Below are 227,782 nucleotides of genomic sequence, written 5' to 3' on the forward strand. Positions count from 1 at the left end.
CGGCATCAACATCGAGATGATCTCGACCTCCGAGATCCGGGTCTCAGCGGTGACGCGGGCCGACCAGCTCGAAGACGCCGTGCGTGCCGTGCACACCGCCTTCGGCCTCGACTCGAGCGAGGACGCCATCGTCTACGGCGGCACCGGTCGGTAGCCGAAACTGCGGATCCCCCTGACGGCACGATTCATGTCGTGCGAAACGCCCTCGAGGCGGTGTGCAGGGCTAGGTTCGGCGAGTATGACGACTCTCCCCCGCAAGCTCACAGTCACCGCTGCCACCCTCGCGCTGCTCGCCGGCGGCACCACCGCGACCCTGGCCACCTCGGCTTTCGCCGCCCCGGCGCCCGCTGAGGCCCAGCCCGCCGCATCCACCAGCTCCTCACCCGCCGGCGGCTACCGCTGGACCATGAAGCCCACCGGCTCCGACGCTCGCTTCCGGGGCCTCGCTCCCGTGTCGAAGCGGGTGGCCTGGGTCAGTGGCACAGCCGGAACCGTGCTGCGTACCGTCGACGGTGGCGCCACCTGGCAGAACGTCAGCCCGACGGGCCTCGGCACCGAAGAGCTGCAGTTTCGCGACATCGAGGCGTTCGACGCTCAGCGTGCCGTGATCCTCTCGATCGGTGAGGGTGGTGACTCGCGCATCCTGCGCACGAACAACGGTGGCGCGAGCTGGACCGAGACCTTCCGCAACGAGGAGGCGGCCGCCTTCTACGACTGCATGGCCTTCACCACCTCGCAGCGCGGCGTCGCGATGAGCGACCCCGTCGACGGCAAGTTCCGTCTCATCCGCACAACCGACGGCGGGCGCACGTGGTCGCAGATCAACCCCAAGGGCATGCCCGACGCCAAGGACGGTGAGGCCGGGTTCGCCGCGAGCGGTACCTGTCTGAGTGCCGGAGCCGGTCGTCGGATGTACCTCGTGAGCGGTGGCACCAACCCGGCTCGCGTCTTCTCCTCGCCGGATGCCGGCCGCACCTGGACCGTCGCCGACAGCCCGCTCGCCGGCAGCCCGTCAGCCGGCATCTTCTCGATCGCCTACCGAGGCCAGAGCCGCGGCATCATCGTCGGCGGTGACTACCTCGCCCCGACCGCTGCCACCGAGAACGCGGCCTTCACCACTGACGGCGGCAAGTCCTGGAGCGCGTCGAAGGTCAACCCGAGCGGTTACCGGTCGGGCTCCGACTGGGTGCCGGGCACCCGCGCCACCGCACTCGCGGTGGGGCCGTCGGGCTCGGACGTCACGACCGACGGCGGTCGCACCTGGAAGAGCCTCGACACGGGCAGCTTCGACTCTGTGGAGTGCACCCCCGGCGGGGCCTGCTGGGCGTCGGGGGAGCTCGGCCGGGTGGCCGCCCTCAAGCGCTGACCCGCTGAGGTCGAGTGGCCAGTTCGGTACGTACGAAAGTGGCCACTCGACGGTGCGACGGGGTGCCCAGGTCGAGTGGCCAGTTCGGTACGTACGAAAGTGGCCACTCGACCTGGGGGTTCACGGCAACCCGGCAACGGGTAGTCCTCTGCTGTGAGACTGCGACGGAGCGTCATCGACAAGCCAGGAGTTCGGCGCGTGCGGCGAGGCAAGGGCTTCGGCTTCGTCGACGCCGACGGCCAGAAGGTCGACGCCGCCACGAGGCAGCGGGCGCTCGACCTCGTCATCCCGCCCGCATGGCAGGACGTGTGGATCTCTCCCCACCCGAACGGTCACATTCAGGCGGTGGGCACCGACGACGCCGGCCGTCGGCAGTACATCTACCACGAGGCGTGGCACGAGGCTCGGGGCCGCGAGAAGCACGACCGGGTGATGGCGCTCGCCAAGAAGCTGCCTCAGGCGCGCAAGCAGGTCGCCGCCGACCTGCGCACCGATGGCCTCACCCGCACGCGGGTCACCGCGGCCGCGCTGCGGATGCTCGACGCCGGGCTCTTTCGCACCGGGGGCGACGAGTACGAGGCCGAGCACGGTTCGCACGGGGTGGCCACGCTGCTGCGCAGCCACGTGACGGTCAGTGGTGAAGACGTCACGTTCGCGTTCCCGGCCAAGTCGGGAGTGACCCGCGAGGCCGTCATGACCGACCAGCTGTTGGCCCGGGTCGTGCTGTCGCTCAAGCGAAACCGCTACCCCGGTGACCGCCTGCTCGCGTATCGCGACGAGCAGAACCAGTGGCACGAGCTGCACTCGGCCGACCTCAACGTCGCCTTCAAGGAGCTGGTCGGGGCCGAGTACACGGTCAAGGACCTCCGCACCTGGGCGGCCACCGTCACAGCAGCCGTCACGTTGGCGCAGACGAAGCCGGTCGACACCGAGCGCGAGCTGAAGCGCGCCGAGAAGGACGCCATGAAGGTGGTCTCTGCGCACCTGGGCAACACCCCGGCCGTGGCCCGCCGCTCCTACGTCGACACCCGAGTGCTCGACGAGTACGCGGTCGGTCGCACCATCGCGCACAGCCTGACGCGGCTGACCAAGGCCGACCGGGCCCGTCTCACGGCTGGAGAGCTCGTGCGGGTTCGTGACCGTGACGCCCTCGAGCGGGCCGTCATCCGACTGCTGCGCACTTCGTCCTGACCCGTCGCCCACGCGAAGGCGGCAGCAGACGGGATGCCGTTTCGCTGCCGCCTCACGTGCGGGACCTACCGGTTGGGCGAGTTCAGAGGTCGACAACCTCGTTGTCGCCCTCGACGCGGTTTCCGGTCACCTTGGCCTTGACGAAGTTGGCGAGCTGCACGACCTTGGCGCCGGGGGAGTCCCAGTACTCGGCCGAGTCGGCGTGCACCTTGATGATGATGTTGTTCGGGTTCTCGGGACCGCCCTCGAGCCAGGCCCCGGTGAAGCTGTTCCACAGCTCGCGGAGCTTCGCGTTGTCGTCGACGATCTCGGCCGTGCCCGAAACCGAGACCCAGGTGCCGCTCGAGCTGTACGAGACGTTGACCTTGGCCGGCGACTGGGCGGCGATGTCCTTGGCCTTCTGACTGTCGCGTTCGGCGATGAAGAGCACGTCGCCGTCGAACTCGACCTCCTGGGTACCCATCGGGTGGCTGACCATTGCACCGTTGTGGTCGGTGTGGGTCAGCATCGCAATGCGAACGTCCTTGATCAGCTCGGCGACCTTCGTGGCGCCGTTGTCGTCACTCATGAGCGACCTTCCTCTCGATTCGGGTTCACTGCATCCGTACCCACTGCATCCCTATTCACTGCGCCGGCGCTGTCGACGTCTCGTGCCGGTTCGAGCTGCTCGACCCGCGTACTGGGCATCAGCAGGCCGGTGGCGAGCAGCAGCACGGCCGCGACCACGACGGCGAGGAACACCGCCTCGGAGCCCCGCTCGATCGCGGGCACTGACGTGGCGCCCCCGTTGCGGGCGATGACCGCGTTCGCGACCGCGCCGAAGATCGCCACGCCGACGGCGCTGCCGACCGATCGGCTGAACATGTTTGCCCCGGTGACGACGCCGCGCTCGTGCCATGGCACGGAAGCCTGGGCGGCGATCAGGGTGGGGGTGGCGACCAGGCCGAGCCCCAGCCCGACGACGAAGCACGAGATGGCGACACTGGCGACAGCGGGGGCGGTTGACGTCAGCCACAACGCGACGGCACCGACGAGCGTGATCACCAGGCCGATCAGGGCGGTGGGGCGAAACCCGATGCGGAGATAGAAGCGCCCCGACTGGGAGGCCGAGAGGGGCCACCCGAGGGTGAGGGCCGCGACGGCGAGCCCCGCGACGACCGGTTTGGCGTCGATCGAGCGCTCGAGAAAGGTCGGCACGTACGAGGTGAGCCCGATGAGCACCGCGCCGACGCCGAGCGAGACGGCCAGGGTCGAGACGATGAGGCGTCGGCTCAGCAGCTGAAGCGGCAAAACCGGCTCGGCGGCTCGGCGTTCGACCGTTACGAAGACGGTCATCAGCAGTGCCCCGACCGCGAAGCACCCGATGCTCTGCCAGGAGGTCCAGGCCCACGCCTGCCCACCCTCGAGAACGGCCAGCACGAGCAGGGTGAGCGCGACAGTGAGCAGGATGGCGCCGGCGTAGTCGATGCGGTGACGCACCCGGGTGACCGACTCGGAGTAGTCGCGCGCGAGCAGATAGGCCGCCAGGAAGCACAGCGGAATGTTGACGAAGAAGATCCAGCGCCACGACGTGAACTGAGCGAAGAGACCGCCGAGGGTGGGCCCGACGACCGCCGAGATGGCCCAGACACTGGCGAGGTAGCCCTGCGCCTTGGCGCGCTCAGCGACGGTGTAGATGTCGCCGGCGATGGTGATGGCGACGGGGATGACCGCCCCGGCCCCGAGGCCCTGCACGGCCCGCATCACAATGAGCGAGCCCATGCTCCAGGCGAACCCACAAAGGATTGAGCCCAGCAGGAACAGGCCGATCCCCACGAGGATCACGGGCTTGCGGCCGATGGTGTCGGCGAGCTTCGCGTAGACCGGCACGGAGACCGCCTGCGCCAGCAGGTAGACCGAGAACAGCCAGGGAAACTGGGTGAGCCCCCCGAGGTCGTCGACGATGGTCGGCACGGCCGTGGCCAGAATGGTGGAGTCGAGCGCGATGAGCGAGGTCGACAGCATCAGGGCGATGAGGATGGGTCCGCGGTCGGAGCGGAACCCGACGGTCGTGTTGGTCGACACAGATCTCCGGACGGTCAGGCGTGCGGGTCGAGGACCTGTGGGTCAACACCGTGTCGACGGGTTCATTCCCGCGCGCTCGTGTGGGGCGCTGGGTGTGCCGATCAGGGCTGGGCGACGGCCATCTCGCCGAGCTCTGACCAGTCGGTGCCGGGCACGTTGGCGTTGATGATCTTCGGGGTGGCCACGAGGTAGGTCGGCAGGGTCTGGGTGGCGGTCGTGAAGTGCGCCGACTGCACGTGGGCGGCCCCGGCCTGCTCGTCGCGGAAGGCCTCGACGAGCACGTACTCGGTGGAGTCGTCGACGCTGCGCGACCAGTCGAACCAGAGGCAGCCCTCCTCCGACCGGCAGGCCTGGGTGAACTCCTGAGAGAGCTGTGGCCAGTCGTCGGCGTGCTCGGGCTTGATGCGGAACTTGGCGGTGATGAAGATCATCGGGCTCACGACTCTCTGGTGGGGCGGGCAGGTGCAGGCAGGGCAGGCAGGTGCCGGCAGGGCAGGCAGGTGCAGGGCAAGGTCCATGGTGTCAGGCACCGCCGTCAACGGGAATGGCCGGGCAGACAAGCGGGTTGGCGCAGGGGTGACGACCTCCACCGGCCCGCTGCTGTTCCAGCCCCTGACGCTGCGCCAGACGACCTTCCGCAACCGCATCTGGGTCGCGCCGATGTGCCAGTACTCGGTGCCCGAGCAGAACGGCATCCCGACCGACTGGCACCTCGTGCACCTCGGCGCCCGCGCCCAGGGCGGCTTCGGGCTGGTGCTGACCGAGGCCACTGCGGTCGTGCCCGAGGGCCGGATCAGCCCGCAGGACACCGGCCTCTGGAACGACGAGCAGACTCAGGCCTGGTCGCGCATCACGGCGTTCATCGCGGGCCAGGGGGCCCGGTCGGGCGTCCAGCTGGCCCACGCCGGTCGGAAGGCCTCGACCCACCGCGGGTTCCCGGGCGAACCCACCGGGCCGGCGCCTGCGTCCGACGGAGGCTGGGAGCCGGTGGGACCATCGCCGGTCGCCTTCACCGGTCTCGTCACCCCGCACGAGATGTCGGCCGCCGACCTCGACGACACGGTCGAGGCGTTCGCCGCTGCCACCCGTCGGGCGCTGACCGCCGGCTTCGACGTGGTGGAGCTGCACGCTGCCCACGGCTACCTGCTCCACCAGTTCCTCTCCCCATTGTCGAACACGCGTACCGACGCCCACGGGGGAGACTTCGACGGGCGGGTCGCTTTTCCCCTGCGGGTGGTCGACGCGGTTCGTGACGCCTGGCCGAGCGACCGACCCCTGTTCGTGCGGTTGTCGGCGACGGACTGGGCCCCGGGCGGCTGGGACCTCGAGCAGACGGTTCGTCTGTCGAGGCTGCTGCGCGAGCACGGTGTCGACCTCGTCGACGTGTCGAGCGGCGGCAACGTGCGGGCCGACATCCCCGTCGGCCCGGGCTACCAGGTGCCGTTCTCGGCCGGGGTGCGCTCGGGAGCCGGGATCGCGACCGGCGCCGTCGGGCTCATCACCGAGCCCGACCAGGCTGAGCAGGTGCTCGCGAACGGTGAGGCGGATGCCGTGCTGCTCGCCCGCGCCGCCCTGCGCGAGCCCGCCTGGCCGCTGCGAGCGGCATCCGAGCTGGGTCTGACGTGGCGCGAGGCGCCGTACCCGCCCGCCTACGTGCGTGGCCGGTGGGACGACGCGCCCACCCGCGCACGGCCCTGACCCACCTCGTTGGTGGGTGGTCGCGCCCGGGCTCGTGGTGCGAGGATCGCGGCATGGCCGATCAGGAGCACTACTCGCGCACCGAGACCACGGGGGCCCGTCTCGACCGTAACTTCGGGGAGCTGCTGCAAGAGCTGCGGGTGGCGCAGACCGGGGTGCAGATCATCTTCGCCTTTCTGCTCTCGGTCCCCTTCCAACAGCGGTTCACCATCCTGACCGACGGGCAGCGTGGCATCTACATCTTCACCCTCGTGGCTGCGGCCCTGAGCGTCATCCTGTTCACCGCTCCCGCTGCGATGCACCGGGTGCTGTTCCGCGAGGGCGTCAAGGACTTCATCGTGCGCTACACGTCGATCCTGCTCTCGGTCGGTCTGGGGACGCTGGGCGTGACGGTGCTCGGAGGTGTCGTGCTCGTGCTCGATGTGCTCGTCGGGCCGGCGGTAGCCTTCTCGACCGGTGCGGCGCTCGCCGCAGTGGCTCTGGCGTTGTGGCTGGGCATCCCGTTCTGGCGGCGGTCGATGACGCCGCCCGGTAAGACCGACCGCGACGTGCTGCCCGACTGACGGTCGGGTCGAAAGCTCACGCCTCGAAGATGCCCGGGTAGGCGTTGAGCGCGGGCTGGCCGCCGAGGTGGGCGTAGAGCACGGTGGCGTCGCGCGGGATGTCGCCCGACGTGACGAGGTCGACCAGGCCGGCCATCGACTTCCCCTCGTAGACGGGGTCGATGATCATCGCCTCGAGCCGCCCCGACAGACGGATCGCGTCGACGGTCGACTGCACCGGGATGCCGTAGAGGTCGCCCGCCCAGCCGTCTCGCACCGTGATCTCGTCGTCGCGCAGGTCGCGCCCCAGCCCGATGAGGGATGCCGTGTGCCGGGCGATCCGCGCCACCTGGGCGCGGGTCTTCTCCAGCGTCGCCGACGCGTCGATGCCGATGACCCGCCGAGGGCGCCCACCGGCATCCTGCAGCGCCGCGAACCCGGCGATCATGCCCGCGTGCGTCGACCCCGTGACGGTGCACACGACGACGGTGTCGAAGAAGACGCCGAGCGCGCGTTCCTGCTCGGCCACCTCGTAGGCCCAGTTCGCGAACCCCAGCCCGCCGAGGCGATGTTCTGAGGCCCCGGCCGGGATGGCGTAGGGCACCCCGCCGCTCGCCTTGACCTCGGCGATGGCCTCCTCCCACGAGCTGCGGATGCCGATGTCGAAGCCCGACGGGTCGAGGCGAACGTCGGCGCCCATGATGCGGCTGAGCAGGATGTTGCCCACCTTGTCGTTGCCGGGGTCGTCCCAGTCGACCCACTTCTCCTGCACGAGTCGGCACTTGAGGCCGAGGTGGGCGGCCACGGCCGCGACCTGCCGGGTGTGGTTGCTCTGGATGCCGCCGATCGACACCAGCGTGTCGGCGCCGGCGGCGAGCGCGTCGGGAACGATGTACTCGAGCTTGCGGGTCTTGTTGCCACCGAAAGCAAGGCCGGAGTTCACGTCTTCGCGCTTGGCCCACACCTGCGCGCCACCGAGATGGGCGGTGAGCCGCTTCAACGGGTGCACGGGGCTGGGGCCGAAGGTGAGGGGGTAACGCTCGAAATCTGCGATCGACATGCGAGGGTCCTTACGCTCATTCGCAACACACCGAGAAACCGCCAACCTAGCGTGGGACACACTGGATCGATGAGTCCCGACACGAAGCGACCGGCGTTCGTGTTGCACGACCACCGCAAGCCGCGGCCGCACTTCGACCTCCGACTGGAGCAGAACGGGGTGCTGCGGTCGTGGGGGGTGCCCCGCGGGTTGCCGACCGTGCCCGGCGCGAACCGGCTGGCCGTTGCCGTGCCCGACCACGACCTGGTTCACCTGACCTACACCGACGACGACAAGCTCATCGCCGACACGGGCTGGTGGGAGCTCGTCGACCGCGACGCACGACGCATCGTCTTCGTGCTGCACGGCCGCGAGGGTTCGAGCCGCTATGCCCTCATCGACACCGGGAGCAACTGGCTGCTCCATCTCACCAAGGAGCAGCCGCCGGCCTGACCGATGCGGCTGGCTCCGCGTGGTCAGACCTTGACCCGGCGTGCCACCATGAAGGGGTCGGTGGATCCGCAGATGAGGAGCAGCCCATGAGCGCCAGCAGCATTCCCGCCTCCGATGTTCCCCCCGGATCGGTGACCGGGTCCGGAGGCTACGCGGTCGGCAACAACGGCGAGTACTTCGCGGTCAGCAGGCGGTGTCGGCACCTCCGGGCAGACCTTGCCAAGGGGAGCATCGACGCCGATGGCTGCCTGGTGTGCCCGTGGCACCAGTCGAAGTACGACGTCAAGACCGGCCAGATGACCCAGGGCCCGCAGGGTGTCTTTGCCAAGATGCCTGGCCTCGATGCCGCCTTCATCGCCCTGACCAAGGCCTGGCCCCTGCGCCGCGGGCGCGTCACCGTCGACGGGGATGAGCTGCAGATCGACTGACGGCGGCGGTCAGTACCGAACCGGTCGGCGCCTCAGGTCGAGGCGGTGCATGACGGGCGTCGAGAGGTTGCCGTGCACGACGACCGACACGAGGATCGTCAGTGCGATGGTCGACCACATCCACCGTTCCTCCGTGAAGGCGTGCTCGCCGCCGGCGTAGGCGAGGTAGTAGAGGCACCCGACGCCGCGTACGCCGAAGAACGACGTGGCGAGGGCCTCGGCGCGGCTGAGGCCACCGGGCAGGCTCTCGTCGCGGCGACGTACGCCGAGGCTGATCCAGCCGGCCAGCGGGCGCACGACGAAGACGAGGGCGAGCGCGATGACGATGCTGCGCCCGTCGACGTGGGCCAGCAGGCCGTTGGTCAGAGCCATGCCGAGCACCAGCAGAATCATCAGGGTCAGCAGCCGCTCGAGGCGCTGAACCACCCCGTGCATGAGGTCGTGGTAGGCGCTGCTTCGCGCGCCGGCGCGGATGGTGACGCCACAGACGAAGACGGCCAAGAAACCGTAGCCACCCACGATCTCGCTGAGGCCGTAGGTGGCCACGAGGGCGGCGATGGCGAGCAGCGGTTCGCCCTGCTCGGCCAGGCGGAGCGAGCGCTGCGTGGCGTTGAAGGCGACCTTGCCGAGCACCCACCCGACGACGAGCCCGACCGCCACGCCGAGGGCGATCTTGCCGACGAGCTCCCACGCCAGCCAGCGGGGGAGCCAGGAGACGACCGAGCCGGATGCCGCCGCCATGCCTGCCGCGCCTGCCGTGCCAGCCGTACCGGCCGCGAGGAAGATGGCCGCGTGCACGAAGGGAAAGGCGGTGCCGTCGTTGAGCCCGGCCTCCGAGGTCAGGGCGAAACGCACGTCGTCCTCCTCGTCGATGGTGGCCTCGTCGAGGGGGTCGTGGTCAGGCGAGCGCTGCACCTTCGGCCCCTCCACCTGCACGTCGCTCGCTAGCACCGGGTCGGTCGGCGAGAGCGCGGAGGCGAGCAGCAGCGCGGCGGCGGGAGCCACCCCCAGGGCGAAGCCGAGCCCCCAGATCGCGGCGATGGTGAGCGGCATCGCGACGGCGAGCAGACGCCACGTCGGTGACCATGACGTCCAGGTGTGCGGATGCCGCAGGTTGATCGGGCGGTCGATGGCCAGGCCCACGCCCATCAAGGCGACGAGCACCGTCAGCTCGGTCACGTGCTGGATCTGGGGCCGGATGGCGATGGGGTCGAGGCTCAGCCCCTCGGGCATCGGCAGCAGCCCGACGCCCATACCGACGACCAGCAGCACCATGGCGGCCGAGACCGCATACCGCTCGAGCAGCGAGGGCAGCACGACCGCGAGCAGCAGGGCGATGCCGGCGATGAGGTAGACGGCGTTGGTCGACACGGTGGTAGGTGTTCCGATCACCCGCAAGCCGGCGGGCACGGCGGGATAGACGAGCAGGCCCCGGTTCGGGCGGGTCACGGGGTGGGCGGCAGACGGCATCCGGCCGAAGGGCCCACGGCCGCAACGTGCGTCAAGACAGCTTTCTTCCCGACCGCGACGAGGTCGGCCTCAGAGGCCACGGCAAGAAGCCCCGGGGCATCCGTCAGGTCTGGGCGATGAGCTCGATCTCGACCTGGGCCTCGAGGGGGAGCCCAGCCACGGCCACCGTGGTGCGGGCGGGATAGGGCTCGGAGAACACCTCGGCGTACACCTCGTTCATGGCGGCGAAGTCGGCAAGGTCGGTCAGGTAGACGTTCACCTTCACGACGTTGTCGAACGTGAGCCCCGCGGCGGTGAGCACCGCCGAGAGGTTGGCGAAGACCCGCTTGGTCTGCGCCACGACGTCGCCTGGACCAGCTTCCCGGTGGTGGGGTCCAGTGGAGTCTGGCCCGACAGGTACACCACCTGTCCGGCCCTGGCGGCGTGGGAGTAGGGACCGACTGCGAGAGGGGCATCCGGGGGCATTCACCGTCTGTCGTAGGTCAGCCATGTTCCGGTTCTCCTTGGTTGCACGTGCTCTGGATCCAAAGGATGGCTCATCCACCACACGAAATCCATCGCAGGAACGCGGTCTGTTCCGCACATCGTCGCCGAGGGAGACGGGTTCTCAGGGACTCAGGTTTACGTATCCGATGGACTCGGAGTGGCACTGACACCCATCCCCGCACTGGGCGCCGAGCGGCACCACGTCGTCGAGCGCATGCTCAGACAGCCGCCGCCACCACCGGGACGCGCACGACCGGAGCGGGCCCCTCAGCCCAGCTCGGCCACCGGGGTGAGCAGGACGCGACCGGCCAGACCCACCGAGCTGGAGAGTGTCGTGAGAAAGTCCTGGCAGAGCGGCTCCACGCCGTCGAGCCGCCACAGCACCCCGGCGTTGACCCACGCCGCGTCACGGGCCCGGCCGATGCTCCAGGCGCCGATGAGGTTGGCCACCGGGCCGGCAACGTCTCGGTCCACCTCGAGGGCGATGCCGTCGAGGAAGGACTGCCGGACCTTCTCCTGAGCCGCAGCGAGCAGGTCGGTCACCCTCTGGTAGTCGTCGTGCACGCCTGCGCTCTCGGGGCCGAGCCCGAGCTGGCGGCAGGCCGCCACGAGCGCGATCGGCAGGTCGTGGTTGATGTGCGCGTTCATCCCGGCGAGGGCGAACTGGATCGGTAGACGGCCACTCTGGTGCCGGGCCTCGAACACCGGGGCCCATGCGCTGCTCGGAGACGGTGCGTCGACGGCCTCGAGATACATCCCGGCGAAGACGATGTCGAGCCTCGTCATGAACTCCGCACTGCCGAAGTAACCCTGCGCGATCCGGTCGCGAACCAGCTCGGTGACCTGCAGGTACATCCCGTTGAACGCCCCGAGGCCGTCGCCCGGCGCCATCGGGAGCGCGATCTGGCGCATCCGCTCGCACACCGCGTCGATCGACTGGAGCTGTCCAGCCGGCGGGGCGTCCGTTCGCAGCCGCGACCGTCCACGAACGACATCGACCAGGCGTGCGAGCCAACCCATTCCTCGACGTTAGCGCTCAGTGCTCGCGTCCGTCCACGGTCGGCTGGTCGGCTACCGGCGTCCGAGAAACGGTCAGTAAAGGTCGAAGAACCGGTCGAGCACCTGGGCCGAGAAGGTGAGGCTCTCGATCGGGACCCGCTCGTCGATGCCGTGGAACAGGGCCCAGAAGTCGAGGTCGGGCGGGAGCAGGAGGGGGTTGAAGCCGAAGCACTCGATGCCAAGGCTCTGCAGGTGGGTCGCGTCGGTGCCTCCGGCCAGCATGTACGGCGCGACGACGGCCGTCTCGTCCTCGGCGGCCAAAGCGCCCTGGGCTGCGGCGAAGAGTGAGGCGCGGCTGCCTCCCGAGCGGGCGGTCAGACCCTGCGTGCGAGCCAGTTCGCGCACCTGCACCTGGTCGCCGAGGGCGGCGTGCAGCTCGCCGAGAAACTCCTCCCACCGGCCCGGCAGGTAGCGGCAGTCGAGCTCGGCCCAGGCTCGGCCGGGGATGACGTTGCTCTGGTAGCCGGCTGCGGTGCGGGTGGGGTGGGCCGTGTGCTGCAGGCTCGAGGCCACGTTGGCGGCCTCCGTGCCGAGCACGCTCAGACCGGCTGCCGGCCGAGACGCGTCGAAGGGGATGCCGGTCAGGTCGCCGACGAGCGTCAGCAGCTGCTCCAGCTCGGGGCTGAGGTGAACGGGAAAGCGATCCATCGTCAAGCGGCCGATCGCTTCGGCGAGGACCCGCACCGGGTTGTCGTCGAGCACCCGAGAGGCATGCGCGGGACGTCCGGTGACCGTGACCTCCATTGCCGCCCAACCCTTTTCGGCAACATGTACGGGATAGAGTCGCTGACCCGCGGGGAGTGGAACGCTCCACCCGCCACCTTCGCCGATGGCGGTGCGCACCCCCTCGAACAGCTCCGGGTGCTCTCGCACGGCCCACTCGGCGCCGAGCGGGCCGGCGTTCTCCTCGTCGGCGAAGAAGGCCAGCATCAGGGGCCGCTTGGGCAGCCGGCGCGTTCGCAGCCGGTCGAGCACGATGGTGACGACCGTGGCCACCATGTTCTTCATGTCGACGGCCCCGCGCCCCCACACGTAGCCGTTCTGCACCTCCCCCGAGAGCGGGTGCACGCTCCACTCGTCGGGCCGCGCCGGAACGACGTCGAGGTGCATCTGCACCAGCAGCGGGTCGAGGCCCAGGTCGGTGCCGGGGACGCGCACGAACAGGTTGGCCCGGCCCGGTTCCGACTCGAGGAGCACGGGGTCGAGCCCGGCGTCGGTGAGCAGGGCAGCGAGGTGCTCGGCAGCCGCCCGCTCTCCGGGGCCACCGATCTGGGTGTCGATGCGGATCAGCGTCGAGAGCAGGTCGGTCACGCCCCCCCAACGCCCCGGCTCGGGGGCGGATCCAGGTTGCGCCGCGCTGGTACCCATGGGCACAGCGGCATCCGTGCTGATGTTGCTGATGGTGGGGTTCACAGGTCGAGCACCAGCCTTTCGCCTCGGCAGCGGCCGACGCAGATCATCATCGTCTCGTTCGCCTCACGTTCGTCGTCGGACAGCAGCGAGTCGCGGTGCTCGGGGGTGCCGGAGAGCACGCGGGTCTCGCAGGTACCGCAGATGCCCTCCTCGCAGGAGGTCTCGGGAAAGATCCCGACCGACTCGAGGGCGCGGACGATGGAGACACCCGGCTCGACGGTGACGGTCAGGCCCGACGCCGCCGCCTCCACCTCGAACGCGGCCTCGGCGCCGCTCGACGCCGCCGGCGCGACCGGCGAGAAGCGTTCCACCACCAGCGAACCGGCCGGCCAGTGGGCGGTCGCGTCCTGCATGGCGGCGAGCAGCGGCTCGGGCCCACAGGCGTAGATCAGCGTGTCGGGCTCGACCTGCTCGAACAGCTCTTGGAGGGGTAGCAGCCCGGCTTCGTCCTGTGGGTGCACGGTCACCTCACCACCGGCGCCGGAGTGTGCGGCGAACTCGTCGAGGAAGGCCATCGACGAGCGCATCCGTCCGCCGTACACCAACGACCAGGGGATGCCGCTCTCGCGGGCGTGGGCGACCATGGCCAGGATCGGTGTGATGCCGATGCCTCCGGCGACGAACCGGTAGCGGCCGGCGGGACGCAGTGAGAAGTTGTTGCGTGGGCCCCGGGCGTCGAGCACCATCCCCGGGTGCAGCTGGGTGTGCACCGCGTGCGAGCCGCCGCGGCCCACCGGTTCGAGCAGCACGGCGATGCGCCACTGGCGCCGGTTGGAGGGAGCGCCACACAGGGAGAACTGCCGCACCAGCGCGCCCCCGAGGTGCAGGTCGAGGTGGGCGCCCGGCTCCCACTCGGGCAGCTCGCCGCCGTCGGCGTTCTCCAGGAGCAAGGACACGACGCCGTCGCTCTCCCAGCGCAGCTGGCGCACGAGCAGCCGCAGCGTGCTGGCCCGGGTGTCATCACCCAGCAGGTCGGTGGTGCGGGGGTTGGTCGAGATGGTCACGGCATTCCTCGTAGGGTCATGGGGCGGTGCTGGTCAGCGCACGGCGCGCAGGAAGGCCTGGGTGCGCCGGTGCTGCGGGTCGGTGATGACGCGGGCGGCGGGCCCCTCCTCGACGACCTGACCGTCGTCGAAGAACACGACACGGTCGGCGACGTCGCGCGCGAAGCTCATCTCGTGGGTGACGACGGCCATGGTCATGCCCGTGGCGGCGAGGTCGCGCATGACGGCAAGCACGTCGCCGACGAGCTCGGGGTCAAGGGCCGAGGTGGGTTCGTCGAAGAGCATGAGCTTCGGCTCCATGCACAGGGCGCGGGCGATGGCCACTCGCTGCTGTTGCCCGCCGGAGAGATGCCGCGGGTAGGCGTGCGTCTTGTCCTGCAGCCCGACCTGCTCGAGCAGGGCAAGAGCGCGCTGCGTGGCTTCGCCCTTCTTCTGGCCCAGGGCCCGGCGCGGGGCCTCGATGAGGTTGTCGAGAACCGTCATGTGCGGGAAGAGGTTGAAGTTCTGGAAGACCATGCCGATGTGGGTGCGGCGGCGGCAGATCTCACGATCGCTCAGCTCGTGCAGCTTGTCGCCGCGTTGGGTGTAGCCGACCACCTCGCCATCGACCCACAGGCGCCCGCCGTCGACGCGCTCGAGGTGGTTGATGCACCGCAGAAAGGTGCTCTTGCCCGAGCCGGACGGGCCGATGAGGCAGACGACCTCGCCGCGACCGACGGTCAGCTCGATGCCCTTGAGCACCTCGTTGCGGCCGTACGACTTGTGCACCCCTTCGGCCCACACCATCGGTGACTCCCCAGGCGAGGCGGGCTGCTCCTGGTTCTTGACCTGGTCGGTGGCGGTCATGAGCTCTTCCTTCCCGACAGGGCGGCATGGGTCGATACGGCGGCCCGCAGCCGCATCAAGGGGGTGGGTGCCAGCGTGCGGTTGCCGCGCGAGAACCGGCGCTCGAGGTAGAACTGCCCCACGCTGAGCACCGAGGTGACAACCAGGTACCAGATGGAGGCCACGACGAGCAGCGGGATGGGCTGGAAGGTGCGGGAGTAGATGGTCTGGGCCGCGTAGAGCAGGTCGGGGACCGCGATCACCGAGACCAGCGAGGTGGTCTTGAGCATGCCGATCGTCTCGTTGCCCGTCGGCGGAATGATGACGCGCATCGCCTGGGGGAGAACCACGCGGCGCATGGTCTGCCCCCGGGTCAGCCCCAGCGCACCGGCCGCCTCCTGCTGCCCGTGGTCGACCGACAGGATGCCGGCCCGCACGATCTCTGACATGTAGGCGGCCTCGTTGAGGCCGAGGCCGAGAATCGCGGCGGCCAGTGGGGTGATGATGGCGTTGGCGTCGAGGTTCACCCCGGGCAGCCCGAAGGTGATCACCGGGTAGAGCGCGGCGAGGTTGAACCAGAGCAGCAGCTGTACGAGCACCGGTGTGCCCCGGAAGAACGCGACGTAGCCGAAGGCGGCCGTGCGGATCACGGGGTTCCCTGACAGGCGCATGACGGCGAGCAGCACCCCGAGCGCGGCACCGACCATCATGCACACCGCGGTCAGCCACACGGTGAGCCACAGGCCCCGACCGATCGACACGTCGCGCAGGTAGGTGTTGACGACGTCCCACTGGAAGCGCTCGTTGCTGACAACGGAGTTCACCATCAGCGCCGCGATGACCAACAGCACTGCCGCTGCGATCCAGCGGCCGATGTGTCGCTGGGGGACGATGGTCAGCTCAGCGGCATCGACCGACAGCTCGGCGGGCCTCTGCGACTCCGGCTGGTCGTCGACGTGCGGTGCAGGCGGGGCCTGGGCACCGGCCCCGGCATCCCCGGTCATTTCACGACCGTGCCGTCCTGGGCGGTGAACACCTGAGCGGGCAGGCTCCACTTCACGCCGAGCTTCTGCAGGGTTCCGTCTTCTGACAGCTCTTTGACGGCCTGGGCAACGGCGGGAGTCAACGGCGAGTTCTTCGCCAGGGCGATGCCGCCATCGGCCGGCTCGAAGTCAGCGCCCGGGGCCAGCTCGAAGGTGCCGTTCGCGAGCTTCCCCTGGTAGGCGAGCGAGACGCTGTCGGCGGCGATGGCATCGACCCGGCCCGAGGTGAGCGCCAGGTTCGCGTCGTTCTGCGAGGGGTAGAGCGTGATGGTCAGCTCGGGCTTGCCGGCCGCCGTGCACTTCTTGCTCAGGGCCGGCATCTGGTTCAGGCCCTGGATCGACCCCTTCTGCGCCGACACCTTCTGCCCGCACAGTGACAGGTCGTCGAGCGACAGCTTCTTCGGGTTGCCCTTGGGTACGGCGACTGCGGTACCGCCGCTGAAATAGACGACGAAGTCGACCGACTTGGAGCGTTCGGGGGTGACGGTGAACGCCGACATACCGGCATCGAACTTGCCGCTGCCCAGGCCGGCCAGGATGGTGTCGAACCCGGTGTTGACGTGCTTGGCCTTGAGCCCGAGCTTGCCTGCGACGGCGTCGGCCAGCTCGACGTCGAAACCGATCATCGTCGTGTTGTCTTTGTCGAAGTACTCGAACGGCGGGTACGTCGCGTCGTGGGCGAAGGCGATCTCACCCTTGTCCTTGATCTTCTGCGGCACCAGTGCGGCGCCGGCGCCCGCCTGCTGGGCGGCCGCTGAAGCCGTGGGTACGGCGGTGCTGCCACCGGCATTCTCGGTGGCCGTGGTGCAGGCGGTGACCGTGAGGGGGACGCAGACGAGCAGGGCGAGGGTGGTCAGGGTGGGTCGGGTCATTCGAGTGGCCTTTCGGGGGAGGGCCGGCACGAGACGGTGTCGGCGCCGTGAAGAAAGCAGCTGCGGTGGTGTGAAGTGGTGGGTCGCTCGAGGTCAGGGCACCCAGCGCAGGGCAGGGGCGGTCGTGGGGCGCAGGCGCACGAGGGCGACCTTGGCTCCGCCGGGGGCGGGGCGCAGGTGCAGCGACTCGGTCTCTTCTCCCTCGACCACGAACACGTCGCCGGGTGCCACCCACCGTTTCCAGGGGCCGGTGGCGTGGGCGATAAGGTGCTCGCCGGTGAGGGGCACGACGACCAGCTCTTCACCCGGGCTTCGCGTCAGCTCGACGACCTCGTCGCGGTGAATCGTGAGGTCGGCCTGGATGTGGTCGCGGTCGTGGTCGACGACGACCCGCCACGGCGCGCCCGACCCGGCATCGGTGCCCGGAACGCGCCGGACCGACCAGAGCCACTGGTCGCCACGCTCGGGCGAGTCGGGGCACGCGGCGAGGGTGGTCGTGCCGTCAGCATCGGGCACGGCAGCGTTGCCGCGCACGAGCATCCACACGGTCAGGCCCGGCCGGAAGAAGCAGGAGCGGCGGCCCCTGCTGCGACCCGGGCCGACGCGGGTGATCCGGCGGCTGGGGAGGCTGGGGAGGCTGGGGAGGTTGAGCCAGGGTGGGCGGGCGTTCGGGCGCCGGCGGCCGGCGCAGCGGCATCCTGCTCGGCCTTGAGCAGCTGCGACATGATGCGACGGGCCTTGGCGACCCCGGCGTCCTGCGCGATGAGCACGTCGTGCTCGTGCGCCGGACGGGTACGCAGGCCGATCTCCTGCAACCGCAGCGCTTCTGCGTCTTCGTCGAGCACCGTGCCCAGGCCGATGCGCAGGTTCTCGGTGGCCTCGACGTTGTCGATGCCGAAGTTGCGGCTGAACGCGTAGTAGTACCAGCAGGTGTGTTCGTCGATGGGCGTGATGGCGTTGAGCACCTTGATCAGGTAGCCCTCCTCGCGCGGGCGGCCGAGCCCGGTGATGCCCGAGTGCAGCGTGTGGTGGCTCGGCACGGCGAACTCGGTGGCGTGGAACCGGTCGTAGAGGCCGTCGATGCCCATGGTCTCGGCGTAGAGCGGCGGGGCCTCGACCCCGGGCATCAGCCGGTCGACGGTCACGGTGGTGCCATCGACCTCCACGGTGATGCCGTACTCGTAGATGTAGTCGTCGCCGACCGTCGTCTGGTGCAGGAACGACTCGTGGGTCAGGTCGAGCAGGTTGTCGTGCACGAGGTCGGCCCGGCACTCGAAGCGGTAGGAGTGCGTGACCGTGGCCCACTCGGGGTCGTTCATCCAGTGGGTGTCGGGCACGAGGGACTCGTCGGCGCGGTCGACGTCGCCGGTCCAGACCCACACCCAGCCGTCGCGCTCGACGACGGGAAAGACCCGCACGCGGGCCCGGGCCGGGATCGTCGACTGGGCCGGCACCCGGGTGCACACGCCGTCGCAGCCGAAGGCGAAGCCGTGGTAGCCGCACTCCACGGAGTCGTCGACCACCCGCCCCGACGAGAGCGGGAAGCCGCGGTGCGCGCACCGGTCGACGAGAGCGACCGCCTGACCGCTCTGCCGGCGATAGAGCACGATCGGCAGCTCGCACACCGTTCGGGCCACCGGCTCGCGGTTCACCTCGTTCGACCACGCGGCCACGTACCAGGCGTTCAGGACATGCATCGGTTCCTCCTCGTCGAGACAACTGGGATGCACTGTATCCATTGGATCCAATCTTGCCAAGAGGCTAAGGTCAGGGGCATGAGCATGCCTCGTCGTGGCGAGCCGGTAGCCGAAGCGGTGTACCGGCACGTTCGGGACGCCATCGTCGACGGCGCCTACCCGGCCGACGCGCAGCTGGTCCAGGAGCAGGTGGCCGACCAGCTCGGGGTCTCGCGCACCCCGGTGCGCGAGGCGTTGAACCGCTTGGCGGCCGAAGGGCTGGTGACCTGGGTGCCCCGCTCGGGTTACACCGTCAACGCCCTGACGGATGCCGACATCACCGACGTGTTCGAGGTGCGCCAGAGCCTCGAGGTGCTGGCGCTGCGCCATGCGTGCGGGCAGCTGAACCGCACGCAGGCGGCCAAGGTGCGCGTACTCATCGCGGAGATGGACGAGGCCGACCCCACTGACGCCGCCGCCCAGTTCGAGCTGAACCGGCTCTTCCACCAGGCGATGGTCGAGCCGTGCCGCAACCGCTACCTGCTGGGGTTGCTCGACCAGCTCTGGAGCAACCCGGTCAGCCGGCGGATCACCGGCTCGTACATCCACGACGCCCGCAACGTCGCCCGGATGGTGCAGGAGCACGAGCAGATCCTGCAGGCGTCACTCGACAACGACGTCGAGACCCTCGTGCGGCTCTCGCAGCAGCACATGACCCAGGGCTACGGAGACGCCCGGCAGCCGTCGGCTCCGGCGGCGGGCCGGTCGGGCGGGTCGAGCCAGCCGGCCGGGTCAGCCGTTCCCGTGCCGACCTGAGGTGGCCGGTCCCGATGACGGGGCAGGCACGAGGGGCAGGCTCGCGGTCAGGCTCGACGCAGCTGGGTCCACCCCAGGCGCCGAGAGATCTCGTTCGCGGCGTCTAGAGCCTGCTGCCCGAGCGCGCCCACGCTGTCCTTGGGCACCCGGTAGGACGGAGCGGCGATCAGCACGGCGCCGACGACCTCACCGCGGTGGTCGCACACGGGTGACGCGATGCCGACCTCGTCGGTTGATGTCAGGCCGTAGTTGACCGCGTACCCCCGCGAGGTGACCTGCTTCAGCTCGGCGGCGAACGCCTGCAGGGCCGCCGGGGTGGTATCAGTGAGGGTCGGCTGCCCGCCCATGATCCGCAGCCGAACCTCGTCGCTGGAGCGCCCGGCGAGGAAGACCTGCACCGAGGCGTTCTCGGCGGCGACGTAGCGCGTTCCGAGCGGGGTGGTGTGCTTGATCTGCTGCGGGCTGGGCACCTGCTCCACCGTGACGGCCTGGCTGCCGCTCCACACCAGCAGGGCGGTCGTCTCGCGAGTGAGAGCCGACAGGTCGCGCAGCACGGGCAGAGCGGCCCGGCGCACGTCGAGGTCGGCCAGCAGTGGCCCGGCGACCGACAGCAACCCGAGGCCGAGGCGGAACTTGCGGCTCTGGGTGTCGCGCTCGACGACCTGCTCCTTCTCGAGGGTGGCGAGGATGCGCGACACGCTCGACTTGTGCAGGCCCACCTTGCCCGCGATCTCGGTGACCCCCTGCAGCGGTTCGTCGACCGTGAAGCAGCGCAGCACCTGGATGACCGTGACGATGACCGACGCGCCCTTGGGCTCGGCGGCCACGCTGGCTGGTGGTCTCGGTCCGGTGCTGGCCACGGCCATCTGTTCATCCTCACCCGGTGACGCGAATCAGGTGCAGACCGGTTGCTCTCGCACCACGGTCCACGCCGCGTTCACGGCATTCGCTCAGTCGACGTTGTTGTGGTCGGGGCCGAACCTGAACATGGTGGTGTTCTCGGCGCCGCCCACGGTGACCACCAGAATATCGTGTTCCCGATACCCACCACCGGCTACCGGCTGCGACGCTGTTCTCGGGCGCTCCGCGCAGCCTGCGCCGACCCGAAGCCGGACCAGTCGGTCGTGCCCGGCTCGCCCCAGACCACGAGCAGCCGCAGGGGGTCCGGTCCTGTGTTGGCGAGGTCGTGCCAGGTGCCCGCAGGGGCCAGCACGCCGTCGCCCGCAGCGATGTCGTAGGTCTCGTCGTCGACGTGCATCCTGCCGGTGCCGGCCAGCACGAGATAGAGCTCGTCGAGCGGCTGCTGTTCTGCGTCGTGGGCATGCATGCCCTCGCTGGCACCGGGCGGCAGCTCCCAGGTCTGCACGGCGACCGGCAGCCGCGACGTGTCGAGGAAGTGCCACTGCATGCGAATGGAGCCCTCGCCGCCGTGCAGCGGGTAGTCGAAGGCGTGCTCACCCGCGCGCTCGATCATCAGTCTGTTCCGATCTCTGTGAGTCCACTGACCCGAGACGAACGCGGTGCGGCTCGGATGCTCTCGCACCACGAGCCACACCGCGTTGTCACGGCATCCGCTCAGTCGACGATGTTGTGGTCGGGGCCGAACGGGAACTTGGTGATGTTCTCGGCGCCGCTCTCGTTGACCACGAGGATGTCGTGCTCGCGGTACCCGCCGGCACCGGGCTGACCGTCGGCGACGGTGATCATCGGCTCCATCGAGACGACCATGCCGGGCTCGAGCACCGTGTCGATGTCCTCGCGCAGCTCAAGGCCCGCCTCGCGGCCGTAGTAGTGCGAGAGCACCCCGAACGAGTGGCCGTAGCCGAACGTGCGGTTGGCGAGCAGGCCGTGGCCGATGTAGATCTCGTTGAGCTCGGCCGCGATGTCCTTGCAGACCGCGCCGGGCTTGATGAGCTCGAGACCGCGACGGTGCACCTCGACGTTGACGTTCCACAGCTCGAGCGAGCGCTCGTCGGGCTGGCCCAGGAAGAGGGTGCGCTCCAGGGCGGTGTAGTAGCCGCACGTCATGGGGAAGCAGTTGAGCGAGAGGATGTCGCCGCGCTGCAGCTTGCGGGTGGTGGCCCAGTTGTGGGCGCCGTCGGTGTTGAGGCCCGACTGGAACCACACCCAGGTGTCGCGGATCTCGCTGTCGGGGAAGGTCTTCGCGATCTCGTGGACCATCGCCTCGGTGCCGATCAGGGCGACCTCGTACTCGGTGATGCCCTCGCGGATCGCGGCCCGGATGGCCTCGCCACCGAGATCGCCGATGCGGGTGCTGTGCTTGATGACCTCGATCTCCTCGGCCGACTTCAGCATCCGCTGGCGCATCGAGTCCTGAGCGACGTCGACCAGGGCTGCCCCGTCGAACACGCCCTGGAGCTTGGCGTGGGTGTCGAGCGAGAGGGTGTCGAACTCGACGCCGACCCGCTTCGGGGTGATGCCCCGCTGGCGCAGCGCCTCGCTGACCCCGAACTGGAAGTTGTCGCGCTTCCAGTCGGTGTAGACGATGTTCTCGCCGTAGCTGCGGCGCCACGGCATCCCGGCGTCGATGTTCGCGGTGACGGTGACCTGGTCGTCGGGGGTCACGACGAGGGCGTAAGAGCGCCCGAAGTAGGTGAAGAGGAAGTCGGAGTAGTACTTGATGCCCTGGTAGGAGGTCAGCACGACCGCGTCGAGCTGCTTCTCAGCCATGATCGTGCGCAGCCCGCCGAGGCGGCGTTCGAACTCGGTGTCGGAGAAGGTGAGTGGGGCCTTCGACCCGTTGTGCAGCACCTTGAGGCGCTCGAGGTCGGCAACCGAGGTGGCGTTGGTCGTGTCGGCGGTCATGGGTGGATCCTTTCGATCAGGTGTATGTCAGTCGGTAGTGAGAAGCGGCTCGGTGGCTGGTCAGCTGTGGCGCAGGGGGTCGCGGCTCGTCTCACGCGAGTAGGCGACAGCGACGAGCGACACGAAGGCAGCGGCCATCAGGTAGAACCCGGGGGCGAGGTCGCTGCCGGTCTTCGTGATGAGCAGGGTGGCCACGAAGGGGGCCGTGCCACCGAAGAGCGCGTTGCTGAGGTTGAAGCTCACGGCGAAGCCGCTGTACCGGTTCTTCGTCGGGAAGAGCTCGGCGAGGAAGCTCGGCAGGGTGCCGTCGTTGAGGGTCAACATGGCTCCCAGCGCGATCTGCACGAGCAGGATGACCGCGAAGTTGCTGGTGTCGAGGAGCATGAACAGTGGCACCGTGAACAGCACGAACAGTACGGATGCCGTGATGAGCACGCGCTTACGTCCGTAGCGGTCAGAGGCCATACCGGTCAGCAGGATGAAGCCGATGTAGGTGACGAGGGCGACCGTCGTTGCGAGGTACGCCTGCGTGGCCGGGAGGCCGATCTCCTCGCTGAGGTAGGTCGGCATGTAGCTGAGGATGACGTAGAAGCCGACGGCGTTGAGCAGCACGGCGCCGGTGGCGATCAGCAGCACCTTCCAGTAGTTGACGAACAGGTCCTTCATCGGGGCCTTGACGACCTCGTCGGACTCGGCGAGCTCGCGGAACGCGGGGGTGTCTTCGAGCTTGGTGCGGATGTAGCGGCCGATCAGGCCCATCGGCGCAGCGAGGATGAAGGGCAACCGCCAGCCCCAGCTCTGCATCTGCTCGGTGTCGAGCAGGCCGGTCAGCAGGGCCGCGATGAGCGACCCGAGCAGCAGGCCTGCGGCCGTGGAGGCCGGCACGACGGCGGCGTAGAGGCCGCGTCGGTTGGCGGGGGCGTACTCCACGAGGAAGGCTGAGGCGCCGGCGTACTCGCCCGAGGCCGAGAAGCCCTGCACGACGCGCACGAGGAGCAGCAGGATGGGGGCCCAGATGCCGATCGTGTTGTACGAGGGGAGAAGGGCGATGCAGAAGGTCGCCATCGACATGATGAGGATCGACCAGCTGAGAGCGGTACGCCGGCCGATCTTGTCGCCGATGTGTCCCCAGACGAAGCCGCCGAGGGGCCGTACGAGGAACGAGATGGCGAAGAGGGCGAAGGTCAGCAGCAGGCCCGTCTGCTTATCGGTGTCGGGAAAGAACACCACGGCGATCGTGGTCGCGAGGTAGCCGTAGACGGCGTAGTCGAACCACTCGACGAAGTTGCCGATGAAGCTGGCCCCCACGACCTTTCGCAGGGTGTTCTTGCCGACGGCGTTGGGGTCGGGTCGCTCCTGACCGCTCAGGCTCGGGCCGAGATCGGCCGTTACCGGGTCGCTATTCGTCTTGCCGGTCTGGTTCTTCGACATTGAAGCTCCAAGGGGAGGTGCAGTTGCATTCGTTGCAACCGCGTTGCGTCAGTATGAACGCAGCCGAGGCCCGACGTCAATAGTCCATTTTCCCGGATGGCCGGTGGGCGCTCAGAGCACCTCACGCACCGACTGCTCGAAGTGGGTCGTGTGCGCCAGGGCCAGTTCGGCGGCGCGGTCGGGGAGGTTGTCGGCGATGGCGCGAAGCAGGCCGGCGTGCTCCTGCACGTGGTCGCCGATGGCGGGCAGCCGGTCGAGAACGAGACACCAGATGCGGGTGGCGAGATTGTCGAGCCGCACCAGGGTCTCCTCGAGGTGCGGGTTGCCGGTGGCGCCGTAGATGAGCCGGTGCACGTCGATGTCGTACTCCATCAGCGCCCGGTTTCCGACCCTCTCCAGATCCATGCCGGCGATCTGGTCGGCCTTGGCCGACAGAGCCGCCCGGCTTGCCGGGCGAGCCGTGGTGGCCGCGCGTCGGGCCGCCAGCGGCTCGAGCACGACCCGCATCTCCGACACCGTCGCGAGGTCGGTGATGTCGACCTGGGTGGCGAAGGTGCCACGCCTCGGGTAGGAGACGACGAGGTGGTCGAGCTCGAGCTTCTTCAGGCTCTCGCGCACCGGGGTGCGCCCGATGCCGAGCTCGAGGGCCAGCGCCTGCTCGTTGATCGGCGCACCCGGCGCGATGTCGAGCATGACCAGCCGGTCGCGCATCAGGTGGTACGCCTGCTCGGCCATCGAGGCGTAGCCATCCGCGCCGCCGGCCACGACAGCGGAGAGGCTGGTGGCCCGAACGGGGGTGAGGCCGGTGGTCAGGCTCTCGATGCTCATTCTCGATCTCCTCGGTTGGAAAGGTCTGGTCATGGTGGCGCACGCCTCGGGTCGCCGCATGGTTTCGTGCCCTCCATTGACGGGGCGGCTGTCTTAGACATATCGTAACCCCTAGATTGATATATCAGATGTCGACACGGCAAATATCAGGAGGGGCAATGACGACCCAGACGCTCTCTACCACCACGGCAGGTAGCCACTCGAGTCTTGACGAGCAGCTCGGGGTGCTCGATCCCGAGGTGGCCAACGCGATCAGCGACGAGCTGGACCGCCAGCAGGACACCCTCGAGATGATCGCGTCGGAGAACTTCGCTCCCGTCGCCGTCATGCAGGCCCAGGGCTCGGTACTGACGAACAAGTACGCCGAGGGCTACCCCGGCCGCCGGTACTACGGCGGCTGCGAGCACGTCGACGTCATCGAGACCCTCGCCATCGACCGGGTCAAGGCCCTGTTCGGCGCTGAGTTCGCCAACGTGCAGCCCCACTCGGGCGCCCAGGCCAACGCCGCTGTGATGCACGCCCTGATCCGCCCCGGCGACACCATCCTCGGTCTCGAGCTGGCCCACGGCGGGCACCTCACCCACGGCATGAAGATCAACTTCTCGGGGCGCCTCTACGAGGTGGCCGCCTACGGAGTCCGCGAGGACACCCACCTCATCGACATGGCCGACGTCGAGCGGCTCGCCCACGAGCACCAGCCCAAGATGATCATCGCCGGCTGGTCGGCCTACCCCCGTCAGCTCGACTTCGCCGAGTTCCGGCGCATCGCGGATGCCGTGGGCGCCTACCTCTTCGTCGACATGGCCCACTTCGCCGGCCTGGTCGCCGCCGGGCTGCACCCGTCGCCGGTGCCGCATGCCCACGTCGTCAGCAGCACGACCCACAAGACGCTCGGCGGCCCGCGCGGCGGCATCATCCTCACCAACGACGCCGCCATCGCCAAGAAGATCAACTCGGCCGTCTTCCCCGGACAGCAGGGCGGTCCGCTCGAGCACGTCATCGCCGGCAAGGCGGTCGCGTTCAAGCTCGCGGCCACCGAGGCGTTCGCTGACCGTCAGTCGCGCACCCTCGAGGGGGCCGGCATCCTCGCCGACCGCCTGCAGCAGCCGGATGTCGCTGCTCGTGGCATCAGCGTGCTCACCGGTGGCACCGACGTGCACCTCGTGCTCGTCGACCTGCGCCACTCCGAGCTCGACGGGCAGCAGGGCGAAGACCTGCTTCACACGATCGGCATCACCGTCAACCGCAACGCGGTGCCCTTCGACCCGCGCCCGCCGATGGTCAGCTCGGGTCTGCGCATCGGCACCCCGGCCCTGGCCACCCGTGGCCTCGACGCCGAGGCCTTCGCCGAGGTGGCCGACATCATCGCCTTGGCGCTTGCCGCCGAGACCGGCAAGGCCGACATCGAGGGTCTGCGGGCCCGTGTCACCGCCCTGACCGAACGCTTCCCGCTGTACCCGGGTGTCGAGGGAGGTCTGGCATGAGCCAGCGCGAGCTGCCCCAGCACCCCGACTTCCTCTGGACCAACCCCGACCCGAAGAAGAGCTACGACGTCGTCATCGTCGGCGGCGGCGGCCACGGGCTCGCCACCGCCTACAACCTGGCCAAGCACCACGGCATCACCAATGTGGCCGTGCTCGACAAGGGCTGGCTGGCCGGCGGCAACATGGCCCGCAACACCACGATCATCCGGTCGAACTACCTCTGGGACGAGTCGGCGGCCATCTACGAGACCTCGCTCAAGCTGTGGGAGACCATGCAGGAGGACCTCGGCTACGACGTGTTCTTCAGCCAGCGCGGCGTGCTCAACCTGGCCCACACCATGCAGGACGAGCGTGACTCGGTGCGACGCGTCGAGGCCAACCGTCTCAACGGGGTCGACGCCGAGTGGGTCACGCCGCAGCAGGTCAAGGAACTCTGCCCGATCATCAACATCAACGACGACATCCGCTACCCGGTGATGGGCGGCACCTACCAGCCTCGCGCCGGTATCGCCAAGCACGACTGGGTGGCGTGGGCCTACGCCCGACGCGCCAACGAGATGGGCGTCGACCTCATCCAGAACTGCGAGGTGACCGGGTTCGTCATGGACGGCGACCGGGTGGTCGGGGTCGAGACGAACCGGGGCCGGATCAACGCCGGCAAGGTCGCCCTCGCCGCGGCCGGCTACACCTCGGTGCTGGCCGACATGGCCGGGTTCCGGGTGCCGATCCAGAGCCACCCCCTGCAGGCGCTCGTCTCCGAGCTGCACGAGATCGTGCACCCCACGGTCGTGATGTCCAACCATGTGCACGTCTACGTCTCGCAGGCCCACAAGGGTGAGCTCGTGATGGGTGCCGGCGTCGACGCCTACAACGGCTACGGCCAGCGCGGCTCCTTCCACGTGATCGAGCACCAGATGGCAGCGGCGGTCGAGCTTTTCCCGATCTTCGCCCGTGCCCACCTGCTGCGCACCTGGGGCGGGGTGGTCGATGTCACGCTCGACGCCTCACCGGTCATGGGCCTCACGCCCGTCGACCAGATGTACGTCAACTGCGGTTGGGGCACCGGCGGTTTCAAGGCCGTTCCCGCTGCCGGCCTCGCCTACGCCCACACCATCGCCCACGACGAGCCGCACCCGCTCAACCGGGGCTACGGTCTCGACCGCTTCGTCACCGGCGCCCTCATCGACGAGCACGGCGCTGCTGCCGTGGCTCACTGACACCACTGACGGCAAGGAGTCTTTCGCCATGATGGTCATCCCCTGCCCGTTCTGCGGGCCCCGCAACGAGACCGAGTACACCTACGGCGGTCAGGCCCACGTGGCCTACCCCGAGAACCCCGACGCCCTCACCGACGAGCAGTGGGCGCAGTTCCTCTTCTACCGCGACAACCCCCGGGGCAGCTACGCAGAGCGCTGGCAGCACTCGGCCGGATGCCGCAAGTGGTTCAACGCCGTTCGCAACACGCACACCTACGAGATCACCCACGTGTACCGCCTCGACCAGGCCAGGCCCGACGGGCTGCCGAAGGCACCACTCGCGACGAAGGAGGTTGGAGCATGACCCAGCACCAGAACCACCACGGGGGCCGGCTCGAGCGCGGTGGGCGCCTCGATCGCGACCAGCCGATCGGGTTCACCATCGACGGCACGGCCCTGACCGGTTACGCCGGCGACACCCTCGCATCCGCGCTCGTGGCCAACGGCCGCCTGCGAGTGGGCGACTCCATCTACCTGCGCCGCCCGCGCGGCGTGCTGAGCGCCGGCGTCGAGGAACCCAACGCGTTCGTTCGCGTCAACGGCGAGCACAACGAGTCGATGCTGCCCGCCACCACGCTCGAGCTGCGCGACGGCCTCGACGTCACCCTGCTCGACGGCATCGGGGTGCTCGACGACCGCCCCGACCGCAACGAGTACGACAAGATGCACGTGCACGCCGACGTGGCCGTCATCGGCTCCGGCCCGGCCGGTCTCGCCGCGGCCAAGGAGGCCGCATCCGGCGGAGCCCGGGTCGTGCTCTTCGAGCAGGACTTCGAGCTGGGCGGCTCCCTGCTGTCTGACCCCACCATCACCGTCGCAGACCAGGGCGCCCTCGACTACGTCGCCAGTGTGCGGGCCGAGCTCGAGGCCGCCCCCGAGGTCACCGTGCTGACCCGCACCTGTGTGTTCGGCAGCTACGACAACAACTTCCTCGTGGCGCTCGAGAAGCGCGACGACGTGGCGTCGGCCGAGGGCGGCGTCTCGCGTCAGCGGCTCTGGCACGTCACGGCCGGCCAGGTCGTGCTCGCGGTGGGTGCCTTCGAGCGCCCGATCGTGTTCAGCGACAACGATGTTCCCGGCGTCATGCTGGCGTCTGCCGTGAAGACCTACGTCGAGCGGTGGGCTGCCCTGCCGGGTCGTGACGTGGTGCTCTTCACCACCAACGACTCCGCCTACGAGACGGCACGCTGCCTGACGAAGGCCGGCGCAACGGTCACGGTGATCGACGCGCGCCCAGAGGTCAAGGCCGCCACCAGTGCCCAGGAGGGTGCTCGGCGGGCCGGCCTCACGGTGCGCACGGCATCCGCCGTGGTGGGCATCGAGGGCAGTGAGGGCGTCACCGGCGCGTTCGTGGCTTCGATCGACGACGCCGGCCAGCTGGCCGGCGACGCCGAGCTGATCGCCTGCGACCTGGTCGCGGTGTCGGGCGGCTGGACCCCCAACGTGAGCCTGCACAGCCAGCGTCAGGGCCAGCTCGCCTGGGACGACGTGCTCTCCGGCTTCGTGCCGTCGGCCGGGGTCAAGAACCAGTTCGTCGTCGGCGCCGGCAACGGCACCTACGACACCGACGACTGCCTCATCGAGGGAGCCCGCGCGGGTCGAGGCGCTGCCGCGGCTGCCGGCTTCCCGGCGTCCAGCAGTGCTGACGGCGGTGACGCCGTCGCCGAGAGCGCCGAGGTCTGGCGCGCCCGCCAGCACCGCGCCGCCGGCACGGTGCGTCCGCTGTGGGCCGTGCCCGCGCCCGACGGTTCTCTCGACACGCACTTCGTCGACCCGCACCGCGACAACACCGCGGCCGACGTGCTGCGCGCCACGGGGGCCGGCATGCGCTCGGTCGAGCACGTCAAGCGCTACACCTCGATCAGCACCGGCATCGACCAGGGCAAGATCGGCGGAGTCAACACCATCGGCCTGCTCACCCAGCTGCTCTCGGGCAACGACACCAAGGCGATCCCGTCCGGTCAGCCCGGCCAGGATGCGGCCGATGCGGTGGAGCTGACGGCATCGGGTCAGCCGGCCCGCCGGCCCACGCCGGGCACCATCGGCACGACGACCTTCCGCGCGCCGTTCACCCCGGTGGCGTTCACCGCACTGGCCGGTCGTGGCCGCGGCGCCCTGTTCGATGCAGCCCGCACCAGCCCCGCACATTCGTGGCACGTCGAGCACGGTGCCCGTTTCGAGGACGTCGGTCAGTGGAAGCGCCCGTGGTTCTACCCCCAGGAGGGAGAGGACATGGACGCCGCGGTGGCACGCGAGTGTCGGGCGGCCCGCGAAGGGGTGGCCTTCATGGACGCCACCACGCTGGGCAAGATCGAGATCCGGGGGGCTGACGCACCCGAGTTCCTCAACCGCATGTACACCAACCCGTTCCTCAAGCTGCCCGTCGGCAAGGGACGCTACGGCGTCATGTGTACCGTCTCAGGCATGGTGTTCGACGACGGCGTCACGCTTCGTCTCGCCGACGACCGCTTCTTCATGACGACCACCACCGGCGGCGCGGCCAAGGTGCTCGACTGGCTTGAGGAGTGGAGCCAGACCGAGTGGCCCGAGCTCGACGTCACGCTCTCCTCGGTGACCGAGCAGTGGTCGACCGTCGCTGTGGTGGGGCCGCGTTCGCGCGAGGTCATCGCCAAGCTGGCCCCCGACCTCGACGTATCGAAGGAGGGGTTCGGCTTCATGGAGTTCCGGGAGACGACGCTCGCCTCGGGCATCGACGCCCGGGTCTGCCGCATCACCTTCTCGGGCGAGCTCGCCTACGAGATCAACGTGCCGCGCTGGTACGGCCTCAAGGTCTGGGAAGACGTCGCGGCCGCCGGCGAGGAGTTCGACATCACGCCGTACGGCACCGAGACGATGCACGTGCTGCGCGCCGAGAAGGCCTTCCCCATCGTGGGGCAGGAGACCGACGGCACCGTCACCCCGCACGACCTCGGCATGGACTGGGTGGTCAGCAAGACCAAGGAGTTCATCGGCAAGCGCTCGTTCTCGCGGGCGGCGTTCACCGAGCCGGGTCGCAAGCAGCTCGTCAGCGTGCTCCCGCTCGACCACACGCTGCGTCTGCCCGAGGGAGCCCAGCTCGTCGAGCCCGACGCTCTGGGTGACTACACCGGCGAGGGGCTGCCGACCGCGCCCATCGCGATGGTGGGCTTCGTCACCTCGAGCTACCACAGCCAGGCGTTGGGCCGCAGCTTCGCCCTCGCCCTCGTCAAGGACGGGCCCACCCGGGTCGGTCAGACGCTGCTCGCTTCGTTCGGTGGCAAGTTCGCCGAGGTCGAGGTGCGCGAACCCGTGCTCTACGACAAGGAAGGAGCTCGCCGAGATGGCTGAGCAGATGACGGTCAAGCCGGCAGCGACGGGAACGACGGATGCCGCAGTGCTGGGCTACCGGCGCAGCCCCGCCCATCACCTCGCCGAGCTCATGGCGGCAGCGAGCGGTGAGCAGGTTCGTCTGCGCGAGGTCCCCTTCCTCACGCAGATCACCATTCGGGCCACCGCGCCCGAGGCCGTGGAGGCCGTGGGCAACGCCCTCGGTGTGACCATGCCGAGCGCCGTGGGCGAAGTGGCCCAGGGTGAGTTCGGCGAGGGCGGCTCAGGCAGTTCGGGCAGTTCGGGCAGTTCGGGCAGCTCAGTGTCGGTCGTCTGGCTCTCGCCCGACGAATGGCTGGCCGTGCTCGGCGACGAGGCCGACACGGGGGTCTCGATCGCCGCGGTGGTCGAGTCGCTGAGCGTGGCCCTGGGCGAGCGACGCGGTCAGGTCGTCGACGTGTCGTCGAACCGCACCACCCTCGAGCTGTCTGGCTCGAAGGCGCGGGCCGTGCTCGACAAGACGATCGAGCTCGACCTGCACCCCCGGGAGTTCCCGGTCGGTCGCGCCGTGTCGACGCAGATGGAGTCGGTCGCCGTGATTCTCTGGCGCTCCGCTGACGACACCTGGCTGCTGATGCCACGTGCCTCGTTCGCCGAGCACGTCGTGGGTTGGCTGGCAGACGGGATGCGGGAGTTCTCCTGATGGCACTCAGCGCTCTCGATCTCTTCTCCGTCGGCATCGGGCCGTCGTCGTCACACACGGTCGGCCCGATGCGTGCGGCCCGTCGGTTCGCCCTGGCTCTCGACGAGCTGGGCCTGATCGAGGCCACGACCCGGGTCGACGCCCAGCTCTACGGTTCTCTCGGGGCCACCGGGCACGGGCACGGGTCTGACCGGGCGGTGCTGCTCGGCCTCGAGGGTGAAGACCCCGAGACCGTCGACACCGACCGGGCGTTGGACCGGGTCAAGCAGGTACGCGCCAGCGGCCGGCTGCACTTGGGCGGCATCCGCGACATCGACTTCGACACCGACGAAGACCTCACCATGCACCGGCGTCGGTCCCTGCCCACGCACCCGAACGGGATGACCTTCGAGGCCTTCGACGGCAGCGGCGTCTCACTGCTGCACCGCACCTACTACTCGGTCGGCGGCGGCTTCGTCGTCGACGAGGGGGCGAGTGGCAGCGACCGTGTTGTCGAAGACGAGACCCCGGTCGCCTACCCCTTCGAGAAGGGTAAGGAGCTGCTGGCGCACTGCCGCGAGAACGACCTGTCGATCGCGCAGGTGATGATGGCCAACGAGCTGTCGTGGCGCACCGAGGCGCAGGTGCGGGCGCAGCTGCTGCACCTCTGGGACGTCATGCAGCAGTGCGTCGAGAACGGCTGTACCCGCACCGAGACGACCCTGCCCGGCGGCCTGAAGGTGCGCCGGCGAGCTCCGAACCTGCGCACCGAGCTGCGTGAGCAGGAGGCCGCGGCGCGAGTCGGCGGGGCCCCGATGCTCGACCCGCTGTGGGCGATGGAGTGGGTCAACCTCTACGCGCTCGCGGTCAACGAGGAGAACGCCTCCGGTGGCCGCATCGTCACGGCGCCCACCAACGGCGCAGCCGGCATCATCCCGGCGGTGCTGCACTTCTACACCCGCTTCGTCGACGGGGCTGATGACGACAAGGTGGTCGAGTTTCTGCTCACCGCAGCGGCCATCGGCATCCTCTTCAAGCTCGGCGCATCCATCTCGGGCGCCGAGGTCGGCTGTCAGGGTGAGGTCGGCTCGGCGTGCTCGATGGCGGCCGGGGGCCTGGCCGCGGTTCTCGGCGGCACGCCCGAGCAGGTCGAGAACGCGGCCGAGATCGGCATCGAGCACAACCTCGGGCTCACCTGTGACCCGGTCGGTGGGCTCGTGCAGATCCCGTGCATCGAACGCAACGCGATCGCCTCGGTCAAGGCCATCAACGCCGCCCGGCTCTCTCGCCACGGCGGAGGGCACCACAAGGTGACCCTCGACCAGGCCATCAAGACCATGCGTGAGACCGGCGCCGACATGAAGATCAAGTACAAGGAGACCTCTCGCGGAGGTCTCGCCGTCAACGTCATCGAGTGCTGAGAACTCAGCCGAGAAAGGCTCTGCCATGAGTGCTGTTGGTGCCACGACCGTTGGACCGGTCGACGACTCGTCTTCGCAGCGGCCTTCGGTCAGAAGCCGGTTCACGACCGGTGGCGGCTATGTGCTGACGCTCGACTGCCCCGAGCGGCCGGGGATCGTCAATGCCGTGTCGGGCTTCCTGCTCGAGCATCACGGCGACATCCGCGAGCTCAAGCAGTTCGACGACGCGCGTCACGGCCACTGCTTTCTGCGCGTGCACTTCTCGGTTCCGTCAGCGGCATCCGGCGAGACGACGGATGCCGGAGCCGATTTGGTCGAGTCGGCTGCCTTGGTCGCCGGTCTGACGGCGGCCTTCGCCGACGTGGCGAAGGGGTTCGACATGCGCTTCGAGCTGCGGTCGGCCGCCGAGCCGCGCCGGGTGCTGATCATGGTGTCGAAGTTCTCGCACTGTCTCAACGACCTGCTCTTCCGCGCCCGCGTCGGTGAGCTGCCCATCGAGGTGGTGGCCGTCGTGTCGAACCACCGCGACCACGAGTCGCTCGTGCAGTGGCACGGCATCCCGTTCCACCACGTGCCGGTGACCCCCGACACGAAACCGGCGGCCGAGGCCGAGCTGCTACGACTCGTCGAGGCGCTTGACGTCGAGCTGGTGGTGCTGGCCCGCTACATGCAGATTCTCAGCGACCACCTCGTGGGAGAGCTGAGCGGCCGCGCCATCAACATCCACCACTCGTTCCTGCCGAGCTTCAAGGGCGCCAAGCCCTACCACCAGGCCTACGACCGCGGCGTCAAGACGGTCGGCGCCACGGCGCACTACGTCAGCGCCGACCTCGACGAGGGTCCGATCATCTCGCAGCAGGTGCGCGAGGTCGACCACGCCGACACCCCCGACGACCTCGCCGCAGCCGGCCGCGACACCGAGTGCAAGGCCCTGTCGAACGCAGTGCGATGGCACTGCGAGAGCCGGGTCATCCTGCACGGCAACCGAACCGTGATCCTGCACTGACGACGGGCCGTACGAAAGTGGCCACTCGACGGGGACGAGCCCCCCCAACCACGTCGAGCCCCCCCAACCACGTCGAGTGGCCACTTTCGTACATCGAATGCTGGACAGCCTGCGCCGGCAGGGCGATCATCGAAGGCACCGGCGATCAGGGTAGGAGGGCAGCATGCGTGCCACCGCGATCATGACCAACCTGCACGTGGCCGACATCGAGGCTGCGAAGGGGTTCTACACCGACTTCCTCGGGCTCTCGACCGAGGAGTTCAACATGGGCTGGGTGGCCCGCTACACCTCACCCGACACCGGGGTGAACGTGCAGCTCGTGACTCGTGACCGCACGGCAGCCGAAGACTCGAGCATCTCGGTGGCGACGGACGATGTCGAAGGCGCCTACGAGGAGGCCCAGGCTCGGGGCTACGAGATCGTCCATCCGCTGACGACCGAGCCCTGGGGCATCCGGCGGTTCTTCCTGCGTGCTCCGGACGGCACCGTCATCAACATCGCCAGCCACCCGGTCTGACGCGGCGCTCGCGGCGACGTGGGCCGATGCCCAGTTTTAGGCAGGCTTACTCGGACGCGGAAGAAGTGGTCGAGGCCAGCAGGCGTCGGGCTCGACGACCGAGGTCGCTCAGGTCTACCCGGCCCGCATCGGCGGCGGCGGCGAGACGCGCGGCCAGGTCGAGGGCCTCGTCGAGCTCGGGCCCGACGATGGCTGCCTCCTGCCCCATGTCGCGCAGGATCGTGCCCTCGGTGCGTGAGGCGATCAGGGGGTCGGCGACGCCGTCGATCCAGACCCGGGTGCGTTGGCCGTCGCCGCGCTCCTCACCGGTGATTCGCTCGAGCGCGAAGATGCGGTCGGCGCGCGCGAACTTGCCGAAGCCCAAGGCCACCATGTGATTGTCTGACGCCACCGGCCCATCCTGACAGCAACCACCGACAGCGGTCTCGCTGCGCCTGACCCTGTCTTCGATCTTCCTCGCTCCGCCTCGCCCGGAGAAGGAGCGCGGCTGGTGGGCAGGGCCTGCGTCTGGCGTCGGTCAGTCTGTCGCCGTGGGATCCGGCAGCACGTCGCGCCACGAGTGCTGCGGCGCATAACCGAGCAGCTCGCGGGCCTTGTCGATCGAGTAGAACGTCTCGTCACGCCCCATCTGCCGACTCAGCTTCACCCCGTCGTAGAAACGGTCCAGGACCTGCTGGGTCGTCTCAGCGACGGACATATCGGCGTTGGCGACGTTGAACATCTCGAAGCCGAGCCCGTCGACCTCCAGACAGCGCTGCACCATCTGGCCGAGGTCGCGGGTGTCGATGTAGGCGAAGATGTTGCGGCGCCTCAGCGACGGGTCGGCCAGGTAGGCGGGGAACTTCTCGGCGTACTCGTGCGGCTCGATGACGTTGTTGATGCGCAGACCGTAGATGTCGCTACCGGTGCGGGCCTGGAAGGATCGCGCAGTCACCTCGCCGGCCACCTTGGACATGGCGTAGGCGTCCTCGGGGACCGTCGGGTGGTTCTCGTCGACCGGCACGTACTGCGGTCGGCGCTCACCCTGGGCGAAGCAGACTCCGTACGTGGTCTCCGAAGAGGCGAACACGATCTTGCGCACCCCGAGCCGCGTCGCGGCCTCGAGCACGTTGTAGGTGCTGAGCACGTTCGTCGCGTAGGTCTTCGCGTCAGACGTGAGCAGGATGGCCGGCACGGCGGCGAAGTGCACGACGGCGTCATAGGCAGGCTGCTGCGCCAGCTCGAGCTCGTCCATCCTCGCCAACCCGGCCAACGCCGAGTAGGTCTCTCCGACGTCGGTGAGGTCGACCCTCAGGTCGGCTACGGCCGGGTCTCGCAACGGGACCAGGTCGGCGGTCGTGACCTGGTGACCGTGCTGAGCCAGGTAGGGCGCGACGTGCCTGCCGGCCTTGCCGCTGCCTCCGGTGAAGAAGATGCGCATGTCGCGATCAAACCACTGCGGCATCCGACCGACCTACGCGGGGCCGGCTCGGGTCGCGGCGCGGCGCCGTCCGACGCCCGCTTGCAAAGGTCAGGCCAGGTTCAGGCAGGGTCGCCGGGTCAGGGCCGGGCGAGCGTCACCGTGCGCACGCCGTGCAGATGCAGGTCGGTGCGGTGCAGCAGCGCCTGCGGGCCACCGTCGTCGAGCAGGGCCTCGAGCGTGAGCCGGTCGTCGGCGTCGAGGAGGTCGCCGAGACCACGCGAGAGTCGGTCGAACCAGGCTCGGGCGTACGGGCCGGCCAGCGGGTGCACCGGCGAGCGTTCGTCGATCACGAAGTCGTGCTGGTCGACGACGGTCCATCCCGCCTGGCCGAGCACCGCAGCCCAGGACGCACCCAGGGTCGGCAGGGCCTGCGCGTGGACCTTGGCCAGCGCCTCGAGTGCCCGCGTCTCGAAGCCGGCTCGGCCGACGCCGAGATCGTCGGGCAGGAAGCGTAGGGGCTCGTCGAACTCGGCCACGGCGATCAGCCCGTCGCCTCGGGTGATCTGACGCAGCTGCGAGAGCGAGCGCGTCGGGTCGGTGAGGTGGTGCAGCGACATCGAGGCCCACGTGAGGTCGATCGGAGCGAGGTCGGGCCAGCCGGTGTCGAGGTCGGCCACCAGTGTGCGCACCCGCTCACCCAAGCCGGCGGCCTGTGCCTTGGCGTTCACGCGAGCGAGCGACTGCTCTGAGACGTCGACGGCGACGACCTCGCCATGGGGCAGCCGGCGGGCCAGCCCCAGCGCCCCGGTGCCGGCCCCGAGGTCAACGACGCGGGTTCGCGTCACCCGATCACCATCGTGCCCCTGTGTCACGGCGGTCGTCACCCGGTCGAGCGCAGCGTCCCAGTAGTGCCGCAGGACCTGCCCATCGAGGTCGAGCAGATCGTCGAGCTCGACCTCGATCGGCGAACCGTCGTGGTTGTGGGCAGGTACGCCGTGACTGTCGGCTGGGCCGAGCTTCTCGTGGGTTCGGGGGGTTCGGGGGGTTCGGGGGGTTCTGGGGGCTCGGCGGGCTTGGGGGGCGTTTTCGGGTGGGGCGTGCGACATGACTCCCACCGTAGGAGGTGCTTGCGCCGCAAGCATATGATCTTGCCAATGACGCAAGAAGCCGACCTCGACTCCGTGATCCGTGCCCGGGTTCGCGGTCTGCGCCTCGCCCTCGGGTGGTCCCTGGATGCTCTCTCCAGGCGGTGCGGTCTCAGCGCCTCGACGCTCAGCCGTATCGAGACCGGGCATCGCCGGATCGCCATCGACCAGCTCAGACCCATCGCTCGAGCCCTGGGCACGAGCATCGACCAGCTCGTCGAGCTCGCGGGCGACGACGACGTCGTGATCCACCCGCGCCGTGACACCGCCCACGGCCGCACGACGTGGCTGCTCACCCGCGAGGACGAGCCCCACGGCCTCGTGGTGGCGAAGATGCGGATCACGGCTCGGCGCCACTCCGGCCCGCTCGGCGTGCACCCGGGGCACGAGTGGTTCACCGTGCTCTCGGGAACCGCCAGACTGCACCTCGGTGATCGCGTCGTGCTCGTCGAGGAGGGCCAGTCGGCGCAGTTCTCGACGATGGTGCCGCACGCGATCCCCACGGCCGATGACCCGGTCGAGATCATCGTCGTGCTGGACCGCGACGGACGTCGGGCCCATCTCGACCCGGCGCCTGAGTGAGACCAAGTGCTGGTGGGCCCGCTGCGTCGGGCTGAGTGAGAGGGGAGCTCGGAGCGGCAGCAACGAGCGCCCGTTAACAGAACTAGTCTCGGCGGATGAAGATCCAGGAGCTCGACTGGGGCGACACCCCCTGGGGTGCCATCAGCCTTCGCCGGCGCTGGGACCGCATCACGGAGCGAGACGTGCACGAGGTCAAGCTCGGCGACGACTTTCTCATGTCCAGTCAGTTCACCACCGGTGAGCGTGAGCTGGCCCGGATCGGTCTCGCGGCTGTGGCCGGCACCTCACTGACCGTGCTGGTGGGCGGGCTCGGGCTCGGTTACACCGCGGTGGCGGCGCTCGACGACGACCGGGTCACCGAGCTGACCGTCATCGAGGCCCTGCAGATCGTCATCTCCTGGCACGATCGCGACCTCATCCCCGACACCCAGGGGCTGTCCTCCGACCCGCGGGTGCGTCTCGTGTGCGACGACTTCTTCGACGTGGTTCGCGCAGGTCGTGCCGACCGAACCTATGACGCGGTGCTGCTGGACATCGACCATGCACCCGACTGGCTGCTCCGTGACGACCACGGTGACCTCTACACGGCCCCGGGGTTCGCGCGAGTCGCCGCGATGCTCGCCGACGACGGGGCCTTCGCGCTGTGGTCTGACGAGCCACCCGAGCCGGAGGTGGTGCGGCGGATGGCCGAGGCCTTCGAGCAGGCCGACGCCCAGGTGGTCTCGTTCCCCAACCCGCTCACCGGTGGGGAGTCGGCCAACACCGTGTACCTGGCGGTCCGCCCTCGTCGCTGAACACGCCGTCCTCTCACGGCGTCCGGCTCGGGTCATCGCCTGACCGGATGCGGCGGACCGCGCGTGGTCCAACACGACGCCAGCGCAGGACACCAATACCGACAGCATTTCGGCGCTCACCGCGGCGAGACCGGCGGAGATCAGCAGCAGGCGGTGCTGCTCCTTCGTGTCCTCGAGCACCAGCGGCATCCCGGCGGCCAGGCCATCGACGGTCCCGGCCGGGGGAGCCGATGTGGAGCTCGTCGGCTGTGGATGTGGCGAGAACCCGCGGTTCCGGAAGGCTCATAGACTGCAGGCCCATGAGCGCCCCATCGTCGCGCAACCGGGTCGCGGCCTCGCTCGTGCGGCTCGGCCCGCACGGGGCCGCCCATCGGGTTGCACTCCGGGCTGGCACCTCGGTGCTTGTCCCGCTCCTGGTGCTCGTGCTCGTTGGACGGGTGGAGTGGGCCGCCTTCGCCGTCTTCGGAGCCTTTGTCAGCCTCTACGGGCGCCACCACACGCGGGCCCAGCGCGCCGGGATGCAGGCGGTCGCAGGCTTCTTCCTCGTGGGCGCTGTCACGCTCGGCACCGTGGTCGCGCTGGTGCCCGACTCACGCTGGCTCGTCGTCGGGCTCGGCGCCCTGCTCGCAGCCGCCGGCTCGCTGACCTCCGACGCGTACGGATGGCACCCTCCCGGGCCGATCTTCATCCTCTTCGGGTTCGCGGTGTGCGGTGTGCTCCCGGCGACACCCCTGGACGTACCTCTCGCGTTCGGGGTCGCCGCCGCCAGCGCCCTCTTCTCGATCTTCGTCGGCAACCTCGGGGCTCTGCGTGACCCCGGCGCCTGGGAGCGCCCTGTACCGCCGAACCCGCAGTTCGCCGACGCCTGGAACGCGCCCGGCGCCCGGGCTCACCTGCTTCGCTACGTCGTTGCGTTGCTCGTTGCCGGCGGCGTGGCGACGGCTCTCGACTGGCAGCACCCGTACTGGGCGATGGTCGCGGCGATCGCGGTGCTCTCCGGCCCCGACCGGTCATCGCGGCTGACCCGGTCGGTGCACCGCGTCATCGGCACGTTCATCGGGATCGGGGTTGCTGCCCTGCTGCTCTCGCTCGACGTGAACGGCGTGGTCGCCGTGCTCGTCATCGCGGCCCTGCAGGTGCTCGCCGAGCTCTTCGTCGCACGCAACTACGCAGTGGCCCTGTTGTTCATCACTCCCCTGGCGCTGCTCGTCGGTCAGCTGGTGCGCCCCGCTCCGGCCGGGCCGCTCGTGCGTGACCGCCTCCTCGAGACGGTGCTCGGCGCCGCCATCGCGGTCGCCGTGCTGCTGGTCGTGCCGGATCGGCTGCGCCAGGCCGAAGGTGAGCCCGTCTGACGCAACCCGAGGAGCGGGTGTGAGCAACGATCCGGGATGCCGCTGACCCCGCCGCGACACCGCATCCTTCGAACGCCGGCGGGATGCGGCATCCGGCAATCGGGCCGAGGTCACTGCCACCCGGGTGGCGGCCGCTAGGTCTGCTCCGGTCGATTGCGTGACGAAAACGCTTGACGTTGCTAACGTGAAGAGCACGGTCGCCCTGGCGCACAGCTCGCTTGGAGGCGGCAGATCGGGGACCGCGAGCGATCTCAAGTCGGTCGAACCGGGCCGGCGGGAAGCGGGTCTCGGTGAGCACGACGATGAACAGCAAGCTGACGGATGCGTTGATCAGCACTCGTCGGTTCTTCACCCCCAAACAAGAGGTTTCTCCCGACGGGCGAGCCCTGATCAAGGTCGGCGGGCGCTCCGGTGATGCCTTCTACCGCGACCGATGGAGCCACGAGAAGGTCGTCCGGTCGACGCACGGGGTCAACTGCACGGGCTCTTGCTCCTGGAACGTCTACGTCAAAGACGGGATCATCACCTGGGAGACCCAGGCCGTCGACTACCCGACCACCGGGCCCGACAAGCCGGAGTACGAGCCGAGGGGATGCCCCCGCGGGGCGTCGTTCTCGTGGTACACCTACTCGCCGACCCGCACCCGATACCCGTACATCCGCGGCGTGCTGTTGGAGATGTACCGAGAGGCCAAGGCGAGGCTGACCGACCCCGTGCTCGCATGGGCCGACGTCACCGAGGACCCGGAGCGTTCGGCTCGCTACAAGAGCGCCCGCGGCAAGGGCGGCCTGGTCCGAGCCTCGTGGGACGAGGCCATCGAGATCGTCGCTGCCGCCCACGTGCACACCATCCGCAGGTGGGGGCCTGACCGGGTCGCCGGTTTCTCGCCCATCCCAGCGATGTCGATGGTCTCGCACGCCTCGGGCGCGCGCTTCGTCAACCTCATCGGCGGGTCGATGCTCAGCTTCTACGACTGGTACGCCGACATGCCGGTCGCCTCGCCGCAGGTGTTCGGCGACCAGACCGATGTGCCCGAGTCGGGGGACTGGTGGGATGCCGGCTACCTGATCATCTGGGGCACGAACGTCCCGGTGACCCGCACGCCTGACGCGCACTGGATGGTGGAGGCGCGCTACCGCGGCCAGAAGGTCATCGTCGTCTCGCCCGACTACGCCGACAGCACCAAGTTCGCCGACGAGTGGCTGCCGGCCGAGCCGGGCACCGACGGCGCGCTGGCGATGGCGATGGGCCACGTCATCCTCAAGGAGTTCTACGTCGATCGCCAGACGCCGTACTTCACCGACTACGTCAAGCAGTTCAGCGACCTGCCGTTCCTGGTCACCCTGGATGCCGCCCACGACGCCGACGGCGAACTCACCCACACCGCCGGCAAGTTTCTCACCGCCGCCGACCTGACTGACGAGATCGAGACCGAAGCCGAGAACGCGGCGTTCAAGCCGGTGCTCGTCGACGCCACCACCGACCGGATCAGAGTGCCGCACGGCACCCTCGGGCACCGGTACGGCGAAACGGGCGAGGGCAAGTGGAACCTCGACCTGGGTGACATCGAGCCCAGGCTGTCGTTGCTCGACGGCGCCGAGGTCACCGTCTCGGTCGACCTGCCCCGGTTCGACGCCGGGCAGGGCAACGTGGGCGTCATCCGTCGCGGGGTGCCCGCACGCCGGGTGGCCGGCCGGCTGGTGACCACCGTCTTCGACCTTTTGCTGGCTCAGTACGGTGTCGGGCGGCCGGGGCTCCCGGGCGAGTGGCCGACCGGTTACGACGATGCAACCTGCCCGTACACGCCGGCCTGGCAGGCGACGGTCACGGGGGTCACCGCAGAGGCGGCCGAGCGGATCGGCCGGGAGTTCGCCCAGAACGCTGTCGACTCCCATGGCCGCTCGATGATTCTCATGGGGGCCGGGACCAACCACTGGTTCCACTCCGACACCATCTACCGCACGTTCCTGGCGCTGACCACGCTCACCGGTTGCCAAGGCGTGAACGGCGGCGGGTGGGCCCACTACGTCGGCCAGGAGAAGGTGCGGCCGCTCACTGGCTACACCCAGCTGGCCAACGCGCTCGACTGGATGCGCCCGCCGCGCAACATGATTCAGACCGCCTACTGGTACCTGCACACCGACCAGTTCCGGTACGACCAGTTCGGCGCCGACACGCTCACCGCTCAGACCGGCAAGGGCCAGCTGGCCGGCCAGACGACCGCCGACGTCATCGCCCAGTCCGCCCGCCTGGGCTGGATGCCGTCCTACCCGACCTTCGACCGCAACCCGCTGTTCATCAGCACCCAGGCGCGCGAAGCGGGCCAGAGCACCGCCGACTACGTGGTCGACGAGCTCAAGGCCGGGCGGCTCAAGTTCGCGGCGGAAGACCCCGACGCGCCGGAGAACTTTCCCCGGGTTCTGTCGCTGTGGCGGTCCAACCTGTTCGGCTCGTCGGCCAAGGGCAACGAGTACTTCCTCAACCACCTCTTGGGTGCGTCGCACACCATCAGCGCCCATGAGACCCCCGAACGGCACCGCCCCAAAGACGTCAAGTGGCGCGAGGAGGCGCCCACCGGAAAGCTCGACCTGCTCACCACCCTCGACTTCCGCATGACGAGCTCGACGCTGCTGTCTGACATCGTGCTGCCGGCCGCCACCTGGTACGAGAAGTACGACCTGTCGACCACCGACATGCACCCGTTCGTCAACTCGTTCAACCCCGCGATCTCTCCACCCTGGCAGTCGCGAACCGACTGGGATGCCTGGCAGCAGATCTCTCGGGTCTTCAGCCGACTGGCGGTGCGCCACCTCGGCAAGCAGACCGACGTCGTCGCCGCCCCGCTGACCCACGACACGCCCGACGCCATGGCGCTACCCCACGGCCGGGTGCTCGACTGGAAGCGCGGCGACTGTGAGCCGGTGCCCGGGGTGACCATGCCGCGGATCATCGAGGTCGAGCGCGACTACACCGCCGTGGGCGACATGATGCGGGCAGTGGGGCCGCTGGTGGACACCCTCGGCGCGACGACCAAGGGAGTCACCTACGACCTCACCCGCGAGGTCGCTGAGCTGCGGGAGATGAACGGTTTCGTTCGCGGCGGTGTCGCGGACGGCCGGCCCGACATCCTGCACGACATCCAGGCCTGCGAGATGATCCTGAGATTCTCGGGCACGACGAACGGGCACCTGGCGACCGAGGGTTTCAAGACGCTGGAGAAGCGCACCGGGCGTCAGCTGCATGATCTCGCGTCCGAGAACGAGGGCCACCGGGTCACGTTCGTCGACACGCAGCGCGGCCCGGCACCGGTGATCACCTCCCCCGAGTGGTCGGGGTCAGAGACCGGCGGACGTCGGTACTCGCCGTTCACGGTCAACGTCGAGCGGCTGAAGCCCTGGCACACCCTGACCGGCCGGATGCACTGCTACCTCGACCACGACTGGATGATCGAGCTCGGTGAGGGGCTGCCGACGTTCCGGCCGCCGCTCGATATGACCGCCCTCTTCGACGAGCCGGCGATCGGGGACACCCCGTCGCACGGGGTCTCGGTGCGCTACCTCACACCGCACAACAAATGGTCGATCCACTCCGAGTACCAGGACAACCTGTTCATGCTCTCGCTCTTTCGTGGCGGCCCGGGAATCTGGATGAGCCCGCAGGACGCCGAGAAGATCGGCGTGCGCGACAACGAGTGGATCGAGGCGGTCAACCGCAACGGGGTGGTCACCGCCCGAGCGATCGTCTCTCACCGGATGCCGGAAGGCACCGTGTACATGTACCACTCGCAGGACCGGCTCATCGACATGCCGCTGTCGGAGACGTCGGGGGAACGGGGTGGGAACCACAACTCGCTGACGCGGCTGATGATCAAACCCACGCACCTGGTCGGCGGGTACGCCCAGCAGACCTACGCCTTCAACTACATGGGCCCGACCGGCAACCAGCGCGATGAGGTCACTGTGATTCGTCGCCGCAACCAGGAGGTGACCTACTGATGCAGGTCATGGCGCAGATGGCGATGGTGATGAACCTCGACAAGTGCATCGGGTGCCACACGTGTTCGGTCACCTGCAAGCAGGTGTGGACGAACCGGTCCGGCGCTGAGCACATCTGGTTCAACAACGTGGAGACCCGACCCGGCCAGGGGTATCCGCGCACCTACGAGGACCAGGAGAGGTGGAAGGGCGGCTGGACCCTCAACCGTCGAGGCCGCCTCAAGCTGAAGGCGGGCGGCCGGCTGAAGAACCTCTCCACCATCTTCGCGGCCCCCTATCTGCCGGGGATCAAGGACTACTACGAGCCCTGGACCTACGACTACGAGAATTTGACGACCGCCCCGGCGCAGAAACACATGCCGGTGGCGCGCCCCAAGTCGCTGCTCACCGGCGAGAACACCACGATCACCTGGTCGTCGAACTGGGACGACGACCTCGCCGGCTCGGTGGAGAACACTCACAACGATCCGGTGCTGGCGAAGGTGAGCGAGAAGATCAGGTTCGAGTACGAGCAGACCTTCATGTTCTACCTGCCGCGGATCTGCGAGCACTGCCTCAACCCCGCCTGCGTCGCGGCCTGCCCGACCGGCGCGATCTACAAGCGCGCAGAGGACGGCATCGTGCTGGTCGACCAGGACCGGTGCCGCGGCTGGCGGCAGTGTGTGACGGGGTGCCCGTACAAGAAGATGTACTTCAACCACAAGACCGGCAAGGTCGAGAAGTGCACGTTCTGCTACCCGCGGATCGAGGTGGGGCAGCCGACCATCTGTTCCGAGACGTGCGTGGGGCGGCTGCGGTACCTGGGGCTCATGCTCTACGACGCCGACCGTGTGCTGGAGGCGGCCGCAACACCCGATGAGCGCGGGCTCTACGAGGCCCAGCGGGATGTCTTCCTCGACCCGAACGACCCCGAGGTGATCCGCGAGGCGCACGCGGCCGGCATCCCCGAGGACTGGATCGAGGCCGCTCGCCGCTCACCTATCCGCGCGCTGATCAGCGACTACAAGGTCGCGCTGCCGCTGCATCCCGAGTACCGCACCATGCCGATGGTCTGGTACATCCCACCCCTGTCACCGGTCGTGGATGCCGTCAGCGAAACGGGAGAGGACGGCGAGCGCCACGAGAACCTCTTCGCCGCCATCGACCGGCTGCGAATCCCGATCGAGTATCTCGCCGGACTGTTCACCGCCGGCGACACCAGGCCGGTGGACGGCGTGCTGCGCAAGCTCGCGGCCATGCGCTCCTACATGCGCGACATCAACATGGGGTGGGAGCCCAACGAGGCGATCCCCGAGTCGGTCGGCATGACCGGTCAGCAGATGACAGACATGTACCGGCTGCTGGCGATCGCCAAGTACAACGAGCGCTACGTCATTCCGCCGGCGCACTACGAAGATGCTCACAAGCTGGAGAACATCGCCACGGAGTGCTCCCTCGATGTCGACGGCGGGCCGGGCATGGGCGGCAGCGGAGACACGGGCGGCATGGGCGGCATCGGCGGCATCGGCGGCATGGATGGCTCCTTCGCCGAAAACCCCGCCAGGGGAGGCGGTTCCCCGGTTCCGTCCCGTCCGGAGGGGGTGCGGATCAACCTGTTGAACTGGAACGGCAGAGGGACCCCGGAGGGGCTGTTTCCCGACGCGGCCGACGCCTCCACCAAACCGACCGACCCGGCCCACCCGGGCACGGGGGGCTAGCCATGGCGCCACGGGTCCCGAACCTCAAATACTCCGAAGACGTGCTCACCCGTACCTGGCAGGCCGCGTCGGTGCTGCTGGACTACCCCGACCAGACCCTCTTCGCCCGGATGGACCTGCTCACCGAGGTGGCCGCCAGCCTGCCCGTCAAGCTCGGTGCCGGCCTGCATGCCACCATCGAGCACCTGCGTCGCCAGCCGCTGCGGGTCTCGGAGAGCGACTACGTCGACACCTTCGACACCCGTCGACGAGGCTGCCTGTTCCTCACCTACTTCTCCAACGGGGAGACCAGGAAACGCGGACTGGCCCTGCTCCGGATCAAGCAGGTGTACACCCGGGCCGGCCTGGTGCTCACCGACGACCAGCTGCCCGACCACCTCTGCGTCGTGCTCGAGTTCGCGGCGACCACCGACCAGCGCGCCGGCGTGAAGATGCTTCTGGACAACCGGGCCGGGCTCGAGCTGCTGCGCCTGCATCTGACCGAGATCGGCTCCCCCTGGGGCGGGGCGGTGGAGGCCGTGTGCGCCACCCTGCCGCCGCTGAAGGGCAAGGACCACGAAGCCGTGCAACGGCTGATCGCGGACGGGCCCGCCGATGAGCAGGTCGGCCTGAGCCCTTACGGGATGCCAGAGCTGGCACCGACCTCTGGAGGCGTGTGATGAACAGTGACCTGGACCTGTTCCTGTGGCTGATCTTTCCCTACATCTGCCTGACGATCTTCGTGCTCGGCCATGTGTGGCGGTACCGCTACGACAAGTTCGGCTGGACCTCCCGATCGAGCCAGATGTACGAGCGCGACATCCTGCGGTGGGCCAACCCGATGTTCCACTTCGGCATCCTGGCGGTCTTCCTCGGCCACGTCATGGGCCTGGGCGTGCCGCAGACCTGGACGGCCGCGGTGGGGATCTCGGAGGGGATGTACCACTTCCTCGCCATCTCCATCGGGGTGGTCGCCGGCATCGGCACGATCGTCGGGTTCGTCGGCCTCGTCTACCGGCGGCGGTTCACCAAGGCCGTCATGGGCGCGACCAGCCGGATGGACAAGCTGATGTACCTCGTTCTCGGCCTGGTGATCGTGCTCGGTCTGGTCAACACCGGCTCCCAGCTGGTGGGGGACTACAACTACCGAGGAGGTGTGTCGGTCTGGTTCCGCAGCATCTTCTACTTGAGCCCCAAGCCCGACCTGATGGTGGCCGCACCGCTGAGCTTCCAGATCCACGCCATCCTGGCCATCGGCCTGTTCGCGCTGTGGCCGTTCACCCGCCTCGTGCACGTCTTCACCGCGCCGCTCGGCTACGTCTTCCGCCCGTACATCCTGTACCGAACCCGGGATGCGCACGAGGGGTCCAGGTCACGCCGTCGCGGCTGGGACAAGGTCGACACCATTCCCCGCCGCCGATAGGCCCCGGTTCGACCTGACCGTTCGAGCAGACCAACCGTGAACATTGGAGATGACGTGAAGGAAACCCTGAACAGCTTCGGAGCACGGGACCAGCTGCGAGTCGGCGAGGAGTCCTACGAGATCTACGCCCTTGACCGGGTAGAGGCGGCGGCGGGGCTGCCCTACAGCCTCAAGGTGCTGCTCGAGAACCTGCTGCGCAACGAGGACGGCGTCATCGTTCACGCCGATCAGGTTCGGGCGCTGGCCGCCTGGGACCCGACGGCCCAGCACGGCACCGAGATCCAGTTCGTTCCCGCTCGCGTACTGCTGCAGGACTTCACCGGGGTGCCCTGCGTGGTCGACCTGGTCGCCATGCGCGATGCGATGAAGGCGTTCGGTGGAGACCCGCAGAAGATCAACCCCCTGGTGCCGGTCGAGCTGGTCATCGACCACTCCGTGATCGCCGACGTGTTCGGTCGCGAGGACGCCTTCCGCCGCAACTCCGACCTGGAGTTCGAGCGCAACCAGGAGCGGTACCAGCTGCTGCGCTGGGCCCAGCAGGCGTTCGACGACTTCTTGGTGGTGCCACCAGACACGGGCATCTGTCACCAGGTGAACCTGGAGTACCTGGCCCGGGTGGTGTTCACCAGGGAGGGCGCCAACGGGTTGATGGCCTACCCCGACACCCTGGCCGGCACCGACTCACACACGCCGATGGTCAACGGGCTCGGCGTGCTCGGCTGGGGCGTGGGCGGCATCGAGGCCGAGGCGGCCATGCTCGGCCAACCGATGAGCATGCTGATCCCACAGGTGCTCGGGTTCAAGCTGACCGGTGAGCTGCCCGACGGCGCCACCGCGACCGACCTGGTGCTGACCGTTGCGCAACGGCTGCGCCAAACGGGGGTGGTGGGCAAGTTCGTGGAGTTCTACGGGCCCGGTGTGGCCAATGTGCCACTGGCGAACCGCGCGACGTTGGGCAACATGAGCCCGGAGTACGGCTCGACCTGCGCGATCTTCCCGATCGACGACGAGACGCTGAGGTACCTGCGCCTGACGGGGCGCCCCGAGAAGCAGGTCGCCCTCGTTGAGGCCTACGCCAAGCGCCAGGGCCTGTGGCACGACCCGCACCACGAAGCGGTCTACTCCAAGACGGTCGAGCTCGACCTCGCCACTGTCGAGCCGTCGATTGCGGGGCCGACCCGGCCCCAGGACCGGATCGCGCTGAGCTCTGCCCAGCAGGAGATTCGCCACCTGCTGGCCAAGCAGGCAAGCCCGGCCCAGACGGCCGGCCCCACCGGCCTCGACGAGGCCTCCTCGGAGTCCTTCCCGGCGAGCGACCCGGTCGCGGTCACGGGTGACCACGAGTCTGACCGACCGAGCGGCCCCACCTCCCCCAGTGACGAACACGCCTGCCCCTCGGACCGCGTGGTCGTCTCGTTCGACGACGGCACCGCAGCGAGCATCGACCACGGGTCGGTGGTGATCGCTGCGATCACCTCGTGCACCAACACCTCGAACCCATCGGTCATGGTGGGTGCGGGGCTGCTGGCCAAGAAAGCGGTCGAACGAGGCCTGTCCAGCAAGCCGTGGGTGAAGACCTCTCTTGCGCCCGGGTCCCGGGTGGTCACCGACTACTTCGACCGTTCCGGCCTGACGCCCTACCTGAACCAGCTCGGCTTCAACCTGGTCGGCTACGGGTGCACCACCTGCATCGGCAACTCCGGCCCGCTCATTCCACAGGTCAGCGACGCCGTGAACGACCGCGACCTCAACGTCAGCTCGGTGCTGTCGGGCAACCGCAACTTCGAGGGCCGTATCCACGGCCAGACCAAGATGAACTTCCTCATGTCACCACCGCTGGTCGTCGCCTATGCACTCGCCGGAAGCATGCAGGTCGACCTGACGCGCGACCCGCTTGGTCACGACCAGGACGGCAATCCGGTGTACCTGCGCGACATCTGGCCGACCCCCCACGAGGTGAGTGAGATCGTGGACCGGTTCGTGCAGGCCAAGATGTTCACCGACGGCTACGCCGACGTGTTCTCGGGTGACGAGAACTGGAAGAGCCTCGACCTTCCGTCGGGAGACATGTTCGAGTGGCAGGACTCGTCGAGCTACGTGCGTTCGCCACCGTTCTTCGACGGCATGCCCCGCGAGCCCGAACCGCTGGCAGACATCGCCGATGCACGGGTGCTGGTGCTGCTCGGTGACTCGGTGACGACCGACCACATCTCACCCGCCGGCGCCATCAAGAAGGACTCACCCGCAGGCCGGTATCTGGTCGAGCAGGGCATTGCGCCGGGTGAGTTCAACTCCTACGGCTCCCGGCGAGGCAACCACGAGGTCATGATCCGAGGCACGTTCGCCAACATCCGGCTGCGTAACCAGCTCGTCCCCGGAGTGGAAGGTGGCGTGACCCGCTCCCTGCCTGGGGGCGAGGCGACCACCATCTTCGAGGCCGCCTCCCGCTACGCCGCCGAGGGCGTGCCCCTGATGGTCATCGCCGGCGCCGACTACGGCTCGGGGTCCTCGCGGGACTGGGCCGCGAAGGGCACGCTGCTACTCGGAGTCAAGGCGGTGCTGGCCACCTCGTTCGAACGGATCCACCGGTCGAACCTCATCGGCATGGGCGTGCTGCCGCTGCAGTTCCACCAAGGAGAGTCGGCGCAGAGCCTCGGGCTCACCGGCGAGGAGCTCTTCTCGATCGTGGGCCTCACCGGCGCAGAGACGGTCCCGGACCACGTCACCATCCGTGTCCAGAGCGACGTTACGACCCGAGAGCTCTCCGTAAGGGTGCGCATCGACACCCCCGCCGAGAAGGCCTACTTCCGCCACGGCGGGATCCTCCAGTACGTCCTGCGGTACCTCCTCGACGCCGAAGACGACCTTCCCGCTACCGGCGACCCGGCGCCACAGCACCATGATGTGTGAGCGGAAAGACGCCTGGGGTCAGGCTGAGCTGATGGCCGCATCGGCAGGGTCGGGGATGATCACCGGTCGGCCGGCTACGGCGCCGGCCAGCACCTGCACGAACAGCACCCCGAGCACGCCCGCCAGCGGTAGCGACCAGCCGCCTTCGGCGTCGTGCAACAGTCCGAAGCCGAAGGGGCCGACGGCGGCGATCAGGTAGCCGACGCTCTGGCCGAACGCAGAGACGGCGGCGGTCGAGGAGGGGGAGCGGGTCTTCAGCCCGAAGAGGCTGAGCACGAGGGGGAAGGTTCCAGAGCCGACGCCGAGCATGACGGCCCACAGCCAGGCGCCCTGCGCCGGGGCGAGGAGCAGACCGGTCACGCCGGAGATCGAAACCAGTGTCAGGCCGACCGTCCACGGGCGCTGGTCGGCCCGCCGCGCAGCCAGTGCCGGCGCGAGGAACGCGACGGGCACCCCGGCGACGATCGAGACCGACAGCAGCAGGCCGCTCTCGCCTGCCGAGAAACCGGCATCCGAGAAGATCGTCGGTAGCCAGCCCATCTGTACGTACGCGAGCACGGCCTGGGTGCCGAAGAAGACGGCCAGCGCCCACACCATCGGCTGGCGAACCAGGTGCGAGAGGGGAGTCCCCCTGGAGAGTGACGACTCCGACGAGTCGGCTGCCGAAGCCCGATCAACCGTTGCGGCGCCCAACCCGCCCCGCGATCTCATCACCACGACCCAGACGGCTGTGCCGACGAGGGCGAGCACCCCCCAAGCACCGAGAGCAGCCTGCCACCCGAAGAGGTCGGCCAGCGGGGCACTGACCGCGGCGGCGGTCGCGGAGCCGGCGGCCAGGGCCGCGGTGTAGACGCCGGTGATGACACCGATCCGCGTCGGGAAGTGGGTCTTGACGACGACGGGCAACAACACGTTGACCAGAGCGATGCCGGCGCAGGCGAGCAGGGTGCCGGCCAGCAGGGTGGCGGTGCCGCCGGTGACCCGAGCGAGCAGCGCGACCCCCAGCAGGCCGGCCGACCACCCGATCACGGTCTCGGCACCGAAGCGGCGAGCCAGCGCCGGAGCACTCACCCCGACGACGGCGAAGCACACGAGCGGGATCGAGGTGATGAGGCCGGCCAGTGTCGAGGAGAGCCCGGTGTCGGCCCGAACCTGCACGAGAACCGGGCCGATGCTGCTGATGCCCGCGCGCAGGTTGAACGCCGCCAGCAGGATCGCGAGCAGGGGCGCCCCGCCGAGAGCGAGCCGGCGACCTTCACGCCCGGTGGGTCCGGATACGTCAGAGCGGCCGGCAGCACGGCTGGCACGGGTCGTCCGAGCTGCGGTCGGGGCGGGTTGCTGATCGGGCACGACCCAGCATAACATCAGATCATCTGATGTTTGGAGGGCGAATGGACCGTCGAGGTCTGGTCGAACGGGTGGTCGACGAGCTGAAGAGTCTCGTGGCCGCCGGCACGTGGGTCGTCGGCGAGCGCATCCCGGCCGAGGGGCCGCTGGCCGCGCAGCTCGGGGTCGGTCGCAGCACCGTGCGGGAGGCGGTTCGGGCCCTGGCCCACGTCGGCATCCTGGAGGTGCGTCAGGGTGACGGCACCCGGGTGCGCGCCAGCGACGAGCTGACGGTGCTCATGAACCGACGGATGGGCGGCGTCGAGCACGGCCACATCCTCGAGGTGCGTGCAGCCCTCGAGGCCGAGGCGGCGCGTCTGGCCGCAGAGCGGCGAACCGCGTCAGACGTCGAGGCGCTCGGCCGTGCCCTGGTCGCGCGCGAGCTGGCCTGGGCGGCGGGCGCGCTCGGCCCATGGGTCGATGCCGACCTCGACCTGCACCTCGGAGTGGTCGACGCGGCGCACAACCCGTTCCTTTCCCGGGTCTACCGCGGGTTCCTCGACGAGCTGCGCGCCAGCATCGAGGCCTCCGTGGCTGACGGCCTGACGGGCACGACCCATATCGACCACTCTGCCCTCGTGGCTGCTATCCGCGCCGGCGACAGCGCTGCCGCGGTCGAGTGTGTGCGCGCCGTGATCCACGAGGTTCACACCGCCACGGATCCGGCGACGTCGGCTCTCTAGTCGGTGCGCGAAGTGCGGCCCGGCGTGGGCGCGCTCTCGCGTTCGGGGCATCGACCAGGATGCCGTGACGTTCCGGTCGTGCGACCGACGGGTGCTCGGCTCTGGCCTGGCCGTGCGGACCCCTCCACCCTCAGCCGCAAGGTGGCAGACCTGACTCTCAAGGGTTTCGCAGCTGTGATGCAGGTCACTAGGCTGAAGAGCGTCTGCTCTTGAAATTCCGCAGGACGGACTCTAATATCCATAATACGGAATCAAAGATGCTCCGATCGAGAGGCCCTCAATGACACGCCCCAGCCCCGGATACGCCATCACCATGCGTGTCGCTGCCCCCGCCGGGTTCAGCGCGACGTCAGAACTCGCGGCCGCCGCCGCCTCCGCCGGGGCTGAGATCACCGCCCTCGACATCGTCGAGTCGACCCATCAGGACGTCGTGGTCGACATCACCGCCAACACCGAGGACGAAGCCCACGCCGCTCGCGTGAGCGCTGCTGTCGACGCCCTCGAGGGCGTCACCGTGCGCAAGGTCAGCGACCGCACCTTCCTGATGCACCTCGGCGGCAAGCTGTCGGTCGAGTCGAAGGTCGAGCTGCGCAACCGCGACGACCTCTCCCGCGCCTACACCCCCGGTGTGGCCCGGGTCTGCCTGGCGATCGCCGCGAACCCGGCCGACGCCCGTCGGCTCACGATCAAGCGCAACACCGTGGCCGTCGTCACCGACGGCACCGCTGTGCTCGGCCTCGGTGACATCGGCCCCGCAGCCGCCATGCCGGTGATGGAGGGCAAGGCGGCCCTGTTCAAGCGCTTCGCCGATGTCGACGCCTGGCCCGTGTGCCTCGACACCAAGGACACCGAAGAGATCATCATGATCGTCAAGGCCATGGCCCCGGTCTACGGCGGCATCAACCTCGAGGACATCTCGGCCCCCCGCTGCTTCGAGATCGAGCGCCGACTGCGTGAAGAGCTCGACATCCCCGTCTTCCACGACGACCAGCACGGCACCGCCATCGTCGTGCTCTCGGCCCTGATCAACGCCCTTCGAGTCGTGGGCAAGAACATCACCGACACCAAGATCGTCATCAGCGGCGCGGGCGCCGCGGGCAGCGCGATCGCTCGCCTCCTGCACGCCCAGGGCGCCGAGAACATCATCGCGTGCGGCCGCAACGGCTCGCTCCACGCCGGCGAGACCTACACCGACGAGCACCGCCAGTGGCTCGCCGAGAACACCAACCCCGACAACGTCAAGGGCACCCTGCACGAGGTGCTCGTCGGTGCCGACGTCTTCATCGGAGTCTCGGGGCCGAACATCCTGCAGGCTGAGCACATCGCCACCATGGCGCCCGACGCCATCGTGTTCGCCCTGGCCAACCCCACGCCCGAGATCCACCCGCTGGATGCCGCCAAGCACGCGACCGTCGTGGCCACCGGTCGCAGCGACTTCCCGAACCAGATCAACAACGTGCTCGCGTTCCCGGGCCTGTTCCGGGGGCTGCTCGACGCGGCCGCCTCCGACATCACCACGCCCATGCTCGTGGCCGCCGCCGAGGCCATCGCCAACTGCGTCAGCGCCGACGAGCTCAACGCCAGCTACATCGTGCCGAGCGTGTTCGACCCCAGAGTCGCCACCTCGGTGGCTGCAGCGGTCGTCGCCTCGGCCCACGCCCACGGCCTCGCCACCGTGAGCGCCGAGGGCGACGACAGCCTCGACAGCGGCGCCATCGTCGCCGGTACCGACACCAGCACCCACAACCACGGAGACGCATCATGAGCATCGAGGTCACCGACCGCAACCCGGTCGCCGGAGCCGACGAGATTCTGACCGACGAGGCGCTCGCCTTTCTCGAGAAGCTGCACGTGAAGTTCGCGGCCCGCCGCGACGAGCTGCTCGCCGACCGTGGGGCCAAGCAGGCAGCGGCATCCGCGGCGGGGGGGCTCGACTTCCTGCCCGAGACCCGCGAGGTGCGCGAGTCCGACTGGACGGTCGCCCCGGCGCCGCCGGCCCTGCAAGACCGTCGCGTCGAGATGACCGGCCCCGCCACGCCCGAGAAGATGGCGATCAACGCCCTCAACTCCGGCGCCAAGGTGTGGCTCGCCGACCTGGAAGACGCCAGCTGCCCCACCTGGCCGAACGTCGTCAGCGCAATCCGCAACCTGCGTGACGGCGCCCGCGGCACCCTGTCGTTCACCAGTGACGACGGCAAGGATTATCGGCTGCGCACCGACGCCCCGCTCGCCGTGGTCGTCACCCGCCCCCGCGGCTGGCACATGAGCGAGGCGCACGTGCTCGTCGACGGCCAGCGCACGGTCGGTGGCCTCGTCGACTTCGGCCTGCACTTCTTCCACCTCGCGCAGCTGCTGCTCGACAACGGCCACGGCCCGTACTACTACCTGCCCAAGATGGAGAGTCACCTCGAGGCCCGCCTCTGGAACGACGTGTTCACCTTCGCCGAGGCCGAGCTGGGCATCGAGCACGGCACCATCCGCGCCACGGTGCTCATCGAGACCATCCCGGCCGCGTTCGAGATGGACGAGATCCTCTACGAGCTGCGCGATCACGCCTCGGGCCTCAACGCCGGCCGCTGGGACTACCTCTTCAGCATCATCAAGTACTTCCGTGACGCCGGCTCGCAGTTCGTGCTCGTCGACCGCGCCGACATCGCCATGACGGCGCCGTTCATGCGCGCCTACTCCGAGCTGCTGGTCAAGACCTGCCACCGGCGCGGCGCCTTCGCCATGGGCGGCATGGCGGCCTTCATCCCGAGCCGCCGTGACGCCGACGTCAACGCGGCCGCGTTCGAGAAGGTGCGCTCCGACAAGACCCGTGAGGCCGGCGACGGCTTCGACGGCTCGTGGGTCGCGCACCCCGACCTCGTGCCGGTCTGCCGCGAGGTCTTCGACAGTGTGCTGGGCGACCGGCCGAACCAGGTCGAGCGCCAGCGCGACGACGTCAACGTCACCGCCGACCAGCTGCTCGACATCAGCTCGGCCAAGGGCGCCAACACCCTCACCGGCCTGCGCGGCAACCTCTACGTCGCGCTCGCCTACACGGCGGTCTGGCTCTCGGGCAACGGCGCCGTCGCCATCCACAACCTCATGGAAGACGCTGCCACCGCCGAGATCTCGCGCTCACAGGTCTGGCAGCAGATCGCCAACGCCTCGGTGCTCGACGACACGGGCGACACCGTCACCCGTGACCTCGTCTCGCGCCTGCTCGACGAGGAGGCCGAGCGGCTCCGTAGCGAGGTGGCGGCTGACGACTTCGCTCGCTACTACGAGCCGGCCAAGGCCCTCATCGCCAAGCTGTGCCTCGACGAGGCCTTCGTCGACTTCCTTACCCTTCCCGCGTACGAAGAGGTGATCTGAGATGGCGGATGCCGTTCTGCCCGACGACTTTCTGCGCGGGGTCGACGCCGAGCTGGGTGACACCGACGACATGCTCGAGCAGGCCTACCCCGGCGACGACGGTCGGCGCCAGCCCGTTCACACCGTCTACGTTCCGGCCGACCGCTACACCCCCGCGCTGCCGGGGCAGTGGGGCGCTGCTGCGCTCGACCTGGTCGAGCAGCACGGCGGGCTTTCCGCCCTTGCCGCCGACCTGGGCCTGACCGGTGACGTGGCCGAGCAGGTCGCCGGCCGCGTTGACACGAAACTGCGCACGGCCCCCATCGAAGACCTGCGCCTCGACTTCGAAGACGGCTACGGCGACCGCGGCGACGCGGCCGAAGACGCCGACAGCGTCACGGCGGCCGGTGCCGTAGCCGACGCCTTGGAGGCCGGCACGAGCCCCGACTTCATCGGCATCCGCTTCAAGTGCTTCGAGGCGCCGACCCGACGCCGTGGCATCCGCACCCTCGACCTCTTCCTCGGCTCGCTGCTCGAGCGCGTGGGACAGGTGCCTGAGCAGCTCGTGCTCACCTTCCCGAAGGTGAGCACCGTCAGCCAGGTCGAGGCGATGGTCTCCGTCTGTGAGGCGCTCGAGTCGGCGCACGGTCTTGAGCGGGGTGCGCTGGGCTTCGAGATCCAGGTCGAGACGCCTCAGCTGATCCTCGGCCCCGACGGGTCGGCCCCGGTGGCCACCGCCATCCACGTGGCCGGCGGGCGGGTCACCTCGCTGCACTACGGCACCTACGACTACAGCGCCTCGCTGCAGATCGCGGCCGAGTACCAGGCGTCAGACCATCCCGCGGCCGACCACGCCAAGACCGTCATGCAGCTAGCCGCCGCCGGCACAGGGGTGCACCTCTCCGACGGCTCGACCAACGTGCTCCCTGTCGGGTCGCCCGAGCAGGTGCGTTCGGCCTGGGCGCTGCACGCCGGTCTGGTCGAGCGCGCCCTTCGGCGTGGCTACTACCAGGGCTGGGACCTCCACTTCGGCCAGCTCCCGACGCGCTACCTCACGACCTTCGCCTTCTACCGCTCCGGGTTCGACCGGGCCGCAACGCGGCTCGCGAACTACGTGTCAAAGACCGAATCGGCCATCATGGACGAACCGGCCACCGCCCGGGCCCTGTCCCGCTTTCTCCAGCGCGGTCACGCCTGCGGAGCGATCGACGAGTCCGAGCTGATCGCGACCACCGGTCTCGGCGCGGCCGCCATCGCCGCCCTGGCCCGACCGCACTCCGACACCGAGAGTCTGCGCGCGAGCGCCTGACTCGTCTTCCGCAGCGGGCCCCAACCGCCCCAGACCCTCATCAAGGAGCAGACCATGACCACAGACCGCACCGTGCTTTCCGTCGGTGACTCCGCCCCGGAGCTCGACCTGCAGAACCAGAACGGCGAGACGCGCTCGCTCACGCAGCTGCGCGGCAACGCGGTCATCGTCTACTTCTTCCCGAAGGCGTTCACGCCAGGCTGCACCAAGGAGGTCTGCGACTTCCGTGACAGCCGCAGCGACCTCGAGCGAGCCGGTTACACCGTCTTCGGCGTCAGCGCCGACTCGCCAGAGACCCTGCGCGAGTTCGCCGACGCCAACGGGGTGGGGCACGACCTGCTCTCCGACCCCGACCACGTTGCCGCGAAACGGTGGGGTGCCTTCGGAGACAAGGTCGTGGGCGGCCAGTCGATGGTCGGGCCGCTCCGCTCCACCTTCGTCATCGACGCCGACGGCGAGCTCACCTCGGTCGAGTACTCGCTCGACGCCAACACCCACGTCACGGCCCTTCGCGCCGACCTCGGAGTCTGACCTCGCCCAGCCTGACCCACCCGCTCCAGCTCTGCTCTACCCCTGTTGACCCGGCTCCATCGCTCAAAGGAGAGCACCCATGACCGAGAAGTTCACCCCGGCAGTCGCCGAGGTTCATCCTGTGGATGAGAAGCTGCCCATCCCGCAGATGATCCTCTACGGGCTGCAGCACGTGCTCAGCATGTACGCCGGCGTCGTCGCCGTTCCCCTGATCGTCGGCACCGCGCTGAAGCTGAGCGGCGCCGAGATCACCTACCTCGTCTCGGCCGGCCTGTTCATCTCGGGCCTCGCCACCCTCCTGCAGACCATCGGCGTCTGGAAGATCGGTGCCCGTCAGCCGATCGTGCAGGGCACCTCGTTCGCAGCCGTGTCGACCATCCTCGCGGTCGGTACGGCCCAGGGCGGCACCGAAGGGCTGCGCGCCGTCTTCGGCGCACTGCTCGTCGCGAGCGTCGTGGCCTTCTTCCTGGCTCCGGTGTTCACCAAGCTGCTCCGGTTCTTCCCTGAGGTCGTCACGGGCGTGGTCATCACCGTGATCGGTATCGCGCTGTTGCCGGTTGCGATCAAGTGGTCGGCCGGCGGGGCGGGAAGCAAGACCTTCGGTGACCCGAAGAACATCCTGCTCGCGGCCATCACGATGGCCATCATCGTGATCATCTACCGGTTCCTCCCCGGCTACCTCAGCCGCGTGGCGATCCTCCTGGGGCTCGTGCTGGGCACGGTCGTGGCGATCCCGTTCGGCCTGACGAACTTCGGCAAGATCACCGAAGCCTCGATCTTCCAGCTCACGACACCGTTCCACTTCGGCATGCCCACCTTCGCCGTGGGCGCCATCGTGTCGATGTTCATCGTGATGCTCGTCATCATGACCGAGACGACCGCCGACATCCTGGCGATCGGTGAGGTCATCGACAAGCCCGCCGACCGCGACACCGTTACCAACGGTCTGCGCGCCGACATGGGCGCCACTGCGTTCGCGGCCATCTTCAACGGCTTTTCGGTCAGCGCCTTCGCCCAGAACGTGGGCCTGGTCGCCATCACCGGCATCAAGAGCCGGTTCGTGGTCGCCTGGGGCGGCGTGATCCTCGTGCTGCTGGGCCTCTTCCCGATCTTGGGCGCGCTCGTCAACCTCGTGCCGCTGCCGGTGCTCGGTGGCGCCGGTCTGGCGCTGTTCGGCACGGTCGCAGCGAGCGGCATCCGCACGTTGAGCCGGGTCGACTTCTCGGGCAACGCCAACATCGTCATCGTCGCCTACGCGCTCAGCATGGGCATCATCCCGATCGCGGTGCCGGGCTTCTACGACAAGTTCCCCGACTGGTTCATCGTTATCTTCGACTCGGGCATCACGGCCGCCGCCGTCACCGCCGTGCTGCTCAACTACATCTTCAACATCGTCGGTCGCAAGGGCGACGTCGAGGCTCCGATCTTTGCCGAGGCGCCGGCGCCGATGTCGATCTCCGACGAAGACGAGGAGCGCCTGACCAGCGAAGGGCTCCGCAAGGGCGCCCGCCGCGACTACCACCCCGACGCCGGCCAGGGCCACCCCGGAAGCGTCTGGGAGCCGCGCCACCTCGCAGACCGCGACGCCAACCGGACCGCAACACCCGACCAGCCATCACAACCGACAAAGGAGTCGAACAATGAGTGAAGTCATCCTTACGGCCAACCAGTACGGCAAGGCCGAGAACCACGTCGTGCGCATCAACCGCGACACCGACCGGCACGAGATCAGCGACCTGCTCGTCACCTCCCAGCTGCGGGGCGACTTCCTCACCGCGCACACCGAGGGCAACAACGAGCACGTCGTCGCGACCGACACGCAGAAGAACACCGTGTTCGCCTTCGCCAAAGACGGCATCACCTCGCCCGAGGCCTTCCTCCTGCGCCTGGGAGACCACTTCACCAGCGAGTTCGACTGGGTCACCGGTGGCCGCTGGGCCGCCGAGAAGTACGGCTGGACGCGGATCAACGACCACGACCACAGCTTCTACAAAAGCTCGCCCGAGACCCGCACCGCCGTGCTGGTGCGCGACGGCGACGACAACACCATGATCAGCGGCTTCTACGGCCTGACCGTGCTGAAGTCGACCGAGTCGGGCTTCGTCGGCTACCCGAAGGACAAGTACACGACGCTGCAGGAGGCGGAGGACCGTATCCTCGCGACCGACATCGCGACCCGGTGGCGCTACAACACCACCGACGTCGACTTCGACGCCACCTACGAGAGCGTCAAGGATACGATGCTCACGACCTTCACCCAGGGTTACTCGAAGGCGCTGCAGCACACGATGTACCAGATGGCCGAGGCCGTCATCAGCAAGCACGACAGCATCGACGAGGTCAAGTTCAGCTGCCCGAACAAGCACCACTTCACCTCCGACCTGAGCTACGCCGGGTTGGACAACCCCAACGAGGTGTTCTACGCCGCTGACCGGCCCTTCGGGCTGATCGAGCTCACCGTGGCGCGCAAGGGCGCGCCCGAGAAGCCGGCCCCGTGGGTCGGCATCGCCGGCTTCTGCTGATCCAGCTGCAGTAGCGAAAATCCTCCACCCCCGCTCGCCAACACCACTGGGAGAACCGATGACCGCCGAGACCAACAAGAACCACAGCCCCGCTCACATCGACCGGGAAGAGCTGGGGGAATGGTCTGAGTCGTTTGACCAGCTGGTGCGCGAGCGGGGGGTGAAGGGCGCCTCCGCCGTGCTACGGATGCTGGGTGAGCGCGCAGCGGTATCCGGCATCGACGGCGCCGAGCCCGTCACCACCGACTACGTCAACACCATCCCGGCCGACCAGGAGCCTGACTTCCCCGGCGACGAAGACCTCGAACGCAAGTACCGACGCCTGTTGCGTTGGAACGCCGCGGTGCTCGTGCACCGCGCTCAGCGCCCCGACATCAGCGTGGGCGGCCACATCTCGACCTATGCCGGCGCCTCGACGCTGTACGAGGTCGGCCTCAACCACTTCTTCCGCGGCCCCGACCACCCGGGTGGGGGCGACCAGGTGTTCTTCCAGGGTCACGCCTCACCGGGCATGTACGCCCGCGCCTACCTCGAGGGCCGGTTGTCAGAGGAAGACCTCGACGGCTTCCGCCAGGAGAAGTCCAAGGCGCCGCACGCCCTGCCGAGCTACCCCCACCCGCGGATGATGCCCGACTTCTGGCAGTTCCCGACGGTGTCGATGGGCATCGGCCCGATGAACGCCATCTACCAGGCGCAGCTCAACCGCTACCTCACGGGCCGCGGCATCAAGGACACCTCCGACCAGCACGTGTGGGCCTTCCTCGGCGACGGCGAGATGGACGAGCCCGAGTCGCGTGGCCTGCTGCAGCTGGCCGCGAACGACAAGCTCGACAACCTCACCTTCGTCATCAACTGCAACCTGCAGCGGCTCGACGGCCCGGTTCGAGGTAACGGCAAGATCGTCCAAGAGCTCGAGGGCTTCTTCCGGGGCGCCGGCTGGAACGTCGTCAAGGTGCTGTGGGGCCGCGAGTGGGACACCCTGCTCGAGAAGGATGCCGGTCGCGACCTCGTGCGCGTCATGAACGAGACCGTCGACGGTGACTACCAGACCTACAAGGGTGAGTCAGGTGCCTACATCCGTGAGCACTTCTTCGGTCGTACCGACGCCACGGCCAAGCTCGTCGAAGACCTGACCGACGACCAGATCTGGAACCTCAAGCGCGGCGGGCACGACTACAACAAGGTCTACGCCGCCTACCACGCGGCCACCGCGGGCAACACGACCGGCCGTCCCACCGTGGTGCTGGCCAAGACGGTCAAGGGCTACGGCCTGGGCGCGAACTTCGAGGCACGCAACGCGACCCACCAGATGAAGAAGCTCACGGCCGCTGACCTCAAGGCCTTCCGCGACCTGCTGCACATCCCGATCAGCGACGAGCAGATCGACGCCGACCCCTACAACGTGCCGTACTACAAGCCGGCCGACGACTCTCCCGAGATCCAGTACCTGCAGGAGCGTCGGCGAGTGCTCGGCGGCTACGTGCCGTCGCGCCGCACCACGGGCACCGAGGTCACGGTGCCCGATGTGTCGGCGTTCGCCACGTCGCGCAAGGGATCGGGCAAGCAGATGGCCGCCACCACGATGGCGTTCGTTCGCGTGCTGCGAGACCTCATGCGCGACAAGGGAGTCGGCCACCGCGTCGTGCCGATCATTCCCGACGAGGCCCGTACCTTCGGGATGGACTCGTTCTTCCCGACGGCCAAGATCTACAACCCGGCCGGGCAGAACTACGAGGCCGTCGACCGCGCGCTGTTCCTGAAGTACACCGAGTCGACCAAGGGCCAGATTCTGCACACCGGCATCAACGAGGCCGGCTCGTTCGCCGCCTTCACCGCGGTGGGCACCTCGTACGCCACCCATGGCGAACCGTTGATCCCGGTGTACGTCTTCTACTCGATGTTCGGCTTCCAGCGCACCGGTGACGCGATGTGGGCGGCCATGGACCAGATGGCCCGCGGCTTCATCATCGGCGCCACCGCCGGTCGCACCACCCTGACCGGTGAGGGCCTGCAGCACGCCGACGGCCATTCGCCGATCCTCGCCGCCACCAACCCGGCCATGAAGATCTACGACCCGGCCTACGGGTACGAGATCGCCCACATCGTCGCGGCCGGCCTGGAGCAGATGTACGGGCCCGGCAGCAGCAGCAAGCCCGAGTCGAACGTCATGTACTACATCACCGTCTACAACGAGCCGATGCTCCAGCCGGCCGAGCCCGACGACGCCGACATCGACGGCATCATTCGCGGGCTGCACCGGGTGGCAACGGGTTCCGGCGACGGACCGCAATGCCAGCTGATGGGCTCGGGGGTCTCGGTGCCGTGGGCGCTCGAGGCCGCGAAGCTGCTCGCCAGCGACTGGGGGGTCAGCGCCGACGTGTGGTCGGTCACCTCCTGGGCCGAGCTGCGCCGCGACGGCCTGGCCGCCGAGGAGCACAACTTCCTGCACGCCGACGGCGAACGGCGCACGGCCTACGTCACCGAGAAGCTGAAGGATGCGGTTGGCCCGGTCGTCGCGTCGACCGACTTCGCCTCTGAGGTGCCCGACCAGATCCGGCAGTTCGTGCCCAACGCCTTCGCCACGCTCGGTGCCGACGGCCACGGCTTCTCCGACACCCGCGCTGCAGCCCGTCGTTTCTTCCACATCGACGTGCACTCCATGGTGGTGCGCGCGCTGCAGCTGCTCGCCGACGACGGCAAGGTCGATGCCTCCGTCGCCCGTGAGGCGGCTGAGCGTTACCGCCTTCTCGACGTCAACGCCGGCACCACGGGAACGGCGGGCGGCGACTCCTGACCCGCAGACTGATCCGCCGCTTGATCCTCAGCCGGGCCTGTCTAGGGTGAGGGCATGCGAGTTGTCGTCATCGGCGGAACCGGGCACATCGGTAGCTTCCTGCTTCCCCGGCTGGTCCGCGCCGGCCACGAGGTGGTCAGCATCAGCCGGGGGCAGCAAGCCGGCTACGTCGACGACGATGCGTCCGCGCAGGTGCAGCACGTCACCGTGGACCGGGTCCAGGAGGACCAGGCGGGTAGCTTCCCGACCCGGGTCGCGAAGCTGCAGGCCGATGCCGTCATCGACCTCGTCTGCTTCACGCTCGAGTCGGCTACGGGCCTCGTCGAGGGGCTGCGCGGGCACACCGGGCACCTGGTGCACTGCGGCTCGATCTGGCGTCACGGTCCCAGCCTGAGGCTGCCGGTCACCGAGAAGAACGGCGCGCCGCCGGTCGGCGAGTACGGCATCGCGAAGGCGGCGATCGCCGCGATGCTGAAGCAGGAGTCCAGCTCTGGAGGCTTGGTGACCACGTCGCTGCACCCGGGCCACATCGTCGGGCCGGGCTGGCACCCCATCGGTCCTCTCGGCAACGTCGACCCCACGGTGTGGCAACGGCTCTCGGCCGGTCAGCCCGTTGAGACTCCCGGGATCGGCGCCGAGACCATGCATCACGTCCACGCCGACGATGTCGCCCAGGCCTTCGAGGCGGCTGTCGGCCACCGTGATGCCGCTGCCGGTGAGGACTTCGATGTCGTCGCCCCGTCCGCTCTCAACGTGCGGGGCTACCTGCAGACTGCGGCATCCTGGTTCGGTCAGAGGGTCGAGCTGAGCTCGGTCACCTGGGAGGCGTTCCGAGCCGGCACCGCGCAAGAGCACGCGGACTGCAGCTGGGAGCACCTCATGCGCAGCCATTGCCTCAGTATCGACAAGGCCCGCACCGTGCTCGGGTACACCCCGCGCTACGAGCCAGACGAGGCAGTGCTCGAGTCGGTGCGCTGGCTCATCGACCATCAGCAGCTCGAGGTCGCGAACCCGCTGACCGTCTAGCCTCAGGTCAGCGGGCGGTCGGAACGTACTCGCGCACGACCCGGGTGCTGGTCACTGACCCGTCGGCGGCGCGCTTCGTGGCGATGACGCGCTTCGGGGCCTTTCCCTTCTCGACCCACTGCTGGATGTCGGTGAGCCAGTCGACGGTGTCCTCACCCGGGCCGCCGGTGCAGTGGTAGACGCCGGGGAGCAGGAACAGCCGCATGAAGCCCTTGGTCTGAGCGTGACCGCCGGCCCGGGCCATGACGTCGCGAACGTAGTCGACCGTGCCTCCAGGGGTGATGAGTGGGTCGGCCCAGCCGTGGTAGATCATCAGCTTGCCTCCCGCGCGCTCGAAGGGCTGGAGGTTGGTGTTGTCGGCGTTGTAGATGCGCGCCATGTAGTCGAGCTTCTTGGCGTCGCGGGCCGGGTCGAAGTCGAACAGGTTGTAGGTCAGGCCGGGGTCGCTGCGGAACGCCAGATAGCGCAGCACCTCCTGGGCGTAGTTGCCGCCACCGGAGAGTGCAGTGTCGGTGCCGATCGAGTACCCGGGCCAGCCTGCCTCTGATCCTCGGGCCAGCCCGGCGGGGTAGACCGTGCGGCCACGGCTGTCGACCGGGGGCGCGTAGAAGGCCCGCGCGACTCTGACCTGCTCGCCCGTCAGGCACGTGGGTTCGTCGGTGCCTGAAGCACACTTGACGACGGCGGGGTCGACCGTGCACCGGTCGGGGTTGGTCACGACACCATCGAGGCGGCCGTCCTTGCCGTCACAACGCGCCAGGACCGCAGCCGAGAGCACCCTCGCCTTGGCCTGCGTGAGGATGACGGTTCCGTCGGACCGACGGTTCACCGTCTCGAGGTAGCCCTGGGACAGCGTGGCGAGATAGTTCTGGTAGAGCGCGGGGGCGCCCGCGACGATGCCGTCGAAGTCGTGCGGATACCGCTGAGCCTCGGAGAGTGCCTGGCGCCCACCGGTGCTGCACCCCTGGAAGTACGAGTAGGCCGGTTGCGTGCCGTAGAAGCGCTTGGTCAGGGCCTTGCCGGCCTGGGCGGTCACGTGGGGCGAGCGGTAGCCGAAGTCGATCTCGCCGGGTCGGTTGTTCAGGGCCCACGTGCCGTCACCCGAGCCACCGACGTGACCGGTGTCTTCCGCCGCCACGGCGAAGCCGCGCGACAGCGCTTGACCGCACGAGGCGATCGGAACCGCGCCGCAGAAGCCTCCGCACCCGGTCTGGAAGTACCGACCGTTCCAGGCCTCGGTCGGCAGGCGCAGGGTGAAGTGGATGCTGGGACTGATCGTGCCGGAGAGCTCGCAGAGGGCCGCGTCGGTGCCCGTAGCGGGCACCGTGGTTGCAGCGGTCACCCGGGCCGTGCCGCGCTCCACCTTCACCGTCTGGCCCATCATCGCGCCGCAGTCGCGCAGCACTGCCGACGGCCGGCCCGGATGGGGGGAAGCCGGGCCGGCCTGACCGGCCTGGGTCGGTACCGCGGCTCCCACGGCGACCAGAAGACTCAGCACCGTCGCGAACACAGCACGGAGGGTGGTCGGTCGAGCGGGCTTCAGGCGGCGCATATGGGCTCCCAGGCTCCGTTCCCCGGGATGTTGACCCGGGGACACCCCCACAGTCGAGTGCAGCTGGCAGCTCGCGTCAAGGGGGTGGAGTCGTTGTGGTGCAAGCAGTTTCGTCGCTGTTCCGCCCAGCGAGCCGAATCGGACCGGTCGTACCGTCAGGGGGAACGGGGGCTGGTCAGCCGGCCAGCAGCACTCTCGCCGCCGCGGCCAGAGCCCGAGTCGGCGACGGCACCGGTGCGGTCGGTGACCCCGCCTCGATCACGGCGCCCACCACCTCGTCAGCCATCTCACGTGAGAGCAGACCGCCGACGTTGCCACGGAACTTGGCCACGACCTCATCGACCGACAACGGGTCGTTCGGGTTGCCGCGCGCGTTTCGCACCTCGCCTCGCCCGCTCCGCCCGTCGCGCAACCGAAGAGTCACCGTCGCGGGCCGCTCGCGAGGCAGAGCCGAGCTCAGGTCAGCCCGTTCGTGCAGAGAGACCCGCCGGGCCAGGGCGGCCACGTCGTCACGACGGAGCTGTTCCGGCAGGTAGGAGCCGGCATCGAGAACCCCGTCGACCAGCAAGGCGGCCATGGAGTACGGCAGTGAGAAGCGGGCCTGCATGTCAGAACCGATGTCGACCTGCGACAGTGAGGCCGCGAACGCGAAGGTCTCGACCTCGATGCTCTCGACGTCGTCTGCTTGTAGGGGAGCAGGCCGGTGTGGGCCGGGGGCCGTGTCGCAGCAACGGTCGTGACGCGGCGATGACGACGACGGTGCGAGGTCAGCCAGAGCGGCCCGGGCGGCATCGAGCGCTGGGTGGATCCAGCGGGCACAGGCGTAGGGCTTGAGGTAGCTCTCGAGCAGGGTCCAGCGCCGCCCGAGCCCACCGACGACGAGGTCGAGGTCGAGGTCGGTGCAGACGGCGCCGTCGAAGAGGCGTCGGTAGAGGGAGTCGTCGGTTCGGGCGCCGGCGGCGACCCGGTCTGCGGCACTGGCACCGTAGTAGGCGCCGAGGCCCGTCCACGCGTTGCGCACGGTGCCGCCCCGCATGGGCACGGCGAGGGTGGCCGCGAGCGGCAGGTTCGAGCCGAGCAGAAAGGCGTGGCCCAGCAGGTCGGGGGGCAGCTCGCGCAGCAGCCCGGCCGCCACCGCCGCGGCGCCCGGGCCGTGCACACCGTGCGGGTGCAGACCCGGTCTCAGGGATGATGCCCGGCCGCTGCGCATTCCGATCTCGCTCGCGACCGTGAACACCTCGAGCAGTCGCAGGTCGTCGAGGTCATGGCCGGCCGCCCAGTGCAGCACCACCGGCAGGACGTGCGGGGCGGGGTGGGCCGTCGGCACCGGAGGCAGCCGGTGACCCTGCGGGTGGAACGAACCTCCGGAGTCGGCGTCGAGCCACGTGGCCGCGGTGCCCAGGGTCATCAGTCGCGCGAAAGGGGCTGCCCTGCTTGCGACCTCGGTGTTCGCCAGGGTGGCGCCGAGCTGCTGCACCGGCGGGTAGCGAAGGCCGCCCGCCAGCGCCCCGAGGGTGTCGAGCAGCAGCAGACTGCTGAACGCTCGGACGGGTGGGGGCACCTGGGCGAGCCGGGTGTCGGCAGCGAACCTGGAGACGGCATCGCGAATCGGCGCGTTGGCTGCTGCACCGGGCTCGGCGCCGGTGGTCGGAGGGGTGCTCATGCGAGGTCGCCTCTCTCGGTCGACGTGGGGTCGGGTGGGGTTCGTCGGGCCAAGCCGGCTCGCATCGCGGACCCGAGGGCTTCCAGCCGGTCGAGCACCCCCGGCAGGGCGCCGGCGACGATGATGCCGTCGATGCCGGCTGACGCCAACCCCGCGACCGTGTCTGCGATGGCCGGAGCAGTGTCGATGAGCAGGAAGCGTCGGCGCACCAACCGGCTCACGTCGTCGTCATCCTCAACGCCGCTGTCATCGCGGCTGTCATCGCGAGGGTGATCACCGCCGTGCGTGTCGGTGGCGGTGTGCTGCTGCGCCCCGTGGCGACGGTAGTCATGGGCCTCGGCCAGTCGCCGCACCGCCGCGACCTGGTCGTCAGCGAGGCCGAACCAGTCGGGGGCGTTGGCCATCCGCATGGCGCACGACCCGAGCAGGGGAGCGGCCGCCGCGGCCGCCGACCGTGGGTCGTCTACGACGAGCGCCCGGACGAAGAGCCAGACCCGCGTGGTGGGTTCGGTCTCTCGGGCGAGCCGCACCGCGCGCGCCACCGTCGCCTGGTCGACGCCGACATCGAGCAGCACGCCCCCGAGCTCGGCTGCGGTCGCGGTGACGGTGCGGGGGCCTGAGGCCGCACCGAGCAGACGACCCGGCAGCCGGTCGTGCCCTCTCTCGTCGCGGAGCAGCTCACGGAGCGACCGCATCGTCATGCGGTACTCGGCAAGAGTGGGCGCGGTGATGCCCTCGTTCGCGACAGAGCTCTCACCCCGCCCGACCACGGTGAAGGCTCGGCCCGGATGGTGCTGCTCCAGGGTGCGTAGTGCGCCCGCGACCGTCGTGGGGTGTCGCAGCCCCAGGCTGGCCACGACCGGTCCGGCCAGGGCGGCGTCGGTGCTCGCGAGCACCCGCCCGGTCTCGACCCACCCATCGCGAAAGAGGCGGGGGCTGTCGACGAGACCGATGCCGTCGAACCCGGCCGACAGTGCTCGCTGCGTCACCGCGACCGGCTCGCTGTCAGACCAGCGGCGGGCGAGGTTCAGCATCAGGGGTGGAACGGAAGCGCTCATGACGCACCGACAACCGATGTCACGGTCAGCTCGAAGGTCTCGGCCACGCCTACGACACCGACCGCGTGCAGGCGGGTCGCCAGCCAGCCGGCAGCCAGGGTGTGACCGAGCAGGAGGCCGTTGTCGTCGGTGGTGCGGGTGAGCGGATGCACCACAAGGAGGGCCCCCGCCACATCGACGAGAGCGCGTGCCGCTGAAGAGCTCCGGTCGGGGGAGCCACCCGTCGCGACGAAGGCACACACCGCCGCGGCCGTGACCCAGCGAGTCACCCCGGCGACGGCTGTCGGCCCCTGCGCCACCTGCACGACCGTGTCGGCCCGTTCGGCCTCGTTCAGCCCGGCTTCGACTGCGGTGGTGAGCATCGAGGACTCTCGTTCGACGCCGCAGGCAGTCGCAAGCAGCGTCAAGCCGTCGAGAAGAGCGACGCGATCGACCGAACCCTCGACGACAGGAGCAGCACTGGCCGCACGGTGGATTCGGGACCCGTTCCACAGCAACGCGGGAAACACTCCGGCTCGGCGGCTCAGCCCCAGCAGGTCGAGACCGTTGGGCATCCCCGTCTCATCGGCAGCGACGGCTCCGAGCTCGTCGGCCCAGGCCGTCAGGTCGGCTGGCACGGGCGCAGACCGCAGGGCGTCGAGCCGGCTGATCGAGTCGGCAACCTTGACGTTCAGCGGGTCACCTCGGTGCTCTCGGTGACGAGGTAGAACCGGAAGTCGGTTCGCCCGCCCGGGCCGCGCTCACTCGGGATCGGGTGCTCGTCGAACCACGCCAGGTAGCTGGCGTAGGCCTGCTCGTCGGCGTAGTGCATCTCGGCGATCCGGTAGAACGAGAGGCCCTCCGGCACATCGGCCGAACCACCGGAGGCCTGGCGGACCGGTCGCAGCACCTTGTTGAAGACGATGCGGTCGAGGTGGGGGTTGGCCAGCAGGTCGGGAGCGTGCACGTCGAACAGCCAGGCCTCGTACTCCTCGGGGCTGACTCCCGGCTGGATCTCGTAACCCAGGATGGTCTTGATGCTCATGGTGCTCCTCGCTTCGGTTGGTCTGTCGGATTTCCGGGCCACGCCCTAGGGGTCGATGCGGATGGTCGTCCGCAGCACGGGGTCACCGGCCCGCCAGTCGAACGACTGGGCTCCGGCGCCGAATCCTTCGAGCCGCACGCGGTAGGGGTGTACGCGGATGCCGACGAGGTCGGCCGCCACCTGGTCTCGGTCTCGGGCGGGAGCGCGGTCATCGCCACGAGCCACCTGTTCGGCCCGGGCCCGCGCGTAGGTGTCCCAGGTCCACGCCTCGCCCATGAACTGAGCCTGGCCTCGCACCATCACCGCACGGGCCGGCAGGCGCCCGAGGTCGAAGACGTGAGGACGGTCGTTCGTGGCTCCGGGGGCCGGTGACCCGAGCCAGGCCACGAGCAGCCGGGGGTCGCGGCGAAGCTGTTCGAGACGCCGGTGTGATCGACGTTGCACGAGGTTGACGGCGAAGCCCTCCGCGAGGAAGGCAGTCATCGAACGGCTCACCGGGTAGCCCTGGGCGTCGAGGGTGGTCACCACCGCGAAGCCGGCCTCGTCGCGCACGAACCCCTCGGCGAGAGCCAACACTGCGGCATCCGGGCGGGTCATTGCGCACCTGCTGCGCAGCGGATCTGTCGGCCGAGAGCACGGGCGTCGCCACCGGTCGCCAAGGCGTGAACCGCGGCCAGCACCGTGTTGCCCGCGGCGCCGAACCTTCCGGTCAACAGGCGGGTAGCCTTCATTCCCAGTGCATCCCGGCCAAATCGATGATCGTCGTCACCACGAGGAAGCCCGGCGGTCGCCTCGCGTCGGCTCCCGTCGAAGAGCTGAACGCGCACCCGTGCCGGCCGCCCGGCCGGGTACCCCGCGTCGAGCGCCGGGTCGTGCACGACTGTGACGCGCGCGGCCAGATCGCGCACATCCACGGCGCTGATCCGGTCTGCGGTCAGGTTCGTCTCGTCGAGACGACCGTCGAGCAGCGCGACGGCCACCGAAGTGGGCACGCTGAAGCGTGCAGTCAGCTCGGAGTCGGCCACGGTGTCGAAGACGGCCGCACCGCCATAGGCGGCGACGACCACCGACTCGACGGTGCTGCCGTGGAGTCCGGCCGTCATGAGGTCGTCGACGGCGTCGTTGACTCCGTGCAGGTGGGCGCAGGTCGGGTAGGCCTTGACGTAACCGTGGAGCACCTCGAAGCGCGGCCAGGAGCCGTTCACCGCCTCCAGCGGCGCAGGGTTCCATGCCGCCGCGGCCATGGCGGCGAGATGGCGTTCGAAGGTTCCCGGTGCCGGCTCGAGCCCGGCCACCGCAGCGACGCCCTGCTCGGCTCCGAGCTGTACCGATGAGCCGAGGAAGGTGTGCGACGCGGAGTGGCCGGCGAAGACGGTGGTCGCATCGGTGAGCAGCACTGCGCCGGCTGCAAGCTCGAGGGCTCGCGAAGCAGCCGAGGTGTCTCCGGGGGCCAGCAGCCGGGCCGTTGCGGCAGCCGCGGCTACCTGCCCCCAGGTGCCGATGTCATGCACTCCGGTCGGGGTGCCACCCATGGCCATCCCGACCCGGACCCCCGCCTCATACCCGGCGAGCACGGCCGAGAGCACCTCGGAGCCGTCGGCCCCGATCTGCTCGGCGAGGGCCAGAACAGCGGGCACGACATGGGACGCCGGGTGGCCGCGTGCGAGTCGGTGCCCGTCCTGAAGCTGGTCGGCCGCCGCCGCCGTGGCGTTCAGCAGCATCGCGGTTGACGCCGGCCATGAGGCGGTCGAGCCCAGTACCGAGGCGCCACCTTCGATGTCGGCGGTTCCGGCTGCGTTGCCGGCCGAGCGGCCGGACGGACCGCCGCCGAGGAGACGGCCGTGCAGATCGGTGAGGCGACGGAGCTCGGGTCGACCCGACCCGAGGGCCGCCACGGCGACGCAGTCAGCGACCAGGTCGACGACCTGGTCGCGAACGGGCTCTGGGGCGCTGGTCCAGGAGGTCGTGGCCACGGCGCGGGCCAAGCCGTCGATGCTCACGTCGTCACCCCCGCCCGGCCCCGGCGACGAGGTTCATCAGCCGGCTGACGTCGGGAGCGGAGGGCAGGTCGAGGCCGGCGACGGCGACGGCAGCAGCCGCATCGGCGCCGAGCGACCGTGAGGCGTTCAGGCGCACCTTGGTCGCGAGCTCCTCGGTGGTCAGGGGGTTTCCGGGCCCGCCACGGTTGACGTCGACCCGAACCTCGTGGCGGGTGCCGTCGGTCGTGGTGACGCGTAGCACGGCGGGGAACTGGTGCGGAAAGATCTCGTCGCACCGAGCATCCGGAACACATCTCACCAGGGCGGCCAGGTTCAGTCGCTGCTCGTCGAGGGCGGCCTCGTCGGTGAAGTCGTCGTGGAAGACGCCGAGGCCGGCACCACCGACCAGTGCGGCGGCCACGGTGTAGGGGCCGCTGAACGCAGCGTGGTAGCCCGACCGCGGGCGCGCCTTCTCCTCCGGAGGCTGGGCGATGGTTCGCAGCACGGCCGTCGGGGCTCCGAGCTCGATCGCCACGATGTCGACGGGGTCGACTCCACGGGCCCGCATCTCGAGGGCGGCGTCGATGCCGGCGTGGGTGAAGTGGTTGCAGGGGTAGGGCTTGAAGAAGATGCCGGGCAGCTCCCAGCGTTCGCCGAGGTCGGCGGTGACCGCATCGACGTCGGCCCGGTCACCACAGAAGGCGTGGAGGAAGCCGAACCTCCCCTCGATCACTGTGGGTGGCCCGGTCAGCCCGTGGGCGGCGAGATCGGCTGCGACGACCCCCGCGTGAGCGGCCCAGCCACAGTGCACCCGCTTGACCGTGCCACCGGTACGGTTCGCCTCGAGCAGACCCGAACCCATCGAGGCCGCGATGCCCGCCGCGTGGGCGATGCCGTCGGCGTCGAGGCCGGTCACCATGGCCGCCGCGACAGCCGCCCCGACAGCACCGCAGATCGAGGTGGCGTGCTGACCCCGTTCGAAGAACTCCGAGTTGCCGAGCGACTCGTCGTAGCCCCCCATCCCGAGGCGCACGGTCACCTCGATACCGACTCCTGCGGCGTCGAGCAGGGCGGCTCCGGAGGCGCCCGTGGCCTCGGCCACGGCGAGGGCGGCGGGAATGACACTCGATGAGGGGTGCAGCACTGAGGGCAGGTGCGTGTCGTCGAAGTCGAGCGAGTGCGCCAGCGTGCCGTTGACCAGGGCGGCAGCCGCAGCAGGGACCTTGAGCCCGGTGCCGATCGCCGTCGCGTCGGTGGGGCCTCCCCACCCGCGCACGACTGCCGTCACCGCCGAGGCGGAGGTCTCGCCCCCCGCCGCGAGCGAGTTGCCCACCAGGTCGAGCACGCGCCGGGCCACGTCGTCTCGCAGCCCCGCCGGCAGCCCGTCGCGACGGGTGACGACGGCGAGGTCGGCCAGCTGCTGCACGACGGTGCGCGCCGACGCCTCGGGCGGGTTCACGCGGAGACCGCCGCGAACGGGCGAACCGGGGATCCGGTTCCACCGACGATGCGCAGGGGGGCCATCACGAACGTGAACTCGGTGAGGCCGGCGGCCGCAGCGTCCTCCAGAGCCAGGTGCTCGATGATGAAGATCCCGTGCTGCACGAGCAGGATGCGGTGCACGGGCAGAACGCTGTGCCCGGCTCCGGGCGGAATCTGTTCGTAGGCCGTGGTGTCGCTGCCGGTGGCGACGATCCCGGCCTCCGCGAGCCAGCGGGCCCCGTCGGGTGTCACCCCGGGAACCCCCTTCTCCTTGCTCAGATAGCGCGTGGCGTCGTCGAAGTGACGGGACCAGCCCGTACGCACGAGCGCGACGTCGCCTTTGCGCAGTGGGGTGCCGGCGCGGTCGAGGGCGGCCTGGAGGTCGTCGGCCCCCACGCCGTGGCCGGGGTCGAGCACGTCGACCCCCCGGGCCGCGGCCACGTCGAGCAGTACGCCTCGATGGAGGAACGCCGGGGTGTGCTCGGCTCCGAGCTCACGAAACGCTCCACCCACCTGGGCGGCGGCGGCGTCGACGCCACCGTGCATGAGGCCCTCGTGGCTGACGTGGGCGAGGGCATCGACGTGCGTGCCGACGTGGCCCCCGGTGACGATGATCTCGTTGGCGGCCGATCCGCCGTCGGGCCGCACCATGTCGCCGTGCCGACGGATGAGGGTCATCCGGAACCCGGGATGGTTCGGCGAACAGGGCATGCCCGTGAAGAAGGGCTGACCCAGCTCGACGATCGAGACGCCGGCGCTCACGGCTGCGAGCAGTGCGTCTGTGCCGGTGTGCGTCTTCTGGCTCATCAGTGGCCTCCCGATTCGGTGGTGGTGACGTGGGTGGGTACTCGGTCGAGCACGACCCGGGCGCGGGCCACGACCGCACCGTCGATGAAGCGGCCGCCGGCGTCGAGCACCGCGACCTCACCGTCGGCCTCGGCCCGGGCCGCTGTCGCGACGATCGCGCGGGCGGCGCTCACGGCATCCGGGCTGGGGGTGTAGACCTCATGCACGACCCGGAGCTGAGCCGGGTGCACGACCGATCGTCCGAAGAAGCCAGAAGCGAGACCGGCCTGGCTGGAGGCGCGGAGACCCTCGAGGTCGGCCACATCGGTCCAGACGCTCTGCACCGGTGAGGTGAGGCCTGCCGCTCGCGACGCCACCACGACCGCCCCCCGGGCCCAGTCGAGGCCGCTGGGTGAACCGACCAGCAGGTCGGCGGCGAGGTCGGCCTCGCCCAGCCCCAGCCCGACGACCCGCTCGTGCGCGGCAGCCAGTTCGGCGGCACGGGACAGCCCCAAGGCAGTCTCGAGCAGCAGCTGTAGGGGCAGGTCGGTGGTCTGCGCCACCCAGCGCACCACCGCGGCTTCCTCCGAACGGGGGAGGCGTAGCCCGTCGACACCGGAGTGCGCCATCGCCTCCACGTCGGTGCGACCCAGGGTGTCGACGGGGGGGTTCACCCGTACCCACACCTGGGGGCCCGCGGGGTCACGGCGGGTGAGGGCCGAGAGCGCGTGGTCGCGCGCTTCGTGCTTGCGGCCGGCTGGCACCGCATCCTCGAGGTCGATGACCACGGCATCGGCCACCGACGCCAGGGCCTTGGCGATGCGGTCGGGGCGGTGGCCGGGAACGTAGAGCCACGAGCGGGGGGCGCTCACACGACCCCCTTGCGTCGCAGCTCGGCCAGCTCGTCGGCATCGACGCCGATCTCACCGAGCACCTCGGCGGTGTGCTGGCCGAGCGACGGGCCTGCCGAGGTGATGGCCCCAGGAGTCTCCGACAGGCGGAAGAGAACGTTCTGCATCAGCACGGAGCCCAGCTCGGGGTCGGGCACGCGCACGAGAGTGCCGAGCGCTGCGAACTGCGGATCGGCCACCACGTCGCGCACGTCGTAGATGGGCGCGACTGCGGCCTGGGCCTGCTCAAAAGCCTGCACGACCTCGTCGCGGTCACGTGCGGCGATCCATGACCCCACCGCATCGTCGAGGAGGTCGGCGTGCTCGGCTCGGTCGGCGCCCGACGCGAACCACGGTTCGTCGATGAGCTCGGGTCGGCCGACGAGGTGCATGACGCGCTCGGCGATGCTCTGCGCGCTCGTCGAGACGGCTACCCACTGACCGTCACGCGTGGCGTAGGTGTTGCGGGGGGCGTTGTTGGCCGAACGGTTTCCGGTGCGCTCCTGCACCTGCCCGAGGGCGTCCCACACCGTGGGCTGGGGCCCGAGCAGGGTGAGGATGGGCTCGATGATCGCGAGATCGACCACCTGGCCGCGGCCGGTCGAGTCACGCGCCCGTAGGGCGGTCATCGTCGCGAAAGCAGTTGCCAGTGCGGCGATTCCGTCAGCCAACCCGAAGGGTGGCAGGGTGGGAGGCCCGTCAGGCTGGCCGGTGATCGCGGCGAACCCGCTCATCGCCTCGGCGAGCGTGCCGAACCCGGGTCGTTTGGCGTAGGGGCCGAACTGGCCGAAGCCGGTGACGCGGGCGAGCACGAGACCGGGGTTGAGTGCGCTCAGCTCGTCGTAGCCGAGGCCCCACCGCTCGAGGGTTCCCGGGCGGAAGTTCTCGATGACGACGTCGGCCTGCGTGACCAGCCGGCGAAAGATCTGCTGGCCTTCGGGGCTGCCGAGATAGAGGGTGATGCCGCGCTTGTTGCGCCCGACCACCTTGCCCCACAGGCCCACGCCGTCTTTGCTCGCACCGTGGTAGCGCACCGGGTCGCCGCGCGGGTGCTCGACCTTGATGACGTCGGCACCGAAGTCGCCGAGCATCGTGGCGGCCATCGGGCCGGCGAACAGGGTCGAGATGTCGAGCACTTTCAGCCCGGCGAGCGCGGCGGTCATGGCCGGCCCCCTGAGGTCGGAAGTCCGCCGCGCCAACCCATTCCGCGAGAGATGCGGTCGGCGGCCTCGACGACGAGTGGCACGAAGCGCTCACGCGCGACGGGCCCGACCCGATCGGCCGGGCCGCACACCGAGACCGCTCCGTGAACAGCGCCGTCGACGCCGAACACCGGTGCTGCGACCGAGCCCGCCCCGGCCTGGCGTTCGCCGTCAGACTGGGCCACCCCCGCGAGACGCACCTGGGTCAGCCGCTCACGAAGAAGGTCGTGGTCGGTGATGGTGCGCGCGGTGGTCGCCTCGAGTCGGCCCTGCAGCACGGCATCCTGCTGCTCGGGCCCGAGAAAGGCGAGGATGCACGTGCTCGAGCTGCCCGCGTGCAGCGGAAAGCGACGCCCGACCTCGACGGTCATCTTGATCTCCCTGATGCTCTCGACCTGGTCGAGGTAGACCCGTCCGCCGGGTACGAGCGCCGAAATGGTGGTGGTCTCTCCGGTGGCCTGCTGAAGCTCGCGCAGCAACGGCATCGCGACCTTGCGCAGATCTGACTCGCGAAGAGCCCGCGCCCCCAGCGCGGCAGCGGCCGGGCCGAGGTGGTACTCACGGGTGGCGGGATCTGCGGTCAAGAGGCCTCGTTGCACGAGGGTCTGCAGGATGCGGTGCACGACGGCTTTCGAGAGGTCGAGCTCGCGGGCCAGGGCCGAGACCCCGAGACTGCGGGGCCCTTGGAGAAAGGCGAGCAGCACGTCGGTGACCCGTGCTGCAGCCTCGGTGCCGGACTGCTCGCTCATCGTCCTCCTTGCCGCCAAGCGGGTCACGGTCATTGCCGTCACTGCTCGTGTCGTCACGTTCTGGGTTGTGGTGCACCTGCGTGCGTCGTGGCTCGGCTCGCTTATGAGTTTGAGCGTTCCGCTGGGAGAAACATACGTCAGATGCCGTCAAATCGGGCTGGTGAACCTCAATTTCGTTTGAGCGTAACGGTTTGAACCATTCCCTGTCGATCCCTTGACCGAGCCAACTGCCGATGCCAGACTGACTCGTCATCCGCCGTTCCGTTCTGAGGAACGACATAGGCTCTGGAGTTGATATGAGGAAGACCTGGATCGCCGGTCTGGCGCTCGCCCTGCCACTGGCCCTCGCGGCCTGTGGAGGCTCGACCCCCCCGGGAACGGCCGGGGCAGGCGGAGCGACGAAGGCCGCCGGAGAGGCGATCAAGATCGGCTCTCTCCACCCCCTGTCCGGATCCTCTGCCGCTGACGGCCAGCAGATGGACAACGCAGCCAAGCTCGCGGTCGAGGCCATCAATGCTGCCGGCGGCATCAAGTCGATGGGGGGCGCCAAGCTCGAGCTGCTGAGCGCCGACTCCCAGGGCAAGCCCGAGGTCGGCCAGAGTGAGGCCCAGCGGCTCATCCAGGAAGGCGCCGTGTCGATCGTCGGCACCTACCAGAGCGCCGTGAGCCAGAACGTGGCGGCAGTCGCCGAGCGCAACAAGGTGCCCTTCGTCATCGACGTGTCCAGCGCCGACGCCATTCTGGCGCAGGGCTACAAGTACTCCTTCCGGCTTCAGCCGAGCGGCACCGTGCTGGCCGAAGACGGAGCCCAGAACCTCTTCGACGTCTCGAAGGCGGCCGGCAAACCGGCCAAGAAGATTGCCATCCTGCACGAACAGGGCCCCTTCGGCACGGCGATCAAGGACACCTTCAGCAAGAAGGCGCAGAGCCTCGGAATGACGATCGGGCCGGTGGCCAGCTACGACGCGGCTAGCGTCTCCGACTTCACGACGCAGATGGCGGCCGTCAAGGCCTCCGGGTCTGACGTGTTGATGGTGGCCGGGTACTACCGCGACGGGGTGCTCGTCGCCAACGCGGTCAAGACCGTCAAGCCCGGTGTGAACGCGGTGTGGGGGGTGGCCAACGGGGCCTTCGACGTGCCCACGTTCCCCGGGGAGGTCGGTGCGGCCGGCGAGGGGTTCTTCGACTCCAACTACCACCTCGATGGCACCAACCCCGACACGCAGGCGCTGATGAAGACGTACCAGGCGAAGTACAAGGACCAGATCCGTACGGCCGCTGTGCTCTCCTACGACGCTGTCCGCGTGATTGCCGACTCGCTCGAACGGTCTGGCAGTGCCGACCCCACGAAGGTGCGCGACGCGATCGCGCAGACCAACCTCAAGTCGCTCATCGCTTCCAAGGGCCCGATCACCTTCGGCCCCACGGGTGAGAACGAAGGCGCTGCGCCGATCCTCATGCAGGTTCAGAGCGGCAAGGTCGTGCAGACCTTCCCCAAGGAGTTCGCTCAGACCGCACCGCGCTACCCGGCGACGCCGGCCTCGTGAACCCTCAGCCGACGGACCCCGGCACTTCTGCCGCCGACGCCGGCGAGGGCAGCAGGTCTATGACCGAGCAGATCCCCTCCGCCACGGCTCCAACCGTGGCGGAGGGTGAGGGGCACACCTCGTCACCGCGCCTGTGGGCGCGGGTTCCTTGGACGCGTGTGGCCATCGGCGTCGGGTTCTTCGTCGTGGCCATAGCCCTGGCCTACCTGCGGGCGGGCAACGGCGACGTCGTGCGACAGGCCGTGCTCACCGGCATCCTGATCGGCGGCGTCTACGGCCTCGTCGCCATGGGGCTGACCCTGATCTTCGGCGTGCTCGACATCGTCAACTTCGCCCACGGAGCCTTCCTCGCCGTGGCGCTCTACATCACTGTCACGATGGTCTCGCGGCTCGGCGTCAACCCGCTCGTGGCCCTCTTCGTCGCCGTGCCGGTCATGTTCCTGCTCGGGGCCGGGGTGCAGCGGTTCGTGCTCGCGGGCGCGATGGGCAAGCCCCTCGAGAACCAGCTGCTCATCACCTTGGGCCTGGCCCTGTTGATCGACAACGTGCTGCTGATGTCGTTCGGGCCCAACCCCCAGTCGGTGAAGCTGCCGGGCGACACCGGCGTGCAGATCTTCGGGGCGGTCGCGACGGTCTCGCGACTGTTGGCCTTCGGGGTGGCCATCGTGCTCGCCGCCCTGCTCTACGTGCTGCTGCAACGCACCCGCCTCGGCACGGCCATCCGCGCCGTGGCCGCGAACGAGGCCGGAGCCCAGCTGGTGGGTATCGACACGCGGCGCATCTACATGGCGACGTTCGCCATCGGCACGGCGTGCGCCGGAGCGGCCGGAGTGCTCGTTGCGCCGCTGGTGACGATCGAGCCCACCACGGGCGAGCTGTTCAACATCATCGCCTTCGTCGTGGTGGTACTCGGGGGCATGGGCAACGTCATCGGCGCCCTGGTAGGCGGCCTGATCATCGGGCTCACCGAGCAGCTCGGTGCCCTCTACTTTCCGGGTCAGAGCCCACTGCTGTCGGTCTTCGTTGTGTTCGTCCTCGTGCTCTTCCTGCGCCCTCAGGGACTCTTCGGGAAGGCCTCATGAACACGGTCACTGATCAGTCGCCAGACCAGTCACCCGACCCGTCGACCGCACCGGCCACCGAGCCGGCGCCCCTACCGCGGCCCATCTGGGGTCGGCACCTGCTCGTGCTCGCCGTCATCGCGGTGGTGCTGGTGCCCCTGCCCCTGTTGCTGCCACCGAACACCCAGGCCGTCGCGGTCCGGGTGCTGATCTTCGCGCTCATGGCTGTCGGCTGGAACATCATGAGCGGCTTCGGCGGGATGTTCAGCTTCGGACACGCCGCGTACTTCGGCCTCGGGGCCTACGTCAGCGTCTGGCTGCTGGTCAACCACGGCGTCTCGCCCTGGATCGGGCTGCTCGTCGGCATGCTCGTCGCCGCGGCGTTCGCCACCCTCATCGGCTTCCTGGCCCTGCGCTACCGGCTCAAGGGCGCCTACTTCGCCCTCTCCACCTTCGCCTTCGCCGAGATGCTGCGTCTGCTCGCGATCAACAGCGACTTCGTCAACCGCGCCGTGGGCTACAACGTGCCGCTCCGCCCCGAGTTCTCCCTGGCGTTCATGCAGTTCGCCCCGGGTTCACCGGCCTACTTCTGGATCGCGCTCGGGCTCACCGTCGCCGCCATCGCCGTCAGCATCCTCTTCCTGCGCTCTCGCACCGGTCGCTTCCTCGTCGCCGTGCGCGACGACGAAGACGCCGCGGCCGCAGTGGGCGTTCCCGTGATGCGCACCAAGCTCGTGACGATGGCGCTCTCGGCGGCCGTGACCTCCGTGGCGGGCACCTTCTACGCGCAGTACTACTTCTTCATCGACCCCGACGTCGCCTTCGGGTCCAGCGTCTCCATCCAGGCGATCCTGCCGGCGGTCATCGGAGGGGTCGCGACCATCTGGGGCCCGGCCATCGGCGCTCTCGTGCTCGGCCCCCTCAACGACGTGACCGCCACTCTGCTGCGCAACCCCCCGGCTGCCCTGAGCTTCCTCGAGGGTCGGGCCGGGCTCGACGTCATCGTCTACGCGCTCCTGCTCATCCTCATCGTGCTGTTGCTGCCGCAGGGAATCTACGGTGCCCTCAGAGACCGCTGGAGGCGGCGATGAGCCTGCTCGAGGTACGCAACGTCAGTCGGTCCTTCCAGGGCCTGAAGGCGGTCGACGACGTCTCCTTCGACGTGAAGGAGGGCAGCATCCTGGGCATCATCGGACCCAACGGGGCCGGGAAGACCACCTTGTTCAACCTCGTCGCCGGGGCCATCACCCCGCAGGCCGGCACCGTGACGCTCGACGGTCGGGACATCACCGGCTTCGCGCCGCACAAGGTGGCGCAGGCCGGCATGGTGCGCACGTTCCAGCTGATGAAGCCCTTCGGCTCTGTCAGCGTGCTCGAGAACGTGGCGGTCGCGGCCATGGCCGCCGGCACGAGCCGTCACGACGCCTCGAAGGCCGCCGCCCAGATCGTCGAACGGGTCGGCCTCGGTCGTTGGCGCGACCTGCAGAGCTCCGGGCTGCCGACGGCGGGGCTCAAGCGGCTCGAGCTGGCGCGTGCCCTCGCCGTGCGCCCTCGGGTGCTGCTGCTCGACGAGGTGCTCGCGGGTCTCACCCCCACCGAGCGAGCGCCCGTGATGGAGCTGCTCGAAGCCCTCCGGGCCGAAGACGGGGTGACCCTCGTGTTCGTCGAGCACATCATGGCCGCCGTCATGCGGCTCTCCGACTCGGTGCTCGTGCTCGACCAGGGGCGGGTGCTCATGAGCGGCAGCCCCCAGGAGGTCACCAGTGATCCACGAGTGATCGAGGCCTACCTCGGACAGGAGCCCACCGATGTTGCGACTTGAGTCGGTCTGCGCCGGCTACCACGGCCTGCAGATCCTGCACGAGGTCGACCTCGAGGTGAACGAGGGCGAGATCGTGGCACTGGTCGGCGCCAACGGGGCGGGAAAGACCACCACCCTTCGGGCAGCGTCGGGGGTCATCTCGCCGACGTCGGGTCAGATCACCTTCCAGGGAGAGCCGGCGGGCGGCCTGCGCACCGCCGGCCTGGTCGCCAGAGGTCTGGTGCATGTGCCCGAGGAACGCGCGCTGTTCGGCCCGCTCACGATCGAGGAGAACCTGCGGATGGGGGCCTGGACCCAGCGCAAGACGCCGATGAGCGGCGCTCTCGCAGAGGTCTTCGAGCTCTTCCCCGTGCTCGCCGATCGCCGCCGGCAGACGGCGGAGACGCTGAGCGGGGGTCAGCAGCAGATGCTCTGCATCGGTCGGGCGCTGATGGCCAGGCCCAAGCTGCTCATGCTCGACGAACCCTCAACCGGGCTGTCGCCGAAGCTCACGTGGACGGTGCTCGAGGCCATCGGCATGATCCGTGACCGTGGTGTCGCGGTGCTGCTCGTCGAGCAGAACGCCGGTCAGGCTCTGCGGCTGGCCGACCGGGCCTACGTCATGGAGAGCGGCAGTGTGGTGCTGGGCGGCACCGGTGCCGAGCTGGCCGACGACGACCGCGTCCGCGCCGCCTACCTGGGGTTGTGACGCGGTGACGGATGCCGCAGCCCGCGAGGCGACCCGGGAGATCGGATCCTGGGCGGCGGCCCTGCGCTGGCAGGATGTGCCCGCCCTGGTGCGCGGGCGCCTACAGCTGGTGCTGCTCGACTCGTTGGGCGTCACCCTCGTGGGTGCGCGTCTGCCGGAGCAGGGCGAGCTGACGCAGGCCTGGCGCCCGGGGCCGGGGCCGGTTCCCCTCGTGGGTCGTGGGCGCACCACGAGCGTCGAGACCGCCGCGTGGCTCAACGCCACGGCCATGGTGCGGCTCGAGCTCGACGAAGGCAACAAGTTCGCCGCGGGTCACCCGGCAGCACACGGGTTCTGGGCAGTGCTGGCCCTGGCCTGCGACCTCCGCAGCTCAGGCCCCGACACCGCAGCCTCGCTGTTGGTCGCCTACGAGGTGGCCGCTCGCTTCGGTCGGGCCACCCGGCTGCGGCCAGGGCTGCACCCGCACGGCAACTGGGGCGTCGCCGGTGCCGCCGCAGGCTGCGCACGCCTGCTCGGGCTGAGCGGCGAGGGTGTGGCCGAGGCGATCGACACCGGCGCCGGGATGGCCGTGGCCGGCCCGTTCGACTCGGCGCTCGACGGCCACGAGGTGCGCAACGCGTGGATGGGAGCCAGCAACGTCTCCGGGCTGGCGGCCGCAAGGCTCTCGGCCGCAGGGGGCGCCCGGTGCACGGGCACGGCGGCCGCGTCGTTGGGCAGCATCCTCGGCACGTTCGACGCATCGGAGCTCACGCTCGACCTGGGCACGCGATGGGACATCCTGTCGGGCTACTTCAAACGGCACGCCGCCTGCTCGTTCACCCACCCGGTCGCCGACGCCCTGCTCGAGCTGAGCCGAACGGCGCCGATCTCTTCGGATTCCGTGGAGTCGGTGCTCGTCGAGACGCACGCGCTGGCAGCGGGGCTCGACCGGCAAACCTGGGACTCTCGGCTCTCGGCGCTCTTCAGCATCCCGTTCGTGGCGGCGACCGCGCTGGTGCACGGGCGCATAGGCCCGAAGGAGTCTTCCTCAGCGGCGCTGGCCGATGCGGAAGTGGCTGGCCTCGCCGCCCGGGTCAGTGTCGCCGAGGCCCCTGATCTCACGGCCCGACTGCCCCGCGAGCGTGCGGCGCGAGTCACCGTCGTGGAGGCCGCACGCCCCGGCGAGATCACGGGCACCCGGCACGTCGCCCTGGTGACCAACCCCGTCGGCGACGCCGACCATCATCCGCTCGACGAGGCCGATGTGATGGCCCTGCTCGCCGCCTGGCTCGGCGATGACAAGGCCGTCGCGACTGTGGCGCGGGTCGCCGCCGGGCTTGCCGACGCCGTCGACGTCGCGCCATTGCTGTGTGAGCTCGCGCTGTGAGTGCTACCCGTCACCAACCCAAGGAGACCACGTGCACATCTGGTCGGTCACCCCTATCCACGTCGACGATGCCGAGCTGGCCCGGAGACAGGCGCGCTACGACGCGCTGAGCCCGAATGGTCTGCGCGTCGAGCTCGTCGACGTCGGAGTCGACGCACCCACCCAGCTCGCCACCGAGCAGGACGTCCGCGACTCCGAAGGGCTGGTGGCCGCCGCGCTCGAGGCGGCTCCCGACCACGCCGACGCGCTCATGCCCGACTGCGTGCTCGACCCGGCAGTGGCGCAGCTTTCCGGGCGACTCGACCGACCTGTGTTCGGGCTGCTGCGCACCTCGACGGCCTGGAGCGCCCTGGCGGGCCGACGGGTGGGGGCGGTGACGCGCAACGCGGTGATCGCCGACGAGCTGGCGCGGGTGATGGCTGTCTACGGCCTGGCCGACCGGTTCACCGGCGTCGACGTGCTCGACCTCGACGTCGACGCCATTCACGACGCCGACCGTTGGGCCGCCGCCCTCCGGGGTGTGGTGCAACGGATGGACCGTGCCGGCGCCGGTGACGTCGTCAACGGCTGCAGCGCGGTCGAGCTGCCACCCGACGCTGCAGACTGGCCGGTACGGGTCGTCGACCCGACTGCCCTCACGCTGCGGCTGGTCGCCGCAGGCGAGGCGCGATGAGTGCCAACGGCCCTGACCTCGTCATCGCGGGGGCGGGCGGCGGCCTGGCCGGTGCTCTGCGGGCGGCCGAGCTCGGCCTCGACGTGCTCGTCGTCGAGGTGAGCGAACACTTCCGCCGAGGGAACAACACATCCATGTCGACCGCGATGATCCCCGGCGCCGGATCACGCTTCCAGCGCGCCGCCGGCATTGACGACTCACCCGAACAGTTCTTCGCCGACGTCATTGCCAAGACCCACGGCGAGGCCGACGAACGTCTCGCTCGAGCGCTCACCGGGGTGAGCGCCCGGCTCGTCGAGTGGCTCGTCGACGAGGTGGGGCTCGACCTCGACGTGGCCACCGACTTCCACTACCCCGGTCACACCCACGACCGGTGCCACACCCTGGAGGGGCGCCACGGCACCCTGCTGCTCAGCCATCTGCTGGACCGGGTTCGCGCCGACGACGCGATCGACCTGCTCGTGCCGGCCAAGCTGGTCGATGTGCGACTCGACGAGCACGGCCGGGTCGCGGCTGCCGTCATCGAGACCCCAGACGGCACCATCGAGGAGGTCCCCACCCGCGCTGTGCTGCTCGCTATGAACGGGTACGGCGGCAACCGAGAGATGGTGGCCGAGCATCTTCCCGAGATCAAGGATGCTGTCTACCACGGCAGCGAGGCTTCCCGGGGCGACGCCGTGCGTATCGGCCGATCCCTCGGCGCTCGAACGGCCTACCTCGACGCGTACCAGGGCCATGGCGCGCTCGCGTCACGCACCTCGACCTTGGTCGGCTGGGCCACCGTGATGCACGGGGCGATCATCGTCGGCAGCGACGGCCGACGTTTCGGCGACGAGACGACGGGCTACAGCGAGTACGCGGCGGTCATCGCCCGGCAGCCGGGGGCCTTCGGCTGGATCGTGCTCGACCAGCGGATCCACGACGCCTGCCTGGTCTTCACCGACTTCCGGCAGACCGTCGAGGGTGGCGCGCTCGTGTGGGCCGACGATGTGGCCGCCCTCGCCGAGCTGACCCATCTACCGGCGGATGCGCTTACCGCTGAGCTCGACCTCACGGCGCGACAGGCCTCGCCAGCCGCCGACCCGCCCGATCAGCCTGACCGGTTCGGGCGCACGAGCTTCGAGGCACCGCTGCAACCGCCGTACGCGGCGGTGCGGGTGGTGCCGGCGCTCTTCCACACCCAGGGCGGCCTCGTCGTCGACGACCATGCACGCGTGGTGAGTGACGAGGGCTCGGTGATCGAGGGTCTCTACGCCTCTGGCGGAGCAGCAGCTGGGATCTCGGGTCACGGGGCCGCCGGCTACCTGGCCGGCAACGGTCTGCTCCCGGCGCTGGGGCTGGCGTTCCTGGCCGCCGAGCACGTGCACGCCACAACCCGAAACTCGAAGAGCCTGCAGCCCGAACACCCGAACACCCGAACCTGAAGCCCGAACAACCTGAACAGCCCCTGGAAGGACACCCATGAACCGCCTGGACACCCTGGTCAAGAACGTCACCGTCGTGCGGCCCGACGCCGGCCCCGACGGAGGCGAGAGCCTCGACATCGGGATCGTCGACGGTCGGTTCGCCCGCATCGAGGCCGGCATCCCGGCCGAGGAAGCCGACGTGGTCATCGACGGTCGGGGCCTGCTCGCCTTCCCCGGCGTCGTCGACGCGCATCAGCACTGGGGGATCTACAACCCACTCGCCGAGGACACCGACACCGAGAGCCGCGCGAGCGCTCAGGGCGGAGTCACGACCGGCCTGACCTACATGCGCACCGGCCAGTACTACCTCAACAGTGGCGGCCCTTATCGGGAGTTCTTCCCCAAGGTGCTCGAGGCGTCGCAGGGCAGATCCTTCATCGACTACGCCTTTCACCTCGCGCCGATGTCGAAGCAGCACATCGACGAGATTCCCTCCATCATCAGTGATCTCGGGGTGACCTCGTTCAAGATCTTCATGTTCTACGGCAGCCACGGGCTGCATGGCGCCTCCTCCGACCAGAGCTCGTTCCTGATGATCCCGCCCGACGAGCGCTACGACCTCGCCCACTTCGAGTTCGTCATGCGGGGCATCGCGAAGGCCCGCGAAGAGCGGCCCGACCTCGCCGACCAGATCTCGTTGTCACTGCACTGCGAGACGGCCGAGATCATGACGGCCTACACGAAGATGGTTCAGGCCGACGGTTCGCTCTCGGGTCTCGCCGCCTACAGCGCTTCCCGGCCGCCACACTCTGAAGGTCTGGCCGTCACCATCGCGTCCTTCCTGGCCGACGAGACCGGCCTGCCGAACATCAACCTGCTGCACCTCTCGTCGGCCAAGGCGCTCACGGCGGCCATGCGCATGGCCGCCGCGTTCCCGCACGTCGACTTCCGTCGCGAGGTCACCATCGGGCACCTGCTCGCCGACCTCGACACCGCGCACGGTCTGGGCGGCAAGGTCAACCCCCCACTGCGACCCCGCGAAGATGTCGAGGCCCTGTGGCAGCACATGCTCGACGGCAACCTCGACTGGGTGGCCAGCGACCATGCCTGTTGCAAGGACGAACAGAAGTTCGGCGACCCCCGCGACGACGTCTTCGCGGCCAGGTCGGGGTTCGGGGGTGCCGAGTACCTGCTGCCCGGGCTGGTCAGTGAGGGCAGCAAGCGCGGCCTGTCGTACAAGCGGATCGCCGAGCTGACCTCGTGGGCTCCGGCCCGTCGCTACGGGCTGCCCGGCAAGGGCACGATCGCCGAGGGCTATGACGCAGACTTCTGCCTCGTCGACCCGTCGTCGTCGTGGACGGTGCACGCCGACGAGTCGGACTCGACGCAGGAGTACACCCCCTTCGAAGGATTCGAGATCGGGGCCCGGGTGACCGACACCTGGGTGCGTGGGCAGCAGGTGCTCGAGGGCGGCAACGTCGTCGGGCAGCCGCGCGGCCGGTTCATCCGGCGCGGGCAGGCCTGACCCCGAACAAGGCTCACCGGTTCGCGAGCTGGCGCGTTCGACCGTCAACAATCTCGACGACCTCGTCGGCCGAGGCGAGATGGTCGTGGTCGTGGGTGACCAGCACTGTGGTCAGGCCCCGGTCGGTGGTCAGCTCGCGAATCAGCCGGAGCACCGCCTCGCCGCGTTCACGGTCAAGGGCGCTCGTGGGTTCGTCGACGAGCAGCAGTGACGGCTCGTTCATCAGGCCACGGGCGATCGTCACGCGCTGTCGCTGACCACCCGAGAGCTCGCTCGGGCGCTTGTCGGCCTGGGCCACGAGGCCCACGGCCGCCAGCAGGTCCAGGGCCCGGCGGCGACCGGCGGCGAGGTCACCACCGGCGAGGTGCGTGATCAGCACCAGCTGGTCGACCGCGGTGAGGGAGGCGAGCAGGTTCGAGCTCTGGAAGACGATCCCGATCTGCTCGCGCCGCACCTTGGCCGTCTCTGACCGACTGAGCGGCGCAAGGTCACGTCCGTCGAGAAGCACGCGCCCGGCATCCGGCCGAATGAGGGTGGCGGCGACGGCGAGCAGGCTCGACTTGCCCGAGCCCGACGGGCCGACCACGGCGGTGAGGGTGCCCGGTTCGGCGGTGAGGCTGACGTCGTCGAGGGCGGTGAGGCGGCGGTCGCCGTCGGGGTAGGTGAGGGTGACGTGGTCGAGGTGGAGGGTCATCGGGCACTTCCTAGGGCGGTGAGGGGGTCGACGGTGGTGACGGTGCGCAGCGAGACCGCGGCTCCGGCGAGGCCGAGCACGATCATCACGATGGCGGGGAACAGCAGGGTGGGCAGGTCGAGCACGAACGGCACAGCGCTGCCGGCGAGCGAGCCGACCGCGAAGCCGACCGCGGCCGCGAACGCGGTGCCGAGCGTGGTGCCGACGACGAGCAGCGCCAGGGCCTGCCCGACGGCATCCTTGAGGAGGTATCGGGTAGAGGCCCCGAGGGCCTTGAGCACGGCGATGTCGCCTCGGCGCTGCACGGTCCAGACGGTGAAGAAGGCGCCGATGACCAGGGCCGAGATCGCGAACAGCAGCACGCGCATCAGCTGGAGCGAGCCGTTCTCCGAGGTGTAAGAGCCGATGGCCGACAGCGAGTCGGCCGGGGTGACGGTCTCGGTCCCGAGCCTCGCGTCGGCGGCGGCAAAGTCGACGCCGTCGGTGGTGAGCGCCAGCACGCTGGCCTCGCCGTCGGTCTGGCCCGAAGCGGGTGCGTCGGCCGGGGCGACCCACACCACGGGGGCGTGCGAGAACTCGTCCTGACCCGCTACGTTCGCGACGGTCAGGGCCTGACCGCCCAGGGTCAGCCGGTCGCCGGTCGACAGACTGAGGGAGCCAGCGGCCTTGACCGACAGCACGGCCTGGCCGTCAGCGACCTTCGGGGCCAGCTGGGAGCCCGGCGCGACGGCGAACACAGCGACGCCGGAGGTGCGCTCGTCGGCGCTCGCCCGAGACATCGTGATGGCGATCGGCTCAGACCGGACCACTCCTGGCACGTCGGCCCACGAACGCTGCACCGAGGGGGAGATCGACGAGTCGGTGAACGACAGCTTCTGGCCCGCGGCCGGGGCCGAGAACACGAGGTGGTCGGCGGGCAGGTCAGTGATGGCTGAGGTGTTGCCGCGCCCGAGCCCGGCGGTGAGGCCCGACAACAGCACGACGAGGATGGTGATGAGGGTGACGACCGCGCCCATCAGCGCGAAGCGTCCCTTGGCGAAGCGGAGATCTCGGATGGCGACAAACACGCCGGTGTTCCTTTCGTGACGTTCCGACCGCCGCTGGCGCCCCGTTGGTGTGCCGGGCGGCCGCGTTCAGGCCGGTCGGCGCCGCGGTTGCGGCGTCACTGTCCACTTTCCGCGAAACGGGCCCCCTGAGGCATCGAGCCTGCGGACGGTTCCGGCGCATCGAGGGTGGGACCCGCGGATCAAACCTTTGATGGATGCCGGTCCCGGTGGCCGGCCGTAGGCTGGTCGGAGAGATGACTCACGGTGCACCGAACCAGCCAGCCGAGGTTGCGATCCCTTCCGGTCGCGACCTGGCGCCCGTCCCCGACCGGCTGCGATGGGGGCTGCACCTGCTCGTGGCCGCGCTGCTCGTGCTGGTGGCCCTGCGCGGCATCACCAGCCCCAGCGGCATGGACGGAACCGCCGCTCCCTGGCCCTGGGTGGTGGCGGGCTGCGCTCTCGTGGGGGCGATCTACGCCGCCGGGCCCCTCTCGGGCGTGGTGGCCGACTCGTCCGGCGCATCCGCAGTCTGGCTCGGCCTCTTGCTCGTTGCCTGGGTGGGTCTGCTCGCCTTGGCCCCCGAAGCGGTCTACCTGGCGTTTCCGTGGTTCTTTCTGCTGCTGCACCTGCTGCCCCGCCGGGTGGCCCTGACCGCCGTGTTCCTCACCACGGTGGCGGCCATCGTCGGTTTCGCTTGGCACCAGAACGTGTTCACGGTCGCGATGGTGATCGGCCCCGTCGTCGGAGCCGGCGTGGTGATCGCCACCGTCTTCGGCTACCAGGCTCTGCAGGCCGAGTCGGAGCAGCGTCGCCGCCTCATCGTTGAGCTCGACCGCGCTCGCGCCGAGCTGGCCGTGGCCCACCACCGCTCCGGTGTGGTCGACGAGCGGGCCAGGCTGGCCCGCGAGATCCACGACACCCTCGCCCAGGGCCTGTCGAGCATCCAGCTGCTGCTCCAGGCCGCCACGCGATCTCTCGACCCGGCGCGTGAGGTCGACGCGGAGCGAGCAGCGAACCTGGTCGAGCAGGCGCGCCAGGCGGCCAAGGACAACCTCGCTGAGGCCCGCCGCTTCGTGCAGGCGCTCACCCCCGTCGACCTCGACCAGTCGACCCTGGCCGCGGCCCTGCGCCGACTCTGCGAGACGACCACGGCCCGCAGCGAGATCGCGGTGACCTTTCACGAGGTCGGGGCCCCGACGGCGCTGCCCACCCCGGTCGACGTGGCGCTGCTGCGCATCGCCCAGGGGGCCCTCGCCAACACGGTCCAGCACTCGGGGGCGACCCGGGCCGACGTCACCCTCACGACGGCCGACGCGGTGGTGAGTCTCGACGTGGTCGACGACGGAGCCGGTTTCGAGCCAGGGCAGGGCGATGCGACGGATGCCGCTGCTCGTGCCCGAGGCGACGACGGCGTGAGTGCTTCAGACGGAACGGGTTTCGGGCTGCGGTCGATGCGCGAACGGGCCGCCCTGCTCGGTGGCCGCCTGAGTGTGGAGTCGCGGCCGGGCGCAGGCACCGCCATCTCGGTTCACCTCGACCGACCCATCGAGTCGGCTGAGCAGGCGATGACGGTGGAGCGAGTTCCGTGACCTCGATCCGGCTGCTGCTGGCCGACGACCATCCGGTGGTTCGGGCCGGCCTGCGCGCCGTGCTGGAGGGCGAACCCGGCATCATCGTGGCTGATGACGTGGCTACGGCCGAGGCAGCGATCGAACGGGCTGCTCTCGGCGACATCGACGTCGTGCTGATGGACCTGCAGTTCGGCCCGGGAATGGGCGGCAGCGCTGCCACCCGGCTCATCACCGCCGTTCCGGGCGCGCCGCGAGTCATCGTGCTGACCACCTACGACACCGAGGCCGACATCGTGGCGGCGGTCGAGGCGGGGGCGTGCGGGTACCTGCTCAAGGACGCGCCGCCCGACGAGCTGACGGCGGCGGTTCGAGCCGCTGCGGAAGGGCGGTCAGCGCTTGCTCCGGCCGTCGCCGGTCGCCTCATCGAGCGGATGCGCGTGGGCGCGACGTCGCTCAGCGCCCGGGAGACCGAGGTGCTGAGCCTGGTGGCCACCGGCCGGTCGAACCAGCAGATCGCGGCCGAGCTCTTCGTGTCGGAGGCCACCGTGAAGTCACACCTGGTGCACGTCTTCACCAAGCTCGACGTCGACTCGCGAACGGCTGCGGTCGCGGTCGCCACCCGTCGAGGGCTGATCCGGCCGACCCCCGGCTAGTCGACACTCGCGGAGGCGCCGGTCGGCTCTGACCGCACTCGGGGAGGTTTTTCGGCACCAGCTGCCGGCGAACCTCCCCGAAACGCCGAGCGCCCCGCCTCCGGGAGCGTGGCATCCGGAGGCGGGGGCAGTTTCGGTGGTTCGCCGGGCGACTGATTGTCGTCGGGCGTCGGCGGCGCCGTCGGCTCAGACGAACTGGCGCGACAGGGTGGCGTGGCGGTTGACGTCCTTGTAGAGCAGGTAGCGGAACCGGCCGGGCCCGCCGGCGTAGCAGGCCTGCGGGCAGAACGCGCGCAGCCACATGAAGTCGCCCTCCTGCACCTCGACCCAGTCGTTGTTGAGCAGGTACATCGCCTTGCCCTCGAGCACGTAGAGGCCGTGCTCCATGATGTGGGTCTCGGGGAAGGGGATCACGCCGCCGGGCTCGAAGGTGACGATGGTGACGTGCATGTCGTGGCGCACGTCGGTGGGGTCGACGAAGCGCTTGGTCGACCAGGCGCCGTTCGTGTCGGGCATGGCGTTGCCCTCCACCTCGGACTCGTTCGTGACGAACGCCTCGGGCGGCTCGATGCCGTCGACGGCCTGGTAGGCCTTGCGCACCCAGTGGAAGGTGGCGGGGGCGTCACTCTCGTTGTGCAGAGCCCAGGCGGTGCCGGCCGGCAGGTAGGCGTAGCCGCCCTCGGCCAGCTCGTGGCGGGTCTCACCGATGGTGAGAACCGCGCTGCCGCCGACGACGAACAGCACGCCCTCGGCGCCGGTGTCGAGCTCGGGCCGGTCGCTGCCGCCGCCGGGAGACACCTCGACGATGTACTGCGAGAAGGTCTCGGCGAAGCCCGACAGGGGCCGGGCGATGATCCAGACGCGCGTGTTCTCCCAGTGCGGCAGCAGGCTGGTGACGATGTCGCGCATGGTGCCGCGGGGGAGCACCGCGTACGCCTCGGTGAAGACGGCTCGGTCGGTGGTCAGCTCGGTCTGACCGGGAAGGCCGCCTCGGGGCACGTAGTAGGGGGGCTTGCTCTCGGCGCGGGCGGGGGTGCTCATGCTTCTCCTCGTTTGAGCAGCCGCCCCTGGGGCGACTGCGTGGCGGCGTCTTCGGTGTCGTCTTCGGTCTTGTCGGCACCGTTGGGGGTGATCGCCAGGCGGATGCCGTTCAGCCAGGTCTGGCGCACCACCCCGCTCAGGGTGCTCCCGGCGTAGGCCGAGACGGGGTTCTTGTGGTGCAGCTGCCGAACGTCGACGGTGAAGCTGTCGTCGGGGGCGAACACAGCCAGGTCGGCCTGCGCCCCGACCGCGATGCGGCCCTTGGTGGTCAGGCCCACGAGGTCGGCGGGGCCGGTCGCCATCCAGGCGATGACCTGGGCCAGGTCGATGCCGCGCGCCTTCGCGCCGGTCCAGGTCGCGGCGAGACCGAGCTGCAGCCCGGCCACCCCGCCCCAGGCCACCCCGAAGTCGCCGCCGCCCTGCTGCTTGAGGTCGGCTGTGCAGGGGGAGTGGTCGGTCACGACGATGTCGATGGTGCCGTTGCTCAAGCCGCCCCAGATCAGCTCGCGGTTTGAGGCTTCGCGGATCGGGGGGCAGCACTTGAACTCGGTGGCGCCGTCGGGCACCTCCTCGGCCGTGAAGGTGAGGTAGTGCGGGCAGGTCTCGACGGTGAGCGGCACGCCGTCGGCGCGGGCGCTCGCGATCATCGGCAGGGCGTCCGAGCTCGACAGGTGCAGGATGTGGGCTCGCGCCCCGAGCCACCGGGACAGCTCGATCACGTTGGCGATAGCCAGGTTCTCGGCGCCGCGGGGGCGCGAGTGCAGGAAGCCGGTGTAGGCCCGGCCATCGCTGGCATCGGCCGCCGGGGCCGTGTCGCCCGCATCGTCGTGACTGCCGGCCGCGTGGTCGATGGTGTGGTTGTCCTCGGCGTGCACGATCATCATCGCGCCGAGTCGCGCGGTCTCGCGCATCGCCTCCTCGAGCTGTTCAGGCTCCAGGTGCTCGAACTCGTCGACCCCCGAGGGCAACGTGAAGCACTTGAACCCGAAGACGCCCTCGGCGTGCAGCCCCTCGAGGTCAGGCACGTTGCCGGGCACCGCGCCACCCCAGAACCCGACGTCCACGAACGCCTTCTCGGCGGCGACGGCTCGCTTGGTCTCGAGCGCGTCGACCGTCGTCGTCGCCGGCACCGAGTTCAGCGGCATGTCGATGATCGTGGTGACGCCACCGGCGGCGGCGGCCCGGGTGGCGGAGGCGAAGCCCTCCCACTCGGTGCGGCCGGGCTCGTTGACGTGCACGTGCGAGTCGACGAGGCCGGGGATGAGCACCTCGTCGTCACCGAGCTCGACGACGGTGGTCGCCGTCAGGTCGGCGTCGAGCGCGGCAATGACCACGACCCGCCCGTCAGCGACTCCGACGGAGGCCGGCTGCTCCCGCCCGTCGATGACCGCTCGAGGCGCACGGAACACCACATCAAGCTCTACGTCATGTGCATTCATCGTTCTTCCTCCATCGTCGGAAAGGCTGAGTCTGCCGCTAGATCGGGGTTGGGGCACCCGGGAGACGTGCGCTTACGGGGTGCGCGACGCCGGCTTGCCGGCAGCGTGCACGGATGAGACGTGTCGACCCAGTATCCCGCCGTCGAGCTCGACGAGGTCGCCGTCGCGCAGGTAGGGGCGGGGCTCGGCCGAGGCTACGGCGACGCCCGCGGGGGTTCCGGTGATCACGACGTCGCCGGGCTCGAGGGTCATGACGCCGCTGACGTAGGCGAGCAGGTCACCGACGCCGAAGACCATGCTGGCGGTGGTGCCCGACTGGCGCCGTTCGCCGTTCACGTCGAGGGTGAGCGCTACCGACTGGGGGTCGCCGAGCTCGTCGGGCGTCACGAACCAGGGCCCGAGTGGGCAGTAGGTGTCGGCCGACTTGCCCTTGGTCCAGGTGCCGCCCCGCTCGAGCTGGAGGTCGCGGTCGCTGAGGTCGTCGGCGAGGCTGTAGCCGGCCACACCGGCCAGGGCCTGCTCGGGGCTCGCGTCGCGCAGATGCTGCCCGATCACGACGGCGAGCTCGACCTCGTAGTCGGTCGTCGTCGAACCTGGGATGAGCCGGATCGGGTCGGTGGGGCCGCACAGCGCCGAGCTGGCCTTGAGGAAGACGACCGGCTCGGTGGGCACGGGCACCCCGACCGCGTCGGCGTAGCACTGGTAGTTCAGGCCGATGCCGACGACCTTGCCCGGCCGGGTCACCGGCACCCCAAAGCGGATGCCGGCCACCTCGTCGGCGGCCAGTGCCGGCAGGGCTCCCGCTTCGACGGCCGAGGCGACGCTCGCGAGGCCGTGCTGCAGGAAGGCGCCGTCGAGGTCGGCGGTGATGGGTCGCAGGTCGAGGAGTGACCCGTCAGCCGTCACGACGACCGGACGCTCGTGGCCGACCTCGCCGACCCGCGCCAACCTCATGAGGCACCTGCGGTCAGCGACGCACCGATGCGCCTGCCGATGCGTTGGAGCAACGGGGCGGGGTCGGTCATCGACTGTTCGGGGGTGTCGGCCTCGTCGGTCGTGGTGTGCACGGCGCTGAAGCCGGCCTGCCTCCAGACCTGCTCGTCGAGCGTGCAGCGCCCGGCCACGCCGACGACCGGTACGCCAGCGTCGCGGGCGGCCTTGGCGACAGCAGCGGGCGCCTTGCCGCGAAGGGTCTGTTCGTCGAGCGAGCCCTCGCCGGTGATGACGAGGTCGGCGCCGCTGACGGCCTCGACCAGACCCACCAGGTCGAACACCAGCTCGGCGCCCGGGCGGGCGTCGGCCCCGGCGAGAGCCATCAGCCCGAAGCCCACCCCACCGGCGGCGCCGGCTCCGGGCACGTCACGCCGGTCGCTACCGGTGGTGGCGGCCACGAGATCGGCCCAGTGGGTCAGTGCGGCATCCAGGTCGGCCACCTGCGGCGGGGTGGCCCCCTTCTGCGGGCCGTACACGGCCGCGGCCCCGTGCTCGCCCGTCAACGGGTTGTCGACGTCGCAGGCGACCGTGATGCGGGCCGGGTTCTGCGGGTCGGTCAGGGCCGGGTGCAGCCCGGCCAGGTCGAGACGAGCGGCCTGGGCCAGCGCTACCCCGCCCTCCGCGATCGGCTGGCCCGACGCGTCGAGAATCTCGACGCCGAGGGCGCGGAGCAAGCCGGCACCGCCGTCGGTTGAGGCGCTGCCGCCGATGCCCACCACGACCCGGCGGCAGCCGGCGTCGAGTGCTGCGGCAATGACCTCGCCCGTGCCCCGGCTCGTGGCCGTGAGGGCGACGAGCCGCCCACCCGGCAGCTGGGAGAGGCCACTGACGTCGGCGAGCTCGACGACGGCCTGTTCGTCGCGCCGGGCCCACGAGGTTTCGACCGGCTCGCCGGTCGGGCCGGCGGCAGTCAGTGACTGCCGCGAGAAGCCTGCGGCCACAGCGGCATCCACCGTTCCGTCGCCACCGTCGGCGACGGGAACGATGGTGACCTCGATCGCTGACGACGAGGCCTGGAGCCCGGTCTTCAGAGCCGCGGCCACTTCGGCCGCGCTGAGGGTGCCCTTGAACTTGTCAGGGGCGATGACGACGTGGACGGTGGAGGCCGACATGTCAGTCGAGGTTCGCGAACAGCGCGGTGGGCGCGTCGGCGGCGTCGACGAACAGCTCTTCGAACTCAGTGACGTTGTCGATCGCGAGGCCCATCGACACGTTGGTGATGCGCTCGAGGATGACCTCGACGATGATCGGCACGTTGAACTCGGCCATCATCTTCTTGGCCTCTTCGAGGGCGGGCAGAATCTTGTCGGGCTCGGTCACGCGAATGGCCTTACAGCCCAGGCCCTCTGCCACCTTGACGTGGTCGACTCCGTAGCCGTTGAGCTCGGGGCTGTTGACGTTGTCGAACGCGAGCTGCACACAGTAGTCCATGTCGAAGCCGCGCTGCGACTGGCGGATGAGGCCGAGGTACGCGTTGTTGACGACCACGTGGATGTAACCGATGTTGAACTGCGCACCGACCGCGAGCTCCTCGATCATGAACTGGAAGTCGTAGTCACCCGAGAGCGCGACCACGGTGTCTTCGGGGGCCGCGGTGGCGACACCGAGCGCGGCCGGGATGGTCCAGCCGAGCGGGCCGGCCTGACCGGCGTTGACCCAGTGGCGCGACTCGTAGACGTGCAGCAGCTGCGCCGCCTGAATCTGCGACAGGCCGATGGTCGAGACGTAGCGGGTGCTCTTGCCGAACGCCTTGTTCATCTCCTGGTAGACCCGCTGCGGCTTGATCGGCACGACGTCGAAGTTCGTCTTGCGCAGCAGCGTGGCCTTGCGCTCGGCGCACTCCTTGGCCCACAGCGAGCGGTCGACCATGTCGCCGGCCTCCTTGCGCTCCTTGGCGGCCTCGATGAGCAGCTCGAGGGCGGCCTTGGCGTCAGAGACGATGCCGAAGTCGGCGGGGAACACGCGACCGATCTGGGTGGGCTCGATGTCGATGTGCACGAAGGTGCGGCCCTTGGTGTAGACGCCGACGTCGCCGGTGTGGCGGTTGGCCCACCGGTTGCCGATGCCGAGCACGAAGTCGCTCTCGAGCATCGTGGCGTTTCCGTAGCGGTGCGAGGTCTGCAGGCCGACCATGCCGGCGTTGAGCTCGTGGTCGTCAGGCAGGGTGCCCCAGCCCATCAGGGTGGGAATGACGGGGATGCCGGTCAGCTCGGCGAACTCGACCAGCAGGTCAGCGGCATCCGCGTTGATGATGCCGCCGCCGGCCACGATGAGCGGGTGCTCGGAGGCGGCCAGCATGTCGAGGGCCTTGTCGATCTGCTTGCGGGTCGCGGTCGGCTTGTAGACCGGCAGCGACTGGTAGGTGTCGATGTCGAACTCGATCTCGGTCATCTGCACGTCGATCGGAAGGTCGATGAGCACCGGGCCCGGGCGGCCGGAGCGCATCAGGTGGAACGCCTGCGCGAAGACGCCGGGCAGCTGCGCCGCCTCGAGCACGGTGACGGCCATCTTGGTCAGCGGCTTGGCGATGGAGGCGATGTCGACGGCCTGGAAGTCTTCCTTGTGCAGCTTCGCGACCGGGGCCTGGCCGGTGAGGCACAGGATCGGGATGGAGTCGGCGCTGGCCGAGTAGAGGCCGGTGATCATGTCGGTACCGGCCGGGCCGGAGGTGCCGACGCACACCCCGATGTTGCCCGCCTTGGCGCGGGTGTAGCCCTCGGCCATGTGGGAGGCGCCCTCGACGTGGCGGGCCAGCGTGTGGTGCAGGCCGCCGTTCGTCTTCATCGCCTTGTAGAAGGGGTTGATCGCGGCGCCCGGGAGGCCGAAGACGTTCGTGACGCCTTCGAGCTTGAGAATCTCCACCGCGGCCTGGGCTGCTGTCATCCGTGCCATCTTCATGTCCTTTTTCTGTGTGGCTCAAGGTCTACGAGGCTCGAACAGCCAGCCCAAGCCGGGGGTGTCAGTCAGATCGGTCGGCCAGAGGGCCGGCCGGTTGGTCTGGTCAGCTGGGGTTCTGGCCGGAGAGGCGCTGCACGCCGCGCAGCAGGCCGGAGTGGTCGAGACCGCCGTCGCCGTTCGCGCGGGCCGAGGCCATCAGGGTGGCGACGAGCTGGCCGAGGGGCAGCACGACGCCGGCCTCACGGGCAGCCGAGCTGACGATGCCCATGTCCTTGTGGTGCAGGTCGATGCGGAACCCGGGCTCGAAGCTGTCGTTCGCCATGTTGCTGCGCTTCTGCTCGAGCACCTTGGAGCCGGCGAGGCCGCCACCGAGCACCGTCAGAGCGGCCTCGAGGTCGACGTCGTAGGCCCGCAGGAAGACGACAGCCTCGGCCAGCGCCTGGATGTTTGCGGCGACGATGAGCTGGTTCGCGGCCTTGACGGTCTGGCCGGCGCCGTTGCCACCGACGTGCACGATGGTCTTGCCGACCGCGTCGAAGACGGGCTTCGCGGTGGCGAAGTCCTCCGCGGAGCCGCCGACCATGATCGAGAGGGCTGCGTTCTTCGCGCCGGCCTCGCCGCCGGAGACCGGGGCGTCGAGCAGACGGAAGCCGGCCTCCTTGGCGGCCGCGGCCAGCTCGGCCGTGACGTCGGGGCGGATCGAGGAGAAGTCGATGACGAGCGTGCCGGGCTTGGCGTTCGCGAACACGCCGCCCTCACCGGTGAGCACGTCCTGCACGTCGGCCGAGTCGGGCACCATGACCGCCACGATGTCGACGTCGGTGACGGCGTCGGCGATCGAGTCGGCCGAACGGCCACCGGCCTCGACCAGCGGCTTGGCGCGCTCAGGGCTGCGGTTGTAGCCGACGACGTCGTGGCCGGCGTTCGCGAGGTGGACGGACATCGGGGCACCCATGATGCCCAGCCCGATGAATGCGATCTTGCTCATGTGAGTCTCCTTGAGGTCGTGACGAGTTCGTGTGTCGAGGGCGGCCGGGCCCAGCGCAGGTTCAGCCCGGGTGGTGCTGGTCGGCGCTGGTCGGCGTTACTGGGCGGTGCCGGCCCGGGTGAGGAACGCCAGGCTCTCGGTGGTGTTGGTGGTGGGCTTGTACTCCAACCCGACCCAGCCGCGGTAGCCGGTTTCGGCGATGGCAGCGAGGTGGCCGTCGAGGTCGAGGTCGCCCGAACCGGGCTCGCCCCGGCCCGGAGCGTCGGCGATCTGAACGTGCGCGACACGGTCGGCATAGGTGGTGATCGCAGCGGCCACGTCGTCGCCGTTGTTGGCCAGGTGGAACAGGTCGAGCAGGAACCCGACGTTGGCGGCACCTGCGGCGCGGGCGTCGTCGACGACCGACACGGCATCCGCCGCGGTGCGCAGCGGGTAGGGCTTCGGGCCGCTGACGGGCTCGACGAGCACCGTCGCGCCGATGCGGTCGGCCGCACGCGCGGCGAGCACGATGTTCTCGCGGCCCAGCTCGTCCTGCTGCTGCGGCGTGGCGTCGTCGACGCGATTTCCGAACAGGGCGTTGAACCCCTTCACGTTCAGGCGCTCACCCAGGCCGACGGCGACGTCGATGTTGTCGGTGAACTCCTTGGAGCGCGAGGGGATCGACAGCACCCCGGCGTCGGCTCCGGTGAGCTCACCGGCGAAGAAGTTGAGGCCGATGAGCTGCACGCCGGCGTTCTCGATCGACCGGGCGAAGGCGTCGATGTCGGCGTCAGCAGGCACCGGCTGGTCGGGCCAGGGCCACCAGAACTCGACCGCCTCGAAGCCGGCCGCACGCGCCGCTGCTGCGCGCTCCAGCAGAGGAACCTCGGTGAAGAGCATCGAACAGTTCGCGAGATAGGGCAGACCTGCTGCCGTGGTGAACGCCATCGTCAACCTTCCAGTGAAATTCCGTTATGCGGAAACATTATTCCGTTAGGCAGAATAGTACGAGAAAGGCCGGCGCCAGTCAAGGGCGCCGGCCTCAGCTTTTCGCACGGGCTCGCCGACGCACCGGCCGCGCGGCATCCGTCATGCGTGGGCAGCCATGCACGGGTTCAGCTGCCTCGGTAGGTCGAGTAGCCGAACGGGTTGAGCAGCACCGGCACGTGGTAGTGGTCGTTCGCGTCGAACACCGAGAAGGCGATGGCGATCTCGGGGTAGAAGGCGGTCGTACCGTTCGCGGCGAAGTAGTCGCCGGACGCGAAGACGAGGCGGTAGTCGCCGGCCTCGAGACGCTCGGGCCCGATGGTCGCGGCCCGTCCGTCGGCGTCGGTCGTGCCGCTGCCGAGGGCCGCTCCGGCCAAGGTCTCGAGGGAGATGGCTACGCCTTCGGCCGGCTTGCCGAGGCTGGTGTCGAGCACGTGTGTAGACAGGGTTCCCATGTCAGAGCATCTCTTTCAGTCGGAGGAGGGCGATCTCGCGCAGCTGGGTGACGGTTTCGGCCTGCTCGGCCTCGTCGTCGTTGTCGAGCCGCCGTTGCAGCTCGGCGAGGATCTCGGTGGAGGACCGGCCGGCGGCTCGGATGAGGAAGACGCGGTCGAAGCGCTGCTCGTAGGCGGCGTTGCCTGCGGCGAGGGCCTCGACGACGGCAGAGTCGGAGGCGTCGACGCCGGCCTGCTCCCGGCTCGAGAGCTCGGCATCGTGCTTGGCGTCGGTGGCCTTCTCACCGATCCGGGGGTGACCGGCCAGGGCCGAGTCGACCTCTCCGGGCTCGAGGCTGGCGGCAGCGTGCTCGGCGGCAGACGCAAGGGCGGGCCAGTCGGCGAACGGCCGACCCGCAGCGACGTGCTCGACCCAGCGGGGCACGTTGAGGCACGAGGTCAGGCGCCCCCGGCAGTCGCTCTCGGTCAGGGCGTTGAAGCTCGCGACGTCGGGGTCGAGATCGGTTGCGGCAGTGGTCGTGGGGGTGGCGGTGTTCGCGGCGCTGCGGTCGCTCATGCTTCCTTCCAGGTCACAGGGACAGTCCCGTCGGGGGCGTGCTCTGGCGCGATCCGCCCGGGACGCATGGTCGGCGAGACGCTCGTGGGACCAGTCGGAGCGTTTCATCAGGCAGAAAACAAGTTTCGCTATGCGGAATCTACCGAGCGTCGTGCCGAGCGTCAAGTGTGACCGGGCACACACCGATGGTATCGCTGGCGCCAACCCAGCGCGGCCCGCACGACGACGTCATGAGGTGCGGTCAGGCCTGGGCGGAGACCGTCATCTTCGGGTTGCGTCGGCGCGCGTCGTCGAATCCGCCCGCCGGCAGGTCAGGCGGTGGTTCTGGAACCGTCACGACCGGGCAGGTGGCATGGCTGACGCAGTAGTGACTGGCCGAGCCGGTGACGAGGCGATGCCCGTCGCGAAGCGGTTCACGGGTGCCGATGACCAGCAGGGTGGCGTGGGTGCTCAGACGCACCAGCACCTCGCCCACCGGGCCCTGCGCGAAATGCAGGGAGGAGGCGGCGCAAGAGTCGATGTCGGTCTCGGAGTCGGCAGCGGGCCCGGTGGCCTCGTCGACAGTGCTGTCGCTGTCGTCGAGCACCCGGTGTAGACGGCGGCGGTACGACGGGGCCACATGCCGCGCCGGAACGTAGAGACGAGTGCGGGGTTCGCCAGGGTGGCCGACCAGACCGATGGGCCAGTCGAGCACGTGCACCGCGCACAGGTCGGTCGCCGTGGCACGGGCGTACGACGCCGCCCAACGGTGTGCCGCTCGAGAGGCGCTCGAGTCGTCGACGGCCACGATGACGCAGTTCTTCACCACGGTCATGACCGTCCCCCGTACGACCCGGTCGGGGTCGCGACAAGGGCTGCGACCGGGTGAGCGAGACCCCCGTGCTCTGACAGGTAGTGGCACGTGGTGCAGAGCCTTGCGGTCGGCAGCATCGCCAGCCGTCGCTGCGCGATGGCCTGGCCACAGCTCGAGCACGTTCCGTAGGTGCCTGCCTCGAGGCACGCCAGCGCGCCTTCGATATCGGCCAGCGCAGCCTCGGCCGCGTCGGCGAGCAGGTGGTTGACCTGCAGGCGTGCCTCGTCGGCGTTGGCCACGGCCTCCGCAGTGCTCACCACCAGTCCGCGCAGCTGCTCGATCCGAAAGCGTCGCTGCGCTCGGAGGTCGAGCAGCACGGCGCCCACGCCCGGACCGATGGGGGCGATCGCCTCCTTCGGTGTGGTTTCCAGGGCGGTCAGGTAGCGGGTCAGGTTGCTGCTCGGGGGCATGCCGTCCCTCCTTGACAGGTGTTGGGGGCCGGGGTCGCCGCGACCTCGTCGCTGGGCGACGGGGCCGCGGCGCCCTCTCCGGGGGCGAACCGGAGCGCTGGTCACCAGGCGCGGTTGCGCGCCTCGTGTCGATGCGGCAGCTCGCAGGTCTCGCTCGGGCCCTGATGGGTGAAGCCACAGCGCTCGCACCCTCGGTAGCGCAGACTTCCCTGCGTGGTGTGCTCGTAGATGCGCGACCACAGGTCGATCAACCTGGCCATGCAGCACCTCCTTCCTTCAACGCAACTGGCCGTTGCGGTAAACCTCATTGTCGCTCACAACCTCGATGCCCACCAGTGGCAACGCCAGCGACGTGCGACCGCACCTCGCTGCCGGCATCCGGCAATGAGACACTGGGCGCGGGGTCAGGAGGGCTCGCCGTGGCGGTGGATGAGGTGCAGGGCTGGCTGTCGAAGGTGGCCCGCAAGGCGGCTGCCGACACGCACGCACCCGTCGAGCTGTTGGGGGAGTACCTCGACATCCTCGCCGACGCGGCCCTGTCTGGTCGCCGACCGAAGCGCCACGAGCTGGATGCCGTTCGCAGGCTCGGTCGCAGCGCCGCCGAGCAGGGAATCGATGCCAACCAGGCCGTCGACCTGTATCTCTCCGCGGCGTGGCGCCTGTGGCAGGGCCTGCCCACCATCGTGCGGTCACCCCGCGAGCGCGAGGAGGTGCGCAGGGCGGCCGAGGCGGTGCTCCGCGTCATCACGGATGCCGTCGGGGTGCTCGTCGAGGGGCACCAGGCCGCTCGACGGCAGATGATCCGACACGAGGAGTCGGCCCGGCGTGAGCTCGTCGACGACCTGCTGCGCGGCGGCACCGGCGTCTCGCACCTGGTCGAGCGAGCCGAACCGTTCGGGCTGTACCTCGGGAGCAGCCACCGCGTGCTCCTGGCCGCCCAGCCCAGGCCCGTGGCCCACCTCGATGAGGTGGCCGCGAGCATGGAGCGGGTGCTGGTCGACCGTCTCGGTGATCGCGACGTGCTGGTGGCCACCAAGGACAACCTGCTCGTGGTCATCCTGCCGGGAGAGCCGCGTGACGCTGCATCCGGCCTGCTCGTCGGCGACCCGGCGACGTACCTGCACACGCGACTGACGCGGGGCGACGGGGGGCGATGGCAGGTCACTTCAGGCCGGCCCTACCTCGGGGCCTACGGCGTGGCGCGCTCGTACGAAGAGGCGCGAGAGGCCGTCGTGCTCGCCGACCGTCTCAAGCTCGACGACGATGTGATCACGACCCGCGAGCTGCTCGTCTATCGCGTGCTCGGCCGCGACCAGGCTGCCCTGGTCGACCTGGTGCAGGCGTTCCTCACGCCGCTCACCCTGGCCCGTGGCGGCGCCGAGCCGCTGCTCGCCACTCTCGACGCCTACTTCGGCGCAGGAGCGGTGGCGGCCGAAACCGCCCGCCGTCTGCACGTGTCGGTGCGCACGGTCACCTACCGGCTCGCCCGCATCCACGCTCTCACCGGCCACGACCCGGCCGATCCTGAGCAGCATCTGGCCCTGCACATGGCGGTCCGCGGGGCGCGGCTGCTCGACTGGCCCGCGAAGCCGCTGACGTGACAGCCGACCTTCGCGACCGTCAGCTACGACAGTGTTGTGACGCACTCGATCAGGTCAGCGCCGACGCTCCGACCCTGTGCGCGGGATGGGTGGCGCACGACCTGGCTATCCACCTGTGGACTCTCAAGCATGATCCGCTCAGCTGGCCCGGCATCGCGCTACCTGCGCTGGCCGCAACCACGAACCGGCGCGCTGACCGCATCCGCCGCCGTTGGTCTTACGGCGAGCTCGTCGCGAGGCTACGAGCCGAGCGGGGCGACCTGGCCTGTATGCCCTTCGATCGGTTCGGTGGCCATCGGCACGCGCTGGGCGAGTATTTCGTGCACACCCAGGATGTCGTTCGCGCGAACGGTCTCCGTCAGGAGGAGCCCAGCCAGGAGCTGGAGGATGCGCTGTGGTTGCGGGTTCAGGTCGCCGCCCGGCAGCTGCTTCGTCGGCGCTCGCCGGGCCTCGTCCTGGCAACCGAGGGCGGCCGCTCTGCACACGTCACGGGCCGCACACCGATGACCGTGGTGACCGGGCCACCGTCCGAGCTCATGTGCTGGGTCTACGGGCGTGAAGCAGTCGCTGAGGTGACCGTCCGGCATTGAGGCGCGCCATCCTCCCTGAGGCCGAGGGGCTGCGTCCGGGGCGAAGAGCGTCTCGCCGCGCTCGAGGCCGAGTGCGCACGACTCGTCGCGCTCGGCGCGACACGGTTACGACGGCTACGCGCCGACGATTGCAACGAGTCGTGCATCGTGACGCACGACATCGACGGCAACGACTTCTGACTCGAGTGACAGGTGGGCCACCTGGTCACGTATCTGTGCGCTAGTTGATGTCGAACTCGTTCCCCTCGGGGTCGAGCAACGCCACCGCGTAGTGGTCGGGAACCTCGGCGTCGATCGGCGACAGTCGCGTGGCACCGAGGGACACCAGCCTCGTCGCCTCGGCGTCGACCAGCTCGCGCCGGGTCTCGATCGACGACCCACGGCCGCCGCTCGCGTTGATGTCGAGGTGCAGCCGGTTCTTGACCGACTTCTGCTCTGGGACGACCTGGAACCAGATGCGCGGACCCTCCCCGTTCGGGTCCTCGATGCGGTCAGCGCCGATGCCCAGCTCGTCGTCGGGTACACCGACAGACCGGTACCAGTCGTCCCACGAAGGAAAGCCGGTGGGCGGAGGGGCGATCACGTAGTGCAACGCTTCGGCCCAGAAGCGGGCGAGCGGCTCGGGCGACGTGCAGTCGATCACGAGCTGGTACGACGCGGGCATCTGACACCTCCAGGAATCTGCGCTGGGCCCAGACTGGCACGCCCTACCGACGAGCACCCCTACCGACGGGCTCGCTCGATGTCAGTTCGAGGTTCTTCCTCCGCCCCGGAGGCGTCTAGTCGCAGTTCGGGCAGGCACCTGACACCGGCGTCTCCATGAAACAGGTCGGACAGACCGCCCCACGCCGTTCCTCCGCAGCCGCGGTGCGCGGCGTTCGGGCCCGTACTTCCCGGGTGCGGGTGGTGAGTGTCGGCTGGGCCCCGGCGGGGACGTCCGCATCCCAGTGCCGGTAGCACTCCAGCCGGGCCGCGGCCGCGTGCATCTCGCGCTCCAGCGGGTCGTCGATGGCAGGGTGACCCGAGACGCGGAGCACCTCGTCATAACCGGCCCCGACCTGCCCGTCGTCTTTGCGCACGACGAGGGCGACCAGTGCTGGCTCGTCGCGCGCGTGGTTGACCTTCACGAGGTCGGCGAGCAGGGCGCCGATCCAGTTGCGCATCTGCGAGCTGGTCCAGAGCGACGACCGCCGCTGCACCTCCTCCGCAAGCTCCGAATAGGTGATGACGGCGTTGTAGCGGCCGGCCGTCTCGACGAGGATCTCGTAGGCGTGCTTCACCCAGTACGGCTGCGCGACCTTCGGGGTTACGTACTTCTCGGTGTCAGTCAAGGTCGGAGGTCCCATCCGGTGATGGTGCGGTCGGTAGAGCACCAGTCTCCACCCTCGTAACCGTGGTGCTGGCACGGGTGTCCAGCGGCGTTCCGGTGACCTGCTCCGCCCAGCGGCGAAAATGCGGTGGGCGTGAGCGCGCTCTCAGGTCTAGCGTGCGGAGGTGGACGGTTCGCGTTCAGCGGGCCGTGACACTCGGGGAGTAGCTCATGCGCCGAACCTCAGCCCTCGTTTCCCTCGTCGCCACCGCTGCGGTGGCGGCCGTGATGGCGGCCCCGCTGGCCTCGGCCTCCGTGCCGAGCGCGTCCCCGCCGACGGGACGAGCCGACGCGCAGAGACCTCGCGTCTTCACGCCCGGTGACGACGATGCGAACGACCCCTATGTCGGAAACCTCGGCAACGGCGGGTACGACGTGAGCCACTACGACCTCACCGTTCGCTACAACCCCGCGAACGACCGGTTGTGGGGCACGACGACGATCACCGCCCGAGCCACCCAGAACCTCTCCCGTTTCGACCTCGACCTGCGCGGCCTCACGGTGCGCGCAGTGGTCGTCAACGGCATCCCGGTGAAGTGGGACCGCAAGGCCGGTGAGCTGCGGGTCACACCCAAGGCGGGGCTGCGCAAGGGAAGGACGTTCACCACCGTGGTCGTCTACGACGGCGTTCCCGTCACCCTGCCCGACGGGTCTGGCTTCGTGCACACCGACGACGGCGCTGTGATCATCGGCGAGCCCGAGGTGGCCGCCACCTGGTTTCCCGTCAACGACCACCCGAGCGACAAGGCGTCCTACCGCTTCGACGTGACGGTGCCCAAGGGCCTCACGGCCGTGGCCAACGGCGTGCTGCTGGGGTCGAAGACCAAGGGCGGCTGGACCACCTTCTCGTGGAACGCCCGCGAGCCGATGGCCTCCTACCTCGCGACGGCCACGATTGGCAAGTTCAACCTGAAGTCGTACACCCACAATGGAATCCGCTACTGGGAGGCCGTTGATCCGGCACTCTACGAGCCCACGGCCACCCCTCGAACGGGCACCCACTACGCCATCTCGGAGCAGGCCAACAACAGCTACAAGCGGTTGACCCGCACGATCTCGGTGCCGGCCACAGGTGCGAACGCCTCGTTCTGGGTGACGCGCGCCACCGAACCCGACTGGGACTACTTCTTCGTCGAGGCCCGCACCGCCGGCGGCTCCGACTGGACCACCCTGCCCGACCTCAACGGTCACACGAATGCCGACACCGGCAGGTCGTGTCCGTACTGGCTGCAGATCCATCCCTTCTTGAGCCACTACCAGAGCGACGCCGGTGACGGCTGCGCCCCGACCGGCACGACCGGCGGCTGGAACGCCGCCTCAGGAGCGAGCGACGGGTACGAGCAGTGGTCCGTCGACCTCTCGCCGTATGCCGGCAAGGCCGTCGAGCTCTCGTTGACCTACGTCAGTGACGACGCAGTGCAGAACCCCGGAGTGTTCATCGACGACGTCGCCGTCTCGACCGGCGAGGGCAGCACCTCGTTCGAGGCCGACGGCAACCCGCTCGAAGGGTGGGTGGTGGGCGGCGCGCCCGCGAGCAGCCCTGGCAACACGAGCGACTGGCTGGTTGGCGGCACCTCCGACGGGCCACCGTCGATCGGTGACAGCGTCGACGCCTCGTTCGCGCAGAACGCAAAGGTGGTCGACTTCCTCAGCTCGCAGTTCGGCCCTTACCCCTTCAGCGCCTCCGGCGGGATCGTCGACAACGACCCCGACCTTGGCTTCGCTCTTGAGAACCAGACGCGCCCGATCTACGCCAAGGCCTTCTTCGACACCCCCGCCGGCAACTCGGGCGTCGTCGCCCACGAGCTGGCCCACCAGTGGTTCGGCGACAGCCTCTCGGTGAAGAAGTGGCGCCACATCTGGCTGAGCGAGGGCTTCGCGACCTACGCCGAGTGGCTCTGGAGCGAGCACGAGGGCGAAGACACGCCCCAGCAGATCTTCGACGCCACCTACGCCGCGATCCCGGCTGACGACACCTTCTGGAAGGTCACGATCGGCGCCCCTGGTGCCGACCTGCTGTTCGACGACGCCGTCTATACGCGCGGCGCAATGACCTTGCACCAGCTGCGTCTCGAGGTCGGTGACCGCGACTTCTTCGCGATTCTCAAGGGGTGGGCGAAGGCCAACAAGAACGGCAACGTCACCACCGCTCAGTTCATCGCCTGCGCGGAGAAGGTCTCTGGGGAGCAGCTCGACGGGCTCTTCACGACCTGGCTGTTCACGCCTCGCAAACCGGTGCTCGGCGACCCTGGCGCCCGCGTGCCGGCCACCGCCGCGGCCACCGCCGCGGCGACCGGCTCGTCGGCCGCGCTCGACCGGCGCGTAAGGGCTCTGCCGGGCGCCGACACCGCGATGCGCCTGTGGAAGGCGTCGGCGGCTGCCCGCTGACCCGGCCCCCTTTCGACCAAGGCTGCCGTCGCCGGGGGTCAGTCAGCCTTGGTCGCCGTGCACAGAAACACGCCGAACTCGCGGTCGCCCTTGAGGATGGTCGTGGCGTCGACGAAGCTGACCTCCTCGAACCCGGCGTGCACCAGCTGCTCGGCGAGGCGTTGCCGGTCGAACCCGTGATGCCCGTCGAAGTCGACCTTCTCGGCGTGGAAGGCGCCGTCGGGGTCCTCGTCGAGGTCCGCGATCGCCAGCCGGCCACCCGTGACCAGCAGCTTCGCCACAGACCGCAGCAACCCGTCCAGGTCGTGCACGTGGTGCAACGCCATCGAGCTCCACGCCACGTCGTAGGCGCCGTCGAGCGGGTCTGTGGTCAGGTCGGCCCGAACAGCGCGTAGCCGGTCACCGAGGTCGGCCGCCTCGATCCGCTCCTGCGCTACCTGCACCATTCCGGCGGAGGGGTCGGTCACGACCACAGAGCCGACCCGGTCAGAGAGCAGGATGCTGAGGCGACCGGTGCCGCCACCGACCTCGAGTGCCCTCATCCGAGGGCTGAGGGTGACGGCTCTCTCGATGGCCTGGGCCACCGCGACCTGCCGCTCCTCGTGGCCGGGGGCTTCGTCCCACGTCGCTGCTTCGTCGTCGAACCGCTGGTGCTCATGCATGTGCTCGACCCTAGTTGCGGCGATCACCGGGCGACTCGAAGCGAGGCGGTGGCCGCTAGTCTCGAAGTGTGCCCGAGTTCAGCTGGCGACCGGCCAACGACGCGACGAGCGAGGACCTTGAGGCGGTCTTCGACGCCGGCGGTGCCCGCAAGTGCCGCTGCCAGGCGCTCAAGGCCCCGGGCTGGATCTGGCGAGACACGACGCAGGAGGAGCGCGACGCCTCGCTCGCGGAGCAGGCCGGCTGCGGAACGAGCGGCCCCACGTCTGGCCTGATCGGCTACGTCGACGGCGAAGCGGCCGGTTGGGTCGCGGTCGAGCCGCGGGAGAGCTACCCACGGATCTGGGCCCGCCAGAAGTCGTGGATGCGCAGGGACCCCGACCTCGAGGGCGTGTGGTCGGTCACCTGCTTCGTCGTGCGCAAGGGCTTCCGCCGACAGGGACTGATGTACGAGCTCGCCGCCGCGACCGTCGAGTACGGCGGGCAGGTCGGCGCTCGCGTGCTCGAGGGCTACCCCACCGAGCCGGTGCCGGGGAAGACCGTGATCTGGGACGAGGCGTCGGTCGGGCTGCTTCAGGTCTTCCTCGCCGCCGGCTACGCGGTCGAGGCGTCGCCCACCCTGCGCCGGAGGGTGGTGCGACACCGACTCGGCGCGTTTTCGTGAGGCTGGTTCCGTGATGCTGGCGCGACGCTACAGGTCTAACAGCAGCGCCAGTGTCTCGCGGACCTCGTTGAGGACCACGGGGCCGACATTGCCGGTGCGCTCCTGAATTCGAGTCGTGGCCACGGATCGCACCTGCTGGCACTGCGCCGAGGAACGCGCCACAAGCCGGTTGTCCTCATCGGGGTCGATCAGGACCTCGGTGCTGCTCGTGCGGATCGTCCGGGTCAACGGCACGACCTGGACGACGTTGGGTCCGCCCCTAAGAATCCGGGCGGCTGTTACGACGATGGCCGGGCGACGGAGTCCGGCCTCGCTACCGGCGGGCATGCCGAGGTCGAGTTCGACGACGTCACCCGGCGTCAGCATCGAGCCACGCCGTCTCATCCTCGGTGAGCTCTGTCGCGAGGTCCCGCGCCATGGCGTCCTGGCGGAGCGCGCGGATGGCTTTGCTCACCGTCTCATCGATCGTTTCGTGGCGTTCGGCCGCCAAGCGCGTCACCCTCGCATGAGTGTCCCTGCTGATGCGGATCGTCGTTGTCTCGGCCATATCACGACGATACTCCGTGTAGACAGATCCATCTACAAGTCGCCTCCACGCCGCTCAAGAGGCGTAAAGACTCGTTCGCGCGTCCGGGCCCGCTGCTACATCACGACCCGTGAACGGTCCGGGCCAAGCACCAGACTCACCGTGCGAATGTGAAGGAGCACGGAAGATCCCCGCCAGCCGTTTGGTTCCCCAGCCTCCTCAACGGCGCCCACGACCGAGCGCTCGAGTCGCTGCCTAGTGTTGCCGACCGTGGCGGTTCCGCGCCGGTTGCCGGGGTAGGCCAGGGGTTCCATTCGCCTCAGCGAGCAAGGGCCTGTCAGCAGGATCGCCAGGCTGGGGATGGGGTCGTGAGACGAACGCCCCCGAGCGTGCAGTCGGCCGAAGCTGCCCGCCCGCGAGTCGGCCGGTCTCCGGCGGTCAGACGGGCCGGCTCGTAGGTGGAGACGACGAAGGGCTCTGACCGCGTTTCCGCGGTTCAGAGCCCTAGGCCATTGAGTCGGGGTGACAGGATTTGAACCTGCGACCTCTTCGTCCCGAACGAAGCGCGCTACCAAGCTGCGCCACACCCCGATGTTTCAGGCCAGCCCTGCGTCACCCTCGTGACGGTGATCAGGTAGCCCGCAGGAATGTTATCTCAGCGTCCTGTCGATCTCCGAATCGGATGGCGCCGGCCCCGCCCGAGCGCCCGCAGATCCAGGGCGGCGGCACGAGGGGTACGAGAAGCGCGCGAGGGTCAGGAGCGGCGGGGGACCAGGGTCAGCAGGGTGGCCTCCGGGCGGCAGGCGAGGCGCACGGGGGCGGTGGGCGAGGTGCCGAGCCCGGCCGACACCTCGAGCCAGGCGGCATCCGCAGGAGCAGACGACGAAGGGGCCGAACCCGCCCCCGGCCACCACCGCGAGAGCCCCTTGGCCCGGCCGGTGTCGATGTCGCAGTTGGTCACCAGGGCTCCCCAGCCCGGCACGCAGACCTGCCCGCCATGGGTGTGCCCGGCGATGATCAGGGCGCAGCCGTCGGTGGCGTAGGCATCGAGCACCCGCTGGTAGGGCGCGTGGGTGACGCCGATCGTCAGGGCAGCATCCGGTGAGGCGGGGGCTCGCACGAGGTCGAGACGGTCGTAGCGCAGGTGCGGGTCATCGACGCCGACGACGTCGATGCGCTGCCCCCGGACCGTGAGCGAGTCGCGCCGGTTGGTCAGGTCGACCCACCCCTGGGCGCCGAGGCCGTGCACGAGGTCGGCCGTCGGCAGCCGGCGGCTCGCGGAGCCGGCCTGCACGTGGCGGCGGGTGAAGTAGCGCAGCGGGTTCTTCAGGGTCGGGCCGAAGTAGTCGTTCGACCCGAGCACGAAGACGCCCGGCCGGGCCAGCAGGTGCTCGAAGGTGTCGAGCACGGCGGGCACGGCGTCGGCGGCGGCGAGGTTGTCGCCGGTGTTCACCACGAGGTCGGGGTCGAGCGAGGCGAGGCTCTTGATCCAGGCCGACTTCTTGCGCTGGCGCGGCAGCAGGTGCAGATCGCTGACGTGCAGCACCCGGAGTGGTTCGGCGCCCGCGGGCAGCACCGGCACCTCGTAGCGCCGGATCACGAACGCGTTGCGCTCGATCAGCGAGGCCCAACCGAGCACTCCCAGCCCGGCCGCCCCGACTCCGGCGCCGATGCCGAGCCCGAGGCGAAGGCCTGACCCAAGGCCTGATCTGGTGAGCGCACGCATGACGGCATCCTCGCATCCCGGTATTGCAGGCGAACCACGCGCCCGCCTCCTGAGAGGATGGCGCCATGAGCACCCTCAAGCAGCAGCTGCAGTCTGACCTCACCTCCGCGATGCGGGCGCGCGACCAGGTGCGGGCCGGCTCGCTGCGGATGGCCCTGACGGCCGTCACCACCGAGGAGGTGGCCGGCAAGGAGCACCGCGACCTCACCGACGACGACGTGATCAAGGTGCTGGCCAAGGAGGCCAAGAAGCGGCGCGAGGCCTCGGAGGCCTATGCCGGGGCCAACCGCCCCGAGCTGGCGGCCCGGGAGGACGCCGAGCTCGCGGTGCTCGAGACCTACCTGCCGAAGCAGCTGAGCGGCGACGAGCTGTCGCGCATCGTGACGGATGCCGTGACCGCCTCAGGCGCGACCGGGATGGCGCAGATGGGGCTGGCCATGAAGGCCGCGAACGCCGCCGTCGCGGGTCGCGCCGAGGGTGGCCGGGTGGCCGCCATCGTCAAGCGGGCCCTCGCCGGCTGAGGCCGCTACGACGAGAGGACCAACGCGTCATGCGTCGGTCCTCTCGTTCTGTCCGGATGCCGCTCAGCCGGGCTACGGCGCCCCTTTACGTCTTCTTCGGGGGCCTGGTGGTCTTGGGCGGCTTCACGGGCTTGGGGGGCTTGGTGACCTTGGGGGGCTTCACGGGCTTGGGGGGCTTGGTGGCCTTGGGGGGCTTCGGCGTCTTGGTTACCGCTGGGGGTGCGACCGGCGGCTTGGTCGCGTTGTTGTTGGCGTTCTGCGGCGGGGCCGCGTAGCCCGAGGTGTAGATGGTGACGTAGCTGCCCGTCTTGGCCTTGCCCGAGGGCGAGGTGCCCGCCACCAGGCCCAGGGGAACCGATGAGGGTCGGGTGCCGCCGACGCCGGCCGAGAAGCCGGCGCCTCGCAGCTCGGCGATGGCCTCGGAGACCGTGAGGCCGGTGACGCTCGGAATGTCGATGTTGTCACCGTTGAGCAGCTTGTCGGAGGGCTCGGTGAAGCTCTCCTTGGGCTGGCCCTTCAGCGTGCCGTCCATGACGGCCTTCCAGATCGGGGCCGCCACGGCCGCGCCGTGCATCTTGGGGATGAAACGGCCGCCGATGGTGAGGTTGACCATGTTGCGCTTGTTGCCGTCGTCGGGCGTGCCGACCCAGACCGCGACCGACAGGTTGGGGGTGTAGCCGGCGAACCACGACTCGTTGTTCCTGTTCGAGGTTCCGGTCTTGCCGGCCGACTCCCGGCCGCTGTCGAGCTGGTTGCGCCGGCCCGACCCGTCGGTCATGTTGTACTCGAGGAACTTGTCGGTCGCGCGCGCCACGTCGGGCTCGATCACCTGGTCGCACTTGTTCGGCGGGAGGGCGATGTCCTTACCCGCCTTGGTGATCTTGGTGACGGCCACGACAGGGCAGCGCTTACCGTCGGAGGCGATGGTGGCGTAGGAGTTTGCGATCGCTTGAGGCGACACCTCTGTGCCACCCAGCACGATCGCGGCCGGGAACTCCGGGATGGGTGATCCGTCGGCCCGGTGCATCCCAATGCGGTTCATCGTGTCGCGGATCTTGCAGAGCCCAACCTGCTGGGCCAGCCCGACGAAGGCGGTGTTCGTCGAGAGGGCCGTCGCCTCCATCAGTGTCATCTTGCCGCCCTTGAAGGAAGTGTCGTTGTAGACCCTCCAGTCGCGGAAGGTCTTGGAGCACGCGTCCTTCGGGAAGTCGGACGGCTTGTATGCCGCCTGGCTGCTGCCGCCCGCCGCCTTGGCGTCGACGCTCGACTTCGTGTTCAGGCCCGACTCCATCGCCGTCACGAGCGCGAAGGCCTTGGCCGTCGAACCGAACTGGAACCCGCCGGATCCGCCGTACTTCTTGTCGAGGGCCCAGTTGATGCCCGTTGCCCCGAGCTTCTGCTTGTCGACGGTGTACTTCGTGTTCTGCGCGAACGCCAGCACCTTGCCCGTGCCCGGCTCGGTCACGTAGGCCGCGGCCCCGACCTTCGACTTGTCGCCGATCGGCACCTGCTTGACCACGGCCTCCTGGGTGAGCTTCTGCACGCGCGGGTCCAGGGTGGTTGTGATGGTGATGCCACCCTCGTAGAGGGTGCGCCTGCGCTCCTCGGCCGTCTTGCCGAGGGCCGGCATCTGCAGGGCGTAGTTGATGATGAAGTCGCACCAGTACGGGTAGGGCGAGCTGAGGCAGGTCGACTTGGGGTAGGAGACCTTCATGTCCTTCTTGAGGGTGCGGGCCTTGGCCGCCTTCCACTCCTTGGTCGTGATGCTGCCCAGCTCGTGCATCCGGTCGAGCACGACGTTGCGGCGCTCGACGGCTCGCTTCGGGTTGTTGACCGGGTCGGTGGTGCCCGGGTTCTGCGTGAGGCCGGCGAGCAGCGCCGCCTGAGAGATGCTGAGCTTGCTGGCCGGGATGCTGAAGTAGTGCTGCGAGGCCGCCTCGACGCCGTAGGCCCGGTCGCCGTAGTAGACGAGGTTCATGTACCCCTCGAGAATCTGGTCCTTCGTCATCTTCTTCTCGAGCGTGATCGCGTACTTCAGCTCCTTGATCTTGCGCATGTAGTCCTTGCGCACGGCAGCGGCGGCGGCGTCCTTGTTCCCGTTGCTGAGCGCGGAGTACTGCAACGAGATCTTGACGAACTGCTGCGTCAGCGACGACGCTCCCGACTGGGTCGCGCCCGTGCGAATGTTCGAGACGAGGGCTCGCACCACACCCTGCAGGTCGACCCCGCCGTGGTCGTAGAACCGGTGGTCCTCGATGTCGACCTGGGCCACCCGCATGATCGGCGCGATGCTCTTCAGCGGCACGATGGTGCGGTTCTGGTCTTGAGGGGTGGCGATCACGGTGCCGTCGGCCGCCAGGATGCGGGACTGCTGGGCGAGCGGGTCGGTCTTGAACTCGCTCGGTAGGTCGTTGAAGACATCGACCCCGCTGCGGGCCAGGGCGCCGGTGGCGCCGACGGCCGGCATGACGAGACCGGCAGCGAGCAGGCCGAGCACGAGAGCCGACGCGAGGAAGGCTCCGAGCAGGCTGATGACGCCGCCGAACGACGTGGTGCGCGAAGACATGCGCCCTAGGCTAACCGCTCGCTCTGTGTCAACCCGCATCGTCGGGTCGCGTCGCGGCACTCGTGATCACCCTGTCATCCGCCCGTTGGAGGGTGTCGGATGCCGCTGTCCGTGGCCCGCCGTCGTTCCACGCCCCTCACAACCTCTGACAACGTCTGTCACCGAGCCGGCCGTGCGACCGCTTCACCACTGGTGTCAGCAGCATGTGCGGCGTTGGCGACGTTGGCGACGTTGCCGGCGCTGACCTCTTGGACGCAGTCGACTCCCGTAGCTGGGGCGGCGAGGGTGAGCCAGCATCCGTCCACGGGGACGCCCAGGGCCTACCAGAGCTACCCGACGGATGGCCTCCGCCCATTCCGGTGACCGTGTCATCGACCTGGGTCACGACCGCACCGACAGGGTTCTCGATCCTGGTGGGTGATCGCTTGTGATCCGGGATCCGGACCGTGGCGCAGCACGAGAGGGCTCTGGCGTCGCCCAGGGTGATGTTGACGAGTGCAGCGGGGCGCTTCTCAGCGGAGTGAGCAGCCGGCGCAGTTGTCGGGGTGGTTGCGCGTGATCACACTCTGGTCTCGAACGATCGGTTCGGTGGTGTACAGCCCACCACCTTGTCTCGATCCCCGTGGGCTGACGGAGAGGTTGTTGTTCGTGATGGACGTGTGGCGCAGCGCGAGGACGACGGGCGGGCCGGATATCGACACGCCGTTCCAGATCCCTCCGCCTTGCGCCGACGATCCGTTCGGGCTGGCGGCCCTGGCGGTGTTGCCTCGCACCCGTACGTGGTCGAGCTCGAGAAGGCCGTTGTTGAATACCCCGGCCCCAACAGCTTCGGCTGTGCCGTTCGCGCTGCTGGAGCGGACCGTGTTGCCGGCGATCACACTGTCGGAGACGAAGACCCGGCCGGGGTTGTCGCTGAAGTTCAGGATCGTGAGTGCCCCGATGGCGGACGCTGGCCCGGAGCGGCTGTGCACCGAGACCGTGTTGTTGGAGATGCGCGAGTGAGTCACGACCGCTGGTCCGTCGAACTCCAGGGTCGACCCGCTGGCGCCGACATCCTGCGTTGTGGCCACATCGGCGGTCACCCGGTTGTGCTCGATGACGGTGTTGGTCATCCACACCGAGCTCTCTCCGCACGCACACATTCCTGCGTCGAAGGCAAGGGGTTCCCCGAGTGGGTCGATGGCCGAGATGGCGTTGTGGGAGATGACAGTGTCACTGATGATGACGGTGCTGCCGTTGCCGATGTGGATCCCGCCAGAGTTGGCGTTCATGTCGATGAGTGTGCCCTGGGCCTTCACCGGCCAGGACGTCACCAGATCGGCGCGGTTCATCGTCACCTGGCTTCGTTGGACGGTGAGGTTGCCGGAGTCGACGAAGATCCCGCCGCCCTCGGAGAACCGGCCGATCGCCGTAGGGCGGGCATGGTTCGCCGTCACCACCGTCGACTTCACCGTCAGGGTCCCCAGCTCGCTGAAGATCCCGCCGCCGTTGGCGTCACTCAGGGCACCGTCGACGCGGTTGTCGCGCACCGTGCTTCGGTTCACGGTCAGTTCGCCGGAGTTGGCGATGCCTCCGCCTCTCGCGCGGGCGAACGGGCAGAATCCGGACGGGCACAGGACGCCGCTGGGTGAGTCCGACACCGTGGTGGCCGTCGCCCTGTTGTTCCGAACGGTGACGTCGGTCAACGTCACGCTCGCCCCGACACCACCGTCGGTGGTCGGCTCGATGTCGATGCCTCCTCCCCGCGAGTCGAAGCCGTTTCCGGTGGCGACGCCACCGGCCACGGTGAGCTGTGAGAGCGAAACGTCCAGGGCGGGTGTCGTACCGGCGATCGTGATGACCGGCCCGCCACCACGGATCACGGTTCGACCCTCGCCAGCGCCGACGAGATGGACACTTTTGCTGACCGTCACGCCGCCCGCGTAGCTGCCGGGGCCCAGCCGAAGGGTGTCACCGTCGTGTGCGCTCACCAGAGCAGCATCCAAGGTCGCGACACACCCCGGTGTCGACCCCACACAGATGACGTGAGTGTCAGCGGACGCGGCAGCCGGGCTGGCGGCGGCGAGGATCGCTCCGAACGACGCGACGAAGGCTGCTCGTCGCCAGGTACTGCTGGACATGGCTGCTCCTTTGGTCAGTGTGATCCCAGACTGCCGAGGTCGACGCTGAGAACCATTCGGGGGCACTGATGTTTGGACGAACCTCGTTGGGGAGCGGGCCCAGAAGCGGGTCAGCAACGTCTCGAAGCCGTGGTGCGACCTTGTGCTCGCATGGGAGCTCTGATCCTCATCATCCAGGGATTCATGGTGGTTCCGCGAGCAGGTTTCGCTGAAGAACAGGGCGCGGATCGCCCGCCGAGCCCTGCCTCGCGGGCATCGACGCACTTCCAGATGACCCACGCACTGGCCTCGGAGGCCTCGGGTTCATCGCCGCCACCGCGGTAGGGCGGTCGCTGAGTATCAGCAGCCGCCGGTCGTCATCGGAGTCTCAGCCGGTACCACTGGGGTCGTGTCCGGTTCATCGGCCAGCCCAGTCCCCGGGTGTCGGCGTGCTCGACCGTGAGCAGCTGCCAGTCCGAGAACGCGGCCTCCACGTGCGCTTGGGACACCCCCTCCAGCAGAGACCGCAGCACGGTCGGTCCGAAGGCGAGCATCAGCAGCGTGGCCCCGGGGTTGGCCAAGGCCGTGACACCGGCACCCTCTGCGGCGCGCTGCTCGGCGTCAAGACCCTGAAAGCAGCCCACGTCGAGAAAGAGGTCGAAGGTGCCCAGATCGGCCGCGGGTAGGTCGGTCACATCCCCAACGACGTAGGAGGCGCCATTCCTACCCTGTCGTGTCGCTTCGGCGATCGCGGCCGGTACGTTGTCGATGCCCACGACCCGCCAGCCTCTTCGCGCCAGTTCGGGGGTGTACTGACCGCGCCCGCAGCCCAGGTCGAGTGCTCGACCAAGTGGGCGCGAGCGTTCGCACTCCTCGCGATCGAACAGCGCGGCGATGCTTGCCGCCGCTGCAGGCCCATAGCGCTCCCAAGGCCTGACCCCGAAGCGGTACATCCGGGTGTACTTCGTCATCTGGCTCGCCTCTCCGGGACCATCACGTGGCGAGAGCCGTCTGACTCTGACGCACCCTGATCGGCCTGCTGGTACCGAAAGCGTGCCATGCGGGTGGGGATCGGTTGAGGTGGGTCAGTCGGTCGTGGCGACTGTCTCAGAGTGTGTGTCAGCAGGTGAGGGACCGGTTGACACACCCGATCTGCCACCGGAGGCCGGTCCAGCAGTGCGGAAACCGCCTGGTGAGCAGCTCTTGCAAAGAGTCATGCGCCGGTCAACACTAGGTAAAGAGTTGGTCAAGGCGGTGTCTAGTTGATGTTTCAGGCTCAGCACCGCGGAAGGTGACTAGTCACCGTCCTTTCGAAATGGTCCGATCAGGCCATGTCGGGGTTTGTCCGGAACTCGTAGTGTCATTCATGGACCAGGGGGGTCCGGGTTCGGTCCGAATCAGTGGATCGAATCATTTCTCGGCGACGTGGGAGTTGCCGAGCGGGGAGGGGAACAAAATGAGTACAGCAGTGGTCGACCTATGGGCCGACGAGTGGACGGACGAGTGGGCCAACCGGGCCGCTTGTTCGAACCAAGACCCTGACGCGCTGTTCGTCAGGGGCAAGGCGCAGCACGACGCCAAGGCAGTCTGCAAGGGCTGCCCGGTGCTCGCGCAGTGCCTTGCGGAAGCGCTGGACAACCGCACCGAGTTCGGTGTGTGGGGGGGAATGACGGAGCGAGAGCGTCGCGCACTGTTGCGCAAGCGCCCCGACATCACGTCGTGGAAGACGGCGCTGCGTCAGTCAATGGCCGGTTCGGCCAAGGCCTGACGAACAGCCTCACTCGCGGGGGCCTGATCCACCAGGGTCAGGCCCCCGCGAGTGCGTTGCCCACTTCGCGCAGGCTCTCGAGGTCGTGCACGTCACGACTGAGGGCCGGCACGTGCGTCACCGGGATGCCGGGGTGCGCGCGGGTGAACCGGTCGGCCAGCTCGCGCTGCCGTTCCGCCGTCTTGACCAAGGCGGCGTGCAGCCGAAGCACCCCGGCCGCGTTCGTCGCCGACCGCGGGCCGCCTGACTCGTCAAGCGCCTCAGCGACCGAAAGTGCTTTGGCGGGAGTCAGACCCGACGCTGCCACCTGACCGATGCGGTTGACCACGAGCCCGGCGAGCGGCATCCGGTCGGCCTCGAGCCGGTCGACGAAGAACGAGGCCTCGCGCAAGGCGTCCCGCTCCGGCGCGGCCACGACGATGAACGCCGTGCCCTCCTGCGAGAGCAGCCGGTAGGTGACGTCGGCCCGCTCACGGAACCCACCGAACATCGTCTCCAGGGCGCTCACGAACGTCTCGAGGTCTTGCAGCATCTGCCCGCCCAGGATCTTCGTGAGGGTGGAACTGACCAGCTGCACCCCGAAGCCGAAGACCTTGAGCCCAGCGCGCCCACTCAGCTTGGCCGGCGCGGTCATCAGCCGGATGAAGCGGCCGTCGAGAAAGCTGCCGAGCCGGTTCGGGGCGTCGAGGAAGTCGAGCGCCGACCGTGACGGCGGGGTGTCGACGATTATAAGGTCCCAGTCGTCGGCGCTCGACTTGAGCTGGCCCAGCTTCTCCATGGCCATGTACTCCTGCGTGCCCGCGAACGAGCTGCTGACCGCCTGGTAGAAGGGGTTGGCGAGGATCTGTTCGGCCTTGTCGGGCTCGGAGTGGGCGATCACGACCTCGTCGAAGGTCCGTTTCATGTCGAGCATCATGGCGTGCAGGCTGCCGCCCGCGCTCGTGTCGATTCCGTGCACCTCGCGCGGGGTGTTGTCGAGCTCGGTGAGGCCGAGCGACTGTGCGAGCCGGCGCGCCGGGTCGATGGTGAGCACGACTGTGCGACGGCCGGACTCGGCAGCGCGCAGCCCGAGGGCGGCAGCGGTGGTGGTCTTGCCGACCCCGCCCGAACCGCAGCACACGATGATCTCGGTGGCCGGGTCGGCGAGCAGCGCGTCGACGTCGAGCACCGGGGCCGAGGCCGTCTTGGATGCCGACTTGGACCCCGTGTTCGATGCCGTGTTCGATGCCGTGGCCGAGGTCATCACACCATCCCCTGGGTCGCGATGAGGTCAGCCAGCTGCCGGATGGAGCCGGAGTCGGCGGCGCCCTCCGGCAGAGCCGGCAGGCTGATGATGGGCAGCCCGCTGGCGGTCAGCAGCTCGAGCTGCTCACGCTCGAGGTCGACCCGGTGGGCGTGGTCGCGAGCCTCGGTCATCAACCCGTCGACGAGGCCGGGCGTGGCCTTGACACCGGCCTCGACGAGCTGGTTCGTGATCGAGCTGCGATGCAGGCGCCCAGCCCTCGCCTGCTCCAGAGCCGCGTCGTCGAGCAGTGGTTCGCGCACCATGTTGACCACGACAAAGCCCGGGTGCAGGCCTTTCTCGCGCAGCTCGGCAACCGCTTCAAGCGTCTCTTGCACCGGCATCTCCTCGAGCAGGGTCACGAAGTGCACCTGCGCCTGCGTACTGGTCAGCAGTCGCATGATCGACTGCGACTGCGAATGGATCGGGCCGACCTTGGCCAGGTCGGCAACCTCTGAGTTGACGCCGAGAAAGCGGCCGATGCGCCCGGTCGGGGGAGCATCGAGCACCAGGGCGTCGTAGGCCGGAGGGCCCTGCCCCTTGTGCTTGCCGTCGAGCCGGCGCCGGTTGGCTTCGTAGACCCGCCCGATGAGCAGCACGTCGCGCACGCCGGGGGCGATCGTCGTGGCGAAGTCGACGGCACCGAACTTCTCGAGGATCCGCCCCGCGCGGCCGAGCTTGTAGAACAGCTGGAGATACTCCATGAGCGCCCGCTTCGGTTCGACCGACAGGCCGACGACCTCGCCGCCGCTCGCCGTGCGGGCGACCCGCGTCTCTTCAGGCCCGAGCGGCGGCACGTCGAAGGTCTGGCTGATGCCCTGGCGTTCTTCGACCTCGGCGAGCAGGACACGCTGGCTGTGTCCCGCCAGGGCGAGCGCCAGGGCGGCCGCCACCGTCGTCTTGCCGGTGCCGCCCTTCCCGGTCACGATGTGCAGCCGAACGTCGGACCGCGGAACGGCGGGGCTGCTCGTCATTGCCTCAGCCTAAGGCTCGCCCTCGGTGCCCGCCGCGGGTGGTCGGGCGACCCCGGCATCCACAGTCGAGTGGCCACTTCCGTCCGGTTGGGTGACCCCGGCATCCACAGCCGAGTGGCCACTTCCGTTCGGTCGTGACCTTTCGACTGTACGAAAGCGGCCACTCGACTGGGGGGGCTGGGGTGGGGGGCTGTGGTCGGGTGGGGGGCAGGGAGTCTCAGCCGGCGCGGGGCAGCAATGAGCGGATGGCGGCGAGCACGCGGGCGAAGGCCGGATGTTCGGGGTCGATGAGCTCGTAGTGCCCCGCGCCCGCCACCACGTCGAGCCTGACGTCGCCGCCGGCCAGGCGAGCTGCCGACAGGTACTCGTGGGTGACCTCGAGCGGAACGATGTGGTCGGCATCGCCGTGCACCAGCCGCACCGGCACGCGCGGGGGGAGGGAGTCCATCGGGTCCGCGACCTGCCATGCCTCGTCGTCGAGGTCGTCGGCGCCCACGAAGGCCGCGGCTGCATCGGCGCCGAGCCGCATCCTCGCGGTGGCCCGGAGGTCGACGCACCCGGCGAGCGCGACGACGCCGGCCGGCCCAGCGGCATCCGACGAGGTGGCTGACTCCGACGAGAGCGGATGCCGCTGGGCCCACGGCTGGTTGGCGGCCCAGGTGACGAGGTGGCCGCCGGCCGAGTGACCGACGAGCACGAGCGGCTCAGGCAGGTCGGGGTCGTGGGCCACCGCCGCGACGAGGGCCGTGAGGTCATCCAGCGTTCCGGGCACGCCGCCCCCCGGCATGCCGGCCCGGCGGTACTCACCCACCGCGACGTGAAAGCCGGCGTCGGCCAGAGCCTGCGCCTGGGGGCTGGCGTGGGTGCGGTCGTAGGCCTCGCGCCAGAAGCCCCCGTGTACGATGAGCACCGTGGCGCCGACCGCGTCTTCAGCAGGGCGTGGGAGGCGCACGTCGTAGACCTGGGCCGCGTCGAGACCGTAGGCCCGCGTCGCGTCGGGCGGAGGCGACGGGCGGCGAAGCACGTCGCCCACGGCGGCGTCCCCCCGGCCGTCGCGAAGGCCCGCATCGCCGTCGTGGGCAGGGTCTGCTTCGTGGGCACCCGACATGGGCTCCATCGTGGCAGCCGGCGCTCGCTATGGTGAGGGCATGACGACCTGGGAGTACCTCACCGCCCCGCTGCTGATCCACAACACCAAGGCGATCCTCGACAACTTCGGAGCCGACGGCTGGGAGCTGGTCCAGGTCGTGCCTGGGCCCGACGGGTCGAGCCTGGTGGCCTACTTCAAGCGACCGAAGGGCTGAAACCGATGTCAACCGTAGAAGACCGTCTGGCCGAGCTCGGCCTCACCGTTCCCGAGGTCGTGCCGCCGGTGGCCGCGTACGTGCCGGCCGTTCGCGACGGCAACCTGGTGTTCACCTCGGGTCAGCTGCCCATGGTCGACGGGGCGATGGCCGCCACCGGCAAGGTCGGCGCGGACGTGACGCCCGAGACCGCCAAGCAGCTGGCGCAGGCCTGCGCCCTCAACGCCATTGCCGCCATCAAGGCCCTCATCGGCGACCTCGACCAGGTCGCCCGGGTGGTCAAGGTCGTCGGGTTCGTGGCGTCCGAGCCGTCCTTCACGGGCCAGCCGGCCGTGATCAACGGGGCCAGCGAGCTGTTGGCGAAAGCGTTCGGCGACAAGGGAGTTCACGCACGCTCCGCTGTGGGCGTAGCCGCGCTGCCCCTCGACGCTCCCGTCGAGGTCGAGGTCATCGTCTCGATCGCCGACTGACGGCGCCGGCCACAACACGACGGCACGTCGACCTGACGACTCTCGGAGCCATGAGGTGACCCGCCTCTTCCCGCTCACCCGGGCCCCCGGTATCGCTGACCACGCGAGCCGGTGGCTGTCGGGCGAGCGGTGGCCCGAGGCGCCGCCCCGTCGGGCCAGCACCGTGATGCTCGTGCGCGACGGAGCCGCCGGAGTCGAGGTGTTCCTGCTGCGTCGCGTGGCCCAGATGGCCTTCGCACCGAGCACGATGGTGTTCCCCGGCGGCGGCGTCGACCCACGAGACAGCGAGCCCGACCTGCCATGGTCGGGGCCGTCGGCGTCCGAGTGGTCGCAGCGACTGGGCTGCGCCGAGGCCGAGGCGCGGATGTTCGTGGCGGCCGCGGTGCGGGAGGTCTTCGAGGAGTGCGGGGTGCTGTTGGCCAGCCCCGCGGTGAACGACCCCGGCGGCCCCCTTGCCGACGTGGGCGACCCTCGGTGGCGCGGCATCCGCGACGGCCTCGTGCAACATCGGCTGTCGCTGACCGACGTGCTCAGTTCGGAGGGGTTGGTGATGCGCACCGATCTCATTGTGGCCAAAGCGCATTGGCTGACGCCGGTGTTCGAGCCCCGACGCTTCGACACGTGGTTCTTCGCCGCCTTGATGCCGGGGCATCAGGTCGCCGACGGCAACACGAGCGAGGCCGACCATGCCGCATGGTTTGATCCGGCCCAGCTGCTCGAGGCGTATGCCGACGGTGACGCGATGATGATGCCGCCCACAGTGGTGTGCGTCGAGCAGGTGCGAGACGCGGCGTCGGCGAACGCGTTCGTGAGACACGCCGACCATCTGCCGCTCATCGTGTCGGAGATCATCGACACCCCCGAGGGTCCGGCCATGACCATGGTCGAGCGGTGAACGGGGCAACCGCGTGAACGGTGGCGCGCCAGACCCCGACTGGGCCGGTGGCACCGTCTCCGAACGGGCCGACTGCGTGCTGTGCCCGAACCCGTCGCCGATGACGCTCGACGGCACCAACACCTGGGTGCTCGGCGAGCCCGGTTCCGATGCGGTGGTCGTGCTCGACCCGGGGCCCCTCGACGAGGGCCATCTGCAGACCGTGCTCGAGCACGTCGCCGGCACCGGTCGGCGCGTGGCGCTCACCCTCCTGACCCACGGGCATCTCGACCACGCCGAGAGCGCAGACCGTTTCCACGCGCTGACCGGGGCTCCCGTGCGGGCCTTCGGGCGCGGACACGACGACGTTCGACCCGGTGAGGTGATCGAGGTGGACGGCCTCGAGATCGTGGCCGTGCCCACGCCCGGCCACACCAGCGACTCCTACTCGTTCGTGCTGCCCGCCGAGAACGCCCTGCTGACCGGCGACACCGTGCTCGGTCGGGGCACCACGGTCGTGGCCTGGCCCGACGGCAACCTTGAGGCCTATCTCGACTCCCTGCACCGCATCGAGACCCTCACCGGCGCGCGGGAGGTGACCACGATGCTGCCCGGTCACGGGCCGTTCGTCTCGGATGCCGCCGCCACTGTTTCGTTCTACCTTCGTCACCGCGCCGAGCGTCTCGACCAGGTTCGTGCCGCTGTCGAGAGCGGTCTTCACGCCGCACACGAGGTGGTGGAGCGTGTGTACGCCGATGTGCCCCGGTCGGTCTGGCCGGCGGCCGAGCTCTCGGTGCAGGCCCAGCTGCAGTACCTGCGCGAGCACCCCACCGACTGAGCCCGTCGGGGTTGGCCCGAGTGCTGCGGCGAGACGGCCGGTCGTGCCTCAGGCTCTGGTGAAGCCTCCGGTGACGTGCAGCCGCCTACCCGTCACGGCGGCTGCCGCGATGCGCATGAAGCGTGGCTTGGGCCCGGCGTGCCAGGGGAAGAGCGGTAGCGCAAGCGCCTCGATGACCTCGTCGGTGTCTCGGATCTCGTGGGCATGTCCACGCACGACGACACTCCATGCGGTGGCGTCGCCATCGTCGTAGCCGTCGACCTCGAAGGCCACGGGGTGGCCGGTCGATGATGAGAGCTTTCGGCCGGCGGCGGTACGGAAGACGATGCTCCCGTGGTCGACCACGTAGTTGATCGGGAAGATGTCGGGTCCGTCGTCGGCGACGACAGCCAGTCGGCCGATGACCCCTTGCCGCAGCAGGTTCCAGCACTCGGACTCGGGGAGCTGGTCGGTGGGGGGTGGCGAAGTGGTCATGACGGCAGCATGCGCTCACGTCACGACGGCGGGCAGGGCCGAAAGTCCCACCAGGGGCTGTCCTTCGACTCTGGTGAGCACCCGATCTCGTAGCGCAGGCTGATGATGCGGCCCCTGTTGTGGGCCGTCGTCGGGATACAACCGATGACCGGATGACCAAGGAGATCGTCATGGACCCTCATCAGATGCCGGCCGGTGCCGTCGTCGTCGGCTACGACGGATCCCCCACGGCTGAGGCGGCCCTCGAGTGGGCGGCCCGGGAAGCCAGCGCGTGGGGCCGACCCCTGCACCTGTTGCACACTATGCGCTATCCGGACGGGTTCGCCATGTCCCTCGACCTCGACCTCAACCCAGACCGTGACGAGATCGCCATCGCCGGCATCGAGCAGGCGCAGCGGCTCGCTCCTGGGCTCGCCGTGACCAGCGAGACCAAGCCCGGGGGCGCGGCCTCCTGGCTCGTCGAGCTGTCGGAGCGGGCCGACCTCGTCGTGGTCGGGGGACACGGTCATCACGCTGCGCGTGCGGTGCTGGTCGGTGCGACGGCACCTCAGGTGACAGCGCACAGCAAGTGCCCGGTCGTCGTGGTGCAAGCCGACTCGGAACTGACACCGCCCCTGCCGCCGGAGAGGCCGGTGTTCTCCGAGCAGGGCGGCGGTCTGCCAGACAGCTCGACGCTGTCCGGTCGCGTGGTCGTCGGCGTTGACGGTAGCGAGTCGTGCACCGGCGCAGTCGAGTTCGCCTATGCCCGGGCCAGTCGGCTCGGTCTGGGCCTGCTCGCCGTGGGGTGCTGGTGGTGGCAGGAGAGCGGCCCCTACATGGCTGGCACCGAAGACTTCGGCTGGGACTCCAGCATCCGTGACCGCGAGCTGAGGCTCGTCTCGGAGCATCTCGCCGGATGGTCGGAGCAGTACCCCGATGTCGACGTCCACACCATCCTCGTGCACGGCAACCCGGTGGAGGTGCTGGTCGAGGAGGCCGACCGTGCAGAGCTGCTGGTGCTCGGGACCCGGGGACGAGGCGGGTTCGCGGGGCTGATGCTCGGCTCGGTCAGCCTGCGGGTGCTGTCAGCTGCCCGGCGACCGGTCGCGATCGTCCCGTCGACGGCATCCTCTCGCAAGCGGGCTCACTGAGCAGCAGCACCTAGCAGGGCCCTACCTCTCGGGACCAACGTCCCGAGAGTCAGGGACCTGCGGCCGTACCGCGTGACGCGGCTATGGCGAAGAGTCGAACCGTAGGAACTCAGCACTCCCCGAGGAAGGCACCAAGATGTCCACCACCAGCCAGGATCGCGGCCACCAGCAGACCGGCAGCGTTGAAACACCCGCGGCCGCAGGCGGAGCCAACGCCTCACCCACCGGCCTCGAGTCCCGAACCACGGGCGGCCGGTGGATGGCAGTCACCCGCATCGCCCTCGGTCTCACCTTCCTGTGGGCCTTCTTCGACAAGCTCTTCGGTCTCGGCTACTCGACCCCCTCGGCACGGTCGTGGATCTCTGGAGGGTCACCGACGAAGGGGTTTCTCAGCCACGTCGAGGTCGGCCCCCTCACCGACTTCTTCCAGGGGCTCGCCGGCAAGCCGGTCGTCGACTGGCTCTTCATGATCGGCCTGCTCGGCATCGGGCTCGCGTTCACCCTGGGCATCGCCATGTGGGTCTCGGCGATCAGCGGCGCGGTCATGATGATGATGATGTGGGCTGCCGAATGGCCGCTGGCGCGGCTGACGATCACGGGCGAGCCCAGTGGGTCGACCAACCCGATCATCGACTACCACCTCATCTATGCCCTCGCCATGATCACGCTCGCCATCCTCGGCGCCGGCCGGGTCTGGGGCCTGGCCAGGCAGTGGCGCGGGACCGCCCTCGGTCGCGTGCTCCCCTGACCCTCCCTCCACGACGCGGATGGGTACGACGATGCAGACGAGTACGGGCAACACGGGGAGCCCGGGGAGCCCTGACGCGGCTACCGACAACCAGGCCACTGAAGGTCGACGCGACGGCATCGATCACGGGCCGGTCACCGGGACCGGTCGTCACAACGACCACCCGGTGACCGTCGGATCCCTGTCGCCCGCTCGGAGCCAGGAGCTGCTCGAGGCTGGTGAGGTCGGTCGGGTGGGGTGGAGCGCCGCACACGGGCCGCAGATCTTCCCCGTGAGCTACGCCTGGTACGACGACCTCATCGTCTTCCGCACCTCGCCCTACGGCATCCTCTCCGAGCTGGGTCGCCGCACCCAGGTCGTCTTCGAGGTCGACGATCTCGACGAGCGGAGTCACACCGGCTGGAGCGTGCTGGCCCGTGGTTACGCCACGGGAATCGCGTCTCCGGCTCAGCTGGCCCGGCTCTGGACGGTGGACGGCGCGGAGCCGTGGGCCGGTGGCATCCGCAACGTCTTCATCGGCATCAGCGTCACCCAGCTGACGGGCCGGTTCTTCGAACCGGCCCGGCACGCTCGGCTGACGACGGAACCACCGGCGCATGGATGAGGTGTCGCCCCGACGCCCAATCGCAGCCGGGCCACCCCGCCTGCACCGGGAACCGGGTCGACTCGAGCCTGGCCCGGTCGCGCACCGCCTAACCTTGGGCGATGACCACCACGCACGGGCACAGCCGAGACGCGTGTCCATCCTGGTCGCGACCGGCACCACCCTGCGCGAGCCGGGGGACCGGCCGATGACGGCCCCTTCAGAGCAGGACCGCCTGCGGGCGTTGCTCACGGCCAACCGGTCGATCGTGGCCGAGCTCTCGTTGGCTGGGGTGCTGCGCCGGATCGTCGAGGCCGCCCGCGAGCTCGCGTCAGCCCGGTACGCGGCGCTAGGTGTCATCGGGCCAGACGGCCATCTCGAACAGTTCCTGCACGAGGGGGTCGACGTCGAGACCGTGGCCCGCATCGGCGCGCTGCCGACGGGGCGCGGCCTGCTCGGGGCCATCGTCGACACGTCGCGGGCGATCCGGCTGCACTCGATCGACGACGACCCGCGCGCGACCGGGTTCCCCCCGGGACACCCCTCGATGCAGACCTTCCTGGGCGTGCCGATCCGGTCGCGTGGGGCGGTGTTCGGCAACCTCTATCTCACCGACCGCCTCGACGGCCTCGACTTCACCGACGACGACGAGGACCTCGTGCTGGCCCTCGCGGCCACCGCAGGAGTCGCGATCGAGAACGCCCGCCTCTACGAGGAGTCGCGCAACCGTCAGGAGTGGCTGCGGGCGTCGGGTGAGATCAGCCGACAGCTGCTGCAGCCAGACCCGGGCCAGGATGCGCTGGAACAGGTGGCCAACGCAGTGCTGCGTCTGGCGGATGCCGACGTGGTCACCATCGTCTCTCTCGAGCCGGAGGCCGAACACCGCGGAGGCGAGGCCCGGGCGCCGGCACGACCCCAGCGCCTCGGACGACTCGGAACCGGCGAGGTCGGGCCGGAGCGGATGAGGGTGCTCGTGGCGCGAGGAAAAGGGGCGGAGCATCTCACCGGACTGACGTATCCGACCCATGAGTCCCTCGCCCGCGAGGCGATCAACTCAGGGCAGCCCCTGACGATCGACCCGGCCGGTGACGGGGCGCACTACTTCGTGCACCTCCGGGCGGCCATGGAGGTGGGCCCGGTCATGGCCTGCCCGCTCGTCGGCGAGGCCAGTGTGCGAGCGGCGATCGTCGTCGGGCGCCGGGTCGGCGCCCGGCCCTTCGGCACGTCCGACCTCGACATGGCCCAGTCGTTCGCCACCCACGCCGCCATCGCCCTCGAGCTGGCTGGTCGGCGCGATGACCACGAGCGCCTCATGGTGCTCGAAGACCGCGACCGGATCGCCCGAGACCTGCACGATCACGTCATCCAGCGGGTGTTCGCGATCGGCCTGACGGTGCAGTCCGGGGCCCAGCGGGTCACCGACCCGCTACTGCGCGACACCTTGCTGCGCACCGTCGACGACCTCGACGACACGATTCGTCAGATCCGACAGGCGATCTTCGAGCTGCACCGACAGCCCGACCAGCCCCGCAGCGTGCGCTCCGTGCTGCAAGAGGTGGCCGAGTCGACCTCTCCCAGCTTGGGGTTCGCACCGCGGCTGGTCGTGGAAGGGCCCGTCGAGACGGTGGTCGATGCAGCCTTGCTGCACGACCTCCAGGCGGTGCTGCGCGAGGGGCTCACCAACGTCGCGAAGCATGCCAGTGCCACCATCGCCACGGCCCGGGTCGTGGTCGGCGCCACGGGAGTGGCGGTCGAGGTGACCGACGACGGGACCGGCCTCCTCGATGCCTCGGGTCTGCTCGCGGAGGACGTCACCCGCAGGCGCAGTGGGCTGGCGAACCTCGAGGCGCGCGCGGCGGCCCGAGGCGGCACCTCGGATCTCGTGCTCGGCGCCGGAACGACCTTGCGTTGGACCGTTCCCCTGCCGACGACATCGGGCATCGTGGAAGGTGACACAATTCCCACGTGAGCCACCCAACCGCGCCCGCGCCGGATGCCGCCATCACGGTCTTCCTGCTCGACGACCACGAGATCGTGCGACGCGGACTGGTCGACCTGCTCGACGCGCATCCGCGCATCAGCGTCGTCGGAGAGGCGGCGACCGCAGCAGAGGCCCTGCGTCGCATCCCGGCCGCCGCCCCTGACGTGGCGCTGCTCGACGCGCGACTGCCCGACGGCAGCGGCATCGACGTCTGCCGGGAGGTCCGCGCGAGCAGCCCGCACACACGATGCCTGATCCTCACCTCCTACGACGACGACGAGGCGCTCTTCGCAGCGGTCATGGCGGGAGCCTCGGGCTACCTGCTCAAGCAGATCCGGGGGGCCTCGCTCACCGACGCCATCGAACACGTCGCCGCTGGCCAGTCGCTCATCGACCCGGCGCTCGTCGAGCGCCTGCTCCGCCGCCTGCGTGACCCGGTCGGCGACGTCCGTGCGTCAGGTCGTCCGCCGCTGACGGCCCGCGAGAGCGAGATCCTGGACCTCATCGCAGAGGGGCTGACCAACCGGCAGATCGGCGAGCGGCTCTTCCTGGCCGAGAAGACGGTGAAGAACTACGTCTCCGGCCTGCTGGCCAAGCTCGGGATGCAGAGTCGCACCCAGGCTGCGGTCTACGCCACCGACCAACGGCGTGACGCCGACCGACCGTAGCCACCTGCCCGCTCAGAGGGTGGGGTCAGCGGGCGCGGCGTCGCAGCCGCTCGACGTCCTGCAGCAGCACGGCCCTGGCCTCGAGCCGCAACCAGCCGCGGGTGGCGAAGTCGGCCAGCGCCTTGTTCACCGTCTCGCGAGAGGCGCCGACGAGCTGGGCCAGCTCCTCCTGGGTCAGGTCGTGCGACACCATGAGGCCACCCTCGACCGGTCGGCCGAACCGCTCCGACAGGTCGAGCAGCGCCTTCGCGACGCGGCCGGGAACATCGGTGAAGACGAGGTCGGCCAGGTGCTCGTTCGTGCGGCGTAGCCGCTGGGCGAGGGCGGCGAGCAGGGCCGTGGCGACCCCGGGGCGACCGGTGAGCACGGCCATGAGCGACTCGTTGCGCAGCACCAGCAGCTGCGCCTCGGCGACCGCCGTGGCCGTCATGGTGCGGGGGCCGGGGTCGAACAGGCTGAGCTCGCCGAACATCTCACCGGGGCCGAGGATCGCCACGAGGTTCTCGCGCCCGTCGGGGCTGGTGCGACCGAGCTTGATCTTGCCCTCGGCGATGACGTAGAGGGTGTCACCGGGATCACCCTCGTGGAACAGCACGTCGCCGCGCTCCATGTGCAGCCGGGCCATCTCGCCCTGAAGGGCCGCGGCCGCTTCGTCGTCGAGTGCCTTGAACAGGGGGGCGCGCCTCACCACGTCGAGATCCACGGTGTCAGTGTGTCATGAACTGTGCCATCGACCGGATGCCGCTGGGTTGCTGGGCGAGCTGACCGGCAGCAGAGCGGAGCGGCCATCACCGCCGAGAGGGGCAGTCTCCCGACGCACCGCAGTCGGCAGCGCGGCATAAGGTGACGCTTGTGCCTGCCAAAGCTCGCGCGAAGCCTCGCCCCACGCCTCGAGTCGTCGTGCCCCAGAAGGATGTCGCGACCGTGCGGCGCGCCCGCAAGATGTACCGAGCGCTCCACGACCGCTATCCGTACGCGCATTGCGAGCTCGACTTCACCAACCCTCTCGAGCTGCTCGTCGCCACCATTCTCTCGGCGCAGACCACCGACGTCGGGGTCAACAAGGTCACCCCGATCCTGTTCGCCAAGTACCGCACGGCCGCCGACTACGCCGGTGCCGACCGCACCGAGCTCGAGACGATCGTCCAGCCGACCGGCTTCTACCGGGCCAAGACCGACTCCCTGATCAAGCTCGGCGCCGCTCTGGTCGGGTCGTTCGACGGTGAGGTGCCCGGCCGGCTCACCGACCTCGTCACCCTGCCCGGTGTGGGCCGCAAGACCGCCAACGTCGTGCTCGGCAACGCCTTCAACGTGCCCGGCATCACCGTCGACACGCACTTCGGTCGGCTCTCTCGCCGGTTCGGCTGGACGACCGAGGAAGATCCCGTCAAGGTCGAGCACGAGGTCGGCTCGATGTTCCTTCGCCGCGACTGGACGATGCTCAGCCACGTCGTCGTCTTCCACGGGCGCCGCACCTGCCACGCGAAGAAGCCGGCGTGTGGCGCCTGCCCCGTCGCCCGCTGGTGTCCGAGCTACGGCATCGGCGAGACAGACCCCGACAAGGCGGCCAAGCTGCTGAAGTACGAGCTGGCCCCGAAGTGAGCGGTCGCCCGAGCAACATCGCCTACTCCGGCGCTCGGGGCACGATCGAGCCGGTTGCCGTCGACGCAGGGGGCGCCCCCTGCCCCACCTGGCTGCGCGACCTGGCGAGACGGATGCCAGGCATCGAGCCGGAACGCTTCTCTCGGTTGCTGCCGCCCGAAGAGGGGGGCAGAGAGTCTGCCGTGCTGATCCTGTTCGGGCCCGCGCCGGCACGCTCACAGGCTTCGACGCCGGATTCACAGGTGGGGCAGGAGCACGTCGTGCTCGTCGAACGTTCTCACGACATGCGCAGCCATCCCGCCCAGATCGCCTTCCCCGGCGGCGCTCGCGACCTTGACGACCCCGATCTGGTGGCGACCGCCTTGCGGGAGGCGCACGAGGAGACCGGTCTCGACCCGTCGGGGGTCGAGGTGCTGAGCACGATGCCGGCGCTCTTCCTACCGCCGTCGCGGTTCGTCGTCACGCCCGTGCTCGGTTGGTGGCCACACCCCTCCCCCCTGTCGGTCCGCGATCCCGCCGAGGTGCATGACGTCATCTCGGTGCCCGTCTCGCACCTTCTCGACCCCGAGCACCGCTTCACGGTCACGCATCCCAGCGGCTTCGTCGGCCCGGCCTTCGACCTCGACGACCTGCTGCTGTGGGGGTTCACGGCAGGCCTGCTCAGCCGCGTCCTCGAGTTCGGGGGGCAGGGCCGGGAGTGGGACGCCGGTATCGAGCGCCCGATCCCCGATCGCTACCTGCAGGGCGAGCGGTCATGACCGGTGGCGACGTCACCGACGTCGTGCTGGTGCTCGTGCTGGTCGGCTACGCGGTCTCGGGCTTCCGCCAGGGCCTGATCTCCAGCGTCTTCTCGCTCGTCGGCTTCCTGGGCGGAGCGTTGCTCGCCATCTGGCAGTTGCCTGCTCTGCTCGCGCGGTGGGACGCGGTGGCTGATGACAACCGATGGCGAGTAGTGGCCCTCATCGTCGGAGTCGTGGCGATCGGCTGGCTGGGGCAGTTCCTCGGCAGTCTCGTCGGGGGGTCGATCAGCCGGAAGGTGGGGCAGACCGCGTTGCGCAGGGTCGACTCGGTGCTGGGCGGTGTGATCGTCGCCGTCGCCGCTGCGCTCGTGCTCGGTTTCATCGGGGGCACCCTTCGCACGGCCGGCAACCCGACCCTGGCCCGGGCGGTGTCCGACTCACGGGTGCTGCAAGCGGTCGACCGGGTCGCTCCGGATCAGACCGGCCAGATCTTCGCGGGCTTTCGCAACTTCCTCTCCGACCAGGGCTTCCCGCAGGTCTTCGGTGGCCTGGCGCCCGAACCGATCACCCCGGTTCAAGACCCTGACCCCGGAGTGACCCGCTCGGCGGCGATCCGCGAGACGCGGCCCTCGATCGTCAAGGTGACGACCGCCTCCGACTCGTGCCAACGCGGGCAGGAGGGCACCGGCTGGGTGGTCAGCCCTGGCCGCATCATCACCAACGCGCACGTCGTGGCTGGGGCGAGCAGGCTGCGCGTCGAGTCGGGTAACGAGATGCTCCCGGCCAGCGTGGTGCTCTTCGACCCCGAGCGCGACCTGGCGGTGCTCAGCGTCGAGGGGCTCGACGCGCCCGCTCTGCGTCTCGGTCCCGGCCTCGAGCGCGGCCAGTCCGCGGTGGTGTCCGGCTATCCGCTCGACGGGCCCTTCACGGTTGTCTCCGCCCGAGTGCGGGCCACGCTCGACGCGCGGGGCTACGACATCTACTCCACCGGCACGGTGGTTCGCGAGATCTACTCCTTGAACACGACGGTGCAACCGGGCAACTCAGGTGGGCCACTGCTCGACACCCAGGGCCGGGTCGTCGGCGTCGTCTTCGCGAAGTCGCTGGAAGACGACCGCACGGGGTACGCGCTCACGCTCGCTGAGGCCATGCCGGTGATCGACCGGGCCGCTTCGGCCGGCGCGGCCGTCAGCACAGGTGCGTGCCTGGCCGCCTGACCGTCCACCCCGGCGCCCCCCAAGTCGAGTGGCCACTTTCGTTCACCTCGAACGGCCACCCGGGTGCCCCCCCAAGTCGAGTGGCCACTTTCGTACACGCGAGAGGGTCGAAACGGCGCCTACACGGTACGAAACTGGCCACTCGTCGGTACGAAACTGACCACTCGACGGTACGAAACTGACCACTCGACCTGGGCTCGGACGTGCCGGCCGGAGACCAGGGGTGGCCAGGCTCAGGAGGTCAGGGCATCGAGCGCGAGCTCGCCCACCTGGCGCATCCCCCGCAGCACCGCCCACGTCGTCAGGTCGTCGCGGGTGTGGGCCGACCGGCCCGACCGGGCGGCCGGGCCCGCACCTGGGTCGCCGCCGCCTACCTCGAAGACCGTGGTGGCGTGCGGTTCCCAGTTGGCGATCGCAGCCCACGTGACGGTGCGCCCGCCGCGGGTCGCAGCGCCCACATCAGCCCGCACACCGCTGTCGGTGCCGGTCTTGTTCCAGACGCCGAGGGGGCGCCCGGCTGCGGGCCTGCGCGTTCGTTCGCCGCCCGCGACCCACTCAGCGGCCCGCTGCTCGACCTGGTCGACCGCCTCCGTGAGCAGCACATGGTGGGCGATGGGGTCAAGGCCCGCCTGCTCGACGAAGACGGCCCCGACCATCGACTGGTCGACGTTCGCCGAGAGCCATTGCCGCACCAGCGAGTCAGCGGGGGGCGACACGGCGGTGCCGGTGGCGATGCGGGCCATCAGCTCACTGAGCTCGGCGGCGCTGCCGGTCGAGAGGGTCGCAGCGTGGGAGGAGGTGCGTGTGTCGCGAACCCGGTCGTGCAGGGCGGTGGCGCGCAGGCCGAGCTCGGTCGCGAGCCGGGCCACCTGGTCGAGCCCGATGCGGCGGAGCAGCACGTTGGTGGCGAGGTTGTCAGACACGGCTCCGACCAGGGCCGCGACATCACCGAGCGGCAGCGACTCGACGGAGAGGGTGTGCCAGAGCCCTGAGTCGGCCACCCACTCCTCCAGCGTGCGGGTGAGCACCTCGTCGGGCGCCAGCTCGCCCTCGGTCAGGGCCCGGGCCGTCTCGAGCAGCAGCAGCACCTTGCCGACGGAGGCCGTGCGAAGGCTCACGTCGGCACCCACCGAGCCCAGCGGCATCCCCCCGCCCGCTCGAAGGCACACCGACCACTGCACCCCGCCGGCGTCGGGTAGAGACAGCTGACTGTTCACGGCAGGCTGCCGAGCCACGTCTGGAGCTCGGCGCCCACGGCCTCGGGCGCCTCCTCGGTGAGGAAGTGCCCGGCACCCTCGATCTTGACGTGGCGGTAGTCGCCCGGCACCCACGCGCCCGACCCGTAGGTGGCCGAGGCGACCACGCACCGGTCGTCGGTGCCCTGCAGCTGCAGCACCGGAACGCGGATCGCGCGCCGGATGCGCCGCATGAACAGCGGACCGTCGGGCCGCACCGACGAACGTCCGAGCCAGCGGTAGTGCTCGGCGGCCGAATGGGCCACGAACGGGATCATCATCGCGTCGCCGTAGCGGGAGATGTCTTCCGCGGTGGGGAACGAGCCGAGCGGTGACGCCCAGTCGGTGAGCAGGCCGGCCACATAGTCGTGCGACCGAGCCATCTCCCGCTCGGGAACGAACGGCTTCTGCAGCGCCACGATCCAGCGCGAGGCCTCGCGCTGGGCACTGTTGGTCCAGGTGGCGTGGCGCATGACGCGGGGATGCGCCATCGAGAGCGAGGCGATGGCGCTGACCACGTCGGGGCGCAGCACCGGCATGCACCACGCGATCCACCCGCCCAGTCCTTGTCCCATGACGACGGCCCGTTGCTCGCCCAGCGCCCGGATCACGCTCGCGACGTCGAGCGTGGCCACGTAGCTGTCGTAGCCGCGCGGAGGCTTGTCCGAGCCACCGAAGCCGCGCAGGTCCATGGCCGCTACGCGGTAGCCGGCTGCCGACAGCGAGACCATCTGGTGACGCCAGGCGAACCAGAACTGCGGGAAGCCGTGCAGCAGCACGACCAGGGGTCCCTCGCCCATCTCGGCGACGTGGAAACGGGCGCCGTTGGCCGAGACGTACCGGTGCTCCCACGGGCCCTCGATGTTGACGAAGGCGCTGTCGACCGGCATGAGCAGAGTGAGGGCGGTTGCCGTCAGGCGTCGCGGGTGGGGTCGGGCGTGGCGCTCGGAGATGCGCTGGAAGATGCGGCCGGAGCTGAGGCTGAGGATGCCGCTGAGGTGGGGGTCGCTGCCGCCTTCGCCGTCGAAGCGGATACCGCGGCGCGCGCCCCCGGCCCGGCCGGACCCCGCACGACGGGTCGAGGCGCCGGGGTGACGGTGCCGGGGTTGGCGACGGCGGCCTTGAGGCCGGCGACGGTCGCCTTGGTGCTCTCGATCGCCTTCGCGGGAGTGGGCTCGACCGTCTTCATCCTGCGGATCCCCAGCCAGGCGAGCACGGCGGCCACGAGCAGCATCAGCACCGTGACGATCAGGAAGCTGAGCCAGCGGGGCAGGCCGAGAGCCTGGATGCCTTCGGCGATGGTCGTGAAGATGAAGTAGACGCTGTAGAAGGCCACGACCCCGGCCGCCGCCAGCAGTGCCCCACCGAGACCGGCCTTCTTGACCTGCTTGCCGACCTCGGCCTTGGCGAGAGAGATCTCGCCGCGCACGATGGAGGAGAAGTCAGCCGACGCAGAGGCGACCAGCTGGCCCAGGGTCCGTTCCTGCTGGGGGTCGGTGCTCATCGAGTGATGTCCTCGCGTTCCTTGGTTCGGCCGTCGGGCCGTGCTGCCGGCCGACGGTGCGCAGCTGCGCGGTGGGTGCTCGGGCCTACCCAAGCGTGGTCGGTGGCGTCGAGACGCCCGCCAACGAGGCAACCCTACTGTGCCTGGTAGACGTCGGGGATGCCGTCGTGGTCGGAGTCGACGCTGTCGCGTTGCTCGACGAGCCGGTAGTGCCGGTTGCGCGCCCGCAGCACGACCGTGGCCAGCAGCGCCGCGATGAGGCTGCCGACGAGCACGGCGAGCTTGACGTGGTCGTCGCGCTCCGAGCCCGTGCCGAAGGCCAGCTCGCCCACCAGCAGGCTGACGGTGAACCCGACACCGCTCAGCAACGAGATCCCGAGCACGTCGGTCCACGTCAGGTCGTCGTCGAGCTCTGCCCTGGTGAACCGGGCCACGGCCCAGGTGCCGCCGAGCACGCCGACCGCCTTACCCACCACGAGCCCCACCACCACCCCGATCGCGGCCGAGTCGCGCACGGCAGCGCCCAGGCCCCCACCGACGACCGTCACGCCGGCGGCGAAGAAGGCGAAGACGGGAACGGCGAAGCCGGCCGAGAACGGGCGGATGCGGTGCTCGAGACGCTCCGCGAGCGAGTGCCGATCGGGGTCGTCCTCAAGCTCACGGCTGACCGGCACGAGCAGGCCGAGCAGCCCCCCCGCCACGGTCGCGTGCACGCCGCTGGCGTGCACGAGGCCCCAGGCGAGCAGGGCCGGCACGGCGAGCAGGAAGGGGTTGAGCATCGAGCGTTTGAGCATCAGGCGCCACGCCGCGAGCGGTACGACGGCCGCGGCCAGCAGCAACAGGTTGACGCTCTCGGTGTAGAAGATGGCGATGATCGTGATCGCGATGAGGTCGTCGACGACGGCGAGGGTGAGCAGGAACGAGCGCAGCCCGCTGGGCAGGTGCGAGCCGATCACGGCGAGCACCGCGAGGGCGAAGGCGATGTCGGTGGCCGTCGGCACGGCCCACCCACGCAGGATGCTGCTCAGCTCGCCCGCGTCGATGCCCTGGCTGAGCAGCCGCACGGTCACGACGTAGAGCACAGCGGGGAGCACCACGCCGCACACGGCCGCGGCGATCGGCAGCGCCGCACGGCGCCGGTCGGAGAGGTCGCCGGCGACGAACTCGCGTTTCAGCTCGATGCCGGCGACGAGGAAGAAGATGGCGAGCAGCCCGTCGCCCGCCCACGCGCCAAGGCTCAGGTCGAGGTGCAGGCTCTCGAAGCCGACGACCGTGTCGCGAAGCGCTCCGTAGCCCTCGCGCCAGGGGCTGTTCGCCCAGATGAGGGCGGCGACGGCAGCGACGAGCAGCACCGCCCCGCCCACCGTCTCGGCGCGCAGGTACTCGGCGACGATGCGGGCCTCTTTCCAGCTGCCGCGCCCGAAGAGCCGGGCCCGGTCGGCCCGGTTCGGGTTGATGCCCGGTGAACCGCTGGGGTCAGGGGAGGCAGGCGTGCCGGGATCGGGGTTGGGGGCGTGTGTCTCGTCAGCCATGCGGCCCTCAGATCAGGGGGGTCGGTGTGGTCGGTGTGGTCAGTCGGATCCGTCGAGTGATGGAACGCCGACCAGACTTCCCGGCACACCTCGACCCGCCGCTGAACGAGCCCACCTCAGTGTATCGGCTCGTCGCGGCGGGCTGATCAGTCGTGGTGGTGCTTGGACCGGGGCTTGGTGCGGGCACCCGTAGCGGGCCCGGCGCCGCCGGCCAGCCGCAGCTCGATGAGCTGCCCCGAGATACGGGTGGCGCGCAGTGCCTCCAACGCGCCGGGCGGGAGGGTAGCCGGCAGCTCGACGATCGAGTGGTCGGCGCGAATGTCGATGTGCCCGAAGTCGGCCCGACCAAGCCCTCCCTCGTTGGCGATGGCGCCGACGATCTGACGCGGCTCGACCCGGTGTCGCTTGCCCACCGAGATGCGGTACCCGACGAGCGGGCCACCCTGGCCTGTGCGGGCACGCTCGCCGCGCTGGGGCCGGCTGCCTCGGGTGTCGTGACTGCCGGCCTGCCCCCGAGCAGGGCGCTCGTCGCGGCCGCTCCGTGCCGGTCGATCGTCGAAGCTGCGTTCCCGACGGGGCGGCTCGGGGTCGAGCAGCATCGGCTCGTCGCCCTGGAGCACCACGGCAAGCGCGGCGGCGACGTCGGCCTCGGGCACGTTGTACTCGGCCACGTAGTGGTCGACGACCTCGCGGAAGAACTCGACCCGGTCGGTGGCGAGCGCCGCGGTGATGGCGTCGTCGAACCGGTTCAGCCGGGTGGCGTTGATGTCTTCGGCGGTCGGGAGGTTCATCGGCGTCAGCGTCTGTCGCGTGGCCTTCTCGATCGCCTTGAGCAGGTGACGCTCGCGCGGCGTGACGAACGAGATGGCGTCACCACTGCGCCCGGCTCGTCCGGTGCGGCCGATGCGGTGCACGTACGACTCGGTGTCGGTGGGGATGTCGTAGTTGACGACGTGGCTGATCCGCTCGACGTCGAGACCTCGGGCGGCGACGTCGGTGGCCACGAGGATGTCGAGCTTGCCGGACTTCAGCTGGTCGACGGTGCGCTCCCGCTGGTTCTGGGCGATGTCGCCGTTGATCGCCATGGCCGAGAAGCCCCTGGCCCGCAGCTTCTCGGCGAGCGTCTCGGTCTCGTTCTTGGTGCGGACGAACACGATCATGCCCTCGAAGTTCTCGACCTCGAGGATGCGCGTCAGGGCGTCGACCTTCTGCGGGTAGCTCACCATCAGGTAGCGCTGGGTGATGTTCGGGGTGGTCTGCGCGGTGTTCTTGACCGTGATCTCGACCGGGTCGTGCAGGTACTTCTTCGAGATGCGACGGATCTGCGCCGGCATGGTGGCCGAGAACAGGGCCACGTGCTTGTCGTCGGGGGTGTCGGCCAGGATCGTCTCGACGTCTTCGGCGAAGCCCATCTTGAGCATCTCGTCGGCCTCGTCGAGCACGAGGAAGCGCAGCTGGCTCAGGTCGAGGGTGCCCTTCTCGAGGTGGTCCATGATGCGACCGGGGGTGCCCACGACGATGTGCACGCCGCGCCGCAGCGCACTCAGCTGCACGCCGTAGGCCTGCCCGCCGTAGACGGGCAGCACGTGCACTCCCTTCATGAACGCGGCGTAGCGCTCGAAGGCCTCGCACACCTGTAGGGCGAGCTCGCGTGTCGGGGCCAGTACGAGCGCCTGCGGGCTCTTCTGCGACAGGTCGAGCCGGCTGAGGATGGGCAGCGCGAAGGCCGCCGTCTTGCCCGTCCCGGTCTGCGCCAGACCGACCACGTGGCGCCCCTCGAGCAGAGCCGGGATCGTGGCGGCCTGAATGGGCGAGGGGTGCTCGTAACCCACCGCACGAAGGGCCTTCAGCACGCGGTCGCCGAGCCCCAGGCTCTCGAAGGAGACCTGGTCGGCGGTCTCGGCCGCAGGCTGGTCGCCGGTCGGGTCGGCGGTCGGGTCGGCCATCTCGGACTCGCCCGCTTCGGGCGCAATGCTCGGGTCGCTCACCCCTAGACGGTAGTGCCTCATCCCGCATGCGTCTGTCTGCGCCTGCCGACGGCCCGGCCGTCTCGCGAACCCAGGCGCTAAGGTGGCCGGCGACAGTTGGCAGCGACGGGAGCAGTACGTGAGCGACGGAACCCAGGACTCGAGCTACGCCGAGAGGCTGCAGAAGAAGCAAGGGGTCTGGTGGAAGCAGATCCTGCCGGTTCAGCTGCCCTACCGGCTGAACCTGAAGCGACAGAAGTTGGGCCGCACGCTCGACATCGGCTGCGGCATCGGGCGCAACCTCGCGGCCCTGCCGGCCGGCTCGCTCGGCGTCGACCACAACGTGGCGGCGATCGAGATGGCCCGTCGCGACGGACTCCAGGCCATGACGGTCGAAGAGTTCGAAGGCAGCGACGAGGCGCGCGAGGGGGCTTTTGATGGCTTTCTCGTGGCCCATGTGCTCGAGCACATGACCGAGGCCGAGAGCCGCGACCTGCTCACGTCCTACCTTCCCTACCTGCGCCCCGGTGGCTCGGTGTTCGTCGTCTGCCCGCAGGAGGTCGGCTACCGCAGCGACCCGACCCACGTGAGCTTCACGACCGACGCCGACATCTCGCGCATCTGCCGCGACGTCGGGCTGACCCCGGTCAAGGCCTACAGCTTCCCGTTCCCTCGCCCGGTCGGAAAGCTCTTCATCTACAACGAGTTCTGCGTACTGGCCACCAAGCCGGCCTGAGGGAGCTCGCCCACCCTGCCGGCCCAGCAAGACGGATGCCGCTGACCCCGGCTGGGGTCAGCGGCATCCGGCCACGGTGTTCGGTCTGGGCGGTCAGTCGCCTGAGCCGCTGCTCATGCCCGCCTTGATCAGGTCCATGACCGAACCGTCGGCGAGCGTCGTGACGTCACCGACCTCGCGGCCCTCGGCGACATCCTTGAGCAGGCGCCGCATGATCTTGCCGGAGCGGGTCTTCGGCAGCTCGGCGACGATGAGGATCTGCCGCGGCTTGGCGATCGGGCCGATCTCCTTGGCCACGTGGTTGCGCAGCTCCTGCACGAGGTCGGCGCCCTCGCCCACCTCGTCGGCCTCGGCCACGGCCTCGGCGCGCAGGATGACGAACGCGCACACGGCCTGGCCGGTGGTGACGTCGGACGCCCCCACCACCGCGGCCTCGGCCACCTTGGGGTGGGAGACGAGGGCCGACTCGATCTCGGTGGTCGAGAGCCGGTGGCCCGACACGTTCATCACGTCATCAACCCGACCGAGCAGCCAGATGTTGCCCGCTGCGTCGTACTTGGCGCCGTCGCCGGCGAAGTAGTACTTCGGCCCGAACCGCGACCAGTAGGTCTGCCGGTAGCGCTCCGGGTCGCCCCAGATGCCGCGCAGCATGGCCGGCCAGGGCTTGGTGAGCACCAGGTAGCCGACCTGCTCGGGTTCGGTGAGCGGCTGGCCCTCGTCGTCGAGGATCTCGGCGGCGATACCCGGGATGGGCTTCTGGGCCGACCCCGGCTCGAGGGTCGTGACTCCTGGCAGGGGGCTGATCATGATGGCGCCGGTCTCGGTCTGCCACCAGGTGTCGACGATCGGGGCGGTGTTCGCGCCGATGTGCTTGCGGTACCAGAGCCAGGCCTCGGGGTTGATCGGCTCGCCGACCGACCCGAGCAGCCGCAGCGAGCTGAGGTCGAACTTCGCCGGGATGTCGTCGCCCCACTTCATGAAGGTGCGCACCGCGGTGGGGGCCGTGTAGAGGATCGTCACCTTGTAGTCCTGGACGATCTGCCACCAGCGGCCCTGGTGCGGGGTGTCGGGAGTGCCCTCGTACATCACCTGGGTGGCGCCGTTGGTCAGCGGCCCGTAGACGATGTAGGAGTGCCCGGTCACCCAGCCGATGTCGGCGGTGCACCAGTAGACGTCGGTGTCGGCGTGCACGTCGTGCACCACCGCGTTGGTGTAGGCGCACTGCGTCAGGTAGCCACCGGTGGTGTGGAAGATGCCTTTGGGCTTACCCGTGGTGCCGGAGGTGTAGAGGATGAACAGCGGGTGCTCGGCCTCGAACGCCTGGGCCTCGTGGGTCGGCGCGGCCTTCTCGAGCGCCTCGTGCCACCAGAGGTCCCGTTCGTTCCAGGCGGTGTCCTGGCCCGTGCGGCGCACGACGAGAACGTTCGTCACCGAGGTCTCCCCGCCCTCGAGGGCGGCATCGACGGCGGGCTTGAGCGCCGACGGCTTGCCGCGGCGGTAGCCGCCGTCGGAGGTGATGACGACCTTCGCGCCACCGTCTTCTATGCGGGTGCGCAGAGCGTCGGCGGAGTAGCCGCCGAACACCACCGAGTGGGGAGCGCCGATGCGGGCGCAGGCCAGCATCGCGACGGCCGCCTCGGGGATCATCGGCAGGTAGATCGCCACGGTGTCGCCCTTGCCGACCCCGAGGTCGGTCAACGCGTTCGCGGCGCGCTGCACCTGCTCGTGCAGCTCGACGTAGGTGATGTCGCGGGTGTCGCCCTCGGGCTCGCCGACGAAGTGGATGGCGACCCGGTCGCCGTTGCCGGCCTCGACGTGTCGGTCGACGGCATTGACGCAGGCGTTGAGCTCACCGTCGGCGAACCATTTCGCGAACGGCGGGTTGCTCCAGTCGAGCGACTCCGTGAAGGGTTTGCTCCACGTGAGGTACTTCCTGGCCTGCTCGGCCCAGAACCCCTCGGGGTCGGTCTCGGCCGCCTCGTAGAGGTCGGCCGTGCCGTTCGCCCGGGCCGCGAAGTCAGCGGTGGGGGAGAGGGAGGGGTGATCGGTCACGTGGCTGAGGCTGTCGTCGCTCACGGGGTTCCACCTTTCGCATCGGCAATGGTGCGGGTGGGTCTCGAGCGGCCGCGGAGCGGCACATCAAGGCCCAACGAGTTCAACTCAAGGCCACCGTAGTTCGCGAGGCAAGAGAGTCGTGACGCGGGTCACCTCCCTACCGGCCAGTAGTCAGGTGAGCGGTCCGGCTCGACCGACGAGCGGTCAGGGGTGTCACCGGTCGTGAGGTGGCTGATCCGGGTGGCTGATCCGGGTGGCTGATCCAGTGTGCCAATCCGGGGCGCCTGCGGGCTCGAACGTCTGGTGTGACCGACCGCACCTACCGCATCGTCGTGCGACTGGCCCGTGGCCTGTTCGCCGCGCTGGGGTTGCGGATCCGGGTTCGGGGCGCCGACAACCTGCCGAAGAGCGGCGGAGCCGTTCTGGCCAGCAACCACGTCAGCTTCCTCGACTTCCTGTTCGTCGGTCTCGTCGGCGTCCGACGGGGCCGGTTCGTGCGCTTCCTGACCAAGGAGGCTGTCTTCGCCGTGCCGTTCGTGGGTCGGCTGATGCACGCCATGGGCCACATCCCCGTCGACCGTGGGCACGGCGAGGTGGCCCTGCGCCGGGCCGTCACCGACGCCCGGAGGGGCGAGGTCGTGGGAGTCTTCCCCGAGGCGACGATCAGTAGGTCGTGGACGTTGCGCGCCTTCAAGCCGGGAGCGGCTGCCGTCGCCACTGCGTGTCAGGTGCCGCTCGTGCCCGTGGTGGTGTGGGGCGGTCAACGAGTGCTGACCGTCGGTGGACGCGCCAGTCTTCGGCGCGGTCGGGCCGTCACCATCCTCGTCGGTTCGCCGCTGCATCCGCGACGCAGTGACGACCCGCGGGCCGTCACTGCGTCGTTGCGAGAGGCCACCGGCCGGCTGCTCGAGCAGGCCATGGCCCTGCACCCGGACCGGCCGCAACACGATGGCGACCGGTGGTGGCTGCCGGAGTCTCACGGCGGCACGGCCCCCACCCCTGCGGTGGCAGCCCTGCTCGACGAGGCGGCCCTCGGTGAACGAGACCGGGCGGCCCTGCGGCCCAGACCGGTCGGTGATCCGCTGCCGGGATCGGACTCGGGCGCCGGCAACGCACCAGCGTTCCGCTCGGATCAGTAGGCCATGCCCATCACCGCCCGCACGGTCGCCAGGGTGCGCTGGGCCACCTCGTTCGCGCGGGCGTTGCCCTCGTGCAGCACGGCGGTCACCGCGGCCCGGTCGCGAGCCAGCTCGGCCCGTCGCGACCGGTGACCGGCCAGCCCCTCGTTGATCGCCTCGACGACCGTGGTCTTGAGTGCGGCGGCGCCGCCGTTGCCGACCTGCTCGGCGACCGACTCCGGGCTCTCGCCGAGGAACAGGCCCGCCACGGTCAGCAGGTTCGCCACCTCCGGGCGCCCCACAGGGTCGAAGGTGATCCGTCGCTCCGAGTCGGTTCGGGCGGCCCGAATCCGTCTCGCGGTCTCGTCTGCGCTGTCTCGAAGGTTCACCACGTTGCCCTTGCTCTTGGCCATCTTCGTGCCGTCGGTGCCCAACAGCAGTGGCACGTCACCGAGCAGGGCCTCCGGCTCGGCGAACACCGACTGCCCGGCGGCATACCGGGTGTTGAAACGTCGGGCGATGGATCGCGTCAGCTCGAGGTGGGGCAGCTGGTCGCGGCCGACCGGCACGATGCGGGAGTGGCAGAACAGCAGGTCCGCCGCCTGGTGAACCGGGTAGGTGAGCAGCAGGCCCGACAAGGGTCTGGAACCCGAGAGGGCGAGCTCGTCCTTGACCGTCGGGTTTCGCCGCAGCTCGGCGTCGGTGACGAGCGACAGAAACGGCAGCATCAGCTGGTTCAGGGCCGGTACGGCGCTGTGCGTGAAGATCGTCGTCCGCTCAGGGTCGAGGCCGGCGGCGAGATAGTCGAGCACCAGGCCGTAGACGTTCTCGCCGAGATCACCGACCGAGTCGCGGTCGGTGACCACCTGGTAGTCGGCGATGACCACGAACGTCTCGACGCCCTTGTTCTGCAGGCGAACCCGGTTGCGCAGACTGGCCAGGTAGTGACCGATGTGCAGTGGTCCGGTCGGTCGGTCTCCGGTCAGCATCCGGAACCGCTGGGGGTCGGCGGAGGCCGAGTCGTCGATGAGGGAGTCGAGCACGGTGCTGCGCTCGAGGGCTGCGGCGTAGGTCGTGCTCTCGTCGCCGTTCGGGTTCGCGGGCGAGATGGTCGTCATGTCGGTACCTCTTCCGGGTGGGATGGGTGCCCACGAGGGATCGCCTGCCAGACATGACAAGAGCCGCCCGCGGGCGGCTCTTCACAGTGAAGTTCGCGACAGGGTCGCGGGAGGGCCGCCTCAGCTGGGCGGCCACCACGCGAGGGTGTCTCGAACGAACGCTGTCACGTTCGTCAGGATAGCCGGTCGCGGGCCGAGCCCAGCGGCATCCGACCCACACCGGATGCCGCTCAACCCCGGATGGCTGACCAGCTGACCTGCCCTCTCGAGAGGTGTGGTGCTCGAGCCGGCCCGCGCCGGCCCTCCCCGGGTCGGCGGACCCGACCGGCTCCTAGGCTGGGCCCGTGAGCCTGCCCGCCGACCGAACCGCCCTGGCCCAGCAGGTGGCTGTGCTCGTCGACCTCCCCGGAGTGAGAGAACGTGCTGAGGCGGCCCGCGAGGCCTGCACCCGGCTGCGTTTCCACGAGGCCCTCCGTCGCCGGATCCCCGAGGCGTCGGCCGAGTCCCGGGTTCGGGGCGCCCAGGCCAGCGCTGCACTCGACGGCGCCAACCTGCCGCTCACGGCGGTGCGAGAGCACATGAGCGGTGCCCGCGGCTGGCCGCCTGACCTCGATCCCGGGATGCGCGTGGTTCGAGGAGCGGTAGGGGCGACGGCAGAGAGCGAACGGGTGGTGGCTCTCGTTCGCACCGCTCCCCTCCAGGCGCTGGCCCGTCTGCACGTGGCGGCAGCCTCGTCACTCGTGGCGAGCGACCGGTTGGGCCGACCGCGGCGGGCCGGTGAACCGTGTGACGAGCTCGTCGATCTCGGCCCTGCTCCGCCTGCCTCGGTGGTCTCGATCCGCCTCGCGAACCTGGCAGACCTGGTCATCGCGCTCAGCTCGGGGCCGGCCCGGCCCCCGGCAGTGGTGATCGCGTCATTGGTGCACGCCGAGATCGCCTGCATCCGCCCGTTCGCGAACGGGAACGGGCTCGTGGCGCGCGCCATGGAGCGCGCGCTGGTGCAGGCCCTCGGTCTCGATCCGACCGGGGTGGCGGTCCCCGAGGCGGGCCACGTGATCGGCGGCGGGCCGGCCTACCTCGGCGCGCTGACGGCCTACAGCGAGGGCTCAGCCGCCGGCGTGGGGCTGTGGCTACGTCAGGCGGCCGACGCAGTCGTCGCGGGGGTGGGCGAGGGCATGCGCATCTGCGACGCGGTTCGGGCGGGGCGGCTGAGCTGAGGGGAGAGGTGTCCACGCTGGTGGACACTTTCTGCGGATCAAGCTCACGAAGTCTGTTGTCTCGCCGGGCCCTGAGGTACAAATGACCCAAGGAACCACATCGCCGAGAGGCGTAGGCAGAGATTCCGAGAATGGCAGTTCTCGAGAAGCACCGAGTACCCACGCGAGATCAGTTCCCTTGGAACCGTTCACCCCCGGGACACAACCGGGGCGACACTGACACGATGCACGCTTGGTAGCACGGAGCGTCTCTGGAGGGCCCCCCGACACTGTTGGGGGGCCTTCGCCCGTTACGGGGCTTTGGTCCATCTGTGTCGACCGCCCAAACGCTTGTGGCGCAACGCATCCCGGCTTCGATTTGCGCGTCGCGCTTGCTTTTCGGCAGACCGGAGCGTGACCATTGAGGTGCGCCCCCTATTGGGTCCGGCGCCGCGCGGTCCGGCGTGTCCCCCCCGATTGCCGGATGGCACGTGGTGGCCTTCATCTCCCCCCCGGTGAAGGCCACCGGCCTTTTCGGGCCCGAGGCCGGGCGCTTGGGCGGTGAGTGGGGCCGACGTCGTGGCCGGCCGGGGTTCGGGCCCTCGGTGTCCACACCCCCTCGCGATAGGCCGGTTCGTCCACAGGCTGCCGGATGCCGCTGGGCTGCGGCTCCGTCTCGGCGGACGGTGGGCCCATGGGACACGTCATCGCCTTCATCCCGGCCTCAGGAGGGGTCGGCGCCTCCACCCTCGCCGCCGCCGTCGCCGTTCGCGCCGCCGGTGCCGGGCGGGAGGCGGTCGCCGTCGACCTCGACCACGTGGCGGGCCGGCTCGACGTCGTGTTCGGGGTCGAGCAGCAGGCCGGGTGGCGGTGGGACGCCCTCGCTGAGGTGATCGGCGTTGTCGACGGCGCGGCACTCGCTCAGCGGCTGCCCTGTTCGGAGGGTGTTCGGGTGCTGGCCCACGACCGCGCCCTTGCACTCGCCGCACCCGAGCCCCCTTCCCGGCGCGCAGGTGACAACGCCGGTCATGGCGGCCCCGGCCAGCAGGAGGGCCACGGTGGTGTCGCCGTTGTCGTCGCCGATGTCGTCGCGGATGTCGTGTCGGGGCTGGCGCAGGCCCACGAGGTGACCGTGCTCGACCTCTCCAGAGACGTGGCGGTGCTCGAAGCGGTGGCCGGGCTCGTCGACGTCGTCGTGCTGGTCGTCGGCTCCCAGCTGCTGCAGGTCGCGTCGGCGTCTGCCTCCACCGCCGTGCTGAAGGCAGCTCTGCGCGAGCTGCCCTGGGCAAGCACCAGCACGGCGTGGTCGTGCCCGCCCCCGCAGATCTGTGTCGTGCTGCGCGGAGCGTCTGTCTCTGACGAGCTCGCCGACGTCGTGGTCGACCACCTCGACCTGCCGCTCGCCGGGATCGTCGGTGACGAGCACCGGGTTGTCAGCGACCTCGAGCGGGGCATCGTTCCGGGAGCACGAGGGCGTGGGTCGCTCGTCGACGTGGCCGACGACCTACTCCTGCGACTTGTCTCTGCGGAGCGTGCCGCATGAGCCTCAGCCCGAACATCTGGAGACACGCCCGCGAGGGTCGCTCGCCCGACGTCGGGCTCGTTCGCGATGTGGCCAACGCCGAGTCGGGGCCGCTGGGTCTCGGACGCGTCGAACAGACCCGACACGCCTTGTCGTCACGGGTGCTGGGCGCCGGTCCCCTCGACCGTTGGCTGGGTGAGCCGGGGGTGACCGACGTCGCGGTCAACGGTGACGGTCGCATCTGGGTCGACCACGGAAACGGCATGCGGTCGACCGGCGAACGACTCTCACCCGACGACGCCCGCGCGCTGGCCGTCCGCCTCGCCGGTCTTGCGGGGCGTCGCCTCGACGAGGCGAGCCCCTGGGTCGACGGCCAGCTGCCAACGGGCGACCGTCTGCACGCCGTGCTGCCACCGCTCGTCGCAGACGGTCCGCACATCACCATCCGGGTGCCTTCCCGCGTTCCCGTCGACCTGGCCCAGCTCGAACGGCTCGGCATGTTCCCACCCGAGTGGCGTGAGCTGCTGCGTGCCGTGGTGGTCGAGCGGGTGGCCTTCGTGGTCTCGGGTGGCACCGGGGCCGGCAAGACGACCCTGCTCGCCGCCCTCCTCGGCGAGGCTTCCGAAGCCGAACGCATCCTCATCGTCGAAGACGTGCGGGAGCTGCATGTCGAGCACCCCCACGTGGTTCGACTCGAGGCCCGACCGGCCAACGTCGAGGGGATGGGGGAGGTGACCCTCACCACGCTGGTGCGACAGGCACTGCGCATGCGACCCGACCGCCTGGTCGTGGGCGAGGTGCGAGGCGCCGAGGTGCGCGAGCTGCTGGCGGCGCTCAACACCGGGCACGAGGGCGGCTGCGGCACGCTGCACGCCAACGCCCCTGACGACCTACTGGCCAGGTTCGAGGCCCTCGGTGCGCTGGCCGGGCTCGGGCCGACCGCCGTGCAGTCGCAGCTGGCGTCGGCCATCGACCTCGTGATCCACGTGACTCGCGTCGGCTCGGTGCGGCGGGTGGCTCAGGTCGCGGCGGTCGTGCGTCACGGCGGGGTTCCGTGTGTCGTGCCGGCCGCGAGCTGGGCCGGGCCGGGCACACGACCCCGCCGCCTCGAGGGATGGGGCGCCACCGCCGGCCGCCTCGGCATCGAGGGAGCGCGTCCGGGGGAGTCGCGGTGATGGTCGCGGCCACCCTGGCCTCCGGGGCCCTGGTCGGCGCCGTGCTGTTGTGGCCGGGTCGGCCGTCGGCCCGCCGAGCACACGACGCTCTGACGCTGGTCACTGCTCGATCGGCTGAACAGCAAAGCGCGGGCGGACGGCTGGGTCGCCTCACGACACTGTGGAACGACGACCCCGTCCAGGCCTTTCAGCGGTGGCGTGCGAACCGTCGTGGCGGGGATGTCGAGACGGCCGCCCTCGCCCTGCTTGACGCCGCCGGCCCCGCCCTGCAGGCGGGGTTGACGCCTGCAGCCGCCGTTCGTCTGGCGGTCACCTCGGCGCACGGCCTGCCCTCGGTCGAGCTGCGGCAGTTCGTCGAGAGTCTGGAGCACGCCGCCCGGGCGGGCCTCCCGGCGTCGGGGGCCTGGGCCGAGCTGGCGACGCGTTCCGGCTCTGGCCCGATTGCCTTCGTGGCCGGCGCCTGGCGGCTCTCGGAGGTGACCGGTGCTCCGTTGGCCGAGGCCGTGGAGCGGGCGGCAGAGGCACTGCGTGACGCGCGAGCGCGGCAGCGGAGGGTGGCGGTCGCCGTCGCCGGACCGCGGGCGACGGTCTTCGTCCTGACGGCTCTCCCGCTGACCGGCCCGCTGTTCGGGCTGGCCTGCGGGCTCTCGCCTCTTGAGCTCTACCTGGGGTCGTCACTGGCGATGATGTCGGTCGTAGCCGGGGTGATGCTCGTGCTCGTCGGACGACTCTGGTGCCGCCGACTGGTGAGATCTGCGGTCGGAGCATGAGCCTCATGCAGGCGCCGTGCCTCGTGGCAATCCTCACGGCCGCCGTCGTGCTGCTACTGCCGACGCGACGCTCCCTCGGAGCGTCAGGTCGTGAGCAGCTGCAGCCCGACAACGCTGATGACTCCATCTCGCCCGCCGCGCGCCGTTCGTCGAACTCGTCTGAACCATCGGCCAGTTCGTCTCGTCGGGGCTTGCCTTCGCCGAGGATGCGGCGCAGCTCGAAGGCCGCGCTGTGGACTCGAACAGCGCCCAGCGCGGAAGCGGTGGCTTCCGCCCTGGCGCTCCTCGCGCTCGCCTTCCGGTCTGGCCTGCCCACCTGGCAGGTGCTCGACGCAGTAGCAGACCAGTCAGCTGACGACGTGTCGCACGACCTGCGACAGGTGGCCGCGGCGCTCCGCTGGGGAGCTGGTGAACAAGAGGCCTGGGCCTCCGTCGACCCCGCCTGGGCTCCGGCTGCCCGTGCGGTCAGCATCGCCCACCGGGCCGGTATCGCCCCGGCGGCACTGCTCATGAAGGCTGCTGACGACACCCGTCGTGCCGACCTCGAACGTCTCGAGCTGGCGGCGGCTCAGGTCGGAGTGCGGCTGGTTCTGCCGCTGGGTCTCGTTCTGCTGCCTGCGTTCTGCCTCACCACGGTGGTGCCCCTCGTTGTCTCTCTCGGGCGTCGGTTGCTGACGTCGGAGTGAGCTGCTCGTCGGAGATGCCGACGAGCTCACCCGGAAAGGACCTGAACATGACTGCCAAGCTCGCGAGGTTGCTTCGACGGCGCGAACCTGACGAGGGCATGACGACGGCCGAGTACGCCGTCGGCATCATGGCTGCCTGCACGTTCGCGCTGGTGCTCCTCGGTGTCGTCAAGTCCGACGCCGTGCGCAGCGCCCTGGCCGGCCTCGTGCGAAGTGCACTTGCACTGGCGGGCTGAGTTGCCTGGGCACCCGTCCACCGGATGCTGTTCGCCGCCCAGCGCGTCCTGTGGTTGGTCGGACGAGACGTCGGAGCCGTCGAGGGTGACCGGGCGGCACGACGCGGGCATGGTCACGGCCGAGCTGGCAGTGGCCTTCCCAGCGGTGGTGCTGATGCTCGCGGTGTGTCTCGCAGGGCTCGGAGCGGTGGTCGACCAGGTGCGGTGCGTCGACGCCGCCCGGTTGGGAGCCCGTGCGGCAGCACGGGGCGACCCTCCGGCGCAGGTGCGTGCGCTGGCGGCGCAGGCGGCACCAGAGGGGGCTCGGGTGTCGATCGGCTCTACCCGGGGGGAGGTTCAGGTGGTCGTCACCGCGACCACCGGCGGATGGGTGGGCTTCGTGCCGTCCTGGAGCCTGCTGGCCACTGCGACCACCCCGGTCGAGCCGGGGGCGCGGTGATGCCTCAGGTGGCGCCGAGCTCGGTCGCGGTCTCAGAGGGGCGCGACCGAGGGGCGGGAACGGTGCTCGCTGTCACTCTGACCGGGGTCGTGCTGGGGGTGACGCTCGCGGCCCTGGTGCTGGGTTCGGCCGTGGTCGCGAGTCATCGAGCCCGGTTGGCGTCTGACCTTGCCGCACTGGCCGGGGCCAGCCAAGCGCAGCTGGGGGTGGGCGCCGGGCAGGCCTGTGCCGAAGCCGGTCGCGTCGCGGCTTCGAACGGGGCCACCCTCTCCTGGTGCTCCGTCGACGGCCAGGAAGTGCTGCTGGTCGTCTCGGTACCGGCGGGCCTCACGGGGCTGGCCACCGCCCGATCGCGCGCCGGCCCGCCACGCTGACGTCTCGGACCCGGTACCTCCATCCCGTCGAGCACGCCACTGCACGACGCAGAGTCCAATAGCCCAGTCGAGTGGCCACTTTCGTACAGTCGAGTGGTCACTTTCGTACTGCGCGGTTGGCACCTTCGAGGGCGCAGAGGTGCCAGACGCACAGCCCAGCGTGCGGTTGGCACCTCTGGCACTGGGCAGGTGCCGACCGCGCAGCGCCGCGCCAGCGGCACCCGAGCCGAGAGGCGAGTTCGGTTGTGGACAAGCGGGTTTCGTGGCCGGGGGAGTGTCGGTGGTGGCCTCTAGGGTTTGAGTCATGAACACTGATGGTTCGCTTCTCGAGAGGCTCCGGCGGCAGCTGGCCGACCTCGAGTCGAGCCAGCGTGCGACCGGGGGCACCGCGGGCGCCGGGTTCTGGTCGACCCCCATCCCGGATGCCGCAGGGCCGGCTGCATCGGATGCCGCAGGGCTGGCTCCGTCGGATGCCGCGGAGCCCGCACCCGGGGCCGCAGAGCCCGCCCCCTGTGCCGCTGACCCAATGTCGTTGGAGGCGGCCTCGTCGGGTTCGGCCGGCGAGGAGCGGCCGGTACGGGAGTTTCCGGCGCCGTTGACGGTCCATTGGGCGAACTGGTCAAACGTGTCCGGCGCGTACGCGTCGGGGTTCGCGTTCGCGGCCGCGAGCCTGGACCGGCCTCAGATGGAACCGGCCCGGATGACCGAGGCCGACCTGCTCGAGTCGGTGACCCAGCTCGGCGCCGTGCAACACCACCGCGAGGTGAACCTGGTGCGCCTGGTCACGCAGCTCGAGGCCCGTGGGGTGGCTTCCCCGGGTGGCCTGTCCCGGGTCGACTGGTTGCGCACGGTCGACCCCACCCTGACCGCCACCGCAGCCAAAGCCGTCGTCACGTGTGGGGACGCGTTCAACCAGCCTCGCTGGGCCCAGTTGCATGAGGCCGTCATCGGCGGAACCGCCGGCGACACCGCCGCCGCGGGACCGGACACTCAGGCTGGGCGGGTCACGGTCGGTAAGGCCGCGCAGGTCATCGACTTCTTTCACCGCCTGAAGCCCGTCGCTGACCCCGACGACCTCGAGCAGGCCGTCACCCACCTCACCGACCAAGCACCCGGGTTGCGGTGGGAACAGCTCGCGAAGCTCGCCCGGGAGCTGTCCGACCAGGTCCGCCCCCCGAAGGATGCTGAGGAGCACGACCAGAAACGCCGCGAAGGCCGCGGCCTGTGGTTCACCAGCCCCAACGCGGCCGGGATGGTCGGGATGAGCGGCACCCTCGACCCCGAAGGCGCCGCGACCCTCAAAGCCGCCATCGACCCCCTGTCCGCACCCCGCCCCCTCACCGATGAGGCCGGGGTCAAGATCGAGGACGACTCCCGACCACCGCACCAGCGCCGGATGGACGCCCTGATCGACATTGTCGCCCGCGGCGTCACCGCCCCCGGTCAGGCACCGTGCACGGACAAGGCCAAGATTGTGGTCACCATCAACTTCGAGGCCCTGCGGGACTGGGCCGCGAACGGCTGCCCACCCGACTGGGCCACCCGCGGCGGCCAGAACGGCACTGCCGGCAAGACCGGGAGCGGGTCGTGCCTGTCCGGGGACGTGCTCAGCGCGGCCATCGTGCGCCGGCTGGCGTGCGACGCCGCCATCATCCCCGTCGTCCTCGGTTCCGACTCCCAACCCCTCGATGTCGGTCGGGAAGAACGCCTCGTCACCCGAGCCATGCGCACCGCCCTCTGGCTCCGCGACAAAGGCTGCTCCTTCCCGGGCTGCTCCACCCCCGCCCAATGGACCGACGCCCACCACGTGCGGCATTGGATCGACGGCGGAACCACCTGCCTGGGCAACCTCGCCCTGCTGTGCCGACGACACCACATCTACGTCCACGACAAGCACCTCACCGCGACCATCACCACCACCGGCGTCACCTGGCACACCTGGCAACACTGGCGCACCAGCTTCCAGGTCCGATGCTGACACCGACCCAACCGACCGGTCACGGTCACCACTCGAGGGTGGGGACCCGATCGGCACTCCAGGGGGACCGGGTCCCGCGAGTTAGAGCTGAGCGGAAATAGGCGGAGTCAGCGGTTGCGCCAGGCGTCGGGGGTCTTCACCAGCTGACGAACCCGGTCAGGCAGGTTGCCGGAGAGTAGGTCGTCGAGTGACGTCTCGTCAAGCACCTCGCGCAGGCTGGCCCGCACCGCCACCCACAGCCCAGGCAGGTTCGCCGCCACCCCCTGGTAGTGCGTCTCGTGCGGACGCAGGCCACGCACCTCCGCCAGCGGCCCGTCAACCGCCCGGAAGATGTCGCCCACGCTGATCTCGGCGCGGGGGCGTCCGAGCACATAGCCGCCCCGTGCCCCACGGCGGCTGACGACCAGCTGGGCCCGACGCAGGTCGGCGAAGATCGCCTCCAGAAACTTGCGGGGCAGCTTCTGCTCGGTCGCGAGCGTGTCGACGCTGACCGGGCCCGATGCCTGAATCTCGGCGTCAGCGAGGATCAGCATCGCCCTGACGGCGTAGTCGACTCGGGCAGAGATGTCCACGAGCCGAGTCTGCCCCATCGGGGCGCTGCCGACAGTCAGACGCCAGCAATGGCCATCCGCTCGACGATGCTCGAGGGCTGGTCGACCCTGGCGAACACCGTCTCGCCTGCGGCAAGGCGCAGGTCGTTGGCGTCGCGACGGGTGATCTGCGCGGCGAACCGCTCACCGGACTCGGCCCGAAGGTCCACCCGCACCTCGAAACCGAGCCGAACGACGCGCTCGACCACCGCCCCGATCACCCCAGCGGATGCCGGCACAGCGGCATCCAGGGCGAGGGCGTGCTGACGGTCACGGTCGAGAGCGATGTCGTGCGGACGGACGACCTGGTCGCCGAGACGAGAGACCGAGCCGAGGAAGCTCATGACGAAGTCGTTGGCCGGACGGTCGTAGAGGGTCACGGGGTCGCCCACCTGCTCGATCCGGCCCTGGTTCAGCACCGCGATGCGGTCAGCGACGTCGAGGGCCTCCTCCTGGTCGTGGGTGACGAGCACGGTCGTGACGTGAACTTCGTCGTGCAGGCGTCGAAGCCAGGTGCGCAGGTCGGTGCGCACCTTCGCGTCGAGGGCGCCGAACGGTTCATCGAGCAGCAGCACCTGCGGATCCACGGCCAGGGCTCGGGCCAGCGCCATACGTTGACGCTGCCCACCCGACAGCTGCGCGGGGTAGCGGTCCCGAAAGCCGGAGAGTCCGACGATCTCGAGCAGCTCGTCGACGCGTTTGTCGATGACCGGCTTGGGCCGCTTGCGGATCGACAGGCCGAAGGCGACGTTGTCACGCACCGTCATGTGCTTGAACGCGGCGTAGTGCTGGAAGACGAAACCGATACCGCGCCGCTGCGGCGGCACGTTCGTGACGTCCTCTCCCTCGATCGTCACCACCCCGGCGTCGAGCGTCTCGAGCCCCGCGATCGAACGGAGCAGAGTCGACTTGCCCGACCCGCTCGGCCCGAGCAGCGCGGTCAGTGAGCCCCGCGGGATGTCGAGGCTGACATCGTCGAGGGCGGTGAAGGTGCCGTACTGCTTGTGGGCGTTGGTCACGGTGATCATCGGTTGCTCCTCTTTCGGTCGAGCACGGTCATGAGCAGCAGCACGACGAGAGCGATGCCCATGAGGAGGGTGGCGGCGGCATACGCGCCGTAGGTGTTGTGGTCGTCGATGTAGCGGGCGTGCACGAGCAGGGTCAGCGTCTGCGACACCCCGGCGAAGCCCGACGACACCATGATCACGGCCCCGAACTCGCCGAGCGCCCGCGCGACGGTGAGCACGACGCCGTAGGTCAGGCCCCACCGGATGGCGGGCAGGGTGATTCGCCAGAACGTCTGCCAACCGGTCGCGCCGAGGGTCGACGCGGCCTGCTCCTGGTCGGTGCCGATCTCGTGCAACACGGGCTCGACCTCACGCACCACGAAGGGCAGGGTCACGAAGATCGTGGCGATCACCATGCCCGGGAGCCCGAAGATGACCGTGAAGCCCGACCGGTCGAGGGCGCCGAACCATCCGCCAGCACCCCACAGCATGATCAGCGCGACTCCGACGACGATGGGGGAGACGGCGAAGGGGAGGTCGACCACTGCCTGCAACAGGCCGCGACCGCGGAACCGGCCACGCACGAGAGCCAGGGCTGTCACCACGCCGAACACGACGTTGAGCGGTACGACGATGGCGACGATCAAGAGCGATAGGTTGAGCGCCGAGATTGCGGCCGGGGTGCTGATGGAAGCGAAGAATTCGCTCAGGCCGGGTTCGAACGTGCGGTAGAGGATGACGCCGATCGGCAGGGCAAGCAGCACGAAGAGGTAGCCGAGAGCGACGGTGCGAAGACCGACTCGGGTCTGTTGGGTCACGTTCATACCGCACGTTCCTCACGTCGCTGGGCCCGACCCGACAGCACCCGCAGCACGAGCAGGGTCAGGAAGGCGATGGCGAGGAGGGCGACCGACACGGCGGCCGCCGCCTCTGGCCGGTCGATCTCGATCTGTTGCTGGATGTACTGCGAGGCCACCTGGGTCTCGCGGGGAATGTTGCCGCCGATGAGCACGACAGAGCCGTACTCGCCGATGGCCCGAGCGAAGGCCAGCCCGGTGCCACCGATGACGGCCGGGAGCAAGGTGGGCAGCACGATGCGCCGGAAGGTGGTCCACCCGGTGGCACCGAGGGATGACGCTGCCTCCTCGACCTCGCGGTCTGCCTCGATCAGCACCGGCTGAACCGAGCGCACCACGAAGGGCAGGGTCACGAAGGCGAGCGCGACGATGACCCCCCAGCGAGTGGCGCTGAGGTGAACGCCGACCGGGCTGTTGGGCCCGTAGAGCGAGAGCAGCACAATGCTGGCCACGATGGTCGGTAGCGCGAACGGCAGGTCGATGAGGGCGTCGACGACGCGTTTCCCGCGGAAGTCATCGCGCACGAGCACCCAGGCGATGAGGGTGCCCATGACGGCGTTCACGACGGCGACGACGGCGGACACGAGCACCGTGACCCGGAGCGATGCGAGGGCGGCCGGAGCCGTCACCGCCTCCCAGAAGCCGCCCAACCCGTTGCCGAGCGATGCGACCGTCAGGGCGGCGAGGGGCAGGAGCACGATGATGCTGAGCCACAGCGTGACGACCCCGACCCCCAGATGACGCGGCGGGCGCCACCCGCCCGGACGCGGCACGGATTCCGGTCCAGGTCCCGCAGACGCCGGCGTCTGGGAGACGACGCGATCGCGCTCCGCGTTCTCGGCGGTCACGGCGGTCACGACGTCGCCTTGTCGTAGATGACTGCGATGGCGCCGACATCCTGTTTGAAGAGGCTGCTGTCGACCGTCTTCCAGCCCCCGAGGTCGGCGATCGTCCAGAGCTTGGTCGGCTGCGGGAACTTCGCGGAGAACTCGGCGGCAACGGTCGGGTCGACCGGGCGGAAGCCGGCGCCTGCGAGCAGTCGCTGCGCGGCCGGTGTGTACAGGTAGTCGTCGAACGCCTGGGTCGCGGCGAGGTTCCTGCTGCCCTTGAGAACGGCCGCCGGGTTCTCGATCTTGAACGTCGTGGGTGGCGTCACGTGTTCGACCGGGTCGCCGCTCTTCTCGATGAACAGCGCCTCGTTCTCGTAGCTGAGGAGGGCGTCGCCGGAGCCCTGCAGGAACGCTTCGGTGGCCTCGCGTCCCGACTTGGGCTGGATCTTGACGTGGTCGGTGACGAGCTGGCTGACGTAGGCGAGGCCGGCGGCCTGGTTGGCACCGCCGTTGCTCTTCGCGGCGTACGGGGCGAGCAGGTTCCACTTGGCCGAGCCTGACGAGAACGGGTTGGGCGTGACGACCTGCACTCCCGGTTTGAGCAGGTCGTCCCAGTCCTTGATGCCCTTGGGGTTGCCCTTGCGAACGACGATCGTGACGACCGATCCGAACGGGATGCCGCGGTACTTCCCGGCGTTCCAGTCAGGGGCCACGAGCCCGGCGTCGACGAGCCGGGTCACGTCAGGCTCGACAGACAGGTTGACGAAGTCGGCCGGCGCGCCGGCCTCGACCTTGCGGCTCTGGTCTCCGGAGGCCCCGTAGCTCTGCTGGAACTGCACGCCGGCGCCGGCCGGTGTCTTCTGGAAGGCCGGGATGACCACGTCGAAGCCGGCCTTGGGCACGGCGTACGCGTAGAGGTTGACGGTGCTCGTCGTGTTCACGGCGGCGGCATTCGTAGCGGCGGGCTCCTTCACGACATCGCTCGCACCGCCGGCGCACGCTGACAGTCCGAGGCCGACCGCGACGGTGATGGTGGTGAGGGCAAGCAGGCGGCGGCCCATCGGTGCTCCTGGGGTTCGTGGTTCATGACAGTGGTGGAAGTGCTCCTACAGGTTAAATAGGAAATGGCCCTACGTCAGGAAAACGCAAATTCCCAGGTCCGCGATCCCAGAGCGCGGTCACCGGCCCGGCACCGCACGAGCGCACAGGGCGGGAGGCCCTCAGCTCACTAGCCCTCGACCCGGTGGCCCTCGACCCGGGGGCCGGCGTGGCGCAACGTCAGGTCGAGCAGGGCGATGGCGCCGGGTTTGCTCAGGGGTTCGTTGCCGTTGCCACACTTCGGGCTCTGGATGCACGACGGGCAACCCGTGGCGCACTCGCAGGACAGGATCGCCGACCGGGTAGCGCCCAGCCAGGCCCTCGCTCGACGGAAGCCGCGCTCGGCGAACCCGGCCCCGCCGGGGTGTCCGTCGTAGATCAGGATTGTGGGCAGACCGGTGTCGGGGTGCAGCGCCGTCGACACCCCGCCGATGTCCCAGCGGTCGGCCGTGGCGAACAGGGGCAGCATGCCGATCGCCGCGTGCTCGGCTGCGTGCGCGGCCCCCGGGATGCCGCTCTCGTCGACTCCCGCGGCCGCCAGCTCGTCGACGGGCATCGTCCACCACATCGCCTTGGTCGACAGGGAGCGCACCGGCAGGTCGAGCGAGTGCTCGCCGAGCACTTCGCCACCCGGTAGACGCCGCAGGAACGAGACCACCTGGCCCTGAACCGTGACCGCACCGAACGAGCACCGCAGGGGGCCCCATTGCTCGTGCTCGAGCTCGCGCCCGATCTCGAACTCGCTGACCGACTGCGCGTGCGTGCTCCATCCCGGGTCACCGCGCACCGCGTGCGCGGCGTGCTCGTCGAGGTCGAGCTCAGTGACCACCCAGGCCTGCCCCTGATGAACGTGCACGGCACCGGTGTGCACCTGGGCGTGGGCTGACGCCTCGTCGACCGTGCCGACGACCCGGCCGGTGCGAGTCTCGATGATGCGAACGGGTTCGCCGGCGCCGCGCAGCGACAAGTGGTCGGACGGCCGGTCGTCGCGGGCCCAGAACCAGCCCCGCGGCCGCTGTTTGAGGATGCCGCGAGCCACCAGGGCGTCGAGCAGCGTGCGGGTCTGGGGCCCGAAGATCGCGAAGTCGTCTGTGGTGATGGGCAGCTCGGCAGCAGCGGCAGCGAGGTGAGGGGCCAGCACGTGGGGGTTGTCGGGGTCGAAGACGGTCGACTCGACGCGGCGACCGAAGATCGACTCCGGGTGATGCACCACAAAGGTGTCGAGCGGGTCGTCGGCAGCGACGAACACGGCCAGCGAGCGTTCGCCCGACCGTCCCGCGCGCCCGGCCTGCTGCCAGAGGGAGGCGAGCGTGCCGGGCCACCCGGCGAGCAGCACGGCGTCGAGCCCGCTGACGTCGATGCCCAGCTCGAGCGCGTTCGTAGCCGCGAGGCCCACGATCTCTTTGCTGCGTAAGGACTTCTCGAGGGCGCGCCGCTCCTCAGGGAGGTAGCCGCCGCGGTAGGCGGCGACCCGCCCCTCGAGCGCGCCCGAGACGCGCTCCCTGGCGATCTTGGCCACCACCTCGACGCCCGCACGCGATCGGGCGAAGGCGACCGTCTGAACGTCGTCGGAGACGCACATGGCCATCAGGCTGCCGACCTCCGTCAGGGTGCTGGTGCGCTTCGCGGCGCCGTTCTCGTCAGTTGACATCGGTGGTTCCCAGAGGGCGAACGTCATTGCGGCGCGGGGCGACCCGTCAGTAGTGACCGGGGTGACCGGCATCCCCAACAGTCGGGTGGCGTGGGCCTCGGGCTCGGCCACCGTCGCGCTTGCGAACACGAAGGTAGGGGCGGAGCGGTACCGGGCGGCCACCCTGCGCAGCCGGCGCAGCACCGCGGCCTGGTGCGACCCGAAGACGCCCTTGTAGACGTGGCACTCGTCGACGATGACGTAACGCAGCGCCCGCAGGAACGAGCTCCAGCGCTCGTGGCCGGGCAGCAGGGAGTGGTGCAGCAGGTCAGGGTTGGTGAACACGAAGTTCGCGTGGTCGCGGATCCAGCGCCGCTCGTCAGTCGGGGTGTCGCCGTCGTAGGTCGCCGCACGGATGCCGGGCAGTGCGAGCCCCGTGACCCGGTTCAGCTGGTCGGCGGCCAGCGCCTTGGTCGGAGCCAGGTAGAGCGCCGTCGCCCCTCGACCGTTCGGAGCGTTGGCCCCAGCCATGAGGTCGGTGAGGGCAGGCAGCAGGTAGCCGAGGCTCTTGCCGGATGCCGTGCCCGTCGCGACGACGACGTGGCGCCCCTCGTGGGCGGCCTGCGCCACCTCGACCTGGTGTGACCAGGGCTGCTCGATCCCAGACCCGAGCAGGGCACCGAGCAGGTTCGGGTCAGTCCAGCCGGGCCAGTCTGCAGGCTGGGCCTCGCGCGCCGGAACCTCATGCACGTGGAGCAGGCGGGAGGGGTCATCGCCCACGAGGTGGGCGAGCAGACTGCCCGGATCGAGGCGTCCGGACGTCGACGTCACCCCGGTGGGGGGAGCGTCTGGCGCCCAGAAAGCGGCCGTGCCGTGCCTGTCCATGTAGAGCAACCGTAGGTGGTCTGGGTACAGTGATGGGCAGAGAGGGCATGTTACGCCGCTCCTGCTTGGTCACGGGGCTTTCGTGCCTGGGCAAAATGCCGGAACTGCGCCGAAGGGGCTCCTGTGGACCTGTCGATCACCCGTGCCGACCATGGTGCGCGCACCGTGGTGCACCTCGGCGGCGAGATCGACGTCTACACCGCCCCGCTCGTGCGGGAGAAGCTCGACGAGCAGATCACCGCTGGGCGCACCGACATCGTCGTCGACCTCACCGACGTGACGTTTCTCGACTCGACCGGCCTGGGGGTGCTCGTCGGCCGGCTCAAGCTGACCCGCACGATGGGTGGTTCGATGTGCATCGTCGGCACCGACGACCGGGTGCTCAAGGTCTTCGCGATCACCGGCCTCGACAAGGTGTTCGAGATGCATGACAACCTCGCTTCGGCCCTTGCCGCTGACTCCGACGAGGCTTCGGCCGATCAGCGCGCCTAGCGCCCCCGGCGCCCCGAGCGCAGACCGCAGCGGCGCCACCCACGCCACCGACCGGGCCGAACGCACCACCCCGGTGGTCGTCGACCACCTCCTCACCGCTCTGCGCGTCGACCTCACGCTGGCCGGTTTCACGGTGGAGGGGGTGGCCGAGCGTCTCGGGCCGCTCGCGACGTCGGCACTGCACCGGGAGCAGCCGGTCGCGGCGCTCCTGGCCACCGCGGCGGCCACCGACCCCTGCGGGGTGCTGATCGCCTTGTTCACGCTCGGCGAGACCGTCACCCCGGCGGCCGTGGAGGCTGCCCTCCCCACTGTCGGGTTGGGCGGCGCCGTCAGGTTGCGGCTTGTGCAGGAGGCGTTCGAGGGAGTTCGGGCCCGGTGCGACCTGCGTCCCTACGGCGACGACGGCGGCACGAGCGTCCAAGGCGGAGCAGGCGGATCGGGGCACGACTGGTGGGTCGCCTCCGACCTGGGCGAGCTGCAGACCGGCACGACGCTGCGGCCCGACCACGTGCTCGGCATCGGGGGCGCATCGACGACGCTGGCGTCGTGGACGGTTCGGCGCCCCGTCGAGCGAGCCCTCGACCTCGGAACCGGATGTGGCGTGCAAGCCCTGCACCTGTCGGCCCACGCCTCGAGCGTCGTGGCGACCGACGTCTCCGAGCGAGCCCGTGACTTCGCCGTGTTCAACGCGGCACTCAACGAGACCCAGCTCGCCGTCTATGTCGGTGACATGCTCGAACCTGTTGCGGGGCAACGATTCTCGCTGGTGGTGAGCAACCCGCCTTTCGTCATCACTCCCCGCGTCGATGGTGTTCCTCACTACGAGTATCGCGATGGTGGCCGCACGGGCGATGCGCTCGTGCGCTCGCTGGTGCGCGAGGTCGCCGCGGTGCTCGAACCAGGTGGTGTGGCGCAGCTCCTCGGCAACTGGGAGGTGCCCCGCGGGCGCACCTGGCGCGAGGTCTGGGGGGAGTGGCTCGACGGGGTGGGTCTCGACGCCTGGGTCGTGCAGCGCGACACCCAGGATCCCGTGGAGTACGCCGAGCTGTGGTCGCGCGACGGGGGCGTGCTTCCCGGCACCCGGCAGCAGCGCCACCTCGTCACCGCGTGGCTGCGTGACTTCGCGGGGCGAGACATCGAGTCCATCGGCTTCGGGGTGGTCACCCTGCAGCGGCCCCTGACCCCGCGGACGCCCTGGCGCGACCTCTGCGAGGTGACGGGCCCGGTGGTGCCGGCCATGGGGCCGGTGATCGACGCGGGGCTGCGGGCGCGCACTTGGCTGGCCGAGCACGACGACGCGGAGGTGCTGGCCGTCGCCTGGTCGTGCGCAGCCGATGTCACGGAGGAGCGCTACGGCCGGCCCGGGGCCGATGACCCGAACGTCATCCTCTTCCGGCAGGGCGGTGGTCTACGGCGGGAGATGCGCGCCGACACCGTGCTGGCTGCCTATCTCGGTGTGGCCGACGGGGAGCTGACCGCGCGGGTCGCGCTCGAGGCTATTGCCGATCTGGTCGGAGCCGACGCCGCCGCGGTGCGGGCCGAGGTGACGCCAAGCCTGCGCGAGCTCATCGCCGACGGGTTGCTCCTCTGACGCTGCGGGCAAGAGCGTCGACGGCGACGGCCCCCATCTTCCCAGCATTCGTTCAGCGAAAGTTCAGCCAAACTCACTGATGCCATTGGGAACCGGGCGCGATCCTTTGACACGTGCGGCGATCCGGGCAGCGCGGCCAGGGGTGCCTATCAGGTGGAGGTCTCCACCGACGGAGCGACGTGGAAGCCGGCGGCATCCGGCACCATCGACGCCACCAACTGCAGGCGCTACAACGCCGTGCCGGCCAGTGGTGACACCCAGGGCACCCGCTACGTCAGGTTCACCATCCTCGGCAACCAGGTGCCTGACTTGGCGACGAGATGCCCCGCAGGCTCCTTCGACGGGTGCAGCTACACCGACATGACCGAGCCGGAGGTGTTCGGCGCGGCCGGGTGAGGGCTGGGCTTCACGCGTGGCGGGCGGGCCCCTCCCGATCGCCGCGCGGTTCTCACCCCAAAGCACTTGTGAGTGAGCGCTCACTCAGTCATGATGGTCGGCGTGACCCAACGACTGGCGAGCCCCGCTCCTCGGCAGAGGCGGGCGGCGCCCATGCACCCCGACGACCGGCGTGACGCGCTGATCGAGGTGTTCGTCGAGCTGGCCCACCGCAACGGGCGCGCCCCGACCACGAGCGAGATCGCGGTCGAGGCGGGAGTGGCGGAGGGCACGATCTTTCGGGTCTTCGCCACGAAGGAGGCGCTGGAGAACGAGGCGGTGCAGGCTGCGTTCTGCCCCGCGCCGGTTCGCCGCCGCATCGCAGCGATCGACCCCGACGGCTCGTTGCGCGACCGGCTCGTCGACTTCACCCGCATTCTGGCGGCCCGGTTCACTGAGGTGTTCGGGCTGATGGCGGCCCTGGGGCTCAGTCAGCCGCCCAACCGTGGACCGCACCAGGCCTGTTACGAGCTGGGGCGGCACCTGCGTGGCCACGAGGACGAGGACGAGCACGAGCACCAGCCCCTGCTCGCGGCCGTCCACGAGCTGCTGCTGCGCGACGAGGAGGATCTCGTCGTGCCGGCGTCTCAGGTCGTGCACCGCATCCGGCTGCTCACCTTCTCGGGCACCCACCCCGGAATCTCCGACGGGGAGGTGCTCACGGCCGAGGAGATCGTCGACACCGTGCTCTTCGGGGTCGTGCGGCGCGACGAGCGGCCCGGCCTCCGTGATCGCTGTTGCGAGCCCGCCCAAAAGCTGCTTGACCCTGACCCCACGTGAGTCCGTACCGTCTGCTGGCGAAGAACCGAACGAAAGGCCCACCATGCTGATCAGACTGCTCCGCAGTCACCTGCACCCCTATCGGGGCGAGATCGGGCTCATCCTGCTGGCCCAGTTCGTCGCCACGATGGCGTCTCTCTTTCTGCCCAGCCTCAACGGTCAGATCATCGACCAAGGCGTCACCAAGGGCGACACCGGCTACATCGTCAGCCACGGCGGCATCATGCTGGCCGTCAGCCTGGTGCAGATCGTCGCGGCCATCGCTGCGACCTACCTCGCCGCCAAGGTCGCGATGGGGATGGGCCGCGACGTGCGGGCCAACCTGTTCGGCACCGTCGTCGACTTCTCGGCCCAGGAGGTCAGCAAGTTCGGGGCGCCCACGCTGATCTCGCGCAACACCAACGACGTGACCCAGGTGCAGATGGTCGTGTTCATGGCCTTCTCGCTGCTCGTCACCACGCCCATCCTCATGGTCGGCGGCATCATCATGGCGCTGCGCGAGGACGTCGGGCTGGCCTGGCTCGTGGCGGTGGCCGTGCCCCTGCTCGGGTTGTGCGTCAGCCTCGTCATCTGGCGGATGGTGCCGTGGTTCGGGCGCATGCAGACCTCGCTCGACGGGGTGAACCGGGTGATGCGCGAGCAGATCACCGGCATCCGGGTGGTGCGGGCGTTCGTGCGAGAAGACCACGAGGAGCAGCGCTTCGCGGGAGCCAACGCCGACCTGACCCAGGCCGGGCTCAAGGTGGGCCGCCTGATGGCGCTCGTCTTCCCGATCGTCATGTTCATCTTCAACGTCTCGACCGTGGCCGTCATGTGGTTCGGTGGCCACCGCATCGCCTCGGGCGATATGCAGATCGGTGAGCTGACCGCCTTCCTGTCCTACCTCGTGCTGATCCTGATGGGCGTCATGATGGCCACCTTCATGGCCACGATGATCCCGCGGGCCTCGGTCTCGGCCACCCGTATCCAGGACGTGCTCGAGACGACCTCCACGGTCGTCGAGTCGGCCACCCCGCGGCGCGTGGCGGCGGGAGCGGTGGGCCTCGAGCTGGTGGGTGTCGACTTCCACTACCCAGGGGCCGAGGTCGCGGTGCTGCACGACGTCAGCTTCACGGCCGAGCCCGGCCGAACGACGGCCGTCATCGGTTCGACCGGCAGCGGCAAGACCACCCTCATCGGGCTCATTCCCCGGCTCTTCGACGTCTCGGAGGGCCAGGTGCTGGTCGGCGGTGTCGACGTGCGCGAGCTCGGGCTCGACGAGCTGTGGAGCCACATCGGCCTCGTGCCGCAGAAGCCCTATCTCTTCAGCGGCACGGTCGCCTCGAACCTGCACTACGGCAACCCCGACGCGAGCGACGAGCAGCTCTGGGAGGCCCTCGACATCGCCCAGGCGAGCGACTTCGTGCGGGCGATGGGCGGCTTGGACGCACCCATCTCCCAGGGCGGCACCAACGTCTCGGGCGGCCAGCGCCAGCGCCTGGCCATCGCTCGAGCCGTCGCGAAGCGCCCCGACATCTACCTCTTCGACGACTCGTTCTCGGCGCTCGACCTCTCGACCGACGCGAGGCTGAGGCGAGCACTACGACCGGCGACCCGAGAGGCCGCGGTCGTCATCGTGGCCCAACGGGTCTCGACCATCGTCGACGCCGACCGCATCATCGTGCTCGACGACGGCCGCATCGTCGGCCAGGGAACCCATGACCAGCTGCTCGACACCTGTCAGACCTACCAGGAGATCGTCGAGAGCCAACGCAGCGCGGAGGTGGCAGCCTGATGGCTGAGGGAGTGCAGACAGAAGAGGAGAAGGCCGCCGCCGCCCGGCGTGGGCCGGCCCGTCGGGGTGGCCCGCCCCACATGCAGATGGGCCAGCCCGGTGAGAAGTCGCTCGACTTCGGCCCGTCGGCCAAGCGACTGGTGGCGCGGCTGCGCCCCGAGCGAGCCAAGGTCATCGTCGTTCTCGTGTTCGCCGTCGTGAGCGTCGTGCTCAGCTCCATCGGCCCCAAGGTGCTGGGCCGAGCCACCGACCTGATCTTCGCCGGCGTCATCGGCGCCCAGGTCGGCAAGGAGGCGCCCCCCGGAGCCACCAAGGAGCAGGTGATCGAGGGCTTGCGGGCCAAGGGTCAGACGACGTTCGCCGACCTGCTGACCAACGTCGGCTTCACGCCGGGGCAGGGCATCGACTTCGACGAGGTCGGGCGGGTGCTGCTGCTCGTCATCGGCCTGTTCGTCGCGGCATCCGTGCTCATGTGGGTGCAGGGCTTCATCCTGCAGGGGGTGCTCCAGCGCACCATGTACACCCTGCGACAAGACGTCGAGGCCAAGCTCAACCGGCTGCCGCTGCCCTACTTCGACAACCAGCCGCGCGGCGAGATTCTCAGCCGCGTCACCAACGACATCGACAACGTCGGCCAGTCGCTGCAGCAGACCATGTCGCAGCTGCTCAACTCGTTGCTGACCGTCATCGCCGTGCTCAGCATCATGTTCTGGATCTCGTGGATGCTTGCCCTGATCGCCCTGGTGACCATCCCCGTCGCCATCATGCTGACGACGGCGATCGCCAAGCGGTCGCAGAAGATGTTCGTGCAGCAGTGGCGCAACACGGGCGAGCTGAACGGCATCGTCGAGGAGACCTTCACCGGTCACGGCCTGGTCAAGGTCTACGGCCACCAGCAGGAGACCCGCGAGAACTTCCGCGAGAAGAACGACGAGCTCTTCGGGGCCGCGTTCGGTGCGCAGTTCATCAGCGGCATCATCATGCCGGTCATGATGTTCGTCGGAAACCTCAACTACGTCATCATCGCCGTCATCGGCGGGCTGCGGGTCGCGTCAGGCTCGCTCAGCCTCGGCGACGTGCAGGCCTTCATCCAGTACTCGCGCCAGTTCACCCAGCCGCTCACGCAGGTCGCGTCGATGGCCAACGTGCTGCAGTCGGGGGTCGCGTCGGCCGAGCGTGTGTTCGAGGTGCTCGACGCGCCGGAACAGACGGCGGATGCCGTGTCGCCGCAACGCATCGACGACCCCCACGGTGCCGTGGCCTTCGAAGGCGTGTCGTTCTCGTACGTGCCCGACAAGCCGCTCATCGAGAACCTCGACCTCGCGGTCAGCCCGGGTCAGACGGTCGCGATCGTCGGGCCCACCGGGGCCGGCAAGACGACGCTCGTCAACCTCATCATGCGGTTCTACGAGCTGAACTCCGGCCGGATCACCCTCGACGGCATCGACATTCGCGAGCTGACCCGGCACGGTCTGCGCTCGCGGATCGGCATGGTGCTGCAGGACACCTGGCTCTTCGGAGGGACCATTCGCGACAACATCGCCTACGGTCGCCCGGGCGCCACCGCCGACGAGGTCATCGATGCAGCGCGGGCGACCTACGTCGACCGCTTCGTGCACTCGCTGCCCGACGGCTACGACACGGTGCTCGACGACGAGGCGAGCAACATCTCGGCCGGTGAGAAGCAGCTCATCACCATCGCGCGAGCCTTCCTGTCCGACCCGGCCCTGCTCATCCTCGACGAGGCCACCAGCTCGGTCGACACCCGCACCGAGCTGCTCGTGCAGCACGCTATGGCCGCGTTGCGCTCTGACCGAACGAGCTTCGTCATCGCGCACCGTCTCTCGACGATTCGCGACGCCGACCTCATCCTCGTGATGGAGGACGGACACATCGTCGAGCAGGGCTCGCACACCGAGCTGCTCGCCGCTGATGGTGCCTACGCTCGGCTGTACGCCGCCCAGTTCGCAGGTGCTGCCGCCGATCTCGACGAGACTGCGTCGGTCGACCCAGTCGATGGTCGTGGCCAGGGTGAGAGCGCCGTCGAGCGCGGTGAGGAGTCTCGCGAGATGGCCGATGCGACGATGGGGTCCGGCGCCGGGGCCGGCACGCCGGCCGGCCCGCCCTCGCCGGATGCCGTGCTGCCCGAGGAGGACCGCCCCTCGCGCTGACCGTCTCGACCGTACGAAAGTGGCCACTCGACCGAACGAACCGGTCGAGTGGCCACTTTCGTACGGTCGCGTGGTCGGCTCACGGCGACCTGCGGACGTCGGCGACGGTTGGCGTCGGTTGCGGCGCGAGGCGAACGCGGATTAGGGCCCAAGGTCCCTGTTCGTGCTCACGCGGCGCCCCTAGCGTGGTGCTCATCTTCAGTGGAAGGCAGCGGGCCCGCCTGTGCACTGACCGCGATAGCCGCCCAAAAGGACTGCCGTGACACGTGAAGACCACGTCATCGAACGGGGTTCTTCCCCGGCGCCCGACCGCCGCACCTTCCTGCGCTGGAGTGCCATCACCGGAGGGGCCGCTGGAGTGGCGACGGTCGCCACCGGATGCGGGCCGACGCCGCTGGGGCTCCAGGCGGCGGCCCCAGACCCCGACGGCGTCGCCCCCGGACGGGAGAAGATCGTCTGGAGCGCGTGCAACGTCAACTGTGGCAGCCGCTGCCCGCTGCGCCTTGCTGTCGTCGACGGGACGATCGTGCGGGTCGACCCCGACAACACCGGCGACAACTCCATCGGCAGCCAGCAGATTCGCGCCTGTGTTCGTGGGCGGTCGATCCGGCAACGGATCTACAGCGCCGAACGACTGAAGAAGCCGATGCGCCGGGTCGGTCCGCGCGGCGGCGGTCAGTGGGAGGAGATCAGCTGGGACGAGGCCTTCACCACGATCGCGACCACCCTCCGGCGGCTGATCAAGGATCACGGCAACGAGTCGATCTACATCAACTACGGCACCGGGGTGCTCGGGGCCACCGTCGCGACGAGCTGGCCACCCAGCAGCAGTGCGGTCGCCCGGCTGATGAACTGTGTCGGCGGCTTCCTCAACCAGTACAACGACTACAGCGCGGCCAACATCGAGACGGCGGTGGACTTCCACTACGGCGGCTGGACGACCTCGAACAGCAACGACGACACGGTCAACGCCAACCTGGTGCTGATGTTCGGCAACAACCCGCACGAGACCCGGATGAGCGGTGGTGGTGAGGTCTTCGTGACCCAGACCGCCAAGAAGGAGTCGGGCCACCGGGTCATCGTGTTCGACCCCCGCTACACCGACACCGCCATGAACCTCGCCGATGAATGGGTTCCGATCCGGCCCGGCACGGATGCCGCACTGGTGGCCGGCTTCGCGCACGTGATGATCACCGAGAAGCTGCTCGACCAGGGCTTCCTCGACACCTACTGCAGTGGCTTCGATGAGGAGCACATGCCAGCAGGCGTGCCGGCGGGTCTCTCGTACCGCAGCTACGTGCTCGGTCAGGGGCCCGACGAGGTCGAGAAGACTCCTGAGTGGGCCGCCAAGATCAGCGGGGTCTCCGCCGGCGACATCCGTCGCCTGGCGCGGGAGATCGCCACGACCGAGCGGGTGTCGATCAACCAGGGCTGGGGACCGCAGCGACACGCCAACGGTGAGAACCAGTCCCGCGCCCCGATGCTGCTCTCCAACATGATCGGGGCCGTCGGCATCAGTGGCGGTGGTACCGGATGCCGTGAGGGCTGGGCAGGGCTGCCCATGGCTGCGTTCCCGGTGCTCGAGAACCCGATACGGCCGGTGCTGCCCGTCTACCGCTGGACCGAGGCGATCCTGCGTGGCAAGGGCATGACCTACCGTGACGGCATCCGCGACAGCAAGGACGTCAACGGCAACGCCAACGTCACCAACGACGTCACCCTCGACAGCAACATCAAGTTCATCTGGCTCTACGGCTCCAACTGCCTGGTGAACCAGCACGGCGACATCAACGAGACGATCAAGATCCTCTCCGACGAGACCAAGTGCGAGATGATCGTCAACATCGAGAACCAGATGACGGTCTCGGCCCGCTACTCCGACATCCTCCTGCCCGACGTCACCACGGCCGAGCAGGTCGATCTCTCGGCGCAGCAGAGCGCGGGCAACCTCGGCTACGCCATCTTCACCGACCGGGCCATCGAGCCCATGTACGACAGCATGCCCGTGTACGAGCAGCTCACCGGCATCGCCGAGAAGCTCGGGGTGAAACAGAAGTTCACCGAGGGTCGCACCCAGGAGGACTGGGTCCGCTGGATCGTCGACGAGTCCCGCAAGACCGTGCCAGGACTGCCGTCCTTCGAGCAGTTCCGCAAGCAGGGGATCTACAAGACGAGGCTCGAGCCCGTCATCGCGCTGAAGGACTTTCGCGACGACCCGAAGAAGAACCCACTGCCGACCCCCTCGGGGAAGATCGAGATCTTCTCGTCGAACCTCTACCGGATGTCGAAGGACTGGCCGATGGAGAAGGGCAACGTCATCACCCCAACTCCCGAGTACTTCGCTGCCCGTGAGATGCCGGGTGACCCTCTGCAGCAGCGGTATCCACTGCAGTGCATCGGTCACCACTACAAAGCGCGCACGCACTCGAGCTATGGGAACAGTCCTTGGCTGAAGGAGGCCCATCCGCAGATGGTGTGGGTCAGCACCGTTGACGCGACCGATCGCAACATTCGCGACGGCGACCAGGTGCGGGTCTTCAACGACCGCGGTCAGCTTCAGCTACCGGCACACGTCACCAAGCGGATCGCGCCTGGAGTCATCTCGGTTCCTCAGGGGGCCTGGTACAGCCCGGAGAAGCCCGGTGGTCTCGACCACGGTGGGTCGGTCAACGTACTGACCAGCCTGCACCCGACCCCGTACGCGAAGGCGAACGGGCAGCACTCGAACCTCGTCCAGATCGAAAGAGCCTGAGGACCGGCCATGCCCACGTTCAAACAGATCGGCTTCTACGTCGACCAGAGCAACTGCACCGGATGCAAGGCCTGCCAGATCGCCTGCAAGGACAAGCACGACAACCCGGTGGGGGTGAGCTGGCGACGTGTGGCCGAGTACACCGGCGGGTCGAACGAGACCGATACGGCTGACGGCTCTTTTCGCACCAACGTCTTCACCTACTACACCTCGATGGCCTGCAACCACTGCGCCGACCCGATCTGTGTCGAGGTGTGCCCCAGCACCGCCATGCACAAGGGCGAGAACGGCATCGTGTCGGTCGATCCCGACATCTGCATCGGGTGCCGGTACTGCGAGATGGCCTGCCCGTACAGCGCGCCACAGTTCGACGCGGCCAAGGGCGTCATGACCAAATGCGACTTCTGCGCCGACTTCCTGGCGGAGGGGCGCGACCCCGCCTGCGTCGCCTCGTGCCCATCTCGTGTACTCGACTACGGCGAGATCGACGACCTGCGAGCCAAGTACGGCACCGAGAGCGGAATCGAACCGCTGCCTGACCCGAGCATCACCCGGCCGAACCTCGTCATCACCCCGCACCGCGACGCCCAGGGCTCCGGTCACGGCACCGGCGCAGTGGCCAACCCGGAGGAGATCTGAGCCCATGCTGCACGAGCTTCCCCTGGTGGTCTTCACCGTCTTCGCCCAGATGTCCGTTGGCTCCTTCGTGGTGCTGGGCCTGATTCACATCGTCGGCTTCCGGGTGCCGCCCAAGGTGATGGACCGGGTCAGCGATCCGGCGCTGTTCGCCATCGGCCCCCTCCTGGTGCTGGGCCTGGCTGCTTCGACACTCCACCTGGGCACCCCGCTGCGGGCCGCGAACGCGCTACGGCACCTGCAGTCGTCGTGGTTGAGTCGCGAGATCCTGGTCGGCATCCTGTTCGCCGGGCTGGGCGCGGCCTTCTCCTTCTGTCAGTGGCGCAAATGGCTCACCCCCCGCCTTCGGCAGGGGCTGGCGGTGACGACGGCGGTCACCGGTCTGGTGCTGGTCTTCTTCATCAGCCGCGTGTACTCGTTGCGTACCGTGCCGGCGTGGGACACCTGGCACACGGCGATCCGCTTCTACTCCACGACCTTCCTCCTGGGCTTTCTCGCAGTCGGAGTGGCCCTGGTGGTCACCCAGGGCATCAGGACGCGCCGTGGCGACGACGACCCACAGGCCAGCCGGCTGATCGTCAGCTCCCTGCGCGGCATCGCCGTCGGCTCCATCCTTGTGCTGGGAGTGAAGTTCGTCGGAATGCCGAGCTATCTCGGGGGGTTGGCCACCAGTGGGGAAGGCGCAGCGCACCAGTCGCTCGAGACCGTGGCGGGCACCTATGGCGGCTTCTCCCTGACCCAGACGATCCTCGTCTTCGCGGGGGTGGCCGTGCTCGGGATCTTCCTCGCCCAGCTGTCTCGGCGCGCGGTCAGCGCGCGAGCGCTCGGCGTCGTGGCGGGCAGCGCCTTCGTGCTCGTGCTGGCGGGCGAGGTCATCGGCCGCATGCTGTTCTACGCAAGCATGGTGCGGGTGGGGATGTGAGGGCCGTGGCGATTGCGAGAACGCCGACGACCACCAACCCGGAAGCCACTGCCCCGGTCGACCCGCACTGGCTCGACCGCGTCGCTGGGGCGACGTCGCTGCTCTCCCGGTTGCTGCTGGGGCCGCCCCACGGGCCCCTGCTGGTGGCGCTGTCGGCGCCCGACGTGTGGGCCGACTGGCCGTTCCGTGACGATGTCGACTCGCGCGCCGGCCTGCAACGGCTGTCACGGTCGGTCGCGGCCGGCGGGACCGAGCGCCTGGAGCAGCTGGGCGCGGACTACCAGCAGTTGTTCCTCGGCCCGCAGCGGGTGCTCGCCTGCCCGTACGAGTCGGTGTACCTGGGGGATGAGCACCTGACCTTTGGCAGCCAGACGCTTGCCGTCCGCCAGTGGTACCGCCGCTACGGGCTGCGGGCCCCTGCCGAGGGGCGCGAGCCCGACGACCACATCGGGCTCGAACTCGGATTCGTCTCGCACCTCTGCGTGCTCGGCCTCGACGCGCTCGAGCAGGGTTCTGACGGTTCTGCGCGCGAACTTCGCGTGGCAGTGGGCGCGTTCGCGGCGGAGCACCTCCTCCGCTGGGCCGACGAGTGCCTTGACCACGTGGCCGAGGAGGCCGCGACCGACTTCTACCGGGGAGTCGCCGGTCTGACCCGGGGAGTGCTGCGCATCCTGGAAGCCGACCTCGGTTCGTGACCACTCCGGCCGACGTCCAGCCCCTGCTGCGATGGCTCGCGACCAACACCCCTTCGGCGCGGGCGGCGCACGTGCTCGTGGCCTGTCGCGAGCACCCCGACCTGGGTCCGTGGCTCGCGCCCGACGAAGACGACGACCGCGCCCTGTTCGTGCTGGCCGGGTGTCTCGCCGACGTGCCGCCCGCTGCCCTCTTGGAGGTCGTGGCGGCCGGAGCGCGGGTCACCGCACTGCTCGACGGATGCCGGTCGCCCGCCGCCGCCGGAGAGGTGGTGAGTCGGGCCGATGAGGTCGCCACGGCCGTCGGACGTCCCGATCAGATGGCGACGGCCACGGCCCCTCCGGCGCCTCCCGCACACGCGCCGGCCAGGAGCCGCCGCTTCCGTCGGGGTGACATCGGCCGCGAGACGCCGGTCCTGCTGCTCGATGCCCTCCGTATGCCCGTGGAGCGGCGCGTGCTCGTGACGGCGGCGCGGCGGAGGGTGGAGGCGCGAGACAGACCGCGGGGCGACGCCCCTCACGACCGGCTCTTCGGCGTGGTGGGTGAGCTGCTGGGCGACGATCCGCCTCCTCCCGAGCTGCTGTCCGTGCCGACGGGAGCGGCCGACCTGGCCGCTCCGGAATGCGGCGGCAGTGGCGTCTGCGTGCGGGTCTGCCCCACTGACGCCCTGACGTTGCGGGTCACCGAGCTGCACGAGTCGGGCGCTCTCAGTGATGACCGGCCGATCGGAACGCAGCCGTGCCCGGCCCCCGGCGAGCACCGACCCGCACACGTCGACGAGTTCGCGCTTTCTGTAGACCCGGCTCGCTGCATCGACTGCGGTGAGTGCGTTCGTCAGTGCCCCGAGCAGGCGATGCAGCGGGTGGGCTCGCTGTCCTGGCTGCCCGCCCTGGCCGACACGGAGCGGCCCGTGAGGGTCGCGCTATCGAAACGGTGCAGCCGGTGCGGGGCCTCCTTCCGAGGTAGTGGAGCCCGATGCACGGTCTGCACGTTCCGGGCTGCGTCGCCCTTCACCTCCCGGCTGCCGCCCGGCTTCACCCGGGGGCACCGCGACTAGCGTTGGGGCTCGTTGACGAAGCTGCTGCCGCCTCGCTCACGGTCGACCCAGAGGCGGCCGACCTGAGTAAGCGCCAGGTACGGCTGGCGGGGCTGCGCGGCCAGCATCGCTGCGCAACCGGCGCTGAGGGCCTCACCGGCATCCGAGTGCAGCTCGTCGTGCTGGTGAACCCGCAGGGCCCGAGCCTTCGGCAGCTGGCCGGCCGACCACGCCGACGCCTCGTCGGAGCACAGACGGTGCAGAAGCTCGCAGGCGGCCAGGGCCGCCTCGAACGACCCGTCGTCCGAGGCGTCGAAGGCCTCGGACAGCGTGGCGATGTCGTGGTCGAGCTCGCGGCGTCGACTGGAGCGTTCGAACGACCCGAGCACGAGCATCGGCGGGCCGAAGCCCTCCAGCTCGCCGGTGCGCCAGCCGACGGCATCCTCCCAGCCCTGGCGCACTCGGCCCTCGCGCACGGCGGCGACCCAGGCCGGCGTGGGCGCCGCGAAGGTCTCTGCCAGCGCCGCCCATCCCGTGCTGCGGCGCCGGGCCAGCTCGGCGATGGCGCTCAGGCCGGTTCCCCCGAGTGCCACAGGTCGGCTGCCGGGCACGGTGCACCTCCCTGGTCAGAACCCTGTCTCGCCCGACTCTCTCACGCCGGGGCCAGGAAGGAGTGCCCTCGGCGGACGGCGTCGACCATGCGCTGGTGGTCGCGCTCGGTCTGGTCGGCGTAGGCCCGGGCGAAGGAGCTCATCGCGAGATCGACCTTGTCGGAGCCCCCGACGTAGGCGGCGATCATGGACGCACCGCTCGAGCGCGCGTGGGCCTTGGCGAGCAGCTGCCCGCAGATGCCGGCGTAGTCGGCGGTCGCCGAGGGCTTGAGTGCGTCGAGCGGGATCGTGCCCTTCATGTTGCGGAACTGCCGAACGTAGTACTGCCGCCCGGCCACGGTGGTCCATCCGAGCAACGGGTCACTCACCGTCTGCAGAGCCTGCTGGTACTCCACGACGCGCTGACCCTGGTGCGCGTGCCACGCCGACTCGCCGTGCACGTGCGGAGCGAGCACCGACCGCCTGGCCTGCTTGAGCTGGAGGAAGACGACATCGCTCGGGCTGCTGCCCTCCAGCAGCGCGACGTACGCGCGCAGGCCCACACTGCCGACTCCGACGACCTTGTGCACGAAGTCGATGAGGGTGTAGCCGCCCAGCACCCGGCGCCAGTGCGGTGCGAGGGTGGCCAGATAGTCGTCCAGCCCGCCCGCGAGCAGCTCCGCCTCGTCGTCGTCGAGGTGGGTGATCAACGGCGGCTCCTGCACGATGCGCCGACCCGTGCCCTCCGTGGTCGTGAACCGAGGCAGGGCCCGGTCACTGGTGCGGCCCTGGGCCCGATGGGCGGCCCGTTCGATCTGCGCCTGCAGCGACGCGTCGGCTGCGGCCGTCTGGAGGCGGTCGAGGTCGAGCCGCTCGTAGGAGCGGGCCAACAGGGGCTGGGAGGCCAGCCACTTCATCTGGTTGCGATAGGCCGCCGAACACGATTCGACGGCGGTGGCGCAGTGCTGCTCGCTCTGGCCGTTCTGTCGGCTGGCCACCCAGATGCTGGCGACGAGGCGGCGCAGGTCCCACTCCCAACCGCCGGGGTGGGCCTCGTCGAAGTCGTTGAGATCGAGCACGAGGTCGCGCTCGGGGGAGGCGTAGAACCCGAAGTTGCCGAAGTGGGCGTCGCCGCAGATGACGGGCGAGATCCCGGTGGCCGGCAGGTGGGCGAGGTCTTCGGCCATCACCACCGCACTGCCGCGCAGGAAGCCGTACGGGGAGGCCACCATGCGTTCGACCCGGGTGGCGATCAGCTCACTGCGCCGCCCGCGGTGCGACTCGGTGATCTGTGCGACGACGTCAGGCCGGTCGGCCGGTTCCTCCCACTGCCCGAGCATCGACCGCGGTACCCGGTGGCGCAGGCTGTGTCCGAGTCGGTAGCGCTCCACTCGTGGCGTCGACGGATGCCGCAGCGACGTGTAGGGCTGGCTGTCGACCTCGGGCAGCACCACATGGCTCCGGCCGGTGTGCTGTGCTGCGGTCATCTCGGCGCTCCTCGTTATCGCGGTTTCGGCTGGCTCGGCTGTGTCGGCCGGCGGTGCCCGCCCCGGCCCCTCTCGGGGCGGTCTGTGGTCAGTGGCGCGAGTGGCGCTCACGGTTCGAGCAGCACGGCGCCGGGGCCGTCTGACGCCAGCGCGTCATCCGGGTTGTGCAGGGCACAGGTCGACAGGCTCAGGCAGCCGCAGCCGATGCAGGAGTCGAGCTGGTCGCGCAGCTTCTCGAGGCGACGGATCTGTTCCTCGAGCCGCGGGCGCCATGCCTGCGAGAGCCGGGCCCAGTCGCGACTGGTCGGGGTGCGCTCGTCGGGCAGGGTGGCCAGCGCTGCCGCGATCTCCTCGAGCGAGAGCCCGACCCGCTGGGCCGCACGCACGAACGAGACCCGGCGGATCGTGGCCCGTTCGTAGCGTCGTTGGTTGCCGGTGGTGCGCTGAGCCTGGATCAACCCGAGGTCGCCCCAGTAGCGCAGGGCTGACGTGGCCATGCCGGTGCGTTCGGCGCCCTCGCCGATGGTCAGCCCGGTCTGACGCCCCGACACGTCAGCTGATCCTCGCCTCGGCCAGTCGTGACAGGATCTCGTCGACGGTCTCGTCGGGCGTCTGCTGCGAGCTGTCGAGCCAGAGCCCGATGCGGGGTGTCTTCGTTCTGACCATGTGGTCGAAGTCCCTGACCGACCACAGGTCGCCGTAGCCGACCTTGACCCGCTCTGACTCGCGCTGCATCACGACGGCCACATCGGGGGCGAGCATCACCAGGCTGACGGGTCGTTCGACGAGCTGCTTGACGAACGGCTCGAGGGTGGCACCGACGAAGAGGTCCTGGACCACCACCGTGAAGCCGGCGGCGACATAGCGGTTCGCGGTCTGGGCGGCAATGGAGTGGCGCAACGCCAGCTGTCGCTCGGCCTCGGGCTGGGCCTGGGGCGACATGTCGACCCTCCCGGTGACGACGAAGCGTCGGAAGACATCGCCGCGCAGATGCACGGCACGCGAGAACCGTTCGGCCAACAGCTGGCTCACGGTCGACTTTCCGGCCGCCATCACGCCGGTGACCACGATGACCTGCGGCACGTCGAGATCGTGCCTCAGGGCCGGCGGCGAGCTCACTTACACAGCCTATGCCGCGGATGCCGTTCGATTCCAGAGTTCAGGCGACGTTCAAGTTCTGTTCGCACCGGTTGCGCTCGGGCGGGGCCAGTACCGGCCGCTTAGGCTGGGTGCATGACGGATCTGCATGGCACTGGCACTCGTCCGCACGTCGTCGTTCTGGGTGGGGGCTTCGGGGGCCTCGCCGCGGTGCGGGCCCTGCGCAAGGAGGACGTCGACGTGACGCTCGTCGACCGGCATCCGTACAACACCTTCCAGCCGCTGCTCTACCAGGTGGCCACCGCGACGCTCAACCCCGGTGACGTCACCTGGTTCCTGCGCTCGGCACGGTCGAAGCAGGAGAACATGCGGTTCGTCCAGGGCGACTGTGCCGAGGTCGACCACGACGCGCGCACGCTCCGCCTCTCTGGGGGTGAGGTGCTGACCTTCGACCACCTCGTCATCGCCACCGGAGTCGCGGCCAACTTCTTCGGCACCCCGGGTGCGGAACAGTTCGCGATGCCGCTCTACACCCGCAACCAGGCCCTCGCGGTGCGCGACGCGGTCTTCTCAGGCCTGGAGGCGGCGGCGGCCGATCCGCATCGCGACAGCATTCGCGTCGTCGTCGTCGGTGGGGGCCCGACCGGTGTCGAGACTGCCGGTGCACTGGCCGAGATGCGCAACAAGGACGTGCCCGTGCTCTATCCCGAGCTCGACTCGAAGAAGGTCCACGTCACGCTGGTCGAGATGTCACCTGAGCTGCTCGCGCCCTTCACACCCGGCAGCCGCGACTATGCCCTCGAGTCGCTCCGTCGTCGCGGCGTCGACCTGCGACTGTCGACGAAGGTGAACGAGGTGCGCTCCGACGGGGTCGTCGTCGGTGATGCCGACGAGTTCCTGCCCGCGGGCGTCGTGATCTGGGCGAGCGGGGTGACGGCGCCGGATGCCGTGTCGACGTGGGGGGTGCCGCAGGGGCGCGGTCACCGCATCATGGTCGACGACCGTCAGCGCGTTCAGGGCCTCGACGCGATCTACGCGGTCGGTGACATCTCGGTGGCCGACGGTGACGCCGCTCTGCCGCAGCTGGCCCAGCCGGCGATCCAGCAGGGCAAGTTCGTGGGGCGTCTCATCGCGGCCGGCCTTCGGGGCGAGCCGACCGAGCCGTTCACGTACTCCGACAAGGGCATTCTCGCCACGATCGGTCGAGCATCCGCTGTCGCCGAGGTCACGGGGATTCCGCGCCTGCAGGGGTTTCCGGCCTGGATGGTCTGGAACGGCGTGCACATCGTCACCTTGCTCGGCAACCGCAACCGTGTCGCGGCCATGGTCAACCTCGGCGCCAAGTACCTCGCGTGGGGCCGCAGCCACAACGCGATCGTCGGCGACACGAAGCCGCCGCAGCTGCACGCCGCGACGCCTGAGCGAACCCGCCCCGAGACGACTGAGGCCGACGCCTGAGCGGCTGGGCCCAACCCAAGGTTCGACCCCCAGTGGCTCAGGCGGGTTCGTGGGCGAATGGTTCGCTCATACGGGTTCGCTCAGGCGTACGCCTCGACCTCGTCGGGCGTCGCGCGTCGCACCACCACACGGGTCCAGGCTCCGACGTAGAGCCGGTCGTCGTCGTCGAGCTCGGTCTTGGGGCCGACGCTGACGGCCTTGACCGGCAGTGGACCGGAGGCGGGGCCGACGAAGGTGCCGTTCGAGCTGCCCAGGTCTTCGACGAACCACCGCGTGCCGTCGGTGGTCAGCTGGGCGTGCCGACGGCTCACGCCGGGGTCAGACGACAGGTCGATCTCGGGGTTGGTGTTCTTGCTCGTCGACACCCGCCCGAGCAGCACGCTCTTGTGTCGCAACGGCATGATCATGGGCAGGCCGGGTGAGGGGCAGGGGTCATCTGCCTCCTGGGTCTGGTACCAGTCGGGGTCGATCCACACCTCGGCGAGCCAGGTGAAGGCGGATGCCGCTGGGCTCGGTTCGCCTGTGCCGGCGCCGGCTGTGGCCGCTGCGGGAGTCGAGGCCGCCGAGGCTTTCGAGGTGCCGTCTTCGGCATCCGGCTCAGTTCCAGGATCGTGGCCGGGGTCGGATGACGACGCTGGGTCGGCGTTCGCCGGGTCAGCGTTCGGTGGCTCCGGTGGCTCCGATGCCGCGGGGTTGGCTGCGGCAGGGTCACCCGTCGCAGGGTCGGCCCCTGACGCGATGCCACCGCCACTGCCAGCGGCCGGCGCCGACGGGTCGCGGGGCATGGCCCCGGTGGTGAAGTCGTAGCCGCAGGCCTCGCAGAAGAGTGCGCCCTCGGCGTTCTCGGTGTGGCAGTTCGGGCACGACAGCATGCTCGAGGCGCCGGCGACCGGGCTCGCCGCGCCGCCGTGCGGAGCCGGCACCGGGTCGAGGTCGAGCGACGACTTCGAGCCGCCTGCCCCCGCGGAGCCGGAGGCGCCGACCGTCGGGTCGGCCGGGGCCGAGCCGGGTGTGGCAGGCGAGGACTGCGCTGCGGCGTCGATGGGCGACCCACAGGTGTCGCAGTAGTCGTCGGAACCGGACGTGTGCCCGTTGGGGCAGACCGCACTCACCGGCGAACCCGGCTCGTCTTCGTCGATGCGGTGTCGAGCGACATGTCGTCGATCTTCGAGACGCCCTTCTTCAGTCGCACGGTGCCGGTGTCGGCGTCGTCGATCTCGACCACCTTCTTCAGGCGCGTCGTCATCTCGGCGTTGCCCGTCTGTGCCGCGAGCTGTACCGCCCGCCCGAGCTTGGAGGTGGCGACGTCATCTTGACCAGCGGCCTTGGCGGCGATGCCGTCCTGGATGACCTTGGCCAGCTCGGCCTGACCCGTGTACGCCGCGACCGCCGGGTCGATGCGGGTGGTGAGGGTGTCGTCGTTGCTCCACTTCGCCTTGACGAGGGCCTGGGCCACGGGGTCGGGCCCGAGCGCGATCGACACGCGGGCCGCGAGCTGCTCCTGACCGAGCGTGCGGGCCGGTAGCCGCACCGCCACGTGATAGTCGCGACTCTCGTCGGACCAGGCCCCGGTGGGGTAGGCGCCGGTCAGTGGGTTGACCTGGGTCTTGCGTGACGAGAGGTCTTCGAGGTTCGGTGAGACCTGCTTGACGAAGAGCAGCTCGGCGCCCTGCGGCACCCAGACCCGCAGCTCGGCGTTGGCCACCCCGCGGGCCATCGAGGCGCGCATCATCCGCTCGAACTCGGCCGCCATCTGTTCTGGGGCCGGGATGAGGTCGACAGTGCCGAGCAGCGCCGAGGCGATGCTGCGCACCTCCTCGACCCGCCACTGGTCACCGACACCACGGCAGTCGCACTGGAAGGCTCCGACGCACGAGGCCACCGCCGACTGCAGCGACTGGGGTGTCTCGCCCTCGTTGACGCCGTCGGTGAGCAGGATCGCGTGTCGCTTGGTCACGTGGGGCACGGTCTCGAAGATCTTTCGCGCGAGCGTGAGCCACGTGCCCATCGCCGTGCCGCCGTTGGCGCGCAGGCCCTCGACGGCCCGCACCGCCTCACCGCGCGTGTTCGACGACATCGCCACGAGTGCCCCCTGGTGGCTGTAGGGGTAGACGATCTGGGCGGTGCCGTTGCCCGAGACGACGGCGAAGAGTGTGCCGTCGACGATCTCGTTGAGCGCCGCCTTGGCGGCCTCGCTGGCGGCCGCCACGCCGCGTCGCCCCATCGAACCGGAGGTGTCGATGAGGATCACCTCGGCCGATGAGCCGGCCGCGGTCGGAGTGGTCATCGACCCCGCCGTGGAGGCGCCCGTCGAGGTCACCCGCACGATGGCGTGTACGTCGGTGCCGCCGTCGGGCAGGAACTCGTTCTGGAAAACCTCTGCCGTGAAGTCAGCCATGGGTCGTCTCCTCTTCCTCTGAGGCGGCCGGCGCTGTCGCGAAGGCCACCCCGCTCGTTGCTATCGATCCTTGCCCAGCCAGTCGTGCCACGGCAACCGTGATGTTGTCGCGACCGCCCTGCGCGTTGGCGAAGTCGACCAGCTGTTGGGCGATCTCGGTCGGGTCGCTCGTGCCGTCGGGTCGAGCGGCCACCGTGGCCGCAGACTGCACCCTGGCGCGCAGCTCGTCGGCCTCGGAGCAGTAGTTCCACAACCCGTCGGAACACACCATCAGCCAGCCCGGGGTGGCGACCACGGTGGTCAGGTGGGGAGTGAGGTCGTCGGGGGAGTCCTTGCCGAGCCATCGCGTGATCGAGTGCGCCTGCGGCCCGGTCTCGGCCTGCTCGCGGTCCATCCCACCGTCGATCTGCTCCTGGGCGTAGGAGTCGTCGGAGCCGAGCTGACGGGCCGGTTCGGCCGCGCTGTCGGGCAGCCAGTAGACCCGGCTGTCGCCGACGTTGGCGGCCACGATCACCTCGTTCTCGACGACTGCCGCGGCGAAGGTGCACGAGGGCGGGTTCGGCACGTCGGCGGTCACGGTAGCCGCGACGGCCGCGTCGGCCTCGGACACGGCCGTGGTCAGTGCCCGGCCGGCTCCCGCGGTCCAGGCGTCGTGGGTGCCGACACCCCGGGGGAAGGGCTGGTCCAACACGACCAGTGCCGCCTTCGCGGCAGCGAGCGAGGCGATGTGCGAGTCGGTCGCCATCGACACACCGTCGCAGACGACGAGAACGGCGCGTGAACCGGGGGTCGGCGAGGCGCTGAGCGACATCGCGTCCTCGTTGCGGCTGTGACGCTTGCCGATGTCGCAGACGCCACCGACCCAGGTGGCCGGAGTCTGAACGACGTGGTTGCGGGGGTCAGGGGGTGGCGTGCCGCAGTGGTCGCAGTATCCGTCGACGATCTGACCGAGCCCGCACGCGGCGCAGGTCAGGTCGGGTAGCGCGGAGCCGGCGCCCGTGGCGGTGACGACACCGGTCCACCCGACGTCGAGTGGGGACTCCTCACCCGTGGGCGCCGTCTGTGGCGTGGCCACCGCCCCGACACCGACCGCAAGACCGCTGGTGGGGGCTCCGGTCGTCGCGCCGGATGCCGCTGGGCCGGCCGGCGCGATGTCGGCGCCGCACGCTTCGCAGAAGGTGGCGCCCGCGTCGTTGTCGGTGCCGCAGGTGGGGCAGCTCGGCCCGGGCGGTGACGGTGGTCCGGATGCCTGCGGAAGGTCTGGGTAGGCCGCGGGCCCGGCCGAGGCCGGGCTCGCGAGGGGGGCGTCGGTCGGCAGATCGGTCACCAGAGGCTCCAAGGTCGGACGGCGTTGGCTTCGTCGACGAGGCTCACGCGCTCGCCGATGTCAGGGGTGCGGCGCGCCAGCTCGCGCAACGACTGTTCCAGCCCCATTCGCAGGCTGGTGGGTGTGCCCTTGTGCTCACCGAGCCGCACGTCGGCCTTGTTGCCGCTCTTCTCGACGCTGGCGAGCGCCTCGCGGTAGATCTGCGTGGTCAGCTCGGCCTTGCGTCGGGCCGTGAGCGAGGTGTCGTCGAGGGTGCGTAGGGCCTCCGCGAGGTCGGGCAGCCCACGGTTGGCGTGGGTGAGCAGCTCGGCCAGGCCCGCCCTCGCGGTGCGAAAGGCGCTCGACTGTGGCGGTACGAGACGGTACGCCGACACGGCCCCGTCGACGTCGCCGCGGGCGGCACGCACGCGCGCCAGCCCGAAGGCGGCCATCGGCACGTAGGTGGCATCGGTGCGGGCGCACGCGATGTAGAGGTTCTCGGCCACCGAGTCGTCGCCGGCCTTCTCACAGGCGTGAGCGAGGGCCAGCTTCGGCGCCAGCTCGCCCGGAACCTGGCCGTACACGGCGTTGAAGCTGGCCTGCGCGCCGCGGTTGTCGCCGCGTTCGAGGGCCTCCAGCCCCTGGATCCAGACCGCTCGCCACTCCCACGGGTCGGCGGTCAGCAGGCCCACGGCGCTGCCCTCGGTGATGTCGGGTTTGCCGGCGTCGAGGGCGGTACGGGCAATCTCGAGCAGCACCTCGGTCGACTTGGCCGGTGCCTTGTCGAGCAGCGCCAGCCGCTCGGCCGGGGTGCCGGTGACGGTCTGCAGCCAGCCCGTCTGTGGGTCGTGCGGGTCGCGGCGCAGGTTCGGCAGGTTGTGCCAGTCGTCCTGCCGTTCGCCGGGCGTCGGGGGCTCGAAGAGCAGCGAGCTGACCGTGGTCGTCGCGGCACCCGACCCGCGGTCGATGGCCACCACCTCGCGAAGCACACCGACCATCTGCGACCGCAGCTCGTCGGCCGAGACGAACCGGTCGTCGCGGTTGGGGGCGCACGCCTTGGCCACCAGCCGGTAGAAGGAGTCGTAGCGCTGGAAGACGGGACTGGAGTCCTGGGGCGGGATGGTGTTGAGGTAGGTCGACTGGTAGCCGCGGAACTCCATCGTCAGCACGACGAGGGTGCGCCCGATCGTGTAGAGGTCGGACGCCACCGACGTGCCGAGCTCGGCCACCTCGGGAGCCTGGTAGCCCACCGTGCCGAAGATGGCCGAGTCGTCGTCGTCAGACCGCCGCACCCCGCCGAGGTCGATGAGCTTCACCTCGTCGCCGACCTGGATGATGTTGTCGGGCTTGAAGTCGCAGTAGACGAGGCCGAGGTCGTGCAGGTACTGGAACGAGGGCAGGATCTCGAGGATGTAGGCCAGAGCCTGGTCGACAGGCAACGGGTTGTAGGTTCCCGCGACCTGCATCCGCTGCTTGAGGATGGCCTTGAGCGAGGTTCCGCCGACGTACTCCATGACGATGTAGCCGGCCTCGTCGTGAGTGACGAAGTTGTAGATCTCGACGATGTTCGGGTGGGACACCTGGGCGAGGAACCGCTGCTCGGCGATGGCGGCCGCGAGAGCGTCGGGGTCGGCCGAGTTGAGCAGGCCCTTCAGCACCACCCAACGGTCTGACACGTTCTTGTCGCGGGCCAGGTAGATCCAGCCGAGGCCACCGTGGGCGAGGCAGCCGGCGACCTCGTACTGCCCGGCGACGAGCTCGCCCGCCTTGAGCTTCGGGTCGAACGAGAACGGATGGCGGCAGTTGGCGCAGAAGCCCGTGGTGCGCCCCGGCTTGCCGTCGCGACCGCGGCCCACCGGTTCGCCGCACTGCGGGCAGAACCGCTTGTTCTCCGACACCGATGGCCGGGTCAACAACGCCTTCTCGGCGTCGATCTGCGGTGCGGGCCGCACCGTGGTGATGCCGCCGCCGAGACGGGCCGCACGCAGTCGTTGCGAACCCCCCGTGCGCCGGGTGGCCGCGCTGCCCGCCTCGCGGGCCCGCCTGCTGCCGAGGGCCGCCGAAGCGAGGTTGCTCGATGCGGCCGACCGGGTCGAGAGATCGGGGGCGACACCTGCAGCGACCGCCATCGGGGCCGTGGCAGCAGACCTGGCACTGTCGGCCTGGAGCGCGACACCGTGCTGGTCGGCGGGGGTGCCACAGACGTTGCAGTAGCCAGCCTCGATGATGCCCTTGCAGTCGGGCTGCTGGCAGCGGCCCCCCTCGGGGATGACGGTCGGGTCGAAGGGTGCGGGTGGCGCCGGCGTGACGGCGCTCGTTGGTGACTCCGGTGGTGACGGAGGAGAGGAAGGTGCCGGCGCCGTTGGCGGCGCGGATGAGGACGGCCCGGGAACGGGTGCCGATCCGGCGGCCATCCCGCAGACGTCGCAGTAGCCGTCGATGACCGTGCCGGTACAACCGGGCTGGGTGCAGGTGTTCATCAGCGCCCCCTTCGGGGTGAGGACCCGTTCGTCTCACGGCGCGTCATCGCGTCGACGTAGGCCTGGTAGGCGGCTGCCAGGGCACGGGAGCGCGCCAGCGGCATCGGGGTGGAGGCGAGGGCGCCCTCGAGCCGTGAGCGCAGCTGACTCAGGTCGGCCCGGCTCTCGTCGGGCAGGTTGGACGCCAGGGTTGTTGCGGCCATGGCCGCGACCGCACCGGCCAGGCCGACGATCTCGTCGCGCTCGGCGAGCCCGGCGGCATACGTCTCGTGGGCGAGGTCGAGGGCGCGCGAGACGCGGTCGAGCTTCAGCCGGTAGGCCGTGAGGTCGGCTCGGCCCTGCGGCACCGGCCCGAGCGCGCGCACGTTCGGGATGGCCAGGTGGGGCGCGGGGGTGATCGCGGCGAGGCAAGCCCTCTCGAGAGCGTGGATGGCGGCGCCGCGGGCGTCGAGCTCTTCGACCCACTGGGCCGTCTGCACCCGGTCCTTGGCGGCGTTGGCCCGTTCGGCCGACGCCACGATGAGGTCGCGCTCGAGGGTCGACAGCTCGATCTCGAGCGGGCCGATGATGCCGCCGATGTCGGCGCCGCGCCGGGCCCGCTCGACGAGGTCGGTGACCCGCCGGTCGAGGCGGCCCAGGTGGGTGGCGGCCTCGTCGCGCTCGGATCCGGCTGGCACGAGGGGCAGCTGGTCGCGAACCCTCTCGACCCCCGCTCGGGCCAAGGTGATCCGCTGGGTGGCCTCCGCGGCTCCGGGCGCGAGCGAGGCCCGGGCCTGCAGCGTGCGGGTCAGCGAGTCGAGCAGCCGACACGCCTCGGGAAGGCTCACGGCGAGCGAGCCGCTGGAGGGCAGCGACAGGTCACTGGTGGTGTTCGAGTCGAGCCGGCCATGGATCAACGTCGAGAGACGTTCGGCCTCCTGCGGGCCCACGCGGCCACCGTCGAAGGTGGTCTGAAGAAGGGTGAGGCGGTCGTTGACGGCCTTCCAGAAGGTGAGGGCCACGGTGAGGTCGGTGGTGATCGACACCTGTTCGGCTGCCGTCAGCTTCAGCACAGCGGCATCCACCTCGCCAAGGTCGGCGCGACGCTGAGCCACCCACTCTCGTAGGGCAGCAAGGTAGGTCTGAGCCTCGCCCGCGTGTACGGGCACGCCGAGAGAGCCGGGGGCGGTGGGCGCGATGGCACCCGTGCCCGCTGCCCCGGCGGTCTGGGTGGGGCCCGTCGGTGGTGGGGTCATCGGCGCCCGTAGACCGGCTTCGGCGGGCTGGGGGCCGGGCCGAGCGGCTTGGCGAGCCATCGGTTGTAGATCGACTTCCACTCGCCATCGGACTTCACCTGCGCCAGCACGGTGTTGAGGTAGCTGGCGAAGTAGCGGTCTTCCTTGTTGACGCCGATGCCGTAGGGCTCCTGGGTGATGAGCGGAGCGGACGAGACGATCGTGTACGGGTCCTGGGCGGCGAGCCCGGCGAGCACCGTGTCGTCACCGGTGATGGCGTCGGCATCGCCCTGCTGGAAGAGCACGAGGCAGCCGGTGTGGTTCGGGGCGGTCACCGCGATGGGGCCCTTCACCGAGCGCAGCTTGTCGAGCGAGGAGGTACCCGTCGGCGCACACACCTTCTTGCCCGTGAGCTGCTGCAGTGTCGTGTCGACCTTGGTGGCACCCGCGGGCTTGGCCACCAGCACGGTCTGGCCCGACCGGTAGTACTCGGCCGAGAAGGCGATGTCGTTCCACCGGTCGCAGGTCATCGACATGTTGCGCACGACCATGTCGACCGAACGCTTCTCGAGCAGCGGGATACGGTCGGCAGCGGTGATGACGCGCAGCTGCACCTTGTTCGGGTCGCCGAAGATGCTCGTGGCCACCGCCTTGGCGATGTCGATATCGAAGCCCTCGATCTTGCCGTTGAGCGGGTTGCGGGCCGCGAAGAGATACGTGTCGGCCGACACCCCCACCGTGACGTAGCCCCGCGCGATGATCTTCTTCATCGTCGTGTCGGAGATCGAGGCGGATGCCGGGATGCTGGGTAGCGGGTCGTACGACTGGGTCGCGTTGTCGCAGCTGACGGGCGTGGCCGGGGGCTTGCTCGCCGCCGTCGTCGTCGGTGACACCGGAACCGTCGTCTCGGCGTAGGTGACTCCCGAGCAGGCCGCCAGCAGGCTGAGCCCGGCGACGGCGCCGACCGTGGTCACGCTCGTGCGGAGGCGGCGGGCGGCCGCAGCCCGACGTGTCGCGCCGTGACGCTTGTTCCGTGCCGGCGTCGATGCAGGTGTGGCTGGATGGCTCATCGGTACTCCTCGATCCGTTTGCCGATCCCGCGGATCACGAGCCAGCAGGCGACCAGGGTGCCCAGACCGATGGCGAGCGCGAACCAGGGAGCCGATCCGCCGAGCGACCGGAGCTGTTGAACGGCACTCCCGGAGGCGTCGTCACGGGCCTGCGTCACCGACGTGTCGAACGCCGTGAACTGGGCGCTGGCGCTCCCCGCACTGCTCTTGGTGGCCTCGGCCACCGCCTTGTCCCAGTTGCCGCCGTCGTCGAGGGTGCGGATCGCGGCGTGCGACTTGGCGTAGGCGGTCCACTGCGACTCGAGGGAGCCCAGGCGGTTGTCGCGCAGGATCTTCTCGACCTGGTCGCTCGCGTTCGTCCACGCGTCCTGGTTGGCCTGGCCCGAGCCCCGCGCGATGAGGGTGAGGCTCTCGTTCGCGCGGGCGTCGTTGGCGTAGGTACGCACGTCGGCGAGCGCGACCGCCTGCCGGTAGGCGCCGGTGGACACCTGCTTGGTGGCCTGGCTGATCGAGCCGATCGTCACCGAGGCCACCACGAGGCCGACGAGCAGCAGCACGATGCCGGCCGTCAGTGAGACGTTGACGTAGCGGTGCGTTCGACGGGCCAGCCACACGGCCACTGCGATCAGGACGATCAGGGCGAGCACCCCGAAGGCGAGCTGGAGGCTGGAGTTCGAGCGGTCGAACTCGGCCTGGGCGCGCTGCTCGTTGGCCGAGACGACAGCAGACACCGTGGGGATGGCGTCGGAGCGCAGCCCGGCGCTCGCCTGCTTGAGGTACTGCGCCCCGAGGGGAAGGCCGCTGCGGTTGTTGGTGCGGGCCTGCTCGACAAGGGCGGCGTACTGCTGCACCTGGGTGGAGAGCAGCCCGAGAGCCTCGGCGTCGGCGGGCTGGGCGGCCGCCCCCTGGGCGATCCCCCTCGCCACGCTCGCCATGGCGCTCTCGTAGGCCTGCCGGGAGGCCGGCGGCTCGAGACCGCCGACGAGGAAGGCATTGGTCGCGATGGCGTCGGCCCGCAGCAGGTCGACGTGCAGCGACTGGGCCAGCACCACCTGCGAGGTGTTGTTCGCCGCCCGCTCGACGGCGTTCTGCGAGGCGAGCAGCGCGGTGACGCTCACCAAGCCCAGCACGAGGGCCGCGACGACGGCGAGCAGACCGAACAGGCGCATCCGGCCCGGCGTGCCGTGCAACAGTCGGTTCGCGACGGTACGGGCGCCCGGGATGCCGCTGAGGCTGCCGGCGATCGTGTTGGCCGGCTGGGGCTGCTCAGGCGAACGTTGGCCGGCCGGGATCGCCACGGGGATGTTCGTCGTGGGGGCGCTCGTCATGCGTGGTCCTCGTTCGATGTGCCGTTCACGGTGTCGACCGGCTCAGGTCGCTCGGGTGAGCTTGGTGAGCCGGGTAGGTCGGGTAGGTCGGGTAGGTCGGGTAAGTCGTTGCTCAGCTTGGTGCTCCGACCCGCGGCGAGCTCGCTCGGTTCCGCGGTGGTGTGCTTCGAGGGTGTCTCATGGCTCGCGCCGAGGGCATCGGGGTCGTCCCTGAGCGAGTCCCCATCCTGGGCCGACGCGGTGCGCGGCATCTCAGGGTCCGGCTCGGGAGCGTCGAAGAAGTCGTGACCCAAGAGCAGGCGCAGGTCGTCGCGGCTCGGCTTCTCGGCGTTCTGCAGCCGCCAGGCGTGCCGGCCGACCGCGTGCTCGAACTGGTTGCGTGAGAAGCGGCCGTTGCCGAACGCCGGGCCGCGCACGGTGGCCTCCAGCGTCATCCGCACCCGCTTCTCGGCCTCGGGGGTCAGTTCGTAGTCGGAGGCCGCCGCGATCGACCGGAGAATCTCGACCAGCTCGTCGTCGGTGTAGTCGTCGAACTCGATCGTGGTCGTGAAGCGGCTGGCGAGACCCGGGTTCTGGGCGATGAACGCCACCATGGGGTCGGGGTAGCCGGCCACGATGACGACGAGGTTCTCGCGGTGGTCCTCCATCTCCTTGACGAGGGTGTTGACCGCCTCCTGGGCGAACTGGTCGCCGGCGAGGGCGTAGGCCTCGTCGATGAACAGCACCCCGTCGACGGCCTTCGCGACCACCTCGGCGGTCTTCATGGCGGTCTGGCCCACGTAGCCGGCCACGAGCTCGCTGCGGTCGACCTCGACGAGCTGGCCCTGGGGCAGCAGCTCGAGAGCCCGGTAGATGGCGCCGATGAGCCGCGCGACGGTGGTCTTGCCCGTGCCGGGGTTGCCCACGAAGATCAGGTGCCGGCTCATCTTCGGCGCCTTGAGGTTCGCCGCAGCGCGCAGCCGCTCCACGGTGAGCAGGGCGACCTGACGGCGGATCTCCTTCTTGACCCGGTCGAGGCCGATCATCGCGTCGAGCTCGGCCAGCAGCTCCTCGACCGTCTTCTCGGGCTCGGCCGGCACTTCTGACGACGGCTCGGCCGGGGCCTGCTGCGTGGCGGCGGCCGCCGGGTTGGCTTGGGCGCCGGGCGTATTCGACTCCGCGGGTGTCATACCGGCGGGGTCGGCGCCCGAGCCCGCCGGCATCCGGACTGAGGGATCGCGCACGTAACCCAGGCCTCGCATGACGGCGTCGGTGCCCGGCCCGGGCGGCAGCCCGAGCATCGGCCCCGATGGTGACGAGTCGGGGAACGACGTAGCGGGGAAGGACGGGGCGGGGAAGGACGGGGCGGGGAAGGACGGGGCGGGGAACTGCGGGTGGGAGCCGGGGGACGGGGCCGTGGGGCTGGTGCCGGCGGCAGCGGATGGTGGCCCGCCGCTTGGCAGGGGGGCGCCGGCGGCGGCCAGGTACCCGGCGGCGCTGGCCTGGATCCGTTCGACGGCCCACGGCTCGGGGTGGCCGAGCAGCAGGGCGGCTTTGGCCACTCCCGACAGGCCCTTCGCATAGTCAGCCGCATGCTGGCTGCGCGAGGCGATGAGGTTCGTGAGCAGGTCGGTGGGCGTGCCGCGCCAGCGCCGGCCCCGAGAGGCGGCCTCGAAGAAGGCCACGTTGGCGGCGCCGAGGTCGGCGAGGTCGTCGAGATCGGGGCGCGCCACCGCGGCCCAGCCGACGGGGGCGCCGGGCACCGACTCGGCCAGCGCTGCGGCGACGCGCAGACCCTCGTTGCGGGCGGCGGCGGGGTCGAGGCCGGCCTCGGCGGCGACGTCGGTGAGAGCGTCGATCGCCTGGGCGAGCGGAGAGGTCGGTCGGGGCATGCTCACTCCGGTGGGGCCAGGGGGCTGGTGGCGGTCGGCCTCGGGTCGGGACCATCCAGGCCGAGCGAGCCGCCGGCCCCGGACTGGCCGAACTTCTGCTCGAGGAAGGCGCCGTGCACGATGATCGCCTGTGCGTCGGCTCGACACACCGCGTCGTAGACCTTGTCCATCGTCGACCCGAGCAGGTCGAGCTGGTCGACGAGCAGCATCACCGAGCTCTTGCCGTTCGCGATCGGGCGGGTGTCGGCCCAGTCGCGCGGCAGCCGAAGGTAGTTGCCGATCGCGACGGGCAGGTAGTCGGTGGCGGTGGCCATCACGCTGAACCCCTGTGCACTGCCCAGGCCGAGGTTGGCGAGGCGAGGCAGGGTCTGGCGCACCACGCGGGTGACGCGCAGCAGCCGCGACAGCACGACCCCGGGCACCTTTCCATCGCGGGCCTGCTGCTCGATCGCGTCGAGGGCGCCGAGGAGGGCATCGGTCGTCGGAGGCCCGGAGGGCGCAACCGAGGTCGTCTCGGGCTTGTCCAGCCCGAACCACGACCTGATCCCCACGCTCTGCGTTCCTCCGTCTGTTGGCCGACCCCCGGCCGGCTGGTGACCGGCCGCTCGTTCACTCGGCTCGGCCTCAGCGGCGCGAGCCGATGTCGAGCATGCCAGGAGCGGCATTCGTCGACTGTCGGTCGTCGTGGGCCTTGACCCGGTCGAGGTAGCTGCGCGACTTGGCCACCTCGGTCTCGAGCGTGCCGATGCTCGCCGCCATGTTGTCGAGGGCTCGCACCTTGAACTGGTCGATGGCATCCATCGTCTCGTAGATGTTCGCGAAGGCCTTCTGCAGCGACTCGATGCTGAGCGTCGAGCTGGCCGACTGCTCCTGGATGCGAGCGGAGTTCTGCTTGAGCAGCTCGCTCGTGCGCTCGATCAGCCCTGAGGTGGTGGTGTTGAGCGCCGTGATCTGGTCGAGCACCAGCTGCTGGTTGTTGAGCGCCTGAGCAACGATGACGGCCGTGCGCAGCGCTGACACCGTCGTCGTGGTGGCCCGGTCGACGCCCTTGATCAGCTCGATGTTGTTCTTGATGATGATGTCGATGGCGAGGTAGTTCTGGATCGACACAGCCAGCTGGGTGAGCAGGTCCTGGTGCTTCTGGCGCACGTAGAAGAGCACGTCCTCACGCAGTGCCTTCGCCCGCTCGGGGTCGGTCGTGTCGAGGGTGGCCACCTCTGCCGCGATCTTGGCGTCGAGCCGTTCGGCCACGTAGACGTACTGGTTGAGCCGGCCCATCGACTCCCAGAGGGCCCGCTTCTCGAGGTTGAGGGCGACGTTGTCCTTGGTCAGCTCGTCCTGGCCCGACTGCAGCGAGTGCAGGATGCCGTCCAGGTGGCTCTGCGAGCTCTGGTACTTGCGGAAGTAGTCGGTCACCTTGTCGCCGAACGGGATCATGCCGAGGAACTTCTTGGCGCCCGTGGCCTGACCGGGGTCGAGGTCCTCCACGGTGCGGCGCAGGTCGAGCAGGGTCTTGCCGACCTTGGAGCCGCCCGACAGGGCGCCCTCGTTGATGGCCTTGACCGGCATCTGCAGCATGCGGTTGCTGCTCTCGGCCGCGAACTTCACCTCGTCGGTGCCCATGCTTCGCACGTCGGCGGCCTTGGCCTCCCACTCGGGCGACTTGGTGGCGGCCTTCAGAAGCGAGTCGAGGTAGGTGTCGACCTTCTCGTCGAGGCCGGGCAGCGCCGCTTCGGGCACGGCCGGGGCCATCTTCGGGGCTGCGGTCTCGGCGATGGCCGTGGTGGCCGGGGGTGGGGTGAGGGCGAAGGCTTCGCCGGGTGGTGGCTCGAGCGGAGCCATCGCAGTGGCGGCGGCAGGCTGGTCAGTCATCGTCGAACGGGTCCTTCCCCTTGTGCCACCCCGGCGGCTTGAGCGCACGGGCGCGGCGATGTCACGAGCCCGCCGAGCGGCATCCTGCCCGTCTGGTCGTGCGAGACAGGCTGCGTGTGCTGGCGGGAGTACGCACACTCTACGTGGCGTGCCCCTGCGACGACACGGCGATCCGGACGGTTCCGGATGCCGTCTGGCCGTGCTGTCGGTGCGTTTGAGAGCGACCGCGGCTCGGAATCAGGGGATTATCCGGGCCGCGGCCGCCGTGCGTGGGGAACCCCCACACCCTCAAGAACGGGTCACCGCACTGAGGAGTTCCTAGGGAGGTCCGGGGGCTCAGCCGAACTGCCAGCTACGTTTGCTGAGGCCGAACCAGAAGCCGTCGATGACGCTCTGGTTGGTCAGACCCGAGCTCTCGTAGGCCGCGCCGAGGGTGACGAACAGAGGCGCGAAGTGCTCGGTGCGCGGGTGGGCCTCGTGAGCGGCGGGCGCCTTGTCGAGGAAGTCGAGCAGGCTGTCGACGTCGTGTGCGCGCATGGCTTCGTCGGCCCACTGGTCAAACTCGGCGCTCGCGGCGGGCGGAACGACGTCGGCGCCGCCGCCGGGATTGAACCAGCGCAGGTTGTGCGTGGTGAAGCCGGAGCCGACGATCATGGTGCCCTGGTCGCGCAGCGGGGCGAGCCGCCGACCGACCTCGAAGAGGCCGCGAGGGTCGAGGGTCGGCATCGACATCTGCAGCACCGGCACGTCGGCGTCGGGGAACATCTCTTTGAGCGGTACGTAGGCGCCGTGGTCGAGGCCGCGCGCCTCGTCGCGGTGCACCTCCGAAGCCGCAACGACGCCCGTGGTTGTGAGCAGCCCGGTGACGTCGTCAGCGAGGTCGGGTGCACCCGGGGCGTCGTAGCTCACCTCGTAGTAGTGCTGCGGGAAGCCCCAGAAGTCGTAGGTCAGCGGCGCGCCGGTGGTGCTGCCGAGGGTGGTCGGGGCGTCTTCCCAGTGGGCGGACACGATGAGGATGTTGGTGGGCTTCTCAAGGTCAGCCGACCAGGCGGCGAGCTCTGCGGTCCAGCGTTCGTCGTCGGCGAGCGGCGGTGCGCCGTGGCTGAGGTAGAGAACCGGTGCTGACATCGTCTGCTCCTGCGAATCGAATGTTGAACACTAAATTACCACCTCGAGTGGCCACTTTCGTACGGCCCCAACCCGTCGAGTGGCCACTTTCGTACGGATGAGCGTGTACGGAACTGGCCACTCGACTTGCGGAGTGTGTACGAAAGTGGCCATTCGACGTGCGAGGTGTGGCCGGTGCGCGGGCTCCGTGCGTGACCTTCGGCCCGAGGTCGTGGTTCGGCGGGTACACGCTCTGCTGTTACCGTCGGCCTGCGTCCACGTCGAGGCAGCGACGAATCCGCTGCACGTGAGGCCGAGAAAGTGAAGGTCAGTCATGGCTGCAGGAAAGGGCCGCAAGCTCGTCATCGTCGAGTCGCCCGGCAAGGTCAAGTCGATCGCCGGCTATCTGGGCGGTGACTACGAGGTCGAGGCCTCGATCGGGCACATCCGTGACCTGCCCAACCCGTCTGAGCTGCCGGCCGACATGAAGAAGGGCCCGTACGGCAAGTTCGCTGTCGACGTCGACAACGGCTTCGACCCCTACTACGTGGTCGACAGCGACAAGAAGAAGAAGGTCGCCGAGCTGCGGCGCAAGCTCAAGGACGCCAGCGAGCTCTACCTCGCCACCGACGAGGACCGTGAGGGCGAGGCCATCGCCTGGCACCTGCTCGAGGCGCTCAAGCCCCGGGTGCCGGTCAAGCGCATGGTCTTCCACGAGATCACCAAGGAGGCGATCCAGCGGGCCATCAACAACACTCGTGAGATCGACACCGCGATGGTCGACGCTCAGGAGACCCGCCGCATCCTCGACCGGCTCTACGGCTACGAGGTGAGCCCGGTGCTGTGGCGCAAGGTGCGCCAGGGCCTCTCGGCCGGCCGCGTGCAGTCGGTCGCCACCCGCCTGGTCGTCGAGCGCGAACGTGAGCGGATGGCCTTCGTGCGGTCGAGCTACTGGGACGTCGAGGGTGAGTTCACGCCCAGCGACGCCGCGCAACGGTTCACCGCGCGGCTCTCGCAGGTCGACGGACAGCGGGTGGCCACGGGTCGCGACTTCGCCGACTCGGGTGAGCTGACCTCGAAGAACGTGGCGCACCTCGACGAGGCGCTGGCCAACCGCATCGCGGTGGCCTGTCGCACCCTCCCGGCGCGGGTGACCGACGTGCAGGAGAAGCCCTACACCCGTCGGCCGTCGGCGCCGTTCACCACCTCGACCCTGCAGCAGGAGGCGTCGCGCAAGCTGCGGCTCAGCAGCAAGAACGCCATGCGCGTGGCCCAGCGCCTCTACGAGGGCGGCTACATCACCTATATGCGTACCGACTCGACCACCTTGTCGGATGCCGCTCTCACCGCGGCGCGCAGCCAGGCCCGCGACCTCTACGGGGCCGAGTACGTTCCCGACAGCCCGCGGCGCTACGAGAAGAAGGTCAAGAACGCGCAGGAGGCCCACGAGGCCGTGCGCCCGGCGGGTGACCGGTTCCGGTCCCCCGCTCAGGTGGCCGGCGTACTGCGGGGTGAGGACTTCGCGCTCTACGAGCTGATCTGGAAGCGCACCGTCGCCTCGCAGATGGCCGACGCGCGCGGTTCGACGGCCACCGTCAAGCTGTCGGTCGACACAGCCGTCGAGGGTGCCCAGCGCGTCGAGTTCAGCGCCAGCGGCACGATCATCACCTTCCGCGGGTTCCTCGCCGCCTACGAGGAGGGCCGCGACGACGAGGCCGCCGCCCGCGCCCAGGCTGCCCAGGAGGAGCGCCGGCTGCCCAAGGTCAGCGAGGGCGTCGCCCTCGAGGTGCTGGGCGCCGAGGCCGACGGCCACGAGACGAGCCCGCCGGCCCGCTACACCGAGGCCACGCTTGTGAAGGCGATGGAGGAGCGCGGCATCGGCCGTCCCTCGACCTACGCCTCGACCATCGGCACGATCCAGGACCGCAAGTACGTCTTCACCAAGGGGCAGGCCCTGGTGCCGACCTGGCTGGCCTTTGCGGTCACGCGGTTGCTCGAGGAACACTTCAGCAACCTCGTCGACTACGAGTTCACCGCCTCGATGGAGGAGGACCTCGACCGCATCGCCAACGGTGACGAGGGCCGGGTCGAGTGGCTGAAGCGTTTCTACTTCGGCGACGAGGCCTCCTCAAGCGAGGGTCTGCGCGACCTCGTGCAGGACCTCGGCGACATCGACGCCCGCGAGATCAGCACCATCCCCATCGGTGACGGGATGGTGGTGCGCGTGGGCCGGTACGGGCCCTACGTCGAGGAGGTCGTGCCCACCGGCATCAACCTCGAGACCGGTGAGGTCGCTGAGGGCGCGGAGGTGCCGGCCACGCCGCGACGGGCCACGATCACCGATGACATCGCCCCCGATGAGATGACCCCGGCGAAGGCGCGTGAGCTGCTCGAAGCCGCCGCCGACGACGGCAAGGTGCTCGGCCAGCACCCCGACACCGGTCGCGACATCGTGGCTAAGGCCGGGCGCTACGGCCCGTACGTCACCGAGGTGCTGCCGGAGGATGATGTCGAGGCAGCCAGTTCGGCCGCCAAGGGCAAGAAGAAGCCGGCCAAGGTCAAGCCGCGTACGGCGTCGCTGTTCAAGGACATGGAACTCTCGAGCATCGACCTCACCGACGCCATCATGCTGCTCAGCCTGCCGCGCGTACTCGGTGTTGACGCCGAGGGTGAGGAGATCACCGCTCAGAACGGCCGGTACGGGCCCTACCTGAAGAAGGGCACCGACTCCCGGTCGCTGACCAGTGAGCCGCAGCTGTTCGAGATCACCCTCGAGGAGGCGCTCGCGATCTACGCCCAGCCCAAGCAGCGGGGCCGGGCCGCTGCAGCGCCGCCGCTCAAAGAGTTGGGCGACGACCCGGTCAGTGCCAAGCCGGTCGTGGTCAAGGACGGCCGGTTCGGGCCCTACGTCACCGACGGCGAGACCAACGCCACCCTGCGCAAGGACGACGACGTCGAGACGATCACGGCCGAGCGAGGCTTCGAGCTGCTTGCCGAGAAGCGGGCCAAGGGCCCGACCACCCGCAAGCGCGTGGTGAAGAAGGCGGCCAAGAAGACCGCGAAGAAGACCACGACCAGACGCGCCACGAAGACGGCCGCCAAGAAGGCCTGACCGGTTGGGGCTGGGTTGAACCGCGTGACGGCAAGGGCCCGGTGCGATTCCGGTGGTCGGTGGTGCTCGGGCGGCCCGTGGATCCGGCCACGGTCCGATTCCGGTGGGGCGTGCGGTCGCGAGACCGCCGTAATCCCGCCACGGTCCGATTCCGGTGGGGCGTGCGGTCGCGAAACCGCCGTAATCCCGCCACGGTCCGATTCCGGTGGGGCGTGCGGTCGCGATACCGCCGTAATCCCGCCACGGTCCGATTCCGGTGGTCGGTGGTGCTCGGGTGGCCCGTGGATCCGGCCACGGTCCGATTCCGGTGGTCGGTGGTGCTCGGGCGGGGCGTGGATCCCGCCACGGTCCGATTCCGGTGGTCGGTGGTGCTCGGGCGGTGCGTGGATCCCGCCACGGTCCGATTCCGGTGGTCGGTGGTGCTCGGGCGGTGCGTGGATCCCGCCACGGTCCGATTCCGGTGGTCGGTGGTGCTCGGGCGGTGCGTGGATCCCGCCACGGTCCGATTCCGGTGGTCGGTGGTGCTCGGGCGGCCCGTGGATCCCGCCACGGTCCGATTCCGGTGGTCGGTGGTGCTGGGGCGGCCCGTGGATCCGGCCACGGTCCGATTCCGGTTGGGCGTGCGGTCGCGATACCGCCGTAATCCCGCCACGGTCCGATTCCGGTGGGGCGTGCGGTCGCGAGACCGCCGTAATCCCGCCACGGTCCGATTGGGGTGGCACGGGTTCCGTTGAGAGCCGCCAAATTTGAGATGATCGGTGTCATGCGCAAGACGATCACGACCCTGGTCGATGACCTCGACGGAACAGAAGCGGCCGAGACCGTGCGGTTCGCCCTCGATGACACGCACTACGAGATCGACCTCTCGGAGAAGAACGCCGCTGCACTGCGGGCTGCCGTGGCCCCCTACACCGCCCGGGCCAAGACGGCCGGCGACCAGCAGCGCACTCGCACGACGTTGCCGTCGGCCGGGCCGTCCCGCAACGCGGAGATCCGCGCGTGGGCCGCGGCCCAGGGCACGGTGGTCCCGGCCCGCGGCCGGATCCCCGTAGCGGTGGTGCAGGCCTTCGACACCGCCAACTGAGCCAGGCACGACGCCCGCGTCACGTGCGCGGCGGCGGCTCGGAGCCGCTCGGAGCCGGCTCGGCGGCATCCGATCAAGGCGAACGGATGCCGGGGAGCCCGTGGCGGTCTAGCGTGTCGGGCATGGTGACCGGCGAGATCACGGTGGGCCCGCTCGACGACGACGATCGCGGAGACTGGGAGGTGCTCTTCCGCGCCTACATCGAGTTCTACGACGACCTGCTGCCGCAGGCGGCGTACGACCGGGCGTGGGCCGAGTTCCGTTCCGACGTGAGGATGCACGCCTTCGGGGCCTGGCAGGGTGGGCGCCTCGTCGGCATCGCCCACTTCTTCGTGCACCCCGACACGTGGGGGCCTGACGTCTGCTACCTGCAGGACCTCTTCACGGCGCCCGACGCGCGGGGTCAGGGAGTGGGCCGGGCGCTCATTGCAGAGGTGGGGGAGTGGGCCCGGGTGGAGGGCTGCGCCCACGTGTACTGGCAGACCCGCAACGACAACGAGGCCGCGCGCGGGCTCTACGACAAGGTGGCGACGTTCGAGGGCTTCCTCGTCTACCGGATGCCGCTCTGACGGCCGTCGCCGCAGGGTGAGAAAGTAGACGACATGTCAACTGTCGTGTTCGTGCACGCCCATCCCGACGACGAGTCCTCGCAGACGTCGGGTTCGATGGCCCGAGCGGTCAAGGAAGGCCACCGGGTGGTGCTCGTCGTGGCCACCAACGGTGACCACGGTGACGCTCCCGGCGACCTGGCCGACGGCGAGACGGTGGTCGACCGGCGCCGGGCCGAGGCGGAGGCCGCAGCCGCGGTGATCGGTACCCACCGCATCGAGTGGCTCGGCTACGCCGACTCCGGCATGACCGGTTGGTCGCAGAACGAGCACGAGAGCAGCTTCTTCACGGCTGACACGGAGGTGGCCGCAGAGAGGGTGGCCGCAGTCCTGCGCGAGGAGGATGCCGACGTGGTCGTCGGCTACGACTGGCACGGCGGCTACGGTCACCCCGACCACGTCAAGGTGCACGCCGTGACCAAGCGGGCGGCCGAGCTGGCCGGAACGCCGCGCTACCTGGAGGCGTCGATGAACCGCGACGCCATGGTGCGGGGCTTCGAGGCGGCCCGGGAGGCCGGGATGGATGTCGGTGACTGGGACCCGAGCCAGGCCATGGACGACGGCAACCCGCTCGGCAGCTCCGAGAGCGAGCTGCACTGGGCGTGTGACGTCAGTGACTACCTGGCCGTCAAGCGCGAGGCCCTCAAGGCGCACGCCAGCCAGGGCGACGCCCAGGGGATGCTGTCGATGCCCGAGCAGATGTTCGCGCAGGGCTTCTCTTGGGAGCACTTCATCGAACCGGGCCGACCCGACGGAATGGTGGCAGGGTGGTTTCTCGATGAGTGACATCGACCTGACGACGGCCACCCCCGAGCAGCTGGACGAGCTGGGGCAGGTGGGCTTCATGCGGGCCATCCGGGCCATGCCGGATGCCGCCCTGGCCACCCTGATGCGCGGACCCAACCGGTCGATCATCCTGTCGCAGGTCTTTCCCCGCATGCCGGGTCTGTTTCGCCCCGACAAGGCGGGAGGGGCGACGGCGACGACGCACTGGTCGATCACCGACGGGCCGGGCGGCGGCTCCGACGACTGGACCGTGCGGGTCGCCGGCGGGGTGTGCACCGTGACCCCGGGGCTGGTGGGCGATGCGGCGGTGTCGTTGGGGATGTCCGGGGTCACCTTCTTCAAGCTGATCACCAAGAGCGGCAACCCGGTGATGATGTACATGACCGGCAAGCTGAAGATCGGGGGCGACGTCGGGTTGGCGGCCGGCATCGGCGGCTGGTTCGACTCGCCGGGCGCCTGATCCCTGCTCAGCAGGTCGAGACCATCGGCACGTGATCCCCTCTCGACGGTGGTCGCCGGGCCTCAGGCGAGGGTGGCGATGATGTCGTTGAAGGTCTGGCTCGGCCGCATGATCGAGGCGACCTTGTCGGGGTCGGGCTGGTAGTAGCCCCCGATGTCGACGGGGTGCCCTTGGGCGGCGATCAGCTCTTCGTTGATGGTGCCCTCGTGGTCGGCGAGCTGCTGGGCCACGTCGGCCATGGCCGCGGCCAGCTCGGGGTCGTCGCTCTGCTGGGCCAGCTCGTGGGCCCAGAACAGCGCCAGGTAGACGTGGCTGCCGCGGTTGTCGATCTGGCCGACCTTGCGCGCCGGGCCCTTGTTCTCGTCGAGCAGCCGCCCGGTCGCGCGGTCGAGGGTCTGGCCGAGCACCCGGGCGCGCGGGTTGTCGGTCGCGTCGGCCAGGTGCTCGAGGCTCACGGCAATGGCGAGAAACTCACCGAGGCTGTCCCAGCGCAGGTAGTTCTGCTGCACGAGCTGCTGCACGTGCTTCGGCGCCGAGCCGCCGGCACCGGTCTCGAAGAGGCCGCCGCCGCCGAGCAGCGGCACGACCGAGAGCATCTTGGCCGAGGTGCCGAGCTCGAGAATGGGGAAGAGGTCGGTGAGGTAGTCGCGCAGCACGTTGCCGGTGACCGAGATGGTGTCTTCACCCTTGCGAATGCGCTCCAGCGAGAAGGCGATCGCGTCGGTGGGCGTCATGATCTCGATGGTGAGACCGTCGGTGTCGTGGTCGCCGAGGTACTGCTTCACCTTGGTGATCAGGTTCGCATCGTGAGCCCGGGCCTCGTCGAGCCAGAAGATGGCCGGGGTCTCGCTGGCGCGGGCGCGCGTCACGGCGAGCTTCACCCAGTCGCGCAACGGCACGTCCTTGGTCTGGCAGGCGCGCCAGATGTCGCCCTTCGCGACGTCGTGTTCGAGCACGGTCTCACCCGCTTCGTTGACGACACGAACCGAGCCGTCGGCCGGGATCTCGAAGGTCTTGTCGTGGCTGCCGTACTCCTCGGCGGCCTGGGCCATCAGCCCGACGTTGGCCACGGAGCCCATCGTCGAGGGGTCGAAGGCGCCGTGGGCGCGGCAGTCGTCGAGGACGACCTGGTAGATCGGGCCGTAGCTGCTGTCGGGAATGACGGCGAGGGTGTCCTGCTCGTCGCCGGCTCGGTTCCACATGTGGCCGGACGTGCGGATCATCGCGGGCATCGAAGCGTCGACGATGACGTCGCTCGGCACGTGCAGGTTGCTGATTCCCTTGTCGCTGTTGACCATGGCGATCGCCGGGCCGTCGTCAAAGGCCTGCTGCACGCTCGCCTCGATGGCCTCCCGCGCGTCATCGGGAAGGGCTTTGACCGCGGCCAGCATGGCGCCCAGCCCGTCGTTGGGAGAGGCGCCGACCGAGGCGAGCTCAGCGGCATACTGCTCGAACAGGGCAGGGAAGAAGGCGCGCACGACGTGACCGAAGATGATCGGGTCACTGACCTTCATCATGGTGGCCTTGAGGTGCACCGAGAAGAGCACACCGTCTTCCTTGGCCCGCACGATCTGCGCGGCGAGGAACTCGTCGAGCGCGGCCACGCGCATGACCGTGGCGTCGACGATCTCACCGGCGAGCACGGGGATCGACTCTCTGAGCACGGTGGTCGTGCCGTCTTCGGCCACGTGTTCGACGCGGAGCGAGTCGTCGGCCGCCATGACGACCGACTTCTCGTTGTGAGCGAAGTCGTCAGCCTCCATCGTCGCGACGTTCGTCTTGCTGTCTGGGCTCCAGGCGCCCATCGAGTGCGGGTGCTTACGGGCGTAGCTCTTCACGGATGCCGGTGCCCGCCGGTCTGAGTTGCCCTCGCGCAGCACGGGGTTGACGGCCGATCCCTTGATCTTGTCGTACGTGGCCCGGGCCGACTTCTCGTCGTCGGTGCTGGGGTCGTCGGGGTAGTTCGGCAGCGCGTAGCCGGCAGCCTGCAGCTCAGTGATGGCGGCCTTGAGCTGAGGGACCGACGCCGAGATGTTCGGCAGCTTGATGATGTTCGCCTCCGGCTGCTTCGCGAGCCGGCCCAGCTCGGCGAGGGCGTCGTCGATGCGCTGTTCGGGCTTGAGGGCGTCGGGGAAGCTGGCGATGAGGCGCCCGGCGAGGCTGATGTCGCGGGTCTGCACCTCGACACCGGCCGTCTTCGCGAAGGCCGACACGATCGGCAGCAGCGAGGCGGTGGCCAGGGCGGGCGCCTCGTCGGTGTGCGTGTAGATGATCAGCGAGTCAGTCGTCGAGTCAGTCATCGTTGGCTCCATTCGAGAGTCCGAGTCACGTTCGAGAAATCTTGACATCAAGATATCGGATGCCGCCGAGCGTGGCCAGACACCAGGGGTAGATCGCCACGCGTGGTGGGGGTTCGGCGGTACGGTTTCGGGATGAGGTTCCGGGCTGAGGTCGAGCTGGGTGGCAAGACGGCAACGGGCATCGTGGTGCCCGACGAGGTGGTCGCAGCGCTCGATGCCGGTCGGCGGCCGCCGGTGTTGGTGACGGTGGGCGGCCACTGCTACCGCACGACCGTGGCATCGATGGGTGGCCGGTTCATGGTGCCCCTCAGCGCCGAGAACCGCGCGGCCGCAGGGGTCGCTGCGGGTGACGAGGTCGAGGTCGAGCTCGTGGGCGACACCGCGCCCCGTCAGGTCACCGTGCCCGACGACCTGGCGCAGGCGCTGGCCGCGGAACCGGCCGCGGCTGCGTTCTTCGACGGTCTGGCTCCCTCCCATCGCAAGGAGTGGGTGCGGTGGGTCGAGGAGGCCAAGCGGGCGCAGACCCGAACCTCTCGGGTCGCCCAGACGGTCGTGTCGCTGAGCGCGGGAAAGCGAACGAGATAGGCGAATGCCGCCTCGGTCAGGCAGGTGGCGACACCTTCGCCGGCCCAAGAGTCGGCGCTGGGTATCGGCCTGAGCATCCCAAGGCCGCCGCGCCTGCCCCCTGACGCCGCCGAGCCTGAGTATGGTCACGTGCACGCCCACTTCTGGAGGTACGTCCCCATGCCCAAGCTCACCCAGCCGTCTCGCTACGCCGCCGTCGCCGCCATTGCTGCCCTCTCCCTCGCTGCCTGCGGCTCCGGTTCCAGCGACACCCCCGCGGCGAACCCGTCCGGTGGCCCCCAGCTCGTGTCCGCCGGAAACCTGACAGTCTGCACCCACCTGTCGTACAAGCCGTTCGAGTTCAAGGACGATGCCGGCAAGGTGGTCGGCTTCGACATGGACCTCGCCAACGCCGCCGCCAAGAAGCTCGACGCCACGGTCAAGCTCGTCGACATCGAGTTCGCCTCGATCACGTCCGGGGCGGTGTTCGCGGCCAAGAAGTGCGACCTCGCCATGGGCGCCATCACCATCACCGACGCGCGCAAGAAGACGGTCAGCTTCTCGAACCCGTACTTCAACGCCACGCAGGCCCTGCTGGCCAAGAAGACGGCCGGCATCACCGACCTCAGCTCGCTCAAGGGCAAGAAGGTCGGCGTGCAGACCGACACGACCGGCCAGATCTTCGCCAACAAGAACAAGGACGCCAACGGCTACGACATCGTCGTGTTCGACGACCTGCCCACCGAGGTGACCGGTCTGCAGGCGGGCCGGGTCGACGCGATCATCAACGACAACGGGCCGCTGGGAGACTTCGCGAAGAGCAACACCGACTTCTCCATCACCAAGGAGTTCGACACCGGTGAGCAGTACGGCTTCGTCGGCCAGAAGGACGACGCCAACTCCACCAAGGTGATGGCCGCGTTCAACGAGGCACTGGCGGCGTCGATCAGCGACGGCTCCTACAAGAAGAGCTACATGCAGTGGTTCGGCATCGAGCCCGCCGTGATGCCGAGCGCTTCGTGAGGTCGACGCCATGACGTCACCGGCCGCGACGCGCGCCCCGCGCTCGATGTCGCCCCGAAAACGTGCTCAGCTGACCCGAGCGGTGCAGTACGCCGTTCTCGTGGCGGCGGCCATCGCCCTGGTCTCGGTGGCCGACTTCGGTCGCATCCAGAAGGTCTTCTTCCGCGGTGACCTGATCGTCGACACCTTCACCCAGGGCTTGGGCGGGGCACTGCTCAACACGCTGATCTTCACGGCTGGCGCGTTCGTCATCGGACTGGTGGGTGGCACCCTGCTGGCGCTCATGCGCCTGTCGTCGGTGGGGCCGTACCGGTGGCTCGCGACCGCGTACATCGAGTTCTTCCGAGGCCTGCCCGCGATCGTCGTGCTGCTCGCGTTCGGGCTGCTACCGCTCGCCTTCCCGGGCCTCGAGATCCCGTTCGGCACCAACGGGATCGTCTGGCTCGCTCTCGGCGCCGTCGCGGCGGCCTATATGGCCGAGACGATCCGTGCCGGCATCCAGGCCGTGCCCAAGGGCCAGGTGGAGGCCGCGCGTTCGCTGGGGATGCCGGCCGGCGCAGCCTCACGCAAGATCGTGCTGCCGCAGGCGTTTCGCATCATCACCCCGCCTTTGACCAACGAGCTGATCCTTCTCGTCAAGGACAGCTCGCTCGCCTACGTCATCGGGTTGTCGACGACGGGCTTCGAGCTGACGAAGTACGGCAAGGACCTGGCGAACACCAACGCCAACCTCACGCCCCTCGTCGTCTCCGGGCTGTGCTATCTGTTGATCACGCTGCCGCTCACCATCGTGGTGCGGCGCCTGGAAGCCAAGGCGGCGAAGTCCCGATGAGCACCGACCCGGCCCAGCGGCATCCACGAGACTCGGCGGGCGGAGCGACGGTCGTCGACATCCAAGGGCTGCGCAAGTCCTTCGGCACCGTCGAGGTGCTCACCGACATCACGACGACGGTGCGTACGGGAGAGGTCGTGTGCATCATCGGCCCCTCAGGCTCAGGCAAGTCGACCCTGCTGCGGTGCGTCAACCTGCTAGAACACCCGACGGGCGGCACCATCCTCGTCGACGGCCTCGACATCACCGACCCCGACTGCGACATCGACCGGGTGCGCAGCCGAATGGGAATGGTGTTCCAGCAGTTCAACCTCTTCGCGCACCTCAGCGTGCTCGACAACTGCACGGTCGCGCAGCAGGTGGTGCTGAAGAGGTCGAAGAAGGAGGCCGAGAAGGTCGCCCTCGTCAACCTCGACAAGGTCGGCCTGGTCGACCGTGGGGACGCCTTTCCGGCGCAGCTCTCCGGTGGCCAGCAGCAGCGGGTCGCCATCGCGCGCGCGCTGTCGATGGACCCCGAGCTGATGCTCTTCGACGAGCCGACGTCAGCGCTCGACCCCGAGCTGGTGGGCGAGGTGCTCTCGGTCATGCGCCGGCTGGCCTCGGAGGGCATGACGATGATGGTGGTGACCCACGAGATGGCGTTCGCGCGGGAGGTCGCCGACCGGGTCATCTTCATGGACGGCGGCGTGATCGTCGAGGAGGGCTCGCCCGACCGCGTCATCGGCAACCCGCAGCACCGGCGCACGCGCACCTTTCTCAAGCGGGTTCTCGACCCGACCAACGTCGACCCCGACGACGATGACGATGACGATGTTTCGGAGGTGGAGCAGCACGCGAGTGCTGCTGCCCAGAAGCCAGCCCGGACGTCAGCCGAGAAGCCAGCCCAGGCGGCGGCCACAGCCGACCACGACCACGGGCACGGGAGCTGATGGCGGGTCCTCGCGGCGAGGTCGCGGTCGTCGGTGCCGGGCTGATCGGGCTCTTCAGCGCCCACTACCTGCTCGATCGCGGCTACGCCGTGACCCTCCTCGAGCGAGGCGACCCGGGAGGCGGGGCCTCCCGGGTCAACGGCGGCTGGGTCTGCCCGGCCCGGAGCGACCCGCTTCCGTCGTATCCGGTCGTGCGTGACGGGCTGCGCTCCCTGGTGCCGGGAGCAGGTGGTGGCTTCTTCCTCGCGCCCGCAGCCATTCCTCGGGTCGCCGGCTTTCTGTCGCGCTTCGTGCGTAGCTCGACTCCGGCCCGGTTCGAGCGGTCGTGGGACGAGCTCGACGGTCTGAACGCGCGCACCGTCGAGCTGGTCGACGAGCTGGTCACGGCGGGGCTGATCGGTGGCTTGGCCGACGAGGGCTTCCTCATGCTCCACCCGACCCGAGAGGAGGCGGAGGCGACCCGAGCCGCCCTCGTGACGGTGGCCCGTCGCGGTTTCTGCCCGGCACCGGAGCCGGTGCTGGGCCGCTCGGCGCTGCTCGAGCTGGAGGCGGGTCTCGGCCCGGCCGCGCAGTGGGGCTTCCTGCACCGGGGAGACCGCTGGCTCGACCCGTCGCGACTCGTGGACGCCCTCATCAGATCTGTCGTGCAGCGCGGCGCTCGAATCGTCACCGACGCGGCGGTGAGCGCGGTGCGTGCAGGTCGTTCGGGTGTCACGATGGTGACGGCGCGCGGGGACGTCGAGGCGGGTCACGCCGTGATCGCGGCGGGCGCCTGGTCAGAGCTGCTGTTGCGACCGCTCGGCGTGCAGGGTCACGTCACCCCGGGCAAGGGCTACAGCTTCACGGTCAGTCCAGCGGCGCCGCCGACCCACGTGCTGCGGCTCGGGTCGACGCACGTCGGAATCACGCCGCTGGGGCAGTACGCCCGAGTCGTGGGGATGGTCGAGCTCGACGGGACGCACGAGAGGTTCCGCGCCGGCCGCGTCGCCGCGATGAAACGGGCGGCGGCCCCCTACCTGTCGGGCGTCGACTGGGGCGCCAGCACCGACGAGCGGGTTGCTCCCCGGCCCCTGACACCCGACGGCAAGCCGCTGATCGGGTGCGTGCCCGGCGCCGAGCGGATCGTCGTCGCCACCGGGCACAACATGCTCGGCCTGACCTTGGGCGCCGCCACCGGAACGCTCGTGACCGAGCTCGTCGACCGTGGGCCGGCCGCTGCGGTGGCGGCCTTCGACCCGATGCGTTTCACACGAGGGAAAGGTCAGCCTCGGGTCAGCACGACCGACGAGGCTGTCACGGCCTGAGCCTCATTCGCGACCGGTCTCAGCCGGAGTGCCGAACCGGCACACGTGGTGCCAGACCTTCTTCAGGTGCTGGGGGTCATGGTGGCCCGCTGCGACGGCCAGCCCGACCGTACGCGCGTCGAGCCAACCGTGCTCGGCGATGTCGGCACCGACCTCGACGATGTGAGCGCCACGGAAGTGTGGATGCCGGCGCAGCTCGTCAACCGGGAGGCGTCGACCTTCGTGCCATTCCACTGCTGTGGGAAGCGCCGTGGCCCACGCCTCGACGTCGGTGGCGCGGTAGCTGGGGTCGAGCACGACGGCCTCGACGTCGCGGGCCAGGTCGATGACGCCGTGGACGTGCGCCTCGATGTAGTCATCGAGCACGCCATCCTCCTCCTCCTCCTCCTCCTCCTCCTCCTCGAGCCGGTCGGTGCGGCGCCGAGCGTCGACGGCGTCAGCCAGCGCGACCAGGTCGAAGCGCTCGGCCGTCGCGAAGTTGGTGGGCTCGAACGTGGAGTCGGGGAAGGCGAACGTCGCGCGGTCGAGCACGTGCTCAGCCAGGCGCAGATAGCACGACCCGAAGCGGGGTGCCCCGCCGATCGGGCGCTCACGGTGGTTGAGGGCGCCGTACTTCGGCCGCTCGCTGTCGGGCGCGTCGTCGTAGGCGCCCCCGAACATCCGCTGCTCCCACCGCCACCGGCTCCCACCCGGGTGGGCCGTCAGGCCGCCGTTGCTCGTGCCGGTCTCGAACTGCGACCGGTAGACACGATCCTCGGCGAGGTGCTCGATGACGCTCCGCCCGCCGGTCTCACGATCGGGGTGGAAGCTCAGGGTGACCCGTAGGCGACGATCCAGGGCCTCCCCCCGGCTCTGCCCGGCCACGTGGGCGACCGCGGCCGCGGCCCACCGGTTCTGCTTCTTCACCGGCTCTGCTTCTTCACCGGTTCATCGTGACAGAGCGCCGCGCCGGCTCGAGGTGGACCGAGGCCGATCAGCGGTCGGGGCCGAGTCGTTCACGGCGGCGTCGGGCCGCTGGATGCCGGGTGACCTCGATGGTGTCGAGCACCTCCTGGTCAGCGATCAGCTCGATCTCACGCACCAGACCGCCCTCGACGTGAAAGGCGAAGGCGACCTTGACGGTGCGGTCCATGATCCACGCGGCCCCGGGGTCGCCATCGAGCGCCACCGGGGCGGCCCCTCGGGCTCCGTTGAAACGGGCGGCCACGGCATCCGGGCCCTCGTAGAGCGCCTCGGTGCCGAGCTGTTGTCCGACGAGGTCAGCGCGCATGACGACGTCGGGCGCCAGCAGCGTCAGGAGGGTGCCGAGCTCGCCACCGCGAGCAGCACTGACGAATGCGTCGACCACGCGGCGACTGTCGGCGCGGGCGGCTCGCTCGACGGCCGGCTCGGGGGTCCCTCGCACCTTTCGACGCGCCCGGCTGGCCAGCTGGCGAACCGCTGTGACCGACCGGCCCAGCACTTCGCTGATCTCCTCGAACGGGTAGCCAAAGACGTCGTGCAGCACGAAGGCGGCCCGCTCGGCTGGTGCGAGGGTGTCGATCACGACCTGCATCGCCCCGCTGACCCTCTCAGCGAGCACCGCGTCGGCCTCCGGATCGACGGCTGCCGCGTCGCCCGGGGCGTGAGCCTCCGCCTGCGATCGGGTGCGACGCCGACGCAGCCGGTCGAGGCACAGACGGGTCACCACGGTCGTGAGCCAGGCGGGCAGGTCGTCGATGTCGTCGGTGCGCGCGAGGCGCAGCCAGGCCTCCTGCACGACGTCGTCGGCCTCGGCGTTCGAGCCGAGGATCCGCCCGGCGATGGCGCTCAGTCGAGGCCGCTCGTGCTCGAACTCGCTCACGGTCATGGTGGTCATATCCTCCTGACGTTCGTCATCCTGCTGCCGTGACCGCACGAAGGCGGCTTCAACCTCGGTGTCACACGTGTCGGCCGGCATCCGTCAGGAGGGCATGAACACGATACACAGCATCATCTACACCGTCCGTGACCTCGACGCCGCCAAGGCGATTCACACCGCCCTGCTCGCCACCGAGCCGCACACCGACCAGCCTTACTACGTCGGCTACAACGTCGCCGGTCTCGAGATCGCCCTACGCCCTGCCGGTGACGGCGCGAGCCTGGCCGCCCCGGTCGTGAACGTGCTCGTGCCCGACGTGGAGGCCGCTCTGGCGGCCGCGCAGCAGGCCGGCGCCACGCTCGCCGACCCACCCAACGATGTCGGCGGCGGCCTCGTCGCGACGGTGACCGACCCCAACGGCATCACCCTGGGCCTGATCCAGCGCAGCTGATCCCTGCCGGTGCCCTGATGCGGCAGTGGCGGGTGTCTGTCTCGTCGAAGCGAGCCTGCAAAGACTCACGGCTCCCGTCGCAGCGCACCAGCGCAGCGACCGGCATACTCTGACGACACCCGTCACGAGAGGCCCGTCATGACCACAGCTCCCGGTGCCGAGCCGCCCGTGCGGCACGGAGTCCACTCCGAGGTCGGCACGCTGCGCAAGGTGCTCGTCTGCAAGCCCGGTATGGCCCACGAGAGGCTCACCCCGACCAACAGCGACGACCTGCTCTTCGACGACGTGCTCTGGGTCGAGAACGCTCAGCGAGACCACGCCGACTTCGTCGCAATGATGCAGGCCCGCGGGGTCGAGGTGGTCGAGCTGCACGACGTGCTGGCCCAGACGATGGACGACCCGCAGGCTCGGAACTGGCTGCTCGACCGCAAGATCGTGCCGAACGAGGTCGGGCTCGGCCTGGTGCACGGCACGCGCGCCTACCTCGACACGCTGACGACGCGCGACCTCGCCGAGCACCTCATCGGGGGGCTGGCCACCACTGAGCTGCCGGCCGACTTCCGCAGCGACTACGTCGAGCTGGCCCGCGAGTCGACCGGTGCGGGGGAGTACCTCATGCCGCCCCTGCCCAACACGCTGTACACGCGCGACACGACCTGCTGGCTCTACGGGGGCCTCACCCTCAACCCGCTCTACTGGGGGGCGCGGCACGACGAGACGCTGCTCATGAAAGCGATCTACGAGTTCCACCCCGACTTCGCGGGTTCGACGGTCTGGTGGGGTGATCCGGAAAAGTCCTGGGGACAGGCCAGTTTTGAGGGCGGTGACATCATGCCCATCGGCAACGGCGTCGTGCTCATGGGCATGAGCGAGCGCACGTCGCGACAGGCGATCACCCAGGTTTCCGCTGCGTTGTTCGCCCAGGGTGCCGCCGAGCGCGTCATCGTGGCCGGGATGCCGAAGCTGCGTGCGGCCATGCACCTCGACACGGTCTTCACCTTCGCCGACCGTGACATCGTCACGCTCTACCCGGCGATCATCAACGAGGTGCACACCTTCTCGCTCTATCCCTCCGACCAGCCGGCGGGCTTCGAGGTGCACGACGAGGGCTCGGCCGCCTTCACCGACGTCGTGGCCGGGTCGCTCGGGTTGCCCGAGCTGCGGGTGATCGAGACCGGTGGTGATGTCTACGCCTCGGAGCGACAACAGTGGGACAGCGGCAACAACGCCGTCGCCGTCGAGCCGGGCGTCGTGTTCACCTACGACCGCAACACCTACACGAACGCCCTGCTGCGCCAGGCCGGGGTCGAGGTGATCGAGATCGTCGGCGCCGAGCTCGGCCGCGGGCGGGGCGGCGGTCACTGCATGACCTGCCCGATCGTGCGCGATCCTGTCGACTACTAGGCACGACCGGCCCGCCGAAGGCCTTCGCTAGGGTGGGTCGGTGCACCTCGACCCCGGCACCGTTCGTCACCTCCACCACCTGCTGGCGACGGCGCAAGCCAAGGGCCGGCTTCCGTCGGTCGCGGCCGGGCTCGTCCGTGACGGCTCCCTCGTCTGGAGCGACGCCGTCGGAACGCTCGACGGGCGAGCCGCCGGTGAGCCCGCCGACGCCGATACGCAGTATCGGATGGGCTCGATCACGAAGACCTTCGTGGCCGTCGCGATCCTGCGCCTGCGGGATGCCGGTCAGCTCGACCTGCAGGGCCGTTTCGGCGCGTACGTGCCGGGCACGCCGTTCGGTGACGTGACGATCGCCCAGCTGCTGTCGCACGGGTCGGGACTGCAGGCGGAGACGAACGGCCCGTGGTGGGAGCGCACCCCGGGTTCAGGTTGGGATGCCTTGGTGGGTTCGCCTGTGGGGCAGCGGTTTCGAGCGGGTAGGCGGTTCCACTACACGAACGTCGGGTTTGCCGCCCTCGGTGAGCTCGTGGCGCGGGTGCACGGCACCGACTGGTTCTCGGTCGTGTCCCGTGACCTTCTGACGCCCCTCGGCATGAACCGCACGACGATGCGACCGTCGGGCAGAGCGGCATCCGGACTGGCCGTGCACCCTTTCGCCGACGTGCTGCTTCCCGAGCCGGAACACGATGCCGGAGCGATGGCGCCGGCCGGCCAGCTGTGGACGACGGTGAACGACCTCGCCCGCTGGGCGGCGTTCCTCGGTGGCGAGACGGGCGAGCTGCTGAGCGCCGACACCCTGGCCGAGATGCTCGAACCGCACACCGTCGTCGATGTGCCCGGAACCGCCTGGACCGGTGCGCACGGTCTCGGGTGGCAGCTGTGGAACGTCGAGGGTCGGCGTTCGGCCGGCCACGGCGGCTCGATGCCCGGGTTCCTCGCCGGGCTGCGCGTCGACCTCGAGTCGGGTGACGGCGTGGTGCTCTTCACCAACACGACGACCTCGACGGTAACGGCGGCGCTGGCCACCGACCTGCTGGCTGCGTTGGCCGAACGCGAGCCAGCGGCCGTGCAGCCCTGGCACGCCGCCGAACCCGGGGCACGCCCAGACCTCGACGTGCTCGGTACCTGGCACTGGGGACCGGCCGTGACGACCGCTCGCCTCGTCGGCGAGCATCTGGTGCTGGGCGAGCCCGGCCAGGGCCGGGGCGCACGGTTCGCGAGGGTCGGGGCCGACGAGTGGGTGGGTCTCGACCACTACTACCAGGGTGAGCCGCTCCGGGTGGTCCGCGGTGTCGACGGCGCCGTCTCGCACCTCGACCTGGCCTCGTTCCGGTTCACCCGCACCCCCTACGACCCGAGCGCTGACGTGCCCGGCGGCGTCAGCGAGGACGGCTGGGGGTAGCCCCGCACCCGGCGTGCCGGCTCGGGCCTGACCCCGCCGGCCGGGGGTCGCGAGCCCAGGCCCAGGTCGGCCGGCACGGTGGGCTACCGTCGGTGGCTGGCCGCCGCCGCCGGACCAGAGCGCACAGGAGAGTCGTCGTGAACCAGACACCGGAGTACCCGCGCACCCCGGAGGGGATGAAGGCGTGGATGGAGTCGCTCGGCAGCAGAGAGATCGAGGCGCTCACCACCACCATGGCGAGCGGCCTCAGCACCCCGGACGCCGGGCCGAGTGCCCTCGGCCGCCGCGAGGCACACGCCAACGAGATCGAGCTGCCGGAGCCACCCGAGCAGCCCGTGCTGCTCACGGTGCATCTTTCTCTCGACGACACCGATCCGCAGGTCTGGCGCCGCCTCACCATTGCGGGTGATCTCGACCTCGATGACGTGCACCACGTGCTCCAGGCTGCGATGGGCTGGACCGACTCCCACCTGCACCGCTTTCATCTGGGGGACGCGTGGAGCGGTCCGCACTTTCTCACGGGTGACGACCTCGACGAGGGCGAAGACGGGACGGCCGAGACCGAGGCCCGGCTCGACCAGATACTGCGGACCGCCGGCGACGAGCTCGGCTACACCTACGACTTCGGCGACGGCTGGAACCACACCCTGCGCCTCGAGTCGCTCGCGCCCTTCGCGGCCCTGGAGCCGACCGAGCCGACTGAGCCGACTGAGCCGACTGAGCCGACTGAGCCGACTGACGGTACGGCATCCCGGGTGCGCTGCCTCGACGGCGCTGGCGCCTGCCCGCCTGAGGACGTCGGCGGCATCCCCGGTTACGAGGAGATGGCCGGGTGGGTGCGCCACGGCTACGACGCCGCGCACGCGCCCGAGGGCCAGGACGCGGCCGGGCTGGCCGAGCTGCGCACCTGGCTTCCCCCTGGGTGGCACCCTGACGAGTTCAGCGTCGGGCAGGTCAACGACGAGCTCGCTCGGTGGACGTCGGGTGGCGCAGCGGTGTCGCTGGCCCTGCTGCCCGAGGAGCTTCAAGTCTTCGTCGCGGGGGTCAGCAGGCCGAGCCGGTTCGACGTCGACGCCTGGTTGGCCCATCCCGACTGGAGACATCCGGTGATGCTCGACCGCGACACCGCTCGCGCGGTGACGCGGCCGGTGCGGGTGGTTCGCGATCTTGTCGGCGACGGGATCGACCTGACCTCAGCGGGATACCTGCCCCCACGTGCCGTCGAGCAGATCTTCACGGCACTCGACCTCAAGGCCGACTGGATCGGCAAGGGCAACCGTGAAGATCTCACACCGCCGGTCGCCGAGCTGCGTGAGGCGGTTCGCTCACTGGGCCTGATTCGCAAGGTCAAGGGACGACTGGTGCCGACCGCGCTCGGACGCAAGCTGGCCGACGACCCGGAACGTCTGCTCGCCCAGGTGGCCCAGCGGCTGCCGCTCGAGAAGGACGCGTTCGGGCGCCTGACCAGCCTGGTGCTGCTGCTGGCCGTGGGCGGAGGGGTTCCCTTCGGCGGGGGCGGCTGGCACGGCCGGCAGCGGGAGCAGCGCGACGCGCTCCTTGATGTGGTGTGCCGGGTGCTGGCCGACGCCGGCTGGCGAACCGAGTCGGGCCCGCTGCGCCGCCACGACGTCATGCGCGCCACGCGTGAGACGTGCCACCTGCTCGACCTGATGCTGCACGGCGCCGACTCGCCTACGGTTCCGGCCACCCTGGCCCGACTGATCCTGAGCAACGCTGCGTGAGCCACGACGTCAGTGAGTCGCTTCTGCGTCGGCCTGCGGTCAGTGGCTTGTAAGGTCGGCGCAGAGGTAGCGACGGATGCCGTCGAGTCGAGCCTGAGGAGAGCACATGACGACACAGCCACTGCCGCCGGGGTCGCGTGGCCCAGGCGATGAGTTCCGCGCCGATCCGCGAATGGTCGTGGACGTGCCACGACTGTGGGCCGGCGGTGTCTCGACCGCGGTCGTCGCCGGGCTGGTGGCGTGGGTGGGGGTGCTCATCGCCGGTGACATCCTCGACTTCAAGATCTCGAAGGCCGCCGTGATCCTCTCGGTGTTCGACTCCCTCACCGGCAACTACGTGCTCACCGGGGTGCTGCTCGCGCTCGCCGGCACGGGTCTGGCCCACGCGCTCTGCGTCAGCACGCCCCGGCCGGCTGCGTTCTTCGGCTGGATCGTCGGACTGCTCACCCTGGTCAGCGTCGTGATCCCCTTCACCCGTGGCGGCACGATGACCGACAAGGTCTCCGTGGGCGTCATCAACCTCGTCATCGGCATCGTCATCGGCTCGCTGATCTCCGCCGTCATGGCGCGCACCGTCGTTGACCGCGGCACGCGCGTACCTCCTCGCCGCTGACCTGAGCCGGCCGGGCGGCATCCCGAAGGGGGATGCCGCTCCGCCCGGCCGCGGTAGCGGCTCGCTCCGCGCCCTGCGAAGGTGGAGGCGATGGAGCAGCTTTGGTACGCCGCCTACGGGTCGAACCTGTCGAGCGAGCGCTTCGGTCACTACCTCCGCGGTGGTCGGCCGACGGGCGCGAGCCGGCACTACTCTGGAGCCCGTGACGGCGCCGAGCCCCTGGACGACCGGCCGCTCGCGCTGCCGGGCCAGGTGTACTTCGCCGGCGAGTCCCCGACGTGGGGTGGCGGGATCGCGTTCTACGACCCGGATGCCGGCGGCCCAGCGGTCGGACGTGTGTACCTCGTGACCGGCCAGCAGTTCAGCGACGTCGCCAGCCAGGAGATGCGCCGCCCTGTTGGCCGCGACCTGCCGTTGACGTCGCTGTTCCGTGAGAGCCGCACGGCGGTGCTCGGCCCGGGTCGGTACGAGACGCTGCACGTCGTCGGCGAGATCGATGATCTACCCGTCGTGACCTTGACCGCGTCGTGGGAGCACCGCGACGTCGCGCTGAGCGCTCCCGGCGCGGCCTACCTGCGCACCATCGCCGCCGGTCTCGCCGAGGCGCACGGTTGGTCAACCGGCCAGAGCTGCGACTACCTGCTCGCCCGGCCCGGTGTGGCGCCGACGTGGAGCCGAGCGTCTCTTCTCGACGTTCTGACCACGCAGCGCGACTGAGCGCGTTTCAGGCGGAGCGAGTCAGCGCCCTCCGTCGGCCACGGTGGTGAGGGGTGCGTCGAATCCCACCCGGTGACAGGGTAAGGATGAACGGATACCCGTAACGGCGCCACGAGGAGAGACCGCGAACCATGGACATCACCGAGATCATCTCGCACCAGCACGACGAGCAGCGGCGGATGTTCGCCTACCTCGAGGAGTGGCCGCGCGACGACCACGAAGGCCTGGCTGCCGTGTGGAAGCGCCTCGCGATCCTGCTCGAGACGCACGCCGAGGCCGAGGAGCGCTACTTCTACCCCGAGCTGCTGCGCCTCGGCACCGGCGGCGCCGACGCCGAGTCGACCGAGGAGGAGGTCGAGGATGCCGTCAAGGACCACAACGAGATCCGTGCGGCCGTTCGCGCCGCCGATGAGCACGAGACGGGGTCCGACGACTGGTGGACCGCGGTGATCGACGCCAACGTGCACAACAGCGACCACATGGGCGAGGAGGAGCGGCAAGACCTCGCCGACTTTCGCCAGCAGGCCAGCCTCGAGCTGCGTCACGAGATCGCGGTGAAGTTTCTGCGGTACGAGGCTCAGACGGCAGCCACCGGAATCGAGCCGAAGGACAAGGACCCCGAGCAGTTCGTCGAGACCCAAGGTGACGAGCTCGCTCCTGACGGTGGGTCGGCCGGCGCGTCAGACAGTGAACGGGAAGCCCACAAGATGGCCACCGATGCCGCTGAAGGGGTGGCCCCCACGGGCGAGGGCGACTCGCTCAAGTCGTCTCCCGAAGCCGCGGAGGGCTGACCTCCCGACCGGATGTGATCACCCGAGGACGCCGATCCCGGGTGACGATGCTGCTGCGACCCGCTACCGGGGTCCGGTTGCCGAGACGGCCTCAGCCGGCTGCGAGTCGAGAGGCTGGCCAGGGGCGTGCGGTTCGTGACGACCGGATGTGACGACCCGAGGCCACCAGAACTTCTCGCCCAGGGTGAGCGCGATGGCCGGCACGAGGATGGTGCGCACCAGCAGGGTGTCGAGCAGGACGCCGATGCAGATGATGACGCCGATCTGGGCCAACGCCACGAGCGGGAGCACGCCGAGCACGGCGAAGACGGCGGCGAGCAGCACGCCCGCGCTGGTGATGACCCCACCCGTGGCGGCCAGGGCGCGCAGCATCCCCTCGTGCACCCCGTGCTTTCGTGACTCCTCGCTGGCCCGGGTGATGAGGAAGATGTTGTAGTCGACGCCGAGAGCCACGAGGAACACGAACGCGAACAGCGGCGAGTTGTTGTCGAGCCCCGAGAAGCCCAAGAGCTGGGTGAAGATCCACCACGAGACGCCGAGGCTGGCCAGATAGGTCGCCAGCACGGTGGCCACCAGCACGATCGGGGCCACGACCGAGCGCAGCAGGATACCGAGGGCCAGGAGCACCAGCACGCTGAGGAGGGGGAGCACCACAGCCCGGTCGCGCGCACTCGCCTCCTTCTGGTCGAGCGCCTGCGCGTCGGTGCCGGCCACGTGGCTCTCGGGCAGCGCGACGAGCTTGGCCCGCAGTTCCCGCACGGTCTCGGATGCCGCGTCAGACCCGGGGGCTGCCTTGATGACAGCACTGATCTCAGACACCCCCGTCAGCCGCTGCTGAGCGCCGCCATCTCCCTGGTTGGTGACGCGTGCCGACACGATTCCGGGGGTCGACTCGGCGGCGGCCTTGACGGCATCCGGCGCGGCGGTGGTCACGATGATGGCGGGGTCGGCACTGCCGGCCGGGAACGACTGGGCGAGGCGGTCGGCGGCCGTGATGGCCTCGGGCTTGGAGATGAACTGGTCGGACTGCGACAGCCCGACCGAGATGAAGCCGACCCCGCCGGCCATCGCCGCGAGCACGACGAGGGTCACGGCGATGAACCGCTTGGGGTGGGCCGCGACGCGGTCGCCGACCCTGCGCCACAGCGAGTGGCCGTCGGCGAGCGAGTCGGTGCCGACGTGCGGCACCTTGGGCCAGAAGATCCACCGGCCGAACAGCACGAGCGCGGCGGGCAGCACGATCAGCACGAAGACGGCGGCCACGACGACGCCCACGGCGCAGGCGAGCCCGAGACCGCGAGTGGCGGGGAACACCGAGAGCAACAGAGTGAGCAGCCCCAGCACCACGGTGACCGCACTCGAGAGCACCGCCTCCGCTGTGCGGTGCAGGGCGAGCGCCATCGCCTCGCGGCGGCTCTCGTGGTGGCGCAGCTCGTCGCGGTAGCGCGAGATGAGCAGCAGGGCGTAGTCGGTTCCCGCGCCGAAGACGAGCACGGAGAGGATGCCGATCGTCGACTCGTCCCACGTCACGCCGAACGCGCTCAGGGTGTGGGTCGCGGCCACGGAGGCGAGCCGGTCGGCCACACCCACCACGACGAGCGGCACGATCCACAATGTCGGACTGCGATAGGTGATGACGAGCAGGATGGCGACGATGGATGCCGTGGAGATGAGCAGACGCACATTGGCGCCCTTGAACACCGCGCCCAGGTCGGCCTGGATCGCCGCCGGCCCTGTCACAGCGGCTGAGACCCCTGGAGGCAGCTCGGCTTTCGCCGCCGTTCGCAGCTTGCCGACGAGCGTGCCCGCGTCGACGGCATCCTTGGAGTCGACGGGCACGACGCCGACGGCAGCGGTGCCGTCGTCACTCTTCTGCAGGGGCATCTGCCCGGCCCCGGGCAGGGTGGCGAACTGCTTCTGCAGCGAGCTCACATCGCTCGGTGAGAGCTTTCCCGAGTCCTTGGTGAAGAGCACTACCGCAGTGGAACCCTGTGCCTTCGGGAGCTGGTCGCGCAGCTGAAGGGCCGCGGCGCTGTCAGAGCCGATGGGCAACGAGTCGACCGAGGTGGGGGTTCGGGTGGCTTCGCCCACGACCCCCACCACAACCAGGGCTCCGGCGAGGGCAACGATGACGATGGTCACGGCCCACCAGGTTCGGGTGATTCGGTCTGCGACAGCGCGCACGGTGTCCTCCGCTAGGATGATGACTAGAACGGTTACTCAATAGATTGCTAAGTAGGTGAGTGACATTACCAGTTCTCGACACTCCAGGTTGCCTCGACCCGATGACGTGGGGCCCGGCCGGACGGAGACGTCGCAGCCCGCCCAGTCGGGTTCGCAGCAGCGCGATCGTGCGGAGACGACCGGCGGCGCGGCCTCCGGCGTGCCCGAGTTTCGGATGACGGGCTCGCTCGTCGCCCTGCAGCAGCTGGTGACCGTCTCCGAGACCGTGCCTGCGGCTCTCGCTCGCCAGGCCGGCCTCAGCAACTCCGAGCTGCACTCGCTCCGCCACCTGATGCGCGGGCCGATGGGCCCGGTCGAGCTCGCCAAGCAGCTCGGAGTCACGTCGGCCGCCTCGTCGGGGATCGTCGACCGGTTGTGCGGCCACGGTCACGCCGAACGACGACCGCACGCGGGCGACGGCCGGCGCACCGAGGTCGTCATCACCGACTCGGGGCGGGCCGAGGTGACCAAGCGGATGCGTCCGATGTTCGAGGCGCTTGCCGACCTTGACAACAGCCTGACCGACGACGAACGCGTCGTCATCGAGGGTTACCTGCGCGGTGCCACCCAGGCGATGCGGGCGCTGATCAGCTGAGCCGCACGCCGTCTGCGCGAGCTAGGCGGGCAGGCGGCCGCGCATGACGCTGTCACCCGAGTGCGTGGTGTCCTCGATGAACTGCTGACGCGAGATGTCGACCACCACATAGCCCTGGTCGATGAGGTTCTGGCTGATCGGGAACGAGGCGATGCCGTTGCCACGCAGCATCCCGACCGACACCATCCGCTTGAGGTCGCGGTTGATCAGCCACACCTCGAGGTAGCCGGTGCCGGCGTCGACAGGCTTGGTGGTGTCGATCTTCAGCTCGTAGCCTCGGGCCGTACGAACCACGGCGGCCTCGCCCAGCCGCTGGGGGTCGCTGGCGTCAAGGGTGTTGAGAGCGACCTGGCTGACCGTGGTGGCGGAGGTCGTGGTCGCGGTGGCGACAGGGGGAGCGGCAGGCTCGTTCCAGAGAGCGCGACCGGTGAGCAAGCCGACGACAAGGCCGGCAGCAGCGATCCCCGCCGCCCAGCCGACGAGCCGCGGACGATGCTCGGCCCCGCGTTCCCCGCGTTCCCCCCGCTCCCGACGGGCACGGGCACGCTCGATGGGGCTGGCTCCTGAGTCGGCGTGGTCGGGCTGTGACCGCTGGGACCCGTGTGACCCCCTGCGCGACGGGGAGACGGACCCTCCGTCATCTGCGGGTGTTGAGCGAGGAGGCAGGTCGGCCGCGGTCGGCCGCACGCCCGAGACCGAGGCCGCGGCGTTGGGTCCCTCGATCTGCGCACTGATGCGCTCCCACACGCCGGCCGGTGGCGTCACCCAGACGGTGTCCGTAGGCGAGGTTCTGGCGACGGAGAGGGTGCGTCGCAGGTCGACGACGGTGGCAGTGCAGACCGCACACGACGAGAGGTGGTGGTGCACGGAAGAGGGGGCGTCAGCGGCATCCGTACCGTTGATGGCCAGGTCGACGAGAATCTCGTCGTCAGGGTGCGACATGCTCTACCTCCTCCAGTCTGCGACGCAGCTCGATGAGCCCACGGCGAACGTGGCTCTTGACGGTACCGATGGGCAGGTCGAGCGTTCGCGCGATCTCGTCCTGCGGCTTGTCTTCCATGAAAGCCATTCGGAGCACAGCCGCTCGCGGATCGCCCATGCGCTCGAGCTCGCTCACCAGCAGCAGCTTCTCGGCCCAGTCGTCGTGCTGTTCTGAGGGTTCGGTGGCGGACTGCGCCGCAACGGCATGCAGGTTGCGGTGGCTGCGGTAGCGCTGCATCTTCACGTCAGCCACTCGGTGCTTGGTGATGCCGACCAGCCATGCGGCGGGCGAACCCGCATCAGGTCGGAGGGTGTGTCGGCCGTTCCACGCCGATACGAAGACCTGTTGGGTGACATCCTCCGCGTCGTGACGGTCTCCGAGGGAGCGGTAGGCGATCGTGTGCACGAGGGTCGACCAGCGCCGGTACATCTCAGCGAGGGCATCACTCGAACCCGCAACGAGCTCGCCCGCCAGCCGGGCGCCGTCGAGGTCGGTGTTGGGGTCGTCGTGCACGTGCACGTGCCCACCATAACCGTGAATCTCGAGCAGCCCCTCTCAACCGATGGGGTTCGCGATGACGACCACATTGGCGTCATAGTGGCGGGTCTCCTGGTCAAAATTTCCACCACAGGTGACGACGTGCAGCTGCGGTGGTCCTTCGCGGGTGAAGAGGGAGCTCAGGTCGAGCGCGGTCTTCTTGATCGAGGTGACGGACTTCACCGAGTAGCGGTACGCCTTCTTGCCGGACGCGACGGTGATGACGTCCCCCTGACGGAGGTTGGTCAGCTGTACCAGGGGCCCGATGCCGTAGTCGGGCTCGTCGAGATGCCCCGCCAGCACTGTTGCGCCGGCGGGGTCACCGGGGCGCGGGCCGTAGCGGTACCAGCCGATGTCGGCGGGGGGGGGGGCGAGAGCCATCTGACCGTCGCCCGCCACTCCCTCGGCTCGGACCTTCATCGTGATGCCGAGTCTGGCGATGGAGAAGGAGGTGGGGGCGGGCAGCTTGCTCGGCTCCGACACTGGGGGCAGGGAACGGCCGAGAAGCGGCACCCCTGCCTTCGCCGGGCGGCCCGAGGATGAGGCCGTGCTGCGGTTCGGTGCCCCTGACGACCCGACAGGCGGGGTCGGCAACGCCGGGTCGTCAGGGGGAAGCGTGGTCACCGTCGTCGAAGCCTGGCTCGCGAAGCCGTCTGCGGGGTTGGCTGAGGCGGCCGGGCGGGTGAACCACGCCGTACCGGCGCCCGCGAGCAGGGCGGCGGCCACTGCGGCCGCCACCCTCCTACGCGAGCTGGTGTGCGTCATGTCAGCGGTTCGTCGCCTTGCGACGGCCGAAGAGCACGACACCACCGGCGAGGGCAGCGACGCCGGCGATGGCGACGTAGCGACCCGTGTCACTGGCAGCAGCCTGAGCGGCGGCCTGTCCACCACTACCGGCGTTCACTCCACCGGGGGCGGAGTTCATGCCGCTGATCGTCTGGACGGCGAGCTTGAGGTTCTTGTCAGCAGCGCTGCCCCAGGCGTAGACGATCGTGTTGGTGCCTTCCTTGAGGTCCAGGTTGGCCGGGCCGATGACCACGGTGCTGGTGCCCGCGAGCGTCACGTCGGCCTTGATGGTTCCCGCGGCAACGAGGGCCTTGGCCTCGTTGGGGTTGGTCAGGCCCTTGAGGGCCGGCTTGCCGTTCGCACGCACGTCGACGGCCGGGGCCGCAGCGTCGTGGCGCACGGTGAGGCGCGCCTGACCGGCGGGGACCATCGAGGTGTCGTTGACGTAGGGCGTCAGCACCGGCTTGCCGTCGGCGGTCAGGTGGGCGACCACGGTGATGTTGGCACCGGCGGGAACCGCGACGCCCTTGGCCTCGGTGACGGCCTTGCCGTCGGCCCCGGCGCCGGCCGCGACGACCTTGAGGTCGTAGTCGCCGGCGGGCAGCATCACCGGGTCGGTGAGCGTGCCGGGCTTGAAGTTGGTCAGCAGGGCCTTGCCGTTGGCGTACACGTCAACGGTGGCTCCGGGAACGCCGTGCAGAACCGACACGGTGGCGTCGCCGCTGGCGGCGTTGGCCGTCGTGGCGAGTGCGAGGGGTGAGAACGCGAGGACCGTGACGGCCGCGATGCGCAGGGTTTTCATGGTGCATACCTTTCGGAGGGTTGGTGTCCCAGGCGTCTGATGCTGGGACCGTGCAGGGGATGGGTCAGAGGTCGGCCGGGCGCAGCACGAAGATCACGCCGTGGGCGATCTGCTTGTTGCCCTTGTTGATGTCGAACGCGCGCGGGTTGATGATCGGGTTGATGTCGTTGGGGTCGTTGTCCTTGAGCTGGATGAGCTTGAAGTACTTCGAGAGAACCTTGACCTTGATCGTCGCGCCGGGGAGGGCCGTGTTGAGCGTGGCCCCGTTGGCCTTGAGGGCGTCCTTCGAGGTGATCGTGGCACCGGGGATCACGTGGTAGAGCAGCACCTGCTCGATCGCGTCGACACCCACGGCCTTGACGAGAGCGTTGAAGACCTGCTTCTCGCTGCCGTACCACTTGTGGGTCAGGTCGCGCGTCAGAACCTGGAAGGCCCGGTCGCTCGGGAGGAAGGCGGTCAGGGCGACGTCACCCTGGGTCAGCAGGCCCACGGGGCTGTCGGGCTTGGCCTTCAGCACGGCCAGCACGGCCTGAGTGAGGATGTCGTAGTCGTACCAGTTGCGGTCGAAGGAGCCGCCCCCGTTTGCCAGGAGCACGGTGGCCAGACTGCGGTCGCCGAGCGCCTTGGTGGTTGTGGTGGTGCTCGCCTTGGCGGCTGACGTCGGTGCGGCGACCGCGGCCGGGGCCGCCATGCCGCCGGCGATGAGGGCGACGATCGGTACGAGATGACGCTTCTTCATGGGCTCTTGTGTCCTCTCTCAGAGGATGGTCGTCCGTGACCGTCCTTGCCCCCTCTTCCTCCTGACCCCCGCCGGAGGATGCGCCTGGCGCGAAGTTTCTTGAAGTTCTTTTGGCCGGCAGCGATCTTCAGCGCTCGCACCTCGTGAAAGGGCGCGCGGGGGCGAGCACCGCCTGCTAACCGAGGTGCGCGTGTACGGCGTCTGCTGCCCGGTTGCCGGAGACCAGCGCGCCCTGCAGCGATGGGGTGTCGCGGTGGTCTCCGCAGACGAAGACGCCGTCTCGCACGACCACCGGGCGACGCAGCGGCGTGCCCGGCTGCTGCACCGGCAAGGCCGCGTCTATGCGGTGCCGCGTGACGACGCGCCAACCGGCGGTGTCGACGCCGTAGATCTCGCCGACGTGCTTTCGCACCTGCGCCTCGCCAGCCTCACCGTCGGCACGGTCGAGCAGCGTCGTGGCCGCGACGAGGTGTCGACCGGGTGGGGCGTAGCTCGGCGCGGCGGCGGTCATGAGCGCGGTGTTCCAGACAGGACCGGGAGAGCGCACGGCACCGCTCGGGTGGCCTCGTCGCCCGTCGACCGCGATCAGGGCGAGCGGGTGGGGTGCTTCCGGGGCCTCGAACCACCACGTCACCAGGCCGCCGACAGCCGGTTGAGGGAGGCCGCTCAGGACGGCCGCCTCGACCGGATCAGTGGCCACCACCACGGCGCCGGCCCTCAGGCGCGTGCCGGCTACGCGGACCTCCACACCGTCTCCGGAGGGGAAGACCGCCTCGACCTCGGCGTGCAGGCGCACTCGACCGCGCAGCGGTGCAGCGAGCAGTTCGGGCAGAGCGCCCATCCCGAGACGGGGCACTCCCGGGCGACCGAGCACGAAGCTGCGCACCAGCAGCTTCGTGAAGTTCGCAGAGGTGCGGCCGTGGCTGTCGACGAGCACCCCGGCAAGGAACGGGTCGAGCACCTCGGTGCGCAGTCGTCCTGTGACTCCGGCCGCGTCGAACGACTCGGCCAGGGCACGGTCGGGCTGGGCCTTCACGGCGCGGGGAGCAGCTATCACCCGAGCCGCCCACCGGGCCAGGGCCGCGAGCTCGAGCGGTCGGACGTATCCCGAGCGCAACGTGGCGCCCAGCAGGCGAGGCTCACGAACGGGGTCGGCCACGACGGCCAGCCCGTCGCGCTGTCGCACCAGCACCCCGGCGCGAAACGACGCCAGGTCGAGCGCGTCGAGGTCGACCCAGCGTTGCATCGCCGGGTAGGCCGGGTTCAGCACCTGGAAGCCGCGGTCGCACCGAAACCCGTCGACGACGTCGGTGCGAACCCGACCGCCGACAGCGTCGTCCCGTTCGAGCACGATGACATCGCGACCCAGCTCCAGGAGTCTGGTGGCGCAACGCAACCCGGCGATCCCTGCTCCCACCACGATCACGTCAGCGTTCACGCCCCGAGGCTAGCCCGCGTCGACCGCCGGCGCGTCCCACCCCGTCGAGTGGCCACTTTCGTACGGTCGAGTGGCCACTTTCGTACGGTCGAGCGGCTGTCTCCTCGCCTTCCCGTGAACGAAAGTGGCCACTCGACTTGAGGGGGAGCCAGGTGAGGGCATCGGCGGGGTCTACGGCTTTCCGACCCGGGTGGCGGTGCGAGAGGTCAGGCGCTCACGCGCCCCCGGGTGGGCGAAGCGGTATCGACCAACGCGCCGTCTCGGCGCAGGCGACCGGCTGCGGCCAGTACGATCACGGCGGCGGCCACGGCGGCGACCGCCGTGGCTGTCGACTTCGGCTCGTCGGTCAGCCGCCCGACGGCGATCCAGGACAAGCCCCACGCCATCGCGGCAGCCACGGCCCACCGACCGCCGAACCGGGCAGCGAACACCACGCCGAGCGCAGCGGCGACGAGCACGACCACGACTGCGGCGACCTGGTTGCCGGCGCTGCCGAGGTCGACGTCACCGTCGACGAACGCGGCGGTCACGTTGGCGCACGCGGCCACGGCGACCCAGCCGAGGTAGAGCCCGAACGTTCCGTCGACGACGATCTTCTCGAACGTGCCGGCGGCCCGCTCACGACAGAGGCGCTGAACCAGCAAGCCGAGCGTCAACGCCAGCGCGAGGATGACGACGACGCTGACCCAGATCCAGCCCTGTTGGGTGACCAGCAGCCAGGTTGCGTTGAGCACCATCGACACCGCTGCGAGCCATCCCGTCGATCGCACCCGCTCGGTCGTGGCGTTCTTCGGGAGGAACTGCCACACGGTGTAGGCCAGCAGTCCGATGTAGATGGGGGTCCAGATCGAGAAGGCGGTGGTGGCGGGGGCGATCAACGTGGCGTCGGCCGACAAGGCGCCGCCGGAGGTCTGCGAGACGTCGGTGCCCAGCACTCCGACGCCGACGAGGGTGCCGATGACGCAGAAGATCTCGGCCAGCACGACGACGATGCGGCGAACCTGGTCGGTGCGGGTCAGGGTGGCCATGTCGGGCTCCTTCATCCGGCGCCGACCAGGTCAGGGTCGGTCGCTCACTAGGTGACTAACTGAACTAGTGAATCTACCAGATGTCCCAGATGTCGCAGCGCGGCCCGGTCAGCTGCGCAGTCGCACCGACAGGCAGGTCACGCAGCCTTCGAGCTTCTCGAACTCGGAGATGTCGACCATGGTGACGTCATGACCGAGCCCGCGAAGCAGCTGGGCGGTGCGGGGTGCTGCGGCTGACATCAGCACCGACATGCCACCGAGGAGCACCACGTGTGCACCGGGCTCCTCTGGTACAGAGACGAACTCGCCCCACTGGCCGGGGTCGTCGACGAGCGGCTCGTAACCGATGATGCCACCGAGGGGGAGGGCCGTCACGGCCGACTTGAGGTGCAGCACCTTGCTCACGGTCACGGGTTCGACGGTGACGCGGTGGCCCTCGAAGGCGGCGGCGAGCTGGGCCACGCCGGCCGCGTTCGACCGGCCGCCCTGCCCCACCCACACGTGGCTCCCGTGTTTGAGCACGTCACCCCCGTCGAGGGTGGCCGGCCCGATCATCGGCACCACGCGGTAGCCCAGCCCCTGGAGCAGCTCGCTGAGGCCGTGGCGCTCGGCTCGCCGCTGCGGCGCACCCGAACGGCACAGCACAGCGACATCACCGTGGACGACCACCTGGTCCTCGATGAACACGCCGTCGGGGGAGTCGTCGGCCGGCGGGGCCTCGACCACCCGCCAGTCGCGCCGCTCGAGCACCGCCACGTACTCGTCCCACTGCCGCCGGGCCAGCGCGATGTCGACCGAGGGGGCGCGCTCGAGGTGGGTGACGAGGCCGTCCGCCAGAAGCGGTGAGGGTCGGCGAACGAGCGCGAGGCGACGATGCATCTCGACAGCCTAGTGGGGAACGCCAACTCGACTCGGTGCCAATGTCGCTCGTTCTCGTCGCTCGCTCTCGACGCTCGCTCTCGACCTCACCTGCGCGTGGTCCGCGCGGCGCTGCGGGCCCGCTCAGCGGCATCCGACCCGGTCGAGGTCGTCCTCCGACGCGGGTGGCACGCCCTACCGTGGAGGCGAACGCAGAATGCCGGCTTGACCCTCACGTGGCGTGAGGCGCCACGCTCGACCCATGACCAGCACGATGCGACGAAGGGCACACGCGATGACCACCTTCACGGTGGGCCAGGTGGCCGAGCTGCTCGGCGTGACGGTGCGAACGCTTCACCACTACGACGAGATCGGGCTGCTCTGCCCGAGCGAGCGCTCGGCGGCGGGCTACCGGCTCTACACCGAGGGCGACCTCACCCGGCTGCAGCAGGTCGTGGTCTATCGGCGGCTCGAGATGCCGCTCGACGAGATCGCGGCGCTGCTGGGTGACGGTGCTGACGCGGCGGCCCACCTGCGTCGTCAACGTACTGCGGTCATGACCCGGCTGGGCGAGCTGAACGAGCTCGTGACGGCCATCGACCGAGCACTGGAGAGAGAGATGAGTGAGAAGCCGGCCACGCGCGAGCAGATGAGGGAGCTGTTCGGCGACGGGTTCAAGGACGAGTACCAGCACGAGGCGAAGCAGCGCTGGGGTGACACCGAGGCGTGGAAGCAGTCGCAGGCGCGCACCAACCGCTACACCAAGGCCGACTGGGAGCAGATCAAGGCCCAGCAGGATGCCGTGAACGCGCAGTTCGTGGCCGCTCTACGGTCGGGGGAGCCGGCGACGGGCGAGGCAGCGATGGCGGCTGCGGAGCGGGCCCGGCAGCAGATCCACGACCACTTCTACGACCTCGACCACGACTTCCACCGCAAGCTGGGAGACATGTACGTGGCCGACCCGCGGTTCGCGAAGACCTATGACGACCTCGAGGCGGGGCTCGCCCAGTACGTGCGCGACGCCATCCACGCGAACGCAGACCGTCACGCGGGGCCGTAGCCGCGTTGCTGCCCTGCTGCCCTGCTGCACGTCGGGTCGAGGTAGTCCGGAGCGCTCCACCGCGCGCTGATACCTCGACCCGACAAGGCAGGATGAGGGCATGGACCCTGTGATCGTCGTCGGCGGAGGCATCTCGGGCGTCGCGTGTGCGCGCGCTCTGACGGATGCCGGTGTCGAGGTCACCGTGCTCGACCGCGGGCGACGCCTCGGCGGGCGGATGGCTGTGCGCACCGTCGACGGTCACCCCGTCGACACCGGCGCGTCGTACTTCACCGTGAGCGACGACCGGTTCGCCGCGGTGGTGCGCGACTGGCAGGCCCGCGGTCTGGCTCGCGAGTGGACCGACACCTTCGACGTGTTCGACGGTTCAGCACCGGGGCAGCGGGGTGAGCCCAAGCAGGGATCGATGCGTTGGGCGTCGCCCGGGGGTCTGCGGTGCCTCGTCGAAGACCTCGCCGAGGGGCTCGTGACCGATCGTGTCGCGGTCGAAGCGGTGACCCGCGACGAGCGCACCGGCATCCTCTCAGTCGATGGGCGGCCTGCAGCAGCAGTGGTGCTGGCCATGCCCGACCCCCAGGCAAGGCGCCTGCTCGACGCGTCGTTCGCCTCGCGGGCTCAGCTCGTCGACGACTACGCCCCGACCATGGCGTTGCTCGCGGGCTGGGAACTGCGCTCGTGGAGCGCAGGCTTCGACGGAGCCTTCGTCAATGGCGACCCACACCTGACGTGGGTCGCCGACGACGGTGCCCGCCGCGGAGACGGTGCCCCGGTGCTCGTCGCCCACGCGACCGAAGGGCTCGCGGCGCAGCACCTCGACGAGCCGGCCGCGGCCGAACCGGCGATGCTCGGTGCGCTCACCGAGCTGCTCGGTATCGAAGGTCCACCACTCTGGTCTCGCGTGCACCGGTGGTCGCTGGCCCATCCGGTGGGCACCCGCGAGCGTACGCACCACCTCGGCGACGACGGTATCGGCCTGTGTGGTGACTCCTGGGCGAGCAAGCCCCGGGTCGAGGCGGCCTGGCTGTCGGGCGCCGAGCTGGGGGCAGCGCTTGCCGCCCGTCTCGGGTAGACGACTCAGCACCGCACTGACCGAGGGCTGAACGGAGGCGGGCTGAGCCCCGAGGCGGCCGTAGCCTTGGGGCATGCGAGTAGGTGTCTTCGGAGCAACGGGCCAGGTCGGCGGCGTCATGCGCACGCTGCTCGACGAACGCGACTTTCCGATGGAGTCGGTGCGGTTCTTCGCCTCGGCGCGATCGGCCGGCACCACGTTGCCGTTCCGGGGCGGGCACATCACGGTCGAAGACTCTGCGACGGCTGACTTCAGCGGTCTCGACATCGCCCTGTTCAGCAACGGCGGGGCCGCGTCACGTGAGCTGGCCCCGAAGGTCGCCGCCGCCGGCGCGACCGTCATCGACAACTCGAGTGCCTGGCGCAAGGACCCCGACGTGCCCCTCGTCGTCTCGGAGGTCAACCCCGGCGACCTCGACGACATCCCCAAGGGCATCGTCGCCAACCCGAACTGCACGACGATGGCGGCGATGCCGGTGCTCGGGCCGCTGCACGCGCACGCCGGCTTGCGACGGCTGCACGTCGCGAGCTACCAGGCCGTGTCGGGGTCGGGCGGCGCCGGTGTGCAGGAGCTCGACACCCAGCTGCGCGGCACCTATGCGGCGGGTGACCCTCGCGACCTCGCCATCGACGGCCGGTCGGTGGCGGTGCCGGCACCCAACCTCTACGTGGTCCCGGTCGGGTTCAACGTCGTGCCGATCGCCGGCTCCATCGTTGACGACGGGTCGCTCGAGACCGATGAGGAGCAGAAGCTGCGCCACGAGTCGCGGCGCATCCTGCATGCCCCTGACCTGCGCGTTTCAGGTACCTGTGTTCGGGTGCCGGTGTTCTCGGGCCACAGCCTGGCGATCCATGCGGAGTTCGAGGGCGAGATCTCGGTGGAGGAGGCGCTCGACCTGCTCAAGAACGCCCCTGGCGTCGTCGTCACCGACGTGCCCAACCCGCTCGACGCTGCGGGCCGCGACGAGGTGTTCGTCGGGCGGGTGCGTGTCGACCAGGCCGCGCCGGCCGGCCGGGGCCTCGTGCTGTTCGTCGTCGGTGACAACCTGCGCAAGGGCGCGGCGCTCAACGCGGTGCAGATCGCCGAAGAGCTGCTTCGCCGTCGCTGACCGTCACCGAGTGTGACCGGATGCCGCCCCCGAACCGAGGTGAGCGGCATCCGACCACATTGCGCGCGTCGCGCAGCGCGTCGCGCCAAAGGTGTCGAAATCCCGACCGGTTGCGCGCGTCGCGCAGCGCGTCGCGCCAAAGGTGTCGACATCCCGACCGGGTTGCGCGCGTCGCGCGGCGCGTCGCGCAGGAAGTGCGGTCAGGGGAGGCGCAGGTTGAGGTGGGCGACCTCGTGCCACTCGCCGTGACCGCTCTGGGTCGCCATCGGGTCGTGGCGACGCAGCCGTACCCGGTCGGGGCGCACCTCCAGCAGCCAGACGTCAACGCTCTCGCCGTCGATCGTGGCCAGCCACCGGTCGGCGAGGCTCGACAGGCCGCGTTCGCGCACCACGCCCTCGGCGTGAGCGGCATCCGTCGGCTCGGCCAGACTGGCCCCGAAGACGGTCAGCGGTCGCCACTGCTCGGCCTCGCAACGCAGGAGGCCCACCAGCTCGCCGTCGTCACGTCGGATCTCCCTGGTCGTGTCGCTGTACGTCATCGTCGCCTCCTCGGCCTCGTTCTCCACGGCGATCGCGCCGCTGGCGTGTGACCGAACGGGTCGTTCGGCCAGGTTCGACGGTAGGGGCCGACCCCGCGTCCGGGTCAACCGATTTGCGGGGCGGACCCTGACGGTGGGGTCACATAGGCTCGCCCCGTGAGTGAGTCAGTCGTCTCCCCCCCGGCGGATGCCGTGGGGCGCGTCAGCACGGCGCCCGGGTTCTTCGTGTGCTTCGAGGGCGGCGACGGCGCCGGCAAGTCCACCCAGGTGCGGCTGCTCACCCAGGCGCTCGAGTCCGATGGCCGTGACGTGCTCGTCACCCGGCAGCCCGGCGGCACCGAGCTCGGCACCGCCATCCGCCAGCTGGTGCTGCACGGCAACCACGTCAGCCCCAGAGCCGAGGCGCTGCTCTTCGCCGCCGACAAGGCCCACCACGTCGACGAGCTGATCCGCCCCGCGCTCGCCGCCGGTCAGATCGTGATCACCGACCGTTACACCGACAGCTCCATCGCGTACCAGGGCGCCGGCCGCGACCTCGGAGCCGACGAGATCCGCGTGCTGCAACGCTGGGCGGTCTCAGGCGTGCTGCCTGACCTGACGGTCGTGCTCGACGTCACCCCGCAGCTGGGCCGCGCCCGGCGCGGCGAGCAGCCCGATCGCCTCGAGGCTGAGGCCGACGCCTTTCACGAAGCGGTGCGTCAGGGCTTTGTCGACCTCGCCGCCCGCGAGCCTGACCGCTACCTCGTGATCGACGCCGGCCGACCGACCGACCAGATCCACGCGATCGTGCGGGCGCGTGTCGAACGGGCGCTGGCGGTGGCGCGATGACGGTCTGGAACGACCTCGTCGGCCAGGAGCCGACCATCGCCACCCTCTCGCGGGCTGTCGCCGACGAGACGGCGATGACCCACGCCTGGCTGTTCACCGGCCCCCCGGGGTCTGGACGGTCGACGGCAGCCCGCGCGTTCGCGGCCGCCCTCCAGTGCCCCGACGGTGGGTGCGGCACGTGCATCGAATGTCGCACCGCCCTCGACGGCTCCCACGCCGACGTCAAGGTCGTCTCGACCCAGGGCCTGTCGATCAAGGTCGCCGAGATGCGCGAGCTCGTGCAGGAGGCAGCCCTGCGACCGTCGGTCGGTCGCTGGCGCGTCATCATCATCGAGGACGCCGACCGGCTCACCGCCTACAGCGACGCGCCCGCCAACGCCCTCCTCAAGGCGCTCGAGGAGCCGACGCCGCGAACGGTGTGGATGCTGTGCGCCCCGAGCCTCGAAGACGTCATCATCACCATCCGGTCGCGATCGCGCCACGTGCGGTTGCGCACCCCCGCGATCGCGGCGGTCGCCGAGCTGTTGCAGCGTCGTGACGGAGCCGACCCGGCCATGGCGCTCTACGCCGCCCGCGCCGCCCAGTCGCACGTCGGGCTGGCGCGTCGGCTCGCCCGTGACGAGGGCGCCCGCATCCGCCGGCACGACGTCATCTCGATG

General features: G+C 69.6%; 211 protein-coding genes, 1 tRNA gene and 1 pseudogene (2 of these 213 only partly in view). 108 read left to right on the forward strand and 105 right to left on the reverse strand.

The window, feature by feature from the left end:
• From BA895_RS00265 to BA895_RS00275, 3 genes are all read left to right on the forward strand, one after another.
• Positions 1-154: the 3' end of an aspartate kinase gene (locus tag BA895_RS00265; protein WP_070189896.1), read on the forward strand. Its footprint begins 1,118 nt before the window's first position; the window shows 154 of its 1,272 coding nt (coding positions 1,119-1,272); its start codon lies off the left edge, out of view; the stop codon is at positions 152-154.
• A gap of 84 nt (positions 155-238) precedes the next feature.
• The gene (locus BA895_RS00270) at positions 239-1,366 is read left to right on the forward strand and encodes an oxidoreductase (protein ID WP_217493782.1); all 1,128 of its coding nucleotides are present in this window, start codon (positions 239-241) and stop codon (positions 1,364-1,366) included.
• A 153-nt stretch (positions 1,367-1,519) separates the two neighbouring features.
• Entirely contained in the window at positions 1,520-2,557 is a 1,038-nt protein-coding gene (locus tag BA895_RS00275; RefSeq protein WP_070189897.1) for a DNA topoisomerase IB, read from the forward strand.
• An 82-nt stretch (positions 2,558-2,639) separates the two neighbouring features.
• Here BA895_RS00275 and BA895_RS00280 read toward each other — a convergent pair whose 3' ends face one another.
• From BA895_RS00280 to BA895_RS00290, 3 genes are all read right to left on the reverse strand, one after another.
• Positions 2,640-3,125 carry a pyridoxamine 5'-phosphate oxidase family protein gene (locus tag BA895_RS00280; RefSeq protein ID WP_070189898.1) on the reverse strand — a complete coding sequence of 162 codons (486 nt, stop codon included), beginning with the start codon at positions 3,123-3,125 and terminating at the stop codon, positions 2,640-2,642.
• Positions 3,122-4,561, reverse strand: a complete 1,440-nt coding sequence (locus BA895_RS00285; protein WP_083282879.1) for an MDR family MFS transporter — start codon at positions 4,559-4,561, stop codon at positions 3,122-3,124. Before BA895_RS00285 ends, BA895_RS00280 begins: the two co-directional genes overlap by 4 nt.
• Positions 4,562-4,722: 161 nt before the next feature.
• Positions 4,723-5,052 carry a putative quinol monooxygenase gene (locus BA895_RS00290; RefSeq protein ID WP_070189899.1) on the reverse strand — a complete coding sequence of 110 codons (330 nt, stop codon included), beginning with the start codon at positions 5,050-5,052 and terminating at the stop codon, positions 4,723-4,725.
• Positions 5,053-5,197: 145 nt separating this feature from the next.
• Here BA895_RS00290 and BA895_RS00295 point away from each other — a divergent pair, with 145 nt between their 5' ends.
• Together BA895_RS00295 and BA895_RS00300 are read left to right on the forward strand one after the other, a co-directional pair.
• Complete coding sequence (locus BA895_RS00295) at positions 5,198-6,319, forward strand: NADH:flavin oxidoreductase/NADH oxidase (protein WP_254666265.1); 1,122 nt, start codon at positions 5,198-5,200, stop codon at positions 6,317-6,319.
• A 53-nt stretch (positions 6,320-6,372) separates the two neighbouring features.
• Complete coding sequence (locus BA895_RS00300) at positions 6,373-6,882, forward strand: DUF6328 family protein (RefSeq protein ID WP_070190220.1); 510 nt, start codon at positions 6,373-6,375, stop codon at positions 6,880-6,882.
• A 16-nt stretch (positions 6,883-6,898) separates the two neighbouring features.
• Here the strand turns inward: BA895_RS00300 and BA895_RS00305 are convergent, their stop codons facing one another.
• Complete coding sequence (locus tag BA895_RS00305; RefSeq protein WP_070189900.1) at positions 6,899-7,921, reverse strand: 1-aminocyclopropane-1-carboxylate deaminase; 1,023 nt, start codon at positions 7,919-7,921, stop codon at positions 6,899-6,901.
• A gap of 69 nt (positions 7,922-7,990) precedes the next feature.
• Between BA895_RS00305 and BA895_RS00310 the strand changes: the two genes are divergently transcribed.
• Positions 7,991-8,353 carry a DNA polymerase ligase N-terminal domain-containing protein gene (locus BA895_RS00310; protein ID WP_070189901.1) on the forward strand — a complete coding sequence of 121 codons (363 nt, stop codon included), beginning with the start codon at positions 7,991-7,993 and terminating at the stop codon, positions 8,351-8,353.
• 86 nt (positions 8,354-8,439) lie between these two features.
• Positions 8,440-8,781 (forward strand): Rieske (2Fe-2S) protein, encoded by a 342-nt coding sequence (locus tag BA895_RS00315; protein WP_070189902.1) that lies wholly within the window; start codon positions 8,440-8,442, stop codon positions 8,779-8,781.
• A 9-nt stretch (positions 8,782-8,790) separates the two neighbouring features.
• On the opposite strand, the gene BA895_RS00320 is transcribed toward BA895_RS00315, so the two are convergent.
• From BA895_RS00320 to BA895_RS00365, 10 genes and pseudogenes are all read right to left on the reverse strand, one after another.
• Complete coding sequence (locus tag BA895_RS00320) at positions 8,791-10,251, reverse strand: sodium:proton antiporter (protein ID WP_083282824.1); 1,461 nt, start codon at positions 10,249-10,251, stop codon at positions 8,791-8,793.
• A gap of 103 nt (positions 10,252-10,354) precedes the next feature.
• Positions 10,355-10,716: pseudogene (locus BA895_RS00325) on the reverse strand (Rid family detoxifying hydrolase).
• Between the two features lie 288 nt (positions 10,717-11,004).
• Positions 11,005-11,757 carry a DUF5995 family protein gene (locus BA895_RS00330; protein ID WP_083282825.1) on the reverse strand — a complete coding sequence of 251 codons (753 nt, stop codon included), beginning with the start codon at positions 11,755-11,757 and terminating at the stop codon, positions 11,005-11,007.
• Between the two features lie 72 nt (positions 11,758-11,829).
• A complete protein-coding gene (locus tag BA895_RS00335; protein ID WP_139142449.1) occupies positions 11,830-13,209 on the reverse strand; it encodes a M20/M25/M40 family metallo-hydrolase in 1,380 nt (459 codons plus the stop codon).
• Positions 13,206-14,213: a PDR/VanB family oxidoreductase gene (locus BA895_RS00340; protein ID WP_175442212.1), complete on the reverse strand. Its 1,008-nt coding sequence runs from the start codon at positions 14,211-14,213 to the stop codon at positions 13,206-13,208. The genes BA895_RS00335 and BA895_RS00340 overlap by 4 nt, the downstream gene beginning before the upstream one ends.
• Before the next feature lie 33 nt (positions 14,214-14,246).
• A complete protein-coding gene (locus tag BA895_RS00345) occupies positions 14,247-15,059 on the reverse strand; it encodes an amino acid ABC transporter ATP-binding protein (RefSeq protein ID WP_070189903.1) in 813 nt (270 codons plus the stop codon).
• Positions 15,056-16,042, reverse strand: a complete 987-nt coding sequence (locus BA895_RS00350; RefSeq protein ID WP_083282826.1) for an amino acid ABC transporter permease — start codon at positions 16,040-16,042, stop codon at positions 15,056-15,058. The genes BA895_RS00345 and BA895_RS00350 overlap by 4 nt, the downstream gene beginning before the upstream one ends.
• Positions 16,039-16,953: an ABC transporter substrate-binding protein gene (locus BA895_RS00355; RefSeq protein ID WP_070189904.1), complete on the reverse strand. Its 915-nt coding sequence runs from the start codon at positions 16,951-16,953 to the stop codon at positions 16,039-16,041. The genes BA895_RS00350 and BA895_RS00355 overlap by 4 nt, the downstream gene beginning before the upstream one ends.
• A gap of 93 nt (positions 16,954-17,046) precedes the next feature.
• Complete coding sequence (locus tag BA895_RS00360) at positions 17,047-17,487, reverse strand: hypothetical protein (RefSeq protein WP_139142450.1); 441 nt, start codon at positions 17,485-17,487, stop codon at positions 17,047-17,049.
• Between the two features lie 14 nt (positions 17,488-17,501).
• Positions 17,502-18,650 carry an aromatic ring-hydroxylating dioxygenase subunit alpha gene (locus BA895_RS00365; protein WP_083282827.1) on the reverse strand — a complete coding sequence of 383 codons (1,149 nt, stop codon included), beginning with the start codon at positions 18,648-18,650 and terminating at the stop codon, positions 17,502-17,504.
• Positions 18,651-18,728: 78 nt separating this feature from the next.
• On the opposite strand from BA895_RS00365, the gene BA895_RS00370 reads away from it, so the two are divergent.
• Positions 18,729-19,445 carry a GntR family transcriptional regulator gene (locus BA895_RS00370; protein ID WP_070189906.1) on the forward strand — a complete coding sequence of 239 codons (717 nt, stop codon included), beginning with the start codon at positions 18,729-18,731 and terminating at the stop codon, positions 19,443-19,445.
• Between the two features lie 47 nt (positions 19,446-19,492).
• On the opposite strand, the gene BA895_RS00375 is transcribed toward BA895_RS00370, so the two are convergent.
• The 5 genes from BA895_RS00375 to BA895_RS00395 form a co-directional block, all read right to left on the reverse strand.
• The gene (locus BA895_RS00375; protein WP_070189907.1) at positions 19,493-20,311 is read right to left on the reverse strand and encodes an IclR family transcriptional regulator; all 819 of its coding nucleotides are present in this window, start codon (positions 20,309-20,311) and stop codon (positions 19,493-19,495) included.
• Positions 20,312-20,499: 188 nt separating this feature from the next.
• A complete protein-coding gene (locus tag BA895_RS00380) occupies positions 20,500-20,919 on the reverse strand; it encodes a cupin domain-containing protein (protein WP_070190226.1) in 420 nt (139 codons plus the stop codon).
• Positions 20,920-21,020: 101 nt separating this feature from the next.
• Positions 21,021-22,271, reverse strand: coding sequence for a M24 family metallopeptidase (locus tag BA895_RS00385; protein WP_070189908.1), 1,251 nt, complete (start codon positions 22,269-22,271; stop codon positions 21,021-21,023).
• 60 nt (positions 22,272-22,331) lie between these two features.
• The gene (locus BA895_RS00390; protein WP_083282829.1) at positions 22,332-23,702 is read right to left on the reverse strand and encodes an MFS transporter; all 1,371 of its coding nucleotides are present in this window, start codon (positions 23,700-23,702) and stop codon (positions 22,332-22,334) included.
• 111 nt (positions 23,703-23,813) lie between these two features.
• Positions 23,814-24,437, reverse strand: coding sequence for a GntR family transcriptional regulator (locus BA895_RS00395; RefSeq protein ID WP_070190228.1), 624 nt, complete (start codon positions 24,435-24,437; stop codon positions 23,814-23,816).
• Between the two features lie 251 nt (positions 24,438-24,688).
• Between BA895_RS00395 and glyA the strand changes: the two genes are divergently transcribed.
• From glyA to BA895_RS00435, 8 genes are all read left to right on the forward strand, one after another.
• The gene (glyA, locus tag BA895_RS00400) at positions 24,689-26,014 is read left to right on the forward strand and encodes a serine hydroxymethyltransferase (protein ID WP_070189909.1); all 1,326 of its coding nucleotides are present in this window, start codon (positions 24,689-24,691) and stop codon (positions 26,012-26,014) included.
• Entirely contained in the window at positions 26,011-27,231 is a 1,221-nt protein-coding gene (locus BA895_RS00405; RefSeq protein WP_070189910.1) for a sarcosine oxidase subunit beta family protein, read from the forward strand. Before glyA ends, BA895_RS00405 begins: the two co-directional genes overlap by 4 nt.
• Positions 27,232-27,259: 28 nt before the next feature.
• Positions 27,260-27,574 (forward strand): sarcosine oxidase subunit delta, encoded by a 315-nt coding sequence (locus BA895_RS00410; protein WP_070189911.1) that lies wholly within the window; start codon positions 27,260-27,262, stop codon positions 27,572-27,574.
• The gene (locus tag BA895_RS00415) at positions 27,571-30,597 is read left to right on the forward strand and encodes an FAD-dependent oxidoreductase (protein ID WP_070189912.1); all 3,027 of its coding nucleotides are present in this window, start codon (positions 27,571-27,573) and stop codon (positions 30,595-30,597) included. The genes BA895_RS00410 and BA895_RS00415 overlap by 4 nt, the downstream gene beginning before the upstream one ends.
• Positions 30,590-31,279, forward strand: a complete 690-nt coding sequence (locus BA895_RS00420) for a sarcosine oxidase subunit gamma (protein WP_070189913.1) — start codon at positions 30,590-30,592, stop codon at positions 31,277-31,279. The genes BA895_RS00415 and BA895_RS00420 overlap by 8 nt, the downstream gene beginning before the upstream one ends.
• The gene (locus tag BA895_RS00425) at positions 31,279-32,679 is read left to right on the forward strand and encodes an L-serine ammonia-lyase (protein WP_070189914.1); all 1,401 of its coding nucleotides are present in this window, start codon (positions 31,279-31,281) and stop codon (positions 32,677-32,679) included. The genes BA895_RS00420 and BA895_RS00425 overlap by 1 nt, the downstream gene beginning before the upstream one ends.
• A 25-nt stretch (positions 32,680-32,704) precedes the next feature.
• Positions 32,705-33,685 carry a formyltetrahydrofolate deformylase gene (gene purU / locus BA895_RS00430; protein WP_083282831.1) on the forward strand — a complete coding sequence of 327 codons (981 nt, stop codon included), beginning with the start codon at positions 32,705-32,707 and terminating at the stop codon, positions 33,683-33,685.
• 163 nt (positions 33,686-33,848) lie between these two features.
• Positions 33,849-34,202, forward strand: a complete 354-nt coding sequence (locus tag BA895_RS00435; protein WP_070189915.1) for a VOC family protein — start codon at positions 33,849-33,851, stop codon at positions 34,200-34,202.
• A 46-nt stretch (positions 34,203-34,248) separates the two neighbouring features.
• Here the strand turns inward: BA895_RS00435 and BA895_RS00440 are convergent, their stop codons facing one another.
• The 3 genes from BA895_RS00440 to BA895_RS00450 all read right to left on the reverse strand — a co-directional run bounded on the left by BA895_RS00440 (position 34,249) and on the right by BA895_RS00450 (position 36,710).
• Positions 34,249-34,593 (reverse strand): hypothetical protein, encoded by a 345-nt coding sequence (locus BA895_RS00440; protein ID WP_083282832.1) that lies wholly within the window; start codon positions 34,591-34,593, stop codon positions 34,249-34,251.
• Between the two features lie 126 nt (positions 34,594-34,719).
• Positions 34,720-35,646 (reverse strand): NAD(P)-dependent oxidoreductase, encoded by a 927-nt coding sequence (locus BA895_RS00445; RefSeq protein WP_254666267.1) that lies wholly within the window; start codon positions 35,644-35,646, stop codon positions 34,720-34,722.
• A gap of 95 nt (positions 35,647-35,741) precedes the next feature.
• Entirely contained in the window at positions 35,742-36,710 is a 969-nt protein-coding gene (locus tag BA895_RS00450; RefSeq protein WP_139142451.1) for a class I SAM-dependent methyltransferase, read from the reverse strand.
• A 48-nt stretch (positions 36,711-36,758) separates the two neighbouring features.
• Here BA895_RS00450 and BA895_RS00455 point away from each other — a divergent pair, with 48 nt between their 5' ends.
• From BA895_RS00455 to BA895_RS00490, 8 genes are all read left to right on the forward strand, one after another.
• The gene (locus BA895_RS00455; protein ID WP_070189917.1) at positions 36,759-37,331 is read left to right on the forward strand and encodes a helix-turn-helix domain-containing protein; all 573 of its coding nucleotides are present in this window, start codon (positions 36,759-36,761) and stop codon (positions 37,329-37,331) included.
• Positions 37,332-37,426: 95 nt separating this feature from the next.
• A complete protein-coding gene (locus BA895_RS00460) occupies positions 37,427-38,125 on the forward strand; it encodes a spermidine synthase (RefSeq protein ID WP_070189918.1) in 699 nt (232 codons plus the stop codon).
• Between the two features lie 299 nt (positions 38,126-38,424).
• The gene (locus tag BA895_RS00465; RefSeq protein ID WP_070189919.1) at positions 38,425-39,477 is read left to right on the forward strand and encodes an FUSC family protein; all 1,053 of its coding nucleotides are present in this window, start codon (positions 38,425-38,427) and stop codon (positions 39,475-39,477) included.
• A 302-nt stretch (positions 39,478-39,779) separates the two neighbouring features.
• Positions 39,780-43,472, forward strand: coding sequence for a nitrate reductase subunit alpha (locus BA895_RS00470; protein ID WP_070190232.1), 3,693 nt, complete (start codon positions 39,780-39,782; stop codon positions 43,470-43,472).
• Entirely contained in the window at positions 43,472-45,169 is a 1,698-nt protein-coding gene (gene narH, locus BA895_RS00475) for a nitrate reductase subunit beta (protein ID WP_070189920.1), read from the forward strand. The genes BA895_RS00470 and narH overlap by 1 nt, the downstream gene beginning before the upstream one ends.
• Before the next feature lie 2 nt (positions 45,170-45,171).
• The gene (narJ, locus tag BA895_RS00480) at positions 45,172-45,828 is read left to right on the forward strand and encodes a nitrate reductase molybdenum cofactor assembly chaperone (protein ID WP_070189921.1); all 657 of its coding nucleotides are present in this window, start codon (positions 45,172-45,174) and stop codon (positions 45,826-45,828) included.
• Positions 45,828-46,571: a respiratory nitrate reductase subunit gamma gene (gene narI / locus BA895_RS00485; protein ID WP_070189922.1), complete on the forward strand. Its 744-nt coding sequence runs from the start codon at positions 45,828-45,830 to the stop codon at positions 46,569-46,571. The genes narJ and narI overlap by 1 nt, the downstream gene beginning before the upstream one ends.
• Before the next feature lie 54 nt (positions 46,572-46,625).
• Positions 46,626-49,481 (forward strand): aconitate hydratase, encoded by a 2,856-nt coding sequence (locus BA895_RS00490; protein ID WP_070189923.1) that lies wholly within the window; start codon positions 46,626-46,628, stop codon positions 49,479-49,481.
• A gap of 18 nt (positions 49,482-49,499) precedes the next feature.
• Here BA895_RS00490 and BA895_RS00495 read toward each other — a convergent pair whose 3' ends face one another.
• Positions 49,500-50,831 carry an MFS transporter gene (locus BA895_RS00495; RefSeq protein ID WP_175442213.1) on the reverse strand — a complete coding sequence of 444 codons (1,332 nt, stop codon included), beginning with the start codon at positions 50,829-50,831 and terminating at the stop codon, positions 49,500-49,502.
• 41 nt (positions 50,832-50,872) lie between these two features.
• Between BA895_RS00495 and BA895_RS00500 the strand changes: the two genes are divergently transcribed.
• From BA895_RS00500 to BA895_RS00540, 9 genes are all read left to right on the forward strand, one after another.
• Positions 50,873-51,550 carry a FadR/GntR family transcriptional regulator gene (locus tag BA895_RS00500; RefSeq protein WP_217493783.1) on the forward strand — a complete coding sequence of 226 codons (678 nt, stop codon included), beginning with the start codon at positions 50,873-50,875 and terminating at the stop codon, positions 51,548-51,550.
• A 280-nt stretch (positions 51,551-51,830) separates the two neighbouring features.
• Positions 51,831-53,315 (forward strand): NAD-dependent malic enzyme, encoded by a 1,485-nt coding sequence (locus tag BA895_RS00505; RefSeq protein WP_070189925.1) that lies wholly within the window; start codon positions 51,831-51,833, stop codon positions 53,313-53,315.
• Positions 53,312-54,910 carry a malate synthase A gene (gene aceB / locus BA895_RS00510; protein ID WP_070189926.1) on the forward strand — a complete coding sequence of 533 codons (1,599 nt, stop codon included), beginning with the start codon at positions 53,312-53,314 and terminating at the stop codon, positions 54,908-54,910. The genes BA895_RS00505 and aceB overlap by 4 nt, the downstream gene beginning before the upstream one ends.
• A 1-nt stretch (position 54,911) precedes the next feature.
• Positions 54,912-56,198: an aldolase gene (locus tag BA895_RS00515; RefSeq protein WP_070189927.1), complete on the forward strand. Its 1,287-nt coding sequence runs from the start codon at positions 54,912-54,914 to the stop codon at positions 56,196-56,198.
• A 54-nt stretch (positions 56,199-56,252) separates the two neighbouring features.
• Positions 56,253-56,729: a peroxiredoxin gene (locus BA895_RS00520; RefSeq protein ID WP_070189928.1), complete on the forward strand. Its 477-nt coding sequence runs from the start codon at positions 56,253-56,255 to the stop codon at positions 56,727-56,729.
• A 79-nt stretch (positions 56,730-56,808) separates the two neighbouring features.
• Positions 56,809-58,377 carry a nucleobase:cation symporter-2 family protein gene (locus BA895_RS00525; RefSeq protein WP_070189929.1) on the forward strand — a complete coding sequence of 523 codons (1,569 nt, stop codon included), beginning with the start codon at positions 56,809-56,811 and terminating at the stop codon, positions 58,375-58,377.
• Entirely contained in the window at positions 58,370-59,251 is an 882-nt protein-coding gene (gene pucL, locus BA895_RS00530) for a factor-independent urate hydroxylase (protein WP_070189930.1), read from the forward strand. Before BA895_RS00525 ends, pucL begins: the two co-directional genes overlap by 8 nt.
• A 58-nt stretch (positions 59,252-59,309) precedes the next feature.
• Complete coding sequence (aceE, locus tag BA895_RS00535) at positions 59,310-62,045, forward strand: pyruvate dehydrogenase (acetyl-transferring), homodimeric type (protein WP_070189931.1); 2,736 nt, start codon at positions 59,310-59,312, stop codon at positions 62,043-62,045.
• Between the two features lie 54 nt (positions 62,046-62,099).
• Positions 62,100-63,071 (forward strand): NAD(P)-dependent oxidoreductase, encoded by a 972-nt coding sequence (locus BA895_RS00540; RefSeq protein ID WP_070189932.1) that lies wholly within the window; start codon positions 62,100-62,102, stop codon positions 63,069-63,071.
• Positions 63,072-63,078: 7 nt separating this feature from the next.
• On the opposite strand, the gene BA895_RS00545 is transcribed toward BA895_RS00540, so the two are convergent.
• The 12 genes from BA895_RS00545 to BA895_RS00600 form a co-directional block, all read right to left on the reverse strand.
• A complete protein-coding gene (locus tag BA895_RS00545) occupies positions 63,079-64,581 on the reverse strand; it encodes a tannase/feruloyl esterase family alpha/beta hydrolase (protein WP_175442214.1) in 1,503 nt (500 codons plus the stop codon).
• Between the two features lie 217 nt (positions 64,582-64,798).
• Entirely contained in the window at positions 64,799-66,286 is a 1,488-nt protein-coding gene (locus BA895_RS00550) for an MmgE/PrpD family protein (RefSeq protein WP_070189934.1), read from the reverse strand.
• On the reverse strand, positions 66,283-67,344 hold the full coding sequence (locus BA895_RS00555; RefSeq protein WP_139142452.1) for an LLM class flavin-dependent oxidoreductase: 1,062 nt from the start codon (positions 67,342-67,344) through the stop codon (positions 66,283-66,285). Before BA895_RS00555 ends, BA895_RS00550 begins: the two co-directional genes overlap by 4 nt.
• Entirely contained in the window at positions 67,341-67,961 is a 621-nt protein-coding gene (locus BA895_RS00560) for a hypothetical protein (RefSeq protein WP_070189936.1), read from the reverse strand. Before BA895_RS00560 ends, BA895_RS00555 begins: the two co-directional genes overlap by 4 nt.
• Before the next feature lie 53 nt (positions 67,962-68,014).
• Positions 68,015-68,368 (reverse strand): EthD domain-containing protein, encoded by a 354-nt coding sequence (locus BA895_RS00565; protein ID WP_070189937.1) that lies wholly within the window; start codon positions 68,366-68,368, stop codon positions 68,015-68,017.
• A gap of 45 nt (positions 68,369-68,413) precedes the next feature.
• Complete coding sequence (locus tag BA895_RS00570; RefSeq protein ID WP_070189938.1) at positions 68,414-68,965, reverse strand: hypothetical protein; 552 nt, start codon at positions 68,963-68,965, stop codon at positions 68,414-68,416.
• Positions 68,962-70,368: an MmgE/PrpD family protein gene (locus BA895_RS00575; RefSeq protein WP_070189939.1), complete on the reverse strand. Its 1,407-nt coding sequence runs from the start codon at positions 70,366-70,368 to the stop codon at positions 68,962-68,964. Before BA895_RS00575 ends, BA895_RS00570 begins: the two co-directional genes overlap by 4 nt.
• 4 nt (positions 70,369-70,372) lie before the next feature.
• Positions 70,373-71,806 (reverse strand): MmgE/PrpD family protein, encoded by a 1,434-nt coding sequence (locus tag BA895_RS00580; RefSeq protein WP_217493784.1) that lies wholly within the window; start codon positions 71,804-71,806, stop codon positions 70,373-70,375.
• Complete coding sequence (locus BA895_RS00585; RefSeq protein ID WP_070189940.1) at positions 71,803-72,636, reverse strand: cyclase family protein; 834 nt, start codon at positions 72,634-72,636, stop codon at positions 71,803-71,805. Before BA895_RS00585 ends, BA895_RS00580 begins: the two co-directional genes overlap by 4 nt.
• Positions 72,636-73,487 (reverse strand): CoA ester lyase, encoded by an 852-nt coding sequence (locus tag BA895_RS00590; RefSeq protein WP_070189941.1) that lies wholly within the window; start codon positions 73,485-73,487, stop codon positions 72,636-72,638. The genes BA895_RS00585 and BA895_RS00590 overlap by 1 nt, the downstream gene beginning before the upstream one ends.
• Entirely contained in the window at positions 73,484-74,668 is a 1,185-nt protein-coding gene (locus BA895_RS00595; protein ID WP_070189942.1) for a CaiB/BaiF CoA-transferase family protein, read from the reverse strand. Before BA895_RS00595 ends, BA895_RS00590 begins: the two co-directional genes overlap by 4 nt.
• The gene (locus tag BA895_RS00600) at positions 74,665-75,456 is read right to left on the reverse strand and encodes an IclR family transcriptional regulator (RefSeq protein ID WP_139142453.1); all 792 of its coding nucleotides are present in this window, start codon (positions 75,454-75,456) and stop codon (positions 74,665-74,667) included. Before BA895_RS00600 ends, BA895_RS00595 begins: the two co-directional genes overlap by 4 nt.
• Before the next feature lie 296 nt (positions 75,457-75,752).
• Here BA895_RS00600 and BA895_RS00605 point away from each other — a divergent pair, with 296 nt between their 5' ends.
• From BA895_RS00605 to BA895_RS00645, 9 genes are read left to right on the forward strand one after another with little or no spacing between them, the layout of a single operon-like run.
• Positions 75,753-77,003: an ABC transporter substrate-binding protein gene (locus tag BA895_RS00605; RefSeq protein ID WP_070189944.1), complete on the forward strand. Its 1,251-nt coding sequence runs from the start codon at positions 75,753-75,755 to the stop codon at positions 77,001-77,003.
• A 59-nt stretch (positions 77,004-77,062) separates the two neighbouring features.
• Positions 77,063-78,085, forward strand: coding sequence for a branched-chain amino acid ABC transporter permease (locus tag BA895_RS00610; protein ID WP_083282880.1), 1,023 nt, complete (start codon positions 77,063-77,065; stop codon positions 78,083-78,085).
• Positions 78,082-79,155 carry a branched-chain amino acid ABC transporter permease gene (locus BA895_RS00615; RefSeq protein WP_070189945.1) on the forward strand — a complete coding sequence of 358 codons (1,074 nt, stop codon included), beginning with the start codon at positions 78,082-78,084 and terminating at the stop codon, positions 79,153-79,155. Before BA895_RS00610 ends, BA895_RS00615 begins: the two co-directional genes overlap by 4 nt.
• Positions 79,152-79,886 carry an ABC transporter ATP-binding protein gene (locus BA895_RS00620; RefSeq protein WP_070189946.1) on the forward strand — a complete coding sequence of 245 codons (735 nt, stop codon included), beginning with the start codon at positions 79,152-79,154 and terminating at the stop codon, positions 79,884-79,886. Before BA895_RS00615 ends, BA895_RS00620 begins: the two co-directional genes overlap by 4 nt.
• On the forward strand, positions 79,873-80,574 hold the full coding sequence (locus BA895_RS00625; protein WP_070189947.1) for an ABC transporter ATP-binding protein: 702 nt from the start codon (positions 79,873-79,875) through the stop codon (positions 80,572-80,574). Before BA895_RS00620 ends, BA895_RS00625 begins: the two co-directional genes overlap by 14 nt.
• 4 nt (positions 80,575-80,578) lie before the next feature.
• Complete coding sequence (locus tag BA895_RS00630) at positions 80,579-81,940, forward strand: MmgE/PrpD family protein (RefSeq protein WP_070189948.1); 1,362 nt, start codon at positions 80,579-80,581, stop codon at positions 81,938-81,940.
• 31 nt (positions 81,941-81,971) lie between these two features.
• The gene (locus BA895_RS00635; protein ID WP_070189949.1) at positions 81,972-82,613 is read left to right on the forward strand and encodes an aspartate/glutamate racemase family protein; all 642 of its coding nucleotides are present in this window, start codon (positions 81,972-81,974) and stop codon (positions 82,611-82,613) included.
• Positions 82,610-84,037 carry an FAD-binding protein gene (locus BA895_RS00640; RefSeq protein ID WP_070189950.1) on the forward strand — a complete coding sequence of 476 codons (1,428 nt, stop codon included), beginning with the start codon at positions 82,610-82,612 and terminating at the stop codon, positions 84,035-84,037. Before BA895_RS00635 ends, BA895_RS00640 begins: the two co-directional genes overlap by 4 nt.
• Positions 84,038-84,074: 37 nt before the next feature.
• Positions 84,075-85,544 (forward strand): dihydroorotase family protein, encoded by a 1,470-nt coding sequence (locus BA895_RS00645; protein ID WP_070189951.1) that lies wholly within the window; start codon positions 84,075-84,077, stop codon positions 85,542-85,544.
• Positions 85,545-85,557: 13 nt separating this feature from the next.
• On the opposite strand, the gene BA895_RS00650 is transcribed toward BA895_RS00645, so the two are convergent.
• Both BA895_RS00650 and BA895_RS00655 read right to left on the reverse strand, forming a co-directional pair.
• Entirely contained in the window at positions 85,558-86,238 is a 681-nt protein-coding gene (locus BA895_RS00650) for an ABC transporter ATP-binding protein (RefSeq protein WP_070189952.1), read from the reverse strand.
• Positions 86,235-87,305: an ABC transporter permease gene (locus BA895_RS00655; protein ID WP_070189953.1), complete on the reverse strand. Its 1,071-nt coding sequence runs from the start codon at positions 87,303-87,305 to the stop codon at positions 86,235-86,237. The genes BA895_RS00650 and BA895_RS00655 overlap by 4 nt, the downstream gene beginning before the upstream one ends.
• 233 nt (positions 87,306-87,538) lie before the next feature.
• On the opposite strand from BA895_RS00655, the gene BA895_RS00660 reads away from it, so the two are divergent.
• The gene (locus BA895_RS00660) at positions 87,539-88,873 is read left to right on the forward strand and encodes a sensor histidine kinase (protein ID WP_083282882.1); all 1,335 of its coding nucleotides are present in this window, start codon (positions 87,539-87,541) and stop codon (positions 88,871-88,873) included.
• Positions 88,870-89,508 carry a response regulator transcription factor gene (locus BA895_RS00665; protein ID WP_070189954.1) on the forward strand — a complete coding sequence of 213 codons (639 nt, stop codon included), beginning with the start codon at positions 88,870-88,872 and terminating at the stop codon, positions 89,506-89,508. The genes BA895_RS00660 and BA895_RS00665 overlap by 4 nt, the downstream gene beginning before the upstream one ends.
• Before the next feature lie 186 nt (positions 89,509-89,694).
• Here the strand turns inward: BA895_RS00665 and BA895_RS00670 are convergent, their stop codons facing one another.
• The 12 genes from BA895_RS00670 to BA895_RS24110 form a co-directional block, all read right to left on the reverse strand.
• Positions 89,695-90,549 (reverse strand): bifunctional allantoicase/(S)-ureidoglycine aminohydrolase, encoded by an 855-nt coding sequence (locus BA895_RS00670; protein ID WP_070189955.1) that lies wholly within the window; start codon positions 90,547-90,549, stop codon positions 89,695-89,697.
• Complete coding sequence (gene allB, locus BA895_RS00675) at positions 90,546-91,988, reverse strand: allantoinase AllB (RefSeq protein WP_070189956.1); 1,443 nt, start codon at positions 91,986-91,988, stop codon at positions 90,546-90,548. Before allB ends, BA895_RS00670 begins: the two co-directional genes overlap by 4 nt.
• A 72-nt stretch (positions 91,989-92,060) precedes the next feature.
• On the reverse strand, positions 92,061-92,942 hold the full coding sequence (locus tag BA895_RS00680; RefSeq protein ID WP_070189957.1) for a fumarylacetoacetate hydrolase family protein: 882 nt from the start codon (positions 92,940-92,942) through the stop codon (positions 92,061-92,063).
• A complete protein-coding gene (locus BA895_RS00685) occupies positions 92,939-94,093 on the reverse strand; it encodes a glycerate kinase (protein WP_070189958.1) in 1,155 nt (384 codons plus the stop codon). The genes BA895_RS00680 and BA895_RS00685 overlap by 4 nt, the downstream gene beginning before the upstream one ends.
• 1 nt (position 94,094) lies before the next feature.
• Positions 94,095-95,873, reverse strand: coding sequence for a glyoxylate carboligase (gcl, locus tag BA895_RS00690; RefSeq protein ID WP_070190237.1), 1,779 nt, complete (start codon positions 95,871-95,873; stop codon positions 94,095-94,097).
• A gap of 109 nt (positions 95,874-95,982) precedes the next feature.
• Complete coding sequence (locus BA895_RS00695) at positions 95,983-96,921, reverse strand: 2-hydroxy-3-oxopropionate reductase (protein ID WP_256388421.1); 939 nt, start codon at positions 96,919-96,921, stop codon at positions 95,983-95,985.
• Between the two features lie 42 nt (positions 96,922-96,963).
• The gene (locus BA895_RS00700) at positions 96,964-97,794 is read right to left on the reverse strand and encodes a hydroxypyruvate isomerase family protein (protein ID WP_070189960.1); all 831 of its coding nucleotides are present in this window, start codon (positions 97,792-97,794) and stop codon (positions 96,964-96,966) included.
• A 167-nt stretch (positions 97,795-97,961) separates the two neighbouring features.
• The gene (gene uraH, locus BA895_RS00705; RefSeq protein WP_070189961.1) at positions 97,962-98,288 is read right to left on the reverse strand and encodes a hydroxyisourate hydrolase; all 327 of its coding nucleotides are present in this window, start codon (positions 98,286-98,288) and stop codon (positions 97,962-97,964) included.
• 1 nt (position 98,289) lies between these two features.
• The gene (gene uraD, locus BA895_RS00710) at positions 98,290-98,844 is read right to left on the reverse strand and encodes a 2-oxo-4-hydroxy-4-carboxy-5-ureidoimidazoline decarboxylase (RefSeq protein ID WP_083282835.1); all 555 of its coding nucleotides are present in this window, start codon (positions 98,842-98,844) and stop codon (positions 98,290-98,292) included.
• Positions 98,845-99,085: 241 nt separating this feature from the next.
• On the reverse strand, positions 99,086-99,658 hold the full coding sequence (locus BA895_RS00715) for a universal stress protein (RefSeq protein WP_070189962.1): 573 nt from the start codon (positions 99,656-99,658) through the stop codon (positions 99,086-99,088).
• The gene (locus BA895_RS00720) at positions 99,655-100,107 is read right to left on the reverse strand and encodes a TraR/DksA C4-type zinc finger protein (RefSeq protein ID WP_070189963.1); all 453 of its coding nucleotides are present in this window, start codon (positions 100,105-100,107) and stop codon (positions 99,655-99,657) included. The genes BA895_RS00715 and BA895_RS00720 overlap by 4 nt, the downstream gene beginning before the upstream one ends.
• A gap of 101 nt (positions 100,108-100,208) precedes the next feature.
• Positions 100,209-100,367 carry a hypothetical protein gene (locus tag BA895_RS24110; RefSeq protein WP_217493785.1) on the reverse strand — a complete coding sequence of 53 codons (159 nt, stop codon included), beginning with the start codon at positions 100,365-100,367 and terminating at the stop codon, positions 100,209-100,211.
• Between the two features lie 159 nt (positions 100,368-100,526).
• On the opposite strand from BA895_RS24110, the gene BA895_RS00725 reads away from it, so the two are divergent.
• Both BA895_RS00725 and BA895_RS00730 read left to right on the forward strand, forming a co-directional pair.
• Positions 100,527-101,708: a CdaR family transcriptional regulator gene (locus BA895_RS00725; protein WP_217493786.1), complete on the forward strand. Its 1,182-nt coding sequence runs from the start codon at positions 100,527-100,529 to the stop codon at positions 101,706-101,708.
• A complete protein-coding gene (locus BA895_RS00730) occupies positions 101,705-102,298 on the forward strand; it encodes a maleylpyruvate isomerase family mycothiol-dependent enzyme (RefSeq protein ID WP_070189964.1) in 594 nt (197 codons plus the stop codon). The genes BA895_RS00725 and BA895_RS00730 overlap by 4 nt, the downstream gene beginning before the upstream one ends.
• Positions 102,299-102,518: 220 nt before the next feature.
• Here BA895_RS00730 and BA895_RS00735 read toward each other — a convergent pair whose 3' ends face one another.
• Positions 102,519-102,962 carry a VOC family protein gene (locus tag BA895_RS00735; protein WP_070189965.1) on the reverse strand — a complete coding sequence of 148 codons (444 nt, stop codon included), beginning with the start codon at positions 102,960-102,962 and terminating at the stop codon, positions 102,519-102,521.
• A 115-nt stretch (positions 102,963-103,077) separates the two neighbouring features.
• Complete coding sequence (locus tag BA895_RS00740) at positions 103,078-103,644, reverse strand: hypothetical protein (RefSeq protein ID WP_254666268.1); 567 nt, start codon at positions 103,642-103,644, stop codon at positions 103,078-103,080.
• A gap of 194 nt (positions 103,645-103,838) precedes the next feature.
• Here BA895_RS00740 and BA895_RS23795 point away from each other — a divergent pair, with 194 nt between their 5' ends.
• The gene (locus tag BA895_RS23795) at positions 103,839-106,055 is read left to right on the forward strand and encodes a M1 family metallopeptidase (RefSeq protein ID WP_070189966.1); all 2,217 of its coding nucleotides are present in this window, start codon (positions 103,839-103,841) and stop codon (positions 106,053-106,055) included.
• 38 nt (positions 106,056-106,093) lie between these two features.
• Here BA895_RS23795 and BA895_RS00750 read toward each other — a convergent pair whose 3' ends face one another.
• On the reverse strand, positions 106,094-106,717 hold the full coding sequence (locus tag BA895_RS00750) for a class I SAM-dependent methyltransferase (protein ID WP_070189967.1): 624 nt from the start codon (positions 106,715-106,717) through the stop codon (positions 106,094-106,096).
• Between the two features lie 68 nt (positions 106,718-106,785).
• On the opposite strand from BA895_RS00750, the gene BA895_RS00755 reads away from it, so the two are divergent.
• Complete coding sequence (locus tag BA895_RS00755; RefSeq protein ID WP_070189968.1) at positions 106,786-107,379, forward strand: GNAT family N-acetyltransferase; 594 nt, start codon at positions 106,786-106,788, stop codon at positions 107,377-107,379.
• A gap of 27 nt (positions 107,380-107,406) precedes the next feature.
• On the opposite strand, the gene BA895_RS00760 is transcribed toward BA895_RS00755, so the two are convergent.
• The 4 genes from BA895_RS00760 to BA895_RS00775 form a co-directional block, all read right to left on the reverse strand.
• The gene (locus tag BA895_RS00760) at positions 107,407-107,745 is read right to left on the reverse strand and encodes a type II toxin-antitoxin system PemK/MazF family toxin (protein ID WP_070189969.1); all 339 of its coding nucleotides are present in this window, start codon (positions 107,743-107,745) and stop codon (positions 107,407-107,409) included.
• Positions 107,729-107,926 carry a hypothetical protein gene (locus BA895_RS00765; RefSeq protein WP_070189970.1) on the reverse strand — a complete coding sequence of 66 codons (198 nt, stop codon included), beginning with the start codon at positions 107,924-107,926 and terminating at the stop codon, positions 107,729-107,731. The genes BA895_RS00760 and BA895_RS00765 overlap by 17 nt, the downstream gene beginning before the upstream one ends.
• A gap of 496 nt (positions 107,927-108,422) precedes the next feature.
• A tRNA-Pro gene (locus BA895_RS00770) sits at positions 108,423-108,496 on the reverse strand.
• A 163-nt stretch (positions 108,497-108,659) separates the two neighbouring features.
• Positions 108,660-109,631: a metallophosphoesterase gene (locus BA895_RS00775; RefSeq protein ID WP_070189971.1), complete on the reverse strand. Its 972-nt coding sequence runs from the start codon at positions 109,629-109,631 to the stop codon at positions 108,660-108,662.
• Positions 109,632-109,696: 65 nt separating this feature from the next.
• Here BA895_RS00775 and BA895_RS00780 point away from each other — a divergent pair, with 65 nt between their 5' ends.
• Positions 109,697-110,152, forward strand: coding sequence for a GatB/YqeY domain-containing protein (locus BA895_RS00780; RefSeq protein WP_070189972.1), 456 nt, complete (start codon positions 109,697-109,699; stop codon positions 110,150-110,152).
• A gap of 85 nt (positions 110,153-110,237) precedes the next feature.
• Here BA895_RS00780 and BA895_RS00785 read toward each other — a convergent pair whose 3' ends face one another.
• The 3 genes from BA895_RS00785 to BA895_RS00795 all read right to left on the reverse strand — a co-directional run bounded on the left by BA895_RS00785 (position 110,238) and on the right by BA895_RS00795 (position 115,788).
• Positions 110,238-112,718 carry a transglycosylase domain-containing protein gene (locus BA895_RS00785; RefSeq protein ID WP_139142454.1) on the reverse strand — a complete coding sequence of 827 codons (2,481 nt, stop codon included), beginning with the start codon at positions 112,716-112,718 and terminating at the stop codon, positions 110,238-110,240.
• Positions 112,719-113,230: 512 nt separating this feature from the next.
• Positions 113,231-114,838: a right-handed parallel beta-helix repeat-containing protein gene (locus tag BA895_RS00790; protein ID WP_070189973.1), complete on the reverse strand. Its 1,608-nt coding sequence runs from the start codon at positions 114,836-114,838 to the stop codon at positions 113,231-113,233.
• A gap of 356 nt (positions 114,839-115,194) precedes the next feature.
• Positions 115,195-115,788, reverse strand: a complete 594-nt coding sequence (locus tag BA895_RS00795; protein ID WP_217493787.1) for a bifunctional 2-polyprenyl-6-hydroxyphenol methylase/3-demethylubiquinol 3-O-methyltransferase UbiG — start codon at positions 115,786-115,788, stop codon at positions 115,195-115,197.
• Between the two features lie 485 nt (positions 115,789-116,273).
• On the opposite strand from BA895_RS00795, the gene BA895_RS00800 reads away from it, so the two are divergent.
• Positions 116,274-116,585, forward strand: a complete 312-nt coding sequence (locus tag BA895_RS00800; protein ID WP_070189974.1) for a WhiB family transcriptional regulator — start codon at positions 116,274-116,276, stop codon at positions 116,583-116,585.
• Positions 116,586-116,622: 37 nt separating this feature from the next.
• Here the strand turns inward: BA895_RS00800 and BA895_RS00805 are convergent, their stop codons facing one another.
• From BA895_RS00805 to BA895_RS00815, 3 genes are all read right to left on the reverse strand, one after another.
• Positions 116,623-117,828, reverse strand: a complete 1,206-nt coding sequence (locus tag BA895_RS00805; RefSeq protein WP_070189975.1) for an ArsA family ATPase — start codon at positions 117,826-117,828, stop codon at positions 116,623-116,625.
• Positions 117,828-118,841, reverse strand: coding sequence for an ArsA-related P-loop ATPase (locus BA895_RS00810; protein ID WP_070189976.1), 1,014 nt, complete (start codon positions 118,839-118,841; stop codon positions 117,828-117,830). Before BA895_RS00810 ends, BA895_RS00805 begins: the two co-directional genes overlap by 1 nt.
• A 217-nt stretch (positions 118,842-119,058) precedes the next feature.
• Complete coding sequence (locus BA895_RS00815) at positions 119,059-119,949, reverse strand: S9 family peptidase (RefSeq protein WP_083282837.1); 891 nt, start codon at positions 119,947-119,949, stop codon at positions 119,059-119,061.
• A 40-nt stretch (positions 119,950-119,989) separates the two neighbouring features.
• Between BA895_RS00815 and BA895_RS00820 the strand changes: the two genes are divergently transcribed.
• From BA895_RS00820 to BA895_RS00835, 4 genes are read left to right on the forward strand one after another with little or no spacing between them, the layout of a single operon-like run.
• A complete protein-coding gene (locus BA895_RS00820; protein ID WP_139142455.1) occupies positions 119,990-120,145 on the forward strand; it encodes a DUF4177 domain-containing protein in 156 nt (51 codons plus the stop codon).
• A gap of 5 nt (positions 120,146-120,150) precedes the next feature.
• Complete coding sequence (locus BA895_RS00825; protein ID WP_070189978.1) at positions 120,151-120,615, forward strand: RidA family protein; 465 nt, start codon at positions 120,151-120,153, stop codon at positions 120,613-120,615.
• A 55-nt stretch (positions 120,616-120,670) separates the two neighbouring features.
• Positions 120,671-121,510, forward strand: coding sequence for an NUDIX domain-containing protein (locus tag BA895_RS00830; RefSeq protein ID WP_070189979.1), 840 nt, complete (start codon positions 120,671-120,673; stop codon positions 121,508-121,510).
• Between the two features lie 13 nt (positions 121,511-121,523).
• Positions 121,524-122,327 carry an MBL fold metallo-hydrolase gene (locus BA895_RS00835; RefSeq protein ID WP_070189980.1) on the forward strand — a complete coding sequence of 268 codons (804 nt, stop codon included), beginning with the start codon at positions 121,524-121,526 and terminating at the stop codon, positions 122,325-122,327.
• A 48-nt stretch (positions 122,328-122,375) separates the two neighbouring features.
• Here BA895_RS00835 and BA895_RS00840 read toward each other — a convergent pair whose 3' ends face one another.
• A complete protein-coding gene (locus BA895_RS00840) occupies positions 122,376-122,801 on the reverse strand; it encodes a pyridoxamine 5'-phosphate oxidase family protein (protein WP_070189981.1) in 426 nt (141 codons plus the stop codon).
• Positions 122,802-122,971: 170 nt separating this feature from the next.
• Between BA895_RS00840 and BA895_RS00845 the strand changes: the two genes are divergently transcribed.
• The 5 genes from BA895_RS00845 (at position 122,972) to BA895_RS00865 (ending at position 127,911) form a co-directional block, all read left to right on the forward strand.
• Entirely contained in the window at positions 122,972-123,931 is a 960-nt protein-coding gene (locus BA895_RS00845; RefSeq protein WP_175442215.1) for a universal stress protein, read from the forward strand.
• 136 nt (positions 123,932-124,067) lie between these two features.
• Positions 124,068-124,679 carry a DoxX family membrane protein gene (locus BA895_RS00850; RefSeq protein WP_070189983.1) on the forward strand — a complete coding sequence of 204 codons (612 nt, stop codon included), beginning with the start codon at positions 124,068-124,070 and terminating at the stop codon, positions 124,677-124,679.
• A 31-nt stretch (positions 124,680-124,710) separates the two neighbouring features.
• Entirely contained in the window at positions 124,711-125,283 is a 573-nt protein-coding gene (locus BA895_RS00855) for a pyridoxamine 5'-phosphate oxidase family protein (RefSeq protein WP_175442216.1), read from the forward strand.
• A 133-nt stretch (positions 125,284-125,416) separates the two neighbouring features.
• Positions 125,417-127,231 (forward strand): GAF domain-containing protein, encoded by a 1,815-nt coding sequence (locus BA895_RS00860; RefSeq protein ID WP_070189985.1) that lies wholly within the window; start codon positions 125,417-125,419, stop codon positions 127,229-127,231.
• Positions 127,228-127,911 carry a response regulator transcription factor gene (locus BA895_RS00865; protein ID WP_305778063.1) on the forward strand — a complete coding sequence of 228 codons (684 nt, stop codon included), beginning with the start codon at positions 127,228-127,230 and terminating at the stop codon, positions 127,909-127,911. Before BA895_RS00860 ends, BA895_RS00865 begins: the two co-directional genes overlap by 4 nt.
• 25 nt (positions 127,912-127,936) lie before the next feature.
• Here BA895_RS00865 and BA895_RS00870 read toward each other — a convergent pair whose 3' ends face one another.
• On the reverse strand, positions 127,937-128,614 hold the full coding sequence (locus BA895_RS00870) for a Crp/Fnr family transcriptional regulator (protein WP_070189986.1): 678 nt from the start codon (positions 128,612-128,614) through the stop codon (positions 127,937-127,939).
• 239 nt (positions 128,615-128,853) lie between these two features.
• Between BA895_RS00870 and nth the strand changes: the two genes are divergently transcribed.
• From nth to BA895_RS00885, 3 genes are read left to right on the forward strand one after another with little or no spacing between them, the layout of a single operon-like run.
• Positions 128,854-129,513 (forward strand): endonuclease III, encoded by a 660-nt coding sequence (nth, locus tag BA895_RS00875; RefSeq protein ID WP_070190244.1) that lies wholly within the window; start codon positions 128,854-128,856, stop codon positions 129,511-129,513.
• The gene (locus tag BA895_RS00880) at positions 129,510-130,271 is read left to right on the forward strand and encodes a CoA pyrophosphatase (RefSeq protein ID WP_070189987.1); all 762 of its coding nucleotides are present in this window, start codon (positions 129,510-129,512) and stop codon (positions 130,269-130,271) included. The genes nth and BA895_RS00880 overlap by 4 nt, the downstream gene beginning before the upstream one ends.
• Positions 130,268-131,470, forward strand: coding sequence for a MarP family serine protease (locus tag BA895_RS00885; RefSeq protein ID WP_070189988.1), 1,203 nt, complete (start codon positions 130,268-130,270; stop codon positions 131,468-131,470). The genes BA895_RS00880 and BA895_RS00885 overlap by 4 nt, the downstream gene beginning before the upstream one ends.
• Positions 131,471-131,703: 233 nt before the next feature.
• Here BA895_RS00885 and BA895_RS00890 read toward each other — a convergent pair whose 3' ends face one another.
• The 5 genes from BA895_RS00890 to BA895_RS00910 all read right to left on the reverse strand — a co-directional run bounded on the left by BA895_RS00890 (position 131,704) and on the right by BA895_RS00910 (position 137,687).
• Complete coding sequence (locus BA895_RS00890) at positions 131,704-132,687, reverse strand: serine hydrolase (RefSeq protein ID WP_254666269.1); 984 nt, start codon at positions 132,685-132,687, stop codon at positions 131,704-131,706.
• Positions 132,684-133,595: an alpha/beta fold hydrolase gene (locus BA895_RS00895; protein ID WP_070189990.1), complete on the reverse strand. Its 912-nt coding sequence runs from the start codon at positions 133,593-133,595 to the stop codon at positions 132,684-132,686. Before BA895_RS00895 ends, BA895_RS00890 begins: the two co-directional genes overlap by 4 nt.
• Positions 133,596-133,618: 23 nt before the next feature.
• The gene (locus tag BA895_RS00900) at positions 133,619-134,209 is read right to left on the reverse strand and encodes a phage holin family protein (RefSeq protein ID WP_070189991.1); all 591 of its coding nucleotides are present in this window, start codon (positions 134,207-134,209) and stop codon (positions 133,619-133,621) included.
• A 134-nt stretch (positions 134,210-134,343) separates the two neighbouring features.
• On the reverse strand, positions 134,344-135,741 hold the full coding sequence (gene nhaA, locus BA895_RS00905) for a Na+/H+ antiporter NhaA (protein WP_083282840.1): 1,398 nt from the start codon (positions 135,739-135,741) through the stop codon (positions 134,344-134,346).
• A 146-nt stretch (positions 135,742-135,887) separates the two neighbouring features.
• Complete coding sequence (locus BA895_RS00910) at positions 135,888-137,687, reverse strand: DEAD/DEAH box helicase (RefSeq protein ID WP_070190246.1); 1,800 nt, start codon at positions 137,685-137,687, stop codon at positions 135,888-135,890.
• Positions 137,688-137,847: 160 nt separating this feature from the next.
• On the opposite strand from BA895_RS00910, the gene BA895_RS00915 reads away from it, so the two are divergent.
• Entirely contained in the window at positions 137,848-138,444 is a 597-nt protein-coding gene (locus tag BA895_RS00915) for a bifunctional 2-polyprenyl-6-hydroxyphenol methylase/3-demethylubiquinol 3-O-methyltransferase UbiG (protein ID WP_070190247.1), read from the forward strand.
• 93 nt (positions 138,445-138,537) lie between these two features.
• Here BA895_RS00915 and acs read toward each other — a convergent pair whose 3' ends face one another.
• Positions 138,538-140,520, reverse strand: coding sequence for an acetate--CoA ligase (acs, locus tag BA895_RS00920; RefSeq protein WP_070189992.1), 1,983 nt, complete (start codon positions 140,518-140,520; stop codon positions 138,538-138,540).
• Positions 140,521-140,804: 284 nt separating this feature from the next.
• Here acs and BA895_RS00925 point away from each other — a divergent pair, with 284 nt between their 5' ends.
• The gene (locus tag BA895_RS00925; protein WP_070189993.1) at positions 140,805-141,638 is read left to right on the forward strand and encodes a 1-acyl-sn-glycerol-3-phosphate acyltransferase; all 834 of its coding nucleotides are present in this window, start codon (positions 140,805-140,807) and stop codon (positions 141,636-141,638) included.
• Here the strand turns inward: BA895_RS00925 and trpS are convergent.
• On the reverse strand, positions 141,632-142,735 hold the full coding sequence (gene trpS / locus BA895_RS00930; protein ID WP_070189994.1) for a tryptophan--tRNA ligase: 1,104 nt from the start codon (positions 142,733-142,735) through the stop codon (positions 141,632-141,634). The genes BA895_RS00925 and trpS overlap by 7 nt on opposite strands.
• A gap of 344 nt (positions 142,736-143,079) precedes the next feature.
• Here trpS and BA895_RS00935 point away from each other — a divergent pair, with 344 nt between their 5' ends.
• From BA895_RS00935 to BA895_RS00975, 9 genes are all read left to right on the forward strand, one after another.
• Complete coding sequence (locus BA895_RS00935; protein ID WP_083282841.1) at positions 143,080-143,952, forward strand: Fic family protein; 873 nt, start codon at positions 143,080-143,082, stop codon at positions 143,950-143,952.
• Positions 143,953-144,625: 673 nt separating this feature from the next.
• On the forward strand, positions 144,626-145,474 hold the full coding sequence (locus tag BA895_RS00940) for a hypothetical protein (RefSeq protein ID WP_070189995.1): 849 nt from the start codon (positions 144,626-144,628) through the stop codon (positions 145,472-145,474).
• On the forward strand, positions 145,471-146,628 hold the full coding sequence (locus BA895_RS00945; RefSeq protein ID WP_070189996.1) for a TadA family conjugal transfer-associated ATPase: 1,158 nt from the start codon (positions 145,471-145,473) through the stop codon (positions 146,626-146,628). The genes BA895_RS00940 and BA895_RS00945 overlap by 4 nt, the downstream gene beginning before the upstream one ends.
• Positions 146,628-147,398 carry a type II secretion system F family protein gene (locus tag BA895_RS00950; protein WP_070189997.1) on the forward strand — a complete coding sequence of 257 codons (771 nt, stop codon included), beginning with the start codon at positions 146,628-146,630 and terminating at the stop codon, positions 147,396-147,398. Before BA895_RS00945 ends, BA895_RS00950 begins: the two co-directional genes overlap by 1 nt.
• Positions 147,395-148,084: a type II secretion system F family protein gene (locus BA895_RS00955; RefSeq protein WP_070189998.1), complete on the forward strand. Its 690-nt coding sequence runs from the start codon at positions 147,395-147,397 to the stop codon at positions 148,082-148,084. Before BA895_RS00950 ends, BA895_RS00955 begins: the two co-directional genes overlap by 4 nt.
• A gap of 47 nt (positions 148,085-148,131) precedes the next feature.
• Positions 148,132-148,320 carry a DUF4244 domain-containing protein gene (locus tag BA895_RS00960; protein ID WP_070190249.1) on the forward strand — a complete coding sequence of 63 codons (189 nt, stop codon included), beginning with the start codon at positions 148,132-148,134 and terminating at the stop codon, positions 148,318-148,320.
• Positions 148,321-148,405: 85 nt separating this feature from the next.
• Complete coding sequence (locus tag BA895_RS00965; RefSeq protein WP_254666270.1) at positions 148,406-148,759, forward strand: TadE family type IV pilus minor pilin; 354 nt, start codon at positions 148,406-148,408, stop codon at positions 148,757-148,759.
• Positions 148,759-149,133 carry an Rv3654c family TadE-like protein gene (locus tag BA895_RS00970; protein ID WP_070189999.1) on the forward strand — a complete coding sequence of 125 codons (375 nt, stop codon included), beginning with the start codon at positions 148,759-148,761 and terminating at the stop codon, positions 149,131-149,133. Before BA895_RS00965 ends, BA895_RS00970 begins: the two co-directional genes overlap by 1 nt.
• Before the next feature lie 304 nt (positions 149,134-149,437).
• A complete protein-coding gene (locus BA895_RS00975) occupies positions 149,438-151,111 on the forward strand; it encodes an HNH endonuclease signature motif containing protein (RefSeq protein WP_070190000.1) in 1,674 nt (557 codons plus the stop codon).
• A gap of 107 nt (positions 151,112-151,218) precedes the next feature.
• On the opposite strand, the gene BA895_RS00980 is transcribed toward BA895_RS00975, so the two are convergent.
• From BA895_RS00980 to BA895_RS01005, 6 genes are all read right to left on the reverse strand, one after another.
• Positions 151,219-151,683: an Rrf2 family transcriptional regulator gene (locus BA895_RS00980; protein WP_070190251.1), complete on the reverse strand. Its 465-nt coding sequence runs from the start codon at positions 151,681-151,683 to the stop codon at positions 151,219-151,221.
• A 35-nt stretch (positions 151,684-151,718) separates the two neighbouring features.
• Positions 151,719-152,729: a sulfate/molybdate ABC transporter ATP-binding protein gene (locus tag BA895_RS00985; protein WP_070190001.1), complete on the reverse strand. Its 1,011-nt coding sequence runs from the start codon at positions 152,727-152,729 to the stop codon at positions 151,719-151,721.
• Positions 152,726-153,532 (reverse strand): sulfate ABC transporter permease subunit CysW, encoded by an 807-nt coding sequence (gene cysW, locus BA895_RS00990; protein WP_070190002.1) that lies wholly within the window; start codon positions 153,530-153,532, stop codon positions 152,726-152,728. The genes BA895_RS00985 and cysW overlap by 4 nt, the downstream gene beginning before the upstream one ends.
• Positions 153,529-154,422 carry a sulfate ABC transporter permease subunit CysT gene (gene cysT, locus BA895_RS00995; RefSeq protein ID WP_070190003.1) on the reverse strand — a complete coding sequence of 298 codons (894 nt, stop codon included), beginning with the start codon at positions 154,420-154,422 and terminating at the stop codon, positions 153,529-153,531. Before cysT ends, cysW begins: the two co-directional genes overlap by 4 nt.
• Entirely contained in the window at positions 154,419-155,456 is a 1,038-nt protein-coding gene (locus BA895_RS01000; RefSeq protein WP_070190004.1) for a sulfate ABC transporter substrate-binding protein, read from the reverse strand. Before BA895_RS01000 ends, cysT begins: the two co-directional genes overlap by 4 nt.
• Before the next feature lie 167 nt (positions 155,457-155,623).
• Entirely contained in the window at positions 155,624-158,008 is a 2,385-nt protein-coding gene (locus tag BA895_RS01005; protein WP_083282842.1) for a DEAD/DEAH box helicase, read from the reverse strand.
• 123 nt (positions 158,009-158,131) lie between these two features.
• Between BA895_RS01005 and BA895_RS01010 the strand changes: the two genes are divergently transcribed.
• The 11 genes from BA895_RS01010 to BA895_RS01060 all read left to right on the forward strand — a co-directional run bounded on the left by BA895_RS01010 (position 158,132) and on the right by BA895_RS01060 (position 171,311).
• On the forward strand, positions 158,132-158,500 hold the full coding sequence (locus BA895_RS01010; protein ID WP_070190005.1) for an STAS domain-containing protein: 369 nt from the start codon (positions 158,132-158,134) through the stop codon (positions 158,498-158,500).
• Entirely contained in the window at positions 158,436-160,091 is a 1,656-nt protein-coding gene (locus BA895_RS01015; RefSeq protein WP_083282843.1) for a methyltransferase, read from the forward strand. The genes BA895_RS01010 and BA895_RS01015 overlap by 65 nt, the downstream gene beginning before the upstream one ends.
• Positions 160,092-160,244: 153 nt before the next feature.
• Positions 160,245-160,487: a hypothetical protein gene (locus BA895_RS01020; protein WP_070190006.1), complete on the forward strand. Its 243-nt coding sequence runs from the start codon at positions 160,245-160,247 to the stop codon at positions 160,485-160,487.
• Positions 160,488-160,589: 102 nt separating this feature from the next.
• Positions 160,590-161,306 carry a TetR/AcrR family transcriptional regulator gene (locus tag BA895_RS01025; protein ID WP_254666271.1) on the forward strand — a complete coding sequence of 239 codons (717 nt, stop codon included), beginning with the start codon at positions 160,590-160,592 and terminating at the stop codon, positions 161,304-161,306.
• Positions 161,307-161,349: 43 nt separating this feature from the next.
• Positions 161,350-163,080 carry an ABC transporter ATP-binding protein gene (locus BA895_RS01030; RefSeq protein ID WP_070190008.1) on the forward strand — a complete coding sequence of 577 codons (1,731 nt, stop codon included), beginning with the start codon at positions 161,350-161,352 and terminating at the stop codon, positions 163,078-163,080.
• Entirely contained in the window at positions 163,080-165,251 is a 2,172-nt protein-coding gene (locus BA895_RS01035; RefSeq protein ID WP_070190009.1) for an ABC transporter ATP-binding protein, read from the forward strand. The genes BA895_RS01030 and BA895_RS01035 overlap by 1 nt, the downstream gene beginning before the upstream one ends.
• Positions 165,252-165,510: 259 nt before the next feature.
• Positions 165,511-168,003 carry a DMSO/selenate family reductase complex A subunit gene (locus tag BA895_RS01040; protein WP_070190010.1) on the forward strand — a complete coding sequence of 831 codons (2,493 nt, stop codon included), beginning with the start codon at positions 165,511-165,513 and terminating at the stop codon, positions 168,001-168,003.
• Positions 168,004-168,012: 9 nt separating this feature from the next.
• Positions 168,013-168,642 (forward strand): DMSO/selenate family reductase complex B subunit, encoded by a 630-nt coding sequence (locus BA895_RS01045; protein ID WP_070190011.1) that lies wholly within the window; start codon positions 168,013-168,015, stop codon positions 168,640-168,642.
• Between the two features lie 4 nt (positions 168,643-168,646).
• Positions 168,647-169,561, forward strand: coding sequence for a DmsC/YnfH family molybdoenzyme membrane anchor subunit (locus tag BA895_RS01050; protein ID WP_070190012.1), 915 nt, complete (start codon positions 168,647-168,649; stop codon positions 169,559-169,561).
• Between the two features lie 5 nt (positions 169,562-169,566).
• Positions 169,567-170,256: a molecular chaperone gene (locus BA895_RS01055; RefSeq protein WP_175442218.1), complete on the forward strand. Its 690-nt coding sequence runs from the start codon at positions 169,567-169,569 to the stop codon at positions 170,254-170,256.
• Entirely contained in the window at positions 170,253-171,311 is a 1,059-nt protein-coding gene (locus BA895_RS01060) for a 4Fe-4S binding protein (RefSeq protein ID WP_070190014.1), read from the forward strand. The genes BA895_RS01055 and BA895_RS01060 overlap by 4 nt, the downstream gene beginning before the upstream one ends.
• On the opposite strand, the gene BA895_RS01065 is transcribed toward BA895_RS01060, so the two are convergent.
• The 4 genes from BA895_RS01065 to BA895_RS01080 all read right to left on the reverse strand — a co-directional run bounded on the left by BA895_RS01065 (position 171,308) and on the right by BA895_RS01080 (position 174,486).
• A complete protein-coding gene (locus tag BA895_RS01065) occupies positions 171,308-171,901 on the reverse strand; it encodes a hypothetical protein (protein ID WP_139142458.1) in 594 nt (197 codons plus the stop codon). The two genes, BA895_RS01060 and BA895_RS01065, sit on opposite strands and share 4 nt — an antisense overlap.
• A gap of 41 nt (positions 171,902-171,942) precedes the next feature.
• The gene (locus BA895_RS01070) at positions 171,943-173,367 is read right to left on the reverse strand and encodes a DUF2252 domain-containing protein (RefSeq protein ID WP_070190016.1); all 1,425 of its coding nucleotides are present in this window, start codon (positions 173,365-173,367) and stop codon (positions 171,943-171,945) included.
• A 107-nt stretch (positions 173,368-173,474) separates the two neighbouring features.
• Positions 173,475-173,918 carry a redox-sensitive transcriptional activator SoxR gene (soxR, locus tag BA895_RS01075; protein WP_217493789.1) on the reverse strand — a complete coding sequence of 148 codons (444 nt, stop codon included), beginning with the start codon at positions 173,916-173,918 and terminating at the stop codon, positions 173,475-173,477.
• A 1-nt stretch (position 173,919) separates the two neighbouring features.
• Positions 173,920-174,486 carry an AAA family ATPase gene (locus BA895_RS01080; RefSeq protein WP_070190017.1) on the reverse strand — a complete coding sequence of 189 codons (567 nt, stop codon included), beginning with the start codon at positions 174,484-174,486 and terminating at the stop codon, positions 173,920-173,922.
• Positions 174,487-174,600: 114 nt separating this feature from the next.
• Between BA895_RS01080 and BA895_RS01085 the strand changes: the two genes are divergently transcribed.
• Positions 174,601-175,923 carry an NAD(P)/FAD-dependent oxidoreductase gene (locus BA895_RS01085; RefSeq protein ID WP_070190018.1) on the forward strand — a complete coding sequence of 441 codons (1,323 nt, stop codon included), beginning with the start codon at positions 174,601-174,603 and terminating at the stop codon, positions 175,921-175,923.
• 80 nt (positions 175,924-176,003) lie between these two features.
• On the opposite strand, the gene BA895_RS01090 is transcribed toward BA895_RS01085, so the two are convergent.
• The 11 genes from BA895_RS01090 to BA895_RS01140 form a co-directional block, all read right to left on the reverse strand.
• Entirely contained in the window at positions 176,004-177,035 is a 1,032-nt protein-coding gene (locus BA895_RS01090; protein ID WP_070190019.1) for an FHA domain-containing protein, read from the reverse strand.
• Complete coding sequence (locus BA895_RS01095; protein WP_070190020.1) at positions 177,032-178,321, reverse strand: VWA domain-containing protein; 1,290 nt, start codon at positions 178,319-178,321, stop codon at positions 177,032-177,034. The genes BA895_RS01090 and BA895_RS01095 overlap by 4 nt, the downstream gene beginning before the upstream one ends.
• Positions 178,314-179,648 carry a PP2C family serine/threonine-protein phosphatase gene (locus BA895_RS01100; protein WP_070190021.1) on the reverse strand — a complete coding sequence of 445 codons (1,335 nt, stop codon included), beginning with the start codon at positions 179,646-179,648 and terminating at the stop codon, positions 178,314-178,316. Before BA895_RS01100 ends, BA895_RS01095 begins: the two co-directional genes overlap by 8 nt.
• Positions 179,645-182,107, reverse strand: a complete 2,463-nt coding sequence (locus BA895_RS01105; RefSeq protein ID WP_070190022.1) for a serine/threonine-protein kinase — start codon at positions 182,105-182,107, stop codon at positions 179,645-179,647. Before BA895_RS01105 ends, BA895_RS01100 begins: the two co-directional genes overlap by 4 nt.
• Positions 182,107-183,342 (reverse strand): hypothetical protein, encoded by a 1,236-nt coding sequence (locus BA895_RS01110; protein WP_070190255.1) that lies wholly within the window; start codon positions 183,340-183,342, stop codon positions 182,107-182,109. Before BA895_RS01110 ends, BA895_RS01105 begins: the two co-directional genes overlap by 1 nt.
• The gene (locus BA895_RS01115; protein WP_083282844.1) at positions 183,339-184,391 is read right to left on the reverse strand and encodes a glutamate ABC transporter substrate-binding protein; all 1,053 of its coding nucleotides are present in this window, start codon (positions 184,389-184,391) and stop codon (positions 183,339-183,341) included. The genes BA895_RS01110 and BA895_RS01115 overlap by 4 nt, the downstream gene beginning before the upstream one ends.
• On the reverse strand, positions 184,388-185,719 hold the full coding sequence (locus BA895_RS01120; protein ID WP_070190024.1) for a hypothetical protein: 1,332 nt from the start codon (positions 185,717-185,719) through the stop codon (positions 184,388-184,390). Before BA895_RS01120 ends, BA895_RS01115 begins: the two co-directional genes overlap by 4 nt.
• Positions 185,716-187,590: an AAA family ATPase gene (locus tag BA895_RS01125; protein ID WP_070190025.1), complete on the reverse strand. Its 1,875-nt coding sequence runs from the start codon at positions 187,588-187,590 to the stop codon at positions 185,716-185,718. Before BA895_RS01125 ends, BA895_RS01120 begins: the two co-directional genes overlap by 4 nt.
• A gap of 2 nt (positions 187,591-187,592) precedes the next feature.
• The gene (locus BA895_RS01130; protein WP_070190256.1) at positions 187,593-188,141 is read right to left on the reverse strand and encodes a hypothetical protein; all 549 of its coding nucleotides are present in this window, start codon (positions 188,139-188,141) and stop codon (positions 187,593-187,595) included.
• A gap of 73 nt (positions 188,142-188,214) precedes the next feature.
• Positions 188,215-189,462 (reverse strand): toxic anion resistance protein, encoded by a 1,248-nt coding sequence (locus BA895_RS01135; RefSeq protein ID WP_070190026.1) that lies wholly within the window; start codon positions 189,460-189,462, stop codon positions 188,215-188,217.
• 336 nt (positions 189,463-189,798) lie between these two features.
• On the reverse strand, positions 189,799-190,590 hold the full coding sequence (locus BA895_RS01140) for a dioxygenase (RefSeq protein ID WP_070190027.1): 792 nt from the start codon (positions 190,588-190,590) through the stop codon (positions 189,799-189,801).
• Positions 190,591-190,903: 313 nt separating this feature from the next.
• Here BA895_RS01140 and topA point away from each other — a divergent pair, with 313 nt between their 5' ends.
• The 5 genes from topA (at position 190,904) to BA895_RS01165 (ending at position 196,619) form a co-directional block, all read left to right on the forward strand.
• Positions 190,904-193,681, forward strand: a complete 2,778-nt coding sequence (gene topA / locus BA895_RS01145) for a type I DNA topoisomerase (RefSeq protein ID WP_070190028.1) — start codon at positions 190,904-190,906, stop codon at positions 193,679-193,681.
• A gap of 763 nt (positions 193,682-194,444) precedes the next feature.
• On the forward strand, positions 194,445-194,765 hold the full coding sequence (locus BA895_RS01150; protein WP_083282890.1) for an Lsr2 family protein: 321 nt from the start codon (positions 194,445-194,447) through the stop codon (positions 194,763-194,765).
• Between the two features lie 122 nt (positions 194,766-194,887).
• Positions 194,888-195,334 (forward strand): GNAT family N-acetyltransferase, encoded by a 447-nt coding sequence (locus BA895_RS01155; protein WP_070190030.1) that lies wholly within the window; start codon positions 194,888-194,890, stop codon positions 195,332-195,334.
• 33 nt (positions 195,335-195,367) lie between these two features.
• Entirely contained in the window at positions 195,368-196,159 is a 792-nt protein-coding gene (locus tag BA895_RS01160; protein ID WP_070190031.1) for a PIG-L family deacetylase, read from the forward strand.
• Positions 196,152-196,619, forward strand: a complete 468-nt coding sequence (locus BA895_RS01165) for an SCP2 sterol-binding domain-containing protein (protein ID WP_070190032.1) — start codon at positions 196,152-196,154, stop codon at positions 196,617-196,619. The genes BA895_RS01160 and BA895_RS01165 overlap by 8 nt, the downstream gene beginning before the upstream one ends.
• A 62-nt stretch (positions 196,620-196,681) precedes the next feature.
• Here the strand turns inward: BA895_RS01165 and BA895_RS01170 are convergent, their stop codons facing one another.
• Positions 196,682-198,919, reverse strand: coding sequence for an NADP-dependent isocitrate dehydrogenase (locus BA895_RS01170; protein ID WP_070190257.1), 2,238 nt, complete (start codon positions 198,917-198,919; stop codon positions 196,682-196,684).
• A gap of 132 nt (positions 198,920-199,051) precedes the next feature.
• Here BA895_RS01170 and BA895_RS01175 point away from each other — a divergent pair, with 132 nt between their 5' ends.
• The 5 genes from BA895_RS01175 to BA895_RS01195 all read left to right on the forward strand — a co-directional run bounded on the left by BA895_RS01175 (position 199,052) and on the right by BA895_RS01195 (position 203,571).
• Entirely contained in the window at positions 199,052-199,504 is a 453-nt protein-coding gene (locus BA895_RS01175) for a YdeI/OmpD-associated family protein (RefSeq protein WP_070190033.1), read from the forward strand.
• 159 nt (positions 199,505-199,663) lie between these two features.
• Entirely contained in the window at positions 199,664-200,506 is an 843-nt protein-coding gene (locus BA895_RS01180) for a transporter substrate-binding domain-containing protein (RefSeq protein ID WP_070190034.1), read from the forward strand.
• A 10-nt stretch (positions 200,507-200,516) separates the two neighbouring features.
• Complete coding sequence (locus tag BA895_RS01185; protein ID WP_083282845.1) at positions 200,517-201,338, forward strand: amino acid ABC transporter permease; 822 nt, start codon at positions 200,517-200,519, stop codon at positions 201,336-201,338.
• Entirely contained in the window at positions 201,335-202,267 is a 933-nt protein-coding gene (locus tag BA895_RS01190) for an amino acid ABC transporter ATP-binding protein (RefSeq protein WP_083282846.1), read from the forward strand. The genes BA895_RS01185 and BA895_RS01190 overlap by 4 nt, the downstream gene beginning before the upstream one ends.
• On the forward strand, positions 202,267-203,571 hold the full coding sequence (locus tag BA895_RS01195; RefSeq protein ID WP_070190035.1) for an FAD-binding oxidoreductase: 1,305 nt from the start codon (positions 202,267-202,269) through the stop codon (positions 203,569-203,571). The genes BA895_RS01190 and BA895_RS01195 overlap by 1 nt, the downstream gene beginning before the upstream one ends.
• A gap of 3 nt (positions 203,572-203,574) precedes the next feature.
• Here the strand turns inward: BA895_RS01195 and BA895_RS01200 are convergent, their stop codons facing one another.
• Both BA895_RS01200 and BA895_RS01205 read right to left on the reverse strand, forming a co-directional pair.
• Positions 203,575-204,477 carry a DUF3626 domain-containing protein gene (locus tag BA895_RS01200; RefSeq protein ID WP_175442219.1) on the reverse strand — a complete coding sequence of 301 codons (903 nt, stop codon included), beginning with the start codon at positions 204,475-204,477 and terminating at the stop codon, positions 203,575-203,577.
• A 67-nt stretch (positions 204,478-204,544) separates the two neighbouring features.
• The gene (locus tag BA895_RS01205) at positions 204,545-205,420 is read right to left on the reverse strand and encodes a sigma-70 family RNA polymerase sigma factor (protein WP_070190260.1); all 876 of its coding nucleotides are present in this window, start codon (positions 205,418-205,420) and stop codon (positions 204,545-204,547) included.
• Positions 205,421-205,523: 103 nt separating this feature from the next.
• Here BA895_RS01205 and BA895_RS01210 point away from each other — a divergent pair, with 103 nt between their 5' ends.
• The 7 genes from BA895_RS01210 (at position 205,524) to BA895_RS01240 (ending at position 212,531) form a co-directional block, all read left to right on the forward strand.
• The gene (locus tag BA895_RS01210; RefSeq protein WP_070190261.1) at positions 205,524-205,862 is read left to right on the forward strand and encodes a VOC family protein; all 339 of its coding nucleotides are present in this window, start codon (positions 205,524-205,526) and stop codon (positions 205,860-205,862) included.
• A 138-nt stretch (positions 205,863-206,000) separates the two neighbouring features.
• Complete coding sequence (locus BA895_RS01215; protein WP_070190036.1) at positions 206,001-207,266, forward strand: arginine deiminase; 1,266 nt, start codon at positions 206,001-206,003, stop codon at positions 207,264-207,266.
• A 40-nt stretch (positions 207,267-207,306) separates the two neighbouring features.
• Positions 207,307-208,668, forward strand: a complete 1,362-nt coding sequence (locus tag BA895_RS01220) for a serine hydrolase (protein ID WP_070190037.1) — start codon at positions 207,307-207,309, stop codon at positions 208,666-208,668.
• A 137-nt stretch (positions 208,669-208,805) separates the two neighbouring features.
• Positions 208,806-210,410, forward strand: a complete 1,605-nt coding sequence (locus BA895_RS01225) for a plasmid pRiA4b ORF-3 family protein (RefSeq protein WP_139142459.1) — start codon at positions 208,806-208,808, stop codon at positions 210,408-210,410.
• Positions 210,411-210,516: 106 nt separating this feature from the next.
• Positions 210,517-211,023 (forward strand): DUF6069 family protein, encoded by a 507-nt coding sequence (locus BA895_RS01230; RefSeq protein ID WP_139142460.1) that lies wholly within the window; start codon positions 210,517-210,519, stop codon positions 211,021-211,023.
• Between the two features lie 90 nt (positions 211,024-211,113).
• Positions 211,114-211,740 (forward strand): hypothetical protein, encoded by a 627-nt coding sequence (locus BA895_RS01235; RefSeq protein ID WP_070190040.1) that lies wholly within the window; start codon positions 211,114-211,116, stop codon positions 211,738-211,740.
• Positions 211,741-211,871: 131 nt separating this feature from the next.
• On the forward strand, positions 211,872-212,531 hold the full coding sequence (locus BA895_RS01240; RefSeq protein ID WP_083282847.1) for a hemerythrin domain-containing protein: 660 nt from the start codon (positions 211,872-211,874) through the stop codon (positions 212,529-212,531).
• A 63-nt stretch (positions 212,532-212,594) separates the two neighbouring features.
• Here the strand turns inward: BA895_RS01240 and BA895_RS01245 are convergent, their stop codons facing one another.
• Positions 212,595-214,715: an MMPL family transporter gene (locus BA895_RS01245; protein WP_083282848.1), complete on the reverse strand. Its 2,121-nt coding sequence runs from the start codon at positions 214,713-214,715 to the stop codon at positions 212,595-212,597.
• 55 nt (positions 214,716-214,770) lie between these two features.
• On the opposite strand from BA895_RS01245, the gene BA895_RS01250 reads away from it, so the two are divergent.
• Entirely contained in the window at positions 214,771-215,349 is a 579-nt protein-coding gene (locus BA895_RS01250) for a MarR family winged helix-turn-helix transcriptional regulator (RefSeq protein WP_254666272.1), read from the forward strand.
• Between the two features lie 21 nt (positions 215,350-215,370).
• Here BA895_RS01250 and BA895_RS01255 read toward each other — a convergent pair whose 3' ends face one another.
• The 8 genes from BA895_RS01255 to ddaH form a co-directional block, all read right to left on the reverse strand.
• Entirely contained in the window at positions 215,371-216,291 is a 921-nt protein-coding gene (locus tag BA895_RS01255; RefSeq protein ID WP_070190041.1) for an anti-sigma factor domain-containing protein, read from the reverse strand.
• The gene (locus BA895_RS01260; protein WP_070190042.1) at positions 216,278-216,850 is read right to left on the reverse strand and encodes an RNA polymerase sigma factor; all 573 of its coding nucleotides are present in this window, start codon (positions 216,848-216,850) and stop codon (positions 216,278-216,280) included. Before BA895_RS01260 ends, BA895_RS01255 begins: the two co-directional genes overlap by 14 nt.
• 36 nt (positions 216,851-216,886) lie before the next feature.
• Positions 216,887-217,633: a class F sortase gene (locus tag BA895_RS01265; RefSeq protein ID WP_083282849.1), complete on the reverse strand. Its 747-nt coding sequence runs from the start codon at positions 217,631-217,633 to the stop codon at positions 216,887-216,889.
• 1 nt (position 217,634) lies between these two features.
• Positions 217,635-218,456 (reverse strand): DUF4397 domain-containing protein, encoded by an 822-nt coding sequence (locus BA895_RS01270; protein WP_070190044.1) that lies wholly within the window; start codon positions 218,454-218,456, stop codon positions 217,635-217,637.
• Positions 218,457-218,520: 64 nt separating this feature from the next.
• A complete protein-coding gene (locus BA895_RS01275; RefSeq protein WP_070190045.1) occupies positions 218,521-219,195 on the reverse strand; it encodes a fasciclin domain-containing protein in 675 nt (224 codons plus the stop codon).
• Positions 219,196-219,370: 175 nt separating this feature from the next.
• Entirely contained in the window at positions 219,371-220,633 is a 1,263-nt protein-coding gene (locus tag BA895_RS01280; RefSeq protein ID WP_070190046.1) for an NAD(P)/FAD-dependent oxidoreductase, read from the reverse strand.
• A 206-nt stretch (positions 220,634-220,839) separates the two neighbouring features.
• Entirely contained in the window at positions 220,840-221,661 is an 822-nt protein-coding gene (locus BA895_RS01285) for a tryptophan-rich sensory protein (RefSeq protein WP_070190263.1), read from the reverse strand.
• 108 nt (positions 221,662-221,769) lie between these two features.
• Positions 221,770-222,540, reverse strand: coding sequence for a dimethylargininase (gene ddaH / locus BA895_RS01290; protein ID WP_070190047.1), 771 nt, complete (start codon positions 222,538-222,540; stop codon positions 221,770-221,772).
• Between the two features lie 241 nt (positions 222,541-222,781).
• On the opposite strand from ddaH, the gene BA895_RS01295 reads away from it, so the two are divergent.
• From BA895_RS01295 to BA895_RS01305, 3 genes are all read left to right on the forward strand, one after another.
• Positions 222,782-223,579: a MerR family transcriptional regulator gene (locus tag BA895_RS01295; RefSeq protein WP_254666273.1), complete on the forward strand. Its 798-nt coding sequence runs from the start codon at positions 222,782-222,784 to the stop codon at positions 223,577-223,579.
• Positions 223,580-223,679: 100 nt separating this feature from the next.
• On the forward strand, positions 223,680-224,648 hold the full coding sequence (locus BA895_RS01300; RefSeq protein ID WP_070190048.1) for an NAD(P)/FAD-dependent oxidoreductase: 969 nt from the start codon (positions 223,680-223,682) through the stop codon (positions 224,646-224,648).
• Between the two features lie 73 nt (positions 224,649-224,721).
• A complete protein-coding gene (locus BA895_RS01305; protein WP_070190049.1) occupies positions 224,722-225,756 on the forward strand; it encodes an aspartate-semialdehyde dehydrogenase in 1,035 nt (344 codons plus the stop codon).
• A gap of 200 nt (positions 225,757-225,956) precedes the next feature.
• On the opposite strand, the gene BA895_RS01310 is transcribed toward BA895_RS01305, so the two are convergent.
• Entirely contained in the window at positions 225,957-226,295 is a 339-nt protein-coding gene (locus BA895_RS01310; protein WP_139142461.1) for a hypothetical protein, read from the reverse strand.
• Positions 226,296-226,451: 156 nt separating this feature from the next.
• Between BA895_RS01310 and tmk the strand changes: the two genes are divergently transcribed.
• Positions 226,452-227,123 carry a dTMP kinase gene (gene tmk / locus BA895_RS01315; RefSeq protein ID WP_070190051.1) on the forward strand — a complete coding sequence of 224 codons (672 nt, stop codon included), beginning with the start codon at positions 226,452-226,454 and terminating at the stop codon, positions 227,121-227,123.
• On the forward strand, positions 227,120-227,782 hold the 5' portion of the coding sequence (locus tag BA895_RS01320; RefSeq protein WP_070190052.1) for a DNA polymerase III subunit delta'. It continues 498 nt past the right edge of the window; only the first 663 of its 1,161 coding nucleotides appear in the window; the start codon lies at positions 227,120-227,122; its stop codon lies off the right edge, out of view. Before tmk ends, BA895_RS01320 begins: the two co-directional genes overlap by 4 nt.

This window comes from Humibacillus sp. DSM 29435, from assembly GCF_001758225.1.
Classification (GTDB): Bacteria; Actinomycetota; Actinomycetes; order Actinomycetales; family Dermatophilaceae; genus DSM-29435.

Bases quoted from the DNA above. Each gene is read 5' to 3' on its own strand.
- BA895_RS00270 (WP_217493782.1), top strand. From the start codon at position 239: ATGACGACTCTCCCCCGCAAGCTCACAGTCACCGCTGCCACCCTCGCG.
- BA895_RS00280 (WP_070189898.1), bottom strand. From the start codon at position 3,125: ATGAGTGACGACAACGGCGCCACGAAGGTCGCCGAGCTGATCAAGGAC.
- BA895_RS00285 (WP_083282879.1), bottom strand. From the start codon at position 4,561: ATGCTGTCGACCTCGCTCATCGCGCTCGACTCCACCATTCTGGCCACG.
- BA895_RS00290 (WP_070189899.1), bottom strand. From the start codon at position 5,052: ATGATCTTCATCACCGCCAAGTTCCGCATCAAGCCCGAGCACGCCGAC.
- BA895_RS00300 (WP_070190220.1), top strand. From the start codon at position 6,373: ATGGCCGATCAGGAGCACTACTCGCGCACCGAGACCACGGGGGCCCGT.
- BA895_RS00305 (WP_070189900.1), bottom strand. From the start codon at position 7,921: ATGTCGATCGCAGATTTCGAGCGTTACCCCCTCACCTTCGGCCCCAGC.
- BA895_RS00310 (WP_070189901.1), top strand. From the start codon at position 7,991: ATGAGTCCCGACACGAAGCGACCGGCGTTCGTGTTGCACGACCACCGC.
- BA895_RS00315 (WP_070189902.1), top strand. From the start codon at position 8,440: ATGAGCGCCAGCAGCATTCCCGCCTCCGATGTTCCCCCCGGATCGGTG.
- BA895_RS00320 (WP_083282824.1), bottom strand. From the start codon at position 10,251: ATGCCGTCTGCCGCCCACCCCGTGACCCGCCCGAACCGGGGCCTGCTC.
- BA895_RS00330 (WP_083282825.1), bottom strand. From the start codon at position 11,757: ATGGGTTGGCTCGCACGCCTGGTCGATGTCGTTCGTGGACGGTCGCGG.
- BA895_RS00345 (WP_070189903.1), bottom strand. From the start codon at position 15,059: ATGACCGCCACCGACCAGGTCAAGAACCAGGAGCAGCCCGCCTCGCCT.
- BA895_RS00350 (WP_083282826.1), bottom strand. From the start codon at position 16,042: ATGACCGGGGATGCCGGGGCCGGTGCCCAGGCCCCGCCTGCACCGCAC.
- BA895_RS00355 (WP_070189904.1), bottom strand. From the start codon at position 16,953: ATGACCCGACCCACCCTGACCACCCTCGCCCTGCTCGTCTGCGTCCCC.
- BA895_RS00365 (WP_083282827.1), bottom strand. From the start codon at position 18,650: ATGCATGTCCTGAACGCCTGGTACGTGGCCGCGTGGTCGAACGAGGTG.
- BA895_RS00370 (WP_070189906.1), top strand. From the start codon at position 18,729: ATGAGCATGCCTCGTCGTGGCGAGCCGGTAGCCGAAGCGGTGTACCGG.
- BA895_RS00375 (WP_070189907.1), bottom strand. From the start codon at position 20,311: ATGGCCGTGGCCAGCACCGGACCGAGACCACCAGCCAGCGTGGCCGCC.
- BA895_RS00380 (WP_070190226.1), bottom strand. From the start codon at position 20,919: ATGATCGAGCGCGCGGGTGAGCACGCCTTCGACTACCCGCTGCACGGC.
- BA895_RS00385 (WP_070189908.1), bottom strand. From the start codon at position 22,271: ATGACCGCCGACACGACCAACGCCACCTCGGTTGCCGACCTCGAGCGC.
- BA895_RS00390 (WP_083282829.1), bottom strand. From the start codon at position 23,702: ATGTCGAAGAACCAGACCGGCAAGACGAATAGCGACCCGGTAACGGCC.
- BA895_RS00395 (WP_070190228.1), bottom strand. From the start codon at position 24,437: ATGGCCGAGCAGGCGTACCACCTGATGCGCGACCGGCTGGTCATGCTC.
- glyA (WP_070189909.1), top strand. From the start codon at position 24,689: ATGACGACCCAGACGCTCTCTACCACCACGGCAGGTAGCCACTCGAGT.
- BA895_RS00405 (WP_070189910.1), top strand. From the start codon at position 26,011: ATGAGCCAGCGCGAGCTGCCCCAGCACCCCGACTTCCTCTGGACCAAC.
- BA895_RS00410 (WP_070189911.1), top strand. From the start codon at position 27,260: ATGATGGTCATCCCCTGCCCGTTCTGCGGGCCCCGCAACGAGACCGAG.
- BA895_RS00415 (WP_070189912.1), top strand. From the start codon at position 27,571: ATGACCCAGCACCAGAACCACCACGGGGGCCGGCTCGAGCGCGGTGGG.
- BA895_RS00420 (WP_070189913.1), top strand. From the start codon at position 30,590: ATGGCTGAGCAGATGACGGTCAAGCCGGCAGCGACGGGAACGACGGAT.
- BA895_RS00425 (WP_070189914.1), top strand. From the start codon at position 31,279: ATGGCACTCAGCGCTCTCGATCTCTTCTCCGTCGGCATCGGGCCGTCG.
- purU (WP_083282831.1), top strand. From the start codon at position 32,705: ATGAGTGCTGTTGGTGCCACGACCGTTGGACCGGTCGACGACTCGTCT.
- BA895_RS00435 (WP_070189915.1), top strand. From the start codon at position 33,849: ATGCGTGCCACCGCGATCATGACCAACCTGCACGTGGCCGACATCGAG.
- BA895_RS00445 (WP_254666267.1), bottom strand. From the start codon at position 35,646: ATGCCGCAGTGGTTTGATCGCGACATGCGCATCTTCTTCACCGGAGGC.
- BA895_RS00450 (WP_139142451.1), bottom strand. From the start codon at position 36,710: ATGTCGCACGCCCCACCCGAAAACGCCCCCCAAGCCCGCCGAGCCCCC.
- BA895_RS00455 (WP_070189917.1), top strand. From the start codon at position 36,759: ATGACGCAAGAAGCCGACCTCGACTCCGTGATCCGTGCCCGGGTTCGC.
- BA895_RS00460 (WP_070189918.1), top strand. From the start codon at position 37,427: ATGAAGATCCAGGAGCTCGACTGGGGCGACACCCCCTGGGGTGCCATC.
- BA895_RS00465 (WP_070189919.1), top strand. From the start codon at position 38,425: ATGAGCGCCCCATCGTCGCGCAACCGGGTCGCGGCCTCGCTCGTGCGG.
- BA895_RS00470 (WP_070190232.1), top strand. From the start codon at position 39,780: ATGAACAGCAAGCTGACGGATGCGTTGATCAGCACTCGTCGGTTCTTC.
- narH (WP_070189920.1), top strand. From the start codon at position 43,472: ATGCAGGTCATGGCGCAGATGGCGATGGTGATGAACCTCGACAAGTGC.
- narJ (WP_070189921.1), top strand. From the start codon at position 45,172: ATGGCGCCACGGGTCCCGAACCTCAAATACTCCGAAGACGTGCTCACC.
- narI (WP_070189922.1), top strand. From the start codon at position 45,828: ATGAACAGTGACCTGGACCTGTTCCTGTGGCTGATCTTTCCCTACATC.
- BA895_RS00500 (WP_217493783.1), top strand. From the start codon at position 50,873: ATGGACCGTCGAGGTCTGGTCGAACGGGTGGTCGACGAGCTGAAGAGT.
- BA895_RS00505 (WP_070189925.1), top strand. From the start codon at position 51,831: ATGACACGCCCCAGCCCCGGATACGCCATCACCATGCGTGTCGCTGCC.
- aceB (WP_070189926.1), top strand. From the start codon at position 53,312: ATGAGCATCGAGGTCACCGACCGCAACCCGGTCGCCGGAGCCGACGAG.
- BA895_RS00515 (WP_070189927.1), top strand. From the start codon at position 54,912: ATGGCGGATGCCGTTCTGCCCGACGACTTTCTGCGCGGGGTCGACGCC.
- BA895_RS00520 (WP_070189928.1), top strand. From the start codon at position 56,253: ATGACCACAGACCGCACCGTGCTTTCCGTCGGTGACTCCGCCCCGGAG.
- BA895_RS00525 (WP_070189929.1), top strand. From the start codon at position 56,809: ATGACCGAGAAGTTCACCCCGGCAGTCGCCGAGGTTCATCCTGTGGAT.
- pucL (WP_070189930.1), top strand. From the start codon at position 58,370: ATGAGTGAAGTCATCCTTACGGCCAACCAGTACGGCAAGGCCGAGAAC.
- aceE (WP_070189931.1), top strand. From the start codon at position 59,310: ATGACCGCCGAGACCAACAAGAACCACAGCCCCGCTCACATCGACCGG.
- BA895_RS00540 (WP_070189932.1), top strand. From the start codon at position 62,100: ATGCGAGTTGTCGTCATCGGCGGAACCGGGCACATCGGTAGCTTCCTG.
- BA895_RS00550 (WP_070189934.1), bottom strand. From the start codon at position 66,286: ATGAGCACCCCTCCGACCACCGGCGCCGAGCCCGGTGCAGCAGCCAAC.
- BA895_RS00555 (WP_139142452.1), bottom strand. From the start codon at position 67,344: ATGAGCGCTTCCGTTCCACCCCTGATGCTGAACCTCGCCCGCCGCTGG.
- BA895_RS00565 (WP_070189937.1), bottom strand. From the start codon at position 68,368: ATGAGCATCAAGACCATCCTGGGTTACGAGATCCAGCCGGGAGTCAGC.
- BA895_RS00570 (WP_070189938.1), bottom strand. From the start codon at position 68,965: ATGACCCGCCCGGATGCCGCAGTGTTGGCTCTCGCCGAGGGGTTCGTG.
- BA895_RS00585 (WP_070189940.1), bottom strand. From the start codon at position 72,636: ATGAGCCAGAAGACGCACACCGGCACAGACGCACTGCTCGCAGCCGTG.
- BA895_RS00595 (WP_070189942.1), bottom strand. From the start codon at position 74,668: ATGACCGCCGCGCTCGCCGGGCTGAAAGTGCTCGACATCTCGACCCTG.
- BA895_RS00600 (WP_139142453.1), bottom strand. From the start codon at position 75,456: ATGAGCGAGCAGTCCGGCACCGAGGCTGCAGCACGGGTCACCGACGTG.
- BA895_RS00605 (WP_070189944.1), top strand. From the start codon at position 75,753: ATGAGGAAGACCTGGATCGCCGGTCTGGCGCTCGCCCTGCCACTGGCC.
- BA895_RS00610 (WP_083282880.1), top strand. From the start codon at position 77,063: ATGACCGAGCAGATCCCCTCCGCCACGGCTCCAACCGTGGCGGAGGGT.
- BA895_RS00615 (WP_070189945.1), top strand. From the start codon at position 78,082: ATGAACACGGTCACTGATCAGTCGCCAGACCAGTCACCCGACCCGTCG.
- BA895_RS00620 (WP_070189946.1), top strand. From the start codon at position 79,152: ATGAGCCTGCTCGAGGTACGCAACGTCAGTCGGTCCTTCCAGGGCCTG.
- BA895_RS00625 (WP_070189947.1), top strand. From the start codon at position 79,873: ATGTTGCGACTTGAGTCGGTCTGCGCCGGCTACCACGGCCTGCAGATC.
- BA895_RS00640 (WP_070189950.1), top strand. From the start codon at position 82,610: ATGAGTGCCAACGGCCCTGACCTCGTCATCGCGGGGGCGGGCGGCGGC.
- BA895_RS00645 (WP_070189951.1), top strand. From the start codon at position 84,075: ATGAACCGCCTGGACACCCTGGTCAAGAACGTCACCGTCGTGCGGCCC.
- BA895_RS00650 (WP_070189952.1), bottom strand. From the start codon at position 86,238: ATGACCCTCCACCTCGACCACGTCACCCTCACCTACCCCGACGGCGAC.
- BA895_RS00660 (WP_083282882.1), top strand. From the start codon at position 87,539: ATGACTCACGGTGCACCGAACCAGCCAGCCGAGGTTGCGATCCCTTCC.
- BA895_RS00670 (WP_070189955.1), bottom strand. From the start codon at position 90,549: ATGAGCACCCCCGCCCGCGCCGAGAGCAAGCCCCCCTACTACGTGCCC.
- allB (WP_070189956.1), bottom strand. From the start codon at position 91,988: ATGAATGCACATGACGTAGAGCTTGATGTGGTGTTCCGTGCGCCTCGA.
- BA895_RS00680 (WP_070189957.1), bottom strand. From the start codon at position 92,942: ATGAGGTTGGCGCGGGTCGGCGAGGTCGGCCACGAGCGTCCGGTCGTC.
- BA895_RS00685 (WP_070189958.1), bottom strand. From the start codon at position 94,093: ATGTCGGCCTCCACCGTCCACGTCGTCATCGCCCCTGACAAGTTCAAG.
- gcl (WP_070190237.1), bottom strand. From the start codon at position 95,873: ATGGCACGGATGACAGCAGCCCAGGCCGCGGTGGAGATTCTCAAGCTC.
- BA895_RS00700 (WP_070189960.1), bottom strand. From the start codon at position 97,794: ATGGCGTTCACCACGGCAGCAGGTCTGCCCTATCTCGCGAACTGTTCG.
- uraH (WP_070189961.1), bottom strand. From the start codon at position 98,288: ATGGGAACCCTGTCTACACACGTGCTCGACACCAGCCTCGGCAAGCCG.
- uraD (WP_083282835.1), bottom strand. From the start codon at position 98,844: ATGAGCGACCGCAGCGCCGCGAACACCGCCACCCCCACGACCACTGCC.
- BA895_RS00715 (WP_070189962.1), bottom strand. From the start codon at position 99,658: ATGACCGTGGTGAAGAACTGCGTCATCGTGGCCGTCGACGACTCGAGC.
- BA895_RS00720 (WP_070189963.1), bottom strand. From the start codon at position 100,107: ATGCCCCCGAGCAGCAACCTGACCCGCTACCTGACCGCCCTGGAAACC.
- BA895_RS24110 (WP_217493785.1), bottom strand. From the start codon at position 100,367: ATGGCCAGGTTGATCGACCTGTGGTCGCGCATCTACGAGCACACCACG.
- BA895_RS00735 (WP_070189965.1), bottom strand. From the start codon at position 102,962: ATGCCCGCGTCGTACCAGCTCGTGATCGACTGCACGTCGCCCGAGCCG.
- BA895_RS00740 (WP_254666268.1), bottom strand. From the start codon at position 103,644: ATGGGACCTCCGACCTTGACTGACACCGAGAAGTACGTAACCCCGAAG.
- BA895_RS23795 (WP_070189966.1), top strand. From the start codon at position 103,839: ATGCGCCGAACCTCAGCCCTCGTTTCCCTCGTCGCCACCGCTGCGGTG.
- BA895_RS00750 (WP_070189967.1), bottom strand. From the start codon at position 106,717: ATGCATGAGCACCAGCGGTTCGACGACGAAGCAGCGACGTGGGACGAA.
- BA895_RS00760 (WP_070189969.1), bottom strand. From the start codon at position 107,745: ATGCTGACGCCGGGTGACGTCGTCGAACTCGACCTCGGCATGCCCGCC.
- BA895_RS00765 (WP_070189970.1), bottom strand. From the start codon at position 107,926: ATGGCCGAGACAACGACGATCCGCATCAGCAGGGACACTCATGCGAGG.
- BA895_RS00775 (WP_070189971.1), bottom strand. From the start codon at position 109,631: ATGCGTGCGCTCACCAGATCAGGCCTTGGGTCAGGCCTTCGCCTCGGG.
- BA895_RS00780 (WP_070189972.1), top strand. From the start codon at position 109,697: ATGAGCACCCTCAAGCAGCAGCTGCAGTCTGACCTCACCTCCGCGATG.
- BA895_RS00785 (WP_139142454.1), bottom strand. From the start codon at position 112,718: ATGTCTTCGCGCACCACGTCGTTCGGCGGCGTCATCAGCCTGCTCGGA.
- BA895_RS00790 (WP_070189973.1), bottom strand. From the start codon at position 114,838: ATGTCCAGCAGTACCTGGCGACGAGCAGCCTTCGTCGCGTCGTTCGGA.
- BA895_RS00795 (WP_217493787.1), bottom strand. From the start codon at position 115,788: ATGACGAAGTACACCCGGATGTACCGCTTCGGGGTCAGGCCTTGGGAG.
- BA895_RS00800 (WP_070189974.1), top strand. From the start codon at position 116,274: ATGAGTACAGCAGTGGTCGACCTATGGGCCGACGAGTGGACGGACGAG.
- BA895_RS00805 (WP_070189975.1), bottom strand. From the start codon at position 117,828: ATGACCTCGGCCACGGCATCGAACACGGCATCGAACACGGGGTCCAAG.
- BA895_RS00810 (WP_070189976.1), bottom strand. From the start codon at position 118,841: ATGACGAGCAGCCCCGCCGTTCCGCGGTCCGACGTTCGGCTGCACATC.
- BA895_RS00815 (WP_083282837.1), bottom strand. From the start codon at position 119,949: ATGTCGGGTGCCCACGAAGCAGACCCTGCCCACGACGGCGATGCGGGC.
- BA895_RS00820 (WP_139142455.1), top strand. From the start codon at position 119,990: ATGACGACCTGGGAGTACCTCACCGCCCCGCTGCTGATCCACAACACC.
- BA895_RS00825 (WP_070189978.1), top strand. From the start codon at position 120,151: ATGTCAACCGTAGAAGACCGTCTGGCCGAGCTCGGCCTCACCGTTCCC.
- BA895_RS00840 (WP_070189981.1), bottom strand. From the start codon at position 122,801: ATGACCACTTCGCCACCCCCCACCGACCAGCTCCCCGAGTCCGAGTGC.
- BA895_RS00845 (WP_175442215.1), top strand. From the start codon at position 122,972: ATGGACCCTCATCAGATGCCGGCCGGTGCCGTCGTCGTCGGCTACGAC.
- BA895_RS00850 (WP_070189983.1), top strand. From the start codon at position 124,068: ATGTCCACCACCAGCCAGGATCGCGGCCACCAGCAGACCGGCAGCGTT.
- BA895_RS00855 (WP_175442216.1), top strand. From the start codon at position 124,711: ATGCAGACGAGTACGGGCAACACGGGGAGCCCGGGGAGCCCTGACGCG.
- nth (WP_070190244.1), top strand. From the start codon at position 128,854: ATGTACCGAGCGCTCCACGACCGCTATCCGTACGCGCATTGCGAGCTC.
- BA895_RS00885 (WP_070189988.1), top strand. From the start codon at position 130,268: ATGACCGGTGGCGACGTCACCGACGTCGTGCTGGTGCTCGTGCTGGTC.
- BA895_RS00895 (WP_070189990.1), bottom strand. From the start codon at position 133,595: ATGCCGGTCGACAGCGCCTTCGTCAACATCGAGGGCCCGTGGGAGCAC.
- BA895_RS00900 (WP_070189991.1), bottom strand. From the start codon at position 134,209: ATGAGCACCGACCCCCAGCAGGAACGGACCCTGGGCCAGCTGGTCGCC.
- nhaA (WP_083282840.1), bottom strand. From the start codon at position 135,741: ATGGCTGACGAGACACACGCCCCCAACCCCGATCCCGGCACGCCTGCC.
- BA895_RS00910 (WP_070190246.1), bottom strand. From the start codon at position 137,687: ATGGCCGACCCGACCGCCGACCCGACCGGCGACCAGCCTGCGGCCGAG.
- trpS (WP_070189994.1), bottom strand. From the start codon at position 142,735: ATGACGACCATCTCGCCCGCGAACCCGAACGGCGACGAGAGCACGACC.
- BA895_RS00940 (WP_070189995.1), top strand. From the start codon at position 144,626: ATGGGACACGTCATCGCCTTCATCCCGGCCTCAGGAGGGGTCGGCGCC.
- BA895_RS00945 (WP_070189996.1), top strand. From the start codon at position 145,471: ATGAGCCTCAGCCCGAACATCTGGAGACACGCCCGCGAGGGTCGCTCG.
- BA895_RS00950 (WP_070189997.1), top strand. From the start codon at position 146,628: ATGGTCGCGGCCACCCTGGCCTCCGGGGCCCTGGTCGGCGCCGTGCTG.
- BA895_RS00955 (WP_070189998.1), top strand. From the start codon at position 147,395: ATGAGCCTCATGCAGGCGCCGTGCCTCGTGGCAATCCTCACGGCCGCC.
- BA895_RS00960 (WP_070190249.1), top strand. From the start codon at position 148,132: ATGACTGCCAAGCTCGCGAGGTTGCTTCGACGGCGCGAACCTGACGAG.
- BA895_RS00970 (WP_070189999.1), top strand. From the start codon at position 148,759: ATGCCTCAGGTGGCGCCGAGCTCGGTCGCGGTCTCAGAGGGGCGCGAC.
- BA895_RS00975 (WP_070190000.1), top strand. From the start codon at position 149,438: ATGAACACTGATGGTTCGCTTCTCGAGAGGCTCCGGCGGCAGCTGGCC.
- BA895_RS00985 (WP_070190001.1), bottom strand. From the start codon at position 152,729: ATGATCACCGTGACCAACGCCCACAAGCAGTACGGCACCTTCACCGCC.
- cysW (WP_070190002.1), bottom strand. From the start codon at position 153,532: ATGAACGTGACCCAACAGACCCGAGTCGGTCTTCGCACCGTCGCTCTC.
- BA895_RS01000 (WP_070190004.1), bottom strand. From the start codon at position 155,456: ATGGGCCGCCGCCTGCTTGCCCTCACCACCATCACCGTCGCGGTCGGC.
- BA895_RS01005 (WP_083282842.1), bottom strand. From the start codon at position 158,008: ATGGACAGGCACGGCACGGCCGCTTTCTGGGCGCCAGACGCTCCCCCC.
- BA895_RS01015 (WP_083282843.1), top strand. From the start codon at position 158,436: ATGACAACCTCGCTTCGGCCCTTGCCGCTGACTCCGACGAGGCTTCGG.
- BA895_RS01030 (WP_070190008.1), top strand. From the start codon at position 161,350: ATGCTGATCAGACTGCTCCGCAGTCACCTGCACCCCTATCGGGGCGAG.
- BA895_RS01035 (WP_070190009.1), top strand. From the start codon at position 163,080: ATGGCTGAGGGAGTGCAGACAGAAGAGGAGAAGGCCGCCGCCGCCCGG.
- BA895_RS01045 (WP_070190011.1), top strand. From the start codon at position 168,013: ATGCCCACGTTCAAACAGATCGGCTTCTACGTCGACCAGAGCAACTGC.
- BA895_RS01050 (WP_070190012.1), top strand. From the start codon at position 168,647: ATGCTGCACGAGCTTCCCCTGGTGGTCTTCACCGTCTTCGCCCAGATG.
- BA895_RS01070 (WP_070190016.1), bottom strand. From the start codon at position 173,367: ATGACCGCAGCACAGCACACCGGCCGGAGCCATGTGGTGCTGCCCGAG.
- BA895_RS01085 (WP_070190018.1), top strand. From the start codon at position 174,601: ATGACGGATCTGCATGGCACTGGCACTCGTCCGCACGTCGTCGTTCTG.
- BA895_RS01095 (WP_070190020.1), bottom strand. From the start codon at position 178,321: ATGGCTGACTTCACGGCAGAGGTTTTCCAGAACGAGTTCCTGCCCGAC.
- BA895_RS01105 (WP_070190022.1), bottom strand. From the start codon at position 182,107: ATGAACACCTGCACCCAGCCCGGTTGTACCGGCACGGTCATCGACGGC.
- BA895_RS01110 (WP_070190255.1), bottom strand. From the start codon at position 183,342: ATGACCCCACCACCGACGGGCCCCACCCAGACCGCCGGGGCAGCGGGC.
- BA895_RS01115 (WP_083282844.1), bottom strand. From the start codon at position 184,391: ATGAGCCATCCAGCCACACCTGCATCGACGCCGGCACGGAACAAGCGT.
- BA895_RS01120 (WP_070190024.1), bottom strand. From the start codon at position 185,719: ATGACGAGCGCCCCCACGACGAACATCCCCGTGGCGATCCCGGCCGGC.
- BA895_RS01125 (WP_070190025.1), bottom strand. From the start codon at position 187,590: ATGCCCCGACCGACCTCTCCGCTCGCCCAGGCGATCGACGCTCTCACC.
- BA895_RS01135 (WP_070190026.1), bottom strand. From the start codon at position 189,462: ATGACTGACCAGCCTGCCGCCGCCACTGCGATGGCTCCGCTCGAGCCA.
- BA895_RS01140 (WP_070190027.1), bottom strand. From the start codon at position 190,590: ATGTCAGCACCGGTTCTCTACCTCAGCCACGGCGCACCGCCGCTCGCC.
- topA (WP_070190028.1), top strand. From the start codon at position 190,904: ATGGCTGCAGGAAAGGGCCGCAAGCTCGTCATCGTCGAGTCGCCCGGC.
- BA895_RS01150 (WP_083282890.1), top strand. From the start codon at position 194,445: ATGCGCAAGACGATCACGACCCTGGTCGATGACCTCGACGGAACAGAA.
- BA895_RS01155 (WP_070190030.1), top strand. From the start codon at position 194,888: ATGGTGACCGGCGAGATCACGGTGGGCCCGCTCGACGACGACGATCGC.
- BA895_RS01160 (WP_070190031.1), top strand. From the start codon at position 195,368: ATGTCAACTGTCGTGTTCGTGCACGCCCATCCCGACGACGAGTCCTCG.
- BA895_RS01165 (WP_070190032.1), top strand. From the start codon at position 196,152: ATGAGTGACATCGACCTGACGACGGCCACCCCCGAGCAGCTGGACGAG.
- BA895_RS01170 (WP_070190257.1), bottom strand. From the start codon at position 198,919: ATGACTGACTCGACGACTGACTCGCTGATCATCTACACGCACACCGAC.
- BA895_RS01175 (WP_070190033.1), top strand. From the start codon at position 199,052: ATGAGGTTCCGGGCTGAGGTCGAGCTGGGTGGCAAGACGGCAACGGGC.
- BA895_RS01180 (WP_070190034.1), top strand. From the start codon at position 199,664: ATGCCCAAGCTCACCCAGCCGTCTCGCTACGCCGCCGTCGCCGCCATT.
- BA895_RS01185 (WP_083282845.1), top strand. From the start codon at position 200,517: ATGACGTCACCGGCCGCGACGCGCGCCCCGCGCTCGATGTCGCCCCGA.
- BA895_RS01190 (WP_083282846.1), top strand. From the start codon at position 201,335: ATGAGCACCGACCCGGCCCAGCGGCATCCACGAGACTCGGCGGGCGGA.
- BA895_RS01195 (WP_070190035.1), top strand. From the start codon at position 202,267: ATGGCGGGTCCTCGCGGCGAGGTCGCGGTCGTCGGTGCCGGGCTGATC.
- BA895_RS01205 (WP_070190260.1), bottom strand. From the start codon at position 205,420: ATGACCGTGAGCGAGTTCGAGCACGAGCGGCCTCGACTGAGCGCCATC.
- BA895_RS01210 (WP_070190261.1), top strand. From the start codon at position 205,524: ATGAACACGATACACAGCATCATCTACACCGTCCGTGACCTCGACGCC.
- BA895_RS01215 (WP_070190036.1), top strand. From the start codon at position 206,001: ATGACCACAGCTCCCGGTGCCGAGCCGCCCGTGCGGCACGGAGTCCAC.
- BA895_RS01230 (WP_139142460.1), top strand. From the start codon at position 210,517: ATGACGACACAGCCACTGCCGCCGGGGTCGCGTGGCCCAGGCGATGAG.
- BA895_RS01235 (WP_070190040.1), top strand. From the start codon at position 211,114: ATGGAGCAGCTTTGGTACGCCGCCTACGGGTCGAACCTGTCGAGCGAG.
- BA895_RS01240 (WP_083282847.1), top strand. From the start codon at position 211,872: ATGGACATCACCGAGATCATCTCGCACCAGCACGACGAGCAGCGGCGG.
- BA895_RS01255 (WP_070190041.1), bottom strand. From the start codon at position 216,291: ATGTCGCACCCTGACGACGAGATTCTCGTCGACCTGGCCATCAACGGT.
- BA895_RS01265 (WP_083282849.1), bottom strand. From the start codon at position 217,633: ATGACGCACACCAGCTCGCGTAGGAGGGTGGCGGCCGCAGTGGCCGCC.
- BA895_RS01270 (WP_070190044.1), bottom strand. From the start codon at position 218,456: ATGAAAACCCTGCGCATCGCGGCCGTCACGGTCCTCGCGTTCTCACCC.
- BA895_RS01275 (WP_070190045.1), bottom strand. From the start codon at position 219,195: ATGAAGAAGCGTCATCTCGTACCGATCGTCGCCCTCATCGCCGGCGGC.
- BA895_RS01285 (WP_070190263.1), bottom strand. From the start codon at position 221,661: ATGGCCACCCTGACCCGCACCGACCAGGTTCGCCGCATCGTCGTCGTG.
- ddaH (WP_070190047.1), bottom strand. From the start codon at position 222,540: ATGCATCGTCGCCTCGCGCTCGTTCGCCGACCCTCACCGCTTCTGGCG.
- BA895_RS01295 (WP_254666273.1), top strand. From the start codon at position 222,782: ATGACCAGCACGATGCGACGAAGGGCACACGCGATGACCACCTTCACG.
- BA895_RS01300 (WP_070190048.1), top strand. From the start codon at position 223,680: ATGGACCCTGTGATCGTCGTCGGCGGAGGCATCTCGGGCGTCGCGTGT.
- BA895_RS01305 (WP_070190049.1), top strand. From the start codon at position 224,722: ATGCGAGTAGGTGTCTTCGGAGCAACGGGCCAGGTCGGCGGCGTCATG.
- BA895_RS01310 (WP_139142461.1), bottom strand. From the start codon at position 226,295: ATGACGTACAGCGACACGACCAGGGAGATCCGACGTGACGACGGCGAG.